The sequence below is a fragment of the Paenibacillus sp. FSL H7-0943 genome (assembly GCF_037963265.1).
GTDB classification, from domain to species: Bacteria; Bacillota; Bacilli; order Paenibacillales; family Paenibacillaceae; genus Paenibacillus_AQ; species Paenibacillus_AQ odorifer.
This window is the reverse complement of record NZ_CP150148.1, coordinates 5,305,777-5,536,462: the sequence shown is the minus strand read 5'-3', so window position 1 is coordinate 5,536,462 and position 230,686 is coordinate 5,305,777. Positions and strand designations below refer to the sequence as shown.

The following is a 230,686-nucleotide window of genomic DNA, read 5'->3' as shown; positions in this document are numbered from 1 at the left end:
GGGATTGGCACTTTATTTTATATCATTATTGCCTTACTATTATCAACTAAATTTGCGAAGCAATTATCTATATATTTTCCGTATGCTGCTGCATACGTATTATGTAATAGTTTGTTTTTATTCACTTTAAGTAGTTTTATTGTGAATAGATTAACAATGTATGGTCAATTAGCAGTAGTTCCTGCTATTGCATATTTTTTAACAAAAAATAGAAGGCAAGATGGGAAAACTGATATTATTAATGTATTTATAATATTATTTTATGTGTTTTTGTTCTTGTTATCTATATTTAACATATATACCGGTGATGAGAATAATTTAATGTACCAAACAATCTTCCAAAAAACTAACTAGGGGCCTTCTATGAATCCTATAAAAAAATTAATCAAAAAATCACCTTTATCCCTGAGAATACATGCTAGAGAATTATCAGGATATACAACACCGTATAAATATGTTCAACTAAAAAAGAACTTAAAAATTCATTATAGAGCATTTGAGGAAAGTAAAGAAAAAGGAATAGGCTTTAAGGACGGTTTAAAGACTTGGCATAAATCATTTCGAAAATTTTTACGAGCTCAACCGAGTGAAAGTGAGGTTGCTTTTGAATTTTTTAATTCTAAAATTAGTTTGATAAAATTATCTGAAAAAAAATATGATGATAAAGAAGTAATATTATTATGTATAGTAAAAAATGATATTTTAAAAATAAAAAAACTATTAGAGCATCATAGAAAAATAGGTATTACTCACTTCGCTATCCTAGATAATGATTCAACTGATGGTACTAAAGAATGGCTAAAATTACAACCTGATGTAGATCTATTCGAAGTAGAGGATAAATATACGACTAATAGAAGAGAAGCTTGGATAAATAGACTTATTGCGTATTTAGGAATAAACCGCTGGTATCTCATTGTTGACTCTGATGAATTTTTTATGTATTTCAATATGGAAGAGCACAAAATAAGTTCCTTGATAAAATATTGTGAAGAGAAATCAATTTATAGATTGCGTGGACTGATGGTTGATATGTATGCTAAGGACTCATTCTATCAATCTAATGAAGATTGTGATTATTTGGAAAATTGTAAATATTTTGATTTGTATAGCTATCATGATCAGGAAAGGGATTTTTTGGATCTAGTTACTGGAGGACCTCGCGCTAGAATTTTCAATCAGAATCCATGGCTAACTAAATACCCATTATGTTTTTTTATGGAGGGAGATATACAAGGGAAATCACATTATTTATTCCCCTACAGAAATAACAAAAATACTGAATGTTTTGTTGCGCTTTTACATTACAAATTTTTGCCAAGCGATATACTGAAGTATCGACAAATTTCAGAAGAAGGTAACTATTTTAATGGAAGTAAAGAATACAAAGATTATGTTAGAGTTTTAGAAGAATCTTCCGGATTATCATTTATAAACGAACTCCAAACACAAGAATATATTAATAGTGAGTCTTTATATGAAATCCCTATGTTGAAGAAAATTATCCTAGAATAGCTTTGACTAGGGGAGTAATAAGGTGAGATCATTATGAATTTTGTAAACAAAAAATTGTCAGAAAATTTTAAAAATGTCGGAAAACTATCGTTTGGTACTATTCTAGGGCAACTGATTTCTGTAATTTCTTTACCAATCTTCACTAGAATGTATGGACCTACTGTCATTGGTAATATGGCTTTATTTACATCTGCTGCCATTATTGTTAATTCTTTTTCTGATTTAGGTATGACTAATGCAATTATGGTTGAAGAAGAAGAAGAAGAAGCCAGCAAAATATATAAAATTGTCTCGACGATTAGTTTAGGGATCAGCTTATTAATTGGCATTATTATATACTGTTTTTTCGATGTTTTTTTTAAAGCGGTTGATATTAATCCTTTATTTATCGCAATTATAATAGCGGCCCTTATTTTTTCATCTCAACAAATAAAAATTTGCTATACATGGCTTAATAGAAGAAAACAGTACAAACTATTGATGTTGAACCCTATCATCAATAATGGGGCCGTGCTGGTTTTCGGTTTGATTATAGGTTTATTCGGCTTTGTCGAGAATGGATATTATATATGTATTTTATTAGGTCAAGCTTTTACTTTGTTTCATATGAAACGATTCCTACCCAAAGGTTTTCTTTCGTTTAAAAGACAAAATTATGTGCAAACCTGTAGAAAACATTATAAGTTTGTATCTTATCAGATGCCTTCTAATATACTCTTACAGGTTAAGGGGCAGTTGCCAACTCTATTAATCAATATATTTTTTGGGTCTAAGATGTTAGGGTACTATTATATTTCTATGAGAGTATTAAGCATGCCGATCACGTTTTTGGCAAGCTCATTAGGAAAGGTATTTTTCCAAACTGCTTCAGAAATTAAAAGAAAGGGAGGGGAAATTGGAGAATACACCTTGAGTTTACTGTCGAAAGCCATGAAAATTTCATTTGTTCCTATTATATTAATGCTCAGTATAGGTGATTTAGTCATTCTCCTCCTTTTTGGTTCAGATTACATTATTGGAGCGAATATTTTGAGAATTATGACGTTCTATGGCTTCTTTTTATTTCTTTCCATGTCTGTGGATGGGATAGCCATCGTAATCGATCGACAAAAGTATCTATTGGTTTCTGGACTGATTCAGTTAATAGGTATTGCAAGTGGAATTTGGGTGGGAGCAAGGATATTCCAAAGTATTTACATCAGTGTGTTATTATTCAGTCTAACATTTTGTATAATACAAATCGTTTATTTTTGCTTCATTTTTAAAACAACTAAAATTAATATTTTTCGTTATCTAAAACCATTATTTCTAGAAATCATATTCATTTTTCTAGCTTTTATTGTCATTAGAGTTCTTCTGTTGTTGTCAGGTATTGTTGAAACTATTTAAATAATTGAGTTCAAGTATAAGGATGGTTGAGTATGTATAAAATAGCCGTAGCCGGAACCGGTTACGTCGGCCTTGTAGCCGGCGTCTGCTTTGCCGAAATGGGACATCAAGTAACCTGTGTGGACATCGATGAAAACAAAGTTGAGTTGATGAAATCTGGTGTGTCACCAATCTATGAAGCGGATTTAGAAGAACTTATGCAAAAGAATTATGCAGCAGGTAGACTTGAATATACTACTGATTATAAGTCAGCTTATAAAGAAGCAGATGCGATATTTATTGGTGTTGGAACTCCTGAGCAGCCTGATGGATCGGCTAATCTTTCATACATAGCTACAGTTGCAAGACAAATAGCAGAAACAATAGAAAAAGATTGCCTTGTTGTGGTTAAATCAACTGTTCCTGTAGGAACAAATGATAAGGTGCAGCAGTTTATACATGATTTTCTACCTCGTGAAGGAGAAAAAATTGTTGGTAACGGTAATGGAGTAGGTAGAGACATCAGAGTTGAAGTAGCATCTAATCCAGAGTTTTTAGCGCAAGGAACTGCTGTTAGAGATACTTTGCAAGCAGCAAGAATCATAATTGGTACTGAGAGCAAATGGGCAGAAGATATTCTTATGAAAATCTATGAGCCGTTTAATATCCCAGTTGTATCTGTTAAAAGAAGATCTGCAGAGATGATCAAATATGCATCTAACGATTTTCTTGCTCTGAAAATATCTTACATGAACGATATTGCTAATCTTTGCGAATTGGTAGGAGCAGATATTCAAGATGTATCAAGAGGAATGTCGTTTGATGAACGCATCGGAAGCAAGTTCTTAAATGCAGGTATTGGTTATGGAGGTAGCTGTTTTCCTAAGGATACGAAGGCACTAGAGTACTTAGCGAGACAAAATGGATATGAGCTTAAAACCGTTAAAGCAGCTATTGATGTCAATACTAACCAAAAGACAATTCTGTTTAAAAAAGCATCTAAAAGACTTATCACCTTTAATGGTCTAAAAGTAGCGGTGCTAGGATTGACATTTAAACCTGGGACCGATGACTTAAGAGAAGCTGCTTCGCTAGAAAATATACCTTTGTTATTAAATCAGGGAGCAGAAATCTATGCTTTTGATCCTGTAGGTAAAGTGAATTTTTCTAAGGAGTACCCAGAAGGTGGGAACGGTAAGGGGAGTATCAAATATGTTGAGAGCATAAAAGAAGCTCTTGAAGGTGCGAATGTCTGTTTTGTATTTACTGAGTGGGGAGAAATTAAAGCAATAGAGCCGGAAGTTTATAAAGATTTAATGAGAACGCCGTTGGTGTATGACGGCAGGAATTTGTATGGTGTTCAAGATATGAAAGAAGCTGGCGTGGAGTATTATTCCATCGGAAGATAGTTGAAGGGGCGAGCTATTTGAATGATATACCTGTAGATCACACAAAAACATATCTAATTACTGGAGCAGCTGGCTTTATAGGCTTTTATTTATCTAAAAGGTTATTGGAGCAAGGGAGCCGTGTGATCGGTGTTGATAATATAAATGATTATTATGATGTCAACCTCAAACACGTTCGCTTAGAGCAACTAAAGTTATATAGCCGTTTTGAATTCATAAAAGTTGATATATCAGATAAGGACAAGATTACAAAGATCTTTGAAGAATATAAACCGAATATTGTAGTGAATCTTGCAGCTCAGGCTGGAGTGCGTTACTCTATAGAGAACCCAGGTGTGTATATTCAAAGCAATATTGTAGGTTTCTTTAACATTCTTGAAGCTTGTAGAAATTATCCAGTTGACCATCTTGTATATGCTTCATCTAGCTCAGTTTATGGGTCTAATAAAAAGGTTCCTTTTGAAGAATCAGATGTTGTGGATCATCCGGAATCGCTTTATGCAGCTACGAAAAAGTCGAATGAGCTAATGGCGCATACTTATAGTCATCTGTATAAGATACCGACTACTGGTCTACGCTTCTTTACTGTTTACGGTCCAATGGGTCGTCCAGATATGGCATATTTCGGATTTACTCAGAAATATTTTGCTGGTGAATCTATTAAAATATTTAATAATGGTGATTTTAAAAACGATCTTTATCGGGACTTTACTTACGTAGACGACATTGTTGAGGGTATTGAGAGACTTCTAAGTAAAGCACCGACAGAAGCGGTTCCTCATAAGGTGTTTAATATAGGAAACAACAGCCCAGAAAAGTTAATGGTATTTATTGAAACATTAGAAAAGTGTTTAAGCAAGGCTACTGGTAGAGAAGTGATATTTAATAAAGTATTTGAGCCTATTAAACCAGGGGATGTACCAGCAACATACGCATCTACAGATTTATTACAACAAGCCGTAGGGTTTAAACCAAAAACTTCCATTGAAGAAGGTCTACAAAAATTTGTTGATTGGTATGTGGAATATTATGATGCTAGATGAAGTATTATATTGAGCAAAATTAGTAGCCACGAACTAATGAGTATTTATAAATAAGATATTGAGATAGGAATATTGTATGAAGAGCAATACAGATAAATCGAAGAAGAAAAGAAAAAGGCTACATTTGAGTTACGTGATTTTTCTATTGTTTTTCTTGTTCTTCTTTACGGCTGGCCGTTTTCTAGCCCTAACTCAACTTCCCAAACAATCAGATGTCATCATTGTCCTAAGCGGAGGTCAAGGTCGTGTAGAAAAGGCAGCTGAGTTATATAGAGCAGGCTATGCTCCTTATATAATTCTTTCCAATGCTAAAGAGTTAACGAGTAAATCAGGTGACATGGTCCAAACCGCCCTAGCTTTAGGCATACCCCAGGACGTTATTTATACCGAGAACGCGGCGGATAGCACTTATCAGAATGCCGAGTACACTCTTCCTATAATGAAGGAATACGGTTTTAAATCTGCGATTGTTGTTTCCTCTGATTTTCACATGCGGAGGGTGAAATTTATTTTTGGTCGTGTGTACAAAAAATCGGAGATTGAGCTGACATATGTGGGTTCTGCATCAGGATATAACGCTAAACGCTGGTGGAGTGACCGAAAAAGTAGAGAAACAACGTTCAACGAGTATGTGAAAATGATCGGCAACACCTTTGGTTACAATGGTCCGGAGGCAAAAAGTACTCTTGATCAGATTAAGAACTGGTTTCGCTAATCTGCTGTAGAATGTTCACTATAATCCGACAAAAACAGTTTTTTTCTTATCTTGGCTTAAGGCGCATTACGACAAACAATATTGTTTAATAGTTTTATACTTATAACTATATCAATATTATTCTCGTGGGAGAGACGCCAAATGCCAAATTACTATTTTAAGGAGATATGGACGCCTTTAAAATTAGTGAATATTCGTTTTTATCTGGATGATGAAAATCGTGTTTGGGTTAAAGTTTGGTCTAAGCATCGGCGACTTCTAAAAAGAGTAGAGTCTACTATATAACTTCCGAGGTCTATCTCTTTTGGCTGAGAATTTTTAAGTCACTGAGCAGTGACTTATTTTTTTGGAGAACGGAATTTTTGACGATTTTAAGAACTAGTAGGCCCTAATGTTTCCTTTTTGCTATCACAACCTTATAAATTAGCTAAAAATAACTCATCCTAACCGTAGCGAACCTACGGTTTTTTATTTATAATAATTATTATCTGGATTTCATAAAGCGTTCAAAAAATCTGTAAAAAGTCTTATTTTCGTGTGATATACTTAACACAGTGTTTTGAGATGTTGTGAAAGTGAACGGTATGTAAGATATTAATTTATATAATTGGATTTCAGCAACTTATAGAGACTAGGATGGTGAACTATCGATGCACATCGTCGTCGTTGGCCTGAATTATCGTACGGCTCCCGTGGAGGTTCGGGAACAGTTTGCTTTTGCGGAAAGTGATCTTCCGGCAGCGCTCCATCAACTGATGAAGACGAAGGGTGTGCTAGAAGGGGTCTTAGTAGCTACCTGCAACCGTACGGAAATTTATGTGGTGATGGACCGCCTTCATATGGCTGGTTATTTCATCCGCGGCTTTATGGAGCAATGGTTTGGTGTGAAAAGTGAGCAATTTGCTCAGCATATGTATATTTATGAAGACGAACAGGCGATTGCGCATTTGTTCCGCGTGACCTGCGGTCTGGATTCCATGGTGATTGGGGAGACGCAGATCCTGGGACAGGTACGGAGTTCTTTTCTCACAGCTCAGGCTGAGGGTGTAACTGGAACTTGGTTCAATCGGTTGTTCAAGCAAGCGGTGACGCTCGGCAAAAGAGCACATAGTGAAACGTCAATCGGCGAGAGCGCAGTATCGGTCAGTTATGCGGCTGTGGAGCTGGGCAAGCGGATTTTTGGCATGTTCACTGGGAAAAAAGTGCTGATTCTCGGCGCCGGCAAAATGAGCGAGCTTACCGTGAAGCATCTATACAGTAGTGGTGCGGCAGAAGTGATTGTCGCTAACCGTACGCTGTCGCGTGCGATTGAATTGGCGGAGAAGTTCTCGGGTAAGCCGAGCACGATTGAAGATGCGTTAACAACTCTAAATGAAGTAGATATCGTGATCAGCTCGACAGGAGCAGACGGGTATGTGCTTACGGCTGATAAGGTAGCGCATGCTATGAAACGCCGCCCTTCGCGGCCGCTTTTTATGATTGATATTGCTGTACCACGTGATATTGATCCTGCGGCGGCAAATGTGCCGGATGTTTTTTTGTATGATATTGACGATCTGGAGGGCATTGTGGAGAACAATCTGGAAATGCGCCGAAGTGAAGCTGCGAAGATTGAAGTGATGATCAGCGAGGAAATGGATGAGTTCCAGCTGTGGCTCAAGACGCTTGGGGTAAGACCGGTGATCCGGGCGCTCCAGGATAAATCGAATACGATTCATGAAGAAACGATGGAGAGTCTGTTCAACAAGCTGCCCGAGCTGGACGAGCATCAGCGGAAAGTGATCCGCCGCCTGACTAAAAGTATCGTGAACCAGATGATGCATGATCCGATCAATGTAATTAAAGAGCTGTCCGGCGGTAAGCAAGGGAATGAAGCACTTGATTATTTTTCAAAAATCTTTGCGTTGCAGGAACAGCTCAAATCCGATTCAGATGATGGAGACATTGCCCCGGTGAAGCAGTCTAGTTCTGGTGAACGTACGGCTGGCAGCGCTGATTTCTCTGTGCCTAAAACGGCGCTTGCTCCGGCAGGCTTGCTGGGCGGGTGAATAATATGCAACTGCTGAACGGAATATATGACGCCGCTCTGCTGGTCTATGCCCTGAGCCTGCTGTTTGTTTTCTCGGATTGCCTTAAAAGGAGTCCGGGTGGGAAGCGGTTAGGCACGGGGCTTCTTGTTGTTGTGGGTCTTTTGCAAGTTGCAGGACTTGGAATTCGTTTCTCTCAGGAGAAAGGCCTGCCTATTTTTACTCCTTATGATTTCTTGTTTTGGTTTGCGTTTAGTATTGTGCTGACTTCGCTTGCGGTGGCTTTTACACGTGGAGGCGAGTTTACGATTTTGCTGCTCAGTATGGCTGGTTTTAGTGTTTTTCTGCTTAATCGGGTCTGGCTGACGGCGGGTGGGCATACGCTTGAGACTTGGAGTGCGGTGTATGGCTGGCTGACGATGCATGTGATTTTGGCAAATTTGAGTTTTGCAGCACTGACGTTAGGGACGGTTTTTGCAATATTGTACTTGTTCCTGCACACCAGACTCAAAAGCAAGAAATGGAGCGACCGGATCCGTCGTTTGCCGAACCTGGAGACTACAGATAAATACTCTTATACCGCTATTTTGGTGGGCACTCCTTTGCTGGGAATATCGCTGGTGGTGGCGGGTTTATCTATAGTTTCTGAGGGACGGACGCTTTTATTGAAGGATTTAAAAGTATTAACGACTCTTATCGGTCTTGGGATTTACATATTTTATATTATCTTTAAGAAGTCCGGGCGGAAAAGTGGAGTAAGTATGGCTCGCTGGGCGATTTTAGGATATGCTTTTATTATCTTAAATTTTCTGTTGAATTCTTGGTCTGATTTTCACGGTTGGAGCGGGGAGTGAGGGGCATGGCGCGTTATTTACCCATAATGCTGGATTGTGAAGGGCAGCCCTGTGTGGTTATTGGCGGTGGTGTCGTGGCTGAACGTAAGGTGAGCGGGCTGTTGGAAGCTGGAGCGGCGGTTAAGGTGATTAGTCCTTCTTTGACAGATCCGCTTGATTCTCTAGCTGAAAAAGGTCTTCTGATCTGGATGGACCGTACTTATGCTCCCGGAGATCTCCGTGGGGCCTTTCTCGTATATGCAGCCACTAACGATAGGGCGGTTAATGAAGAGGTTGCGCGGGAGTCAAGGCAGCTTGGAATTCATGTGAATGTGGCCAGCCATGCGGAAGCGGGAAACTTTATCACGCCCGGAGTGGTTCGGAGGGGACGTTTGACGGTAGCTGTATCTACTTCGGGTGCTGGCCCGCTTGCGGCAACGAAGATCAAAAATGTGCTTGAAAAAGCGCTGGATGCGGCGTATGAGCCATATTTGGATTTTGTGCATGCCATGCGTACCCGGATTAAGGAAAAAGAACCTTCTGCTGAAGTTCGTGGAAGGCTTTTGCGGAAGCTAGGCGCGCTGGATGTGTTGAACGAGATGAGTATGGGTACCTTCATAGCGTGGAGCCCGGAGGATATGGACGCTTGGATTGCTCAGCAACGGGTAGAGTAAAAGTGCGCGTGGACACTGTAAAGATTAGAAAATTGGGTTAGATTAAGATATGAAGTGGATGAGCGGTTTTGAGTAACATGATATATGGCTGATTTGGCTCGTAGTAGCTTAGATGGTGGAATGTACGGTATAAATACTGTTGAATTGAGCTTAAGTAGCTGAGATGGTGGAATGTACGGTATAAATACTGTTGAATTGAGCTTAAGTAGCTGAGATGGCGGAATGTACGGTATAAATACTGTTGAATTGAGCTTAAGTAGCTGAGATGGTGGAATGTACGGTATAAATACTGTTGAATTGTGCTTAAGTAGCTTGGATGGCGGAATGTACGGTATAAATCCCGTTGAATTGGGATGGAGTAGCTTGGATGTCGGAATGTACGGTATAAATCCCGTTGAATTGAGCTTAAGTAGCTGAGATGGTGGAATGTACGGTATAAATCCCGTTGAATTGGACTTAAGTAGCTGAGATGGCGGAATGTACGGTATAAATCCCGTTGAATTGGGATGGAGTAGCTTAGAGGGTGGAATGTACGGTATAAATCCCGTTGAATTGAGCTTAAGTAGCTGAGATGGTGGAATGTACGGTATAAATCCCGTTGAATTGGGATGGAGTAGCTGAGATGGTGGAATGTACGGTATAAATACTGTTGAATTGGGCTTAAGTAGCTGAGATGGTGGAATGTACGGTATAAATCCCGTTGAATTGGGTTGAAGTAGCTGAGATGGTGGAATGTACGGTATAAATCCCGTTGAATTGAGCTTAAGTAGCTGAGATGGCGGAATGTACGGTATAAATCCCGTTGAATTGGGATGGAGTAGCTTAGAGGGTGGAATGTACGGTATAAATACTGTTGAATTGGGCTTAAGTAGCTGAGATGGCGGAATGTACGGTATAAATACTGTTGAATTGGGCTTAAGTAGCTGAGATGGCGGAATGTATAGTAACAATGCCCTCTAAATAAGCAACAGTCGTCGAAGGAGCTAAAAGAAAGGCAAAAATGCCCTATAAATGAGCAACAGTCGCCGAATGAGCTAAAAGAAAGGCAAAAATGCCTCAAATTTGGTGGGGATCATCCGAAGTAGCGAATTCAAAGGCAATAATGCCTTTTTTAGAGTGAGAGTAGTTAATTGGTTAGTTTGGGTTTGGATTTCTAGTGCAAGGTTTTGCGGTGAAGAGTAAGAGGCGAACGTTACCAGGAGGAATGGACAAATGCGTAAGGTTATAGTGGGGAGTAGACAGAGCGCGCTTGCGTTGACGCAAACGGGACATGTGATTGCTGATCTGGAGCGGCTTAGCGAGGAGCATGGTTTTGGTTTTACTTTTGAAGTGAAAAAGATCGTCACCAAAGGTGACCGCATTCTTGACGTTACTTTATCCAAGGTAGGCGGCAAAGGGTTGTTCGTGAAAGAAATCGAGCAAGCGATGCTGGAAAAAGAAATTGACATGGCGGTGCACAGCATGAAGGATATGCCATCCGAGTTACCGGATGGGTTGATCAATGGTGCTGTGCCGAAGCGTGTCGATCCGCGTGATGTTTTGATCTCTAACGGAGGCGTCTCGCTAGACGAGCTGCCTCAGGGTGCACGCGTAGGCACAAGCAGCCTACGCCGATCCAGCCAGCTCGCTGCGCTGCGGCCTGATCTGGTCATTGAGCCCGTGCGCGGCAACATTGACTCGCGGCTGCGCAAGCTGGAGAGCGGCGAATACGACGCAATCCTGCTGGCAGCGGCGGGGCTGTCGCGCATGGGCTGGCAGGATCGCGTGAGCGCCTACCTGCCGCCGGAGGTTTGCCTGCCCGCTGTAGGGCAGGGCGCACTCGGCATCGAGTGCCGCGCAGATGACGCTGACCTGCGGAAGCTGCTGGCATTATACAACGACGCCGATACGGCATTAACGGTAGCGGCGGAGCGCACGTTCCTTGGCGTGCTGAATGGCGGCTGCCAAGTGCCGATTGGTGCTCATGCGGTGCTTGACACAGCCGCCAAAGCTGCTACCGCTGAGCACAAAGTAATCTCGTTAACGGGGATGGTGGGAACACCGGACGGTTCAACGATTTTGAAAGAAACTTGCACGGGGATTGACCCGGTACAGCTCGGCGAAGAAGTCGCTAAAAAGCTGATTGCAAGAGGAGCGGAGAAGATACTGTCAGACGTTAGGGGATGAGTGGATTGACGGGGAAGGTTTATTTGGTAGGTGCAGGTCCCGGGGACGCAAAGCTGATTACTGTGAAAGGCCTCGAGTGTATCCAAAAAAGCGACGTGTTGGTGTATGATCGCTTGGCAAGTCCTAGATTGCTGAAATGCATGAAACCCGGCGGGGAGAAGATTTATGTAGGCAAGCTGCCGGATCGCCACACGATGAAGCAGGAAGAGATTAATCAATTGTTAGTTGATTTGGCTTTACAGGGGAAAACAGTGGTGCGGCTTAAGGGTGGGGACCCTACGATTTTTGGCCGGGTGGGTGAAGAAGCGGAGCTGCTGCGCAAAAATGGGATCTATTACGAAATCGTACCGGGCATCACGTCAGCGATCAGTGTACCTGCCTATGCGGGTATACCTGTTACGCACCGCGATCATGCCTCTTCCCTGTCGATTATCACCGGGCATGAGAGCCCGGATAAACTGGATCATTCCATACATTGGGATAAAGTAACGAACGCCACGGGAACGTTAGTGTTTCTGATGGGCGTAGCTAAAATAGGTTATATCAGCGCTCAGCTGATCAAGCACGGGCGGCCGCCAGAAACACCAGTGGCACTTGTGCGCTGGGGCACCCGCGCGGATCAGGAGACGCTGACGGGAACCCTCGCCGATATTGAGGCGAAGGTGAAGGCGGCGGATTTTCAGCCGCCGGCAGTCATCGTCGTCGGCGACGTGGTGCTGCAGCGTGAGCAGCTGAAGTGGGTCGAGGCGATGCCGTTATTCGGCAAACGCATCGTGGTGACACGGGCTCGCAGCCAAGCAAGCGAGCTGGTGGATAGAATTGAAGAACTCGGCGGGGAACCCTACGAGTTCCCGGTGATCGAGACGATCATGCCGGAAGGGGCAGAGAAGAAGGAGAAGATTGCAGCGGCGTTTGGCGCGCTGGAATCGTACGACTGGGTATTCTTCACTAGCCCGAACGGCGTGGAGTTTTTTTGGCGCCACTTGGCGGAGCTGGGGGCGGACATTCGCGGGCTACACCGCGCGCGTATTGCAGCGGTGGGGCCAGGCACAGCCGCCGCGCTGGCGCAGCGCGGGGTGATCGCTGAGGAACTTCCGGCGAAGTTTCAGGCGGAAGGTCTGATTGAGACGTTCGGTCCCCAGCTGCTGCCGGGGCAGAACGTGCTATTGCCGCGCGGCGATCTGGCGCGGGACTGGCTGCCGGACAAGCTGAGAGAGCTTGGCCTTCAGGTGACAGACGTGGATACCTATGAGACGGTTGTCACGGGTGAGGATGACGTCGAGCTGCTGAAGCTGCTAGAGGAAGGTCGCGTTCACGCGGTAACCTTCACCAGCTCGTCAACCGTGCGTAATTTCATACACATCCTGAAACGGATGGGGCTTGAAGATCCGCTCCCGCTGCTTGCAAATGTGAAAATCGCCTGCATCGGCCCGTTAACGGAGCAGACTGCGGTAGACGCGGGACTGACACCGGGACTCTTGCCTGAAGAGGCAACCATAGACGGTTTGGTGCAGGAGCTCTGCCGCTGGAATGCGGAGACTCAGCTGCAGTAGCGCTCGGATCGAGGATAGAACGAAGCAATAGTTTACAGGTGTGCTTAGCTTACGCAGCTTACTTTCTGGTGGGAAGGTAGAAGCTGATTACTCTGCGGGGAGAGTAGTAGCTGTTCAACGGAGAAGGCAGTGCCTGCTTAGAAATATAGCGCTCAGCTTATAATTAGTTACATTACAGGCTAGAGTTTTGTTCGTGGTTACATGTGAGTTGGTAGTTATTAAATAGTTCGTAGGTACATGTGAGTTCGTGGTTACATGTGTGTTGGTAGTTACTAAATAGTTCGTGGTTACATGTGAGTTTAGAGTTTGTTCGTAGTTACTAAATAGTTCGTGGTTACATGTGAGTTGGTAGTTATTAATGAGTTCGCGGTTACTTTTACTAACTAACATTTGTTGGTTTACTCGCCGTTATATCTACGCTCAAAAGTGCCACATCGCTACCTTCAAGTAACATATAAATTGAACTCCGAACGTAGTGACTTATGGAGTCCGGAGGATAATATTTGGTTGTAAACTAACTGGTATGTAGAGAATATGCAGTAGGTTAATGTGAGCAGATCTGCTTGAGGTTTAGGTTTAGTTGTACTTTATACAATTAAATTTCCTATATATCAGCTAAAGCCGAGTTTAGTTGTAGTATGTGCAATTAAATATCCGCTAAATGAGGAATCTTCGCACTTTTGTAATAAATAACTGTAGAGAATGCAACTAAAGCTTACAATTAGGACAAAACATCGAGATAGTTGCACAAACTACAACTATACGTAGTTAGCCAGTGGTCGGCGGTTTGGTTGTAGCTAATTTAGACTTGGCTGCGGCTAGTTGTAGTTTGCTGCCAGACACATAATTTGGTTTTATATTTTATTTTTCAGGAGGATGAACAAATGAGCTTTCCAATTACACGTCACCGCCGTTTGCGCGGCTCTGCTGGAATTCGTGGCATGGTGCGGGAGACGATACTGAATGTGCTGGATATGGTACAGCCTATTTTTGTGACTTATGGAACAGGTGTGAAGAATGAGATTAGCTCGATGCCGGGTGTGTATCATTTTTCGCTGGATACGTTAAAAGCAGAAGTGGACGAGATTGCCGCACTAGGCATCCCGGCTGTATTGTTGTTCGGGATTCCTGAGACGAAGGATGCTATCGGTTCTTCCGGTTTTGCAGAGGATGGAATTGTGCAAGAGGCTACTCGCTTGATCAAGCAGTGGTACCCAGAGCTGTTGGTCGTTGCAGATACCTGCCTTTGTGAATTTACGGATCACGGACATTGTGGAATGGTGCATACGCATACGGTGAATGGTGTGGTCCATGGCGATGTTATCAACGATGCCTCGCTGGAGCTTTTGACTCGTACGGCGGTATCCCAAGCAAAAGCTGGAGCAGATATTATCGCCCCTTCCAACATGATGGATGGATTTGTTCACGCAATTCGTGCGGGACTTGATGAGAACGGCTTTGAGCATGTGCCGATTATGTCGTATTCGGTCAAATATGCTTCGGCATTTTATGGCCCTTTCCGCGAAGCAGCGGATTCAGCACCACAGTTCGGGAATCGCAAAACATATCAAATGGACCCTGCCAATCTGCGCGAAGCACTCCGTGAAGCAGAATCCGATGTGCTGGAAGGCGCGGATATGTTAATGGTGAAGCCAGCTCTGGCTTACCTAGATGTGATTCGTACGATTCGTGATCAGTTTGATCTTCCTTTGGTGGCTTACAATGTGAGTGGAGAATATTCCATGGTAAAAGCAGCGGCATTGCAAGGCTGGATCGACGAGCAAGCCGTTGTGCTGGAAATGCTGACGGGCATGAAACGTGCTGGTGCGGACATTATTATTACTTATTTTGCAAAAGATGCAGCCCGCTGGCTGCGCGGCTAATCTTCATCACACCGACATCGCGGCAGCTAATATATGTTTGTACAAGCTTGTGTAACCAAGAAGAGAATAGGAGTGAAGATACATGAGTAATGTGCCAATGGCGCGTAAAGAGGAAGCGTCCCGGAAGGCTTTTGATGAAGCAAAACAATATATTCCCGGCGGGGTGAACAGCCCTGTACGGGCGTTTAAATCCGTAGGTCTGACTCCGATTTATGTGGATCATGGGATAGGTTCGCGTATTTTTGATATCGACGGCAACAGCTTTATCGACTATGTGCTCTCATGGGGTCCGCTGATTATGGGTCATGCGCATCCCGAGGTTGTGAAGGCATTGCAGGAGACGGCGGTAAAAGGGACAAGCTTTGGCGCTCCAACGCTACTCGAAACGGAAATGGCAAAAACTGTTGTTGAACGAGTGGCATCTGTAGATATCGTACGCATGGTTAACTCTGGAACGGAAGCTACGATGAGCGCGATTCGTTTGGCACGTGGTTACACTGGACGCAGCAAAATCTTGAAATTTGAAGGCTCCTACCACGGTCACGCGGATAGTCTGCTTATTAAGGCTGGCTCTGGTGTAGCTACATTGGGCTTGCCGGATAGCCCGGGTGTCCCAGAAGGCGTTGCAATGAATACCATTACGGTTCCTTACAACGATTTGGAGTCCACTCAGATTGCTTTCGAACGTTTTGGCAATGAGATTGCCGCAGTGATCGTAGAGCCGATTGCCGGCAACATGGGCGTGGTTCCACCGCTTCCAGGCTTCCTGGAAGGGCTTCGTAAATTAACTTCTGACAATGGTTCGCTGCTTATTTTTGATGAGGTTATGACAGGCTTCCGTGTTAATCGTGGTTGTGCTCAAGGCTTGTTCGGGATTACTCCGGATATTACTTGTTTTGGCAAAGTTATCGGCGGCGGACTTCCAGTGGGTGCTTATGGCGGCAAAAGAGAGATCATGGAGCAAATCGCTCCTACTGGACCGATTTATCAGGCGGGCACACTTAGTGGTAATCCATTGGCGATGGCAGCCGGATATACTACGCTCAAGCTATTGACCCCGGAAGTGTATGATCGTCTGGAACAATTGGGTGCACGTCTGGAAGCGGGTTTGAAAAAGAATTCAATTGAGACTGGCATTCCGCTCACTATCAACCGGGTGGGATCAATGGTTTGCCCATTCTTTACTGAAGGACCTGTAATCAATTTTGAAACGGCTAAGTCCAGTGACACGGATCTTTTCCGTCGTTATTTTGGTCATATGGTAAACCAAGGCATCAGTGTGCCACCTTCACAGTTTGAGGGGATGTTCATATCGGCTGCACATAGTGAGCAAGATATTGATGATACCATTGAGGGTCATTATAATGCCCTGAAGGCCCTTTGAGCATCGGAGCCGGAGAAAGAACCGGTGGTGGCGCTTGGACCCGGCGTGGAGAGTGGCTCGAGGTAACACCCGGCAAAATCATTACTGGAGCCGAGGATACGCAGGCAATGATTGACAAGTGGCTGCTAGAAACTGTTGGCATGCCCGAGAAACTTCATCTGCGGTTACGCCGCGAGGGAGGCATTCAGTGGAAAGGCGACCGGCTTCGGCTGGCGCTTTTTCCCGATCGTGAAGCGGGGCTTGAACCGATATGGGAAGAGCTTGAGGTGCTGTATGAGGATGATTTTTGCCTGGTAGCTCATAAACCAGCTGGGCTGGCGGTACATCCAGATGGCAGTGGAACAGGTGTAACTCTGGATCACCTCGTAGCTGCGCATTATATCACTTCCGGCGAAAATGTGGCTGTGCGCCATATTCACCGCTTGGACAAAGATACAACGGGTCCGGTGATGTATGCGAAAAATGAGTTCGCACAGTTAGTCCTGGACGAGAATATGCGTGAAAAAAGCATCTCGCGGCACTACGCCGCGATCGTTGAAGGCATCGTGCCGCCCGCGCTTAAGGTGATCGATGCCCCGATTGGGCGCGATCGGCATCACGCTGCGCGCAGACGGGTCTCGCCCGGCGGACAATCTGCCGTGACGCGAATCATCGAGCGCGAGGCACTGCATGGCGGAAGCCTAGTGCATGTGCAGCTGGAGACTGGACGGACGCATCAGATTCGCGTTCATCTCAGCCATATGGGTCATCCCTTGTATGGGGATGAACTATATGGCGGTCCGGTCTGGGCTTCCAGCGCTGCCGGCCGCCATGCCCTGCATGGCGAGGCATTGTCCTTCCGCCATCCTTGGAGCGGAGAACAGCTGGAAGTCAGCGATCCGTGGCCGGAGGATATGCTGCAGCTGCGAGAGCTGCTGTCTGAAGCACCCTGACAGATACGTAAGTGGCTAAGGAACAGTAGAATCAGCAAAAGCTGGTTCTACTGTTCTTTTTCTATTTTTTCAGAAAAAAAACATCTATCCATGTCTTATTAATAAAAGCAGCATATAATACTTTGTTCTTACGAAGTAGTGCATCTATCAGCAGGCTGAAGGTTTGGTGAGCTCTTAAATTCATGAAATTTATTAGCATCCTGTCCGGTTAGTACTACCAAAGTTGTCATGCCTCTCTGTTTGAAGCATATACATGTGGGGAGTAACATTTTGGGCTTATGCTCTGGGCCTGTCTCAGGGTTAGATTATGCCAAGAAGGAGGACATATCCCGTGTTTGATCAGTCCCACGGCTTGCGGTTTGATATTTACGAACGCATTCACCTTTCGGAAGAGCTTCCGGGAATAGCTGAGCTGGAGGAGGTTGAACTACTTCCGGAAATTCAGGTGATTCAGCGGGAGGATCGTGCCGAGTTATATGGTCAGCTGTTGCTTACCGGGCTTTACCGGAGTGAAGATGACCGAACACAACGTCTGGAGCATGCCATTCCCGTGGAAATCACTGTTCCGCTTACACGCGTCAGCTCGATTGAAGATATTGGGGTAGAGATTGAGAATTTTGATATCGATCTGCTCACGATGCGCACTGTGAATATAACAGGCGTATTATCGCTGCGGGGGATCGGTGGTGCGGACCCTCAACCTCAACCAGCCTGGCAGCAAGAGGAGTATACAGTCGCCTATTCTCCTGTGAATGATGACAGGGTAGAAGCTACTGCGGAGCTACAAGAACAGGAAAATGATGCACTTTATGAAAATTCTCAGTGGACCTTCGGTGAGGATGCCTCACAGGTTGCTGTAGAAGAACATGAGCATGCCGAAGCGAATGAACAGGAAGCAGAAGAATCATTAGTCTCAAGTGGAGTCGCTCATACGTCCCCTGTAGTCAATTTCTCATCCGGTCAGGAGAAGGACAAGGGAGCTAAAGCACGGACACATAGTCTGGAGTCCCAAGTTGAGGATGCTAAAGCGGGTTTATCCGATTACTGGTTTAAAGCCGAGGCCCAGAACAAAGAGGTTGAGGTGTCTCAGCTGAATCAAGCAAGCTATGTGAGCGAAGAGAACCAACAGTCGGCAGAGGAATATTTTACTCCTAGAGAGACCGCTGTTCTAGCCGTTAGTGCAGATGCAATTCAGGATATCCCTGTATTCGCTTCTGAAAATGAGGCTAATAATGAGCTTCCTAAGCAAGAAGAGAATACTGCGCCGATTAATGAGAATGCGAACGAAGTTTTTGTTTCACAAGAGAGTGTGGCTTCTCATGAGGAGAAACAAGATCTTAAGATCGCCTTGGGCAGTAAAAAAGAAGCAGAAATTCCGGAAAAAGAACATCTCACCTTCTCCTCTTTACTAAGCTCCAGTCGTGTCCGTAAAGAGCAGGAAGCTCTGCAGTCGGAAGGAAATACATCTGCAGCAGTGGACGTTCCAGAGGTTGGCAATAATACGGAATGGAAGAGCAGATTCATTGCCAGCGCGGATGGAGCTAATATGTTCCGCAAAGTTCGGCTGTGTATTGTGCAGCGTGAAGAAACACTGGATACCATAGCAGAGAAGTATCAGCTAAGTGCGCGGGAGCTGGTAATGTATAATCGCTTATCCGGGCAGAGTGTAGAGGAAGGCCAAGTGTTGTACATCCCGTAATCGAATCGTGATGCGTACACACATGAATAGGTGAATCCCGATCAGGTATTAGGATCGGGATTTTTGCTGTTTCATTGTTGGAAGGGATGCTTCAGAAGAAATAAGTCGAAATTCAGCCTAAAGTCCCGCTGCAAAGGCGTATCCAGGTTGACTAGGGGGGGCTCAAAATGTATTATGGAGTAAGCAATATCTAAGTAAAGACTGGGAACGGGAAGAGTAGGCGGTCAGCCCTTCAGAGAGCGGAATTGCAAGTGCTGTGACATTCCGTAGGAAACAGCCCCCGAAGTCGCCCCGGAGTCGCCCTTTTGAGCTTATCTTCATACCTGTGAAGGATAAGTTAGGTTGTGGCCGGTAGCAGCCGTTATCTGTACGAGTGTCGCGCTAAGCTTCTGAATCCGTAGGGTAAGAAGTGTAGTTTTATTTTTCATTGGCGCGAAACAAAGGTGGTACCGCGAAAGAATGACCTTTCGTCCTTTGAGACGAGGGGTCTTTTTGTTTTTTTCAGAGACCTGTGCGCTCTATACAGCAACTTTACTAACAACTATAAGCAACTACAAGTAAACTAGTGGAGGTATCAGAGAATGGCTGACCAAAACCATCTAACAGCGGCAGATGCTGCCGCTACGAATGAATCTAAAAACGAGATGCCAACAACGTATGATCCGAAGGCAGCAGAACAGAAATGGTATTCCTACTGGACAGAGGGCGGATATTTCCGTGCAGGCCAGCGTCCGGATGCTAAAGCCTATAGTATTGTGATCCCGCCGCCAAACGTAACAGGAATGCTGCACATCGGGCATGCGCTCGATTTCACATTACAGGATATCCTGATTCGTACTAAACGGATGCAGGGCTTCGATACGCTTTGGTTGCCAGGTACGGACCACGCAGGTATTGCAACACAAACGAAGGTAGAGCAGAAGCTGCGCGAGCAGGGGATTTCTAGACATGACCTCGGACGTGAGAAGTTCCTGGAGCAGGTGTGGGATTGGAAAGACAAATACGCGAACACCATTCATGAGCAGTGGGCAAAAATGGGACTTTCCCTTGACTACTCCCGCGAGCGTTTTACCCTCGATGAGGGTTTGTCGAAGGGAGTTCGCGAGGTATTTGTTAAGCTTTATAATAAAGGCTTGATCTACCGCGGTAAACGTATCATCAACTGGGACCCGGCGGCTCGTACGGCGTTGTCGGATATCGAGGTTGAATATAAGGAAGTTAACGGTCATCTGTACCACCTGCGTTACCCCCTTAAAGATGGCAGCGGACATATCACTGTAGCGACCACACGTCCGGAGACGATGTTGGGTGATACGGCAGTTGCTGTTCATCCTGAGGATGATCGTTATAAAGATCTGATTGGTAAAACGCTGATCCTGCCGATTATCGGCCGGGAGATTCCAATTATCGCTGACGAGTATGTAGATAAAGAGTTTGGTAGCGGTGCGGTTAAGATCACGCCAGCTCATGATCCAAATGACTTCGAGGTAGGTCAACGGCACAATTTGCCGCAGATCAACGTAATGGATGAGAGCGGTACGATGAACGAAGAAGCAGGACCTTACCAAGGTCAAGACCGGAGTGAATGCCGTAAGGCCATCACGGCGGATCTGAAGGAGCAAGGCGTTCTGATCTCTATTGAAGATCATGTGCATCAAGTTGGACACAGTGAACGTTCAGGAGCGGTTGTTGAGCCTTACCTGTCCACACAATGGTTCGTGAAGATGCAGCCGCTCGCCGAAGCTGCCATCAATGCACAGAAGGATGGTAATGGGGTTAACTTTGTACCTGAACGGTTCGAGAGAACCTACCTGAACTGGATTGAAAACGTACGCGACTGGTGTATTTCCCGTCAGCTTTGGTGGGGACATCGTATTCCGGCTTGGTATTCTGAATCTACCGGTGAGCTGGTTGTGGCGAATGACGAGGAAGAAGCGCGCCGGATCAGCGGCTTAACCGACCTGAAACAGGACGAGGATGTTCTGGATACTTGGTTTAGCTCCAACCTCTGGCCGTTTGCAACCCTAGGCTGGCCGAATGAAGACAGTGCAGATTTCAAACGTTACTATCCGAACGATGTGCTCGTAACAGGCTACGATATTATTTATTTCTGGGTAGCGCGGATGATCTTCTCGGCACTGGAATTCACCGGAGAGAAACCATTCTCGGACGTATTGATGCATGGTTTGGTACGGGATGCTGAAGGACAAAAAATGTCCAAATCACTCGGCAACGGTGTAGATCCGCTTGAGGTTATCGAGAAGTATGGCGCAGATGCTATGCGTTATATGATTTCTACCGGCAGCACAGCGGGTCAGGATTTACGATTCCGTTGGGAAAAGGTAGAGCAGGCGCGTAATTTCGCTAATAAGATTTGGAATGCGTCACGCTTCGCCCTCATGAATCTTGAAGGAGTTAGCTTCGAGAATATTGACATTACTGGGGAGCTAACTACGGCTGACCGTTGGATTTTACACCGTCTGAACGAAACTTCTCGTGAAATTACGCGTCTAATTGACTCGTACGAGTTCGGCGAGACCGGCCGCCAGCTGTACAACTTCATTTGGGACGATTTGTGTGACTGGTATATTGAGTTCGCGAAGCTGTCGCTTTACGGAACGGATGCCGCAGCCAAAGCGAAGACACAGTCCGTACTTGCTTATGTACTCGACCGCACGATGCGCTTGATTCATCCGTTTATGCCGTTTATTTCGGAGGAAATCTGGCAGCATCTGCCGCATGAAGGAGAGACAATTACTTTGGCTGCTTGGCCTGAGTATGATGCTGCTCTGGAGAACCCGCAAGCGGTAGCGGAAATGAACCTGCTGATGGATGTAATCCGGGCAGTTCGTAATATCCGTGCTGAAGTAAATGTACCGATGAGCAAAAAGGTTGATTTGATTATTAAAGCGAGCAATGAGGAAACGCTGAGCATCATTACTCGTAACGACAACTACATCGGACGTTTCTGCAATACCTCTTCTTTCGAAGCTGGCCTGAATCCGGAAACGCCAGACAAGGTAATGTCCGCTGTAGTAACGGGAGCGGAACTGCTTCTGCCTTTGTCGGGGCTGATTGATATTGAACAAGAAATCGCTCGTCTGGAAAAAGAAGTGCAGACGCTGAACAGCGAAGTAGAACGCGTAGAGAAAAAGTTGAGCAATCAGGGCTTCGTGGCCAAAGCTCCCGCAAAAGTTATCGAAGAGGAGCAGGCGAAGCAGGCAGATTATTCTGCCAAACGTGAGAAAGTACTTGCCCGCATAGCAGAGCTGAGAGGATAAGAGACATGGATGACCTAAATCGGGGCGGGAGCACCGCCCCTCTTGCGACATATACCGAAGCGGTTAACTGGATCAAGGGCCTGATTCCTTTTGGAATCCGGCCAGGTTTAGACAGAATTGAGATGTTGATGGACAAGCTGGGAAACCCGCACCGTCGGCTGAAATTTATTCATGTGGCGGGTACCAACGGCAAAGGCTCCACCTGTGCTTTTTTGACAAGCGCACTTTTGCAAAGCGGCTATTCTGTCGGCACCTTCACGTCTCCGTATATTACGAAGTTCACGAACAGGTTCCAATATAATAATACGGACATTCCTGAAGAAACTCTTCTTGAGCTAGTGAATACCCTTCGTCCTTTGGTAGATGAGATTGCAGAAACGGAATTTGGCTCACCAACGATGTTTGAGGTAACTACAGCTGTGGCCATTCTATTTTTTGCGGGTGTTTCTTGTCCGGATGTTGTCGTATGGGAGACTGGGCTTGGGGGAAGGCTGGATGTAACGAACATCGTTACTCCGATCGTGTCGGTGATTACAAATGTCGGCCATGATCATATGGATATTCTGGGAGATACGCTTGAGAAGGTTGCAATGGAGAAAGCCGGGATTATCAAACCCGGTGTACCTATTGTTAGCTGCGTAAATCAACCGGAAGTCGTGGCTGTACTCAAGGAGAAAGCGGCGGCTTGCCGCTCTACTCTTTATCTTGCCGGAGAAGATTTTAGCTATGAAGCTACTGGAATCCATGGGGATGTGCAGACCTTTAACTTTAAGGGTCCCTTCCGTTCGCTTGAACTTGGGATTGTGATGAAAGGCGAACACCAGATTAGCAATGCGGCAGGAGCCATGATGGTTCTTGAAGTTTTGCGCCAGTATATGGCGTTCATGCTAGAGGATGAAGATGTTCTGGAAGGATTGCGTCATGCATTTTGGGCTGGAAGGCTGGAAGAGGTAAGTAAATCTCCGAGGATCGTACTGGATGGAGCACATAATCCGGAAGGCGCGGAGAGCCTTGCCAAAAGCCTGCCACAGCTCTATAAATACGGTAAATTAAATTTACTTATGGGAATGATGGCAAATAAGCATCATGAATCCTACTTTAAGCATATACTGCCTATAGTGGATACGCTCATCCTGACCGAACCGGATTTCCAGAACAAAATGGACGCGGAGCATCTGCAGGTTATCGCAGAAAGTCTGCGGGATAAATATGCCAAGGAAAACTTGGTAATCATAGTAGAACATAATTGGGGAAAAGCGCTGCAACAACTGAAGTCGATTACAGCGGAGGATGACCTTGCCGTCGTATCTGGTACGCTGTATTTGATTTCTGACGTGCGCGGTACACTTTTGCAGCAACCCGATACTGAAAAAGGCTGGTGACGACTGTTGGATACTACTGAACGTGTGCATTTTATAGGGATCGGCGGCTACGGTATGAGCGCGATTGCCCGAGTGATGCTAGAAATGGGATATACGGTTACGGGCTCCGATGTGGCTGCCCAAGAATTGACGGATAAATTGATTGCTAAAGGTGCCAAGATTTATATTGGGCATACAGCAGAACAAGTAAAAGGTGCGGATCTCGTCGTGTACTCTACGGCTTTGTCCAGCGATAATGTGGAATGGGTGGAAGCAGAGCGTCTTAAGATTCCAATTCTGCACCGCTCACAAATGTTAGCCCGTTTATTGAACGAACGTAAAGGGGTAGCTGTTGCCGGAGCGCATGGTAAAACAACTACATCCTCTATGATCGCACTTGTAATGGAAGAGTGTGAAGTTGATCCTACGTATATTATTGGCGGAGAGATTATGAACGTCGGTACGAATGCAAAGGCAGGACAAGGCGATTATGTAGTGGCGGAAGCGGATGAGAGCGATGGCTCTTTCTTGCACTATCACCCTTGGCTTGGAATTGTCACGAATGTGGAAGCAGATCACTTGGAGAATTATGGCGGAGATTTTAACCGTCTCAAGGCTGCTTATGTACAGTTTATGAACCAGACCCGTGAAGACGGCACTGCGATTGTGTGTGCAGATGACGAGAACGTGATTTCTTTATTGCCTGAAGTGTCAGGTAAGGTGATTACTTACGGCATCAAGTCGAAGACTGCAGATTATATTGCCACAGACATCGTTCTTGGCGACCGTCAGGTTTCGTATACGATGAACCATAATGGCGTAGTATTGGGACAAATTGAACTATCCGTGCCAGGCCAGTACAATCTGTATAATTCAATGGCTGCGGTTATCGCTTGTTTGAAGTCAGGAATCTCTTTTGAAAAAATCGCTGAAGCGATCGTGAAATTCCATGGTGCGAAGCGCCGTTTTCAAGTGCTCGGAGAAGTCGATGACATTCTGGTCATCGATGATTATGCGCATCACCCAACTGAAATTCAGGCGACAATCAGTGCTGCTAAGGCAACGGGGAAACGGATTATTGCCGTATTCCAGCCTCAGCGGTATACACGTACGTTCTTCCTGCTAGATGCCTTCAGCCGCGCCTTTAGCGAAGCAGATGAGGTGATCATCACCGACATCTACTCTCCGGCAGGTGAGAAGCAGATTGAGGGGGTTACATCTGCGAAGCTGGTTGAGCTTATTGTGCAGAACAGTAACGCTGGTGCAAGACATCTGCCAACCAAAGAAGATGTGCTTGCTGATCTGAAACCTCGTATTGCCCCAGGTGACCTAGTTATTACGATGGGCGCAGGCGATATCTGGAAGGTTGGATACGCATTGGCGGACGGCTTGAAGAAGCGTTAATACAAACACAGGCCTACACGAGAATATTCATATTCTCTTGACCATAGCACTTCCCCCCGAGCTCCGTGCAGGGGGAAGTGCTTTTTTGTATACTTAAGCGGTGTATGTACATTCTAAAAAATGAAATAAATAGGGTATTTGCTGAACCAGCCATTGAGTGCTATAGTGCTGTCAGTAGAGGATCAATTTTTCCGTGTAGGTGGTGACTCATGGACTCCCAGCTTGATATCAAAACGTTAGTGTATTTATTTATTTTTGGAAATCTATTTATATTGCTGCTGATAACCAATTACCGGAGGAGCGCTCCTAAAGACAGGGCATCCACCTTATTCATACGCTCAAAGGCGGTGCAGTTGCTCTTCTGGTGTTCATTATTATTATGGGGTCATATCCCCCGCGCTTTATCCATTCCACTTAGCAACGCTTTGATTCTTTTAGGCTGCTGTCTGGAGATTATTTCTTTATTGCTGATGATGGGAATCCTTGGTCAGCGGATAAAGTTGTATTACATAACGCTTTCCATACTTAGTTCGATTACTTTTAGTATTGTAGCGATCTTCTTCCATCATTCCAGCTGGCGCATAGCCTGTACCTCATTATGGTCGATACTGTTTATTGTCTATCCAGCTTACCACCTCACGGGGAACCCCAAAGGCACCCCTCTTCAGAAGATACTCGGAATATTGTTTTACGCTTTTGCAGGGATTATGCTGCTCCGCGCGATTGTTGCATTGATCTGGGAGCCAGAGATGAACGTGTTCACAACTAATCTTTCGCAGTATTTATATTACCTGGGGATGTATTTATTGTTGATTGTGGGAGCCGCAGGCTTTATTCTACTTTCTAACGAGCATTCCTTTGTAAAACTGAAACGAATCGCTAGCTACGATGATCTGACTGGAATCCTTAACCGTGGAGCATTTCTTGAGGAAGCTGAGGTACGGCTTGAGAAGGCAGTTGCTGAGCAAGAGTACTTCTCGTTTATGCTGCTGGATTTGGATCATTTCAAAGAAATCAATGATACATACGGCCATGATACCGGCGATGTTGTTCTGGAAGAATTCGCATTGACGATTAAGGACAACCTCGAAAACAGCGATTTATTTGGCAGGCTTGGCGGCGAGGAATTTGCAGTTATCCTTTGCGGGCTGGATGAAGCTAGCTGTGACCGGAAAGCTGAAGTGTTACGAAAGGCAGTAATGAAGACGCCTACACAAAAACTTTTACAAGGCTATACAGTTAGTATAGGTGTAATTACAATCATACCGGATCAGGAGATCTGGATAAATAAGCTGTACAAGCTGAGCGATAAAGCGTTATACCAAGCCAAACAAGAAGGAAGAAACCGAGTGGTCAGATACAATTATATTTATTGAGCATGGAGAATACAGGGGGTGAAATTCACTAACATGCATCTGGATCTCAAGACACTGCTGGTCTGCCTCTTTATGTGGCAATCCTTTACGGTATTGCTTATTGTCGTCTATCGTTTGCGTTACGCGCAGGAGCGGACTTCTACCTTGTTTGTCACGGCAAAATATTTGCAGCTGGCAGCTTTAATTCTCCTTTTGCTGAATGATTTCACAGACTCACGACTTCCCATTCCAATCAGTATGCTGCTTGCTTTAGCTGGAGGTACGCTGGAAAGCTTAGCGCTTCTGATGCTTCTCAGAGTTTTTGGGAGTAGGATTGAACGATATTATACGATCCTGTTCGGAGTATCCATTGTCATCGTAGTGCTACTGCATATAATTATGCCAGATGAGCGGTTGGTTATGGCTGCAACTTGTCTATTTGGGATTATGATCATAGCTTTGCCAGCTTATATATTAGCTGTGAAGATTAGAGAAACCTCTCTCCAGCGAACCATAGGATTGTTGTACTTTGTTGTAATTTTAGCGCTGGTTAGCAAGGGACTTGAACCGTTTTATTCGATGTTAGGATGGAATGCACAGACCTCTCACTGGCTGCAGATATTTTTTTATCTGGGGATTTATTTGCTTATGTTCTTAGGAACTGCAGGAATCATGCTGCTTTATAGGGAGGATTCCTTTACAGAATTGGAACGGGTGGCCACTTATGATGTGTTGACAGGTATTTTGAATCGCAGATCCTTTGTACAGCGCGCCCGGCCTTTAATAGCTGCCTCAGCAATGAAGAAGCTGCCGTATTCTTTTTTACTGCTGGATGTGGATCACTTTAAACGCATAAACGATACCTACGGCCACAATACCGGCGACCATGTTCTGAAGGATCTGGCTCATAAAATAAAACAACAGCTTGGCAATGGTGATCTGTTCGGAAGATTCGGTGGTGAGGAGTTCACTGTGCTGCTGCATAGAGCCGATGAACAAAACAGTGATATGATTGCAGAGCGGATGCGCACAGCCGTTACAGGGGCGGTCATTCATGGTGTACCCTTGCATTACACGATAAGTGTTGGCATCATCACGGTGGATTCAGGTGAACGATACTCATTGAACACTCTTTATAAACTTAGTGACACTGCATTGTATCAGGCTAAGAAAAAGGGCCGGAACTGTGTAGTTAGAAGCTACGACAACTAAAGTGTCTTCCTTTCGACATTAAGCGAGGGAGATGCTTTTTTTGTATGCAAAGAGTCGTAGTACATATTACCTAACGATTACGAATTCTATCCATAGAGCAATTCATGATTATGTATGGCGTCAAAAAAGGGGTTTTAGTCTATATTTTAGAAAATGTGGCGTTTTATAAGGGTAAATCGTGATGAATTTCTGGAAACTCAGAAAAAAACTTAAAAAATTTTAGACTTCTCCTATAAATCGACAAAACTTTTAAGTGAAATGAGTTACTATTGAACTGCATCTAAAGTTTCAGTTAGTAGATGGGGGTTTTTATTACAAAATACAAGGAGCCAGAGTCATGCGAGAAAGAATGCTGTTCCTATCAGCCCAGAATCAAAGCGCAGAGGATCTAGAAGGAGAAATGAGAACAGGGAGTATTCTCGAGATTTTGCTTGGGAAATTTGATATAGATTTGCTGACGTACGGCAGTGCCAACCAAACCGTATCTATAAATGAGCGGACGGCACTTACGGTTCATAACATTAATGAAGATTATACGACCTGGAGGCCAATGCTGCGCCCCTTACATAAACTGCGGAATTTCTCGAACTTAAGTCATATAGATAAAGATATGAAGAACACTATTTTGGAGCTTTGCCGTTCCAATAATTATAAGCATGTATTTATATCGCATGTCCTATTGGGTAAATGCATTGATATGGTGCGGAACTTGCTTCCAGAAGCCAGTGTGATCACAGATACCTATAGTTTTGCAAACGGAAGCGGAGGATCTGCCGGAGAGGCAGGAAAGTTAAGCAGGAAGAATCCATATAATAAACTCAATGCCGCTTGGGATCGTAGGAATAAACGGCGATTAATGAATAAGACGGGACTACTTTTAGCAACCTCGGAATGGGATGCACTAGCGTTCAAATCTCTATCATTTGCCGATGCCCGTAAGGTTCATGTTGTCCCCCATTTCATCAAGATGAATGAGTATGAGACTTTTGCAGAGCCTGTGACTAAAGAAAATTCAATTGTGCTGCACTGGAATATGAATATGAGACTGGGAATAGATGCAGCCCGAGTATTCTTTAAAAAAACCTATCCCATGATTAAAGAACAAGTGCCTGATATCAAAAGTTACATTATCAGCTCAGAGGTTCACCCAGAGGTCATGACTTTGATTAAGGAAGATGAATCGGTCATAGTCACTGGACCAGTAAATTCCTCTACTGAATACATACGACGGTCTAAAGCTGTTCTGGTGCCCATCCTTGAAGGCTGCGAAGTTTCTAGAAATATACTGGAATCCTGGGCGCTAAAAACCCCGGTGGTTACTAGCTCAATCATGTGTGAGAAGCTGAATTGTGAGCATAACCGAAATATTTTGCTGGCTAATACCTCAGTTGAGGTTGTTGGAAGTGTACTGAATTTACTGAAAAATCCTGAGCTTGGTGCCATTATTGCGGATCGTGCGCATGAGACTTTGTTGAAAAATTACGAAATGAATCATGTTAAGAGTAAGATTCTTAGTCTTGTATAGAGGGTTGTCAGACATGATGCTTGCCGCTCTGGACAACGAATAACCCGCGAGGACCCTTAAAAGTCCTACGCGGGTTATTTGTTGACAGGATTTTAGAGTAAGTTGCGGCGCAGTTCTTCTGGTGATTTCGGAGACAACATTCCAAGTGGAATATCGAATACAGTACGAGCTCCACTTTGACCTTCTTGACTCATACGCTGAGCAGCTCTGGCATAAGCCACAAGCACACTAGCCGTAAATTCAGGATTGCTCTCCAGCTTCAGGCCAAATTCAACAATTTGTTTCGTGCCTTCTCCTGTTACCCCACTGCGAATAACAAACCCGCCGTGCGGAATACCGCTATGCTGAGCTGCCAGTTCTTCTTCAGTGATGAAAGTAACCGTAGTATCATAATCTGCAAAATAGTTCGGCATATTCACGATTTCTTCGCGAATGCGCTCTTGATCTGCACCAGCCTCAGCTACTACAAAACACTCTCTAAGATGTTTTTCACGAGTAGTAAGTTCTGGTGTTTCACCCGCACGGATGGCCTCGATAACCTCTTGTACTGGAACAGTATATTGTACGCCACCTTTAACGCCTTCTACTCTGCGAATGGCATCGGAGTGACCTTGGCTGACGCCTTTACCCCAGAAAGTATATTCTTTACCTTGTGGCAGAATAGCTTCAGCTAGCAGACGGTTCATGGAGAACAGGCCTGGATCCCAGCCCGTAGAAATTACGCTGAGTGTTCCGCCTTGTTTAGCTGCGGCATCAACGGTCGCAAAGAACTCAGGGATTTTGGCATGAGTGTCAAAGCTGTCCACGGTATTAAACATCCGGGCAATAGCTGGTGTCTGTTCTGGCAGATCGGTAGCCGATCCTCCGCACAGAATCATAACATCTACTTTTCCCTTATATTGTTCGACGGCAGAGATATGCTCGAATTTCACACCGGTTTCACCGGCTTCTAGTTGTCCAGGCTCTCTGCGCGTAAAGATCGCAACCAGCTCGATATCTTCACTTTGGTTAATAGCCTTACGTACACCTTTTCCTAAATTACCGTAGCCCACAATTGCTGCTTGAATTTTTTGTTTCAGAAAAAGCCCTCCTAAACTGTAATGAACTAAAATCCTATTTCTAGCTTAACTAGTATAGTGCACACTTTTAGCTCTTTTTATATAGTATATAAAAGTTACATGTAATGTAAACTGAATCCGTATAACTTTCATTATTCATTTGGCTATAAAAATAGCATATCTCTCTATTGTCTATCATATATTTCCATATAGATTAGATGAGGTGAGGTGTTACTGTTGAATAACGGAAGAATGACATTCCGATTTGACGCGAATAAGGACGAGCCTAAGCCAAAACCGCAGGTAGTGGAGCGCTGGTCCAGTGGCGGACTGGGTACAGCTGAAGAATATGCAGAGGAGTTGCGCAAGGAGGTCGGTCCAGCACAGCAGCATACTTGGGTGCAAGAACCTGATCTACGGTCTACGCGTGAGGCACCGCCGGAGGATGCTTACGACTATTACTCAGGAACTGTAGATCCACGCCAGCAAGAATGGGACGAACAGGATAGAGATTTCAGAAATACGCAGCAATCGTATCTGCTCTCAGATTTGGTACTGGATGATAGAGATAAATCAGCAGAGGTTTATACGGGAGGTTATGGGGGCTCATATCATACTCGTCGCCCATCGTATTGGTGGAAATTATCCCTGTCTGTGGTGGGGGCCATCGGCACAGGTCTACTGCTAGGGTATGCGGCGCTTTCCTTTTTTTATGGAGGAAACATGGACAGTAGTTCAGGAAACGGGATAACAGATACATTGGCTACTTCAGGGCAGACTTCCGGAGCTAATGATCCAGCAGGTGTAGGAACCTCGGGATTGCCGGTTACGGGCACAGATGATGCTGGCAAAAACAGTATTCCTGTTCAAGTGGCTGCGCAAAGCTACTACCTGCTGCAGTATGGCGTATTCAGTACGCCGGCAGGCGCGGAACAAGCTAGACAAGAGCTGTTGGACGCTGGTTTGGCTGCGGGCTTGGACCCTGCTGACGGAAATCGTGTATATGCCGGAATGTCCTCTGACCGTGAACAAGCTAAGCTGCTCAGCAGTGGACTGAAGAATCAAGGGATTGAGCTTTATGTAAGAGAGGTGGATCTTCCCGGAGTGGAACGATTAGGATTTGCCGGAAATGCGGAGGCTGTGAATAGTTATTTTGCGGTGAGTGGACAGTTGCTCAGTGAACTAAGCAGTCAATCCGCTTCTTTACTCAGTGGCGGACAAACGGATGCGGCAGCTAATACCTCAGCTGTGAGTGATCTTCATCTCCAATGGAGTGAAGCTGTTAAAGCTCTGGAGCAAGGCATAACGCCTGAAGCCAAAAGCATTTGTGCAGCGCTAGAGAAATCTATGAGCCAAGGAATTTCAGCACTGAGTGAATATAACAAGAACAAGGCGCAAGCCCTGCTTTGGGAAGTGCAGGAATCCATGCTGAGCTTCTTGACCAGCCAAAAACAGCTGCTGTCTGCTATGAATTGAATGCTTGGATTGCGGATTCAAAATAACAACAAGTCTCCGGGGAATTGGGGGCTTGTTGTTTTTTTCGGAGAGGGGTATCGTTCCGCAACTTTTAGGGCAAAAGGTGGTAAACATTACCGTAGGGGATTTTACGTTTGTATTGATCACCGTTTCACCGTATAATAATTAGGGTGTCAAAAAATGGCGAGGGAAGACTGAGATGAAGAAGAAAAATGTAGGAACACTGCTGTTATTTCTAATTCTAGGCTGGCTGGCTGGAGCCTGGATCGCCAAGCTGCTGCAGCCCGTAAAGGCTCTGTCTTTTCTAACAACATCGACTGTGCTCAAATGGTCTCCGCGAGCCGATTTAGACATCATAACCTATGACATCACTATTCATTTGAAATTGTGCATGCTTAGTCTCGCCGGTATTATTACAGCTGTATGGCTGTACCGCAGACTGTAACTCTCGTTACTTAGCAAGAAGGGACGTTTACAACGTGGACAACTCACCACTCATTATTCTAGCCTCAGGTTCACCGCGTCGACGTGAGCTGTTATCCTTACTGGGTTTACCCTTTGAGGTCATTACCAGCGAAGCTGATGAGAGCACACCGCCGGATTGGACGCCGGAGAGAATCGTGCGCAGTCTAGCTTTGCGAAAAGCAGAAGCCGTAGTAGCTACAGCCGGAGAGCGTAACGCAGTCATTATAGGAAGCGACACAATTGTTGTACTAGATGATACTGTGCTAGGCAAACCGGTGGACAAGCTGGACAGCAAAGCGATGCTTACCAGACTTCAGGGCCGAGCTCATAAGGTATACACGGGTGTAGCCTGCCTCGGACTCCCGAATGGGAAGACTATAGTGGAGCACCGTGTTACTTCCGTAACGATGAGGGCAATGACTGAAGAGGAAATTGCTGCTTATATAGCTACGGGAGAGCCCGCTGATAAGGCTGGCTCTTATGCGATACAAGGGCTTGGGTCCATTTTGGTGGAACGAATTGAAGGCTGTTATTTCAATGTAGTCGGATTGCCTTTGTCGCTTCTTGGCGAAATGCTATCCGAGTTCGGTATAACTGTATTGAGCCGGTAGGAAGCCTGGGGAAAGAGGGATAGGGATGGAGTCGCAACCAATTATGCTGCGGGACCTCCCCCATGAAGAACGACCTAGAGAGCGCATGATGCATTATGGGGCGGAATCATTAAGTCAAGCGGAGTTGTTAGCCATTCTGCTGCGTACGGGAACACGCCGCGAGTCGGCTATTCATATTGCACAGCAGATGCTGGGGAAGATCGGTGGCCTGCGTGGGCTAGTTGACCTTAGCATCGAAGAACTGACTAAAATCAACGGTATCGGTCCTGCCAAGGCCGTACAACTAAAAGCAGGCATCGAACTGGGAAGGCGCCTTGCGAATTCCAGGTTCAATATGCCGGTCATTATCCGCTGTCCTGGGGACGCTGCTGAGATTCTGACTGAGCAATTGCGTTATTTGCAAAAGGAGCATTTTGTCTGTCTGTTTCTGAACACGAAGAATCATGTGATTGGACAAGAAACATTGTCCATGGGCAGCCTGAATGCTTCGATCGTTCATCCTCGTGAGGTATTCAGAGCAGCTATAAAATGCAGTAGCGCCTCTATTATATGCGCGCACAATCATCCTAGTGGTGATCCAACACCTAGTCCAGAAGATATTTCCCTAACTGCTAGATTGCTTCAGGCAGGTGAGATTATCGGAATAGATGTGCTGGACCATCTAATTATCGGAGATAGCAGTTTCGTAAGCTTGAAAGAAAAAGGACATATGTAATATAAATGTAGATTTACTTAGGAAAAGGAGAAATTAGCATGTTGGGTGGTTTCACAAAAGATTTAGGAATTGACTTGGGGACAGCGAATACGCTTGTCTACGTACGCGGTAAGGGCGTTGTTGTAAGAGAGCCTTCCGTTGTAGCCATTAACACTGATACTAAGACGATTGAAGCCGTGGGTGAATCCGCCAAAAAAATGATCGGTCGTACACCTGGAAATATCCGTGCGATCCGTCCGATGAAAGATGGCGTTATCGCTGATTTTGATACAACGGCTACGATGATTAAATATTTTATTCGTCAAGCACAGAAACAGCGTTCTATGTTCCAGCGTCATCCTAATGTAATGGTCTGCGTGCCATCTGGCATTACTGCTGTAGAGCAACGTGCGGTAGAAGATGCTACCAAACAAGCTGGCGCTCGCGAAGCTTACATTATCGAAGAGCCTTTTGCTGCTGCTATCGGTGCGGATCTGCCAGTATGGGAGCCTACAGGTAGTATGGTTGTAGATATCGGTGGAGGTACAACTGAAGTTGCCGTAATCTCACTCGGCGGCATTGTTACTAGCCGTTCAGTGCGTGTTGCAGGTGATGAAGCGGATGAGTCCATCATTCAATACATCAAACGTCAATACAATCTGATGATCGGTGAACGTACTTCGGAGCAGCTCAAAATGGATGTTGGCTCTGCCCTTCCTCTTGAAAAGGCTGAAACCATGGAAATTCGCGGCCGTGATCTCGTAACAGGTCTGCCAAAAACACTTACAATTACTTCTGATGAAATCTGTGAAGCTTTGTCTGACACAGTGAATGCTATTATTGAAGCTGTTAAAGTAACGTTGGAAAAATGTCCGCCAGAGCTTGCAGCAGATATTATGGATCGTGGAATTGTTTTGACAGGTGGGGGAGCTTTGCTTCGCAACTTGGATAAGCTGCTTGCACGTGAGACGGGAATGCCGGTTATTGTTGCTGAGAATCCACTGGACTGTGTAGCTATTGGAACCGGTAAGGCACTTGAGAACATTCATTTGTTCAAGAGCCGCAGCGGATCCAGTCTTCGTTCGAAGAGATAAGATGATGTTCTACCACTTGTGTAAGTCAACCCCTGTTATGGGAGAAATACTGTTGTTAGAGGGTGTTGAAACTGTTTAAACTCTTAAGCAATAAACGTCTGTTTATTCTGTTGATTACACTGGTGCTGTTCATTGTGGTAATGGGCTTCAGCTTGGCAACAAGGAAAGGCTTGTCCTGGCCGGAGAACTTTCTCAGAGATTCGACTGGTTTCGTGCAAAAAATGTTCTACAAGCCCGCTGGATATGTAGCGGGCTTGTTTGAAGATATTGGAAATCTGAGTGATCTTGCTAAAGAAAATGAACAGCTTAAAATTATGGCTGCCCAGTATGCACGTGATAAAGCCCAGTATAATTTCGTCAAGGCAGAAAATGAATCATTGAAGGAGAAATTGGACTTCACTAATGCCCAGAAAGAATTGTATAAATATGAATATCGTATTGCGCAGGTAGTTAGCCAGACTACAGAGCCAAGCAATAGTACGATTGTTATCGATTTGGGCTCCAAAGATGGGGTTAGACCTAATATGTCCGTGATTTCCGTCGATGGTATGGTAGGGGTTATTAGTCAGGTGAGCAATTTCACCTCCACGGTGAAGCTGATGACAATGATGGATACCAATGATCCTAATTCCCAGCCGCCTATTGCGGCAACTGCCTTAAATAAAGAGGGTAAGTCCTTTGGGATGATTGAGAGTTATAATCCAGAGACGAACAGACTGCTGATGACTAAGATTCCACCGGGTGATCCTATTGCGGCGGAGGATACTATTCTGTCTTCCGGTATTGGAGGGTTGTATCCAAGGGGATTGACAATAGGCACAGTTGAAAGCGTCGATGTTGGTGAATTTGGATTAACCTCCACAGCAGTGATTAAGCCTTCAGCAGAATTTCAGGACTGGAAGCAGTTGATTGTTGTGTTTACGGAGGAGCGTGCTGAATAGTGAATATGCGCAGATCAGTTCTTGTTCTGTTACTGTTCCTCTTATTTATTGTGGAGGGAACCATCTTACCTTGGCTGATTCCAGATGTGTGGCAGATGCGAATCATTCCGAATTTGGTTTTTGTTGTGTTATTGTTCGTGACTATATATCATCATCGGCATACAGCACTTATATTGGGATTATGTTTTGGAATGCTGCATGATGTCGTTTTTTACGGCAGAATTCTTGGAGCACACTCTTTTGCGATGGGATTGTCGGCTTATTTAATCGGCCTTTTATTTCAGATTCCACGTGCTCCGCTGCCCCTTATGATGACTGTGGTTCTGCTTGGAAGTCTACTTGAGGATAGTATACTATTTGGTATCTATAGTGTATTTAATCTTAATCAAGAACCTTATAGCTGGGCGATTTTGAATCACATGCTGCCGACGATGCTTTTTCATTTTGCCATCGGGCTACTCTTCTACATACCGGTTCGGCGCCAGCTTGAGCTAATCAAGAAAGAAACGAATAAGGAAGAAGCGGCTTAAAGAGCTTCTATTTTCTTTCTATACAAAGCAGGAATTTAAGGGGCCCGGCACGAATGAATGAGGATAGGGGGCCAGGCATATGACAGTAAAATCCAAGCATGTAAGGATTAAGGGCATCAAGGATGGCCTGATATTCCTGCTAGACGACAAATGTCCCTTTGAAGATCTTCTGAGCGAGCTTCGCTATAAGCTGGAGCACAGCCATCAAAATATTTTAACTGGACCGATTGTACATGTGGACATAAAGCTGGGCAATCGTACCGTAACTGAGGAAGACAAGGAAGCTGTGCTGGAGATTCTTAAGGGACAGGGAAATCTGTTGATTCGATCTATAGAGGCGCTTCCAGCGCCCGGCAGTGAGGATAATGACGCATTGTTTCTGATGAGCGGAATTCTACGTTCCGGTCAGGTGCTGCACCATAACGGAAATCTTCTATATCTGGGGGATGTGAACCCTGGGGGGACCATAACCTGTTCAGGCGATATTTATATACTAGGTTCGCTAAGAGGGATGGCGCATGCTGGAGTAGACGGGAATGAGGAAGCAATTATAGCTGCTTCTTTAATGTCTCCAACGCAGCTGCGAATTGCCGATATTATTAGTCGTCCGCCCGATGAATGGGAAACCCGAGAAAGCAGTATGGAATTTGCATATTTAACAAACGGAGCTATGCAGATCGATAAGATTCATAATTTGGTCAAATTACGTCAGGATTTAAATGTGTTTAAAGGGGTGTAGCCTCCATGGGAGAAGCGATAGTCGTAACCTCGGGCAAAGGCGGAGTTGGCAAAACAACCACAACAGCCAACATTGGAACCGCACTTGCACTGCAGGGCAAAAAAGTATGTCTCGTCGATACCGACATTGGACTGCGTAATCTGGATGTAGTTATGGGGCTTGAGAATCGTATTATTTATGATCTTGTGGATGTAGCGGAAGGACGTTGCCGCCTTAATCAAGCGCTAGTTAAAGACAAGCGCTTTGATGAATTGTATATGCTGCCTGCAGCTCAAACAAAGGATAAAACGGCTGTCTCTCCTGAACAAGTAAGAGATATCATTCTTGAACTAAAGAAGGAATATGAGTATGTTCTGATCGATTGTCCGGCAGGAATCGAGCACGGCTTCCGCAATGCGATTGCCGGTGCGGATAAAGCGATTGTGGTTACCACACCAGAGCATGCCGCTGTGCGGGATGCCGATCGTATAATCGGACTATTAGAACAGTCGAGTGTGGAATCGCCGAAATTGGTGGTAAACCGTATTCGCCCAGGTCTTGTGAAGTCTGGGGATATGCTTGATATTGAGGATATATTACAGGTGCTGAACATTGATCTTATCGGAATTGTTCCGGATGATGAATTAGTCATTAAAGCCGCAAATAACGGAGAACCTACAGTTATGAATCCCGATTCTTCAGCTGCTATTGCCTATCGCAATATTGCACGCCGAATTTTAGGTGATGCTGTACCCCTGATGCAGCTTGACCGCAAACCGGGAGCATTTAAGAAACTTAAGAAATTTTTCGGCATGGTCTAGTCTTAAGTCTAGCGATTTTACTATAAAAACATAATTGATCCCATCCATAGAGAAATCTACGGGTGGGATTTTTTGTATTATAATAGGCAATGATACAATGCAAAGAATTGTGGCTAATGGTACATAAATAAATTGAGAAGACCTTCCCTATGGAAAAACGAAAGAAGAAGAGTTACCGTGAACGGATGATAGAGAGCTACGTGTCAGACCCGAGATGCGTCCATACTGTAAGCACGAATGTTGCTTGTGTTTGGTATGCAGAATATGGACGAGTTCATTATTATGACGAGAAGCAAGAATATAAAAACCAAAAGAAATTGGGAATACGAAGGAATGAAAAAAGAGGAAGGTCAAAAGAGGGAGGTCAAAAGAGGGAATAGGATAAGGAAAAGGAACTGTCCCTATGGAGTCCATAGGAGGAAGATATGGAGCCTGAAGAATGGGTAGATTATGTCTGTGTGGAATGAGGGATGGTAGATCTTGTACCCGAATTTATAGTGGCAAAGTGCTCATATGAGCTGGAAGCCGGAGAATTTCTAGAGTTTTTCTGTCCAGCTTGTAACGGAACCTTTGTGAATAAGCTTACTAGCCAGCAGACAAATGACCGCTGGCTTGTAAGCTTATTCATCCGTAGGGTGGTTTTGTTCTGTGATTGCGTCAATAACATCACCTATCTTTATCCAGCCATAATCCTCTTCGAGTTGAGATTTATTTACCTCAAATGTCGGCCCACCTTAAGCACCATGCCTCACACCTTAACATCCTACACTGGATCAAACAGTACAAGCGTTACCTGCTTCCGCTCCTACAGCGAGTACTGTCAGTAGAAAAATAAAGGGTTAGACTCGATGCTATGTTCCACGCGAGTATCCCAATTGTCATACTGTCATACTTTATAAAATATGTTTTTTTACTTCCCCTAGCAAATTAAACAGCGACAGCAAAGGACGAGAAAATAAAGTCCTAGACTGTCGCTGTTTAATTGGATTTCGGTAAATGCTCCAAAATAAAATTATTACATTTAGTTATTATTGGTAGTTTCTAATATATCCTTTTGCTGTATGAGTCTCTGCATATACTTTAATTTTATACTGCCAACCTAAATTCATATAAAAGTCAAGTGATTCTGAGCCCTCGCCTGCATCTAATAAAATACCACTGTCTCCTGGATCATTTATACCCATATTCGTCCATACTCCATTACCTGTATTGTAGTAAATAAATAAACTAGCCTTACCAGCTGATTCAAGTGTAATTTTTCCATACTGGCCAGCTCCATTAATGGGATTTGATAATGTATAGGTAACAGGAGCTACAACAACACTCGTAGATTCTCCTGCTACAAAAGGTGCAATAGAGTCAATCGAAGAAGAGCTTGTGTTAGCACTAGATTCATTCGCAGGAAACGTAGCTTCCCCCGCTACAAAAGGTGCAATAGAGTCAAACGAAGATGGGCTTGCGTTAGTACTAGATTCATTCGCAGCAAACGTTGGAACTGCACTTACTAAAGAAATAGCAGCCGTTAAAAGAAATAAACTAGAGATTTTTTTCATAAGATGTTTTTCCTCCAAATATATATTTTTTGTACTTAATTACCATATCAAATACTGATATAGAAATAAATGTTTAATAAGTAAATTGATCCCTTTTTCCTACAGGATATTTATCCAAAAGGAATCATGTCGATTTTTGTCTTGTTTTTCAATCATGATAGTTCAGTTCGCCACATTATGGGATGGCAGATATTCCGGAATTCCATTTATTCCAGAGCAGGCCAAGCTGAACCTGCCGCTCCAGTGGAAGATTAAACATGCGCAAATACTGCACAGATTCCCAAAAGGTCAGTTGAGTAAAGATAGGCATGTTGGGATGAATTTCATCAAAAATGTATTTCTGGAGCACATAGACGGCAAGGACCACAAATAATTGACTATATACCGCATTTTCTGTCGTTCCAAATAGATAAGGCACATTCAGATGCTGTTTAATCCACCGGAAAAAGACTTCAATTTGCCAGCGTGTCTTATAATTCTTAGCGATAACGTGAGGGGCAGCTTTTCTCACATCGGTCACAACCCGCACGATTTCACTCCGGTTATTTTCAAATTCAACGACCCGATGCCGATGTCGCTTTGCGATCGATTCCGCCACGTTCAGAGGTATAGCTGGTCATGAAACAAGGTGCCATGCAACTTAATGCCCTCTGATTTTTTTGTATGGGGCCCAAGGCACTCGGGAGTTTGCCGCTGTGACCGTAGTCGAGTCAATCAGTAGAAGATCTCTGGGAAGATTCAGATGACGCCAGGTTTGACGGTTACATATTTTTCCTTAACAATGTGAGCTTAAGGAACAGTCTTATATATCTCGCTTAAAAGCTTAGCTCATTCTAGTACTTTCCGGTATTTATATGGCCTACCTTGGAGGGGCTTGTTCTAAAGAGACTTCCGTGCTTCATAAAATGGAAGTAAAACAAGCCCGTCCGGAGGGATAAATATGGATCAGAAATCAGATATCAAGAATCGCCGCAAGGAGCGTATTCGTAGTTTATTGGAGGAACTCCCGGAAGTCTCAGCAGTCTCAGGAGTTTCGGAAGTCCCGGAACTTGAAATAGCGGACGCTCCCCCTTTATTTATTATGCCGGATAAGAGTACGAGCTTTAAGGAATGGGGAACAGGATTTAAGAATGCGGATCAATCCTCTGTAGAGCCCGATCCAGAGGTGATGTGGAAAAAGAGTCGTGGAGGCTGGGAGGATAACGGCGGTGGAGGCTCAAATTTCACTGCTGGTTTTATTCGGCGCTTTGTTGCTAGTGTTCTTGTGTTTGGAGCGGTGTGGGGGATTTTTGCGGTACATCAGCCATGGTCCTATAAGATGCAAGCTTTTATTAGTGATGCGTTAAGCAATGACATGGATTTCACGGCTGTGAGAGTCTGGTATGAGGAGAACTTTAACGGAGCTCCAGCGTTCATTCCGATATTTGGGGATAAAGATGAGCCTGCTCAAAAAGTGGCCGCTCATCATCAACTTACTGCCCCGATAGCTGGGAGCATTGTCCAGCCTTTTGCATCTACGCTAAAAGGGGTGGAAATTATGCCTCAAATCGATTCAACCTTAAATGTGACGGTGAAAAGTATAGACATGGGACGTATTCTCTCCATCTCTAAGGAGCTGGAAGGGGGCATTCGAATTGCTGTTCAGCATTCAGGCGGTGTCACTGCAGAATACGGACATTTGAGCGGCACCAAGCTGGAGGTTGATGACTGGGTGCAGAGCGGGGATTCACTCGGTTGGATGATGGAGAAGGACGTATCCTCAGCTTCAACACTATTTTTCGCAGTGATAAAAGACAAGACTTATATTGATCCTACAGAAGTGGTATCGTTTGATTAGGATCTTTGGTATCGAACTGTCACTACATCCACTGTTCGTGATCATTATGTTATTCTCCGTGGTCACGGGACAATTTCTAGAGCTGCTCACCTTATTTACGATTGTCTTCATTCATGAAATGGGACATGTCGTTGCGGCTCTTTTGGCCGGTGTTACAGTTAAGTCGGTTCAGCTTCTTCCGTTTGGCGGAGTGGCTGTTATTGAAGATCATGGGCGGCTTACAGCCAGTCGTGAGATCGGAATAGCCCTTGCCGGTCCACTGCAAAATGGAATTATGATCGTTATTGCTTTTGGACTTCAACAAGCCGGTTATGGCAATCAGGAATTTCTGACCTATTTTATTCATGCCAATGCCATTATTGGGCTTTTTAATCTAGTGCCAGTGCTGCCGCTTGACGGAGGTAAAGTGCTTCAGGCCACTATTAGTTTAGTACTTCCTTATTACTACACTTTGTTATGGACTGGACGGGTGAGTGTAGCCGCAAGTGTCCTTGTGATTATATATGCGCTGCTGCCTCTTGGAGCGGGTGGAGGCCTTAGGCTGAATATGGTCATGATCGGAGCTTTTCTGCTGTATTCGAATTTCACCGACCATCGTAATTTACCGTACCGGTTTGTTGCTTTTTTGATGAATCGGGAGGCTGTTTATGAGTATCATTTGCGAACAGGAAGCGTAGCTCGTCCAATAGTTGCATTATCTGCGAAACCTTTAGATGATATATTGCGTCTATTTAAACGTAATCAATATCATTTTATCTATGTGTTAAACGGTAAAGGAAATGTTGTTGCTGTTGTGCCGGAACAGCGCTTAATATCAACCTACTTCGGAATATAGTGTATTTATGCAGAGAATGTGAAGGAATGAACGAACGAAACCAGAGGTGAAGCCATGAAACAGATGATCGTTCACTGCACGCAGCACATTACCCGAATGGCTCTTCTGGAAAACGGAAGGCTGGTGGAGTACGCGGCTGAACGCGATCAGCAGCAAGGGTTGGTCGGCAGTTATTACAAGGGCCGTGTGATTAACGTACTTCCAGGTATGCAGGCTGCTTTTGTTGATATCGGACAGAAGAAGAATGCTTTTTTATATGTTGATGATGTATTGCATCCTAATTTGGATAAACAGCCTGATGTGAAGCCCTCTATCGAGACGCTTTTGCAGCCGGGACAGGATATTGTTGTTCAAGTGCGGAAAGAGCCGAGCGGCGGAAAAGGCGCGCGTGTAACGACTCATTATACGTTGCCCGGGCGCTGGATGGTGTACATGCCCTTTGCAGAATACGTCGGTGTCTCCAAAAAAATAAGCCGGGATGCAGAGCGCAGTCGTCTCAAAGGAATCGGAGAACGTCTGCGAATGAAAGAAGAAGGGCTTATTATGCGGACGGTTTCTCAGGACGAGCCACATGAAGCTGTGGAGGGTGATCTTTCTTTTTTGCGTGCCCAATGGGAGAATATTACACGTAAGGCACAAACGGTAGAGGCTCCCGCTTTACTACATCGTGATCTTAGTATTGTCCAACGCTTTATAAGAGATGCCTTTAATCCGCAACGGGATCAGTTGATTATTGATTCATCTGCCGCAGCTAGAGAAGCAACAGCCTTTCTGGACGACATGGCTCCTGAAGGGTACAAGCCAGTCTGTCTTTATAATGGAGCGGAGTCTATTTTCGCTGCTTATGGTATTCAGGATCAATTGCTCAAGAGCTTCAGCCGCAAAATCACGCTGGAGGGCGGAGCAACAATGATCTGGGATGAGACAGAGGCGTTAACCGTAATTGATGTCAACACCGCTCAATATATTGGCGGAGCATCGCTTGAAGAAACGGTTACTAATACGAATTTGCTCGCAGCTGAGGAGATCGGTCGTTTGATCCGGTTACGCGATACTGGTGGAATCATTATTGTCGATTTTATTGATATGGAACAAGAGCTTCACCGCAAGATGGTTACAGAGCGATTAGAGAAAGTGATCTGCAAGGATCGCACCAAAACACATATTTTGGGGTGGACAAGACTCGGGCTGCTCGAGATGACCAGAAAGAAGGCAAGGCATGATTCAGCCAGCTTTGCGCCTGTGATTTGCCAGTGCTGCGGGGGAACCGGAAAAGTTGGAGAATGGCTGGAATGAGTTGACGATAAGTCATAAGTATGATACTATCTTCAAGTATGTGTTTGATGCAGTTGATCCTGCACATGCTGTAACCGCTCCGATCGGGTACATAAGCGCAGTTCCTACGGGAATTCTGCCACCTAGACTAGGCGAGTCTGAGACATGAGGAGGTGCAAGTAAAATGTATGCAATTATCGAAACTGGTGGTAAACAATACAAAGTCCAAGAGGGCGACGTTTTGTTCATTGAAAAGTTGGAAGCTGAAGACGGCGCAAGTGTAACTTTTGACCGTGTATTGGCTGTTTCTAACGATGGTGGTCTGACTGCAGGAACTCCGCTAGTAAGCGGCGCGTCTGTAACAGCTAAAGTCGAGAAACATGGTAAAGGCGCTAAGGTTGTAGTTTACAAATACAAACCTAAGAAGAACTACCACAAGAAACAAGGTCATCGTCAACCGTACACGAAAGTAACTATCGAGAAGATTCAAGCGTAAGAAGGTGCGTTAATGATTAGCGTGCGGATTACACGATTATCGGATCTAGGAACTATCGTTGGCTTTGAGGTTAAGGGGCATGCGGGTTATGCGAAGCGTGGCGAAGATATCGTATGTGCCGGGGTATCCGCTGTAACAGTTGGAACCGTCAATTCGATTGAGACCTTGACCGGAATCTCCATGGATACATCCATGAAGAACGGATTCTTAAGTGGAACATTAAGTTCTGTTGAAGATTTCGATACTTCCGCGAAGGTACAATTGCTGCTTGAATCCATGGTCGTAATGCTGAATGATATCGCAGAATCATACGGGAAGTATATTCAAATACAGCAAGTAAATATTTAAAGAAGGAGGTTGACAACATGTTGAAATTGAATCTTCAATTGTTCGCATCGAAAAAAGGTGTAGGTTCCACAAAAAACGGACGGGATTCCCATTCCAAACGTCTTGGCGTGAAACGTGCTGACGGTCAAGCAGTAACCGGCGGTAACATCTTGGTTCGTCAACGCGGAACAAAAATTCACCCAGGAACTAACGTAGGCATCGGTAAAGATGATACTTTGTTCGCAATGGTGGATGGCGTAGTGAAGTTCGAACGTTGGGGCCGCGATCGCAAAAAAGTGAGCGTGTACCCAGTTGATGTCGCTCCGGTAGCAGCGGCACTGGAAGCGTAAGCTTACGGACCATATGAGCAAGTAGAAGCCTCCGGCATGAGTGCCGGAGGCTTTTTTGTAGAATATTCATAATTATTTGTGATGCAAAGTTGGGATGGTTAGATAGATGTGAAATTCTCGTTATTATCTCTGGTGAACTACAGTGAACGCGTGTGTTATACTAGGAAATGGTAAATGATACTAACAAAACAAATTATCTAAACGAAGTCATGAATTTTGCGAACTGAGGGACGGGGAGAAAGAATGAAATCCTGGAAAAGTGCAATCTGGGCAGTCATGTTATCCGTAATGCTTCCTTTAGGTCTTTTGTATTGGCATACTTCTCTTCTGACGTGTCTATTACTCGGAGTCTGGGTAGTGGCAATCGTTGCTTTCAGTTTTATCTGGAGCCAGCGTCATTATGAACGGGAGCTGCGTATACAAGAGAACACTCTGCAACAGGCGGCGATTCGGACACTGAATCATCATCGACATGATTGGATGAACGATTTGCAGATTCTATACGGATATATTCAGCTTGGAAAGCCTAATAAATCCGTGGAGTGTGTGGAAAGAATAAAGGAACGCATAGCACTTGATAGTCGTATCGCTAAGTTGGGCATTCCTTCATTGGTTTTCTATATCCAATCCTTCCGAACTAACAGGTCTAGTCTGGAATTGGAAGTTCAGGTGGAGGAAGGGTTGCAGCTAGAGGACAAGCTAAATCCAGAAGCAGGAGATGAGCTGACTTCAGTGATTATGCAGACCATACGGGCTTATCAGTACAACGGGCTGGCTCCTCAGGGGGAGACGCGCAAGCTGCGCCTTGGCTTTTTTCAGGATGGAGGAGACATTCTTATCTCCTTCGAAGGCGAGGGGGAGCATGGCAATCCCGAGCTGCTCAAAGGGCAAATTTATAATATAGTACAAGGAAAAATCATGAAAGCAGAGCAGTTTAAGCCTAGCAGGGCTTATGTAGAGCTGCGATTACCGCTTGAAATGTGAGGAAGGTGAACATTTATGTTCGTAGATAAAGCTAAGATTTATGTTAAAGGCGGTGACGGCGGGGATGGTCTCGTTGCGTTTCGCCGGGAGAAATATGTACCGGAGGGTGGTCCTGCCGGTGGTGACGGAGGCCGTGGAGGCGACGTTATTTTCCGTGTAGATGAGGGACTGCGCACGTTGATGGATTTCCGTTATCAGCGCCACTTCAAAGCTGACAAAGGGATTAAAGGACGGAACAAAAGCCAACATGGAGCGAATGCGGATCATATGATCGTTCGTATTCCGCCAGGAACCATTCTGATTGACGATGATACGCAAGAGATCATTGCCGATATGACGCGTCATGGACAACAGGTTGTAGTTGCACGTGGAGGCCGTGGAGGCCGGGGTAACACCCGTTTTGCCACAGCTAATAATACTGCACCAGAGCTTGCGGAGAACGGTGAAGAAGGCCAAGAGCGTTATGTTGTTATGGAACTTAAGGTAATGGCTGATGTAGGGCTTGTAGGCTTCCCGAGTGTGGGTAAATCTACGTTGCTGTCGGTTGTGTCCGCTGCTCAGCCCAAAATCGGAGCTTACCATTTCACAACAATTACACCGAATTTAGGGGTAGTGGATGTTGGGGATGGCCGAAGCTTTGTGATGGCGGATCTGCCTGGATTAATCGAGGGAGCTAGTGAAGGCATAGGTCTGGGTCACGAATTCCTGCGTCACGTTGAACGTACGCGTATCATCATTCATGTAGTTGATATGTCTGGCTCTGAGGGCCGTGATCCCTTCGAGGATTGGGTTCTAATTAATGATGAGCTGAAGCAGTACAATGCTAGTCTAATCGATCGTCCGCAGATTGTGGCGGCGAATAAGATGGATATGCCTGAATCAGAAGAGAATCTTATTTCTTTCCGCGAACGCGTAGCTGAGGTGCGGCCGGATTTAGAAATCATGCCAATTTCATCCCTTACCCGTCAGGGTGTCCAGGAGCTCCTATATCGTGCAACGGATATTCTCGACAGCATTCCGGTTGCGCCGGTGGTTGAGGAAGTTGCTGAAACTACTGAACGTAAGGTGTATAAGCTGGAAGCAGAAGAGGATAATTCGTTTACTATTACACGTGATAACGAGGCGTTTGTGGTCACAAGCCCACGTATCGAACGTATGCTGAAGCGCATGCAGCTTAGCACACATGATGCGATTCTCAAGCTGGCACGGACTTTGCGTCATATGGGTGTAGATGCCGAGCTTCGTAAACGTGGTGCTGTAGAAGGAACGATTGTCCGTATCGCTGATTTCGAATTCGAATTCGTTGAGAACAGCAGCTACTATTAATATTTAGCTGACTATGAAGCGCCAACTATGGTTTTCCTGTAAAGGGATAGCATAGTTGGCGCTTTTTTTGTGAGGAGATCAGTAATTTTTTTCAATAAAAGAACCCAAAACACGATATATATCGTATACAATAAATATCGAAATACACTAATTCCCATTTGGGAGCGTACACGTTATTTATATATAAGATAATGAAAGAAGGAATAGCAGATGGCAATTATAGAAGTGGTGAAGTATGACGGTCCTCCAGGTATATTTGCATGGAAATATCCTAACCAGGAGCTGGGGACATGGACACAACTAATCGTTAATGAATCCCAGGAAGCGATTCTATTCAAGGGCGGACAAGCGCTTGATTCTTTTACAGCTGGGCGGCACACGCTAAGCACCGCTAATATACCTATTTTATCCAATATCGTTAATCTTCCTTTTGGTGGAAAATCACCATTTACGGCTGAAGTATGGTATGTGAATAAGACGAATTCGATGAATGTCAAATGGGGAACAAGCTCACCTTTACAGCTTCAGGATCCCAAATACAAAATTATGATTTCTGTTCGTTCTTTTGGGCAGTTTGGTGTAAAAATCGATGATCCGCGAAAATTCTTGCTGAAGCTCGTAGGGACGCTCCCGCAGTTTGATCATGAAACGCTTATCAGTTATTTCCGCGGACTGCTGATGTCGAATATAAATGAACTTATTTCTTCTTACCTTGTGCACAAGCAAATCAGCATACTGGAGATTAATGCTTATGTTGCAGAGATCTCCAAACATATTCAGGGCCGACTAGCCTCGGCTTTCTTGGATAATGGCATTGAGCTGAATAATTTCTATATTGATTCGATCAATATTCCAGAGGATGATCCGGCAACGATTCGTTTGAAGGAAGCTTTGGCTAAAAAAGCGGAAATGGATATCATGGGCTTCACCTATCAGCAGGAGCGTGGTTTTGACACGATGGAAGAAGCGGCAGGTAATCCCGGCAATCTTGGAGTGGGCATGATGAACACCGGGATGGGGCTTGGACTTGGAATGGGATTTGCTGGACCCGCTATGGATATGGTGAACCGTATGACTAGAGGGATGAACTTGGATTCAGGGACTACAGTTATACGTCAAGAGCAGCGTTCCTGCTCTAAGTGTGGAGTTATGAATCCAGTAGAGGGACGGTTCTGCAGCGGTTGTGGGCAGGCGCTTGGAGGCAACCCGCAAAGTTCTCCCTCTGCGAACAAGATCAAATGTTTTGAATGCGGGCATGAACTAAATGCGGGAGCTAAGTTCTGTCCAGGTTGCGGGAATCCTTATCGTGCTTGCCCATCCTGTAAAGCAGATAATCCTGAGGGAGCGGCTTCTTGTGTCTCCTGTGGAAAAGAAATGCCTAAAGCTTGCGGTAAATGTGGGACTATGGTAGCGCCAGGGGTGAAATTCTGTCCTCATTGTGGAGACAGCATGGTGATTAAATGCAGCGGCTGTGGACATGAGCTGAAAGCTGGACAAAAATTCTGTGCAGAGTGCGGAACAAAAGCAGGCTAAGGAGGACCTAATGAACAAAAGCAGGAGATATATATACATTATTACCATCATTTATGCGGTAGCTATAGTACTGACAGTGTTCTCGTTTATTGGATTAGGTTTCTCCGACTCACTGTTTCGGTTCATAATTTCTTTATCCGCGGTTCTGCTAGCAGAAAGTGTAATCTATGGCTATTGTATTTTTTGGCTCCGAACGGCAAGTAGCATTCAGCAGACTCCGCCTGTTCTTATCAGCGGCGCAATCATTACGGGAATCTATGCAGCCCTCGTATTTGTATCGGCCTTACTCTTCGATTGGCTGCTGGAGTTACCCGCCTTGTGGTACGCAGCCGAACAATTGCTGATTCTTGTGTTAGGAGCGATCACTTTGGCCGCGATAGGGCTTTACGGGTGGAATGCTGGGGCAGGGGAACAGCAAGCCAAAAGGTCTTTACAAAAGTTTCGGCGGTATCAGAACGAATTAACTGAAATGAGTGAGCTGGCTAGTAGCTGGAAGAATTCCGAATCCGAGCAGCTAGTGAACGTGTTAGATATGTTGGAGGAAAAATTTAAGTACAGTGATCCGATATCAGAACCGTCTTTATATGCTACAGAGGATATTCTGCAGCAGCAGATTTCTCTGTTACATGATCACGTGAAGCTACTGCTGGCGACCCAAGAGCCACATGAGGGCTGGCAGGTAGAAGTAAATGAGATGTCAGAGAGTATAAAGTCTACACTTCAGCGGCGTAACCGTGAATTAGCGGCACTTAAATAGGAGGAGTTTACTACATGAACAGTTTGAACCTACAAGAGCCGTCACCGCTCCCGGGAGGAAATGCAGCCGTTCCCCGGCTTAAATACGAACGTACCGGGTTTGATTATGTTATTCTCGCGGCTGCTTATCTACTGATGCCAGTTGGACTTGTGCTTGCCTTGTTACGTTTGATGACAACGCATTACAAAAATTACCGTAGACCGACTAACCTCAATCTGCTGATGCATGTATTTATTGGTGGGTTTGTTGAACTTTCTATTGCCATGTTTTCTAGTGCGCTCAATGGGGAATTTGGAACTTCTGAATTAGTATCAACGCTTATTTTAATTGCAATCATGTTTTTGACTCCAGCTTTTATACTGGCCAGTGTGACAGCGAAAGCTAAATATACCCTTTCTAAGCTTAACACTTCTTATATAGAGCTGATTCAAAATAAGAATATCCGGCATATTGGCAGTATATCTGAACGAATAGGCCAAAGTGAAAGTGATGTACGGAGAGATGTCCAGTATCTGAAGGATAAAGGACTGCTTGATATTGATGTCGCATTATCCGAAGGGCGCCAGACGCCAGAACCATCAGCAGCTAATCAAGGTTACCCTGAAAGTACTTCGGGCTTTGGAGGAACGGGGAGAACCCAAGCATCGGGGCAGCAAATACCTGCGCAGCCTCAGTCTCCGCCGCAACTGCCTAAGTCTATCCGTTGTCCGGGGTGCGGAGCCCAGAATACTGTGCTCCCAAGCCAATCTAAAAGCTGTGATTACTGTGGAACGAAGATCCCGTACAATTAATGCCGTCAACCAACAGATTAGCTTCATCGCATATAGGATTACATAAATAAGGGGATTAAAGACAAAATGAGTGGATTGGATATACGCAGACAGCCGCCGGCATCGGGAAAACCTGTGTACAAGCATGAATATGAGCGGACGGCGTTTGATTATACGACTATTGTGTTTGCGTATGTATTTGCTCCGGTTGGCTTTATATTGGCTGCCATTCGGTTATTATCTACACATTCCAAGAGACAGCGCAAAGCAAGCAATATTAACCTGTTTTATCATGCGTGTATGGGTGCCTTTGTAGAATTGGCGATCTATTTCATTATTAGCAAGCTACTCGGTCAAATCGATTATGTCGCACTCTTGATCAGGCTGGTGATTATCTACGCATTGTTTAGGATTCCCGCCATCAAATTATCCGTCAGGGCCGTAGGATGGAGAGAGGGATTCACCTATCTTTGCAATGACTATATCGCATTGGTTCTTGTGGACGGCATAAGGCATATCGGCAGCCTATCCGATATCCGCGGATTCAGTGAAGAGAATGTCCGCGAGGTTTTGGAATATTTAAAAGATCAGGGAGTGCTTTCTCCAGATATTGTTTATTATGAAGGACGTGTAGACAATTCATTTGTGAAATTGCCGCCGAAGCTTATTTATTCCAAACGGGCACAAGCACTGGTGCGTGCGCCTGAGAATAACCTTCGCTACCGTAACAAACGAGACCAGACAGTGTTTGATCGAATCATCATGGCGATTGCCTATTTGTTTGCTCCGCTTGGGTTTGTACTTGCGATGCTTCGTTTTGTAAGCACTCATTATAAGAATGAGCGGAAATCATTTAACTACAAATTGCTCTATCATGTATGTATGGGAGCTTTTATGGAACTTGCTGTCCTCTTCGCCGTGGGGACCTACAAAGGGGATTTTAAGTGGTACACTTTATTGATCATTCTGGTGGTCCTCTACGTGATCTTTATAATTCCGGCAGACAGCTTTGCAGGGAGGGCTACCTTCGCAACAGAAAACTTTGATTTTCTGTGCAAGAAGTATCTCATGCTGATCGTAGTGGATGATGTTAGGCATATTGGTAATTTAGCTGATATCACGAAACAAAGTGAAGATGATGTACGTAGAGACCTACGGTATTTGGTGAGATGGGGGTTACTTGCTTCTGATCTTGTCTATTATGAAGGACGTGTTAAGCTCTTAGATAAACAACCGCCCAATCTTGTACATCCTGACCGGGCACAGCCCTCCGCGGCAACAGAGAACCAGCCATCATCTGGACGGCAGTCATTGCCGGAGAATAGGCCTAAGCCACCTGTCCAACTGCCGAAATCCATCGTTTGTCCGAGTTGCGGTGCTAAGAGTAGAGTACTTCCAGGGCAGGATAAAATCTGTGACTATTGCGGGACGACGATTCCATACAGCTAGTGTACATACGATTGCCTTCTGCCCCCGGGAATCCGGGGGTTTTACTACACCTAACTACCCGGCCTTGGAGCATCCAGATAAAGTTATTGCATTTTACAAGCCTTTTCCGATATAATGTCCACTAAGAAAACACAAAAGTCTTTGAGGTGAGGACGTTCGTGAGAGAACGCTATTATTTGGTCCGGGAGGACATATTGCCTGATGCTGTACTTAAGACTATGCAGGTTAAACAATTGCTTGAGGCCGGGGATGCGAAGACCGTAAATGAAGGTGTAGAGCAGGTGGGATTAAGCCGAAGCGCTTTTTATAAATACAAGGATGGAATTCACTTGATCCATCAGCTCGAACGAGAGCGGATCGTTACGATTTCCATGGATTTGGAGCACGAATCTGGAATGCTTTCCAAGGTACTAGGCTCTGTAGCGGGACATGGGGCTAATGTGTTGACGATTCACCAGAGTATTCCGCTGCAAGGGCGGGCAAATGTGGTGATCTCCGTAGAAATTTCACACTTAAATGAGGAACTCGGAGAGATGCTGGATAGTCTGAAAGAGATTCCAGGAGTGAAGCGTGCTTTAATTGTTGGACAGGGATAGGAACTATATTCGTAAACTTTTAGGAGGAGACAGATGAAGCCGGTTAAAGTGGGGTTGCTGGGCCTGGGAACAGTAGGCACAGGTGTAGTTCGTATCGTGGAAGGGAATCAAGAGGATTTAAGCAGCCAGGTAGGCTCTTCAATTGTCATTGAACGTATAGCTGTGAATAATTCTAATAAACCACGCGAAATCGAGGTTGATCCTGCTAAAATAACGACAGATCCATGGGATGTGATTCGTGATCCTGAAATTGATGTCATCGTTGAAGTTATGGGGGGAATCGCGGGAACCAAAGAATATATTCTTGAAGCTTTGGAACGCGGTAAACATGTCGTAACTGCGAACAAGGATTTGATGGCGCTGCACGGCTCGGAGATTCTTGCTAAGGCGCAGGAGAAGCAATGTGATGTCTTTTATGAGGCTAGCGTAGCAGGAGGCATTCCGATTATCCGCACACTTATCGAGGGCTTTTCCTCAGATAAGATTATGAAGATTATAGGTATCGTGAATGGAACGACTAATTACATACTAACCAAAATGAGCCAAGAAGGCGCATCCTATAATGATGTGTTAAAAGAAGCGCAGGATCTGGGATACGCAGAGTCTGATCCAACCTCGGATGTGGAAGGCCTGGACGCTGCCCGCAAAATGGCGATTCTCGGAACCTTAGGTTTCCGTACTAATGTGGAGCTGCATGATGTAAGTGTGAGTGGGATTTCTCAGGTGAGTAAGGCGGATATCGCCTTTGCGAAACGTCTCGGATATGAAATTAAGCTGTTAGGCATCGCTGAACGTCAGGATGAAGAATTCAGCATCAGTGTTCAGCCAACCTTGATTCGGGCTAGTCATCCCTTGGCTTCCGTCAATGGCGTGTTCAACGCAGTTTACGTATACGGGGAAGCAGTGGGAGAGACCATGTTCTACGGTGCGGGTGCGGGCGCAATGCCAACTGCAACCTCAGTGGTAGCTGATTTGGTAGCTGTCATTAAGAACCTTAAACTAGGTGTGAATGGATTGAAGCAAAAAGTACCTTACAAGCAGAAAAAGCTTAAGAGTGATGAAGCTATTTTTTATAAAAACTTTTTGCTTCTGCATGTTGATGATAAAGCAGGGGTATTGGCTAAGATTACTCAAGTGTTTGCCGAATATGATGTAAGTTTGGATTCAGTAGTTCAGCAAGCCAATCCCAATAATCCTGATGCGGAGATCATTATTGTCACTCATAACGCTAGTAAAGCAAGCATGAACAAAGTGCTGCGCCATTTCGAGGAGCTGAAAGTCATCCGCCGGATTAAGAGCCATTATCGTGTGGAAGGTTAACCAAGCCACTGAACTAATACTTTCATATTTCAAAACATAGTAAGGAGATTGTACCTGTTATGAGTATTTACGGAAGAGCTAGGGTTAAAGTGCCTGCTAGTACTGCCAATCTTGGTCCGGGCTTCGATACTCTGGGTATGGCTTTGCCGCTATATGCCTGGATTGAGATGGAGGAAGCAGAGGAGACTGTTTTTCATCTATATGGTGATGAGATGAATGGAGTGGCTCAGGATAAGAGCAATTTACTCTATAAGGTCGCTCAAATGGTATTTGCAGAGGCAGGCGTTACGGTGCCTGAATTATCGATAACCATGTACTCGGAGATTCCGCTTACGCGTGGACTCGGCAGCAGTGCCTCAGCTATTATTGGCGGAATGGCCGCAGCGAACACAATGATTGGCTCTCCGCTGGATAATGCTAAGCTGTTTGATATGGCTACCCAGCTTGAGAAACATCCCGATAATGTGGGTGCCTCCTTGTTTGGCGGCATTATTACTGCCGTGTGGGATGGTGAACATGCGGATTATGTTCGGCTAGAACCACCACAAAATCTTGAGGTGCTGGTGGTTATTCCTGAATTCGAACTGGAAACCACAAAAGCGCGGGGATTGCTTCCAACAGAAATCTCAGTTAGTGATGCTGTGTACAACATTAGCAGAACCTCTCTATTGACGGCTTCGCTGGCATCAGGCCGGCTTGACCTGCTTAGCAGAGCGATGCAGGATCGCCTGCATCAGCCGTATCGTGCACCGCTTATACCGGGCATGGAGAAGCTGCTCGCAGAAGCTCCTGAACACGGTGCTTTAGGGATCGCACTTAGCGGTGCTGGACCGACTCTGCTATGTTTAGTGGATCGCCAAGAGACCCGTAAGAGTGAGCTTGAGGCCTTCTTGAAGAATACGATGCAGGAACATGGCATTTCCGCTCGGACCTGCTGGTTAACACCTTGTGCTTTTGGAGTTACTACAGAGCTGCTTGAAATAAACGAGATGCAAAACGTATCATTTTTGGATATGATAAAAGGAGTACGGTCATGAAATCAATAGCGGTATTGCCGCAGGGCTCGGTATCCCACGAAGCGCTGCTGCATTTGTTTAACGGTGAACCTGTAAAGCTTGTGCATCACAAGTTAATTTCCGATGTATTTCTCTCTACGGCGAATGGTACCACCGATTACAGCGTGATTCCGATTGAAAATACCATTGAAGGCTCAGTTAGTCTTCACATCGATTGGCTCATCAATGAAGTGGATCTGCCAATGCAGACGGAATGGATTTTTCCATCGATACAGAATCTTATCGGTAACCCAAGGGAATTCACAGATACAGACGGCAACAAGGATTTCACCAAGATGGTAAAAATCCTTTCGCATCCCGTAGCAATGGCACAATGTATGCAATTTGTTCGTAAGCATGCCCCTTGGGCTGAACTGGAGTCGGTTGGAAGTACCTCTGAAGCTGTAGAAATCGTCAAAAACAATCCCGGCAAGGGCTGGGCTGCTATCGGTACCGCTCTTGGCGCCGCTACTCATGGGCTGGAGATTGTAGATCGGCAAATTACAGATCACAACAACAATTACACACGGTTTGTCCTGGTGGGTCCACAGAAGATAGATCTTCCGCGGAGCAGCACAGGAGTAAAGACGAGTGTTCTAGTAACGCTGCCAGAGGATTTTCCAGGTGCCTTGCATCAGGTGCTTGCTGCTTTTTCCTGGCGGAAACTGAATTTATCGCGTATTGAATCACGACCAACGAAGAAGAAGCTGGGTACTTATTATTTTTATATTGATGTGCTGGAACCGATAGAATCTGTTCTGCTGCCAGGGGCTATTGAAGAAATTAGTGCTTTAGGCTGTCAGGTAAGGATTCTGGGCTCGTATCCCACATATACCTATGAGGAAGAGAAAGCGGAGGTGCAGTAAATTCATGGCTGAGCAATGGATCTATTTGGATGGACAACACGTAACGAAGGAAAATGCAAAGGTATCCGTTTTTGATCACGGTTTTTTGTATGGAGACGGTATTTTTGAAGGTATCCGTATCTATAACGGCAATATTTTTAAATGTAAAGAGCATTTGGACAGACTGTATGATTCGGCAAAATCGATCATGCTGGACATTCCGCTAACGTATGATGAGATGCTGGAAGCTATGGCTGAAACGATTCGTCTTAACGACATGCGTAACGGCTATATTCGACTGATCGTGTCCCGGGGACCAGGGAACTTAGGGCTTGATCCACGCCGTTGTCCAAAAGCTAGTGTAATTATTATCGTTGAGCAACTGGCTATTTACCCAGAACAAGCGTATTTGAACGGACTTCGTGCAGTTTCTGTGTCCCAACGCCGTAATATTCCGGATGCGCTCAATCCAAAGATCAAATCGCTTAATTACCTAAACAATATCCTAGTAAAAATCCAATCCAACTTGGCAGAAGCCGACGAAGCCATCATGATGAACGCTCAAGGTTATGTTACTGAGGGATCGGGCGATAACATTTTCATCATCAAAAATGGTGTAGTTTTCACTCCTCCATGTTACTTGGGAGCCCTTGAAGGAATTACCCGTCTGGCGATCATTGAGCTCTGTGAGAAATTAGGTATTAAACTGAAAGAAGAACCGTTCACAATGCATGATGTTTATATAGCGGACGAGGTGTTCTTCACTGGCACAGCTGCTGAGGTTATTGCAGCACGTGAAATTGACGGCCGGATCATTGGTGAAGGACAAGCGGGTCCAATCACTTTGAAGCTGCTCGAAGAGTTCCGTAATGTGGTTGATAAAGATGGCTATAAGGTTTGGGAATAAAGACTAATCATACAATGTAAATAGCATTGAATACGCATCAGAAGTCCTTTTATGCATACATGCAGAAGAAAACGGGAGTCTCCGGTTAATCTTTTCATGGATCATGAAAGGATTTTTTTTATTTCGGGGATGTCATTCGCCCATGGGCTGCATAAGATGTAGTAACGAAGGAGGCGGCTGTACCGCATATAACTTTGTAAGAGAGCAATGTTCCATGAAAAGGGTGTTTGCTTTCGAAGTCAGTTTTGCTGTGTAGCTGTAAAGAAAGCAATACTCCACAAAACTTTTAGGAGGTTAATGCTACGTGAAAATACACATTGTCAAACAAGGCGATAGTTTGTATGCATTATCGCAAAAGTACGGAGTGCCGTTACAAAAAATTATTGAAGCAAACCCGCAGATCAGTAATCCGAATGTGTTAGCGGTTGGAGACAAAGTAAAAATACCTACGGCCCCTGTATCCGTACCGGAGAACAGTGAAGTTTACTACAAGCACACCGTTAAACAAGGAGATACCTTGTGGAAATTATCTAAAGCCTGGGGAATTCCTTTGAAGGATATGGTTGAGGCCAATCCCCAACTAAAGAATCCAAATGTACTTATGTTAGGGGAAGTAGTTAATATTCCTAAAAAAGTATCCAATACCTCACCGACACAGCCTGGGTATACACCGTCTAACGCGTCAGAGAAAACGCAGGTGGGTGGCAAGGAATATACAGGTCCCAAAGAACAGCCTGCTGCTGAAGTAGTGCCTGCACCTAAACCAGAAACTAAACCAGAAGTAAAACCAGAGACCAAGCCAGAAGCTAAACCTGCACCTAAACCAGTGACAAATATCTCACCTGAATCCAATTCTGCACCACACCCATCGCTAAACATCGCCCCTATTAATACACAAAACATTGCACCCAATCCTGCGCCTAATATGCAAATGGAAGTTGCTCCTGTGCAAGAAATTGAAATGCAGAGTTTATTTGTTCAGATTACGGTTCCAAATCAAGAGCCGGTTGCTCAACAAGAAGCACCTAAAGCTGAGAAAAAAGCAGACAATGATTGCTCATGGGACAATTCCAACGGATACCCGGGACTGGGAGGAAATCCTTATCTCTATGATTCATATCAAAATAGCCCTAATATGAACATGAACTGGGCACCAAGTTATGTTCAGCCAATGGCTTATGCACCAGAATGTATTTCACCATGTTATTTTTCGGGCAATATGTATTCTAATATGAGTCCAGAACAGTGGAATCCGAATGCCGCGCCAAACATAAGCCCGGAACAGTGGAATCCAAATGCCGCGCCAAACATAAGCCCAGAGCAATGGAATCCCAATGCCGCGCCAAACATAAGCCCAGAACAATGGAATCCAAATGCTGCCCCTAATATGAGTCCAGGACAGTGGAATCCGATGGAGGCTAATGTTGCTGGCATGAATGTTGGCGGGGATTTCTCCCCGTATGCTGTTCCTCAATATGGAGGACAGACGCCGAACCTTCCTTGGCCAACTTGTGGGTGCGGAGGCGTGCATATTCAACCAGTGCAAACTTATTCATATGACATGCCTGTATATAACACCTATCCTGAATATGGGAATCCAAACGCTTTTTCCGCATATGGAGCAGGAATGCCTAATCAGGGAATGGTACCTACTTCTACGCTTGGAGCATTTGGTGGACCGGATAACTCTAATATTCCATCCAATCCGCAGTATCCAGGGATAGGTAATTATTCGCAGCATAATCGGGTGCCAGAAATTCAAGAACCTGAAGCGTTCGTGCAGGAATCTCCCGAAACGGCTAGAACAGAGACTGATGAGTCAACTTCTAACGCTTCTCTCAAGAATAAGGGGAATGTAGCAAAGGAAACAGTAACAGGCAAAAAAGCAAAGACTTCAGGTCAACCTAGCAGCAAGAAAAGCAAAGCTGCTACGAAATCTCAAGGTTCAGCAACGAGTACTAAAAAACGTAGAAATCCTTGGATTTCAAACTAATAAATTTATATATTAAGCCGTTGTTTGACTTACGTGTAGATTCTGTATCCTAAGAATCTACACGTTTTTTTATAGGTAAATAGGGATAAAAGATGTTAAATAAAGTGGGGCAAAAGCACTTATTTATAAAATATAAATTTTTAAGTATTGTTTTTATATAGGGATATATGGTACATTATAAATCCAGTCGCAAAGAGGAACTATAAAGCTTTCGGTTGGTGAGTGTTAATCTGAATTAGATTGCAAAGAACTTTGAAAAAAAGAGTTGCAATAAATCAGAAAGCATGATATATTATAAGAGTTGCTGCTGAGACATTAAACGGCGCCAACGAGAACTTGATCTTTGAAAACTGAACAACGAGTGAGTAGGAAATCACGCAAGTGAAATCCAAAATTAGAGAATTAATTTTCTCGTCAGATGTTTCAAAATGAGCATATCGCTCTTTTCAATACTAATTGGAGAGTTTGATCCTGGCTCAGGACGAACGCTGGCGGCGTGCCTAATACATGCAAGTCGAGCGGAGTTATTTTGAAAGCTTGCTTTCAAAATAACTTAGCGGCGGACGGGTGAGTAACACGTAGGCAACCTGCCCTTCAGACTGGGATAACTACCGGAAACGGTAGCTAATACCGGATAATTTCTTTTTTCTCCTGAGAGAAGAATGAAAGACGGAGCAATCTGTCACTGAGGGATGGGCCTGCGGCGCATTAGCTAGTTGGTGGGGTAACGGCCCACCAAGGCGACGATGCGTAGCCGACCTGAGAGGGTGAACGGCCACACTGGGACTGAGACACGGCCCAGACTCCTACGGGAGGCAGCAGTAGGGAATCTTCCGCAATGGGCGAAAGCCTGACGGAGCAACGCCGCGTGAGTGATGAAGGTTTTCGGATCGTAAAGCTCTGTTGCCAGGGAAGAACGTCCGGTAGAGTAACTGCTACCGGAGTGACGGTACCTGAGAAGAAAGCCCCGGCTAACTACGTGCCAGCAGCCGCGGTAATACGTAGGGGGCAAGCGTTGTCCGGAATTATTGGGCGTAAAGCGCGCGCAGGCGGCTATTTAAGTCTGGTGTTTAAACCTTGGGCTCAACCTGAGGTCGCACTGGAAACTGGGTGGCTTGAGTACAGAAGAGGAAAGTGGAATTCCACGTGTAGCGGTGAAATGCGTAGATATGTGGAGGAACACCAGTGGCGAAGGCGACTTTCTGGGCTGTAACTGACGCTGAGGCGCGAAAGCGTGGGGAGCAAACAGGATTAGATACCCTGGTAGTCCACGCCGTAAACGATGAGTGCTAGGTGTTAGGGGTTTCGATACCCTTGGTGCCGAAGTTAACACAGTAAGCACTCCGCCTGGGGAGTACGGTCGCAAGACTGAAACTCAAAGGAATTGACGGGGACCCGCACAAGCAGTGGAGTATGTGGTTTAATTCGAAGCAACGCGAAGAACCTTACCAGGTCTTGACATCCCTCTGAATCTGCTAGAGATAGCAGCGGCCTTCGGGACAGAGGAGACAGGTGGTGCATGGTTGTCGTCAGCTCGTGTCGTGAGATGTTGGGTTAAGTCCCGCAACGAGCGCAACCCTTAACTTTAGTTGCCAGCAAGTAATGTTGGGCACTCTAGAGTGACTGCCGGTGACAAACCGGAGGAAGGTGGGGATGACGTCAAATCATCATGCCCCTTATGACCTGGGCTACACACGTACTACAATGGCCGGTACAACGGGAAGCGAAGCCGCGAGGTGGAGCCAATCCCATCAAAGCCGGTCTCAGTTCGGATTGCAGGCTGCAACTCGCCTGCATGAAGTCGGAATTGCTAGTAATCGCGGATCAGCATGCCGCGGTGAATACGTTCCCGGGTCTTGTACACACCGCCCGTCACACCACGAGAGTTTACAACACCCGAAGTCGGTGGGGTAACCCGCAAGGGAGCCAGCCGCCGAAGGTGGGGTAGATGATTGGGGTGAAGTCGTAACAAGGTAGCCGTATCGGAAGGTGCGGCTGGATCACCTCCTTTCTATGGAGAATCGTTCTCTGCAATGAGAACATTCAAATCGGAAGCTCAGCTTCCAAAACTCAGGTTTAGGCCTGTTACTCACTCGTTGCTCAGTTTTGAGAGTTTAAGCTCTCAAGTAAGACTTGATCCTTGAAAACTGGATACCGAAACGAATTTGCGTTTTAGAACATCTTTTAGCAACTTGTGCAAACAAGTAAATGTTATTAGTGAGATGATTCCAAAGAGAATGTCATCGTATGATATTTTCCTGCGGAAAAATCAAGGTTAAGCTAATAAGAGCACACGGAGGATGCCTAGGCGCCAGGAGCCGACGAAGGACGTGGCGAACAACGAAACTGCCTCGGGGAGCTGTAAGCAAGCTTTGATCCGGGGGTGTCCGAATGGGGAAACCCAGCTGTGGTAATTCGCAGTTACTCATTTCTGAATACATAGGAAATGTAGAGGCAGACCAGGGGAACTGAAACATCTAAGTACCCTGAGGAAGAGAAAACAATAGTGATTCCGTCAGTAGCGGCGAGCGAACGCGGAACAGCCTAAACCTAAGAGCTTGCTCTTAGGGGTTGTGGGACGTCTCACATGGAGTTACAAAGGAATATGGTAGGCGAAGAGGTCTGGAAAGGCCCGCGATAGAGGTAAAAGCCCTGTAACCTAAACTGTGTTCTCTCCGAGACGGATCCCGAGTAGTGCGGGGCACGTGAAACCCCGTATGAATCCAGCAGGACCATCTGCTAAGGCTAAATACTACCTGGCGACCGATAGTGAAACAGTACCGTGAGGGAAAGGTGAAAAGCACCCCGGAAGGGGAGTGAAATAGAACCTGAAACCGTGTGCTTACAAAAAGTCAGAGCCCTATTAATGGGTGATGGCGTGCCTTTTGTAGAATGAACCGGCGAGTTACGTTTAACATGCAAGGTTAAGCCGAGAAGGTGGAGCCGCAGCGAAAGCGAGTCTGAATAGGGCGAATTAGTATGTGGACGTAGACCCGAAACCGTGTGATCTACCCCTGTCCAGGGTGAAGGTGCGGTAACACGCACTGGAGGCCCGAACCCACGTACGTTGAAAAGTGCGGGGATGAGGTGGGGGTAGCGGAGAAATTCCAATCGAACTCGGAGATAGCTGGTTCTCCCCGAAATAGCTTTAGGGCTAGCCTCGGTATAAGAGTAGTGGAGGTAGAGCACTGATTGGGTGCGGGGTCCGCAAGGATTACCAAGCTCAGTCAAACTCCGAATGCCATATACTTATTGCCGGGAGTCAGACAGTGAGTGCTAAGATCCATTGTCAAAAGGGAAACAGCCCAGACCATCAGCTAAGGTCCCCAAGTGTGTGTTAAGTGGGAAAGGATGTGGAGTTGCACAGACAACCAGGATGTTGGCTTAGAAGCAGCCACCATTGAAAGAGTGCGTAATAGCTCACTGGTCGAGTGACTCTGCGCCGAAAATGTAACGGGGCTAAACACACCACCGAAGCTATGGCTAGATGCTTTGCATCTGGGGTAGGGGAGCGTTGTGTAGGGGTTGAAGGTGTACTGAAAAGAGCGCTGGACACTACACAAGTGAGAATGCCGGTATGAGTAACGAAAAGATCAGTGAGAATCTGATCCGCCGAAAGCCCAAGGTTTCCTGAGGAAGGCTCGTCCGCTCAGGGTAAGTCGGGACCTAAGGCGAGGCCGAAAGGCGTAGTCGAAGGACAACAGTTTGAAATTACTGTACCACCGTAATCCGCTATGAGCGATGGGGTGACGCAGGAGGGTAGTGACGCGGACTGATGGATGTCCGTCTAAGCAGTGAGGCTGATGTGTAGGCAAATCCGCACATCATTAAGGCTGGGCTGTGATGGGGAGCGAAAATTGTAGTAGCGAAGGTCATGATCTCACACTGCCAAGAAAAGCCTCTAGCCAGGAGAAGGTGCCCGTACCGCAAACCGACACAGGTAGGCGAGAAGAGAATTCTAAGGCGCGCGGAAGAACTCTCGTTAAGGAACTCGGCAAAATGACCCCGTAACTTCGGGAGAAGGGGTGCCCCGGTAGTGTGAATAGCACGAGGGGGCCGCAGTGAAAAGGCCCAAGCGACTGTTTAGCAAAAACACAGGTCTGTGCGAAGCCGCAAGGCGAAGTATACGGGCTGACGCCTGCCCGGTGCTGGAAGGTTAAGGGGAGTGGTTAGGGGTAACCCGAAGCTATGAACCGAAGCCCCAGTAAACGGCGGCCGTAACTATAACGGTCCTAAGGTAGCGAAATTCCTTGTCAGGTAAATTCTGACCCGCACGAATGGCGTAACGACTTGGGCGCTGTCTCAACGAGAGATCCGGTGAAATTTTAATACCTGTGAAGATGCAGGTTACCCGCGACAAGACGGAAAGACCCCATGGAGCTTTACTGCAGCTTGATATTGAATTTGGGTACGATCTGTACAGGATAGGTGGGAGCCGTAGAAATCGGAGCGCAAGCTTCGGTGGAGGCGCCGTTGGGATACCACCCTGATCGTATCTAGGTTCTAACCTAGTACCCTTATCGGGTACGGGGACCGTGTCAGGCGGGCAGTTTGACTGGGGCGGTCGCCTCCTAAAGAGTAACGGAGGCGTTCCAAGGTTCCCTCAGAATGGTTGGAAATCATTCGCAGAGTGCAAAGGCATAAGGGAGCTTGACTGCGAGACCTACAAGTCGAGCAGGGACGAAAGTCGGACTTAGTGATCCGGTGGTACCGCATGGAAGGGCCATCGCTCAACGGATAAAAGCTACCCTGGGGATAACAGGCTTATCTCCCCCAAGAGTCCACATCGACGGGGAGGTTTGGCACCTCGATGTCGGCTCATCGCATCCTGGGGCTGAAGTAGGTCCCAAGGGTTGGGCTGTTCGCCCATTAAAGCGGTACGCGAGCTGGGTTCAGAACGTCGTGAGACAGTTCGGTCCCTATCTGTCGTGGGCGCAGGAAATTTGAGAGGAGCTGTCCTTAGTACGAGAGGACCGGGATGGACGTACCGCTGGTGCACCAGTTGTTCCGCCAGGAGCATGGCTGGGTAGCTACGTACGGACGGGATAAGCGCTGAAAGCATCTAAGCGTGAAGCCCCCCTCAAGATGAGATTTCCCAATTAGTAAGACCCCTTGAAGACGACGAGGTAGATAGGTTGGAGGTGGAAGTGCAGCAATGCATGGAGCTGACCAATACTAATCGGTCGAGGGCTTATCCTATACGTAGAATGCAGATTCGTTTCGGATTCAGTTTTCAGGCATCAAGCTCAGATTTATATAGTCCAAGTGACTGTATGATGATGAATTTGTTTTCAGCATTTGGCGATGCTGAGACCTGAATAATGCATTTGTACCGCAAATGCCCGTTTGGTGGCGATAGCGGAGGGGTTCCACACGTACCCATCCCGAACACGACCGTTAAGCCCTCCAGCGCCGATGGTACTTGGACCGAAGGGTCCTGGGAGAGTAGGACGTTGCCAAGCACGCAAGACCACTGTTGAGTAATCGACAGTGGTCTTTTTGTTGTACGATATTTAGCAGCTTATTATAAGGATAGGCAATCACTGTGAAGTGGTTTTTGAATGAAAATTAGTATCATGGAGGCAAATGATCATGATTATATGGATAAATGGTGCTTTTGGTCCAGCGAAGACAGAAACCGCAAATGAAATTTATCGAAGAAAAATATAGCTAGCGAATATGATGGAATAATTATCGTACCTATGACCCTAGTGAATCCGGATTATTGCAGGGAAATCATCGGCAAGTTAATTGATGGAGGTATAGAGCTTTATCATTTTAGTTTGTGTGCCTCCCGAGAGACCTTGCTTAAGAGATTAAGCATTAGAGTGAAGGAAAAGACTCTTGGGCTGCTCAGCAGATCGACAGGTGCATCAGAGGGCTTGATCACGAGGTATTTAAGCAGCATCTAGACACGAATGATAGAACTATAGGTGAAATCGTTGAGATAATAGCTCAAAAGCTTCATATCAATCTATTACCTAGGGAAGAGTAAAAAGAAAAATAATTAGTTTAGGTATTGCTATACTTAATAATACATGATATAATCTTTTTTGTTGTCAAAACAATTTGTTTTTAAAACGGCCCGTTGGTCAAGGGGTTAAGACACCTCCCTTTCACGGAGGTAACATGGGTTCGAATCCCATACGGGTCACCACTTCTTCTTGAAACAGCATCAGACTTCTAGAAAAAATGGTTGCATTACAGATTTGATTATGTTATGATAATTAAGTTGCTTCTTTATATGGAGGCTTAGCTCAGCTGGGAGAGCATCTGCCTTACAAGCAGAGGGTCGGGGGTTCGATCCCCTCAGCCTCCACCATAACACATCCCCAAAAGTGAAGTTAATGCTTCACTGAGGATTCCGGATACTTTCCGGGGGATCCAAGGGAATTAATACTTTTTTTACTGACGCGGGGTGGAGCAGCCCGGTAGCTCGTCGGGCTCATAACCCGAAGGTCGCAGGTTCAAATCCTGCCCCCGCAACCAATTTTCATTAAGCAATTATTCTTCTGGAACCGTGGTGTAGTTGGCCTAACATGCCTGCCTGTCACGCAGGAGACCGCGGGTTCGAATCCCGTCGGTTCCGCCATTTTCTTGCTTTATGAGCCATTAGCTCAGTTGGTAGAGCACCTGACTTTTAATCAGGGTGTCGAAGGTTCGAGTCCTTCATGGCTCACTTCTTTAGTGAGTCGGACATCAATACATACCGTGTGCGGACGTGGCTCAGCGGTAGAGCATCGCCTTGCCAAGGCGAGGGTCGCGGGTTCGATTCCCGTCGTCCGCTCCATATAAATTTTGCGCCCTTAGCTCAGCTGGATAGAGCGTTTGACTACGAATCAAAAGGCCGGGAGTTCGAATCTCTCAGGGCGCGCCATATTTTAACTTAATACTTTGCCGGTGTGGCGGAATGGCAGACGCGCTCGACTCAAAATCGAGAGGGAAACCGTGGAGGTTCGAGTCCTCTCACCGGTATATCGAAAAAAACTTGTAAGATTGCTTCCAGCAATTTTACAAGTTTTTTTTATTTTCTAAATATAGCTATTTAGAGTGGTCTTTTTGTTTCGCTGAATGCTTCTAGTAGCATATATTGTGAATCATACATCACTTCCATAATAAGGTGGATAAACTATTATTATGTATTATAATGTAAATTAAAGGGAGTGAGAATATTCATGTTCTTCACCATCCTATCTACTGTAGAAGTTAACGAGGATGTTGTATTTCTAACAGAGCTATACGATAGGTATTATCCTATTATGAAAAAGAAGGCTTATGAGATCTTGCAGGACTATGATGTTGTTGATGATATGATACAGGAGTCCTTCGTCAGACTAATCAGTAAAGCCGCATTATTGCGTTCCCTAGACCTGCATAAACAAGTATCCTATCTGGTCCATACCGTACATAATACTAGTATTAATCATGCGAAGCAGCGCAAAAGACATCTGAATCATACCTCTTCAGGGATAACCGCTGACAGTATAGAGCAAATAGCCGACAAGCAGCCTAGCATCGAGGAGATGTATAGCCTCAAGGAGGATTACACAGAGATTGCCAAGATACTCAGTGAGTTATCAGAACGGGATCAGACTTTATTGTATAACAAGTACATTCTTGAATGGAGTGATCACAAGCTTGCTGCTTCTATGGATGTCCAAGCGGTGAATATTAGATCTTATTTGACCAGAGCCAGGCGCAGAGCAATGAAGCTGCTTCTTAAGAATGGCGGAAGTGGAGTATGAAGAAACATCTGAATAAGAAAAAAATAGAGGGGAATTACGAAGAAATCTTTATTTGCATGACCTTAGAGAGTAGAATATGCTGAACCTGCTGTACAGGAGAAGATAATAATACCCTTTATAGTATATCTCGGTGACATCTGTTTCGCTGACTATCGAGAGTGGGAGAACAATAAAGATTTATACGGATTATGATACTTCTATTACTCTCACCCTACAAAAGAGGTAAAACAGCAGCAATCAATGGTCTGATGTGAAGTCTTGGACCTAGTCTTTCTCGAGCATGGGCTCACATGCTTCGAACGGGTTTAACTATGTCAATTCCGGGAATACCTACCGGGTGGTACATATAACAAAATTTGTGGAAAATAGTACGGTTCTGGAGACAATAAACTCCTATTCGTATGAATTCAAGTATTAAGACTCCGATTCTAGCCTAGCAAAAAAGAGCAGCGCTTATGCTGCTCTTTTTTGATTTAGAGTGTTGCAGGTTTCTATGCGAAGTTGTCTATTAAAATATGGGGCTCGGTTTAGTCTTATCAAGTAGAGTTTTCGCCTACTAAACTTCATAACCTAGATGTGGTAAGACCGAAAGTAACATATTAAAAAATTAATGTGTTGATATTTTTTTAATATGTTACTATAATAATATTCAAGAGTTGTATTTTAATGGCAGGAGGTAATGAAATGGATCTATATAAAGATAACTTCGAAAACTTTTCAGAACTCTTTAATTACATCCAAGAATACAAAAAAGAAAAACCAGCACAAACAGCACTTTCCATAGGGAAGATATTCTCTGAACATAACTTTTACTACTTCTACGATAGTGGTACAAGTAAGGTTGTGATGCTTGACAATGATATAGCTCAGTTATTTGAATTGTTAATTTCCTCTAATAAAAGCTTAGATGAATTAAATCAATATATTTATGCTCACAACGTTAATGTAGATGAATTAATGACTTCAATTAATGAGGAGGATTTATTCAAAGGATTCAAAATTAAGCACTTATATAATGACATATCCCTAGAGTATATAAAAAATGAAATGAATACAGGGACAACGCAACTCATTTTAGAATTAACTGGAAAATGCAACATGCGTTGTCGCTATTGTATATACCATGATGGGTATCCTCACAATCGGGCGTTTACTTCAAAAAGAATGTCATCTGATACGGCGCTTAAATCTATTGATTACATGAAACTTTATGGGGATCAGCAGGAAGTTTCTATTACTTTTTACGGTGGAGAGCCTTTACTTGAATTCGAGCTATTAAAAGAAGTTATTGAATACTCGAAGGTTGCTTTAGCAGGAAGGACTATACAATTTTCTTTTACTACTAACTTGTCTGTATTAACCCCCAAAATGGCTGAATATTTTTCTACCGTTGACAATTTATCTATTCTTTGTAGCATTGATGGTCCCAAAGAAATACATGATATGTATCGAGTCTATAAGAATGGCTCAGGCTCATTTGATGACGTTTTCAAGAAATTCAAATTATTAAATAGTGTAGCTAGAAAAAATGGTAAGGAAATGCACATAAGTGCAAATGCGGTGTACATGCCTCCGTTTAGCGAAGAAAAGGTTTCTCAAATAGATGACTTTTTTACAAATTTAGATTTTACTCATGAAGATTTCCGATATCAATTAGGTTATGCCGGTCCTGGTACTGTGCCTGAAGAATTGCTTAAAAGCTCCGATTATAATGACCAATCGCTACGACAATGGCAGGATAAGCAAATCAGTATTACTAGCAATTTGGAAGAAATTAAAGAACAAACTATCTTTAATTCACTTGATAGAATTCATAAAAGAAGCGTAACAAAAAGAGCTACTAATTTTGTGCCAATGAACGGTTGTTGTGTTGTTGGATCCCGACGATTATTTGTTTCCGCAGATGGCGATTTTCTCGCATGTGAAAGGATAGGAAACAGTCCTTCAATAGGAAATATAAATCAAGGGATTATTGAGGAAAAGATTTATAAAAAATATGTTTATGAATTTTCCGAAGTTTGGGAAAATATTTGCTCTGATTGTTGGGCTGCTAAACTTTGTAGTAGTTGTTATGTAGACAGAATGGATTCTTCGGGAGTCAGGGAACCTGATCTTGCAGAGTGTGAATATTATAGAAGTACAACAGAACGTAGTTTAAGGAATTATCACAACTTACTTAGGACATCACCGGAACAATTAGCAATCTTTAACGAAGATGTTCTTTTATAACAATTAATTTCTCGGTTTAATTGTTCTCATTTAAACCTGGATAAATACATAATGAAAGGAGGTGAGAATATGCTGAAAATTATGAATCCATATCAACAGCAAGCTATTGACAATGAGAGCATAGCTTTTCGTGCGCCATGTGTGTGTAACTCTAAATTAGCGAACCAAGCAGCTACTAAGGTTTCAGGAACTGGTTGTCAATGCTCTTGCATCGGTTCTGTAAATGAAGCGGCTAACCAAGACGCAGCAAGAAACTAGTTTTACAAACCAGCAGTATGTGTAATTCTCAATTAACGAACTATTCAGTTAAATAAAATTTCAGAACCTGATTGTAATTGCTCTTGCGTCGGTTCTGTAAACAACGCGTATAACTCCGACGCGGCAAGAAATTGAGTTTCACAATACAACAGTGTCTTCGTCCAATACCGACGAAGACACTGTTGTATTCAAATCTAAGGTTGTTAGACTGGAGTTACTCTTCAGAAGGCTATGACCTATATTGAAATACAATATCCATACCACATTATTCTTCAGGGTTTAGTCACGTCCTTAGTACTTAGAACACAATTAATACTGGAGGATAATTGAGATGAAGAAATTCAACAATTTTAGACACTTTAGTAACTACTTTGCTATTATAAAAACTACTCTAAGCGTATTATTCGCCTCTTCAAAAAAATACTTCATATTAATTTTAGTTTTAAGTTCTGTTATGGCTTTACCTGATATCATAAACTTAATTGTATGGCAGCATATAATAGATCAAATAGGTTCTCTTTTAATAAATGACAACAAAGATTATATTATCATAATATATCTCTTTCTTCTTCATTTCATTATTGTACTAATAAAATTAATTATTAATAAAACTACAAATTATGTAAAGGAAATTTATACTGTATTAGTTGATAAGTATATAACAAATAAAACTATTGAAATTGTAGACAGCATGGAAATGCAAGATTTCGAAGATCCAAGACTACATAATGACATCCAAAAAACAAATGACGAGTCAACAGTGAGAAGTATAGGTATTTTGAATAACATTGTTGAGATTATCATGAATATGACTTTATTCGTTGGTACAATAAGTATATTGGCATCTTACCAGATAAGTATAGTGATTATCATCATACTATCAATAGTCCCAAGTACAATAATTAATTTAAAATCTATGTCAAAGTTATTTGAAGTATATGATAAACGATATGAAAAAACTAGGTACTATAGTTCTTTAAAGGATATGATAGTTACATATGAAAATTTCAAAGAAATGAAATTATTTTCCAACATATCTTTTATACAGAATATCATTAATAATATTTTTGAAAAGATAATTGAGCAAGATAAAAATGTAAAAAGAACTTTGACTATAAAATCTACAGTAGGTGATTCTATTCAACATTTACTGACCTATTTATTGAAAATAATTATAGTTGTTAATGGTATTATGAGTAAACTGTCAATCGGTGTGATCATAATGAGTATTGAAACTGCTACCAAGCTGCAAAATGCTTTGATCAATTTAATAAGCTGTGCTTTGACACTATATGAAAATTGTTTGTATTTATTGAGCTTTGAGAGGTTAAACAAAATAAATTCAATAAAAAGCGAGGAAGTTAGGGAGGATTTAATAAAGGATTTTGTCGTGGATTCAATTGAGTTTATAGGAGTTTATTTTAAATATCCAAGCTCATGTAACCATATATTAGAAGATATAAATTTGACATTAAAAAAGGGATTTGATTATGCAGTTGTCGGATATAACGGAAGTGGAAAAACTACGTTGATCAAGATCATTTTAGGGTTATATGCACCAACAAAAGGCGAGATATTAATCAATGGCATTAATAGAACTATGTACGACAAGAAAGCCTATTTTGAGAAAATGAGCGCGATGTTCCAGGATTTTGTGAAGTTTCCGCTTACAATAAGAGAAAATATTGGAATTTCAATGGTTGATAATATTAACAATATGCCAGTTATAATAGAAGCTTCCGTCTTAGGTCAAGCACATGATTTTATTAATGAATTAAATAGGAAATTTGATACAAATTTATTGATTGGATGGGAAAATAGTGAGGATATTTCAACAGGACAATGGCAAAGACTTGCTATCTCAAGAAGTTTCGTCCGGGAAGCAGACGTTATGGTATTTGATGAACCAACAGCAGCTTTAGATGCTAAGACAGAAAGTGAAGTCTTTGAAAATATGGTAAATAAAAAAACAGAGAGGATTAATATAATTATTACTCATAGATTCACTAATATAAAAAATATTGATCAAATAATTGTAATACACGAAGGAAAAGTAGACGCTGTGGGTGATCATGATTTTCTGATTAGCAATAATAAAATATATGCGGAGCTGTATGACATTCAAGCAGACAACTATAAAGGATTCATTAAAGAGCCTGCTCTTGCAGGTGAGTTGTTGAAATAATATAAAGAGCTCAAAGCAGTAATCAGTGCTTGACAAAGTGTCCAAAAGGTGAAAATGGAAAAACATCTGATACTCCTGTATTGTTGTAATTCTCGAAGAAGGAATAAACAGATGTCTATATAATATATCAACAAAATGCTTGACATACTTAATTTTTCAGTTTTCATACTCGTCCTATATGAATTTTATCTTTAACTACGGTGAGATTAAACTTGGATTTATATAACTACTTCAATTCTTTTAAACAATCTAACTCATTATTTTCTTTAAAATGTTCTACAAAGTTCGATACTGAAAAATTCTTAGCATTTATTTTTAAAATTTGCAACTGATATGCAGCATATTGTTCTGCACTTATAACAGGCTTATAACTTCTTGTTAGTACGGTGCCACTATATACAATGTCAGAAATTTCAATATATTCCTTTTTCAATAAATTCCGAACCGCTGCTTGAACGGTATTAATACCCAATCCATCCCCTTTATCTGCGATGGCTGATGCGGTTAAATTTCCGCCATCTCGCCAAAAAACCAATAACACATCTTGTTCTTTTTGACTGATTCTAGGCAGTTTTTTCATTTCATTCACCTTTCATATAGTAGGTTGTGTTTATTATAATTGCTAAATTGCAATATATCAATCTTAAAATAGTGACATCATATTTTTTTATTCTTAAAATTTACTGGTTTGTTATTGGAGCATATTAAGGGATATATGAGTGATTTACAAAGAAAGAATCAACGTTAGGCAATACCAACATTGCAGTAAAATATTTAGATGATATTTTTTTGATGTCACTATTTATTTGAAACATTTTATATATAACGCTCGGTTGAAGTTCGTGTACGGCTGGATACTAATGAAGTAGAGAAGAATAGTAAAGCACAAACCATTTATTTAAGAAAAATTTAAGATCTACACACCTAGATTTTTAAGGTATTGAATCTATACTTTGTACCAAGAAGAATAGGGAGAAAATGGAAATGGAGAAAGGTGAACGTAGCAAGCTAAAGAACAGGAAACCCAAGTTAGTAAGAATATCAGTATTCACAATTGTTCTTCTCGGAGTGCTAATAGGAACAGCAAGTAAACTGAATTTAGATTCACAAAAGGTCTTGCCATTCTTTGGACAGAACACTTATGCCAGTCCATATATTTATGTCTATGACAGAGAGTCTGATCAAGCCATTTACGAAGAAAGTGCGGGAGCCAAGGTTTATCCTGCTTCACTGACAAAAATTATGACCGCAATTGTCACCCTTGAGCATGTTGATGACTTATCTGTAATCGCGCCGGTAGACCGGAGAACGTTCGGTGAGCTTCTTGCAAGTAACTCTTCTATGGCCGGATTTCGCGAAGATGAGGAGGTTACCTACCAAGACTTGTTATATGGGACGCTTCTCACTTCTGGTGGTGAAGCGGCAAACACTTTAGCTGTCCATGTTGCGGGAAGTGTGGAAAATTTTGTTTTGATGATGAATGATAAAGCCGCTGAATTCAGCTTAAATGGTACACATTTCACTAGTCCTGAGGGCCTTCATGATGACAATCAGTATACAACCGCTTCAGACGTGGGAAAGCTTTTGGATTATGCATTAGCGAACGAGGATTTTAAAAAGATGTTTACTCAAGAGACATACCTGACGACATCAACAACAGACCATCCAGAAGGGATTCAGTTAGAATCGACGGTACTGAAGTACCTTAATGAAGATCAGCAAATCGGCTTCAAAATTATTGGAGGTAAATCGGGAACTACATCTGCTGCTGGACAATGTTGGGCAACACTTGGGTTAGTGAATAACCGTGAGTATATAATCATCGTCATGGGGGCGCCATTAAAGGACATTAGTCATCCAGATCAGGCTCAGATTAGGGATACTTTAAATTTATACGGAAAATTAAGTCAGTTGAAATAAACGATAAAATGTAGAATTACATATTAAAAATGGAGGTGTCTTAGTGAAAAAAATCTTAATGTTTGTATTAACTATAACCATTTTGATTGGAGGAAGCCTCTACTTCCAAAATCAAAGCAGCTACTCAGAATATGCAAGCATACAGGATGATAAAACCATCTCAGAGGATTTAATTACCTTAGATAATAATCCGAAGGATGTAAAGTCAGAGAATAAGAATCCGGGCAATGAGGAATCTCCAAAGGATGCAACGCTAGATGATAAAAGGACTTTTGAGGATATTGCTTTGGACAAACGTCTTGATGAAGGGAGGAAAAAAAATGAAAGAACTTATCGGGAGCAAGGAAGAAAAGAGTCTTCAATTAGGCCAACAATAGAAGTTCCATCTCTTTCTATCGAGGATATAACAGGCATCTACAAAACAGTTGATGCATACATGAGAGAAAATTCAGATCGGTTTCCCGAACCAGCGGACAATGGCACTAGGGGAAACACTGATGATCCGAGAATCCAAAATATTCTATACAAGGAAGAAAAAACAGGTATCATAGCAGGATTCGAAAATGAAAATCTGTTCGCATGGGAAGTGAAAAAGCTGGACGGAGAATATACCAACCTCCTGTTAGGTAGAAAGTCTACGGGAGAAGAATGGCAAGTTCTCTCGGAAGGAGACGTATATCAATTGAGAGAGGAAATTAGCGATGGAAATTAAAGCGGAGAATTTAACAAGAACATTTGGAATGAAACGGGCAATCAGTGAACTAAATTTTACATTGCCTGAAGGTGTGTATGGGCTTTTGGGAGATAATGGGGCAGGGAAAAGCACCTTGATGAGAATTCTTGTGGCAATTGACCATCAAACTAGTGGTAAGGTTACCTTTAACGGCAAGGATATCTTCCATATGAACGACGACTACCGGAATCTTGTGGGATATATTCCCCAGGACTTCGAGGTTTATTCCGCGTTTACAGCAACAGAATATCTGGAATATATGGGAGCACTGAAGGGGTTGTCAAAAAAAGAACTGAAGCACAAAGTTCCAGAGGTATTACAGTTTGTCAACCTGGAGAATGTTGCTAATAAAAAGGTCAAAACCTTTTCCGGAGGGATGAAAAGGCGGGTGGGCATTGCCCAAGCCATTATTAACGATCCGAAGATATTAATTTTTGACGAGCCCACCGCTGGGCTTGACCCCCATGAGCGAATCCGTTTTTCAAACATCATAAGCGAAATGGGACAGGACAAGATCATCTTGTTTTCTACCCACATTATTTCGGATATCGAAGCAATTACCACCAATGTGATCATCCTAAATCAGGGGAAAATTAAAGAGCAAGGTAATGTGCAAAAGATGTTATCCGGGATTAAAGGAAAAGTATTTACTGAGGAGATGGACAGAGAGCGACTGGCCTCCTTTAAAAAGGAGCACCTGATCGTACGGATCCGGCAGGAAGAAAACGTTGTTAATGTCCGTTACTTGGGAGAAAAGGAATCAGGCGCAATCGTATGCGAGCCCACGCTGGAAGATTACTACATCTACTTAGGGAGTGGGAGCCATGCGTAATTTCATTCCATTAGAACTGAAAAAAATATTAAATAAAAATACAGTAATTATCAGCCTACTCTTTCTCACTATTATTCTGATCCCCTGGATTCAAACCGCCAAGAGTATAGATGTCTTGGATGATGAGGGAACCATACATAGCGGTCTTGGAGGCTGGAAAATTTTAAGGGAGCGCACGGTTGAGGGCACGATGACGACGGATTATTTATTACAAATGAAACAAAACTACGAAAACAGCGTGGACAAACCTTATATTGAAGGCGAAGTAGATACAGATCGCAAGTTGGGAAAAAGATTAACTTTTCCTCACGATGCGCTGAACTGGGAACTGAACTTTCCATATATAAAGTACCGTGTTCTCGATAACAGCTTAAATTTAACGGATGAGCAACTCTCCAATTTTTATGTAGATTGGAAGGGCAGTTTTACCGAATATTTATCCACTGAACAAAATCTATTTCCTTATACAGAGAAACAAATCGAAATCATATCCCAGAAAATGCAAAAAGTACCCACCCCATTTTTATTCAAATACGATAGTGGCTGGGAGTACCTGAAAATAGGTTTATTAAATACGATCTACCTTTTCTTTATGTTCTTGGCCTTTATCCTATGCGAGGGATTCTCCAAAAACAGCAGCAAAGGAATTGACAAGGTGACCTTATCCACCAAGGAGAGCAGGAGGAGGCTGCTCAGCTACAAGCTTGGTGCCGCTTGTGTGTTTTCTACGATAGCCTATTTTGTGTATATTGCGATCATACTGCTGTTTATTACCGCAGTGTATACGCTGCACGGCTGGGACTCTTCGGTTCAAATCGGAACAGTTACATTTTATTCTATGAATCAGCTTCAAGAGGGGTTACTCTATATTTCCATGGGATACTTTTCCACACTTGTCGTGACGCATCTTATCCTGTTTTTGTCCGTGGTTTTTAAAAGAGGGAAACTGGTATTAGCACTTTCACTGATTTATTTTTATCTCGTAAATACTTATCAGATGGGGAGGGGGGCGCTGACTGAAAAAGTGATGGTCTTCATGCCTCAGAACTTTATCAATAATCTTATAGGCATAGAGAAATTATATTTTGTGGGTAATACTGTATTTCCTTATGTTTTTGTCGCCCTGTTTCTGGGTACTGTGTACATTCTCTTATCTCGAATCGGTATCTCTATATGGATGAGAAGATATTATTTACAGTAGAGGAAGGTAGGTGAAATCATGAGCTATTTATCAAAAGTAAACAGAAGTAAAATCCTAAACATAAACATATTCGGTTTTTTGTTGGCATTGTTTCTGATACTTACCTTTTACAACTTAGACACCATCAAAACAGGTTATTTAAATCAGGCAAGATATGAGGTAACAGATGGGACGGAATACCGGTATTTCTATCAACCGGAGGTATTGGATGAAGTTGAGATTAATAAAATTTTGGAAAAATACAGAGAACTTAGCCTACCAGAAGACAGGAATAAAGCGGATGTTGCAGATTTGCCAGCCTTGGATATGCTTATCCAAGTGTATGGCTGGAACTGGACTGGAATACGGGATGTCTCAGCAGAACAATTTTATCAGGACAGGGCAGACATCATCAAAAGTGCACAGAAGGAAGCGGGGAGTTCTAGGGAAGGAATCAGCAACGGGAATTTTGCAGCGGCTTCTCTCTCCGAACCTATCCGGATGGGTTATGCCGAGGGATGGAAGAACGTTAACTCAGGGATGAGCCAGTGTGTTTTTATTGTCCTGGTTCTCATTTCCATTCTACTGGTCCCAATTTTTAATGAAGACGAGACCTTGGGCGTGGACGGACTGGTCAAATCCACGAGGTTTGGAAAACGTAAGCTGAGTAGGATACGGATTATCAACGCCTTCCAGCTCTCTTTATTGCTTTATCTGACGGCGGTAGCGATTTACATTACGCCTATATTCTTTATGTACGGTTTACAAGGAGCGGATTTGCCTATACAAAGTAGTCCACAATTTTTTTTATCAATGGTTGCGGTGAATTATTTCGAGCAGTTTTTAATCAACCTGGTTATTGGATATGTGGCAATCTCACTGATGACAGGGATTACTTTATTGATCAGCGTATTAGTCACACAGATTTATACTGGCTACGCCCTGTTACTATTCACCATAGCCATATCTTACGCCATTCAGATGAGCGAGGTATTCTTTCTGAAACATTATGTGGGCAATTTTCTGCCCATGCAGATAGCCAAGTTCAATAGCTATTACACAAGTTTTGAACCCTATGGAGGTATTTCTAGAATTATTGCCGTTCCTTCCATTACTGTTGCAGTTTTATTTATACTCCTACTATTTTTGCCAAGATGGATTAATAAAATGAGGTTTACTTCTTAGATTGAGCATTACGCATAAAGTTAAAACACATCAAGGATAAAAAAATGAAGTGAAGTTCGGAAAGAAGGTAGATGATGTATTCATTTTTTATTTTATGCGAAGCTGGATCAGAAAAAGATGGTATTAGCAACAACGGTTTAGCTCACGTTCTAGAGCACTTTGTTATACTGGCGATGCTCAAAGATTTTTTCACAGAGAAAGAAAGTAATTTGAGAGGACAAACAAGTTACTGCTATTGCTTATATAGTTGGAGCAATGCGAAGTACCAAGTAGGTTTAAACCTTATCTTTGAATTTGAAAACTATGTGGGGAGGATATTAGATAATAAAAATGAATATTATGACTTAATGTTAATGGCCATTAGAGAGGTCGAGGAAGAAATACTATCGAAACACAATGAGGTGGCAAAGATCAATGTAATGATTCATTTTTTAAATAAAGATATTGTTTCTCGACCAATAGGCCTACTTGAGGACGTAAAAAGTTTGAACGTTGACCAATTATTTGAGACTTTAAGTAGTATTTATGTAGCAGGAAATTTAAGATATTTCATTTTTAATCATGAAAAAAATGAGTTTGTTATTTCTGACTTGCCTCAAAAAACAAAGCGAAGAGGTTGTGTGGAAAAGCAAGAATTCCATGACAAAGAACTGGAACGGATAGCATCTAATTTATATATAGATGTACAAATATTTAAATTATTTTGTAATAGTGATAAAAAAGTTGCACTTTCTAGTACTTATTTTTCTAAGATTTTTAACAAAGAACAAACGATTCTCAATGAATTGTACTTGATAAGTATTTGCAAATTATTAGATAAAGCTTATGGTGTCAAAAATAACTGTAAATTTGAAATTATATTTTTTAGTAATGAGGACTCTACTAGAATTTACTATATATTTGAATTAACGAGCAGCAATGATATTTACGAGACTCCAAATAAGATAACCATAGATGTGGAACAGATAATAAATTTCATGCTTGAAAGTGTAAATTTCCACGAGTTAAAAGAGGAGTTAAGGATAAATGTATACAGTAATAGATTTAGTCCAATAAGTCGAAGTGAATGCGAAGCAGAGATATTGAATAAAGTTTACTTTAATAATTTTCAAGTAATAAAAGATTATGAAGATTTTGCTGATATTTTACGGAATGTTACGATTGATAAATTCAAAGGATTCTTGTATTTTGCGTTAGGGGAGATAGATGACTTAATTATTTTTGAATAACGTAAAAGACAGGCCGACAGTTTTCCTCGCTTTGGAGTCTAGAGTCCATTTTCATTGATCAAAATAAACTTGCCGGACGACTGACTTCTATGATACACCACACTTTCACTAGACGAATGGTTTCATTATATAAATTGGTACGGGTGTCGCACCTGGTCATCAAGTCGCCCTCAATGCGAATATGTGGATTGATTCGCTTCTTTACCTTCACAATGATCTGAGCAGTTGAGTGCTACCAAAGCATTGATATTGAGTAAGCCAAGTGTTGCTAGGAATCAGGTCAATGTTACCTTGAGAATGAATGCACTCATCGGGCGATGGAAGCGGTTCGTCCGTCATCATCGCGTTCTTGATGTTGAACATAGAGTAAGGGAGTTTATCAGGTTGTTCGATACCAAAGTACATCGTTAGATTCCCTTGAGGATCAAAATCAATCAGTAATATCTTTTTTCCTTCATTATATAAGGCGTAAGCCAGGTTATAAGCGGTGGTGGTTTTACCTGTACTGCCTTTTTGATTAGCGATAGTGTTTAATGTTGTTTTTCTCATATCAATTCCCCTCCCTGAAGCCAAAGCTTCGATATTATCTGTCAATGATAGGGAGCGGGCTGATCTGTTATAGTTCTCTCCGAGTTCTCTCATTTGTGCAAAAGCGACTACTATTTGAGAAGATTCTCGGAAGCCTTGCGGCGTTTAAATCTAACGAAAGAACCCGCAAAAAACTTGATCTTACAAGGATTTTCGCGGGCTTTAGATTCCTTTTCTTTGACTTAGTTTCTGCTATCTTCCCGATAGCATGAGCGACTCAAAATCGAGAGGGAAACCGTGGAGGTTCGAGTCCTCTCACCGGTACCAACTAAATCAACTCAAAGTTCATTAGATACTATATCTGATGAACTTTTTTGTTTGTTTTTTTACAATTCCGTTCATGCCTGTGCCGGAAAACTTTTGATACATCCTTCAAGTGTGAATAAGAAATTGTACTTAGTTGTACTGAGGAAGATTAATGTAAGCGGATATGTGAATGAGATAGAGGCATTCCTGAGGAAGCTCCATTTCGAAAGCTATAAGCAATCATGATACTAAACAGCGATTGACAAAATAGAGGAACTACCTAATACTAATTGATAATCATTATCATTTATTGTGAAATATAATTAATTCAAATAGATTGTGGAGCAGATCGGAGTGTATTGCAAAGATGAGGCTGGAAGATCATATTTTCGCATGGAATTATGCCGCTGTTAAAGTACTTGATATTCGACATGCTGTGATGGAGCCTGGGGACAAGCTGCAAGGCTATGTATTACCAGCATGCGGATTTATCTACTGTGTGCGGGGTACGGCCAGCTTGAATCTCAACGGCATAGATTACGACGCAGACCGTCACTTTATTGTGCATGGTGGCAAGGGCATGAGACTAAGTATAGAGACAGGGAAGTTGTTTGAATACTATTTATTATTCTATAGAGCCTCCTTGCCAGGAAGAAAGGATTTAGCAAGACTTTTGGAACGCAGCAATCCATTTCGGATGCAGTATAGCTTCGAGTCTTTGGAGCCATTACCACTGCACTATCAACTAATGGCAATGGAACAACTTTGGGCACAAGGAAGCCAATTGGAAAGAATTCAAGTTAAAGGCTTGTTCTATCAGTTTATACATGAATTATTAAAGCAGTTTACAAAGGATGGAATTAACCTCAGGCAACCGGATGTCATTGGGCAGGTTGTCCGTTATATTGAGGAGCATTATCGTCATAATTTATCACTAGAATCTATAGCGGAGCAATTTAATTATAGCCCTCGTCATTTATCAACCCGCTTTAAAGGGGAGACAGGGTTTAGCTTGATTGAATATTTGATACGATTCCGGCTTAAACATGCAGAAGAGCTATTACGATGTACCGATGCTCCACTTCGCGATATTGCAGAAGAAGTTGGATATAACGATGTATATTACTTCAGTCGCATGTTCAGTAAATACAATGGTCAATCTCCCATCCGGTTCCGCAAGGAAAGCAGGCAGGTGAGCTCATCGGACAATCGTCCATTTACCACCGCCAAATTCTCCATTGGCGAGCACATATCCTCCCGATATAATGTTATTGAGTATGATAATCATTATCATTACTATTACCATAATGAAATAACCGGAGGGTCTTCACCTATGAGATTAACAAAGACGTCAAGTTTTATTGTAGCGATGCTGCTTAGCTTTACCTTGCTATTAAGTGCATGTGGATCTGCAAGTGTTGGTTCTAATGTCACAAATTCTAATGGATCCAAAGCTTCTGAAGTTACATCATCACCAGCAAATAATTCAACTGCAGCTGACAATGCCAATAAGGAGACTCAGACAAGAACTATCTCTACAATAAAGGGAGATATTGTTGTTCCAGCTAATCCAAAGAGGGTTGTCGTGTTATACCTTCAAGGGGATCTTGTGGCCCTCGGCATTAAGCCAGTAGGGACTTCGAGTGTCTTTGAAGGAGCGGCCTTTGCAGAAGAGCTTGGGGGGATTGAAGATCTAGGTTCATGGTATGAGCCTAATCCAGAGGCTATTATGGCAGTAAAGCCGGACTTGATCATAGCTGCTTCTGAAGAAACTTACGAAATCCTTAAGGATATTGCACCGACCGTTCCAATTCCTTATGAAAAAATGGCGACGGATGAACGTGTAATGAAGATTGGCGAGGTATTTGGCAAGGAGCAGGAGGCACAAGCTCTATTAGATAATTTCCACGAGAAGTTGGAGAAGAGCAAGCAGCAGCTTGATGAACTTGGAATTTTGGATAAGACAGTAACCATTATCGAAGGCGGCAAAAAAGAGATGGCGGTGATCGATAGCAAGCTTTATGGAAGGGGCTCTCAGATCATTTATGAATATTTAGGGCTAAAAGCACCAGAGATTCTTCAGAAAAAGATTGATGGCAGAGAGAAGGCTACTGGAGGGTTTGTTTCCTTAGAGGTGTTACCTGAGTATATAGGAGACTTCGTGTTCCGCTCTGTATGGGATGGGGCTGATGATTTGTCAGACAATCCAATTTGGAACAGCATTCCAGCAATCAAAGAAGGTAGATTGATCGAAATCGGGTTTGATTTTTCATATTATTCCGATATCTACTCTCTTGATAAGCAGCTAGATTTTGTAGTTGAGAAGCTAGTGTCAGCGTATGAAAAAAAATAGAAAGCTAGATGATAGAACAACCGTTATCCCTGATTTAAGAGGGAAATCGTATTTCGGTCTGTTTCTACTCCTAGGGATACTGCTGCTGCTACTTTCAGTAGCAGCTTCTATCTCATTTGGCTCTGCTTCCATGAGCCTGAAAATGGCATGGACAGCGATTTTTAATTTTGATCCTGAACTGACCGAGCATCAGATTATTCATGCCCTTCGAATTCCGCGTACAGCAGCTGATATTATTGCAGGTATGTGTCTCGCGGTAGCAGGAGCGGTTATGCAGGGCTATACGCGAAATCCCTTAGCAGATTCCGGATTAATGGGAGTAAATGCAGGAGCAGCTCTTGCAATGGCCGTTACACTGGTTTTTCTTCCAGGGCAACTGCAGACAACAACCTTGCTGGTTAGCTTTATTGGCGCAGGACTTGGAGCAGGATTAACGTATCTTGCCGCTTCATTGAATCGTTCAGGAATGACACCTCAACGACTGGTGCTAGCTGGAATATCAATTACAATGCTATTTGGAGCTGTGGGGTCATTTATCTCATTAAACTATGGAATTGGTCGTGCCCTTGCTTATTGGACTTCGGGTAGTGTGGCTGGAGCAACATGGGTGGAAATTAGGCTAGTTATACCTTGGTTCTTAGGTGGACTGGCTTTGTCACTATTCATTGCACGCTCTATCACTGTTTTAAACTTGGGGGAAGAGATTGCGAAAGGCTTCGGGCAACGGATCGTTCTCGTTAAGATGATAGCTACGCTTGCGGTCCTTTTACTAGCGGGTGTAGCTGTTGCACTTGTAGGGCCAATCGGCTTTGTAGGGTTGATTATTCCGCATATTATGCGTTTTTTTGTAGGTGTAGATTATCGTTATATTATTCCGGCATCAGCCATTTACGGCGGCGCACTTATGGTTGTAGCGGATATCGCAGGAAGGCTGATTAATCGTCCGGCAGAGACAGCACTGGGCATTATTTTTGCAATGATTGGTGTTCCTTTCTTCTTGCTAATTGCGAGCAAAGAGAGGAGAGCCTTCAAATGAATGTTGTTAAATCGCATAAGGCTACAATATGGATTCTATCTCTTTTAATACTGCTTATTGCAGGAGCTATTCTTAGTCTTAATATGGGAAAGGTGTCCCTCAATCCACTTGAAGTATTTCAAGTATTGCTTGGACAAGGTCCAGAGGAGCATAATCTCGTTGTTTATAAGTTTCGTCTTCCTCGGATCGTATTAGCGATACTTGTTGGATTTGGGATGGCACTGGCAGGTGCAGTTATGCAGGCTTTGCTGCGCAATGATCTGGCTGATCCCGGCATGCTTGGTATTAGCTCAGGTTCAGGTCTTATGGTGTTGCTGATTATCTCAACGGTAAGCATTCAAGGCGCCGCTATAACATTATTACTGCCGTCTATGGCATTCTTAGGTGGTCTGCTGGCAGCAGCTCTGATCTATGTTCTAGCCTATAGAAAACGTCGTATGATTTCTTCTACACGACTTGTCTTGACTGGTGTTGCGATCAATATGGGGTTTAGTGCGCTGTCGCTATTCCTGACTTTAAAGCTTGATGACCAGAAGTATGAGTTTGCGCAGCGTTGGCAAGCAGGATATTTATGGGGGGACAAGTGGTCTTATATCAGCTTGTTGGCACCTTGGGTATTGCTGCTATTCGTTTATATTCTTTCTAATTTCAGGACATTGAACGTCTTGGTGCTAGGCAACGAAATTTCGATAGGATTAGGAGTCGCTGTAAAGAAGAAATTTTTGCGCTTGGCAATTGCGGCTGTAGGCATAGCTTCTGGCTGTGTAGCGCTCGGGGGCTCGATCTTCTTTATTGGATTGATTAGTCCGCATGTGGCTCGCAAGCTGGTAGGTCACGACTACAAAGTGCTTCTACCTACTTCAGCGCTTATTGGTGCGCTATTGCTGCTTGTAGCGGATACGATTGCTCGAACGGTCAGCTTTAAGTCAGATATTCCCGCAGGAATTATTGTAACAATGCTGAGTGTGCCTTACTTCCTATATCTATTGATGCGTTCAAAATAAATATCGATAGGTTCCATTCCTCTCACCGGTATACTAAAAAGGTCTATAAAATTGCTTAATAAGCGATTTTATAGACCTTTTTCATTTTCAGAGCTTATTGAATTTCTAATAGGAGCATTAGATTTTCCTCTACTACTACTTCTGAATTACCCTATTTCCAAAGTTCTAGTATATACCGTTAGCTTCGCATTCGATGATTTAGCATTGATACTATAAGGTGCAAACCTTTTCCTACTTTTCAACGTCTCTAATTTATAGAAACAAAAGAAAAGATCACTTGCATTTTATTTATACAGTTGTATAATAAAAGCAGTTATACAACTGTATAATATGGAGGTTGATTCATGATTAATGAAATTAAGAAGCTACCTGATGCAGAGTTAGAAATTATGCTTGTCATTTGGAAAACTGGGAATCCAGTGAGTTCTTCCTACATATCGGATCAATTACGTAATAAACGAAATTGGGCTTTGGCTACTTTAATGACGGTGCTTTCGCGACTCGTTGATAAGGGATTTCTGTATTGTGAAAAGGAGGGACGGAGCAATAGTTATCGTGCAGCCATCTCAGAAACGGATTATAAGGAATGTGAAGGAAAATCTACTCTTGAAAAACTATTCGGTAATTCTATTCAAGATATGGTGATGTCGCTGTACAATGGCAAGGCTATCGATAGAAATGATCTTGCAGAACTGCGTGAAATGCTTGACCGGGTAGAAAGAGAGGAATCCTGATAATGACCAGCCTTTTTTCGGATTTTTTAATAATTTCAGTAACGACAAGTCTAATGATTTTCGTTTTAATGTTCTTGTCTCCATGGTTAAGCAAAAACTATTCGGCAAAATGGAAATATTGGATATGGATGATTTTGACTATACGCTTGCTACTTCCGTTTAACATTTCGTTTGCCAATAATGTCGTACGGATTCCGCTTCCTGATAGCTCAAAGATAAGTACAGTGTTTCAAGACATTCCTTCCAACAGCATACAAATTGATATGTCAGGGATTTCTCATCCTGTTCAGCAGGCCGCATCGTTAAATCATATACCATCTCTTATGGACATCTTAACTTGGCTCTGGTTTTCCGGGTTCGTACTTTTTTTGCTTTATCATTTTACCAGTTACTACTTTTTCAGAAAACAGTCTCTTCGTTGGAGTAATTCTCTTTTAAGTGACCAGATGGTATTGAAAATAAACCAAGTTTATAAAGAAATGAAAATGAAATTATCCATCACCGTTTTAATTAGTGAAAAGGTTCCAAATCCAATGTTAGTTGGTTTTTACAAGCCGATTCTCTTCTTGCCGCATGATCAATATAACGATGAAGAGCTTGAATTTATCTTCAAGCATGAGTTAGTTCATTATAAGAGACATGACATTATATACAAGATACTCCTCTTAATTGTACATGCAATTCATTGGTTTAATCCTTTCGTGTGGTTCATGGTACGCCAAGCAGGACGTGAAATTGAAATTTACTGTGATGAGACGGTAGTGGGTACACGAAGCTTATCTTACCGTAAAAAATATTGTGAGGCTATCTTATCTGTCATGCAGAATTCGGATCCCCGCTTTTTGGCTTTATCAACTAACTTTTCAGGAGGGGGAATTTCTATGAAAGAGCGATTTATATCTATTCTTAATACGAAGAAAAAACGAAACGGCATCACTCTATTTTATACCGTCCTGCTTTTGATCGGGGTAATCAGCGTGTTGGCGGCATGCACTAATATAAAAGGCAGCGAATTCATCAAACCCGGCACGATCTATTCCATTGGCTTTGATGGGGAGCAAGTTGTTGTTAATGATGCTGGCAATTCGTACTCCATAGATGCAGAGGGGAACGTTTCTGTTTCATATCGGAATGGAGATGTTAAAGCAAATGTGCCATTAAAATTGGATACGACCGGAGGGGTTCTGGGAATGGGGCAAGAGAACACCGGTTATTTTATATCCGAGGATAAAACAGCTATTGTTTATGGTTTTGCAGATGGAAAATCATTGCCGCTGCATGTTTTAATCAGTAATGATAAGGGACAGACATGGAATGACTATCCTATTCCTGGAGCAATGGGATATGAAACAAAATTTATCGGTTTCACGAATAAAAATGATGGTTGGCTGGTCAGTGGTGCTTCACAAGGAGTTGGGAGTGCGCTGAATTACGTATATCAAACCTCTGACGGAGGTAAGACGTGGAAAGAGATAGGCAATCCAAATGATATTTATTCGGAACATTTGACCGGCGTGGGGTTTTCTAGTTCGGATATCGGGTTTTTAGGGTACAGATATTATATGGATGAGGGTCCTGTAATTTATTGGACCAAAGATCAGGGGCAAACTTGGGAAAGGCTTGCTGTATCGCTTCCAGAAAAGTTTGATAAATATAAAAAAAATCCCCTTTCTCCTATCTTTAATAGAAAGGAAGGACTGTTCCCTATCTCGTTAATTGATCAAGATACCGGTGTGGCAGGAACTATATATCTTACCAGTAAAGATGAAGGAATCACTTGGGTTTATGATGAAGCTTATGATAAGCTTCTAAATCCTTAAAAAAAGCGGCCATTGGAATGGCCGCTTTTTGATTGTCCAATGGGATCTCAGATAATGGAAAAATAGATACGATGAATACTAATTCCCGAACTAAAGTCAAAAAGGCTTCTATCCTAAAGTATGCCTAAGGATAGAAGCCTATGAGAGAAATATTCGAAAAGAGTATTAGCGAATTGTAAGGGATCCAATTTTGCAACGTTCATTGATTAAAAAATAACATGAATCCAATGAATTAATATGTTGTGTTACAGATGCAACTTCTTATAGGATATTATAAGGTATCTAGCGGTACATGCAGCAGTGAGAAAATTCGGAGGCTAAAGGATCCCTTCTATTTGTTTCTCAATTTGAATAAAATAGGTTACTATTTCCAACCCCCTCCTCCATGAGAAGATGACTCTACGTAATCAATCTTAATCTGACCGTTGCCTGAGCCAAGCGTGGTGTTAAAATTATATTGACGTAAGTTCCAATCATTGAAAGTCCCTGCCCAGCTATTATCGACGATAAAAGTATAACGTGTCGTAGCTGAGAAGGAGCCGCGGATGTAGGCACAAACAGCTCTTGAACCGTAGATTCCCACTTTATAACCGTTAGGATTTTGAGTGCTGCTGTTTAGAACTGACATTATCCCTTGGAAATAAGGCACAACATTTCCAGTAATTTGAGTAGTGGTCATATCGCGATCCACGGCGAAATAAATCGGAGTGGCATTCGTTTGTCCGAAGTCATTTGCCAATTCTACAGCATCTTTCGCATCACTAACACCCTGTGCATTCGTAAAGTAACTGACAGTTGTTCCACCTTTGTTTTCATAAAGGGATACTATGAACAGCCCAGCATTAGAAATTCGTGTAATCTCAGCATCTGTAAGCCCGTCATGAGAACCTTCTACACGGTTCAGGTATCGTCCAACAAATGTAAAGTTATTATTTTGAAGTGTCATCAATCTTGCTGAAGTAACGTTTGTTGCAGTATCACAACCCAGTGCCAATGTGGTTTCCTTCTTTCAAATTATTAGATAGATTTCTTTAAACTGCATTCATAAGACCTCTATGAGAAAGATTGGCGCCAACCTAAAATAGTATATGAGAAATAGTTCACAAGTTCTTGGGGGAATAATTTAGTAGATATAAAAGAGGCAATTGACTTTAGTTGGATATGAGGTTCAACCGTGCTAGATTCATTGTTTGAGGAGTAACTAGCATATTTATAAATCTAATCTAGAAAAAGAAGAACAGATCTGCATTTTTATTGAGATTTTTATTAAATTTCGCTTAAGTTTGTTAGGGGAGAGTTGGTTTTCTCGTAGTGCATTTCGTTCTCTTTCTAATGTCCAACTGTGGGAGTTTTGTATCCTTATGACTTTTTGTGAATGCGGAAAAAGCCGCGAAAAAGCTTCATTGTACAAGAATTTTTTTTGGCTTTTTAGATTTCTATTCTTAGACTTATATTTCGGTATCCTCACAATAATATGTTTACTCAAAATCGAGAGGAAAACTGTGGAGGTTCGATTTATCTTACTGTTAACTAAAAAAGAACACCCTATTGTACTTACGATAGGCTGTTCCTTTTTTTACAGGGGACCATAAAAAGAACAATTTCGACTTGAAATAGATTATTGTTATATGAAATATCTACTAAGCCATTACTATCCTCTACGACCTTCTGGATACTTTTTAAGCCTATACCATGACCGGATTTATTAGTTTTTGTGGAGCAGATGTCGCCAAAACGATTCGTATGAATTTCATTCACATAAGGATTCTGAATCCGGATGAACAAGCTTTCATTAAGATAATGCATATGTATGGTTATATAGCACTCTTCATTTCTTTTATCGCAACAAGCTTCAATGGCATTGTCCAGTGCATTTCCTAAAATCACACTGATAACTGTGGTGTCGAGCGTCAGTTGTGCAGGGATGTTCAAGTCTAACTTGAAGGGGATCTGATGCTTTTCAGCGACCTGCTGCTTGTAGTTGATAATGGAATCAATAATCGTATTCCCGCTATTGCTAACGCCTATTGGGTTGTCTATTTGCCCCAGTAAGTTGTCCAACTCATTCAGATTGGCAGCTTCACCGGATTGTACCTTTGCGCGTAAACCTATGAGAATATTTTTAATATCATGCTGGAACTTAAAAGATTCTTCCTGTATTTCTTTTGTCAAAAGATATTGATTTACATAGTAAGCATTTTGTTGCTCAAGTAAATAACTTTGGTTCTGCGCAGATTGGATAACTAACATACGGTCACATAAGATAAATATCAATAAATTTATGATGAGTAGTCCTGTGGACAGGATTGGAACAAGGGTAGGGAAGGACTGCATATAAAGGCTGGATGCGAAGCTGTAGATCCCTAGTGTGCTTATAGAAGGGCAAATAAATAATAGAACCCAATACCATTTAGATAACCCGCCATTTCCGAAGGCTTTAGCTACGCGCACGGATACAAAAGCTAATATAAACATCAGCAGCTTGGAAAGAAACTGGTTCAGAATATATCCCTTTGTCGAGTAAAATAGGGGCAGTGATAACTCACTAAGCGTAATAAGCGCAACCAGAAAAAGAGCGGCAACGATCCGCCATTTGATATTTCCATTGTAAAAAAAAGATAAGAGAGCAATCAGGCCAATATTGAGTGTGAGTAGGATTGAGCCTGGCAGTGAGCTATAGTGCAGAAAGACAATACAGAGGAAATATAGAGAGTACAAGATAACAAGATTGACTTTGGTGGTAAGTCGGCTAACGAAACAATGGCTGTAGAAGTAATGAATGATGATAGGTAAAAGTGGAAGCGTTACTAGATAGAATAACTCCTCCAGAAAGATATTATCCAACAAGACTCCCCCTGAATTTCAGATATTTTTTCTTAAAATCGGCACTATATTTTGCACTAATGGGTAAGGCTTCACCATTTAGGAGAATTACTCCCTGGTTACTGATTTCTTTAATAAAGTAAAAGTTAACGATGTAGGATTGATGGATTCGGACAAAATCGCTCACAGGAAGCTTCTGCTCTTCCTCGTTTAGTGTACTGTAGTAGTCGAGTTGATCGTTGCAGGAATAAAGAATAATTCTCCGCCGGTTGCTTTCCAGATAGATGATATTTCGATAGGGGATTAGAATTTCTTTTCCTTTTTGCTGTAGTGATAAGAAGTTTTTTTTGCCTTGCTGCAGCTTGCGAATTACTTTTTCAATCGTAGAAATCAGTTTTTGCTTAAATATCTCTGAATCGATAGGTTTCTTGATAAATCCCGAGGGCTGAACATCGAAGAGTTGCAGATGATATTCATCATGACTAGAGACATAGATAAGCTGCACTAGATCATTTTCATCATTTCCCCGCAGTACATACCCAGCTTTTATTCCATCCATATCCGCCATTTCAATGTCCATAAAAATAATATCAAACGCGCAGGCCTCTTGAATGGCCTTAGTGAAGCTTTCTCCGGAATAAAAGATCGACACCTCTATTTTCCTTGTGAAATTCCTTTGAGTCTCCAGAATAAGTCTCTCTATTAATTCAGTAGTGGGAAAGTCATCATCACAGACAGCAATACGTATCACTTTATCATTCCTTTCGCCAAGAATTGTCCAAAATATCCGGGAATTTGTCGACCATATAAGTCACATTATACAAATCCTTCTTAATAATTACATTAACTAACTTGATTGTTACAGTTTGAATGTAGAGTTCATGGCAACATGTTAGGATGTGGAAAAGTGAAAAGAGGAGTGTTTGATTTGACTCAAACGATCTTTGAGGCCAAAGGTTTAAGCAAACAATACGGAGAGTCTTTTGCGCTTCAGGATGTCTATATGACGATTGGGGTAGGAGATATTTATGGGTTTGTTGGCGAAAATGGGGCAGGTAAAACTACATTAATGAAAATAATAGGCGGATTGGTACATCCGACACATGGCGAAATCTCTCTTTTTGAAAAAAAGGACACAAAAGCTGTTCACGAGGCGAGGCGAAAGGTTGGATTTCTAATTGAAAGGCCAGCGCTTTATCCTAATCTAAATGCGAAGCAAAATCTTACGTTTTATTGCCGTGCGTTTGGGATTAAGGATAAGAGCAGAATTGCGGAAGTATTGCAGGCAGTTTCTCTGGCAGATGCCGGTTCTAAGCTAACCTCAGAATACTCCCTTGGGATGAAACAACGTTTAGGTCTGGCTATTGCTCTACTTAACGATCCCAAATTTCTGGTATTGGACGAGCCTATTAATGGTCTTGATCCGTCAGGCATTGTTGAAGTGCGAAAGATCCTGGAGAAGCTATCCAAAGAACAAGGAGTGACTATATTAATCTCCAGTCATATTTTAAGTGAGTTGCAGCTACTTGCGACCCAATACGGTTTTATTCATAAAGGAAGGTTAATCAAAGAAGCTTCTGCGGAGGAACTCTTACATACGGCGGAAACAAAAATCTGTATTCGAACGGCTGATCCCGCAGCGACACTTCAGATTTTAAAAAGTGAACTCCAACTAGAAACCATTACGATCAGCGAAGCTGGAGAAATTCAAATTCCTAAAGAGAGTACAAATCTAGAAGAGCTGATGTCTTTTTTTCTAAAGCGGGGCATCCATATTGAAGGGATTAACCTGTCGGCTCCAAATCTTGAGAACTATTATATGGATCTAATTGCTGGAGGTAACGAATGAGGAATTTTCTTAAGGCTGAAGCTTATTATGTAACCAAGGATCCCATGTTCAAGGGGATAAGTCTTCTTTTGCTGTTTGGAAGTGCCTTATTACTGGTTTGGATGGGGGTACAAGTAGGATTTGATATAGATGGTCCTTTAGAGCCTTTAATCACTAGCATTCAGTTATCTTTTTTTCTGTATTTTATCATCCCGATTTACGTTTGTTTTTTTGCTACCGAGGGATTTGAGTATGGGTCGGTTCAAACCATTATCGCTTCGGGTCAGAGCAGGTCATTATATTTACTGGGAAAATATCTGACCGAATTAAAAGTGGTATTATGGTGGGTAATTCAATTTTTTGGTCTTTTTTATGTATTGTATATGCTGGCAGCGCTTGTTACGGGTTCCCATATCGGAAATGAAAGCTTAGAGGGGAAGTTTATCGTTGCTATGGGGGCTATTGGATTCAATATTTTGTATCTCGCAGCTTATTCCGCTGTCGTGCTGTTGTTAGGAGTATTGATGAAAAAATCGGCTACCGCTGTTATTGCCACGTTTGTTTTTGTATTTGGCGATTTTCTGCTCAGTGGTTATCTGAAAGACTCTTCGTATGTATATCTGAGAGTGATTTCTGAAAATACGCTAACGACGCAAATTTTTAAATTCTCTGCTGTAAATTCACATGAAATATATACCCTAAACGAGGGTGTTCGTATGATCCTAATCCCTGTTGTAATCATAGGAGTTTGCTTGAGCGTTGCTTTAATTTCTTTTGAAAAGAGAGATGTGCATCTATAGAAAGGAAGGATGGATTATGAAAAAGGATAACAAAAGAACCACTATGATCTTAAGTATTTCGGTAGTAGTTATTATTTTTTGTGTTCTTTTTGTGAGTATACGAATATCTTGACGCTGTCTATCTAGTTTTACTAGAACGTGAGGATTGAATCGCTCTCTTGTAAAAAAGCCACGGCGTACGTTAATAACGTACCTCGTGGCTTTAGGTGTTTATGGAAGGACATTGCCGGCAGCACGGTAGATTTCATACCATTCTTGCCGAGTGAGAGTAATATCGGAAGCTTTGGCAATATCACGCAAGCGCTGCGTATTAGTTGTGCCAACGACAGGCTGCATATTTGCCGGATGTCTGAGAATCCATGCGATGGCAATCGCTGTATTGGTTACGTCTTTTTCAGCTGCTAAGCGGTTAATGACCTCGTTCAATTCAGGGAACTTATCGTTATCTAAGAATACGCCTTCAAAGAAGCCATATTGGAAAGGCGACCAAGGCTGAATGGTCATGTCATGCAGGCGACTGTACTCCAAAATCCCGCCATCATGAACAACTGAACCGGAGTTAGTCATATTCACATTGAAACCTGTATCAATCATGCCAGTGACCATAATGCTCAATTGCAGCTGGTTGAACAGCAGCGGTTGCTTTACATTTTTCTTAAGCAGCTCGATTTGCAACGGGTTCTGATTGCTGACACCAAAGTGTTTGACCATACCTTTGCTTTCCAGAATATCAAAAGCCTCAGCGACTTCTTCTGGCTCGAATAGCGTATCAGGACGGTGAAGCAGTAGGACGTCGATATAGTCTGTTTTCAAGCGCTTAAGGCTGCCTTCCACGGATTGCAGGATATGTTCCTTGGAGAAATCAAAAAAACCGTTGCGGATTCCGCATTTGGTTTGGATCATCATTTTATCACGCATACCCGGATTGTTCTCCAGTACACCTGCGAATACTTCCTCGGCTTTGCCAGCTGCGTAGATGTCGGCGTGGTCAAAAAAGTCTATTCCGAGCTCGAGGGCACTATGTACATGTGTATCTGCTTCTTTTGCAGATAAATCAGCAATCCGCATACAGCCAAGCGAAATTTGTGACACCTCAAGTGCGCCGTTTGCTACACTAATTTTTTTAACCAAAAGTGACTCACTCCTTCGAATGTTAGTAGAACATGCAGTATTCAATCAAACCATATCATAAAGAGGGGAGGTAAGCCAATGTCTATCTAAAAGAGAAAGAGGTTATCTCATCAGTAGAATTCACTACTTCAGAGATAACCTCATTTGTCTATAAATCAGTTATTAATACATATTTGGAATGTCGACATTAGGATCAATGTCAGCTTCGTAGTCTACACCCTCTGTTCTAAAACCAAACAGGTTAAAGAAATCTTGGCGGTAGCCTTCAAGATCAGCAAGCTCACCTGCATTGTCGGTTGTCAGCTCGTCCCAACGTTTCATAACCTCAGTCTGAACATCCTCACGCATTTCCCAGTCATCAATTCGGATCAAGCAGCCTCCGTCAGCAGTAGCTTCGCCCCCACTGTAAAGATGCTCAGAGAATAAACGGTACATTTGTTCAATACAGTTCTCGTGCAGCCCTTTTTCCTTCATTACTTCATACAATGCAGAAATATAAAGAGGGACTACAGGAATCGCGGAGCTGGATTGGGTTACCAGAGCTTTGTTCACGGAAACAAAAGCACGTCCACCTTGAGTGGACAGGCGATCATTCAGTTGGACCGCTGTTTGTTCCAGATCATGTTTGGCTTGACCAATCGTTCCGTCGCGATAGATAGGGTGAGTGATTTCAGGCCCGATGTAGGAGTAAGCAACGGTTGTAGCTCCATCGGCAAGCACGCCAGCTGCTTGAAGCTGATCGATCCACATTCTCCAGTCTTCGCCGCCCATAACTGCGATGGTCTGACGTACTTCCTCTTCTGAAGCAGGCTCAATAGTGGTCATGGAAACTTCACCTGTGTGGAAGTTCAAGGTTTTGTTCGAATAAGCGGTTCCCACCGGTTTAATGACGGAGGAGAAGGTTTCTCCTGTTACCGGATGAGTGCGGCGTGGTGAAGCGACACTATAGACAACTAAATCAACTGTGCCATATTCAGCTTTAATCAATTCAATGGTCTTCTCTTTGATAGCATCGGAGAAGGCATCGCCAACTATGCTGTGAGATTTAAGTCCAAGCTGCGCTGCTTGTTGTTCAAAAGCTGCGGAGTTGTACCAGCCAGCAGAAGCTGTACGTTGACCTTCAGCAGCTTTATCAAAGAAAACACCAATAGTGTTGGCGCCAGCACCGAAAGCGGCTGAAATTCTGGAAGCTAGTCCGTATCCGGTAGAAGCGCCAATGACTAGTACATTAGCCGGTCCCTCAATTTTCTTTTGTGCTTTTACATATTCAATTTGTTGTTGTATTTGTTTGGCGCATCCCTCTGGATGGGCTGTTGTACATATAAATCCGCGAGTTTTAGGTTGAATAATCATCAAGGAATTCCCCTTTTTATAAAAATTAAAGTCCAATGTTACTTCAGAGAAAGTATAGCAAACAATATTTACTAATACAAAGAATTTAGGATATTGGAGAAGAATGACTGCTCTCCACTACGATCGACTGCCATCCGCTGCCGCTTACGGACCCAGATGACGTTATATGCAAATTTATCGCCTTTTCAGCAGGGTTTCGGACCCCAGAGACGTTATTGCTTAGAAAAAGGTTCATATTAGGTGTATTTTGTGCCAATAGAGGCTATGAGGTCCGTTGGAATTCCAAATGTGCAATAATGCTGCGTTACGGGTCAACTGTGTCCGATAGGGCATTGTGCGGGGAGCTGTGATAGGTCGACCGAACGTACGAAGGAAATAAAACGAACGAATGACGAATCTTACGAATCGTGGCAATCGAACTATCTAACCCGAATCATCCGATGAACCCAAGCAGAAAAGGGGCTGCCCCAGCAGCCATTTCGTGGCCATGGGACAACCCCTTAATCTAATGAGGCTAGATTACGCCTTAAATATGGAATCTATAGTTTTGATCTCTTCTGGTGTCAGCTGCACCTTCAGCGTCTCTAAGTTGGAAACGATCTGCTCAGGACGTTTGGCGCCCGGAATAAGCGCATCGATGGAAGGTACGGTCAAATACCAGGCAAGTACGACATGTGCGACTTCGACACCTTTAGCATTGGCAATCTGACGAACCTTGTCCACCTTCTCCAGATTCTTGGCAAAGGTCTCCCCTTGAAATAGCGGGTCATTTTTTCTAATGTCGCTGAATGTATCGCCTTGCTTATATTTGCCGCCCAGCAGGCCCGACGCAAGTGGGAAATAGGGCACGAAAGAAATGCCATGCTCCTGCGTATAAGGCAGCAAATCTTGTTCCGCATCACGATGCAGCAGATTGTAGTGGGATTGAAGAACATCCACATGACCGTCTTTGTTGGCTTGTTTCAGCTGTTCAATGGAGAAGTTAGACACCCCGATGGCTCTAATCTTTCCTTCATCCTTCAGCTTCTTAAGTTCACCTACAGCTTCGTCCTTAGGTGTGCTTTCATCAGGGAAATGAATATAGTAAAGATCAATATAATCGGTCTGGAGGCGTTTCAAGCTGTCTTCTACAGACTGTCTTAGAAAAGCTGGAGAGTTGTCGAGTGTAATCTTGTCACCGGTAATCACGTGAGCGCCTTTAGTAGCAATGACCACATTGTCGCGGTCGCCTCTTTCCTTCAGCACTTCGCCAATCAGTTCCTCGGATCTTCCTGGTCCATAAATAAAGGCGGAATCAATAAAATTAATCCCATGATCCAGAGCGCTGCGCACAATATTTCTGCCGGTTTCATCATTTAAACCCGGAAATAAATTATGTCCGCCAACAGCATTGGCACCCAGACCCAGCGGGAGAACCTGCAGATTGGTTTTTCCTAAAGTTATTTTATTAGCCATAATCAATAGTCAGCTCCTTAAAATATAATACGTACTATATTAAGTATAGAGAATAACTCGGGTCAGGACAAATTTTGCCTTCCAGCTTTATACATGAATATTTAAACCGGATAAGTTATGATAGTAAGAAAATTTTATATTCGCGTTCGTGCAATCATGATGAGGAGAAGGAGGTCCGTCTTATGCTAGTCATTAATCAAAATGAAGTGGCCGAACTGTTAGCTATGGAATCTTGCATCTCCGTTATGGAATCTGTTTTGAAGGCTCTTTCCGCTGGACAAGCGGTACAAAGCTTAAGACAAGTGCTTCCTTTACAAAAGAGCAATCTGCTCGGCTTAATGCCGGGTTATTTGCAGCATGAAGAGGTAGCTGGTGCTAAAATCATCAGTGTATTTCCCAGCAATCATGGTTCAGGCCTGCCTTCTCATCAAGGTCTTGTTACCCTATTCGATTCATCTACGGGTGTTCTGAAGGCTATAGTGGATGGACAAAAGATTACAGCCATTCGTACGGCGGCAGTCAGTGCAGCAGCAACCCGATATCTGGCCAGAGAGGATGCTGAGATCCTTGCTCTTCTTGGAACTGGGGAACAAGCAAAAAGTCATCTGGAAGCGATGTTGCGGGTTCGACCCATCCGTGAGGTAAAAGTATGGAGCAGGACACTCGCAAAGGCACAGGATTTTCAAATGGAGATGAGCCAAAAATATGATGTGCAGATCATTGTTGCGGAGACAGTTCAAGCGGCAGTCAGCGCAGCGGATATCATTTGTACCGTGACGGCATCCACCGAACCTGTGCTCAAGGGAGAATGGCTGAAACCGGGTGTACATATCAATGCAGTCGGCGCATGTAGACCCAATGATCGTGAGCTGGATTCGGAGACCGTCCAATTAGCTAAGTTATATGTAGATCGGCTGGAATCCGCTCAGAATGAATCTGGGGATTATTTAATCCCGCTGAACGAAGGCAAAATCACAGCAGATCATATAGTCGGGGAGATTGGTGAGCTGATCAGTGGCACTATCGAGGGCAGAAGGTCGGCAGCTGACATTACTCTTTTTAAAGGATTAGGGCTGGCCATAGAGGATTTAGCAGCAGCTAATTTTATATATAATGAAGCTGTTAGATTACATAAAGGCACTGAAATTGCATTCTAAGGAGCGACTACACGATGAGCACTTATGAAGGTCTGTATGATTTCAAGTTGACGGAGCAAGAGGAGGAGCGGGCTAAACGCTTGCATGAGCAGAACATTATTATCGATTTGCTGTTTCAAGGTCCCTTATCTCCAAGCGCGATTCCAGACTCTATCTCTGACAGAATCAAAGAATTATGTGAGCCTTATAAAGATGAGCCAATGGTATACAGCAGTATGCCTGCAAAAATCATCACAAAGCTATCTGCGAGCGGAGAGATCCCTGAGTATAAGGAAGAGTGGTACAAGTCCGGAATTACAGCAGGGAACCGCGAACTTCATTTGGAATCCTTAGACAGCATCATTACAAGCATGGCAGAGGTGCAACTGCAATTCGATTCTGCAGATTGGTTAATCAAAGCCTTAACTGCCGAAGACATACGTGCTGCCAAGCGTAATGGTTATAAAGCGGGCATTATCACAGCACAAGAAACGGATGGTCTGGGCACGAATCTCGATCAATTAGATGTACTTTATAACTTCGGATTAAGAATTATACAATTGACCTACAACAATCAGAACCAGATTGGGGCGGGCTGCGCAGAACAATCGAACGCCGGGGTCACTAATTTTGGGAAAAGATTCATTGCACGCTTGAACAAGCTGGGGATCATTGTAGATACGGGGCATTGCGGGAAACAGACTACGTTAGATGCCTGCGCTTATTCCACAACTCCGGTGATTGCTTCACATACGGGTGTAGAGGCGATCTATCCGCATATGCGCTGTAAAAGTGATGAGGAGATTATCGCGATAGCCAAGACGGGTGGAGTTATTGGTATTTTTGCTATGCCTTGGTTTGTTCATGAAGATCCTAAACATACAACTATTGACCATGTGCTGGATCATATCGAATATGTAATCCGGCTTGTAGGCGTGGATCATGTCGGAATTGGAACGGATTGGCCGATGAGCGATGTGCTCTGGTCATTGGTTTATTTTAAAGAACATATCGCACCCAAGCTTGGATTCGCCAAAGGAGACGGACCTTCTACAGAAACCGTTGCTGGACTTGAGAAATATAGTTATTTTATTAACTTTACTAGAGGTTTGGTTGCCCGCGGTTATGCGGATGCAGATATTGCTAAGATCATGGGCGGCAACTGGCTGCGCGTATTTGAAGAAATTTGCGGATAGGGGATAAACAGATGACAACCTACTTACACACATCTACATTTAACGTCTACTTTTCTGGTGTTTATACAGGCAAAATTCATTTTACAGAGCAACAGATCATGCTAGCTAAGGTCGATCCGCGTAGAAGAACGCAAATGCAGGACAATGTGCTGGATGGACAGTTCAAGACCGTACTCCCGCTTCAAAAAATCCATAAACATTTGGATGCTTATGCTAATGCAGAATGGGCAGAAGACGAGGTAGTGCTGAGTAATGGCGATATCTATCAAAAGCATATCCAGTATCAGGCGCAGATTGAAGGCCGCGAACTGACCTCACAAGTATGGGCGCTGCGCAAAGAGACGGCTCTGGACATTGTGACTTTGGACGGGGAAATTATCGCTTTTTTAACGCCGAATCGGTATGGTATTGAGCTTATGGTTAAAGCAGGTTATGAGAAGCTGACTCCGTTAGTGGTCTACGACGATCCTCTTCTATCCAAGGCAGAATATGGTGTGAACGATTTGGGTACTGATCTGATTCCGATGCGCGATGGGGTGAAGTTGGCGACAGATGTTTTTTTACCAGAGGGCATTAAGCCGGGAACTAAGCTGCCGACAATTCTCGTAAGAACATGTTATGACCGCAACGGAAAAAAAGAGATTTTTATGAGATGGGCCAATAAAGGTTATGCAGTAGTATCGCAGGATGTTAGAGGTCGGGCGGATTCGGAAGGCGAACTGATTCCTTTTTATAATGAACGGGATGACGGTTATGATACGATTGATTGGATTATTGCTCAGGAATGGTCGGATGGCAACGTCGGCATGTGGGGCGCATCCTATCTAGGTTTTGTTGTTGTGGCGGCGGCCACCAGTGGGCACCCGAATCTGAAGGCGGTTGTGGATGAAGTGAACGTGGGCTCTCCATTTGTTGATACCGTTCGCAAAGGGGGAACCCTTTGTTCTTGGCCATTGCTTTCTTGGACTCTTGCTCAATCTGTGGGTACTCGGACGGATTTTGATATCTTTGGAGGCATTACGGTGAATCCGGAAGCAGCCGTTGATGCAAGACCGATTAAAGAGATCCCTCAGCAAATGATTGGCAAAACATCAGGTCCATGGGATCTGTGGAGCCAGCATCCGGAGTATGATGATTTCTGGAAAAACTGTACTTTTACCGAGCGCGGTGATCAGGTGCAGGTGCCTATGTATGTTATCTCAGGCTGGTATGACGGCGACAGCGCCGGCGTATCGGAAACATGGAGAATGCTAACAGAACATGATGTGCCAAATCGAAAAATCCGTCTGGGCGCTTGGGAGCACGGGCCGAACAGAGCTAGAGACTACGAAGGCGTGAGCTTCGGCAATGATGCCGTAGTCTATGATTACGATGTTTCTGTGCTGCGCTGGTTCGACCGCTTCCTCAAAGGCATTCCAAATGGAATAGATCAGGAGCCTAGAGCCTCTTATTATGTTGTTGGTGAAAATCAGTGGAGAACGTCCGCGGATTGGACACCTGCTGAAGCCACAACTTCTTCCTTCTACCTTTCCAGCGGCGGGCGAGCGAATTCAGGACAAGGGGATGGGCAACTGCTTGCAGCGCCTGAGGAACATTCTCCTGAAGATACTTATATCTATAATCCTCATGATCCTATGAATGATAGCGGTGAACGAGAGCCTGAGAATTTGCGAAAATACGAGCTGCGCAATGATATCCTTGTCTACACTAGTGATATTCTGACGGATGAGCTGACTGTGGCCGGAGAATTGTCTGCGGTTATCTATGCTGCCAGCACTGGCAAAGATACGGATTGGGTTGTTACGCTTAGTGACGTGAATGAACAAGGGGACTCTATCCGGTTATCCAATTATATTGTCAGAGCTAAATACCGTCATGGATTGGAAGCGCCTGAGCTGCTGATTCCTGGGCAGGTGGAGAAATATGATATTTTCATGCCGAATATTGCTCATAAATTTGCTGTGGGGCACCGAATTCGGTTCTCGATTACTTCGTCCAGTAAATTCGTTGCTTTCCCTAATACAAATACAGGCAGTAATCCGTATGAAGATTCAGAAGCGATTACTGTGCTGCAGACTGTTTACCATAATCGTGAGTATCCGAGCCATGTGAAGCTGCCGGTGGTTCCTAAATCTTAAATGTGACTTTAATACGAAGAAAGGGCTGAACAAAGGTAAAGGGAATTAACACTTGAAGCTGAAGCTGCATTTGATGACAAATGATGCTTCAAGTGACGTACCGAGAGAGTACTGAGTGAACACCGAGTGAACACCGAGTGAACACCGAGTGAGGCCTAGGTGAAACAAAAAGTGAAGAATGAGCTTATGCTTCAATTGAAGCGAAAAGTAAAACTCTTATAGAGCGATTAGGGAATTTCTCCCTGAAATTCTTAGGATTCTGGTCGTCAGGCATATAATTGAGGAAAAACTCCCTAATTTTATGTCTGATTCCCCGGAAATAAGGAAAACAGCCTATTTATTAGGGAGGAATTCCCTGGTTTCGTTCATTTAGAGCAAATTTCTCCTACTTTCAGGGAGTTTTTCCCTAATTAGTTTTAGATCCACTCCGCACAACGCGCAAACGCAGAACACATACTCCCAGCACGCAAACGCCCAATCCAATGGCATAGCACACTAAGAACTAAATAGTCTATTGGCGAAGCAAAAGCTTTGGTGCAAGAAATGGTCGATCGTCATGAAATAGGTATCACCTTAGACCGGTATGTGAAACCTCTCCCCAGAATCCCCCTTCCAGACTTATACCATAAATCTTGAACTATACTGCAAGGTCAACCTTGTATTTTTGGAGAAATGTCGATTATTCACAGAAAAGCGCATAAATGCTCCCTTCTTAGGTCACAATAGGGAAAAACCAGAATGAAGGGATTACCGTGAACGCGTTTCGCTTAAAAAAACAACTTTGGCGGCGATGGAGACGTTGGAAAAAGGCGCTTTGGGTAGGAGCTGCTTGTATAGCTTTTACTGTACTGGCTTGGCGCAGTATGCAGGTACCTGAGGAAATCAGTGGACTGCTGACGAATTCTAGCTGGGCGGATAGTGCCGATAGTGAGCTGGCCGCAGCTGTCTTTAAAGTAGGCGAGGACAGTGATGAGGCAAAAGAGAAGGGCACTTTAAATAATGAACAACTGCTGCAAACCATCACCCAAAGTGGGCTCAGCAGAACCGTTCATTTAAAAACAACCTATGTGTCCGGAGAAGAGATTCAGACGTTGCCGGGCGTAAAGAACCCGCTTCAGCTGAAGACTATAATCAATGAACACCCTGAATGGAGCGGTTGGATTAGTTCAGAAGGGGATTTGTGGCTGGAACAAAAAGTGAATGATTTATCGATAATGATAAAAAATGAAGCTTACATTGGTGTAGATGCGTTTGGGAATTTGACCTTGTTTAAAGGTCCGCCAGTTCAGGAGAAGGTACTGAAGACTTTTTTTCAAATGGATATGGGTTCCCTGAAATCCTCATTGCCGGAAAATATTTGGAAAGAGCTTCATGAGGGGATTCGTGTTCAGGATATTGAAGAGTACAACAGTGTGCTGTCTACCTTCAGTGATTATGCCCGCGAAGCTGCTGAGCATGTCATGCAGAACAAGCAATAGCTTTGATAAAGCTGTCCTAAAGTCATTATTAATGGCTGAGGGCAGCTTTTTTGTGTGAAATGAAACGGGGAAGAGTCTTAGCTGTAGGCCTAAAGTTGCCATTTCGCTGCAAACAGTAAACTTTTTTTCTCCCGCAAGGGCGATTTTTGCTATAATGGTTAGAAGGAATACATATGTTCGCTTCATGGCGGAGGAATGGATGAAAACGGTGGAATAATCTGCCTGTTATAGAGGAGAGATCGTGTTTGCGTATTTTGGGAATTGATCCGGGGCTGGCGATCGTCGGCTTTGGCTTTGTGGATAAGGAAGGACATAAACTGACCCCCGTCCAATATGGTTGTATTCAGACTGAGGCTCATACGCCTGAAGAAGAACGACTGCTGCATGTCTATGAAGGCATGGGTCAGCTCATTGATAAATATAAACCCGATGCTGTGGCGATAGAAAAGCTGTTTTTCGCTCGCAACGTTACTACAGCATTGCCAGTGGCGCAGGCCCGCGGTGTGACTATATTAGCTGCAGTACAGCGGGGTCTCCCCGTCTCGGAATATACACCTATGATGGTAAAGCAGGCTGTTGTGGGTTATGGTAAGGCTGAGAAACGGCAGGTCCAGGAAATGGTGAAGCTGCTGCTGAAGCTATCGGCGATTCCGAAACCAGATGATGTGGCGGATGCGCTGGCGGTAGCGGTATGCCATGCCCATTCGAGCAGTCTTAATTCTAAATTAAATGAGGTATTGCGAAAATGATAGATTTCTTAAGAGGACCCGTCGTTCATTTGGAGTCGGAATTTGTGGTGTTGGATGTGCAGGGAGTAGGATACCGGGTATTCTGCCCGAATCCTTATGCTTTTGCTAAAGTAGAAGGACCTGTAACGATCTATATTCATTACCAAACACGTGAGGACGCTACGCTATTATTTGGGTTCCCGACTCGTGAGGAACAAAAATTGTTCCGCAAGCTGATAGAGGTATCTGGCATCGGTCCTAGGGTTGCGCTTGGAATCCTGACAGGTGGAACACCGGATCAGTTGATTTCAGCGATTTATCAAGAGAATATAACGTTCTTAACGAAATTACCGGGCATTGGCAAAAAGACGGCACAGCGTATGATCCTTGATTTGAAGGACAAGCTGGACGGACTCAGTATGGCTTCAATGCAAACGGGATTGTTTGCAGTGCCAACGGAAGAAGCAACGGATGGATTGGCCTGGCAAGAGGCGCGGGATGCGCTTAAGGGGCTGGGTTATACCGAAAGCGAATTGGACCGCGTGTGGCTCGCGTTGAAGAAAGAGGGAGCAGAGACAGGCACTGTAGATGTGCTGATGAAGAAAGCACTAGGGCTGCTATATATAGCTAAGTAAAGCCGTACACATCCTAAAGAAAGGGAGCGATAGGAAATGGATGACCGGATTATATCCGCGAATTTGATGATGGATGAGCAGGCGGTAGAACTAAGCTTGCGTCCTCGTTATCTGGGAGAATATATCGGCCAGACTCAGGTGAAAGAAAACCTGAAGGTATATATAGAAGCGGCCAAAATGAGAAGCGAAGCGCTGGATCATGTACTGCTGTACGGACCTCCGGGTCTGGGCAAAACAACGCTCGCTAATATTATCGCCAATGAGCTGGGTGTGAACCTGCGAACAACTTCCGGCCCTGCGATAGAGCGTCCAGGCGATCTTGCCGCTCTGCTGACGAATCTGCAGGAAGGCGACGTGCTTTTCATCGATGAGATTCACCGTTTACACCGCACGGTTGAGGAGGTTATGTATCCTGCGATGGAGGATTTCGCGCTGGATATCATGATCGGCAAAGGACCAAGTGCCCGTTCGGTACGATTGGATTTGCCGCCGTTCACACTGATAGGTGCCACAACCCGGGCAGGACTACTGTCTGCGCCACTGCGTGATCGTTTCGGAGTGGTCAGTCGCCTGGAATTCTATAACATAGATGAGCTGAGTTACATTGTTTCTCGAAATGCGGATCTTTTAGGCATTGAGATTGTTGGCGATGCAGCAGAAGAGATCGCGCTTCGTTCGCGGGGCACGCCGCGGATTGCTAACCGCTTATTGAAGCGGGTCCGTGATTTTGCTCAAGTGCGCGGAGATGGAATTATAACTCCTGAAATTTCTGGGGAAGCATTGAAGATGCTTCAGGTGGACCCGCGTGGGCTGGACAGTATTGACCACAAGATGTTAAGTGCTATGATTTCAAGCTTTCGCGGCGGTCCTGTAGGACTGGATACGATTGCAGCTACGATTGGTGAGGAAAGTCAGACGATTGAGGACGTATATGAGCCGTACCTGCTGCAGATAGGTTTCTTGCAGCGGAGTCCGCGTGGAAGAATTGTAACCCCGGCCGCTTATCATCATTTAGGGCTTCCGCTCCCTCCGGAGCAGCACTAGTTCGTCACTACAATTATAAAGGAGGATGCTGGATGAAGCATACGAAGAGGAAATGGAGAGGGGTCGCCCCGCTAAGCAAAGGATTGCTTGCGGCTGCGCTTGCTGTAGGAAGTTTCCTGATCCCTGCGGGTGCCAGTCATGCCGATTCTAATAGCACGATACGAGTTGCTCTTTATGCTGATATTGGAAGTAAATATAAATCCACTGTGCCAGCAGTAACACTGCTATCAACGCAAAGCTTTACTTTGCTGTCGGATCAAGCAGGAAGTGCTCCTTTGGTGTCTGTCCCAGCACAGAAGCAAATTCGTGTAAGTCTGGACGGATATAGAGTTAAGGTGATGGAGGTTTCAAGCTGGCAGACAGCAGCGGATGCAGCTAAAAAGCTCCAATCCACCTCCGATAAACCGCAGATTTTTGCAATCTCCAGAAATGGAGCGACTGTGTATCAGTTGTACATGGGCGTCTATGCTAGTGAAGCAGCTGCCAAGGATGGGCTTACCCGTGTAGTCAAAGCAGGGTTGAGCATTCCTGCTGACCAAACCCCAGCAGTGAAAGGTAATAAACATTTATCAGCTGGCCGCTATTCTTCGGAGCAGGAAGCAGATGTGGCGCTTAATAGCCTCACTGCAGCTGGTTTGGATGCTTGGAAGGTGTTTCTGGCAGGAAACGATGGCAGTGCACAAGTAGAGGTATGGGTAGGCGAAGCTGCCAACGATAGTGATTTAACAGCTGTTCAGGCCGCTGTGTCTACGGCGGCACCACAATTTACGGTTTCGGTGGCGACCTCGCCTGGATTAATACTGCGTAAGGATGCCGGACTGGATTTTAGCAGTGAAACTCAAGCCGATCATTATCTGGTTTCTGGAAGCAATGCTAAATTTCTTGCTGCAGGCAGCGAGGCTGGGATTCAGTTAGTGGAAAGATCCAAGCGTACATATCGCGGAAATTTGGAACTGAGCAATTTGAGCGGATCGCTGGCTGTAATTAATGTAGTGCCGCTGGAGCAATATTTGTATGCCGTAGTTGGAGGAGAGGTTTCCTCCAGCTGGCCAGAAGAAGCGCTAAAAGCTCAGGCTGTCGCCGCCCGCAGCTATGCGCTGTCCCAAGGCAACCGTTTTGATGTAGCGAATGTAGTAGATACCACTCTTAGTCAGGTATATAACGGAATCGGGTCTGAAGCTCCCTCCATTATCAAAGCTGTAGATACTACTGCTGGTGAAGTGCTGATGAGTGGTGGTAAAGTTGTTGAGGCTGTATTTTCTTCCAATAGTGGAGGTATGACAGCTGACCCTTCAGAGGTTTGGGCGAATGGTGGCGATGTATTTGCTAGTGTTCCAAGCGTTGAAGATGTTTCGGCTGCTGCTGCTAAGAAGTGGTATTATGTTCTGCTTGCGAATGGTACCTCTGGTTATGCACGTGAAGATAATATTAAATTGACGGGCAGCAAAACCGCTGCCGGACTCGATATAGTTACCGCTACAACCAAAGATGTGAATATACGTCCTCTGCCAGTTATTGAGAGCAGTGTTAGTGCAGTCGGAAAGCTGAATCCGGGTGAGAACGCTGTGGCTCTGGATAAAGTATATGAGTCTGGCAGCTATAGCTGGATCAAAGGGCCGTATACCTCTGCTGAACTTCTAAAAAGCCTGCAGGGTAAAACAACAAGCACGCTCCCTTCCAGCATCTCTAACCTGCAGGTCACCCAGCGCGGTCCTTCTGGAAGAGCGATTCAGGTGAAAGCTAATGGTCAGGCTCTGAATGTGAAATATCCTGATATGTTCCGCTCCGCGTTTAATGGATTACCTAGTACATTGTTTGATATTGTGGCACCCGGAAGTTATACTGTATTAGGCGCTGACGGCGCTACCGCCACAATTAGCAGCTCGCAGAGTGCTGGCGTGCTTTCCGCATCGGGGAAGGTTAATGTGAATGGCAGTGGAACTGTAGTGATGGGCGGAGATTCTGCGGCCAGAGTGATCACTAACAGCTCGGGCTTTCTGTTCATTGGACAAGGCAACGGCCATGGTCTAGGCATGTCGCAGTGGGGCGTGAAAGGCATGGCGGACAGCGGGTATGATTACAAGCAAATATTGCAACACTATTATAAGAACGTTACTATAGTTAAGGAATGAAGACAGACCATGAATGTAGATGCTTATGATTTTCATTTGCCGGAAGAATTGATTGCCCAGACACCTCTCGCTGATCGCAGTGCTTCTAGACTGCTTCTAGTGAATAAGGAGGATGGAGAGCTGGCTCACCGGCATTTTACCGATATTATTGATTATTTTAATCCCGGAGACACGCTTGTTCTAAATGATACGAGAGTCATTCCAGCGAGATTGTTTGGAGTGAAAGAAGATACTGGTGCTAAGGCGGAAGTGCTTCTCCTAAAGAATCTTGGGGATGATCGCTGGGAAGCACTTGTAAAGCCAGGGAAAAAGCTCAAGACAGGCGCGGTGATTATCTTTAGTGATGAGCTTCGTGCCGTTATCGAGGACGAAGCTGATATGGGCGGCCGTACGCTTCGTTTCATATATCAGGGTATTTTTCAGGAGATTCTGGACAGGCTGGGAACGATGCCGTTGCCACCTTATATTAAGGAAACACTGGATGATCGTGAACGATATCAGACTGTGTATGCTCGGCATGAGGGATCGGCCGCTGCGCCTACCGCAGGGCTTCATTTTACCCAAGAATTGCTGAAACAGATTGAGGCTAAGGGTGTAAATATCGCTTATATCACCCTTCATGTAGGTCTCGGTACTTTTCGTCCGATGTCTGTAGAGAAGGTTGAAGAGCATGTTATGCATTCTGAGTATTTCGTAATGTCTCAAGAAACGGCAGATACCATAAATGCTACTAAGGCACGAGGCGGCCGTATTATTGCAGTTGGCACAACGTCTTGTCGGACACTTGAAACGGTCGGAAGACAATGTGAAGGTGGTCCGCTTGTGGAATGCAGCGGCTGGACGGATATTTTTATCTATCCAGGGTATAAGTTCAGTGTAGTAAATGCGCTAATTACTAATTTCCACCTGCCAAAGTCTACTTTGGTTATGTTGGTTAGCGCTTTGGCAGGTCGGGAACATATTCTAGCTGCTTATGAAGAAGCGATAGAGCAGAAGTACCGATTCTTTAGCTTTGGAGATGCAATGTTTATTTATTAAGGTAAGAGGATGGGTTAACTTATGGCAGCAATTACTTATGAGCACATCAAAACGTGCAAACAATCCGGAGCCAGACTTGGAAGAGTCCACACTCCACATGGTGTGATTGAGACACCAGCATTTATGCCAGTCGGCACACAAGCTACAGTTAAGACCATGAGTCCTGAAGAGCTGAAAGAGATGGATGCCCATATTATTTTGAGCAATACTTACCATCTGTTTCTAAGACCAGGCCATGATATTGTTCGTGAAGCTGGTGGACTGCACAAGTTCATGAACTGGGATCGTCCGATTCTGACAGACAGCGGCGGGTTTCAAGTATTCTCGTTAAGCGACATGCGCAAGATTACGGAAGAAGGAGTTCATTTCCGTTCCCATTTAAATGGGGATAAGAAATTCCTGTCTCCGGAAGTAGCGATGGAGGTTCAGAACTCTCTGGGTTCAGATATAATGATGGCATTTGATGAATGTCCTCCATTCCCGGCTGAATATGATTATGTGAAAAAATCCCTAGAGCGCACCACGCGCTGGGCAGAACGTTGCCTGAAAAGTCATGCTCGTCCTAACGATCAGGGTCTTTTTGCTATCGTGCAAGGGGGCATGTATGAAGATCTGCGCCGTCAGAGCGCGGCTGATTTGACTTCCATGGATTTCCCGGGGTATGCTATTGGGGGGCTCAGCGTCGGAGAGTCCAAGCAGCTAATGTATGAAGTGCTGGATTATACAGTTCCCCTGCTGCCACAAGGCAAACCTCGCTATTTGATGGGCGTGGGTTCACCGGATGCGCTGCTGGAAGGATCAATCCGAGGAGTAGACATGTTCGATTGTGTCTTGCCTACTCGTATTGCCCGTAATGGAACAACGATGACCAGTCAGGGAAGACTCGTTGTACGCAACGCTAAGTATGCCCGTGATTTTGGGCCGCTTGATCCGGAGTGTAATTGCTATACATGCCGGAATTATTCCCGCGCTTATTTGCGCCATCTAATCAAAGCCGATGAAACCTTCGGACTTCGATTGACGACATACCACAATTTGCACTTCTTGTTGGATTTAATGCGTAAAGTGCGTGAAGCCATCAAAGAAGATCGGCTGCTTGATTTTCGCGATGAGTTTTTTGCCAAATACGGATTATATGATAATCTTAAAGGCTTTTAGGGTTTGATTTAAGAGTCATGCTTTAATGTACTTTGAAAGGGGGGAGAAATATGATTCAATCGTTTCAATATGCAACTGGCGCAGGTGGTGGAGGTAGTATACTAGGCCTGGTAGGTCCCTTTGTCCTTATGTTTGTAGTATTCTACTTCTTGCTGATTCGTCCGCAACAAAAGAAGACCAAAACTCGTAACGCAATGTTGAAAGCTCTGAAAAAGGGCGATAAAATCGTTACTATTGGAGGACTTCACGGTACGATCATGGAGATTTCCGATGATATCGTGGTTCTGCGGGTCAACGATGTAACTAAGCTGACTTTTGATCGCGGTTCCATCAGCCACGCTGTGGCGACGGATGTCGAAGAGAAAGTATAGACTTGTTATTTAAGTACATAAAAAGCGGTGTCTTCTCATTGGAGAGGACACCGCTTTTTTGATCTTTAAGGTTATTAAGATTTAGCAGTTTAACTTTAACGTACATTTGTTACGCGGCTCGGAACGGTAAGCGACTCTTCACGTCCCCGCAAAGTTAATTTGGCGAGTTGAACGCCAACTGTAGAGGCTAGTACAGCTAGCAAGGTTCCACCAATCATATCTGTAAGCCAATGAATGCCCAGATAGAAAATTCCAAAGACGATTACAACTGCAGAAATACTAGTGATGGCCATCCAGCGGCGGTTCCCTGAACGGAAGGCCAGAAGTGCCATTGTAACAGATATGGACGTATGTAGACTCGGGAAGCAGTTATTGAGACCGGATAGCGGTCTATATTCCTGTTCGAATTTCGGAAATACATCCAGCATAGTAAATTTGACGCCCGCTGGCAGATAGGACCAAACCTCGTTTACCGGGAAGTAAAGATAGAATGGAATCGCCAAGGCATAGTTGATAATAATAGCATAGCAGGTGGCATATAACATCACCCGGTTTTTATCTAACAGATAGACCCCTAATGATGCTGCTAGAACAGACTGAAGCATGAAAATGTAGAAAAAGACGATGATCGGTGTTAACCATGGACTGTAGAATATATCCTGAACGGCTTGGACAAAATGACCCTCTAGACCAAATATAAACGGCGTATAATCAGAGGTAAGATGCATTTTTTGTTCAATTTGCAGTTCATATTTATTTATGGCTAATACGCCAAACATTCCTGCAATCAGCAACAAAAACTTATAGGATCGCAGCATCTCTTTCCCAATTTCAACCAATGCCATGAGTGGATTACGTTTAGCGCCAATCCATACTAATATCACTACTAATGCAACTGTGTACAAAACAATATGGTTCATTGATTGGTAAAACAAAGCAATCGAAGCCTCCTTGATCTCTTAATGAAGTCAGATGATCACAGTTTAACATATTTTCAAGGAATGTTTCGAATTTAATGGGATTATAATTTTAGCTTTTTTGTAAATTAACGCCAAATATTCCGCCGAGAGCGCCAATTGCTGCAGCTGCCAGAACCCATAGCAGATCCACACCAGAGGGTGCGCTGTCCAGTGCCAAAAAACCGATCAACAGAACGATAATCCCATAAAATGCGCCTGTAAGACTTCCTTGATACCAGCCTTTGCTCGTGGCTCTGCGACCGGCGGTTAGTCCTCCGAATGCTGCAGCTATGCCGTGTACAATGTACGTGTACATTGAGAGATCCTGCTCCTTCAGACTGCTGCCCCATAACAAAAGTGAGAGGACAAACGCACCCATCAGCATCCAAAGGAATGATCGACATAGGCCAGATAACACAGGATTGGCTATTCTCCACGAGAACATGCGCCGGATTAAATACATGGTACAACCTCCTAAAGTTTTTTTGAGGAAAAAGAATCAACATAGTTATTATTCATTGTATGGGATGGCTTGCCCCAATAGTACAAGAAAGGGCATTGCAGCCTTTTTACCATTAATTAATATGCCGGCTTCCGAATGTTCCCTGCACAGAGCGGTCAGAATAGGGTTACATTAATCCACCCGAGGAAACAAGTCTGCGGGTGAGAATGGAGGGGAGCGAAGCTATATGTTCCAGCATATCTCTACCCATATTTTCTTGACCGTGCTGATGTATTTCTTCATATTCCTGTGTATGCGCATCATGGGGAAGAGGGAAATAGGTAAGCTGTCTGTATTTGATTTAACGATCTCCATCATGATTGCCGAGATTGCTGTTTTTGTGCTTGAGGATATTAATCGGCCGATCTATGAAGGAGTCGTTCCGATGGCAACATTGGTGTTGATACAGGTAATTGTGGCTCAGCTCAGTCTTAAGAGCAGAAAGCTCAGACTTTTAATGGACGGCAAACCGAGCATACTCATTTCTGGCGGCAAGCTGCACCGGGGTGAAATGCGTAGGCAGAGATATAATATCGATGATCTGCTGCAGCAATTGCGTGGACAGAACATCGCCAGTCCTGCTGACGTGGAATTTGCAATCCTGGAGCCTAGTGGACAGCTAACGGTATTCGAGAAAGAGAAGGGGAGTTCATCCTCTAACCCATCAGGCAATAGCAGTGCAGCTGCTGAGCATAAAAAGAGTGACGATAATAAAGGAAATAAGAACCGTAAGATAGAGCTGCCGAAGAATAAGATCAGATATGAAGGACTTCCAATCCCTCTGATTATGGATGGCAAGGTGCAGGATCAGAATTTAGAGATGATTGGAAAAACCAGATTTTGGTTAAGAACTCAAATTCGTCAAAAAGGAGTATCTGATTTCAAAAATGTATTTCTATGCTCCATAGATCATAAGGGCAGAATTTATGTCGACCGTTTGGACAACAGATAGCTTTTTAGAGCCTGCGTTTGATAAACGGCAGACGGTCCAAGTCACGAATTGAGATAAGGCCAGCTAACAGACTGATTCCGAAATACAGGACCATTCCTATCGCAGAGGCAAATATAAATTGAATCCATTGTACATCTGCAATGGGAATGGAAGTGTATACATAATGCACGCCCGCTCCCATAATGACCATTGCACATAAGGTTTTTATGGTTTCGGTTACTCTTAAAGATAATGAAATAAGACTGACCACACTGTATCCGTGAAGCATCGTAACCAGAATGCTGTTCACAATAATGGCTATGATGGCGCCGTAAATTCCATATTCAGGTTGCGATGCCAGTATTACGATCAGAATGATTTTGACTACTGCTCCAATTAAGGTATTGATGAGTGCCCTGCCCGGTCGATCCATAGCTTGCAGCGCAGCTTGTAAAGGAGCTTGAACATAAATGAACAAGGCGAATGGAGCCATGAGCTTCAGCATAGGAGCTGTATCCGCGTTACCATATAACAAATTGCATAGCGGAACCGCCAGGATATACATAAGAACAGCAAAAGGAGCCCCTGTTACCAGCGCAAGCCGCAACGCTTGATGCATACGCTTGTGAATGGTGGGCAAGTCCTTTCTTGCCGCAGCTTCTGATATGGAAGGAACCAGAGACACAGCAAGTGAAGAGGTTAATGCCCCGGGCAGCAGCAATAAAGGAACAACCATCCCTTGTAAAGACCCGTACTGAGCTGTAGCGGCAGCAGCGGCTATACCTGCCAAGGCGAGACTGCGCACAGTAATAATAGATTCCAGCAGATAAGAAAAAGAGCCTACAAGCCGACTTGCCGTAACGGGAATGGATATGCCTAGTAACCGCCGTAATATGGGGGAGTTGGCTTTCACACCTTGTGTATCAGATGGGATAACCTCCGGCTCGAGAGCGGGTTGCTCTGGAGTCGGATTTGTCTGCTTTTTATCTTTTTTAGTAATGACATAATATTGCCACAGAATCGCTAACATTCCGCCAATTTCTCCAACCGTCACACCTAACATCGCTCCAGCCGCCGCCATAGCAATACCCTTAGGAAGCAACAACCAGGAGAACCAGAGCATAAAGAATATTCGAACTAAAGATTCGAAGATGGAGGAGAGCGCCGATGGAATCATGTTCTGCTTGCCTTGGAAATAACCGCGGTAAATTGCAGATACGGCGACAATCCCAATCATTGGGATCATGGCAATAAACGTATAATAAACTCGATGGTCTGTTAAGATAACATTGGAGACCCATGAGGCACTTACCAAAGCAACCAATGTAAAGAAGATTGCAAGTCCAATACTAAGAGCAAGTCCAGTACGTAAAATCAGCCGTGATTTTTCAGGCCGATTCTCTCCTTCTGCTTCCGCCACCATCTTGGCTATCGCCAGTGGAATCCCGCCTGTAATGACAGTAACCAGCACAAGAAAAAAAGGATACGCGAGCTGATACAGACCCACACCTTCTGCTCCGATAATACGGGGTAAAGCAATCCGGGGAATAAATCCAAGCATCCGATTAATGATGCCGGCGGCTAGCAAGATTAAAGTTCCTTGTATAAAGCTCTGTTTCTTCAAAGGTCACGCCTTCTTCCCAAAATGAAATAAAACGCTGGCGAACTTGTCTATTCTTATGGATATGCTGTACCCCTATCTCGGCATGCCTTGTTTTAGTGGCATTAACTTTTTGTGACGGAAGAAGGAAAGCGAAGAACAAGAGTCGAATATCTATGGTGAGCATACGAACATGAGCGATCTTTGGAGGTGTCAACACGTGGAATCGGAACAGTGGAATCATGATCAACATAGTGAAGAAATCGAAGCCATGTGCCGCAGCAAAGCTGAAGAATTCCGGCTCCTCGGCTATGAGTATGTAACCAGCAAGGATATTTGGGATTGCATCAGCCGTAATTATGATAAGGAAGGCTTGCCTCCCCTACATAAGCTGGTAAACGACATTTATTCCTTGAAAGCCAATAGTTACATGAATTATTTGACTATTGCGGCCTATCGGGGGTTGAACTGAACAATAAACCACATATTTCTTTTTGCGAACTGCCTGATAAAGCAGTAAAGTAAGAGAATAATAACTCCACATCTCCTATTAAAACGGATGTCTTGCTGATTTAAGCAGGGGCGGCCGTTTCTTTGTGTGAGTATAGCTCTATCAATGCTGTGAATTGACGGTCATTTCGCGTGTAGCTATAATAGGAATATTGAGTTAATGAAAGGGGAACTAGCTAGAGCATGAAGAGACTAATGGGCTTTTTTATTACCGTGCTCGTTTTGACAGGCGTTATGGCATTTACTACTCCTGGACTGCTGGACAAGGTTAGACTTGGTCTTGACCTGAAAGGCGGATTTGAGATTTTGTATCATGCTGAGCCTATGGAAGCGGGAGCAGCATTGTCCCGAGCTTCTCTGCTGAAGACAGCGGAAAGCTTAGAAAAACGGGCGAATGCGCTCGGAACAAGTGAACCAGAGGTAACTACTGAAGGTACGGACCGTATCCGTTTGAAAATTGCGGGCGTAACGGATGAAGCCGAGGTTCGTAAAAAAATGAAGGAACCTGCAGTTCTGACTTTCCGTAGTGCTGCTGAAGGTGACGCTGAGGGAACTTACAGCAAAATCGAACTGGTAGGTAGTGATTTTGTTGAAGGTGCTGCAGAAGTTGGACGGGATAACCTGAATCAGCCAATCATCAGCATCAAGATTAAGGACAAGGACAAATTTGCAGAGATTACTAAACGTCTCTTGGGAAAGAATCTCGCAATTTACTTGGATGAGAACAAACTATCTGACCCTACGGTACAAGCAGTACTTACCGATGGCAGTGCTTCTATTTCTGGTAACTATACAATTAAGGAAGCGCGCGAACTTGCAGACACGATTAACCTAGGTGCATTGCCACTGAAGCTGACGGAGAAATATTCCCAAAGTGTGGGTGCTACCCTGGGTAAGCAATCGCTTGATCAAACGATTCGAGCAGGTCTGCTGGCTTCTGTGATTATCCTTATTTTCATGATCGGAATGTATCGTTTGCCAGGTCTTTTGGCTAGTTTTGCCTTGCTCTTGCATACATGGGCGCTAATTGCGGTCTTCGTCTTCGCGGACTTCACCTTGACGCTGCCTGGTATAGCCGCATTTATTCTGGGTATAGGTATGGCGGTCGATGCCAATATCATTACCAACGAACGGATAAGGGAAGAAATGCGCAGTGGAAAAAGTATACTGTCCTCCGTTAAGGCAGGGAATAAATCCTCTTTCCGGACAGTAATGGACTCCAATGTGACTACTATTATTGTGGCAGCAGTTATGTTTGCCTTCGGTACAGGTGCGGTCAAAGGCTTTGCATTGGTGCTGATTGTAGAAATCGTGCTGAGTATCGCCACGAATCTTTATTTCTCCCACTGGTTGCTTAGCCAGCTTGTCAAAGCGGGTAAGCTGAACAAACCGAAGAGCTTCGGTGTTAAGGAGAGTGAAATCCGTGCGCTTTAAGAAAGAGCTTGATTTCGTACATTTGAGTAAATATTTCTATATTTTCTCTATCGCATTGACAGTAGCAGGATTGATTTTCCTGGCGACATTTGGCCTGAATTACAGCGTTGACTTTAAAGCTGGATCTAATGTGGACATCTCCCTATCCAAGAATTTGAACTTGGATCAGGTTAAGACTGCAACTAGTGCAATCGATGTCGATCATGAACCGACGATTTCGTTTGGTGATCAGCGTGTGAATATTCGTTATGACGAAGTTCTTGATGAGGCTCAAGATGAAGCCCTAAAAGCTGAAATCCTTAAGCTGGATGACAAAGCATCATTTGAAATTAACACCGTGGACACTGAAATGGCAAAAGAATTGGCACGTAATGCTATTTATGCAGTTCTGATTTCTTGTCTGGGGATTATTATTTATGTAAGTATTCGTTTTGAATGGCGTTTCGCCGTGGCATCGATTGTGGCCTTGCTCCATGATGCCTTTATCGTAGTCGCGCTCTTCTCTATCTTCCGCTTGGAAGTGGATTTGACGTTCATTGTAGCGGTGCTTACGATCATCGGTTATTCCATCAATGATACGATCGTTATCTTTGACCGTATCCGTGAGAATTTACGTTTTGGTAAACAGAAAACTTATGAAGACTTGAAACACCTTGTGAACAAAAGTGTGGCTCAAACGCTCATGCGTTCTCTCTATACTGCATTTACCGTATTTATTGCGGCGTTCTTCCTGTTATTGTTCGGAGGCGAGTCGATTAAGATGTTCTCGCTTGCGATGGTAATCGGCTTGCTCTTCGGAGCTTACTCTTCCATCTTTATTGCAAGTCCACTCTGGTTAGTGCTTAAAAAGCGTGAGAAGGTTAAAGTGAAGAGCAGCCCGAATAAAGGTTAGAAGAAATTAGCATCGAAGTTCTACTTTTCTTATACGTTTAAGAAAGCCGCGTCAAATGCGACGCGGCTTTCGAAATCTTTAGGGTCATGTCATGTGTATTGAATCATCATGAGATTACTTGCTATTGGTAAGGAGGGCCTCGTATGAATAAAGAACGATCACCGCAAAGCGAGACGGTTGCTTGGACAGGGATCATTAGCGATGTTACTTTGGCAGTAGCTAAGGGGAGTTTTGGCTATATTTCAGGGAGCAAGGCATTAATGGGGGATGCTTTGTATTCCGGAGCAGATGCAGCAGCTAAATTGGCGGATATTCTTCCGTGGCGCTCTGAGCAAGTGAGAAAGAGTAAGCAACGGATCGAAGAACGGCGGGGCACTAAGGAGCCGCTGCTGGCTATACTTTTTTCGGTATTTATTCTTATGGGGGGACTGCAGATCGCATTCTCTGCAATCCGCGACTTAACAGATGGAAAATCATCTACACACGGACAGCTGGCGTTTGTAACCGTCTTAGTATCTATTGTGTTTAAAGAAGCTGTTTTTCAATATCAATATCGCTACTTTAAAAAAATAGGTGATGGCAGTCATGCTGCATATGTTAATAGTCATCGTTTCAGCTTATATACATCTATCACAGTATTAGTCGGAATTTCGTTATCCATGGGTGGTACCTATTGGCATCCTCTATCTTATATGGATCCTATTGCCGCACTCTTAACCGGAGTTTTAATTCTTCGTAAAGGCTATTCACTCATTGCTAGCTCTATTAACACTAAAAATGCGCAGGAGCTTCCTTCGGAGGAAGCCGCTAATTTTATTGAAACAGTGCAACGCGTTCATGGCGTCATTCGCGTAGAACATTTGAAGGCACTTGAGCAAGGGAATTATGTGAATCTTCAAGTGAAAATCAGTGTAAATCCGCGGATTACGGTGATGGAAGCACAGGATATTTCGGAATGCGCTAGGAAGCTGCTGCAGCACCGGTTTGTTCATGTCGGTGAGGTGCATATGGACGTTGTTCCTTATGATCCCGGCTATCCGTACAAAAGCAATTATGAATTGCCGGATAATGATATTCCTACGTTGCTTCAGTAGTTTGCAAGGTGAGAGAAAGGTGAGTTCTATTGCTTTATTCAAAAACAAGATGGCAATCTCCGGCAGCCAATCCCGACACAGTTAGGGATATGGCCCGGAGCCTTTCTATTTCTCCACTCTTATCCTCACTATTAGTAAATAGAGGAATGAACACGCCTCATGAAGCTCTAAGCTTTATGGATGGCAGTGAGGAAGAACAGCATGATCCGTTCCTACTCAAAGGAATGGCTGAAGCGGTTCCTAGAATTAGAAAGGCTTTAAAAGATGAAGAACATATTCTTATTTATGGCGATTATGATGCCGACGGGGTGTCCAGCACAGCACTTATGATTCATCTGCTGCGCTATTTAGGCGCTTCCTTTGATATTTATATCCCACACCGCTCTAACGAGGGCTATGGGCTGCATAATCATGCCCTGGATTGGGCTTTACAGCAAGGTGTCTCCTTAATCATTACAGTAGATACTGGCATTAGCGCGTATCATCAGGTTGCTTACGCTAATGAACTGGGGATCGATGTGATCGTTACGGATCACCATGAACCTCCTGAGCTTTTGCCAGAGGCCTATACGCTTATTAATCCCAAGCTGCCAGATTGCCCTTATCCGTTCAAAGGATTAGCGGGTGTAGGTGTGGCTTATAAGCTTGCTCAGGCTATTCTAGGGGAAGAGACTCCCACAGAATGGGCAGAGATTGCAGCGATAGGAACGGTTGCGGATTTAATGCCGCTGCTTGGCGAGAACCGTGAGATTGTTAGAAATGGCTTGGAAAGTATGCGGCATTCAAGTTTCCCGGGGATTCGTGCCTTACTCGCTGTTAGCGGTGTGAACATGAGCACTGTGAGTGCGGTCAATATCGCTTTTGGCATGGCGCCGCGCATCAATGCCAGTGGTCGCCTGGATCATGCTGGACGGGCTGTGTCCCTCCTCACTACCGAGCATGCGGCTGAGGCAGAGCAGCTAGCTGGAGAGCTTGACCTGCTTAACAAAGAACGCCAATTGGTGGTAGAAAGAATTGTTGTTGAGGCCACTGCCAAGCTGGAGCAGATGACACAGGGTGGCGAAATCCCAGACATCATTGTTCTTGCTGATCATGGCTGGAATGTAGGTGTGGTAGGTATAGTGGCTTCCAAACTACTGGAGCGTTATTATCGGCCTGTGATCATTCTGGATATACATCCAGAGACCGGAATGTGCAAAGGTTCTGCTCGCTCCATACCTGGACTTGATATCTACGCTGCACTTTCTTCTTGTTCTGATTTAATGGATCATTTTGGAGGTCATCCAGCCGCTGCGGGAATGAGCCTGCATCGGGATGGATTAGAAGCCTTTGCTGCAGCATTAAATGAATATGCGTCCGGGGTGTTAACGCCAGAGCATTTCGTTCCTGTTGCTTCCGCTGATGCAGAGGTGTCAATCTCAGATTTATCACTGCAGACCGCGTTAGAATTGGAAAGGCTTGCACCTTTCGGAATGTCTAATCCGTTGCCGAAGTTTATTATTCGTGGGGCTACCGTGAAAGAGACACGTACAATGGGTCAAGATGGAAAACACCTGAAGATTGTATTGCAGCAGGGGAAAAACAGCATTGAAGCCTTGGCTTTTGGCAAAGGCGCTTTGGCCAGGCTGCTACCGGCGGGTACTACGATCAACGTGTTAGCTGAGCTGTCGATCAATGAATGGAATGGCTCACGCAAATCACAGCTGATGCTGCAGGATTTATCTGTGCAGGATGCTCAGATATTCGATCTTCGTGGTGCTGCTGACGCCGTACGGCAAGCCGCACATATTAGAGAACTACTTCTTCCTTATAGCGGTGCGGGTCCGTATCGAGCTGCTGCAGTGTTTCAGAACGGACGTAGTAAGCCTGCAAGTGAATTGATAGGAATGTCTTTATGGGTATATGATAAAGAAGCTGGCATTAGCGCTGCTGTTAAGGATGAGCCCCTTCAGGAAGCAGGGCATGTCTCTCTGTTATGCTTACTGGATATGCCGGAGACTCCTGAACAACTGGATGCGCTACTCCAAACCTTCCCTAATGCTGATAATATTGCGTTATTGCATTCTATCAAGGATGGCCGAGAACGACTTATTACTCCGACACGGGATCATTTCAAAATACTATATAAACTGTTGGCTTCGATCACCTCAGTTGCAACGCCTGAGAACGAAGTTTTGCTGCGGTTAAGCCGCCAGTCCTCGTTAAGTATCCGCATGCTTAACAACATGCTTGATGTGTTTGAGGAGCTTGATTTTATTAAAAGAAGTCAGGGAAGTGTGGCGTTTATTACTCAGCCAGTAGCTAAAAGTCTGACAGCATCGAGTCATTTTGTCCGACTGGGACAGATGGCGGAGATGGAGCAATACTTCATGGAGGGCAGCCTGTCAGAGTTACAGGACTGGATGTTATCGCGTCGTTTAGGCGTATCATAATCCATGCGAATATGAGATGCTGAGCGTACCCAATGGTGTATAAAAATGCAACGCTCATATAACAAAGCGAATGCTTACGAAGCAAGTTTTGCCGATCTGAAATCACTGTAGCTTATGCTTACAAAACAAAGCGAATGCTTACGAAGCAAGTTTTGTCGATCTGAAATCAAAGCAGCTTATGCTTACAAAACTTATAGGAGATGATAAATTTGGATTTTAAAGATAGTATTCGTGTGATTCCTGATTTCCCTAAAGAAGGTATTAGTTTTAAAGATATCACCACATTGCTTAAAGACGGTGAGGCTTACCGCCAAGCGATTGACGCGTTGAAAGCTCTCGTAGCGCATTTGGAAATCGACGTTATCGCTGGACCAGAAGCACGTGGCTTCGTAGTTGGAGCACCTCTTGCTTATGCGATGGGAGTAGGTTTTGTGCCGATTCGTAAAAGCGGCAAGCTTCCATATGAGACTATAGAGGTAGGTTATGATCTTGAGTATGGCAAGGACACCCTTGCTGTTCACACAGATGCCATCAAGCCTGGTCAAAAAGTATTGATCGCTGATGATTTATTGGCTACTGGTGGAACCATTGCTACTTCGGTTAACCTTGTAGAACAGCTTGGCGGTAAAGTGGTAGGTGCTGCTTTTCTGATTGAGCTGGTTGAGCTTGCTGGGCGTAATAAGCTTTCTGGAGTTGAAGTTCTTTCCTTGGTGAATTACGAGGAGTAATCTTGTAAAGTTTGTCTTTTCCCGGGAAATAAACGGGGATTCGGCGCTCGAATTATGCTGAAAAGTGCAAAGATTAGCGCGTGACGCAAAGTGTGGAAGTTAAACATTAATTGGAAAATGTAAGATAATAACAGCAGCTGTCTGCCTTGTGGCGGAGAGTTGCTGTTTTGTATCTGCGTTAATAAAAAAAGCTGCCCAAGTCCATAAATGGATGTTGGAGCAGCTTTTTTAAAATTCTATTTTTACAATCGATTAATGGGCAGTTTTATCACTTTCTCCGCCATCATTAGACAGTCCAAGCACTTCAATGAGTTTGAAGAACAATGCCAATACGATACCAACAATTGTAGCCAGCGCCATACCACTTAGTTTAACGTTGCCCATAGTAAGGGTTGTACCACTGATTCCGACAACGAGTACCAACGTAGCCATGATCATGTTCGTAGCCTTGGAAAAATCAACTTTTTGCTCAACGAAAATACGTAATCCGGAAGCCGCAATTACACCAAACAGCAACAGGGATACACCACCCATTACAGGGGTTGGAATATTAGCGATGACGGAGGAGAAAGTACCAGAGAAAGAAAGCAGAATAGCAATCACCGCTGCGCCGCCGATTACATATACCGAATATACTTTAGTCAACGCCATAACCCCGATATTTTCACCGTAGGTTGTATTTGGAGTAGAACCGATAAAACCGGAGATAATTGTAGATATCCCGTTCCCCATCAGAGAGCGGTCAAGTCCAGGATCTTTTGCCAAGTCTCTGCCGACAATATTGCTTGTAACAAGTAAATGTCCAATATGCTCAACAATAACAACTAATGATACCGGGATAATAGTGAATATTACATTCCAATCAAATGAAGGAGTAACAATGGAAGGATGCGCTAAAAATTTTGCATTAGAGATAGCAGCGGTATCCACCATTTTCAAAATATATGCTAAACCATAACCAGTGACGATACCAATAAGGATGTGAATGATTTTTGGAAAACCGCGGAAGAGTACAGCTCCAATTACAGTTACACCAAGTGTCACCATAGAAAGTGCGATTGTTTTGCCATCTGGAGTCCAGTCTGCAACTGCAACGCCTTCAGGAGCAATAAGTCCTGCCATTCGTGCGGCAACAGGTACAAGTTCAAGTCCGATCGTAGCTACGATAGCTCCCATTACTGCCGGAGGGAAAACAACATCAATCCATTTGGTTCCTGCATAACGAATGATCAATGCCACGAGCACGAATATAATACCAGTGACGATAAAAGCACCCAAAGCAAGCGAGTATCCTTTCATGTGATCATTTGGGTAACGACTGAGTACTGACAATACCGGTGCAATAAAGGCAAAGCTGGAACCAAGGTACGCAGGGATTTTACCACGACAGATCCAAATGTACAGCAATGTACCGATACCATTCATAAGCAAAATCATTCCAGGGTCGACCCCGAACAAGTTAGGCACTAGCACTGTACTGCCAAACATGGCAAACAAATGCTGGAGACTTAATAGAAAGCCTGGGCCCCATGGAAGTTTTTCGTTAACTTGAATTTCGCGTTGCAATGGAGTTCACTCCTCTTTCTTATCTGATATTAGGTTGTCCGGCGAAAATCCGCCTTTACTAGATTAAATAGAACTTGGCTTTTTTACAACAACATTTTCACAAGTGTTATTAATTTGTCCGAATTTAATTACTTTTACTTCTGGAATACCATGAGATGGCAAGTGTTGACGTAATCCTCCTTAAGCCTCATAATTATAGACAACTTTGAATAAGGGCGTAAGTAAGCTTGGACAAATGAAATGATTGGAACCTGCAGATTTTTGAACAGTTGCGGGTTCATTTTATTATAGAAAGGAATCGGATACGACGAGAATGGGCATTGAGCGATTAATTGATAAGGCTGGCGCCTATATAAAAGATAAAGATCTTCTCCGCATCCGGGAAGCTTATGAATTTGCCGATCAGGCTCATCACGGGCAGATCCGCAAGTCGGGGGAGCCATACATTCTGCATCCGCTGGCGGTGGCAGATATTGTCGTCAATATGCAAATGGATGTTATATCTATTGTTGCAGCGCTTTTGCATGATGTGGTGGAAGATACGACGGTCTCACTGGAACAAATCCGCGCTAAATTTGGCGATACCTGCGCAATGCTTGTTGACGGCTTAACGAAGCTGGAACGTATTCGCTTTCGCTCAAAGGAAGAGCAGCAGAACGAGAATTACCGCAAAATGTTTATTGCTATGGCCCAGGATATCCGGGTCATTGTCATTAAACTGGCGGACCGTCTGCATAATATGCGAACGTTAAAATACCAATCTGAAGAGAGCCAGCGCCGTATTTCTTATGAGACGTTGGAGATCTTCTGTCCTGTAGCTGACCGGCTGGGGATTTCCGCGATTAAGTGGGAGATGGAGGATATTGCGCTTCGTTACTTGAACCCGCAGCAGTATTACCGGATTGCTAATCTGGTGCATAAGAAGCGGGCTGAACGTGAGCAATTTATCGACAGCGTAATTGGCCGTATTCGTGCCAAGCTGGATGAAATGGGCATTGAAGGTGATCTTTCCGGCCGCCCGAAGCATATTTACAGTGTTTATAACAAAATGAGCACAAAAAACAAGCAGTTTAATGAAATTTATGACCTGCTGGCCATTCGTATCATTGTGGATAATATCAAGGACTGTTATGCAACCCTTGGAATTATTCACACTTTATGGAAGCCAATGCCGGGGCGTTTTAAAGATTATATAGCTATGCCGAAAGCCAATATGTATCAATCTCTGCATACTACTGTGGTAGGACCAGGCGGAGAGCCTACTGAGGTGCAAATTCGCACCTGGGAAATGCACCGCACGGCAGAATACGGGATAGCCGCACACTGGGCATACAAAGAAGGCAGCAGTAATAATGCTAATCCGGAGAATCGGATGCCTTTCTTTCGCGAAATATTGGAGCTGCAGCATGAAGCTAAGGATGCCGAAGAGTTCGTAAAATCACTAAAAATGGATTTTTTCTCAGACCTCGTGTTTGTATTTACTCCTAAAGGTGAGGTTATTGAGCTTCCTGCCGGTTCTGTGCCTCTTGATTTCGCGTTCCGCATTCATACAGAAGTGGGCAATCGTACGATTGGTTCCAAGGTGAACGGGCGGATCGTGCCGCTTGATCACAAGCTGAAGACGGGTGATATTGTTGAGATTTTGACGTCTAAGCATTCTTACGGACCTAGCCGTGACTGGCTCAAAATTGCACAATCCTCTCACGCAAGAAGCAAAATTAAACAATGGTTCAAAAAAGAAAAACGTGAGGAAAATGTCGAAAAAGGTCGCGAAGCGATTGAACGTGAGCTGAAGCGCCTGAATGTTGAAGTTTCCGAGTGGATTTCTGATGAAAAACTGTTGGAAGCTGCGAAAAAATTTGCTTTTAATGATGTAGAGGATATGTTGTCTGCCGTTGGTTTTGGTGGGATTACCGCTTCGCAGATTGCCTCCCGTTTGACGGAGAAGCTGCGCAAGGAGCAGGAAGAAGCTGCTAACCACTTGGAGCTTACTTCAGAGATGAAGGAGATCAAGTCTTCCGGCGAAAGAAGAAATCAACCCACCAATGGCGTTAGCGTAAAAGGAATTGAAAACTTACTTGTTCGTTTTGCACGATGTTGCAACCCGGTTCCGGGTGACGACATTGTAGGTTATGTTACACGGGGCCGGGGCGTATCTGTACACCGCCAGGATTGTCCTAATATTCCGGGTGAAGGTGACGGAGAAGAAGCAGCTAGAGTGATTGAAGTGGAATGGGAAGGCACGATGGAAGCAAACTATAGTGTGGATATTGAGATTACAGGCCATGATCGCAATGGACTGCTCAATGAAGTACTGCAGGCTGTGTCCGAGAGCAAAACGAACATTTCAGCGGTCACTGGGCGCTCTGACAAGAATAAGATGGCAATGATTCATATGACCATCCTTATTCGTAATACGGAGCATCTACAATCCGTTGTAGATAAAGTGAAACGAGTCAAGGATGTATATACAGTGAATCGGATCATGCAATAAGGCAAGGAGCGAAGTAGTGCGATGAGAGTTGTAGTACAGCGTTGTAAGGACGCCAAAGTAACCGTGGATGAGACAGTGACCGGAGCGATTGGCAATGGCCTGATGCTGCTTGTCGGCGTTACCCATGAAGATACAGAGAAGGATGCCAAATATTTAGCGGATAAAATAGCTGGACTGCGTATTTTTGAAGATGATGCTGGCAAAATGAATTATAGTGTCACGGATACTAACGGAGCTATTCTTTCAGTGTCCCAGTTTACTTTATACGGAGATTGCCGTAAGGGAAGACGGCCGAATTTCATGGGAGCTGCAGCTCCTGCGGAGGCCGAGCGTCTTTATGATTATTTTAATCAAGAGCTTAGAGCTGGAGGTCTTCAGGTGGAGACGGGCATATTTGGAGCGATGATGGATGTGTCGCTGACCAATTGGGGCCCAGTTACTCTCATTCTGGATAGCCGCAGCTAACGAAATAGAGGATGTCGAAGATTGCTTCTGGCCGGAGCTAACTTTCGACATCTTTTTTTTATGCGGATAGAGCTTCTTTGGGCTGGATAAACTAAATGCAGGCAGATATCACGCATAAGGCAGGAGTTTAAGAATGAGACAATCACAGAAGGCATGGGTATGGAGAAGTATCCCGGCACTACCGACTGGGAGTCCTATGGAAGCCTGTGCATTAGCCAAAAAGCTAGACGGCGAGACCGAACCACTAGTGATGAAAGGAAGAAGCCGCAATCTCTTGCCGCGTACCTGAAGCGGGTGGAAAATGCGGCTTTTTCGGTGTTGTGAAGGAAGCCTTTTTTCCGATTAAAGGTTAGAAAGCATCCTCATAAGGGTAATAGACCACAAGAAAGAATAATTAGAACATCATTAATTGCTAAAGACAGAGAGGAGAAACTATTACATGAGTAACGTTGCTTTCTTACTGGCTAATGATTTTGAAGATTCTGAAATGAAGGTTCCTTATGATGAAATTATAAAGGCAGGACATCAAGCTGACATTATTGGTTTGAAAAAAGGGGAGACCTTGCTAGGTAAAAAGAAAGAAGTCTCCTACGCAGCAGACAAGGCGATCGCCGATGTTCAAGCAAGTGATTATGACGCGATTGTCATCCCGGGTGGTTCTTCCCCCGAGAATTTACGGCAAAATGCCGATATTTTGAAGTTTGTAAAAGAAGCAAATGAAGCAGGCAAGCCTATCGCCTCTATTTGTCACGGACCGCAAATTCTGATCAGTGCAGACTTGCTTAAGGGACGCACCATTACCTCTTATCCTCCGCTGAAGGATGATGTTGTGAATGCCGGCGCGGAGTTTAAGGATGAGGAAGTAGTGGTTGATCGCAATTACATTACTTCGCGTACACCAAAAGATGAGCCTGCATTTGTTCGTGAAATATTGAAGGTCCTGAAATAAATAAGCATTTTTTATTTTAGAGTCTTATAATCCAAGGAGGTAATGGCAATGAGCAGAAAAATCCAAGCGTATTTCAGAACTGAAAATGAAGCAGAAGGCGCAAAAACAGCATTGATTAGCTATAAGGTGGATGGCTTGGAGGTTTGGCCACTCACAGACCCTATCGGCAATGATCGTAATATTCTGTTTCCAATCATTCCACTGGATAGTGCATCTGTAGTCGCAGGCACAACTGGAACGCTTGGAACGGCTAGCACACCTGCAGCTGGAGCTATGCTGGTTCCTGGCATTGCCGCTTCCGACACTCGGGCTGACCCTGAAACACATTATAGTGTGAATGAAGATCAGGTTAGTGCGAACGTGGCAGAAGGAGATCTCGAAGATGGGGATTTAAGTGAACTTCGTTATGTGATGGAGCTAAGTATAGCAGAAGAGAATTATAATGAAGTTGTGGAAATCCTTCGGGGCAAAGGGGCCTATGTTGAACAATTCGAATAGTATTCTATTAAAAATAAACCGCTTTCATGGAATGTAATATAATCGTAATATTCCGTACATGATTCCTTAATATAGCGTGTTTATAATAAAGGCATGACCCCCTTTTTAATAATATATGATGATGGACCTGCAGCATTCGGCTGCAGGTCATTTTTTTTGTTACAATATAATTGCTGAATAAAAAACTCGGAAGCTGTCAAAATTTATACTAGGCATCCTTTTTACTATCTTGACTTTAATGCAGTAGTTCAGTAGAATATTAACAATATACGATTTTATCATATGGTTTTGATGACGGGACCAAGTAATTCGAGAACCCACAACTCCAGAGAAGGATCCCTTGTCGATTCGGATGACATCTACTTAAGTGGATGATGAACCGGTATCGCTTGGCTGCAAGGATTCTGTTGATGAGCGAATGAATGACCTCCCCGAGAACGTACGGCGAAAGTGGGCAATGTTGATTGCCGCGATCAGTAGCCGTTACGCGTAGGCGGGCGTTAACCGCTTTGAGCGGCTTCAGTATATTTTTACTGATCCGGAATGTGGGTGGTACCACGTGGTGTATTATTGGTTATGATAATCCCTCGTCCCTGTTTTTTTATAAAACAGGGCGAGGGATTTTTTGCTTTTTCTGCAATAGAAACAGATGAAGAGAACAGCTTTAGAGGGGTTATTTTTTAGGAGGGATAGACTGTGGCTAAAGAAAGATTCGAGAAACCAACAGGAACGCAGGACGTGCTTCCGGGTGCTGTGGAGAAATGGCAGTATATTGAGGGGAAGGCCAGAGATTTATGCCGCCGTTTTAACTACCGGGAAATTCGCACACCTATGTTTGAGCACACAGGGTTATTCGAACGTGGAGTAGGCGAAACAACGGATATTGTGGAAGGCGAAATGTATACGTTCAAGGACAAAGGCGACCGTGATTTGGCTCTTCGTCCAGAAGGAACGGCTGGTGTCGTGCGGGCTTACGTTCAGAACAAGCTATACGGTGAACCTGATGTAAGCAAGCTGTATTATATCGGACCTATGTTCCGTTATGAGCGTCCGCAGGCCGGAAGATATCGCCAGTTCCATCAGTTTGGGATTGAGGCGTTTGGGGCCGTGGATCCGGCTATTGATGCAGAAGTAATCTCTATGGGCTATCAATTCTATAAGGATCTAGGTCTTAAGGATGTAAGAGTGGAGCTTAATTCCGTGGGTAATGCACCAAGCCGTGCGGCTTACCGGGAGAAGCTGCTGGGATTCCTTAGACCGATGAAGGATAACCTCTGCAGTGACTGTCAGCGTCGAATCGAGCGTAATCCGCTTCGTGTGCTGGATTGCAAGGTGGATCAGGATAAATTTACAGATGCGCCTTCCATTTTGGACAGTTTGGATGATGAATGCATAACTCATTTTGAGAAGGTTAAGATGCATCTCGACATTATGGGTGTGGAGTTCACGATTAATCCTCGTCTTGTACGTGGTTTGGATTATTACACGCATACTGCGTTTGAATATAAAGCAGCTGGCATTGGCTCTATTGATACCGTAGGCGGCGGAGGCCGGTACAACGGTTTGGTTGAAGAAATCGGTGGACCGGATCAACCGGGTATTGGTTTTGGGATCGGACTGGAGCGTATTCTTCTTATTCTGGAAGATCAGAAGGTAGAACTGGAGACTGCGAAGCCACTGGATGTGTATTTTGTAGCTCTTGGCGATGAGGCTGACATTGAAATCTCCAAGCAGCTATACTTTCTGCGTAGCCAAGGGTTCTCGGCAGAACGCGACTACCTCGGCCGGAAGATGAAGGCGCAGATGAAGTCAGCTGACCGTATGTCGGCACGTTATACTGCGATTCTTGGCGAAGACGAGCTGAAGAATGGTGTAATTGCGTTGAAGTCGATGAGCACAGGGGAACAGCAGACTGTGAAGCTCGAAGAGCTGGCTCAGGCGTTGGTATAGAAGAAGACTTTTTAAGTAGAAATGTATTTTTAAATAAAAAGGGGAATGGTGAATTATGCAAAGAAGTCATAACTGTGGGCAATTAACACCAGAACATATTGGACAAACGGTAACCTTGAACGGATGGGTCCAGACCCGCCGCGACCTTGGGGGCGTACTTTTTATTGACCTGCGTGACAGAAGCGGTATTGTGCAAGTTGTATTCAACCCGGACTACTCCGGCGAAGCACTGCAAATTGCGGATAAGGTTCGCAGTGAGTATGTTTTGGCTGTCAAAGGAAAAGTGGTTAAACGTGATGAAGAAACCATTAACCGCAATCTGCCAACAGGTGAGATTGAAGTTCAAATTACAGATATCGAAGTGCTGAACGCTGCTAAGACCCCTCCATTCTTCATCGAAGATGGAGTGGAAGTAGACGAATCTCTTCGCCTGAAATATCGTTACCTGGATCTGCGTCGTCCAGAAATGCAAAAAACATTGTTGCTACGCTCGAAAGCTTCTAAGATTTTCCGCGATTTCCTTGACAGTGAAGGATTTATTGATGTAGAAACACCAATCCTAACTAAGAGCTCACCGGAAGGTGCGCGTGATTATTTGGTGCCAAGCCGTGTGCATGAAGGCGAATTTTTCGCATTGCCACAATCTCCACAAATCTACAAGCAGCTATTGATGGTGGGTGGCGTTGAACGCTATTATCAAATTGCTCGTTGTTTCCGTGATGAAGATTTGCGTGCTGACCGTCAGCCGGAATTTACACAAGTGGACATCGAGACTTCATTCCTGTCTCAGGATGAGCTGCTTGGCATGATGGAGAACCTGATGCAACGTCTGTTTAAAGAAACTGTAGGAGCGGATATTCAGCTTCCATTCCAACGTTTGACTTATGCTGAGGCTATGGGCAAATACGGTTCAGACAAACCTGACCTGCGTTTTGGATTAGAGCTTGTAGAAATGAACGATATTGTTGCCACAAGTGGCGTAAAGGTATTCGCTTCCGTGATCGAAAAAGGCGGAGAAGTGAAATGTCTAAATGCTAAAGGCTGTGGGACTTGGACTCGTAAAGAAATCGATGATCTCGGACCTTATGCTGCGCGTTATGGAGCGAAAGGTTTGGCTTGGATTCAAGTGAAAGACGGCGAGTTCAAAGGGCCGATTGTCAAATTCTTCACTGAAGAAGAAATTGCCGCTGTGAAGGAGCGTACAGGCGCTGAAGAAGGCGACCTACTGTTGTTCTCCGCTGATACCAAAAAGGTTGTAGCGGACGTTCTAGGTGCCCTTCGTGTCAAAATCGGACGTCAGCTGGGTCTGATCGACGATAACGTGTTCAAGTTCGCTTGGGTGACTGACTTCCCATTGCTTGGTTATGATGAAGATCAGAAACGTTATGTAGCAGAACACCATCCGTTCACTCGTCCACGTGAAGAGGATCTGCATCTGTTCGACACAGATCCAGGTGCAATTCGTGCACAAGCCTACGATATTGTTCTGAACGGTTATGAAGTAGGCGGCGGCTCCATGCGGATTTACAAACGTGAAGTACAGGAAAAAATGTTCCAAGCTCTCGGCTTCTCAGATGAGGTTGCTTACGAGAAATTTGGTTACCTGATGGATGCGTTCGAATATGGTACACCTCCACATGGTGGTATTGCCTTCGGTTTAGATCGTCTAATTATGCTGCTGGCGGGTCGTACAAATCTACGCGAAACCATCGCATTCCCGAAAACGGCAAGTGCAACGGACCTGCTTATGGATGCACCTGCACCAGTAGACGGTTCACAATTGGAGCAACTGCATATTAAGCTGGCTCTTAAACCAAAGAAAGAAAAAGAAAAAGAATAATTAAATAAAGCGGGCGAGGCAGATTTCTGCTTCGCCATAGCTTTTGAAGGAGGCTGACCTCATGCTGCATCAGTTCTCACGTACGGAACTGGCGATCGGACCGGAAGGTCTGGAGATTATGAAGAACAGCACAGTAGCGGTACTTGGTATCGGCGGTGTTGGCGGTATGGCTGTTGAGGCATTGGCTCGTAGCGGGATCGGCAGACTGATTCTGATTGATAAGGATTCCGTCGACATTACCAATGTGAATCGGCAGATCCACGCACTTACTACAACGGTTGGGCAAAAGAAGGCCGAACTGATGGTAGACCGTGTGAAGCTGATTAATCCGGAATGTGAAGCGATTGCGCTGAACATGTTCTATACGGAAGAAACCTATGAGGAACTGTTCAAGCTGAAACCGGATTATGTGATTGATGCCTCGGATACGATTATCTACAAGGTCCATTTGATTAAAGAATGTCTGGCACGTGGAATTCCAATGATCTCAAGCATGGGCGCTGCCAACAAAATGGATCCTACAAGATTCCAGGTAGCGGACATTTCCAAAACAACGTATGATCCGATTGCCCGGGTCATTCGCCAGAAGCTGCGTAAGGATGGGATTAAGAAAGGCGTGAAGGTGGTTTTCTCTACGGAGCCGCCAATGAAGCCACGTCAGGATGTTACGGACAAGATTGTTCCGGAGAATGCGCCGGATCGACGTAAAGCGAAACAACCGCCAGCCAGCAATTCATTTGTTCCACCGGTAGCCGGCCTAATTATGGTCAGCGTTGCCGTGCGTGACTTGCTTGAGGCTGGAGGCGTCAGCTTGTAAGTGAATCGCTGAGCTGAGGCTGTTTCAATTATAGTTATAGGATTAGAGTAATGGACAAAAGGGCGAGTAGCTGGAATCCGGCTGCGTACGCCCTTTTGTTGTCGTTAAACAGGCGGGTTCTGCAAGAAGCAGGCCACTAATAGGCATAATAGCTGAACCGGGATGAACGGCTGATTATTAGATTTATAATCCGGGTAATATCCGCCTGCGGAACTTAATATCAGTGGAGGTTTTTGTACATGAAATCGAATTTTTGGCGAAATAGTGTGGGGCTTGCGCCTGAGAATGACTGGAAACGGGAATGGGCTGCAGGGATTCTCTCCTATTTTGCTTCAGTTTATATTGTTATGGTGAATGCGACGATTCTCCATGACGCGGGGATGCCGCTTAGACCGGCAATGGTGGCTACACTGTTGACCGCAATTACCGGCTGTCTGCTGATGGCTTTTGGCGGGAAGACGCCTATCATCGTGGTTCCCGGGATGGGGATTAACGCATTCTTCACTTATACGCTTGTTCATTCCATGAAGCTGGACTGGAGAGAGGCGCTTACTGTAGTTGTTATAACAGGCGTGTTATTCGCTATCGTGGCCTTCACATCACTTTATCGTATTCTTAGTGAGGCAATTCCCCAAAACCTGCAGCATGCCATTACAGTCGGTATAGGGCTGTTTCTGACCTTTATAGGGCTGCAAAAGAGTGGGATAGTGATTGCCCATCAGACTACTTTTGTTGCCATAGGACATTTTAGTGATCCTGCAGTTATTACATCCTGTGTGACTTTATTGCTGGCTTTAGTGTTATTTATCCGGGGAACTAACGGAGGCCTGCTGATAAGTATGCTGGTCGGTACAGGACTAGCCTACCTGCTGGGAGCTGCACATGCACCGGAAAAACAGGCCTCGGGGCATGTATTCTCAGGTTATGGCGGCCTATTTTTCGGAATGGACTGGAGCGGCATTGTGAGCCTGGTGTTCTGGATTGCTGTATTCCTGTTATTGTTAATCGTTGTATTTGAAAATATCGGTCTTGTAGCCTCGCAGACGATGATGGCAGGCCGTCCAGAACGCTTCAAAAGCAGCCTGCGTGCGCTCTCGCTTGCTAATATCGCCGCAGGTCTTTTCGGAAGTAGTCCGGTCGTGGCCGCTGCAGAATCTAATGCAGGAATAGCTGCGGGCGGGCGTTCGGGTCTCACCTCGCTGGTAACAGGGCTTCTATTCGGGGCGACCTTCTTATTCCTACCGCTGTTATCCTATATTCCCGACAGTGCGATCGCACCGATCCTGATTGTGATCGGGGGACTAATGGTACAAAATGTGCGTGAGATGGACTTAAGTGATTTGACCGAGCTGTTCCCGTCTTTTCTAATCATGGTTATGATTCCATTCACCTATAGCATCGTGGACGGTATGGCTTTTGGTTTTATTACCTACCCAATTGTGAAGCTGGCGCTGGGCAAAGGGAAGGAAGTGCCACCTGCGCTGTATGGAATTGCTGGTTTGTTTGTGGCTAACTTTATTTTGCAGGCTGTGCTATAGAGCGGCATCCAGTTTCTTTGATTGCGAGGGACCTGTTGCACACTAATCAGCTCTATTAGCCAGCGTTGAAATCAAAGAGGTAAATGCGTGTGCCGCTGATTGGAGTCAAATGTGCGTAGACGTCGAAAAGAAAGGGATAAATACCGCTGATTGGAGCTAAATGCGTGTAGATGTCAGAATCAAAGGGAAAAATACCGTTGATTCGAGCCAAATGCGTGGAAGCGTCGAAAACAAAGGGATAAATACCGTTGATTGGGGCTAAATGCGCGTAGACGACGAAAACAAAGGTATAAATACCGTTGATTGGGGCTAAATGCGTGGAAGCGTCGAAAACAGAGGTATAAATACCGTAGATGGAAGATAAATGTGCCTGGACATTGAAATAAAAGGCAAAAATGCCTCTGATCGGAGCTAAATGCGTGCGAACGCCGAAACCAAAGGCAAAAAAGCCTTTGGTTTGTCCCAAACATTCTGCGCTTGTGCGAGCTAAGGAGCACCAAAGTGCTTTAGGTTGGAGAACAACTTATAAGTTTAGTCAAATCATTTGAAAGATTTGGTATTTAAGTGCTGATTGTGCTACAATGGGTATCCTTTTGCGTGAGAAATGGGCGTAGGAGCATGAAAATTTAAGCTCGATAAACTTTTAGGAGGTAACTGAAATTGGAAGACAACTTTCAAAGTGCCTATCAAGAGGAAGAAGACAGGCTGAATCAAGCGCTTACTGAAATTGACACTTTGCTGGAGAAGCTCCAGCAGACACCAGTGTACACGGGACATGACTATACGGAACAGGTGCTGGAAGCGAACCGTGATCAGAAGCGCAAAGATCTTGCTAAGCTTAGGCAGGAGCCTTATTTCGGACGGCTTGATTTTCAAGGCAATGATGAGAATGAACGGAAGGCACTCTATATAGGCAAAATCGGCGTAGACCGCGAGCAGGTAAGCGACCGTCCGCTAGTCATCGACTGGCGCGCACCGGTAGCAAGCCTGTTCTATTCGTTTACCGGCGGTACGGAGCCAGCCTCCTATGAAGCTCCTGAGGGACTAATAGAGGGGCTGGTATACCTCAAACGCAACGTGGTGATTCGGAAGCAAATTCTGGAGCGGGTCGCGGATACGTACAATCGGGAAAGCGATGCACCGATTGTATCAGATGAGTTTCTCGTCTATCGACTTGGGGAGAACAAGGATAATCGTCTACGGGATATCGTATCGACCATTCAAGAGGAGCAGGACAAGATTATCCGTGCTGCCAAAAATACAGCGCTAATCATTCAGGGCGTGGCAGGAAGCGGTAAAACAACCGTTGCACTGCACAGGCTTGCTTTTCTGCTGTATCAATACAAGGATCAGGTTTCTGCGGAAAAAATGATCATTTTTGCACCAAACCGGATGTTTTTGGATTACATCTCGGACGTATTGCCTGAGCTCGGGGTAGGTAATATTGCTCAAAGTACATTTCCGGATTGGGCGGCTAATGTACTAGGACTGGAATTGCCGGAACAGGATGCGACAGAGACGATGAACCGCTGGTTCGAAACCCCTGGCGGCATGCCGGTAATTACAGAAGAGACGCCGGGGCGCTTCAAGGGTTCCACGGTGCTGATGGGAATCATAGAGTCCAGCATCAAGCTATTGGAAAGCAGCTCTGTACCTGAGGGTGATTTTAGCCCGTGGGAGGGTGCGGTGCTACGCCGTTCTATGATTTTGCGCTGGCATAATGAGGAGTATGCTCCCTATCCTCCAGCCAAGCGCAAGGAACGGGTAATGGCGCGGATTCATCGTTGGATTGAGATGGAACTGAAGAAGAGTCCGTCAGCTGCTGCTATGAAGGATCGCAAGAAAAAAGGCGCGCAGCGAGAGAAGGCTTATAGTGCCAAATGGCCTAAATATGATCCATTAACGATCTATAAGCAAATTTTCCGAGCAGCTAAACTTCCTGAGGATTGGCCGGTTGAACCGCCTGAGGAAATTCCGGCAGCTGTACTGAAGGAAACGGCAAAAGAGCTGAAAAAAGGCATCATACGTGAAGAGGATTTACCTCCGCTGCTGTATATCCATTATCTTTTGAATGGTGATGAGGGCGTTACTCGCTTTGACCATGTAGTAATCGATGAGGCTCAGGATTTTTCACCTTTCCAAATTGCCGTTCTGGATTTATATGTGCGAGGCCATTCCTTTACGATCCTGGGTGATCTCTCGCAGGGCATACATGCCTATAAAGGCGTACACGCGTGGGAAGAGATGCAGACGTTGTTTGCACCTGAGAACACGGCTTATCACGCGCTGACACGCAGCTATCGTTCTACTATGGAAATTATAGACTTCGCTAATGGAATTCTATCTTCAGGTGTGGAGAGCTCATTGCTGGCTGTTCCTGTGTTTCGTAGTGGAGATCCCGTGCGTATGATCGCCTATGGCGAGGATGCCGGGGAACTGGTGGCTGATGAGCAAGCTCGCTTGCGGACAATAACCTCTGCACTGAAGTCTCTGTCAGGAAGGGAATACCGTACGGTGGCTGTCCTAACAAGAAATCTTCATGAGGCTGCAGAACTATATGCGGAGCTGGCACAGCATTTTGAAGATATTCATCTGATTGATGGCAGTATGACGCAATATCAGGGCGGGTTATCGGTGCTGCCTGTCTATTTATCAAAAGGTTTGGAGTTCGATGCGGTGATCTTAGCAGATGCCGATCAAGACCATTACGGAGCGACGGCTTGGGACGCGAAGCTGATGTATGTCGGTTGTACACGTGCTCTCCATGAGCTGTGGCTGCTCCATAATGGGGAAGTTCCTTCCTATGTGCAAACGGCGGCTGGAAGCGATTCTGAGGGAGAATAAGACTGGTGGAGAATGGTTATAACTGTTCTTGGTCTTGTAACTCCCCCATAGGTATGGCTTAATAATAAGTGTCCGGCCGGGCAAGAACACTTCTGGAAGGAGGCTGATTGAAATGATTTCAGTATACGAGGTGGTTTCCGTTTAAGACGGAAACCTGCTTAAAGCGAGGAGGCCTTACGGCCTCCTTATTACTAACATAAGAAGTACCACACTTATCCATAAGAACGAAATTTATGAAATCGAATGTAGACGCTACCAAAAGGTTTTTATATAATGAAATTACGGATTTTTCCAAATATGAGGAGAAGAAAGGAGGCAGGTGACGTGATTATAACTAAAAACTTAGTTGACCGACGCATAGGGACACACCTGTTGAAGGAGGAAATGCAAGTTGAGTTATGTAAATGGGAAGGATGTGCTCCCCCCTGGCTTGCTCGAAGAGCTTCAGGGATACATCCAAGGTGAACTGCTCTACATCCCTAAGAAGACGGAAGAGCGGGTTCGATGGGGCGAGAACAGCGGTTCGAGGAAAGAAATAGCGAACCGGAACAAGGAAATTTTCAGTTGTCATCGAAGCGGTGATTCCGTAGCGGAACTTCAGAAGAAGTACCATCTATCGGAAGAAAGCATTCGTAAAATCATATCAAAAATGCGGCTGGCAGTAAATTGCTAGCTTGCAATTCAAGCATAAACGCCTCTGGTGTCCTTATAAGGACGGTAAGCGTTATGCGAGAAATCATAAGGATAAAGTGTAGTGTGAAACCTATACTTTCTTATATTTTGAAAAAAGAGCATGGCTCCCGCCTTTCTAAGACGAGATCATGCTCTTTTTATTTTGGCGTAAAATAAGTCTATGCTGATACTGTTACCTTGAACCGGCAGGACATCCTAATCCTTCCCTGTGATATGGTATGATAGAGAGGGATTTACATTGAGCTTTTACAAGAATATAGCAAGGAAGTGGAGTTATGGATTTATTTTCTTTCGGAGAGGACACCGGGGGCGGACGGCTGCTTGCGGACCGGATGAGACCGGAGAATCTTGATGAATATATTGGTCAAGAGCATATCATAGGTCGGGGGAAGCTGCTGCGAAGAGCGATTGAGGCGGATCAAGTCTCTTCGATTTTGCTCTATGGCCCCCCGGGATGCGGCAAGACGACACTCGCGCATATTATTTCTCATCACACGCAAGGAGAGTTCGTACGTCTGAATGCGGTGGAAGCTACCGTGAAGGATGTACGGGAGGTTATTGAGCGAGCTCAGAACAATCAAACATTGTACGGCACTAAGACGATCCTGTTCCTGGACGAGGTGCATCGATTTAATAGCTCACGCCAGGATGCGCTTTTGCCAGCAGTAGAAAAAGGGACTATTACCTTCATTGGAGCGACTACAGAGAACCCGTTCCATTATGTTAATGGGGCGCTTATGAGCCGATCCACCTTATTTCAGCTGGAGGCATTAACGAGTGAACACAGCTTGATCGCGATGCGCAGAGCCTTGGCGGACAAAGAGAAAGGTCTTGGATTTATGGAGCTTCAGGTTGATGAGGAGGCTTTGTTGCATATTGCAACAATGGCTAATGGAGACATCCGGCGGGCACTAAATGCGCTGGAGCTGGCAGCCCTGACTACCGCGCCGCAAGTTGATGGAAGTGTTCATATCACGCTGGAGGTGGCGGAAGAATCCATTCGGCGCCCCATTGTGAAGGCTGATGAATCTACGCAGTATGATGTGCTATCCGCTTTTCATAAAAGTATTCGCGGTTCCAGCGACGCCGCGTTGTTTTGGTTTCTGTATGCGGTAGAAAAGCTTGGAATGGACCCTATGACTTTTATTCGGCGCCTGATTGCAGCCAGCAGTGAGGATATCGGCTTGGCTAATCCCCAAGCTATGGTTCAAGCGGTGAGTGCGCTGGATGCGTATCGAAACAATGGTTGGCCAGAGGCGAAGCTGAACATTGCCCAAGCTATTCTTTTTGCAGTGGAAAGTCCGAAGTCTAATGCTGTGGTTATGGCTATTTCCAATGCAATGGCAAGTATGGATGAGATCAAATCAGCGGAGGTACCGCTGCATCTGCGTGATACGCACTATAAAGGTGCAACTGCGTTAGGGCATGAAGGATATCAATATCCGCACAATTTTCCGGGGCATTATGTGAAGCAAGAGTATTTGCCTAAGGAGATTTCTCAGCGTGTTTTTTATCAAGCTACTGAGCAAGGCAATGAGATTAAGATTTGTCATAATCAAAAGCTTCGGCGGGAGCAGTAAGCAGCTAGCGACTGTAATACCTTCCAATTTCATACTGGAAAGCCAAAGATTTTAACTTTCAGTCGAACTAAATAATTTCCAAAAAAAGGCGGCCTAGAGCCGTTTTTTTGTTGCCTACGTTACTTTTAATCACATCGATTGAAAATTTTTTATAGGAAAAGATTGATAATTTACCATAAGTTAATTAAAATGAACTACAAAGTTACGAGATGTTCATTTTTATTTCCGATTGAACTACTGGTAGTATTCTTAACAGTGTTAATTATCATCACATTGGTTATTTCAAAATGTTTCATGAAAATCAACACTATTTATATCAAAATTTACATAATATTTTCATTGTGTTAATTTTGAAATCCTTGTCGTTAGGGTGATGAATATGGGCGAAGAACTACTAGAAATCAAAAATTTGTCGACATCGTTCAGAATTGCAGACGACTATTATGCTGCGGTTGATGATGTTACCCTGTCTGTTCGCAAAAATGAAATTCTGGCTATCGTTGGAGAATCTGGTTCAGGAAAAAGTGCGCTCGCCTTTTCCATTATGGGGCTGCATACCAGAGCCAGAATTGACGGACAAATCAAATACAAGGGCCAGGACATCGTTACTATGTCTCCTGCTGCACTAAACAAGCTGCGCGGCCAAGAAATGTCTATGATTTTTCAAGATCCTTTATCCGCTTTAAACCCGCTAATGATCATCGGTTCACAGATTGAAGAAGTACTTATCCTACATGATTCCAAGCTTTCTAAGAAACAGCGAAAAGAGAAGGTCATTGATCTTTTGACCAAGGTTGGAATTTCCCGTCCCGAGCATACATATCAGCAGTACCCCCACGAATTATCCGGTGGCATGAGGCAGCGGGTGGTTATCGCCATTGCGATAGCCAATGGACCCAAGCTTTTGATCGCCGACGAGCCTACCACAGCACTAGATGTGACTATCCAATTACAAATCCTTGAACTTATTAAAAAATTAAAAAACGATATGGAAGCAGGCATTATCTTAATCACTCATGACTTAGGGGTTGTAAGCGAAATGGCTGACCGTGTTGCGGTGATGTATGCCGGACAAATCGTCGAAATCGCAGATATTTTTACGTTGACGTCTAATCCGAAACATCCATATACGAGATCCTTATTAAACTCCATTCCAACGGCAAAAGAAGAAAAATCCAGGTTGCATGTGATTCAGGGGATTGTTCCACCACTGCAAAACCTTCCGCGTAAGGGCTGCCGTTTCTCGGCACGGACACCTTGGATTCCTGAATCGGAGCATGAGGAGAACCCACAGCTGCATGAAGTCGCACCCGGACATTTCGTTCGCTGCACCTGTTATAACAATTTCCATTTCCCTGATACTAACGAGGAGGCAATCCACAATGGGACTTCTTGAGGTTAAAAATTTAGCAGTACATTTTCCGATCCACGGCGGTGTTTTTCGAAGGGAAGTTGGCGTAGTTAAGGCTGTCGATAATGTTAATTTTACCATTGAAGCTGGGCAAACCTATGGTCTGGTTGGTGAATCTGGTTCCGGAAAGACGACAACGGGTCGCGCGATTATAGGTCTTAATTCTATTACTAGCGGCAGCGTGATTTTTGAAGGGCAAGATTTGGCCTTGAGGGGTGTACGAAAGCAAAGAAATGTCCGCAAAGACATTCAGATGATCTTTCAGGATCCGTACTCTTCCTTAAATCCTAAGAAGCGTGTACTCGATATTATTGCAGAACCGTTGCGTAATTTCGAAAAAATGTCTCCAGGGGAAGAAAAACGCCGGGTGCAGGAATTGCTTTTACAAGTAGGCTTAAGTCCTGAGAACATCCTGAAATATCCGCATGAATTTTCTGGCGGCCAGCGGCAGCGGATCGGAATTGCCAGAGCAATTGCACTCAAGCCAAAACTTATTATTGCTGACGAGCCGGTATCTGCGCTAGATGTCTCAGTACAGGCACAGGTGCTTAACTTCATGCAGGACATTCAAAAAGAGCTGAATCTTACTTTTCTATTTATCAGTCATGATCTCGGGATCATCAGGCATATGTGCGATCACATAGGGATTATGTATAAAGGACGACATGTGGAGCAAGGGACTGCTAAAGATATTTTTGACAATCCTCAGCATATTTATACCAAACGACTCATTGCCGCCATTCCTGATATTGATCCGAAACAGAGAGAAAAGCAGACGGAATTCAGAAAATCAGTAAGCAAGGAATATGAACAAGCGCACCGGAATTATTTTGATGAAGAAGGCATGGCTTATCCATTAAAATCAATTTCCGAGACTCATCTGGTAGCCTTGCCTGAGAAAGGTTGAGAATATGTGGAAGATTATCGTTCGTAGAATTCTTATAATGATCCCTCAAGTAGTTCTATTAAGTATTCTTGTTTTTCTTATGGCGAAGGCGATGCCTGGTGACGCACTCTCAGGAATGCTCGATCCGAATATTGATCCGGCGGCCATTGATGCGATGAGAGAAAAGCTCGGTCTAAATGATCCATGGTACATCCAGTACTGGGATTGGATCACTAAAGCGATACAAGGGGATTTCGGCCAGTCCTTCCGTTTCAAAATGCCGGTCTCAGAGCTAATCGGACAACGCCTGATGAATACCCTTTGGCTGGCGATTGTTACGCTGATTCTTACATACCTTATTGCTATCCCGCTTGGTATTACCAGCGGACGTTATAACGATTCGTGGCTGGATCGCTTGATAACTGGCTATACCTATATTGGATTTGCTGCACCGTTGTTTATTTTTGCACTTTTAATGGTATGGGTTTTCGGATTTCATTTTCATTGGTTTCCTACCAGCGGCAGTGTCAGTCCCGGGGAAGTTCCAGGTACACTAAGTCACTTCTGGAGTAAATTCTACCATCTGCTTCTGCCTGCGTTATCTATGGCGCTAATTGCAACGGTTGGGACCGTCCAATATCTGAGAAATGAGATCATTGATACGAAGCAAAAAGATTTCATTCTCACTGCTAGAGCTAAAGGGGCTTCGGAGTCACGCGTATACAATCGTCATATTTTGAGAAACTCCTTGCTGCCGATCGCTGCATTTTTTGGATATGAGATCACTGGGCTAATCGGTGGTACGGTGTTCGTTGAAACGATTTTCAGCTATCCAGGAATGGGTTTGCTGTTTCTAAGTTCGATAACGATTCGGGATTTCAGCGTGGTAACAGCCCTCGTTCTTCTGTATGGGGTTGCTTCCATCGTCGGTGCGTTGTTATCAGACATTATTTTAAGTATCGTAGATCCTCGTATCCGGATTAAATAAGAAGATGAACACTTTGGGGTGAATGAAATGGCAAAGACGAGCGCAGAGATAGCTCTGCTGCAGGAAACTGATAAAAGTCCATCGGGCTTCAAAATTGTTTGGCGGGAGATGGTGCGGGATAAGCTGGCACTGGTCTCATTGATTTTCCTATTTACGATTATTGCTGCTGTATATGGGATCTCCTTATTTTTAGATCAGAAAGAAATTGTCACGGTTGACTTGTTCGCCCTATATGAGAAGCCTTCGGCTGTGCATTGGCTGGGGACTGATTATGGAGGACGGGATGTATTCGGTCAATTAATTATAGGAACACGAAATTCCATGTCTATTGCCTTTATGGTTACATTTTTTACGGGAATTATCGGTATTCTGGTAGGTTTAGTCTCAGGTTACTTTGGGGGAACGGTAGATAATGTCGCGATGCGTATTGTGGATTTCTTCATGATTCTACCTTTTCTAATGATTGTTATAGCTTTTGTCAGCGCAGTTCCTAAATACAATACGTTGACCTTCTCCTTTATCATGACAGCATTTCTTTGGATGGGGATTGCCAGGCTCATTCGTTCCAAGACATTACAAGAGAAGGAATTGGATTATGTTCAGGCATCTAAGACCCTAGGCTCCTCCAATCTAAAAATTATGTTTACGCAAGTTCTGCCGAACTTAAGCTCAATCATTATCGTAACAATGACCTTGAATCTGGCAGCTAATATTGGATTGGAATCAGGCCTATCCTTTCTAGGTTTTGGTTTTCCAGAAAGTACACCCAGTCTGGGTACTCTAGTAAGTTATGCGAGAAATCCGCAGACTCTTGAGTTCAGATGGTGGATCTGGTTACCCGCATCATTGCTGATCCTGGTATTGATGTTGAGTATAAATAATGTGGGTCAAGCGCTAAAACGTGCGACCGACGCAAGACAAAGAAAAGGATAATAAGGGAGGAAATGATTAAATGAGAAAAGCCATTCGTTCAAAAGCTTTACTAGTTTCATTAATGTTTGTAATGTTGTTCGCTCTTGCGGCTTGCGGCTCCAAGAACAACAACGAAGCGGCTGAATCAACAGCAGCTCCTAACGCCAGCGCACCTGCGGCAACCGCAGAAGCAACGGCCGCGCCTGAGGCAGAAGACGGACTTTATAACATTAAAGATTTCAGTAACGTTAAGACTAACCAAGGTGAAGCTATTGACGGAGGGACAATTACATTTGGACTTGTTTCCGATAGTCCATTTGAAGGCACTTTGAACTGGAACTTCTATTCTGGAGATCCAGATGCTCAAGTTCTTAACTGGTTTGATGAAGGTTTGTTAACTTGGGATAAAGACTATGTTTATACTAATGATGGTGCGGCTACTTATGAAGTTGCAGAAGATGGACGTACCTTTACCTTTACGATTCGCGACAATGTAAACTGGCAGGATGGTAAGCCAGTAACGGCTGAAGACTGGTTGTTCGCCCATGAAGTTATTGGTAATCCTGCTTATGATGGTCCTCGTTACGGTTCTGACTTCACTAATATTGAAGGCATGGATGAGTACCATTCCGGTAAGGCCAAAACCATATCCGGGATTAAAGTGCTGGGTGATAAGAAACTGCAAATTACTTATAAGCAATCTACACCTTCCTTGTTAACGGGTAGCGTATGGATTTATCCATTAGCCAAACATATCTTTGGCGGCATGGATGTTGCCAAAATCTCCTCTTCCCCTGAAGTCCGCCAAAAGCCAATTGGCTTCGGAGCTTTTAAAGTAGAGAGTATCGTTCCTGGTGAGTCTGTAGTATTTGTTAAGAATGAAGATTACTGGCGCGGAGCCCCTAAACTGGATAAAGTAATTTTGAAGGTTATCAACCCAACAACGATTGTACAAGAACTGAAATCTGGTGGAGTTGACTTGGTGGATTCCTTCCCTATTGATCAATACCCTGATAATGCAAAAATGTCAAACGTTGAATTCCTGGGTGCGGTTGATCGTGCTTATACGTATATAGGCTTTAAGCTTGGTAAATGGGATGCAACGAAAAAAGAGGTTGTTACCGATCCTAAAGCTAAAATGGCGGATGTGAATCTTCGTAAAGCAATGTGGGCAGCGGTTGACAATGATACTGTTGGTAAAAAGTTCTATAATGGTCTGCGTTGGAATGCGACTACCTTGATTCCACCTTCCCATCCTGAATTCCATGATGCTTCCAATCCAGGTGTAGCTTATGATCCAGAAGCAGCTAAGAAGATCCTGGATGACGCTGGTTACAAACTAAACGGTGAATTTAGAACGAATCCAGATGGCAGCGAGCTGAAGATTAATTTCATTTCGATGACTGGTGGAGACATTGCTGAGCCGTTGGCTCAATATTATGTACAATCCTGGAAAGCGATTGGTCTGAATGTAACTTTGGAAATGGTAGAGTTTAATACCTTCTATGATCGCATAGGTCAAAATGGTGAGGATGATCCTACTGTTGATGTGTACCAAGGCGCTTGGGGTGTAGGGATTGACGTTGACCCATCAGGTCTGTATGGCAAAGATGCAATCTATAACTTCCCACGTTACTCGAGTGCAGAGAACGATCGTTTGCTCGCCGAAGGGATATCCGAGGCTGCATTTGATGTAGACAAACGTAAAGAAATCTATAAAGAGTGGCAACAATTTATGGTTGACGAGATTCCAGTATTCCCAACACTTTATCGTGCTGTAATAGTGCCGGTTAATAACCGCGTCCTGAATTATTGGGCTGTTGGTGATGGAGTTGGAATCTATTATAACGACATTGCGGTTTCTGCAGATAAAGCTGCGGTAGCTCAGTAAGAGGGGATTAATGAACAGCAGTTCAAGGAGAGATCCTGAGCTGCTGTTTTTTGTTTTTCATTAAATTAACAATAATTCCTATATTTTGTGCATTATTTACTGTAAAAATATAGTGTTTTAATGAAAGATATGGTATATTTTGGGTGAGAGCGAAACTTTCGCTTAAATATAGCTCTTAGAGTGAGGTGAGTGGATGATCGCAATGACGGGTACCTGATTCAAGTGAGGGAGGTGTTACGGGACTGAGGTGTAATCTTTCTTGTGGCATTCACTGAAGAGAGGGGCAGTAGAAATGATCAAGAGGTATAGGAAACAAGGACTGGTGTTCAGTTTGTTGTTTACGCTTACATTTTGTTCAAATGCTGCATTTCAACCGGCGATAGCAGAGGCAGCGGCCGGAGACTACAACTATGCGGAGGTTCTACAAAAATCTATTTATTTCTACGAAACCCAGCGGTCTGGTGAATTGCCAGATAACAATCGGGTGGAATGGCGGGGCGATTCCGGTCTTTTGGACGGGGCGGATGTGGGACATGATCTGACTGGTGGTTGGTACGATGCCGGTGATCACGTTAAATTCGGTTTGCCTATGGCTTATTCTACAACGATGCTGGCGTGGTCAGTTTATGAGTACAAGCAAGGATATGAGGGGTCTGGGCAGCTGGAGGAAATTTTAGACAATATTCGCTGGGCAACCGATTATTTTGTAAAAGCTCATACCGCTCCTAACGAGCTGTGGGGACAAGTTGGTAACGGAACAACCGATCATAATTGGTGGGGACCCGCAGAAGTCATGCAGATGCAGAGACCTTCCTACAAAATTGATGCCACTCATCCCGGATCAGATCTTGCCGCAGAAACAGCTGCAGCGTTAGCTTCAGCATCCATTATTTTCAGGGATACGGATGCCGTATACGCGGACAAGCTGCTGCTGCATGCTAAACAGCTTTACAATTTTGCAGACACTTATCGCGGCTCCTACTCAGACAGCATTACCGACGTCAAACAATATTATAATTCTTGGAGCGGTTACGCGGATGAATTGAGCTGGGGGGCTGTCTGGTTGTATTTGGCGACTAACGATCAGCAGTATCTCAATAAGGCTATTGCAGCAAGCGATCAATGGGGAACGAATCAGGCTGGGAATTGGGGTTATCAGTGGACACAGTCTTGGGACGACAAGCATTATGGCGCTCAATTACTGTTGGCACGAATCACCGGGCAGACCAAGTTCATTCAATCCACTGAACGGAATATGCAGTATTGGACGACTGGAGTGGGTGGAACAAGTGACCGTGTTGCCTATACACCTGGCGGACTAGCCCATCTGGATCAATGGGGCGCATTGCGTTATGCAGCCAATCAGGCTTTTATGGCCTTCGTTTACTCAGACTGGGTGAGCGATCCGGTGAAGAAAGATACGGCGCGCTCTTTCGCGGAGAGACAAATTACGTATATGCTTGGTGACAATCCACGAAACAGCAGTTATGTTATCGGTTTTGGTAACAATTCTCCTCAGCATCCCCATCATCGAACCTCACATGGATCATGGAATGATAGTCAGAGCGTTCCGGTAAATCATCGCCATGTCTTGTACGGAGCGCTAGTTGGAGGCCCGTCCAAAACAGACAGCTACACCGACTCCATTAACGATTATGTCTCGAATGAAGTTGCAACCGATTACAATGCAGCTTTTACAGGAGCTATTGCAAAAATGGTGCTGCTGCATGGACAAGGGCAACAGCCGCTTGCACAATTTCCACCTGCAGAGACACGGGAAGATGAGATGTTTGTCGAAGCCTCTGTGAATGCTAGTGGCAGCAATTTCGTAGAGATTCGAGCATTGCTGAATAACCGTACGGGCTGGCCGGCAAGGGCCAGTAAAGAGATGTCTTTTAACTATTATGTGGATCTTAGTGAAGCGATAGCGGCTGGTTATGGTCCTGAGGATATTACGGTTACAGCGGGAGGCTACAATCAGGGTGGAACGGTGTCTGCACTTCAGCCTTACGATGCAGCTAACCATATCTACTATACTAAGGTTGATTTTACAGGTACTTTGATTTATCCGGGTGGACAATCTGCTCATCGTAAGGAGATTCAATTCCGAATTGCAGCTCCGCTGAACACTAACTTCTGGAATAATGCTAATGATTTTTCATTCCAAGGGGTGGCAGCTCAAGGAGTAACTCCTGTAAAAACAGCGAACATTCCGGTGTTTGATGCAGGTGTACACATGTATGGAGAACTTCCAGCGGGTGGCGGACAACCTGGAGAACCTCAAGTCCCTGCACGTCCGACTAATGTTCAGGCTGTAGCAGGTAATGGGACTGTCCATTTGACTTGGAGTGCGATTAGCGGGGTCAGTGAATATACCGTTAAACGCAGTGAAGTGAGTGGAGGCCCGTATACGGTGCTTGAGAATGTCACGGGAACGGATTACATGGATAGTGGACGGGTGAACGGAACCACTTATTATTATGTGATCACTGCCACGAATAGTGTAGGGGAGAGCTTGCCATCTATACAGGTTAGTGCTAAACCCCAAGAACCGACACAGCCCACAACGGGAAATTTGAAGGTGCAATATCGTACGAATGATACGAATGCCAGTGATGGACAGCTGCGCCCTCAGTTCCGAATTATGAATACAGGAACCGAGTCTGTGGCACTTAGCGGCTTGAAGCTGCGTTATTATTTCACTGTGGATGGGGATAAACCACAACAGTTTCATTGTGATTATGCTGTAGTGGGCAGTGGTAATTTAAGCGGCAGTTTTGTTAAGCTGAATCCCGCCAGTACGGGCGCGGATTATTATCTGGAGATTTCTTTTGGTGCAGGGGCTGGAAGTATAGCGCCTGGTGGAGATAGCGGCGAGATTCAGGCTCGCACCAATAAGACGGACTGGACGGCTTATAATGAAACGGATGATTATTCCTACAGCGCGGTTCAGCAGACATTTGCCGATTGGAATAAGGTTACACTTTATCAAGGTGAAACACTTGTATGGGGCTTAGAACCATAAATATATCCAAGAGAGGGAGCTTGCCTAAGATGATGAAATTGAGCTTAATAAAGAAGCCTGTTTCTGTAATAATGGCCGCAGTCCTGTTTCTCTCACTCATGACCGGTCTATTTAATTTTAGACCTCAGACTGCTCACGCTTCAACTACGGAGCAGACGCGATTTCTGCAATTATATGCGCAGCTAAAAGACCCCGCAAATGGTTATTTCTCTGCCGAAGGAGTACCTTATCATGCGGTAGAGACCTTGATGAGTGAAGCCCCTGATTACGGACATATGACGACCTCAGAAGCTTACAGTTATTGGATGTGGCTTGAGGTACTCTATGGTTATCACACAGGGGACTGGACTAAGCTGGAATCCGCTTGGGACAACATGGAGAAGTATATCATCCCTATTAACGAAGGTGATGGCAAGGAAGAGCAGCCAACCATGAGTTATTACAATCCGAACAGCCCGGCTACGTATGCAGCGGAGCATGCTCAGCCGGATCAGTATCCAAGTCAGCTAGGTGGCCAGTATACAGCAGGTAAAGATCCGCTAGATGCTGAATTGAAGGCGACGTATGGCAACAACCAGACCTACTTGATGCACTGGCTGGTAGACGTGGACAACTGGTACGGCTTCGGCAACTTGCTGAATCCTACGCATACAGCCGCTTATGTGAATACATTCCAACGGGGTGAACAAGAATCCGTTTGGGAGGCGGTCCCTCACCCGTCTCAAGATGACAAAACGTTCGGAAAAGCAAACGAAGGCTTCATGAGCCTGTTCACAAAAGAAGCTAACGTGCCTTCCGCTCAATGGCGTTACACGAATGCTACAGATGCCGATGCACGGGCAGTACAAGCAATGTACTGGGCTAAAGAGCTCGGCTACAACAATACAGTGTATTTGAATAAAGCTAAGAAAATGGGCGATTTCCTGCGGTACGGTATGTATGATAAATACTTCCAAAAAGTAGGAAGTGCAGCTACTGACGGCACCCCTGATGCCGGGACTGGCAAAGATTCCAATCAATATCTTCTGGCTTGGTATACCGCATGGGGCGGTGGACTTGGAGCTACAGGAAACTGGGCTTGGAGAATCGGTGCGAGCCATGCCCACCAAGGGTATCAGAATGTCGTGGCTGCCTACGCACTTTCTGATTCGGAAGGGGGTCTGATCCCGTCATCAGCTACAGCTGGGCAGGATTGGGAAAATTCTCTGAAACGTCAATTGGAATTTTATACTTGGCTGCAGTCCTCTGAAGGGGCAATTGCCGGTGGAGCGACCAATAGTTATCAAGGCGCTTACAAGGCTTATCCAGCTGGAACCAGTACTTTTTATGGCATGGCCTATGACGAAGCTCCAGTCTACCACGATCCTCCATCCAATAACTGGTTCGGAATGCAGGCATGGAGTGTGGAGCGGGTAGCAGAGCTGTACTATATCCTTGCTTCTAACGGAGACACTACATCTGAAAACTTCCAAATGGCAAAACAAGTTATAGAGAATTGGGTAGATTGGTCTAAAGATTATGCATTTGCCAACAAACGTCCAGTTACGGATGCTGAAGGTTATTACCTGAATAGCCAAGGAAATCGAATTCTTGGAGGCGCCAATCCACAAGTGGCTACAGTCTCTGCACCAGGAGAATTCTGGATTCCAGGTAATGTGGAATGGACAGGACAACCTAATACGTGGAATGGCTTCAGTGGTTCTGCCGCAAACAGTAACTTGAAAGCTGTAACTAAGAGTCCAAGCCAAGATACAGGTGTACTGGGCAGCTATATTAAGGCACTTACCTTCTATGCGGCTGGCACCAAAGCTGAACATGGCAGCTACAGTACTCTGGGAGGAGAAGCTCAGGTACTGGCTAAATCTTTGTTAGACACGGCATGGGGTTATAACGATGGAATTGGTATTGCAACTACCGAAAGCCGTGGAGATTATTCTCGCTATTTCACTAAAGAAGTCTATTTTCCAAGCGGCTGGACAGGTACATTCGGCCAAGGAAATACGATCCCTGGTACATCAACAGTGCCTTCCGATCCTGCTAAAGGCGGAAATGGGGTATATGCAAGCTATACCGATATCCGTCCAAATATCGTAAATGACTCCAAGTGGCAATATCTGCTGGACAAATACAATACTTCTTTTAATAAAGTGACTAAAACTTGGGACAATGGAGCCCCTGAATTTACCTACCATCGCTTCTGGTCGCAAGTAGATATGGCAACTGCTTATGCAGAATACGATCGACTGATCAACAGCAGCGTGCCTACTGAGCCAGTAGCTCCAAAAGCACCTTCCAAACCAAGTGCGGTCGCTGGTAACCAAGTTGTAGATCTTAGTTGGAACAACGTAACTGGAGCTACAAGCTATACTGTGAAAAGAGCTGCAACAACTGGTGGCCCTTACAGCGATGTGGCTGTTGTCACTCAAGCTACTTACAGTGACACTTCCGTGGTTAACGGTACGGATTATTACTATGTAGTTAGTGCTTCCAACGTGGTTGGAGAGAGCCCGAATTCGCCTGAGGTTCACGCCAAGCCTATGGATGTATCGATTCCGGCACAAGGAGATTTGGTGGTGAAGTACCGGACAAGTGATACCAATCCGGGAGATAATCAGTTCCGCCCGCAGCTGCAAATTGTTAACAATGGGGATACGGCTGTAGCGCTTAGCGATGTAAAGCTGCGGTATTATTACACGATTGATGGCGATAAACCTCAACAATTTAATGTTGACTATGCTAACATTGGTGGAAGTAATATACAGGGAACATTCGTGAAGGTAGACCCTGCCAAAACTGGAGCGGATTATTATTTAGAAATCTCCTTCGGCGCAGGTGCAGGCAGTCTTGCACCGGGAGCCAACACGGGTGATATCCAGATCCGGGTCAACAAAACGGACTGGAGTAATTACAACGAGGTTGGAGACTACTCTTATGACCCTACCAAAACATCGTACACGGAATGGAATCATGTGCCGTTGTACTTGAATGGTGCTCTAGCATGGGGACTTGAGCCTTAAAGTCTAAATGAGGGAAGCCCTAGCCATTTGGCTGGGGCTTTTTTTGTTATTGGCTGGTTAGCGACTGCACTTCGACTAATTGTGGCTTCATGTCCATTTTAATTGTATTTCCTACAACTAAAATAGGCTCTAGCCGCGTCAACGTAATTTAATTGCACTTCATACAACTATTTATCAGTATATGGATACTTATTGAGATATAAGCTCAGTTTAACTGTACAATGTGCAACTAAAACCCAAAAAGAAATAAAAAAGCACGAAATAGCTGTATTAAATACAACTATTTCGTGCTTTTGGTATGTTAGTTAGATATTGTGAGTTACTACGATTACTTGTAGATCAAGCTTTTATAGAAGCTTGGGTTACATTCACACTTGTGCTGAAGGAACAACCTTCTCCGCGTATTCTATCGTTCCGCCGCCGAGACATTGCTCCCCGAGATAGAAGACAACAGCTTGACCAGGTGTGATCGCTTTTTGTGGAACATCAAAGGCTACATTAATCGTTCCATCTTCACGCGCTGTAAGGGTCACGCCTTGATCTGGCTGGCGATACCGGAATTTGGCGGTGCATTTTAGCGGCTCTTGCCCAAGCGCTTGACCGTCAATCCAGTTAACACCGGAAGCAATCAGGCTAGTGGAGTACAGGCTGTGGTGCTTGTCTCCTTGTACTACATAAAGAATGTTGCGGCTAAGATCTTTTTCAGCTACAAACCACGGTTCGCCGTTGCCAGAGCCACCAATACCAAGGCCTTGGCGTTGGCCTAACGTGTAATACATAAGTCCGTCGTGGCAGCCTTTGATCTCTCCAGTTACTATGTCAACCATATCGCCAGCTTGTGCCGGGAGATATTGGCTGAGGAATTCGCGGAAGTTGCGCTCGCCGATAAAGCAGACGCCTGTGCTATCTTTTTTCTTGGCAGTGTAAAGTCCTGCTTCTTCAGCAATTCTCCGCACTTCAGGTTTCGGCAGATGTCCAATAGGGAACATTGTTTTAGAGAGTTGATGTTGCCCCAGTGCATTCAGGAAATAGGTTTGATCCTTATTGTTGTCTACGCCGCGGAGCAGCTTGTACACACCATCTTCTTCTATAACACGTGCGTAATGTCCAGTTGCGACATAATCGGCACCAAGCTGAAGAGCTTTGTTCAAAAATTCTCCAAACTTAATCTCGCGGTTGCACATGACGTCAGGATTTGGCGTCCGGCCGGCCTTATATTCATCGAGAAAATAAGAAAATACCTTATCAAAGTATTCCTTCTCGAAATTAACGGTATAGTAAGGAATATCAATCTGCTCGCATACGCGGCGAACATCCTCTGCATCGCTTTCGGCCGTACATACTCCGAATTCGTCGGTATCGTCCCAGTTCTTCATGAAGATGCCGATGACGTCATAGCCCTGCTGCTTGAGCAGAAGCGCCGTGACGGAGGAATCGACCCCTCCGGACATGCCGACGACGACACGGGTGTCTTGTTTTGCTTTTGTCATCGTAATCACCATTTCTGTACCCAAAATACCGGTCATTCATGGAACACCCGGCTCAAAATGTATTATAACATACCTGTCTACTCTAAACCTCTGAAATAAGAGACTGGAAACAACAAAATGTCCACCTGGGGTGAACATTCTCGTAAAATGTTTTGTTTTCCATTTCATTTGTGACTTCGGATATGATAACATAAACTGAGAGTAATTATCGGAATACCTTGATATGACAATCAAAATGACTTGCCGAATCAATAGTATACAATAATCAGACATTAAACTGAAAGAGGTGCCCCTTTGAAAATATCAACTAAAGGTCGTTACGGACTAACAATTATGATGGAGCTTGCACTGAAATTTGGTGAAGGACCAACTTCACTTAAGAGTATCGCTGAGAAAAATGGTCTTTCCGAGCATTATCTGGAGCAACTAATTGCTCCTCTGCGCAATGCAGGACTTGTAAAAAGTATTCGTGGAGCATATGGCGGATACATTTTGTCGCGTGAGGCGAATGCTATCACTGCCGGTGATATCATCCGTGTGCTGGAGGGCCCTATCTCTCCTGTAGACTTCACGGAAGAGGACGATGCAGCGAAACGGGATTTATGGTTGCGTATTCGCGACAGTATTGCCGATGTGCTGGATTCCACAACACTTTATGATTTGATTAACTACAAAGAAGAGAGTTTGGCTGACAATTACATGTTTTACATTTAAGATTTGGAAATACATTCCAAAAAATAATGTGTCAACCTTTAGGCTCCCATTTGGGAGTCTTTTTTTATCTTTTTTTATCTTTTATTATCTGTGATTCTATTTGTTCTTACGTTTATTAAGGAGCGTAATCCAGCAGCAAAAGGCTCCGATGAACGCTGCGAGAATCGGTATCCATTGATTAGTAGTCAAGTAAGCACCTCTACAGTACTTATAATTCTTTCGTCATAAAAACACTATAGGGGTCTTCAATGTAATCTGCAAACGGACTACAGTATTCAAACCCATATTGTTCATATAGTTTTCTAGCCGCTTCGAACCCTTCAGTGGATCCGGTTTCCAAGCTCAGCCGCCGATAGCCTTGTTGCTTAGCTTCTTTAATAATATGGGCAAGCATTTTAGATGCAATGCCCTTCCTAAGATGCTTGGTAGAAGTACGCATGGATTTGATTTCACCATGATGGCTACCCATGTCTTTAAGAGCACCGCAACCTAAGAGTTCGCCCTGCTCCCAGGCACTCCAGAAGGTGATTTCAGGTGTTTTTAATTTATCTAAATTCAACGCATGTACACTCTCTGGGGGAGATTGCTCAAACATGCTCTGAAGATGTTCACTGATCAATGCTATGATTTCGGTTCCGGTTAAGTTATCGATTCTAATCTCCAAATTATTCACTCCCAATGATAAGATTATGGTTTGTTGTATACATCAAGTTTCTTTAGCGGAGTTCGCTATTATATGTTGTAGCAATCGGTCCAAGGCTTTCTGTGTAAGTGGCATAAAGTAATTAAGAATTAATCCGCCTAAACAAATGGTAAGTAGAGTGCCAATCCCAATAGGTCCATTGAAAATAATGGCGGCAAATAAGAAAACAAGATAAATGATTGTTCTAGTAAATAGTATACTAAGCCTAGTTATCGTTTGCAGTACTAATGTTAGCCGGTCCACTGGAATCGGTGCGAAATTTGCGTATAAATAAATGGATGTACCTAATCCAATTGCGATTAAGCCTAAACCATAAAAAGCAATTTTACTGATCCACAGATTAGGCTCGATCAGATAGTTAAACAAAAAAAGCCACATATCAATACCTAAGCCTGCTATGAATGCAGTTACCAGCCCTAATAATTCCGGTCTTTGCTTGGATAAACATGAATTACATCCAATCAATAGGCATGCGATCAGCACTTCCCAACTGCCTACTGTAAGACCGACATTTTTGGATAGACCCACTAAAAGTGCATCAAAAGGTGACGCTCCAAGGTCAGAGATTATTGTTAGTGAAACTCCTAGGGTTAAGATGAAAATCCCGCAAGTGAAAATGGAAAACGTAGTTACACTAAACTTCTTCATTCTTTTGAAGCAGAAAGATCTTTAGTCATTAAAAGATGAGGGATGCCATCCTCCATAAATTCAGTAGATGAAGCCCGATAACCAAGTTTTTTATAGAAGCCCTCCGCCTGAGTTTGCCCGTGCAATTTAACCATTTGATGCCCCTTTTCCACCACGATCTCTTCTAATGCAGAAATAATTTTTTTCCCAATTCCAAATTTACGATAAGGTTCTAGGATGCAAATACGCTCTAACTTACCTATACCATCAAGAACGCGGATCCTTCCTGTGGCAACTGGTTGCCCATCATAATAGGCCAGGACATGTTCACATTCTCCATTCAGTGTATCGAATTCATCAAATTCATCATTAAGGGGAACGCCTTGTTCCTCAACAAATACTTTTTTTCTGATTGAAAATGCAGCTTCAAGTTCCTCGATTAGTGTAATTCTTTTAAGATTCATTCTTGCTTACTCCATTCTGTATTTGTTTTTTTTAGGAAAAACGTCATAATGAATTAACGACAATTATAAGTATATATACAATCAATATTGTTGTAAATACAACATTATTGGAACTGGTAGGTGATTGAATGAAAGAGATCCTTCGTGAAGTTGGAATGATAGCGAGGGTATTAGATTCCATAAGTAATATAGAGTTCAAGGAATTAGAGCTTACAAAGGGGCAGTATTTATATCTGGTCCGGATATATGAGAATCCGGGCATTATTCAAGAAAAGCTGTCGGAAATGATAAAGGTGGACCGAACAACAGCAGCACGTGCGATTCAGAAGCTTGAAATCCAAGGTTTTATTGAAAAGAAAGACGATGAAACGAACAAAAAAATAAAAAGGTTATTCACAACTGAAAAAGGCAAACAAGCCTACTCTTTTCTGAAGAGAGAAGGGGACCATACCGACTTGGTTGCGTTAGCAGGATTATCTGAAAAAGAAACGGAAGTCTTGTTTCAACTTTTGCAAAGAGTTAGGAAAAATGTTGAGGTTGAGTGGGAGTACGTAAAGAAGGGAAATAAAAGAGAGTACTAAAATCAGAAATTGTTATTGAACTAACCCAACACGATCACAAGAAAAAATGCCTTGCTAGTGATTATACTGGCAGGGCATTTTAATGAGATGATTCATATATCAACGGAGCCGTGGAACGTGCGGAGCGGAGAATAAAAAAAGAACACCCTAAAGTGTTCATTAAGGTTAATTAATGTTAATTATTGTGCTGCGGGGGTATTTCCCATTGCAATAGAAATTCTGTTCCAACTGTTGATTTGATTAATAATCAGCACAAGATCAACATATTGTTTCTCATCGTAATGTTCACGTACTTGCTTATATAGATCATCCGGAACTCTTTTGGAAGGGATTAGCGTAATATGCTCAGCTAGTTCTAGAGCAACCTTCTCTTCAGGTGTATAAAAAGTACATTCCTCCCAAACATTTAAACAATAAATTCGTTGTTCAGTTTCACCCATTTTACGAGCTTCGGATGTATGCATATCTATACAGAAAGCACATCCGTTAATTTGAGAAACTCTGATTTTGATAAGTTCTCTTGTAGTCCGATTAATCGTAGATTTTTTGGTGTACATCTCCATATCCATCATGATTTTCATACCCTCAGGTGCAACTTCATTGTAAGCAACTCTTTGACTCATTAGGCAAGACTCCTTAGGCTTTAGTTTAGGAATAGTATAACTTTATTTTAACACTATTATTCTTTATATGCGAACATTTGTACTTATTTTTGTTTATAAGAAGGCAGAAATCACCCGCCGACATATCCTCAAAGCGGAACGGAAATGATATCAATATAATCTTCTACCTGTCTAATTGGCTGTTATTCCACGAGTTTCCCCTTCCTCTTGCCTCACAACTATCGGCTTCCTGGTGAATAAGTTGATAGAAACCAAGAGGAGGAGTGAGGAAATGCCTTATACAACAGGTCTTATTACAAATACAAGAGCAACTGGTACTGCAGCAAGTAATGTAGTAGTCAGTGTTCGTAACACAAGTAATGCGAGTGCAATGATGATCGTCGAAGTTTTTGGTGTTCCATATTCGATGCCAGCTCTTACTCCGCTTTATGTCACAGGGTATTACGTTCCTGCAAAGAGTTCTGATATTAGAGAGTTTTTCATTGGGGGCAATTTGGCTTACGAGGTACAAATTAGTAGTCCTTTTCCTTTGGCAGAAGTAGTTACCTCCGTGTATGGGCTGGACGAGTTCGGAAATCTAGTTACTGATCAGCGAGTGCTTCAATCTGAATTGACGCAGATTACGGCATTATCTATCCCTATATAATAGTAACGTTTAGACCATTAAGCAGCAGTCGCTGAAAGAAATAGGGCGATTGCTGCTTTTTTAGGCGCAATAAAGTATTTTAGGGGCATTCACACAATCATATGAGAGGAATCAAAATATACTGATTTTATACTCCAATGTAGAGAGAGGTAAAAATCATGGCGGATGTAGGAGTAGTTATGCCTGTGTATACCCAAAAGCCCGAGTTTCTGCGGCAAGCTCTGCAGTCTGTTCTACACCAATCTTTTACCAATTTTCGGCTGGTTGTTGTGATCGATGGAGCACCAGATATGGAACCGCTCGTGAGCTCCATTATTGTCGAAGATCCGAGGGTAACGGTTATCTCTTACGCACAGAACAGGGGTATAGCACATGCACTGAATACTGGCTTTGATCTTTTGTTTAGTGAGCCCAGTATTCAATATTTGAGTTGGGTTTCCAGCGACAATGTTTATGAACCCCGTTTCCTCGAAATCCTTCGGGGGGCGCTAGTTAGAGGTCCACAGGAGTTAGGCATCGTGTTCAGTTCTTTTCAAAGCATCGATAACGAGGGAAAGTTTCTTCACAACGAACATCAATTGGCTACGCAGCGTAATTATCAGTCACAGCCCAAAGAGAGATTGCTGGATTATTCGCTCATTGGCGTATCTTTTATGTACAAAACACAGATTGCGAAGCTTGTTGGAGCTTATGGAATGGAACCGGTGGAAGATTATGATTACTGGCTGAGACTGGCTGAACATTGTGAGATTCGCTTTATACCGGTGGAACTGGTGAATTATCGTGTAGATTCTACCTTTAGTGTATCTGCCCAGTTACATTCGGTTGAAAATCATCGTAGATGGAGATATGCCTATCATTTGACCCGCCATCAGGCGCGGTTTCGCAGAGGGATTCCGGCGATGATTACCGTTTTATATCCTGTAGTGAATGCTTGTGCGGATGAAATAACGAGGATAGAGAATCTGTACGAACAAACGTATAGCAATTATGAATGCCGGGTGCTGGATTTATCAACTACACGTCAGCCATCAGCTCTATTGGAAACCATACCTCATCCTGCGACAGCGTTCGCTTGGCTGCCTGGGGCTGTGGAGTCACACGCGATTTGCAGTGCTATTGAGCAGCTATCCACCCCATTTACGATAGTTTTAGGTCCAAAGGTTTTTATAGGAGCGCTCGATATTGAGTACATGCTGGAAGCTTTGATTACTACGGGTGGGGATACGATTTCCAACTACTACACGGATGATCATAGCTTGATTGGATTTCGACACAGACATGTCCCCTCGACCAAAAGCCACTATTATAATGAGCTGTTTCGCAGCGCGGATTTGTATGATTTGTTGAAGACCTCTTTTACCTAAAATAATTTGCGAATGAGTGATCATGATGAAGATTTTGTTCACTTTTTATAACCCGAGTGGTGGTATGCAAACTCTGAACCGAGTTCGCTGCCAAGCGTTATATGCTCGCGGTGTAGAGTGCCATTTACTGTATACACACCATGGAAAAGGACAGCAGAATATCCGTAACATTCAAACGCATATTACCAATAGTGATGACGAGATCAGGGCAATGCTTGCTCGGGAAGCTTTTGACTTAATTGTAGTGTGTACGGATATTAACTTAGCAGAGCGGATTCGAGGGTTTGGGTATAAAGGGGCGCTTGTTTTTGAAGTGCAGGGTTTAGGTACCTTAGATGAAGCTGAGCAGGTCGTTAATAATTTTACAGAGCGCATTTACAGGCTCACCGATGCACTGCTGTATCCGGAAACAACCCATTTGCAGGCGCTTTTCAAAGGCGGATTTCCAACCATTCCACAATATTGTTTTGATGATCCGATCGATTGCGATCAGTTTGGATATACCAATTATCCCGCGAAAAGTTTCCCTATCCTCGGTTGGGTAGGACGCATTCAAACGAATAAGAATTGGCGGGAATTTCTGCAAATCGGGCAAAGGCTGCTGACGATCCATCCCGAGCTTTATTTATGGATTTTTCAGGATGATACGTTGTTTGATCCAGAGCAAAAAGAAAGCTTTGATCAATTTGTAGCTGAGACAGGGATTTCTTCACGATTAATTTCGTATTCCAATATTCCTCATGAGCAAATGGCAGATTATATGAGCATTATTGGTGATTCGGGAGGGTTGCTCCTTTCGACCTCAATTTTGGAAGGATTTGGATACGCGGTTGCTGAGGCGATGTTGTGCCGTTGTCCTGTACTTACTACAGATTCAGACGGCGTTCGAAGACTCGTCATTAACAATCACACTGGAAAAATATACACGAGAGGGCAGCTGGATGAAGCTGTGAATGCTGCTCTATCCTTAATGGATGATCCGGCACTGCGGGCCAGAATCAGGATGAATGGAGAATGGCATATCCGGACTAACCTGTCCTCCGAGCTGTATGCAGACAGATTTCTACAGATGTATCATCAATTGATGGGACGTAGAATTCAAATTGAGCGGCGCTGGTCTTAACTCTGCGGTTAATCTGCAGGGTTAAGATGTTTTTTCATGGATTAACAACGAGGTCAGAATTAGTGTCAATAAAAGGGTGACAATCATTCCCACCATTTGAATAATATTGTTTTCTATATCTCATTGATTAATTCCTTCGTATTATTCCGGACATTTCCCACTGCAGTGGAAACCGGATAGGCTCTCATTTGATGCTGATCATAGGGTTTAAGAAGCTTTATTAACGAAGTTGCGTCCTGATTGCTCCGGCTTAGCCATTCAGGCTCATCCTCAGGCTTCAAAATAACTGGCATACGGTTATGGATTTCAGCCATAAGTTCATTAGGGGTAGTCGTTATAATCGTGCAGGTACTTAATTTATTACCTTCAGGGTCCATCCAAATATCATACAATCCGGCCATTGAAAAAATACCCCCATCGCGCATCACGATTCGCATGGGCTGTTTACTGCTGCCCTGTGCCTTCCATTCATAGAAACCATCAGAAGGGATGATGCAGCGGCGGGAGCTTACTAATCGCTTGAAAGAAGGCTTCTCAAGGAGTGACTCTGCCCGGGCATTGATCATTTTACTGCCGATTTTATCATCTTTGGCCCAAGAAGGAACCAGACCCCAGCGCAGTTCCCCAAGTTTATTGCTGGACCCTGTGTTAATGACTGCCGGAATTTGCTGCATGGGTGCTGCGTTATATGTTGGAGCATAGTGGATAATGGTAGAATCATTGGCAAAATATCTGACCATCAGCTCTTCCATGGTGACTGTTATTGTATATCGTCCGCACATTTTATACACTTCCCATTCGGTCGTTTTTGAGGCTAGATTTGTTTACAGCTTGTAATCAGCATGTTATGCTCGAAATATTTCTTAGCTTGAACGGCTGTTGAGGGTTGTATCTTATTATAAACGAAGCACAATGAATGAAGAAAGCGGTGCATATAGGTGATTTTGGTAAGCTCTTGTTTAGCTGGCATGAAGGTAAGATATAATGGTACGGATTGTTTGGATGAGAAAATTCAGAAGCTTTTGAATGAGAATCAGGCTATTGCTGTGTGTCCGGAATTATTAGGGGGATTCTCTACGCCTAGAGAGCCAGCTGAAATTGTCGGCGGGGATGGTGAGGATGTGCTTGCAGGAACGGCAAAAGTAGTGGACCGGTCGGGAACAGATGTAACAGAACTATATTTAAAAGGGGCCTATATTACGCTTGAAAAAGCTCAAGAGGTTTCAGCCACGATGGTAGTCCTCAAGGAAAACAGTCCTTCTTGCGGCAGCACCATGATTTATAACGGAGAGTTCAAAGGGAAGAAGATCGCTGGCAACGGCGTGACTGCGGCTTTACTTAGAAAAAACGGCATAGAAGTTACCTCTGAAGAGAATTGGCTGTCATTATCCTAGCCTATACAGGGAATTGATTACAATATTGTGTTCTTTAGTTTGTGGAAAACTAACTTCTCGCGCGGTATAATTTAATAGTTCTTAAAAACGAACTATTGTCCTATACCCTAGAAGTGGAGAAATGAATGATGAAAACCATCTATTTGGACCACGCCGCATCAACTCCGGTTCATCCCGAGGTGGCCAAGGTCATGCTGAATATAATGACAGAACAATATGGAAATGCGTCCAGTGTACATCAGTTCGGACGTTCAGCCAAGAAAATATTAAATGGGGCGCGCGATACTATCGCCGCCTTTTTAGGCTGCTCGCCGGAAGAGTGGGTGTTCACTGGCGGCGGAACCGAAAGCGACAATCTAGCCCTCTATGGAGCTGTCGCTGCTGTTGCCCAGAAAGGCAATCATATTATCACCTCTGCGATAGAGCATCATGCAGTGCTACATACCTGCGAAGAGCTGGAGAAGGAAGGCTTTAAGGTTACTTATCTTCCTGTGGATTCTACAGGCCGAGTATCCGTTGCAGACGTAGAAGCAGCGGTGCAGGAAGACACGGTGCTAATCAGTGTAATGTATGCCAATAATGAGGTAGGAACCGTTCAGCCGATTCAGGAAATTGGCCAGCTTGCCAGAGAGCGGGGAATTCTGTTCCATGTTGATGCTGTACAAGCTCTTGGTGCCTTACCGATCACACTGCGGGAGCTTCCGGTAGATTACATGAGCTTTACAGCTCACAAAATCAATGGACCTGGGGGGATCGGTGGCCTTTATGTGCGGAGTGGAGCACCGCTGCATCCAAGACTCCACGGTGGCCTTCAGGAGCGCGGCAGACGAGCCGGAACAGAAAATCTAGCAGGTACTGCTGGATTTGCCAAGGCTGTTGAGATAGCAGTTACAGGTCTATCAGAACGTCGACAAAAAGTGCAGCTCCTGCGCAATAGACTACTTGAAGAGCTGGATACGCTGATTGGACGGGAAAGTTATTCGATTAACGGCAATACCGATCATTTTTTGCCAAGTATACTGAATTTGAGCTTCCCGGGAGCTAGAACAGATGTTATGCTGATGAACCTGGATATGGACGGGATTGCGGCAGCAAGCGGTTCAGCCTGCACGTCAGGATCACTGGAAATATCCCATGTTCTGAGAGCAATGGAGCTTCCAAAAAATATTTTAGGGTCCGCGATTCGATTTAGCATGGGTTTGGGTAATACTACTGAAGAAATTGAGTACGTTGCTCGAAAAGTTGAAACCATTCTGAATCGGCTGCGTATCAGAGACTAGTTACTTCTAGGCTATGATAGGTATCCTGATCATTCGGGCTTTCACTTTTTGAGAACTCGTAATTACACTCAAAGTGAGGAGACCGAGCAGCCATGAAACTTCAAGATCTGATCGGCTTGGCTGTATATGAAGTTGAAGAGGGTAACGCAATCGGCAAAATTGTCGATATTTTGCTCGATTCAAACTGGAATATTACGGGTATTGAACTGGAAAGCAAATCTTTTTTTGGTGGCCATGTGAAATTTGTGGCATGGGAAGATATTGTGGCCTACGGCGAGGATGCTGTCATGATTCGTAGTAAAGAGTCGATTGATAAGATAGATGCCGATCATATACCTTGTACTTTTCTACTTGGAAAGAACAAACTTAAGGATTTAAAAGTGCTAACTACAACTGGAACTATACTCGGACGAATATCTGATGTTTATTTTGACCAAAAGTTGGGAAACACAATAGGAGCGCTGGAAATTAGTGACGGGCTTGTCACTGATTTGATCGAAGGCCGCAAATGGCTGCCTTGTTCTGACGAGATGTCCATTGGTGAGAATGCATTAATGGTTCCTGCGATGAGCGAAGAACGGCTACAAAAAGCCATTAATATTGTTAACGGATAGGTGGAATGTATTATATGAAGTGTCCAAACTGCAACTCCAAAGATATCGGAAAGATCGGTTCCCACCAGTTTTATTGCTGGGGCTGTTTCATCGAATTGACGGTAAATGGCGAAAAAATGTCGGTTTATCAAGTTGAAGAAGACGGCACACTAAGCTCACTGGACGACCTGTTCTCCGGGGATGATATGACTCAGGATTTCCCGCAAATTCATGCGTCGTCTTAACTATGAATCTTGCTTTGTAAGCAAGACTGCTCTATGTACTTAAGCGTCAATTTCCTTTCAGCTGAAATCAGTTGCAAGGTTGTTGACGCTTTTTTGTGTGTTTGATGGTTATTTTGCTGCGGCCATACATATACTTATTTACGAAGCTAGTCCAGGCTCTACCGCAGGAGGGTACTCTCATGGAACAATGGTCCCAAAGTAAATGGTTCCGCTGGATGATCGGAGTGCTGCTATCCCTGATCATTTTGTATTTTGTTTGGTTGCTTCGTCCGATGCTGCAGGGGATTTTTGTATTCTTAAAGGCAATCCTCGCTCCATTTCTGGCAGCTATGATTATTTCCTATGTGCTGAATCCCGTGGTTAGTATGCTGGCCGGACGGAAGATGCCGCGTAGCGTAGCTGTTCTACTTATATATGCAGTGTTTCTAACGGCGATTACCGTGATCGCCATCAACCTTATCCCGATGTTTATTGAGCAGCTTGAAGAGTTAAATGAACATCTGCCTGAGATCACACTGCAAGCCCAAGGCCTGATGAGCCATATGAATACAAGGCTAATACCACCTGGGGTTGAAATGGGGATGAACAACTGGTTTTTTCAACTGGAGAATCGTCTCGCCGAAGGGATTTCTCATTTTCTCGATAACATAGGGACAACGATTAACTTGCTGTTCAATGCTTTTATCGTGCCGTTTCTGGTGTTCTATATTCTGAAGGATTTTGACGTATTTGAACGGACGGTGGTCTCTTGTCTGCCTCGCGCACGCCGCAAGTCTATTGTTACTTTGTTAAAAGATATTGATGCCGCGCTCGGCAATTACATTCGTGGACAATTTCTGGTCTGCATCATTATAGGTGTGCTCGCCTATATCGGCTATGCTATCGTCGGAATGCCTTATGCCTTACTGTTCGCCAGTGTGGTGGCAGTATTTAATATTGTTCCGTATATGGGTCCTTTTCTAGGGGCTGCACCTGCTATTGTGATGGCTTCGACCGTCTCTTTTCGATTAGTTCTACTGGTTGCTGTGGTAAACACTTTATGCCAAATTGTGGAGAGCAATATTATTTCTCCACAGGTAGTAGGCAGGACGCTACATTTGCATCCGCTGCTTATTATCTTTGCATTGCTGGTAGGTGGTGAGCTGGCAGGGATGATTGGACTGATCCTTGCTGTACCGTTCTTTGCAGCTGCAAAAGTCGTTATTCAACACTTTATGGCGTTTTTAATCAAACGAAAGCCTGTATAAAGGGATAATCATTGACTATTGATAACAGTTTTGTATATAATGTTGGGGAATATTACTGATGACTCAGTATATAGTTGTTCGATGATGAGGAGTATTAATTCTATACCGTTATTGCAGAGAGCCGGCACTAAGGTGCGAGTCGGTTAACGGAACAGAGTGAACTCACCTCGGAGTAACGGTGCAAGTTTACAGGATATCCATAAGAGATAATGGATGTCATGAATGAACCGCCGTCGCCTCACCCCCGCTAAAGGGTGCAAAGTGAGTGGCAGAATAAAGTATATTCAGCCGCTAACTAGGGTGGTACCACGGGAATTATAACCTCTCGTCCCTAGCGATAATACGCTAGGGATGGGAGGTTTTTTTGTAAATATAAGAGAGTATACGTTTCACGCAATACTTCATGTCTTATATTTCCCGCATAAATGCTTACCGTCCTTATATGGACACCGAGGGCGAATATGCTTGGTTAAGAAATAAGAAATCTAAGAAGTAACACTCCAAGGAGGAGCAGACAATGAGCGACAACCAAACAAATAGCATACCCGCTACTGGTTACCGGGCGCAGGCTATTGAGCCGAAATGGCAAAAGTTCTGGGATGAGAACAAAAGCTTTAAGACAGGAGAAGATCCTGAAAAACCCAATTTTTATGCACTGGATATGTTTCCGTATCCTTCAGGTGCAGGACTGCACGTAGGTCATCCAGAGGGTTACACAGCGACGGATATCGTTTCTCGCTACAAACGGATGCGCGGTTTCAACGTATTGCATCCGATGGGCTGGGATGCTTTTGGACTTCCGGCTGAGCAGTATGCGATGGATACCGGCCAGCATCCACGTGATTTTACCGATAAGAACATCGATAATTTCCGTCGTCAGATCAAATCGCTGGGTTTCTCCTACGATTGGGACCGCGAGATCAGTACGACAGATCCGGATTATTATAAATGGACACAATGGATTTTTATCCAGTTGTATAACAAAGGCCTGGCTTATGTAGCAGAAGTACCTGTTAACTGGTGTGAGGCACTGGGTACGGTACTTGCCAACGAAGAGGTTATCGATGGTAAAAGTGAGCGCGGAGGTCACCCTGTCGTGCGCAAACCGATGCGTCAATGGATTCTGAGAATTACAGAGTACGCTGAGCGTTTGCTGGAGGATCTGGAAGAGCTGGATTGGTCCGAAAGCATCAAGGATATGCAGCGCAACTGGATCGGGAAATCAACAGGTGCAGAAGTGAACTTTAACATTGAAGGTCACGAAGCTAACCTGACCGTGTTTACTACACGTCCAGATACACTGTTCGGAGCAAGTTACTGCGTATTGGCACCAGAGCATGAGCTTGTTGATGTGATTACAACTGAAGCACAGCGTGCTGCTGTGGCAGAATATCGTGAAAAAGCTTCACGTAAGAGCGATCTGGAGCGTACGGATTTGGCGAAAGAGAAGAGCGGTGTCTTCACAGGCGCATATGCAATTAATCCTGTGAATGGTGCTAAGGCGCCAATCTGGATTGCAGATTATGTGCTTGCTGGTTACGGAACGGGAGCAATTATGGCAGTTCCGGGTCACGATACTCGCGACTGGGAATTTGCTAAACAATTCGGCCTGAATATCGTGGAAGTCGTTCAAGGCGGCAACGTTGAAGAAGAGGCTTATTCCGGAGATGGGCCGCATGTCAATTCTGATTTCCTGAATGGACTCAAGAATGAAGAAGCGATTGCGAAGATGATTGCTTGGTTGGAAGAGAAGGGCGTAGGTAAAGGCAAAGTAACTTATCGTCTGCGTGACTGGCTGTTCAGCCGTCAACGCTACTGGGGAGAGCCCATTCCAATTCTGCATTTGGAAGACGGCACAATGAAGACTGTTCCGGTTGATCAGCTGCCGCTGGTACTGCCAGATGTAGAGGCAATCAAACCTTCGGGTACAGGGGAATCTCCACTTGCGAATGTAACAGAGTGGGTGGAAACTATCGATCCTGAGACTGGCATGAAGGCTCGCCGCGAGACGAACACCATGCCGCAATGGGCGGGCAGCTGCTGGTATTACCTGCGTTATATTGATCCGAAAAATGATCAAGAGCTGTGCTCCCCTGAGAAACAAAAAGCATGGCTTCCAGTAGATCTGTATATTGGTGGAGCGGAACATGCCGTGCTTCACTTGCTCTATGCACGATTCTGGCACAAGGTGCTTTATGATCTCGGCGTAGTTGAAACAAAAGAACCTTTCCATAAGCTGGTTAACCAAGGTATGATTCTTGGAAATAATAATGAAAAAATGAGTAAATCACGCGGAAATGTCATCAACCCTGATGAGATTGTAGAAGCATTTGGTGCAGATACGCTGCGTGTGTATGAAATGTTTATGGGCCCTCTGGAAGCAACCAAACCTTGGAATGAAAAGGGTGTAGAAGGAGTTCACCGTTTCTTGTCCCGTGTATGGCGCCTGTTCGTGAGTGAAGATGGTAAGCTGAGCACCAAAATCACAGCAGACGGTGGCACTGACGAGTTCAAACGCACTTGGCACAAGACCATTAAGAAGGTCACTGATGATTTCGAGCATCTGCGTTTCAATACCTCAATTAGCCAATTGATGATTTTTATTAACGATGCTTATAAGCAAGAAACTTTGTCCCAAGAAGCTGCTGAACACTTCGTACAAATGTTGTCACCACTGGCGCCTCACATCGCTGAAGAGCTGTGGCAGCTGCTCGGTCACGAAGGAAGTATCAGCTACGTGGCTTGGCCAACGTATGATGAAGCATGGACGGTGGATGCTGAGGTTGAAATCGTTATTCAGGTAAATGGTAAAATCGTACAACGCGCATTGATCCCGCAGGATATGGGTCAAGAAGAGATGCAAGCTCATGCGTTGTCACTCCCGAATGTGAGTGCAGCAGTAGAAGGTAAAACCGTACGCAAGATCATTGCGGTTCCTGGCAAGCTTGTAAATATCGTAGTGGGTTAAGCGAAGAACGCAATATTGCCCGCAGCAACGGAGAATTCCGTGCTGCGGGTTTTATTGTTTTCTAACGGTCTACGGGACTTTGAATAATACCGTCATGCCCAAATAACGCATCCAGCTTGGTAACATCCTCATCGTATTTATCATGGGTAGTCATGATGAGACGTTCGAATACGCCCTCAAGGCTAATGCGAAGATGGTTCAGTGCCTCTGCGGTAATCCCACCACGGACAGCTACACGTTCTTGAAGCTCTTGCGGGGTGAATTCTCCTTCTGTTAGCAGCTTGCCTGTTCCAAGCAGCATTTCACCTGCAAGCCGGCTGATTAACGTCTCTTCAATCCCGGTAACTTCCACCGCAGCTTCAATCCAGCGTTCAATGAAATAGCTCAAGAACGCAGGTCCGCAGCTGGAGAAATCAGAAGCGATTCGGGTATGGGCCTCTTGAATTTCCAAAGGAACACCTATGAAAGACAACAGCTGCAGCAGCACGAGCCTGTCTTCTTTATTAAGCCTGCTGCCAAATATGCACAGTGATGTCCCACTTTTGACACAGTGTGTAATGCTGGGGATGATCTTGGCTATTTTGGACGGCAAAGCGGATTCCAGATGTTGCAATTGAACGGGACTTGTAATGGATACGACGATTTGATCGCTACGGAGATAAGGGCCGATCTCATCTGTTAAGGTTTTGAATTCCAGCGGTTTTACACATAAAAAAACAATGTCACTTCCAGTCGCTGTTTCACTATTGCTTCCGCATAAGTTTATGCCGGGATGACGATCTTCTAGCTCCAGCAGTTTATTCAGACTGCGGTTGCTGGCGAGTACATCGCACGGATTCAGGGCTCCGGAAGAAAGAAAGGCGTCAATCAGCAGGCTGCCCATGCTGCCTGTTCCGATAAATCCAACTTTCACCTGTGGTTCCTCCTTTCTAGCGTTGCTTATTTACTAACTGACATGAATGCTCTTCGTTATATGTATGCAGGATAGACTTGGACAGATGACAGGTTTTGTATGAATTATTAAAGGAGTTTCCAGCCGCAGGAATGTATGAAGATTCACAAAAAGGCATAAGAAGAATTTTTGTGAGGAGGAAAGTAATATGAATAAAGGAAGTATCGTACTCGGAGTGGCTGCTGCTGTAATAGGAAGTGGGCTTTTATGGGCGGCAGGGAGCAAGGGCGATTCCGGGATTGCCGGGTGGGAGACTTTGAATGTTGGTATGGAGCAAGCGGTTGGAATCGCTGAGTCTGGTGCCGCTCCAGCTGCTGGGGGCAGTGAGGGAGGTCATCAGACGAAGGGAAATAAGCTACATTTAGAGAAAGATGCAGGGCAGGCTGAAGCTGCTGGGAATGCTGAAGAAGGTGAGAAGGTTAAGGAGGCTGCGCAAGCAGAACAAGCTGACCAAACTTCGGCAGCTGAAAAAGCTTCGACAGCAGTTGCGGGGGAGAGAGCAGAAGGAGCGGGCCAAACGCCAATGGCAGAAGGCCAAACACCAGCAGGGGCAGAAGTTCAAATGCCAAACATTGCAGGGAAGCAAACGCCGGCAGGGGATAAAGTTGTTGCGGCTAAGGAGACAACTGAGCTTTCCATATCAGCAGCTTCACAGGAAGGTAAAGTAAATGTGAATACTGCGGGTGTTAAGGAGCTGATGGATCTTCCGGGCATCGGAGAAAAGAAGGCTCAGGCAATTATGGATTACCGCAACCGTGCAGGGACCTTTCGCAGCCTGTCTGATCTGGGGAAGGTAAAGGGGATAGGACCTAAAATGCTGGAGAAGTTAAAAGCTTTAGTAATATTTTGAAGATAAATAAGAAATGAAGATCGTTGGAAGTGCCACAACCGTTGTCCTAGTGAAAACTTGCGGGGATGTGCTACAATAGTTAACAACTATTTAGAAGGATATGGAGATTGATTATGACTACTGCCTATCGTAAAGACTGGGATACTTATTTCATGGACATTGCCTGTATGGTCTCAACACGTTCACGCTGCTCACGACGACATGTAGGTGCTGTACTGGTGCAAGGCAAGAAGCTGCTTGGTACCGCGTACAACGGGGCGCCAATGGGCGTACCTGATTGCTCAGAGGCAGGTTGTATGCTCTCGGAGCAATATGAGATGGAGATCGTGGATGGCGTAGAGACTATGGTGAAGAAACAGCGCTGCATTCGCACGATTCATGCCGAACAGAATCTTTTGCTATTCACAGACCGGATTGACCGGGAAGGCAGTACCGTCTACGTGACGGATGAGCCTTGCTGGACCTGTGCAAATATGCTGGCTAATAGCGGTATTGTGGAGATTGTGTATTATCGTCCTTACCGTAAGGATATGGAAAAGGTAGAAGCAATGATGGCTGCCAAAGGCATCGTATTTCGCCAATTGGAGAACTATGAGCCGCCAAGTGAAACGATGATTAAAGTAGCGGAGTAGCTGTATTGTACAACCCTAATTGAATAAGATGGCTTGAGGAAGAACCTCTCGTGCGCTTTTATGGCGTATGCAGAGGTTCTTTTTTTTTGTTAAATCTTGCGAAAGGAGGAGAGTGGAGGCATGAAGGAGAGACCCTTATTAAGTTTTACAGTGTGCTGGATTGCTGGAAGCGCAGCAGCGTGTTTAGGTTCAGGGTTTAGAACGTGGTTGGCGTGGGCTGGTTTATTAATTTTACTGGTGAGTATGAGGGTTTGGGTGAACATGAGATGGAAACAGCTGGCGATATTTTGTTTGGCGATTAGTTTATCCGCTGGATATTGGGAATGGAATGAAGGCCGCAATTTAAGTCACCTGCCTGAAGCGCTAGGGAGATTATTGTCGGAGTTGAATGAGACTGCCGTGGAGGCTAAGGGGACGATAGTTTCCGTTGTGGAACGGGACGGGGACCGGGTTGATTTCACGATGAAGCTCTCAGAGTTATCGTTGATTACTGAGGAAGATGCCGCTTCACCTGATCCGCGGGACGAACAAGATAAAAGAGTGCATGGGGAGTTAATTATGGTGCAGATCAAACTACTTGCCGAGCAAGAAATCGCTATTGCTGCGGAGTGGCGCAGAGGGGATCAGGTGTCGCTAAACGGTGTACTTGAAGAGCCAGCAACAGCGCGGAATTACGGAGGGTTTGATTATAGGGCCTATTTGCATACGCAGAAGATTCACTGGATTCTAAAGAGTCAAGGTGCAGAAAATGTACAAGCAACTGCTCCAGATTCATGGAATCCGTTAATGATCTTACGCTGGAATGATAAAGCGCGGGCAATTCTTGGAGCGGAGACGGATCGGCTGTTTCAAGCGCGCCACTCTGGATATATGAAGGGTTTGGTGATTGGGATGCAGGATGATCTCGATCCGGATACCTTTAAGCAGTTCTCACAACTTGGTTTGACACATATCCTCGCCATTTCAGGTATGCATGTTGCGGTGTATGTTGGTGTTCTTTTATTTATATTCAGGCGCTTACGGATGACAAAAGAAACCACGCTAACAGTCACCTTAGTGCTCGTTCCTGTATACGTCCTGTTGACAGGTGCGGGTCCGTCTATCGTGCGTGCGGGATTAATGAGTATGATTGCATTGCTCGCTGCACGAGTTGGCATGCTGAAGGATGGACTGAATATTTTGGCTGCAGCGGCACTGGTTATGCTGATTTGGAATCCTTACATGCTGCTCAGTGTCAGTTTCCAGTTGTCGTTTCTGGTGACCTTAGGATTAATGGTCTACGTTCCGCTTATGGACCCTCTGCTGAGCGCACTGCCACGCTGGCTTAAAAGCGCCGTCTCTGTGACTCTAGTTGCCCAGTTGGTCTCATTTCCATTGACGATTTATTATTTTAATCAATTTTCTCTGCTGTCTTTAGTGGCTAATCTGGTTTTTGTGCCCTTTATTACTTTTATCGTATTGCCGTTAGGAACGCTTGCGCTACTGCTTGGACGATTGTGGGGAGATGCCGCGATTTTTTTTGCACATATTACGGAGCTGCTGAATAACGTTACTTTTTATGCGGTTGAATGGATTAATGGTTTTGCTGGTGGAGTTCTGATTTGGCGCTCGCCTTCACTGCTGTGGATCGGAGTGTATTATGTCTTATTGTATGGGCTGTTGTATGCTGCCAAGCTAAGAGTAGAAGCCCGCGCAACACCTCAGTATATGGAGGATGAGACGAGGCCGTTAGCTGAGATTGGTTTATCTGTGAACAAGCACGGCGGGTTTGGGGGAACGGGGAGCGCACAGTATTTTTTGGATGAACCTAAGATTGTACGTTGGAGCGGAGCGATTGTTCTACTATCTGCGGTTGGACTGGGCCTAATGCTGTACAAGGGTTATCAGTCAGAACGTCAGGCGGGTAAAGGGACGATTAGTTACCTGGATATCGGGCAAGGCGACAGTATCCTCATCACTACACCAAAAGGAGCTCATATTCTTGTAGATGGTGGAGGAACGTTAAATTTTGGGCAAAAAGAAGAATGGCGCATTCGCCGCAGCCCGTTCGAGGTAGGGGCTAAAGTGTTGGTGCCTTTGCTTAAAAAACGTGGGATCCACCGTCTGGACGCGATTATTTTGACTCATGGGGATCAGGATCATGCCGGGGGACTCCAAGCCGTTATGGAGGCAATTCCGGTTTCGGCACTGCTTTTTAATGGCACACTCGCTGACCGTGAATCTTATATGGAGATGATGCGGACTGCGCTGGAGAACAATGTTCAACTGTATGCCGTACATCAGGGAATGAGGCTTTCCCCGGATGATAAGACGGAGCTGTCCTTTTTATGGCCGGAAGAACAAGATAGAGAGGGAGCAGCGTCAGGTTCTTCTATGCTGAATAGCATCCCACTGTTGGAGGATCAGAACCACGATTCTGTAGTTTTTCGTCTAGAGATGAACGGAAGAAATTTTCTATTTACCGGAGATATGGATCTGGAAGCCGAGGAGGAGATTGTGCAGCAAGCCCTGCAAAAGGGCATTAACGCAGGACCTGCCATTGACGTTTTGAAAGTAGCTCACCATGGGAGCAAAACTTCAACAGGCGAGTTTTGGCTGCAGTTTTGGCACCCAGCCGCTGCGGTGATTTCTGCAGGAGTAAATAATCTATATGGTCATCCGAAAGCTGAGGTATTGGAACGTTTGAAAGCTAATCAAGCTGCTATTTATAGAACGGATCAGCAGGGAGAGATCCAGATGCGTGTGCGGGCCGACGGGATTATTGTGCGTCATAAGTTGGCGGAGGGAGCGGATTAGGGAGGTAGTTGAGTAATGTGATTGAGCGCTGGGTGGTGTATGTTAATTTTCGCAGACTCTATAAAGTCCCTTTAAAGCTCCTTTAAGGCCCCTTTAAAGCTCCTTTCGTGGTCTTTTACACCACTATAAAACTAAAACCTTGTTTAGTTGCACTTTGTGCAATAGATCGCAATTTAAAGTAGCTGGTTCTTCATTTAGTTGCACTTTGTACACTTAAAATCTGGAAAAACGCCTATTTTTCTAAATTTGAGCAGAAATAGTTGCATGAAGTGCAACTAAATCACTTTATGAGCTGGAAAGATCTTTTTTAGTTGCACAAAGTGCAACTAAACGCTCCATATGAACATATCAAAGCACCTCAGTTACATATTATCGTTGTAGCGATACTAACTTTCACATAAGTTCCTGTTACTTGCTGATGATCCCAGTCCATTTGTTCTAGCACCAGCTGCTCTAATAATGTAACTGTTGTCCTGTCTAGCACCTACTGCTCTAACGCAGTAACTCCTTTCCCTATCTAGTGGCTGGTGCTCTAATGCAGTAATTGCTGTCTCTCTCTAGTATCTGTTGTCCTCACTAGCACCAGCTGCTCTAATCCAGTAGCTCTAGGAACCGCCGTCCTCCTCCAGTAATTATTACGCATGCACAATCTATGTAAACGCTTTATAATAGAGATGAAAGATTCTGGTAAACTCTATGCTTACTTAAACTATGTTGCAAAGTGCGGTGGTGAGAAGCTTGTGTCCTCCGTGTTTTGTAGCGAATTAGGAGATGAAGCGATAGTGAATACATATGCAGAATTTAGAGTCACAGCGGAAAGTGTATATGATGTTCAAGTGGAACGCAGTAATCCAATTGGATATGCTTGGCGGATGATCGCCAGGGATCATGAGCAGGTGTTCGGAAAAGCTCCGGTACAAGGAGCAGCAGCTACTGTAATTATTCGTTATGCGACAGAGGATGATGGCTGCCCGGAATGGGCGGAGGGTTTTTGTTTGCGTTTTACAGGTAGTGAAGAGGATCGGATCTTGCATATTATCGGCCGCGATGAATTGGGCATTATTTATGGGATGCTTCATTATAGCCGCCACGTGCTTGGTGTCGATCCCTTCTGGTTCTGGGCGGAGCTTCCTCCTGTTAAGAAAGATGCGATCAATTTACCTATTTCTGATTACAACAGCATTCAGCCAAAGGTGCGTTACCGAGGTTGGTTCGTGAATGATGAAGTGTGTCTTATCGGCTGGAAGGAGGATTATCCTCCGACGGCGGAGGTATGGAAGCCTGTTTTTGAAGCGCTGCTGCGCTGTGGTGGAAATATGGTAATCCCCGGGACGGATTTGCCGAGAAACGGAATTCATCATCAGCTTGCGGTGGATATGGGACTGTGGATCACACATCATCATGCGGAGCCGCTTGGCGCGCAAATGTTCCTGCGTGCTTTTCCGGGCAAGCAGGCTAGCTATAAAGAATATCCAGAATTGTTTGAACAGCTGTGGAGAGAAGCCATCGAGCGGCAAAAAGATGAAAAAACACTCTGGGTGCTTTCCTTCCGCGGACAGGGTGATAAACCTTTTTGGGAGAATGATCCCTCTTTTGATACTCCGGAGAAACGGGGCGATTTGATCTCATTTGTAGTTCGCAAGCAATACGATATGATCTGTGAATATGTGGACCAGCCTGTGTGCTGTATGGCGATGTACGGAGAAATTGCAGAGCTGTATAAACAAGGAAAGATCGAAGTGCCAGAAGGTGTTATTAAAATATGGGCGGATAACGGATACGGTAAAATGGTGTCGCGACGACATGGCCATCTAAATCTGCGCGTGCCTGCTCTACCCGAGGCAGGAGATCAAGGCAAAAACGGGGTATATTACCACGTCACCTTCCACGACTTGCAGGCCTCCAATCATCTAACACAATTCCCAACGGATCCGTCCTTTATAGTGGAGGAATTACAGGGGGCATTTGCGGCAGGGGCTAGTGAATATCTGCTAGTGAATTCAGGGAATATTTTGCCTCATCTCTATACATTAGATCTGACAGCAAAGTTGTGGATGGATGGAACAGCAGATGCTGATGAACAGCTTCAGACCTTCGTTAACCGTTTCTACACAGCGCAGCAGGGGCGAATTGCACAATTGTACAAAAGCTACTTCAAAAACACCATAGTATATGGTCCTAATGCTGACGACCGCGCAGGCGATGAATTCTATCATCATCCGGCAAGGCAGATTATAGGGCATTGGCTGCAAAATAAGACGGAGAGCGATGAGCGACTGCGCTGGGCCGCAGGGGATGTTCCTTTTGTAGAGCAGGTTCGATGGTTCAGGGATCGAGCTGAGCGAGTTGTACTAGTTTGGTATCTGCTGCGAAAGCAGTGCCAAGAGGTGATGGAACTTTTACCCGAAAAAGAGAGAAACAGGCTGCATGTTCAACTGCTAGTTCAAATTGAGCTGCATTGGAGCGGGTGCAGCGGGTTATCCTCTCTTTGCCAGGCGTATATGTGTTACCAAGAAGAGCGATTTCCAGAGGCGTTTATCGAAGCTTCTCATGCGGTTTGGGATTATAAGGAGGGCCAGCAGGCTCTTTTACGGGCAGAGATCGGCCAGTGGAAGCATTTTTATCGGGCTGATTGGTTGACCAATATTGCCAACACTATAGATCATGTAGAAACGGCCCGTAAATTTTTGCGGATTCAGGGGGATAGTCCGGATATGTTTCTATGGTATAAGGAATATTTGATGCCCGAGACCGAAAAGCATATCTATCTGGAAAATACGCATCGTAATCCGTTACCGGACGATGAGCTTGCACGGCGGCTGGAGGAGAAATTCAGCTCTCTTTAAAAAATATCCACACACCACTAGTGAACGCTTAAACGTTCATCGGTGGTGTTTTTTTATGAATGACCTATTTTTTATTTTAGAGGGAACTTTTTCAAGTTTGGAAAGTCTTATTAGGCAAGGGGTGAGGCGAAAAATGCTAAGCGAAGATATACCATATACAGCAGCGTACGCGCCCGCAATGAGTTTGCGGGAAATGATGGAGGCGTATGGCTCGGATGTGTGGAATTATGCTTTTTTCTTAACTAGAAGTCGAGAGCAGGCAAATGATATCAGCCAAGAAGTGTTTTTGAAGGCGTACAAGAATGTTGGAAAATACCGGGGGCAATCTTCGATGAAAACCTGGCTGCTTACGATTACCAGAAATACGGCCTTCAGTTGGAGCAAAAATAGCTTTTGGCGCAGATTCATAGCTTTGGGTGATCAACCTACTGCTGTTAATTCACCTTCTGCGGAAAAAGAAGCCCTTGGCAATCAGTATGCGAACCGGATCTGGGAAATTATTATGACCCTTCCAGAGAAGAACAGAGAGGTGCTTGTGCTAGATATTCAACATGGATTATCCATTGCCGAAATGTCAGATTTGCTGAATTTAGCACAAGGAACCGTGAAATCTCGGCTCGCGCGGGCGAGAGAGAAGGTTAAAGAGGCTATCCAGAAGGAGGAGAGGGAATGAAACGCAACGCCGATGATAGTAATCCAGTGATGATCGGGCAGACGGATTGGTATGCGCAAGCAGGCAAAAATCCTTTCATTGAAGATGGTTTTACGCCTGAGTTAATGATGCGGATCGAACAGGCTGCTGCGAATAAAAGTTCAGCTTACAAACGTTATTGGATAAATAAAAATGTGGTGTTGACCAGTCTGGCTACGATTTTGTTGATAGGTGCGCTTACCTTCCCTATGGGCATATGGAAAAACACAGGGCCAATTCATTCGTCATCCGTTCAGTCACAAGGCGCAGGCATACTGCCTTCTTCTAGTCCTGCAACTAATGATAAAGCAATAGAGCCTCCGACAAGTCCAGTAGAATTTGAGATTAGCGGTAAGAAATACTACATGCCTTTGCCAATGAACAGAGATAAGAGTAAAGCGTATGCCGTTGAGACAACAGCGGGAATCCTTTGGTCGCCGCCACCCCCGATGGTGGACTACAAGAAGCCAAAGTACACACATCCTACAGAACCGTTCACTCTTTACCTGAGCTCGAAGGACCAGACGGAATTATCGGCTTCTTCAGCTACTAGGATTTATACTTTACCTCTTTATGCAGGAGGGGCAAGTACTTATCAATATTTGAGTGGATTTTTTGGAGCGGGCGATTACGCTCTGCTATTTACCTATACGAAGACTATAGGTTCAGGCATTATGGAGAATGGTAGATTTTTTATTCTAAATGTTAAAAAAGCAGCGACAGGAGAATCTGTGGTACCGAAAGAGCTTACGTCCTTTGATTGGGAGCTATTAGAATATAAGTCAATAATCGCAGTGGATAAGGAGCATGACCAGATCGTATTTAGTTACCTAGAATACCCGGTAGATAAGACATACCAAGATAAAACAGTGCTTTATGATATGGAGACCTTAAGCATTCAAACACCTGCATCGACCATTGGATTTAGAGACATTAATGGACAATCGTTAACCATGGAATATGAGATGAATGGGGAACTTTGTAAAGCGGATATTCTTACGAAAGGTGGACCAGGGTGGATAGATGAAGATTGGGCATTTTTATCAGAAGAGCGACAAAATGAGCTGTATCAGGAATTTTACAGTCAGACTCCCTAGTAGATAATTCACTAAATAAAAGCTATACTTTTTGATAAAGTATTTTCTTTTGAGAAGAGTGGAGCCGAAGCGATGAAGAAGTTAACGATTGATGATGTGGCTCAAAAAGCGGGAGTTTCGAAAAGTACGGTCTCCCAATTTTTGAACAAACGTTTTAAATATATGAGCGAAGCGACGAAAAACCGGATTGAGGCCGTAATTGAAGAGCTTAATTATCAGCCAAATGGTCTGGCGCGCAGTCTGAAGCAGAACCGGACGCATATGGTCGGGATCATCGTAGCTAATATTGACTACACGCTGTCAATCCAATGTATCCGGGCGATTGAGAATGAGCTGCAGCATCACGGAATCCAAGTGATCATATGCAACGCAGATGAGAATGCGGAGAAAGAAAGCAAATATGTAGAAACCTTAATCGCTCGTCAGGTGGATGGGCTGATTATTTTTCCTACAGGGAATAACCCGTCTGCCTATAGCAAGCTGGTAGAGGCTGATTTCCCGCTAGTCTTTATGGATCGTCTAGTAGATGGAATCACCACGCAGAGTCTATTGCTGGATAATGAAATGGCGGCAAAGATAGGCGTAGGGCAGCTAATTCAGCAAGGCCATGAGCGGATTGCTCTGGTGTCCCTTCCAATTGGGGAGCATGCGATTACCCCTCGGAAAGAGCGGATTAGTGGCTACAAAAAAGCGATGGAAGAAGCGGGCATAACGCTGCGTGAGGAGTATATTTGCAGTGTATCCAAAGAGGAATTAGCTTCGGGGCTGGAACACTTATTAGCACTGCCGGAGCCGCCAACTGCACTGCTGGCTACGAACGACATCACACTAGCGGAAATTCTGAAATATGCGAATCGAAATGCCATCTCTATTCCAGAACAGTTGTCGGTCATCGGGATAGATGATGCGGAATTCGCGCAAATTTATAATCCGGTCATTACGACAATCCGTCAGCCTGCTTACGAGATGGGGATGCAGGCTGCCAAGATTATACTCTCTTGTATCGAGGATAAGGGAGCTTCTGTTCCAATTACATATCGTTTCCCGCCGACCTTGCAGCAAGGGCAGTCGGTGAAGTCTTACAAATAAGTTTGAACTATAAAAAGGGGAGTGCCCAGCAGCTATTTCTTAGCTTGTTGGGCACTCCCCCTTTTATTGGACCTAACTTTATCTAAACACTAAACTTGGGTTTGATTGGGTAATATTCTCGCGTAGGAAGTCACTATCGGACTCAGCTGACCTTATATGCGGTATAATCCCATATTTGGAGTACTATCGGACCCCATCGCAGCTATCGGCATGGAAAACATGCTAAATGCCCTTTTTCATAAGGAATAGTGTCACTGGAGTCCGAAACTACGCCGCAAAGGTGAAAAAATTGCAAATAGCGTCTTCTGGGTCCGAAAGCCCTGAGGTACGTGATTACACTGCTGAAGCATAGCAATAGCAATAGCAATAGCAATAGCATAGCCATAGCAAATAGCATAGCCATAGCCATAGCAATAGCAGCCAATCAGCAACCCAAAAAGCAGAGCAGCGATTCTCCAATAACGGAGAATCGCTGCTCTGTGTCTTTTTGCGATTATTAGACTTCTTGTTGCATAAACTTCGCAAGTTCCTCACGGGTGGGAAGTCCGTCCATATCGCCTGGCGACATGACGGCTAACGCACCGATCGCATTGCCGCGTTTGACGGCCTCAGCAATCGGAAGCTTTTCCAACATCGCACTGATTACGCCAACCGCAAATCCATCACCTGCACCCACCGTATCAACAACCTGCTCCACCTTGAATCCGTCCACGTAACCTTCCCCAGCAGAGGATTTATAGTAAGCGCCTTCAGGGCCAAGCTTGATGACGACTAAGCTTATGCCACGCTCCAGGTAATAGTCTGCAATCTCTTCGGGTGTGCTCAGTCCGGTAAGGATTTTACCTTCACCGAGTCCCGGCAGGAACCAGTCGCAGCGTGTAGCCAGATCATTGATGGTACTCACCATTGTTTCTGTATCCGGCCATAAGCTAGGACGCAGATTAGGATCCAGTGAGATCGTCTTTCCTTTACTCTTCATAAATTCCATAGCGTGAATAGAAAATTCATGACAGCTCTTGGACAAAGCGGCGGAGATACTTGTAACATGCAGATGTCCTGCGGAGTTGAAGTAGGCCTCGTCGAAATCCTCCAGACTAAGCGTGGAGGCCGCGGAGTTTTTGCGGAAGTATTCGACCTTTGGATCGCCGGTAACCACTTTCGATTTGATAAGCATACCTGTTGAATACTCTTTAGTAAAAGTAATATTGTCCGTATTAATGTTCTCGTTCTTCATCGCCTGTGCAATGAATGTGCCAAAGTTATCTTCGCCAAGCTTCGTAACATAACCTGTAGGATGATTCAAACGCGACAAGCCTGTAGCCACGTTGCTTTCTGCACCTGCTAATGCTTTGGAGAACGAAAATACTTCATGCAGAGGACCGGCCTCATTCGCATAAAACATCGCCATCGGCTCCCCGAAAGTGACGGCATCCAGCTGTTTACTCATTTTTAGTTCCTCCTAGGGTAATGATTTTATCCCAGTATAATGATTTGTAATTTGAAATTATCACATAAATCGGTTTTGTACAATAAAAGAATAATTGTTAACCAAAAAACTTTTTTCGTAAAAAGAAAATAATGTTTCCATAAACCCTTGTTTTATAAAGGTTTTTCTTAAATTTTATTACTTATTTCCACCTGATGTAATAAAAATGTATTGACTGTTAATCGTATTGTTATTACTATTTCCTTATAGAACAAAACGCAATAATTAGTAAATTTAATAAAAAAGTTTATTTAAAAAAGTATTTCCTGTTTATCTATGATCGTACCAAGAGAAAGGGAGTCTACTGATGAAGAAAATGAAAGTATTGCAGAATGTGGCATCCGTCGGGGTTGTAGCGGTTATTCGAGCAGATAGTGCTGAGGAAGCTTTTAAGATGTCCGTTGCTTGTATAGAAGGCGGTCTAAATAATATTGAGGTAACTTTTACTACACCAGACGCGGATGTGGCGATTAAGAGATTGGTTGCTGAGTACGGAAGTCGTGCGGTGATTGGCGCCGGAACTGTCTTGGACCCCTTAACAGCTAGAATAGCCATTCTTGCAGGTTCAGAGTTTGTGGTTAGTCCCTCTTTTGAAGTGGAGACAGCTAAGATGTGTAATCTTTATGGCATTCCCTATATGCCTGGTTGCATGACATTAAATGAAATGAAGGAAGCGCTGAAGTACGGCGTGGATGTGCTTAAATTGTTCCCTGGCAGTGCTTTCGGGCCGGATTATGTAAAAGCGGTTAAAGGTCCTATGCCACATGTAAATATTATGCCGACCGGTGGCGTGGATTTGAACAATATGGAGAAGTGGATTGCAAACGGCTGCATGGCTGTGGGCATTGGGGGGAATTTGACTGCACCGGCGAAGAATGGCCGATACGATCAGATTACTGATCTTGCTGCCCAATATGTGGCGAAGTTTAAAGAGATAAAAGGGATTTAATGTATAGTTTGAACGGAGATTGAAATCCTGATTTGCGTTTTTATTTATAGGCTGTGTGGCTGACAGACGTTGGCCATGCAGCCTTTTTATGTTGATTTTCTTTGAGCTGTCAATATTCCTTTTATTCTATGCTTTTTAGAAAGTATAGAATCGGGATAAAGATAATAAACTATATAATAGAAGAGTAGTGATACATGGACTGAACGTCAGGATTTATTATCCAGCCGGGAGTGAGTATATGCCTGCTTATAATGATAAAAAGCTGTATCAAGCAGCGGATGAAGATGATGCTGAGTACGTAGAAATTGAGTCGGCATTCCATGGTTGTAAGGTGACGGAAGGGCAGATCTACAGATTAGAGCGCAATTACAATAACCCTCAATTATTTGAGAATGGAGAAGCCTATGTGGTGGATGATGAGACTAGGGAAAACTACGCGGTCTTCATGCTCTGCAAAATTGCGCTCTATAAATAGAGTTTCTTGCTCGATACCGGAGGGTAATATTTAAGACAGACGGCTTCATTTCCGACAAGGGGATAGGCCGTTTCTTTTGATGTCATTTTTGTTACTAAGATAGTGAAAAAGAGTATTTGAATGATTGTTGTTTCCCCTGTATGCTTAGTAGGAATTATTGGCTGTGCAATGCGGGATAGCGCGTTGTAACGGCTGGCTTAACATGACGTTCTAAGAAAAGTTTGGTATTCTAAAAATATTAATTACACGGTTGCAACAAATTCGCAGTCTTGCGCGTCAGTAAGATTGCATAGAGAGGGGGAACCTTCGTGGTGGAGCAGGGACTCATCAGAGCCGCTCAAGCGGGCGATCGCGACGCTCTAATCACCCTATTGCGAGAAATTGAAGGACATGTATATAAAACGGCCTTCTACATTTTGCATAATGAACAAGATGCGCTAGATGCATCTCAGGAAGCCTTGATCCGGGTTTATACAAAAATCGGCTCATATGAGGAGAAGGCCCAGTTCAAAACGTGGGTTCAGCGAATCGTCACTAACATTTGCATTGATAAATTCAGAAGAACTAAACCTACAGTTTCTATTGATGAACATGAAATGGTGTTTCAGGATAAACACAATGTGGAACGTGAGGTTCTATCCTCTTATTTAGCTGAGGATATACGCGAAGCGATTGATCAATTGCCCGAGCATCATCGGACAGTCATCGTCCTGCGCTATTTACAGGATTTTTCTTACAACGAGATTGCAGATTGTCTGGATTTGCCCTTGAATACAGTGAAATCATACTTATTTCGGGCTAGACAGCAATTGCAGAATAGACTTCAGGAGTACCAGAAAGGTGGTGTATCGGGATGAAATGCGCGGAGGTGATGGAATGGATGCACCGCTATTTAGACAAAGATTTGAGTCAAGATGAGATTGTTGAGATGTTCCGTCATATCGATAATTGTCCTTCCTGCGCGGAAGTCTTTGAGCGCCTGACACTTCTCTCCAATGAATTGGAGCAGTTGCCAGACGTGAAACCCCCGTTTAGTCTGGTTGACTCTATTTTACCTCAGCTTGCAGAATTGGATCGAAGCAGTCGTGAACAGAGTGCTGTGAGATCTGAGGAGCCGGTTGTTGTCCCATTTTCACGTGAAAGCTCCCGCGGTAAACCTTCCAAGGGAACCTCTATAGCAACACGGACAGGCATTGGAGCTATTGCAGCTGCCGTTCTATTAGGGATCGCAATATTTAATATGCCCGATAAAATGCCTGGGGCAGAAGTAGAACAAAGGATGCAGGATAGTGCTAAAACAGCCAGCGATGATACTAAGGATACAGCAATGGAATCACAAGCTTCTATTACTGCTAACTCTGATGGAGCTTCACCTGCCGCTGGTGGAGAGAACGAGGGCGCTGCGCAGTATAAGACGGATGCACCGGAGATGAACGAAGATAACGCCGCTTTAGATAGAGCGACGGGACCAGTGGACCCTACCTCGATGCCAAGTGCACCGGCGGATGCAGCTGATGCGGGAGCTGGAGCTGGAGGGCGGTCGATCACCGAACCGCCTCAAAGCGTAGATCCTAAGCCTACAGAGAAAATTGTTTCGCCAAAGCAGGATGTCGCCACGAAATCTCAAAATTCAGATTCTAGTAATGCCAGTAGCAATCAGCTAAAGGTGAATAATAAGGAGCAAACTGCTGATATGAATTCAGACAGCGCAGCTGATTCTGCTCCGCTGATGGAGGATTCTTTAAAGATTCCTTATGACTATGGACGGGAAGTTATGAGCTTAAGCAGTTCTGAAGATCCTAATGTGCAGACCTGGACTTCTCCTGATGGTCAGTATGCTATAGAATTTGTTGGGCTGCAGCTTGTGATTTATAAGAAGTCGCCAGAGGGCTCAGCGGAAGAACGGTTAGCCGTAAACTCTTACCCGCTGGAAGGAAATTGGATTTCTGGTGAATGGTCTGCGGACAGCTCGAGGTTTACGTACGTGACTGAAAAAGATGGTGTGAATGTAACCAAGGTGTACACTGTACAGGAAGCAGTTTCTTCAAGTCCGGCTGTATCCCCTGGGGCGACACCAACGAACACTCCAACCTCATCTTCAACAAATTAAAGTGGGGTTGGAACTTTTTTCGAAGTTTCTGAATATACTATATCAACAGGACAGGAACTAGAAAGTATAGGTTTTGCAGAACATCGGTATGACCGCCGGATGCGGAGTTTCTAGAGCTTCGCACTCCGTCGTTTATATAGATGCGCCGCTTAAACGGAGAGGCTTTGGCCATGGCTGCCAGAGTTTCTCCGTTTTTGCATGCATTTTTGTAGTTTTTTTTGCTACAATAGAACTCTGGACAAAATGGGCTAGATGAATGGAAAAGGAAGTGGCGGGATGGATGCCAAAACGGCGATAAAAGAAATCAAACAAGGGAAGATCTCACCGTTATATGTTTTATATGGCAGTGAGAAATTTCGAATGAATGAATTCACGGCACTGCTGGAAGAACAGCTGATTGCTAAAGAGGATCGTGATTTCGCAGTTATTCCCTTTGATCTCTCTGAGACGCCGGTGCAGGCTGTGGTAGAAGAAGCGGAGACTGTGCCATTTATGGTAGAACGTAAATTATTGCTGGTGCGGGATGCCTCGTTATTTACAGCGGGCAAAGAAAATGCCAAACTGGAGCATCGTATAGATCTTTTAAGTGACTATTTGCAGCATCCTGTAGACTTCAGTGTAATCGTCTTTATGGTGAATAATGATAAGCTGGATGAGCGTAAAAAAATTGTGAAGACTGTCAAATCAGTGGGCACAGTATTAGCCTTTAATCCGCTGGGAGCAGAAGAGCTGCTGCGCTGGGTGGAAAAAGGAATTCGTGAGCGGGGTTGTGTAATGGCACCTGGCACGGCAGAAATTCTTATAACGAATGCAGGCACAGGCTTGCAAGGTTTATCTGCAGAGATGGACAAGCTTTGTTTATTTGCTGGTAAGGGCGGCACAGTGGATGCGGGGGCCGTAGAGAGTCTGGTACACCGTGGTACAGAACAAAATGTGTTTACGCTTGTTGAGGATATCGCTAATCTGCGTCTTGATAAGGCGCTTGATACCTTATATGAGCTGCTGAAGCAGCGTGAGGAACCGATCAAGATCGCAGCGTTGGTTGCGCGGCAGTTCCGCATTATTTTGCAGGTTAAGGATTTATCAGCACATAGTTATTCGCAGGGACAGATTGCGTCACAGATCGGATTGCATCCATATGCGGTTAAGCTTGCTGGGGAGCAGGCCCATAAGTTCTCCAGTGAACGATTGCGGCAAATCTTAAGTGCATTGGCGGATCTGGATTATAAAATGAAAACAGGGGCTATAGACAAAGTGCTAGGGCTGGAGCTGTTCATGCTGCGTTTAGGTGTCTGAGCTAAGAAGGGGAAAAAGTATTGGAGATGATCTGACTATGAAAAGAATATTTCAATATTCGGCACTGCTGTTACTCGTTCTATTAATTAGTTCCTGTGGCAAAACGGATACTAATTCACCGTCAGGTTCAGCTTCTGAGTCGCCTGCGAATACGAATACCTCTGCAGATGCACCTTCTTATTTTGGGGAATGGAGTGTACAAGGTCTAGTAGGTTCTACACCTGTCTCGGCAGCGGAGGATGAAAAGCTTATTGGCATGCGGGTAACTTATTCGCAAGAAAAGGCATCTTTTGATAAAGATGAAATTATGAACCCTGAATATAAAGAAGAGAGCATTACAAAGGATGACTTTTTTAACGAATACAGAAATGAATTAAGCGACCTTGGCATCGAGACGGAATCGGTTAAGACGGTGTCTATAAATAATTGGACGAATCCCGGCAGCAGTTTTATTGTTAAAGACGATCAAACGATGATTTTTTTATGGGATGGTAACTATTATGAAATGAAAAAAGAGAATAAATAAATGAAAGAAGACCGCCTCTCTGAGGGGGTCTTCTTTCATTTAATAAACATCTCTTAAACACTACTTATTATTAATTAATAGACACAAAAAAACCTAACCGTATGAAGCATAGCGGTCAGGTTCTTCAATTGCTCATTATGAATGTCGTCTTAGGCTTGAGCCGTAAGAGCGTTCAATTTCTTCGCCAAGCGGGATTTTTTGCGGGCAGCCGCATTTTTATGAACCAGACCTTTACTTACGGCCTTGTCCAGCTTTTTGGAAGCAGCTAGGAAAGCAGCTTGAGCAGTTTCTACTTCCGTACCAGTCAGAGCTACATCAGCAGTTTTCACAGCTGTACGAAGCGCGGATTTTTGGGAAGCATTCAGTGCACGGCGTTTTTCGTTCGTGTTTACGCGTTTAACCGCGGATTTAATATTTGGCATTGCATTCACCTCCTGTAAGACATTCGAAATCATTATCAAATGATTCACAACTTAAAATAGTTTAGCATGACCGGTAGCAAAAAGCAATACTTAAAGCTTTCAAATTAAACCTCCGTATCCTGCATAAACATTGGCTTTCTCTCGCACACTATCGACAAAAGAGCATAGGCAGAAGCTTGCCAAATGAGGATGAACTCATGGAAGTGTATGCTTACAAAACTAAGCAGCCGCTTTCGAAGTGAGTTTTGTTCGAAGTAACTCATGGAAGTGTATGCTTACAAAACTTTTAGGAGGCTGGTACACAATGGAACCGGATCTGCAGCTATATTCTGTGCGCACCGATTTGGCATTAGAGGCAAAGGAAATGGCTCAAGGCCCACAAAGAACGCCGATCCCTGGTGTGAACGAAGAAGTGGAAGAGTCTGATGGGATTAAAGTGACCCGTCTTGGTGTAGCTAATGCTGCCGGATCACAGGCAATAGGACGCGCAATTGGCAACTATGTAACCCTTGAGGTACCCGCTCTGCGTGGCGGAGATACAGGCTTGCAGCAAAAGGTGGCAGAAGTTTTTGCCCGCGAATTTGAGGACTTTTTGATCAGAATTGGGATTGGCAAGGATGCATCTGTGTTGATTGTTGGTCTTGGTAACTGGAATGTTACACCGGATTCACTGGGTCCGTTGGTGGTGGAGAACTCACTCATTACGCGGCAGTTCTATGAACTGGTTCCGGATCAGATCTCCCCTGGTTATCGTAAGGTGAGCGCTATTGCTCCTGGAGTGCTTGGGCTGACTGGAATTGAGTCGAGTGAAGTCGTGCAGGGAATCGTGGATCGGACGAAACCTGAGCTTATTATCGCCATAGATGCGTTGGCATCCCGGTCACTGGAGCGTATCAATACGACGATTCAAATTGCCGACATTGGGATCCATCCCGGTTCGGGAATTGGCAACAAGCGACGTGGATTAACCCAAGAAATTCTGGGTGTTCCTTGTATCGCAATCGGAGTGCCCACTGTCTGCTATGCCTCAACTATTGTAAATAATGTGCTGGAGATGATGAAAAATCACTTCGGGCAAGGAGCAAACCATACGAAGGAAATCATGGGGATGCTGGACGATATCTCTGAGCAGGAACGCTTGTCATTAGTGAAGGAAGTGCTTGAACCTCTGGGGCACGATTTGATTGTCACTCCCAAGGAAATCGATGAATTTATTGAAGGGATCGCGAATATTGTGGCCAGTGGTCTGAATGCGGCTTTACATGATGCGGTTGATCCTGAGAATGTTGGCGCGTATACCCACTAACTGAATTATGGTTTGTTTAGCCCGGCGGGATGCTGAATTAAGGTATCCTGTACGGGCTTTATGTCTATTCTCTCATTTTCGGTTCTAGTATTGCTCTTGCGCTCATAGATTTGGAGTATAAGAGATTACAGAGGGCTGGAGGAGGACATAACTACAATGAATAAAAAATGGTTTCAGCTTTGGAACATCGGCCGTTTAAGGGGAAAAATGCTGGATGTTTTATCGCTGGGGAGAACGATGCTGCTGTTGGCCGGAGGTTCACTAGTATTTTTTATGCTGCTTGGAGCCGGTGGATTGGCCGGACAGAAGCTTAGCTCTTCACCCATTCCTTCAATGAAGGGGCTTGCCGCCTCCCTGTCCAGTGGTTTTTTCATGGAGCTGCTGGGGATGGAGGTGCCGCATTTACCGCAGGGTAAAGAGCCTTCCGCTTTTTCAGGTGAAAAGGTAACTTCTTTCGTATTTCAGTTGCTAACCAGTGTGAATCCAGGTGACCCTAAGAGTCTAGTCTCTCGTGAAGTGCCGGGGATGGCGGCGGATGATCCATTTCTTTTGCGGAAAGGTTCAGGTGGATCTACAGGAGCACCAGTGGATTATCATCCTGGGACTGATGAACTGGCTGAGGGTGGTGAAGATGCAGAAACTTCTGTTCCGGACGAAGGGGACAAGCATGGAGATACTACAACACAGCAGCCTGAAGCGACGGTTGCACCATCCCCTGAACCATCAGCGGAGGAAGGGACGGATAAGAGTGATCCGCAAAGCGGCACAGACAGCACTAAGGATACCTCCATCAAACGGATTCTAATCTATCATTCACATCCTAGAGAGGCCTACAATCCTCTGTTAGGGGCAGCAAATGAAAATCCCAGCTCCGGAGTTTCAACTAAAAATGTAATGCTGGTAGGATCATATATTACGAAAAGACTGGAACAGCTCGGGATTGGTACGGTTCATGCCAAAGAAGATTTTCCAACCAAAATCACCGACTATAACTGGAACTTTTCCTATAAATATTCCCGGATCTTGGTTAAATCAGCACTCAGCGCAAATGAGGAAATGGATAGTTTTATCGACATTCACCGCGATTCGCAGCGTCATAGTAAAACAACAGCTGTTATTGACGGGAAAAGCTACGCACAGGTCTATTTTATTATTGGACATGCAAATAAAGACTGGAAGAAGAACGAAGAGTTTGCCAATAAGATTCATCAACAGCTTGAAAAGAATTACCCGGGAATATCTCGTGGGATATGGGGAAAAGCTGCGGGTAAAGGCAACAACGGAGAGTACAATCAGACCCTGTCTCCCAATAGTGTTTTGATTGAAGTGGGCGGAATTGATAATTCGGCTGAGGAATTAAAGCGTACGGCTGATATTTTGGCGGATGCTATCGCTGATGTTTACTGGAGCAGTCATGACGCTGAGAAGGTGAACGCACCTGAAAAAGTGGCGAATCCCACTACAACACCAAAGAAATCAAACGGAGCTTCTTAAAATAAATTACCAAGGATTAAAAAGGAGTGGTGTACATGTCGCGTTTCGGAAAAAAACTGGTTATGGTCGGGATTTGGGCAGGGATTGGCATCCTCTTAGGGATGCAGTTCGGCGGAAGTGGGGGGTCAACAGTCTCTAAGATTCTGCCCGGCTGGAATGCCAGCCCGACTACACCGACCAGTCAAGTAACAGGCATGCAGCCACAGCCACAATTGCAAAAGAATGGTGTGACACAGGGTGGGCAGACTTATGTATATGTGCCAATGGTGATCGATCCTGTCACAGGTGCTTATACGGCCGTCTCTCCTTTGCCTCAAAATAGCAATACAACGCCAGCCGCAGATCCTCCTCAACAAGTTGTGGATGATTATAGTACGAAATCTCCGGAGCAAATTCTAATTCCTGAGGAGCAAAAGCCTACAGTCGATGTTCTGGCAGATAAGACGGCAGGTCTCTTGCAGCAGGCTTCCCAGAAGGGAATCCGCTGGGTAGTTTCATTGTTCGCTTCGGCAGAAAATTAACAGCAAATTTAGAAGAAACGGTTATTTCACGGGATCGTGTATAGCTGTTTCTTTTGTTTTGGGCCAGCGCGGGATTGATGGAGTAAGCTTGTACTGTTATAATAAGTGGATTAATATCAGGCTGTCTGTGGGGGTAAGGAATGACTGACGTTCAGAAAAGACAACAACAAATTCGCAATTTCTCGATTATTGCACATATAGACCATGGTAAATCGACACTAGCTGACCGCATTTTGGAATACACGGGGGCACTAACCACGCGTGAAATGCAGGAACAGGTACTCGATCAGATGGATCTGGAGCGCGAACGTGGTATCACAATAAAGCTGCAAGCCGTGCGTTTAACCTATCGTGCAGACGATGGTGTAGAGTATTATCTCAACTTGATTGATACACCGGGGCACGTCGATTTCACCTATGAAGTTTCCCGCAGTCTTGCAGCATGTGAAGGTGCACTGCTGGTTGTGGATGCGGCTCAAGGAATTGAAGCACAGACACTGGCCAATGTGTATTTAGCACTGGATAACAACTTGGAAATCCTACCTGTGCTCAACAAAATTGATTTGCCAAACGCTGACCCTGACCGGGTAAAGCAGGAGATCGAGGATGTTATCGGGCTGGATACCAGCGAAGCGGTTATGGCATCTGCCAAAGCCGGTATCGGAATCAAGGAAATTCTGGAGCAGGTGGTGAAGCAGGTTCCTGCGCCATCCGGTAATTCAGAAGAGCCGCTTAAAGCATTGATCTTTGACTCTCACTACGATCCTTACAAAGGCGTTATCGTCTATGTGCGCGTAATGGACGGGAAGATCCGTGCGGGTTCGAAGATTAAGATGATGGCAACTGAGAAGACCTTCGAGGTCATTGAAGTTGGCGCATTTATGCCGCGTATGACCATTGTCGATGAATTGAACATCGGTGATGTTGGCTTTATCGTAGCTGGGATCAAGCATGTTGGAGATACCCGTGTCGGTGATACTGTCACTGACGCAAAGAATCCTACTGCTGAGCCGCTTCCAGGTTACCGTAAGATCAACCCGATGGTCTATTGCGGGTTGTATCCGATTGAGACCTCCGATTATAACGATCTTCGTGAGGCGCTGGAGAAGCTCCAGCTGAATGATGCTTCGCTAAGCTTTGAGCCGGAAAGTTCAAGCGCGCTTGGATTTGGTTTCCGTTGCGGTTTCCTTGGACTCTTGCATATGGAGATCATTCAAGAGCGGATTGAGCGCGAGTTCAATTTGCCGCTAATCACAACAGCACCGAGTGTTATTTACCGAATTATGCTGACCAATGGCGAAATGATCCAAATCGACAACCCGTCACATTATCCGGAGATCGGTACGATTGACTACATTGAAGAGCCGTATGTTAAAGCAGCGATCATTGTGCCTAACGACTTCGTGGGTACTGTAATGGAGCTGTGCCAGAACAAACGCGGCGAGTTCGTAAATATGGAATATCTAGATACTAATCGTGTAACGATTACGTACGAGATTCCGCTGTCAGAGATCGTTTATGATTTCTTTGATCAGTTGAAATCCGGTACGAAAGGTTATGCTTCTTACGACTATGAAATTTGCGGATACCGTCGTTCGAATCTGGTCAAGATGGATATCTTGCTTAACAATGAGCAGGTCGATGCCTTGTCCTTTATCGTTCACCGCGATCGTGCCTACAACCGCGGACGTATCATTTGTGAGAAGCTGCGGGGGATTATCCCGCGTCAAATGTTCGAAGTGCCGATTCAAGCCTCTGTGGGTACGAAGGTGGTTGCGCGTGAAACCGTTAAGGCGATGCGCAAAAACGTACTTGCTAAATGTTACGGCGGCGATATTTCCCGTAAACGGAAGCTGCTGGAGAAGCAAAAAGAAGGTAAGAAACGCATGAAGCAAGTGGGCAGTGTAGAAGTACCACAAGAAGCGTTTATGGCAGTACTGAAGATCGATGAGTAAAAAATAGGTAGAGCCGGGAGAATATCCCGGCTCTATTTTTTTAAGCAGGAGCAGATTACAATAGGGGGAAGGATTGTAAGCACATACAAAGTGAGGGGAGTCCTCGTGAAGCGATTATATTTGAAACTTACGCCAAGTACCTTTAAGAATCGGATTCTGTTAGCTTTCTTGCTGTTGGTACTAACACCCATTGCCATACTCGTTCTATATAACTTTAAAGAGACAGAACGAATGCTGCAGGATAATGCGGAAACGAAGAACATAGAGCAGCTTATTGGTATTAAGAATGGTTTTGTTGATCTCATGAGTCTCGTGATGAAAACAGGGTCATTACTCGAACAAGATACGACGATTTTATCGATAATGAAGAATCCCGAGCAATCTGATGAAATCACGAGAAAAAAACTCGTTGAAAACAAGTTTGGAGCGATTGAAAATACATTCTTCATGAGTGGAGCGACGGTGTATTATACATTAATCGACCTTCATGGAAACGCATACACTTCCTTTATGCCAAAGGAAACTTTGAGCTACGACGAAATCCAATCAGAGGATTGGGTTCAAGCCTTGAAGCGAGAAGGAACGAATCGATATATATGGAATCCGAATGACAAGAATAATGTGGTCCGGGAAAGTACAACAAGTAAGAAAATGCTTAGTCTTTATGAGGTTATGCGTGATAATGGTTTGAATATTTATGCCTATGCAAGATTAAGTATCGATTATGAGGAGTGGTTTACCAGATCAACGTTAGGGAGTAAACAGGAAGGGGCTTTATTTCTACTCGATGCCTTGGGGGGTGTGATGCTTAATCCGCTTAATGATGAGACTTTTTCCCCTGATATTGCGCAGAGTATTGTGAAGAGCGCCAACCAGCGGCAGACGGGGCGTGCTGCATCCATTGTCGACCCGAAGGAGGAAAGTTTATACACATACAGCTACATCGAGGAGTTAAATGGCTATGTTGTTAAAAAGGTGCAGCTAGCACAGCTATTTCTTGAGGTAGACAAGCAGAAACGACGGTTTTTTGGTGGATTTGGAATCATTCTGCTGCTATTTGTTCTATTAACTTATTTCATATCATCGACGATTACAGTACCGCTTAAGAAGCTACAGAAGAAGATGGAAATGACCGCTAAGACGAATCTCAAAATGAAATTACCCGAGCAAGGGCGGGGAGAGATTCTTGCCCTGACTCAGAGTTTCAATATCATGATCCATGATTTAAATGAGCTGTTGCAGCGACTTCAGCTTGAAGAAAAACAGAAGCAATTCGTTCGATTTCAGGTATTACTTTCGCAGATGAACCCGCATTTTCTACTAAATACATTGAATACGATAAAGAGCATTGCCTTAGATAAAGATGATGATGAAATTTATGGAATTTGTGTTGCACTAGGAAAAATATTGGAGACAACCTTAAATACTGAAGTCGATTTGATCCTGTTAAAGGATGAAATCGTACTAATAGAATCTTACATGGAGATACAGCGGCAACGTTTTGGACATGGGATTGAAATTCAATATGATATCAACGAGGAACTGCAATACGCATTAATCCCTAAATTTTGTCTGCAGCCCTTAATTGAAAATAGCTTGATTCACGGCTTCGGTCAGTCTGTAAAACAAGGGAGAATTGATATCTCCGCTAAAGTGACTGAGCAACAGCTGTATCTGCAGGTTAGAGATAACGGCATGGGGATAGAAAGAGCACAGCTGAATAAGGCTACACGGAAACGTAAAGGAATCGGTGTTCAGAATATTAGGGAGAGCTTAGAGCTGTTGTTTAAGAATCAACGGACAGGTATGGACATTGTATCTTCGGATACAGGAACTGAAGTGATCATCCATTTTCCATTCCTTATTTCAAAACCTTACGATGGAGGTAAGCTCACATGTGGAGAACATTAATTGTGGATGATGAACAACCTGCGGTTAAAAGTATACGAAAGCTATTCTTAAAGGCTGGAATTCCGTTTGAAATTATAGGTGAGGCGGAGAATGGAGAAGTAGGCTTGCAAATGATTCGTGAGCTGCAGCCTGATGTGGTAGTGACGGATATCAATATGCCAGTGATGGATGGGGTGAAGCTTCTTCAAATTGCGCGAGAGGAAGGCTTCGACTGCCGGTTTGTAATGTTGACCGCATTGAGTGAATTTGAATACGCCCGGCAAGCGCTCGTTTTTGGGGCTTCGGACTACATTCTGAAGTTATCTTTAGATCTCCAAGGTTTGAAGCAGACGATGGGTAAGGTTCAGGCCGAGCTGGAGCGAATGGTGAAGATGAAGAAGGCCGATAAATGGTTTCCTGAGAAGCAACAAACGGGACCGACAGATCATGTGGAGATGAACAAAATTATAGCTTATATTGAAGAACATTATGCTGAGGACATCTCGCTCAAATCCATGTCAGAGTTGATCCGGATGGATGCCAGCTATATAAGTGACTTATTCAAGAAAAAGACAGGGAAAACGTTGACCAATTATATTCAAGAGCGTCGGATTCAGGCTGGGAAAATGCTGCTTGCAGAGACGAAGCTAACAATTAGCGAGATTGGGCAGCAAGTAGGCTTTGAGAACGATAATTATTTTATAAAAATCTTCAAAAAGTGGTGTGGTGTCACGCCAAATGAATTCCGTAAAGAACCAAAAAACGTTCTATAAGTTCCCAAATGTAGTTCATCCCCCAGAATCCGCTCTGATGATAAAGTTATAGATGTAGAGCACAACACATAATCCTTCCAAGGGGGAAGCTATCTATGAAGAAAAAGTGGTATCCTGCAGTGCTTTCTGTCTTATTAGCAGGTACGATGCTGGCTGGTTGTGGGAGTGGTGGAAGTAATGCATCGCAGGGCAGTGCAAATGGAGAACCAGCAAAGGAGAAAATAAAGCTTACGATGTGGGGGGCAGTTCCTGCAGAAGCCGGGCCTCAAGCTGTAGTTGATAACTGGAATAAAGATCATCCAGATATTCAAGTCGAGTATATCCGTAATGTAAATGACGATGCAGGCAACTTAAAGCTGGACACTGCTTTGATGACCAATCAAAACATAGACCTTTTCATGAACTACGATCTTGCTCATTTACAGAAACGTATGGATGCAGGCGTTGCCTTGGATCTAAGCACGAAAACAGATTATGATATCGACAGCCAGATCGGCGAGGACGCAGCGATGTGGAAAATCAATGATAAATACTATGGGATTCCTACAAAGAAAAACATGGCGTTTGTATGGTTGAACAAAGATATGCTGGATGCAGCAGGATTACCGATTCCTGCGGTGGACTGGACTTGGTCAGATCTTGAGGAGTATGCGAAGAAGCTAACGAAACCTGGTGTGTACGGATTATTGCAGGCAGATTCCTCCTTCGCAACAACGATGGACGGTACGCTTGCTGGAATGGGTGTGAAACAGGCGGATGGTACTTCAAACTTTGGAAATGATCTCTGGAAACAGCAACTGGAAATATTGCATAACATGATGTTCGTGGACAAATCCACACCGGAATATGGGGAGCAGCTGACCAGTAAAATGCCGGTTGACACCATGTTCCTGCAAGGCAAAGCGGCAATGCTGGCAGCAGGTGAGTTTATTTTCCGCAATGCGAACAACTTGAAGGACTATCCGCATGATTTCAAAACCGCGTTCGCCGCTATTCCAAAAGTGAATAAAGATCAAAAGGATTATAAATATTCGGGCGGTGTGGGCGACATGCTTGCTCTTAATGCAAAGTCCAAGAACCTGGATGCGGCTTGGGAGTTCGCAAAATGGTATGCGGATGGCGGTATGCTGCCAATGGCAAGCGGGGGTCGTATTCCAGCCTCTAAGAGTGTGGACAGTAAGGAAGCGATGAGCCTTCTCTTGAATGGTGTAGAAGACAAATATGATACAGATTCAATGAATAATATTGTATTCGGCAAATTCCCATCCTTCCAGCTAAATGTACCTCAACAAGCCATTGATGCACGTAAAGAAGAGTATGAAAAATACTTCTTAAATAAGCAAGATATTGATACCACGATGAAAAATATGCAAACCCGTTCGCAAGAGTTAATGAAATAAAGAAATAGCTGGCACAAAAGAGAAGGAGGAAGAATTCTTCGTTCTTCTCTTTCGTGTACCCATTTTTCAGCATACGAAAGGCGGCGATACCGTGAAGCGGAGAAGCTGGATGGACAGACAAGGCTGGATCGGCATGACTTTTATTCTCCCGAATATGATTGGTATTCTCTTATTCTTTGTGATTCCTGCAATCTTTTCCTTTGTCCTGATGTTTACGAATTATCAATTTTCAAATCCGAATTGGCAATTTACCGGGCTGGATAATCTCAAACGGTTGTTCCATGACGATAATTTCTATGCCTCGATCAAATATACGGTGATATTCCTGATATCGGTTCCAGTATCGATGGTGCTCGCTTTTATTGTGGCGCTATTTCTAAACCGCAGTGTGTATCTTAAAGGATTATTGCGTGGAATGTTTTTCCTGCCGTATATCTCTAGTGGAGTAGCCGTTGCATTTGTCTGGATGCTGCTATTTCAGCCTTCACAGGGACCCATCAATGAACTGCTTCGCTGGATTGGCATAACATCGCCGCCAGGGTGGTTTGCGGATACGGAAACCGCAATGTATGCCATTGATATCGTACAGATCTGGCTGATGCTTGGCTACAATATGATCATATATTTAGCAGCACTACAGGAGATTTCGACAGAACAGCTAGAAGCTGCCCGGATCGATGGTGCAAGCACATTCAAAACAACATGGAAAATTGTATGGCCTCTTGTTAGTCCAACAACTTTTTTATTAATGATTACCGGATTAATTATGACGATGAAATCGTTCTCGATTATTCAAGCCATTACGGCTGGAGGACCTAGCGGAAGTACGACGGTCTTATCACTATTCGTTTATAAAACAGCATTCAGTTATTACGATATGGGATACGCTTCAGTCATTTCATGGTTCTTGTTCGCCGTCATTCTCGTCATTACAGTCATTCAGTGGATCGGCCAAAAGCGCTGGGTTCATTACTAAATAACCCTACAAAGTGGTGCTTTGCGGGACCCCGAAACCATAAATTAAAGGAGCAGGCGGTATGAATGAAAAAGCAGGAAACATGAAGGTGAAGCTGCCAGTAACGATCATCATGTTTGTTCTAGGACTATTTATGATTGTGCCTTTTCTATGGATGCTCAGCACATCTTTTCAGACACCTGCCGAGGTGTTTAACGAATGGCTGCCTTCATCTCTCAACTGGAGCAATCATATTCGGGTGTGGACAGGAAGTTATGATTTTGTTCCGTATTATTTAAATTCACTTAAGATATCGATTATTGGAACTGCGGGAGCTGTGTTTCTATCTGCCCTTGCCGCTTACGGATTTTCACGTACTTCGTTTAAAGGGCGGGATGGCCTATTTGTCATATATCTATCCATGATGATGGTTCCACCGCAGGTGCTTTTTGTTCCTAAGTTTATCATGTTTAACTGGGTTGGGATTTACAATACGCATTTGGCCCTAATCCTTCCAGCCATGTTCTCGATCTTCGGTGTATTTATGCTTCGGCAGTTCTTTATGGGCATTCCTAAGGAAATTACGGAATCTGCTTTTCTGGATGGAGCCGGTCATTACAAAATATTTTTCCGCTTAATTCTGCCATTAGCGAAGCCGGCAATCGCTACGTTTGCTATTCTTGATTTCTCCTGGCAATGGAATGATTATGAGAATGCGCTTGTATTTTTGCAGAGCCCTAAGCTATATACCATTCCGCTTGGATTGCAGAATTTTATTCTTGAGAACAATGTGGATTACAACGGGATGATGGCCGCTTCGTCGGCTGCGATCATTCCAATGATTGTTATCTTCTTCATAGGTCAGAAATATATTATTCAAGGAATTTCTAGCTCGGCTGTGAAAGGCTAACTATAGGAGGGATACTGACATGAGAACAGAAACGGTTAAATCCGATGTGACAGTGGTCGGGGGTGGACTTGCAGGGATGAACGCGGCGATTGCTGCAGCACGTCTTGGGTTAAAGGTAGCACTGGTACAGAATCGTCCTGTACTTGGTGGTAACTCGAGTTCAGAGGTTCGGGTATGGGTATGTGGTGCAACAGGACATGGTGTAAATCGCTATGCACGTGAGACAGGCATTATGGGTGAGCTGTTCATCGAGAATCAATACCGGAACCCGGAAGGGAATCCATATCTATGGGATCTAACCTTGCTCGAAGCGGTGAAGGCAGAATCGAATATCAGCTTGTTCCTAAATACCGATGTACGTGAAGTGGAAGCGGAAGGTGAGGCAGAGGATCGGACGATTCGCAGTGTGATTGGTTGGATGATGGGATCTGAGCGGTTGATTACGTTCAAGAGTGAGGCGTTCATCGATTGCACGGGTGATGGTTTGGTTGGCTTCCTGGCAGGAGCTGATTTCCGATTAGGACGTGAAGCCCGCCATGAATTTAATGAGGAATGGGCACCTGAAGTGCCTGATAATATTACATTAGGCAGTACATTATTATTCTATACACAGGATACTGGAAAACCGGTACGTTATGTTGCACCCTCATTCGCGAAGGATATTACAACAACGTCTATCCCGATCCGCCGGGTCATTCGGAGTGGGGATTCAGGCTGTCACTACTGGTGGATTGAGTGGGGCGGCGAGCTTGATACGGTGGATGAGAATGAACGTATACGTGATGAACTATCCTCTGTTATTTATGGGATTTGGGATTATATCAAAAACTCAGGCCATTTTGATGCCGAGAATATGACGCTTGAGTGGGTTGGCTCGATTCCGGGTAAACGTGAATACAGACGATTTATTGGCGATACGATTCTAACGCAAAATGATATTCTCGCGCAGCGTGAATTTGCAGACCGTATTGGATTTGGTGGCTGGTCGATTGATCTACATCCCCCACAGGGGATGTACGCACAAGAGAGTGGCTCCAAGCATCTGCATGCGGACGGGATCTACCATATTCCATTTGGTTCGCTATATTCGAAGAATGTGCGGAATCTATTCTTCGCGGGTCGTAATATCAGTGCATCTCATGTGGCTTTTGGAACAACACGCGTTATGGCAACCTGTGCGATCATGGGTGAAGCAGCTGGAGCAGGTGCAGCTTTATCCGTCATCAAAGGTGTGACCCCACGTGTAATTCGCGAGCATCATATGCATGAATTACAACAGGTGATGTTGAAGCAAGATGCTTCGATTATTGGATTACGTAACGAAGATCCACTGGACCTCGCCAGAAAAAGCGAGATTCATGCATCCAGCACGTTGAATGGTATCCTGCTGGATCGTCCAGCCGAAGCTTATGAGCTTTCTCATGATGTAGGGATTTTGTTTCCGGTTGAAGGAAGTATCCGTGGGTTAAGGCTGCTTGTGTCAGCAAGTATTCAGACGCAGCTGACCGTGGAGATCTGGACGACTGGACGTGCGGAAAATTACGTGCCGGTGGAGTGCAAACAGGTTGATGTTATAACAGTACAGGCTGGAGAGCAGCAATGGATTGAAGTACCGATACAAGAGGAGAAATGTAGTCTTATCGGTGAATGTAATATCTTCGCTATTATTCGAGCTAATGAACACCTTCAATTGCATATTTCAGAAACCCCAATCACTGGTGTCATTACATTTGAGCGAGGTGCTAAATCCGTTGTTGATTCAGCGCTGGAGGATCATCAGCCAGATCAGCCGGTGATAGAGTGGAGCATGAAACAACTTGTACGCAGGCATTTCTGCTTTGCAGTAGAAACATCGGCATATGCTGCATCTAAAGTCATTGATGGGTATGTTCGACCTTTCGCGGGACCGCATAGCTGGGTTTCTGCGCCGATGATCGCGGGTAGATCGGAGTGGGTAGAGGCGCGTCTCCCGGATGCTGTTCCAGTCTCCGAAATCCATTTCACCTTTAATGATGATGTCAATGAAGATCTCATCAACTTACATCACCATGAAACGCCATTTCTAGTGATTCCTGAACTGGTAAAGAACTATGATGTAGAGCTGCTCATTGATGGCGCGTGGCAAGTCATGCTCTGTGTCAAAGACAACCATCGCCGGAAGAATGTTCATCGATTAGAGAAGCCTGTCCTTACAGATGCTGTCCGGATCGTTATTCATGAAACTAACGGTGGAGTACATGCCGAACTTGTGGAAATGCGGATTTATCAAGAAGCAACGGCTTTGCCGTCCTTATAGGGACGGTATCCGTTTCTGCGGGAAATACAAAATATATAGGATAACGTAAAACTTATACTTTCTTATATTATAAAATAGAGTTCATTTATAAATGAACGCCCTCGGAGGGAAGCCGTCAGGCTTCCCTTTTCTTGTTTTTTAGATTACACTATTCAAACGATATTTTTATATAAAGGAGACAGCTAATGACAACGAAGACTAATGGCCGTCCCCCTGAGGCTGTATACATTCATATCCCTTTTTGTACCAATAAGTGCTTTTATTGTGATTTCAATTCCTATGTACTCAAGGATCAGCCAGTTATGGATTATCTCGAAGCTTTGGATCGAGAGATGGAGCAGACCGTCAAGAACACCCCTCCGGGTGTTATCAAAACGATCTTCGTCGGCGGAGGCACACCCACTGTTTTAAAACCTGATGAAATGGCTTATTTCTTAAAGTCTGTTCGCACGCATTTCCCCAACTGGGATAAAGATATTGAGTTCTCTATGGAAGCTAACCCTGGAACAACGGATCTGGACAAGCTGACGGTTATGAAAGAAGGCGGCGTGAACCGGGTGAGCTTTGGTGTTCAAGCATTTCAGAACGAGCTGCTCACAGGCATCGGCCGGATTCATAATGTAGATGATGTATACCGGAGCCTAGAGAATGCACGTGCAGTTGGACTAAATAATCTTTCGGTTGACCTGATGTTTGGGCTGCCTAATCAAACTGTTGAGATGTTGGGCGAAAGTATCCGCAAGGCGTTGGAGCTGGATCTACCCCACTATTCTATTTACAGCTTGAAGGTGGAGGAGAATACTCTTTTTCACACGCTGTTTAATAAGAACAAACTTCCTCTTCCTAATGAAGAAGATGAATTGCAAATGTACCTCCTGTTGATGTCCTCTATGAAGGAAGCGGGTTACAATCAATACGAGATCAGTAACTTCGCGAAACCAGGAATGGAGAGCCGCCATAATATCACCTACTGGCGTAATGAAGATTATTATGGTCTAGGAGCAGGAGCGCATGGATATGTGGGACGTCAGCGGCATATTAATGTTAAGGGCGTAAATCCATATGTAGAAGCCACACGTAAAGGGCTGCCACGACTGGATGCATACCCAATCTCAGAAGCAGAAGCGATGGAAGACTTTATGATGGTCGGCTTGCGTATGCATGAGGGCGTCTCTAATGAAGCTTTTCAGGCGCAATTCGGGCGTTCAATAGAGGAAGTATTCGAGAAATCCTTGCATAAAATGCTGCATGCAGGGCTGTTGGAACAAGAAGCAGGGGTTTACCGACTCAGCAAGCAAGGAATCTTGTTTGGGAACGATGTTTTTGCTGAATTTGTAGGCGCCCTGACAGAAGTTTAATTTTAAAATACCCCTTGAATTGTAATTCACTCTGTTGTATATTTATTCATATTATCAACAGAGGGGTGAACCAAAGTGCTTGCCAAGACGGAAATGATTCGCCATTCGTCTCCAGCGGGAGACGCACAGGTAATTTGTAGAAATGCTGTGGTAGAAGACGTTGAGCCATTGTATCTAATGATAGAAGAGTATGCCCAGCGCGGCATCATGTTGCCCCGTTCCCGGCAGGCGCTGACACGCCAGATCGATCAATTCGTAGTTGCTGAAATCGAAGGCAGATTCGTAGGCTGTGGTTCACTTTTCAAGCTCGGGAATGATCTCGTAGAGATTCGTTCAATTGGATTGAATGATGAAGGCAAGGGTAAAGGCGTAGGCTCCATGATATTGGCGAAGCTGGTCGAGGAAGCTAGGAACCAGAAAATCCCAAAGGTTATGGCACTAACCTATGCTGTTGATTTTTTTCTTAGAAATGGATTTGAAGTCGTCCAGAAAGAGATTTTCCCTGAAAAAGTATGGACAGATTGCGTGAATTGTAAAAAGCAGCATGCCTGCGATGAAATAGCAGTGCTTAAGATACTGAACTGACTTGACAATGTCAATGTCAGTTTGGTATTTTTGTATTAGTGGTTAGCACTCATCTGAGTCGAGTGCTAACGAATCGGAGCCACAGCCGATAGGAGGGAATAACATGTTAACTGATCGCCAGAGAATGATACTAAATGCAATTGTGGATGATTATATTTCATCGGCAGAGCCAGTAGGATCTCGTAGCATTTCTAAACGGGGAGATGTAGGATACAGTCCGGCTACGATTCGAAATGAAATGGCTGACCTAGAGGATTTAGGTTATCTCGAGCAGCCTCATACATCGGCGGGAAGAATTCCTTCCCATAAAGGATACCGATATTATGTGGATCATTTGGTACCGTGGAATTCCGCCGAAACGGCAGAAATGGGCACGATCCGCGCTTTTTTTGCCGAGAAGCTAAATGCAATGGAGCAGGTAATCCAACATGCGGCGATGATTCTTTCCAATATGACGAATTATACTTCCATCCTGCTGGGACCGGAGGTTTTTCATACTTCATTGCGTCATTTTCAGTTGTTACCACTAGATGATACAACCGCTGTGGCCATTATCGTCACAAGTACGGGGCAAGTTGAGAATCGTACGGTGAACATTCCGCCGGAGATTTCTGTTTCCGAGATGGAGAAAGTGGTTAACCTACTGAATAGTAAACTGGTCAATGTACCACTCTATAAGCTGAAGACTCGGCTCTATTCCGAGCTTGGCGAAGAAATGCAGCGTCACATCTCACATTATGAAGAATTAATGCAGGTGCTGGACACCGCGCTGGAAAGCGATCAAGAGCAGCGCATCTATCTCAGCGGAGCAACGAATATGCTGACACAGCCTGAGTTCAAAGACGTAGACAAGGTGAAGAGTATTCTTGATCTGCTGGAAGAGACACCGACACTGCTCAAAATGCTGGCCCCTACAGTGGGTGGCACAGGTATTCAAGTACGAATAGGAACAGAAAACAATCACGAAGCGTTCGCTAACTGTAGTCTGATCACCGCCACTTATTCACTTGATGGGCAGGCACTAGGAAGCATTGGGATCCTTGGGCCGACCCGTATGGAATATGCAAGAGTGATGGGGATCTTGGGCATTTTATCCCGAGATTTGACAGCGATGCTGGCGCACTGGTATAAGTGAACAGAGTCAACATGATTTCGTGAATGATTTTAAGGAGGTGAAGACAACTTGAAAAAGGAACAAGTTCAAGATTCTAATGAATTCAAAGAGGAATTGATCAATGAGGAGCCTGTGGCTGAAGTAGTCTCAGATGCCGACTCATTTACAGCTGAAAACGTTAGTGAAGGTGCTTCAGATACAGGTGCTGAGGTGAAACGCCTACAGGATCTTGCTGATGAATATCAAGGTCGTGCACTGCGTGCACAAGCTGATTTTGATAACTTCCGTCGTCGTACCCAGAAGGAAAAAGAAGAGTTGGCTCAATATGCTACCTCCAAGCTCCTGACGGAATTGCTTTCCGTGCTGGACAATTTCGAGCGTGCGTTAGTCACTACTCCAGCTAATCCTGAATCCGAAGCTTTCGCGAAGGGCGTTAATATGATTTTCCGTCAGCTGGATGGGGTATTGAAGGCTGAGGGGCTTACAGCTATGGAAACAGTAGGACAGCCTTTTAATCCTGAATACCATCAGGCTATTATGCAGGTTGAGAGCGAGGAGTACGAAGAGGGTATCGTTACAGAAGAGGTTCAAAAGGGATATCTTCTGAAAGATAGAGTTCTTCGTCCGGCCATGGTCAAAGTCAGCATGTAGTCTGTCTATATAGGACGGGCAGTTTCTGCTCGCCATAAAGCAGCAGTGCTTTTGCCTACTATTTATCCGATTGCAGGCTGTTGCCCGGATAGTTTATTATCAATCGAATTTTTTTGATATTTTTATAAATTTATTGAGCTTAGGCTCCATATAACTTTAGAGGAGGCAAATTATTGTGAGTAAAGTTATCGGTATTGACTTAGGAACCACGAACTCTTGCGTTGCCGTTATGGAAGGCGGCGAAGCCGTAGTAATTCCAAACCCAGAAGGCGCGCGTACAACCCCTTCGGTTGTAGGCTTTAAGAAAGACGGCGAGCGTATCGTCGGTGAAACGGCTAAACGCCAAGCAATTACTAACCCTGATCGTACGATCAGCTCTGTTAAACGTCACATGGGTACTAACCACAAAGAAAGCATTGATGGTAAAGACTACTCCCCACAAGAAATTTCGGCAATGATTCTGCAAAAGCTGAAATCCGATGCAGAGGCTTATCTTGGCCAAACTGTTACTCAAGCAGTTATCACTGTTCCTGCTTATTTTAATGACAGCCAACGTCAAGCTACCAAAGATGCAGGTAAAATTGCAGGTTTGGAAGTTCTGCGTATTGTGAACGAGCCAACAGCAGCAGCTTTGGCATATGGTCTGGAGAAATCCGAAGATCAAACCATTCTAGTCTATGACCTTGGTGGCGGTACTTTTGACGTATCCATCCTTGAACTTGGTGATGGCTTCTTCGAAGTAAAAGCTACAAGCGGCGACAACAAGCTGGGTGGCGACGACTTTGACCAAGTGGTTATGGATTACCTGGTATCCGAATTCAAAAAAGAGCAAGGCATTGATCTGAGCAAAGATAAATCTGCTGTGCAACGTTTGAAAGATGCAGCTGAAAAAGCGAAAAAAGAATTGTCAGGCGTACTGACAACAACTGTATCGCTTCCGTTCATCACTGTGGTTGACGGCGTACCTCAGCACTTAGAGATCAACTTGACTCGTGCGAAATTTGATGAACTGACTGCTGGTCTGGTAGAACGTACATTGGGACCAACTCGTCAAGCATTGTCTGATGCTGGCATGACCCCTGCAGACCTTACTAGAATCGTTCTGGTTGGTGGTTCTACACGTATCCCAGCTGTACAAGATGCTATCAAAAAGCTTACTGGCAAAGAACCACACAAAGGTGTGAATCCGGATGAAGTAGTAGCTCTTGGTGCTGCTGTTCAAGCGGGTGTATTGACTGGTGATGTTAAAGACGTTGTATTGCTTGACGTAACTCCGCTTTCCCTGGGTATTGAAACTGCAGGTGGCGTGTTCACGAAGATGATCGAGCGTAATACTACGATTCCTACAAGCAAATCCCAAGTATTCTCAACCTTTGCTGACAACCAACCTAGCGTAGAGATTCACGTGCTGCAAGGTGAGCGTCAAATGGCAAATGGCAACAAGACACTGGGACGTTTCATGCTGAACGAGATTCCACCAGCACCACGTGGCGTGCCACAAATCGAAGTTTCTTTCGATATTGATGCCAACGGTATCGTAAATGTATCTGCGACAGATAAAGGCACGAACAAGAGCCAAAAAATCACTATCACTTCTTCCAGCGGCCTGAGCGACGCAGAAGTAGAACAAATGATGAAGGATGCCGAGCTTCACGCTGAGGAAGACCGTAAGCGTAAAGAACTGGTAGAAGCGAAGAACGGTGCTGACCAACTCGTGTATTCTACTGAAAAAGTAATTAAAGACCTTGGCGATAAAGCTGATGCTTCTGATGTTGAAAAAGCAAATGAAGCTAAAGATAAAGTTAAAGCAGCACTTGAAACTGACAATCTTGAAGAAATCAATGCAGCTACAGAAGCATTGACTGAGATTGTACAACAGTTGTCCATGAAGCTGTACGAACAAGCTGCTCAAGCTGAGCAAGGTGCTGAAGGTGGCGCTGGAGCCGCTGAAGGCGCTCCTAAAAAAGATAATGTAGTTGACGCTGACTATGAGGTTGTTGACGAAGATAAGAATCAAGGGTAACCTTATACGATAAGTGTAATAGGAAACTGATAAATTCTTATATAGTTAAGAAGGGAAGGTCAAAACCGGGTCATCCCGTGTTTTGACTTTCCTTTTGTAATATCAGATTGCACACTCTTTGCGAATGCGCCTTCTGATATTGTAAGAATAAACATCGCTGAATCTGGATGGTCAGATCCTGAGGTTTTATCGTATAATGGTTTGTTTGACAGGTAATAAGGAATTTGAGTATGTATGCACGGAGGTGAAAGCAGTGGCAGATAAACGCGATTATTATGAAGTGCTTGGCCTTAGTAGAGATGCTTCAGACGATGAGGTGAAAAAAGCGTACCGGAAATTGGCGCGCCAATATCACCCAGACGTGAATAAAGCAGATGACGCTGAAGCTAAGTTTAAGGAAGTAAAAGAAGCTTATGATGTTCTTAGTGATGGACAACAGCGAGCTAGATATGACCAATATGGCCATATTGACCCTAACCAAGGTATGGGCGGCTTCGGAGGCGGCGGTGGTGGCGACTTCGGAGGGCTTGGCGATATCTTTGATATGTTCTTTGGAGGCGGCGGACGCCGTGATCCTAACGCACCGCAGCGTGGTGGGGATTTGCAGTATACCATGACCATTGAATTCAAGGAAGCGGTATTCGGCAAAGAAACCGATATTACTATTCCACGTACAGAAACTTGCGATACCTGCTACGGCTCCGGGGCTAAACCGGGCACTAAACCAGAGACTTGTTCCGTATGTCATGGTAGTGGACAACAGGAATTCGTACAGAATACACCGCTTGGACAGATGCGTAATCGTCGTCCTTGTTCACATTGCAGTGGTACAGGTAAGATTATTAAGGAAAAATGTACGACTTGCGCCGGACAGGGTAAGGTTAAAAAGCAACGCAAGATCCATGTGCGTATCCCGGCCGGTGTTGATGACGGTGCACAGTTGCGCATGACTGGCGAAGGCGAAGGCGGCTTACGCGGTGGTCCTGCTGGAGACTTGTATATTGTTATCCGTGTTAAATCGCATGATTTCTTCGTGCGTGAGAACGATGATATTATGTGCGAGGTTCCACTTACGTTTGCACAGGCAGCACTTGGTGATGAGATTGAAATTCCAACCTTAACCGAAAAAGTGAAGCTGAAGATTCCTGCCGGAACGCAAACAGGCACTTTCTTCCGCCTCAAAGGTAAAGGTGTTCCACGTCTGCGTGGATCTGGCCAAGGTGATCAGCATGTACGAGTAATTGTTGTGACACCTAGCAAGCTCAATGAAGAGCAAAAAGAATTGCTACGCCAGTTCGCTTCTCTGAACGGAGAAAACACACATGAACACGAACAGTCCTTCTTTGATCGTGTGAAACGTGCGTTTCGCGGGGACTGATATCCTAACTCATTCATTCAGTCAATGAATAGAAAAAGACAGCAGAGCAGCGATCCTCCCGTTATTGGGGGATCGCTGCTCTGCGTTTTTGTTTAGCATGAGATTAGGGCAGGGCCAGTTAACTAACCTCATGCAATTCTTTGGATGAGCTGTGATGCTTGAACCTGCGAAATTCTGCGTGTTTGGCTAACTCGGCCAATCCCGTAACCTCGGTAAACCTGGTAACCCCGGTAACCCCGGTAAATTCGGTAACCCCGGCAACCGCGAACCGCGAACCGCGAACCGCGAACCGCGAACCGCGAACCGCGAACCGCGAACCGCGAACCCTGTAACCTTGAAACCCCCGACTGGTCTCCAGCTTTTTTAAACACACTATATGCTTTGAATTATCTAGGTGGGCTTGCGGACTCAGCTGACGCTATTTGTACATTTTTCTCCTTTTGAGCGAAGTTTCGGACTCCAGTGCAGCTATTGCCCAGAAAAGCGCTCGTATTTGGTGTTTTTCGTGCTAATAGCGACTATGAGGTCCGTTGGTATGGCAAATGTCGCATAATTCAGCGTTTAAGTGTAACTGTGTCCGATAGTGCCGAGCATAATCTTCTGCGTGGATAGGACCCAGAAGAATCTGGAGGCTTACGGACCCAGATGACGCTATTTGCAAATTTTTCTCCTTTTGAGCGAAGTTTCGGACTCCAGTGCAGCTATTGCCTAGAAAAGTGCTCATATTTGGTGTTTTACGTGCTAATAACGACTATGGGATCCGTTGGCATGGCAAATGTCGCATAAATCAGCGTTTAAGTGCAACGGTGTCCGATAGTGCCGAGCATAATCTTCTGCGTGGATAGGACCCGGAAGACGCTGGAGGCATACGGACCCAGTTGACGCTATTTGCAAATTTATCGCCTTTTGAGCGAAGTTTCGGACTCCAGTGCAGCTATTGCTCAGAAAAGTGCTCATATTTGGTGTCTTTCGTGCTAATAGCGACTATGGGGTCCGTTGGCATGGCAAAAGTCGCATAAATCAGCGTTTAAGTGCAACGGTGTCCGATAGTGCCGAGCATAATCTTCTGCGTGGATAGGACCCGGAAGACGCTGGAGGCATACGGACCCAGATGACGCTATTTGCAAATTTATCGCCTTTTGAGCGAAGTTTCGGACTTCAGTGCAGCTATTGCCTAGAAAAGTGCTCATGATTGGTGTTTTTCGTGCTAATAGCGACTATGGGGTCCGTTGGCATGGCAAAAGTCGCATAATTCAGCGTGTAAGTGCAACTGTGTCCGATAGCGCTGAGAATAATCATCTGAGTGGATAGGACCCAGAAGACGCTGGAGGCATACGGACCCAGCTGACGCTGGAGGCATACGGACCCAGCTGACGCTATTTGCAAATTTATCGCTTTTTGTGCGAAGTCGGACCCAGATGACGCTATTTGCAAATTTTTCTCCTTTTGAGCGAAGTTTCGGACTCCAGTGCAGCTATTGCCTAGTAACACGCTCATATTTGGTGTCTTTCGTGCTAATAGCGACTATGGGGTCCGTTGGCATGGCAAATAGCGCATAATCCAGTGTTTAAGTGCAACTGTGTCCGATAGTTGCCTCGTATGCGCCCAGATGTGACCTTAAGACGAGAAAGCCCCAGCAGCCAAATGGCTGCTGGGGCTTTCTTTGAGAGTTCAACTAGATACTGTTTAAGAACGTAGGTCCTCAAACACACGGCTCAGAATCGTTGCTGCTTGTGCACGAGTCAGAGTGCCTTGTGGATTGAAGTTGTCCGCACCAACGCCCTTGAGATAACCTTTGCTTACAGCATAGGCTACGGCGTTACGTGCTTCTGCAGCGATGTTGTCGGCATCCTTAAAGCTCAAAGGAGTCTTAGCTACTGTAAGATCAGCGCCTAGGGCCTCAGCTATGATAAGGGCTGCTTCTTCGCGAGTCAGCACATCGCGTGAACCACTTTGTTTGATACGAGTATTCCATGTGTCACCTTTTCCGAGTAGACGGTCGAAGAGCGTTAACAGTTCCGCTTGATTTAAGGTGTCAGCAGGTTTGAAGCTGCCATCGGTTCCTTTGCCGGCAATGATGCCATGAGCAGCAAGAACTTCGATATCGCCTTTAGCCCAGTGTGTGCCGATATCCTTGAAGCTTACATTACGGGATGCAACGCTATATGAGCCGTCGCCAGTAACTGTAAACTGTAGAATACCTTCTTTAGAGAAAGATCCAGGTTGCAGATAGGACCATTTATGATCCTTTGTTTCTGCATAGGCGGCAGTTTTTCGAGCATCACGTAGACTGCTGTCTTTTAGATTAAGCTGAAGGGTAACCGGCTTTCCGGTTGTCCAACCATTTTTGATGGTAAGAATGGAAGAACCAATATTGATCGCAGCTGAGCTTCCTGATAACACTGCTGCATCACTAGCATCAGCCAGACTTATCGTAAGCAACAAACCACTGCTGCTAATGAAATCCGGAAGGGTTGCCGCTGGAATAAGAACATTGAATCCATTACCGTTAAGGCTGAGTGCATTCTCCGATTTCTTCAACTGTTCAGCTTGCGCCGGGGTAAGCGTAATAACGACTTGGCTATACTTATTGAAATTCACATCGCTAAGATCAAGTACAGAAGTCTTATCTTTTGCATTCTGAATCGAATTTGTTAATGCAGTATCTAAGATATTAAACACCGCTGAAGCTTTACCACCAGCTGGATCGGCTGTCTCTACTAGCTTCCCGGATTTCGAAGAAGGTCCAGGAGTGGGAGTGCTGGTTGCTGTAGGTACATACGACTCAGAAGATGGAGGCGATGTAGGCGATGGTGTTGGTGTCGGTGTTGGTGTTTCTGTTGGATCTGGCGTTGCTGATGGTGTTGGCGTTGGCGTTGGCGTTGGTGTCGGTGTCGGTGTCGGCGTTGGTGTAGGTTTTTCAGGTGTGTTTACAGTTACACTTACTGTTCTCAAACCAGATGGGATAGTTGATGTTGTGGCATCATTCCAAATCTGGACATCATATAGCTCAAAGGAATAATCTCCTGCTGTTGCTGGTTCGAAGGTTATTTGGGCTAGTGAGCCAGAGCCGTGATAAGCACCTCCTGACAGATTGACACTATATTGTGTCAGTTTGTGGCCGTCTCCAAGATCATACGTTTGTGAATATTCTGTAAGTGGAACACTAGAGAAATGCTCCTCTTGATACGTAACCAGCTGTACGCTTGGCTGGATTACTGGTGTTTCAAGGGAATCATCGTATATGACACCGAATGAAGCCCCATAGACGCCATAAACCTCATCTGTCACGGAATAATCTAAATCAACGGTCACAGATTGTCCTACTTCAATGGTGGATGCAGAAAGAGCCGGAGTTACTGTGAAAGTACCGTCCCCTGTGCTATAAAGCAGCCGCTGAACGTAATCATCGTCATCTGCACCATTGCCAACTTTATCGACCACATGGACTTTGTACTCATTTAGCCCCTCGTTAACAGGAACATCAATGGTAAAGGCACCGTTATTTGCAATCACACCGCCAAATTTATAAGCATTCCCATCATAATGTTTGCCTTCGGCATATACGGTAAACCAGTTTCCAATAGGGTTTGTATTAGAAATATAATAGGCCATTAGGTCATCATCAATGAAACCACTAATTTGTGCCACGCCAGGATCGGTTGGCGCTTCGCGTTCATACTCCTCAATGGTGATGCCGGAAACTAGCGGCTTCTCGGTATCAATTGTGAACTCGGCCTTTTGTTTCTCGAGCAGTTGCCCATTGGGAAGCACAGGAATGATGTAGTAGTGACCATCTGCTAAAGTAGACTTGGCGGAGGTCTCCAGGTCTGTTAATGTTCCATCCCAATTTGGAACTTCGTATACACCACGATAGATCTTCTCATCGATCGCATAAACTTCACCTAAAACTGTTGCGGGAGCATCTTTTGAAGAGGCAACGAAACTTATGCCTTCCAGCTCTTCATTGACAGAAAAGGTAAAGGTGGTGTCGTCTGAGCGACCATCACCATTAGGTGAAATTTGTGGACTTTCAAAAGAGAGCTGATTAATAGGTGCTACATTAAATTGGTCACCTACAACAACGTTAAATGGCAGACGAAGGGTTTCTGTATCAGAGGTAAGTAACAGGATGCCTTCATATGCGCCCTCTTTTGCTGTTTTAGATACATTGAGTGTAAATTGTGCATATTGATCTGCCCCTGAGGTAACGCTGTTTGGTGCAAAATCAATACTAATATCAGTAGGAGCTTCTGTCAGCCATTTGGTGGACAGGGTGTATGTTTCTCCATTCCCTTTAAAGTCCTCTACATAGACAGCTTTCGTTACAGTAACACCCTTTGGCTGTAAGCCGAAGGATAAGGAACCTGTGTAATAAGGGATTTCAACAGTACCCGGAAGACCGCTGTTAAGGATCTCACCGACTTTAGCAATGGATTTAGCGTTTATCGACTTCTCCAGATTAATTAAACCTGCACCTTGTTGGTACAAGGAGTAAGAATTCCCATCACGGTTAAAAATAGGATCAGCATTGTTCATCAGCAGAGCTTTAATTTCATTTGGCTTCAGATCAGAGTTTTTACTCAGTAACAAAGCCACAGCTCCTACAACATGTGGGGTTGCCATGCTAGTGCCATTTTTTAAGCCGAAAGCATGGTCATAGTTCCCATCCCAGCTAGGGATCGTCGAGTTGATATTGACTCCGGGCGCTACAACATCAGGTTTTATTAGATAATCGGGCATCCCTGGACCCATAGAACTGAAGTTTGCTAACTGATTTACTTCAAGCGCTATATAGTAACTGATTATATCTTTAGCAGCAGCCATCTGAGTTTTTATTTTTTTGCCATCGGCTTGACTGATTCCGTAGGTAGGAATGTAATCCCCAGGCGCACCAAGGGTGGGGCTGATTTCACCAGGCTCATTATTGGCAATCAGCAAAAGCTTCGCACCAGCAGCTTTGGCATTAAGAGATTTGTCTGAGAAGCTCAGCGAGCCCCGATCAACAAGCACTACCTTATCTTTGACATCCAGATTTTTGTAATCGGAAGGACTCCCAAGACCAGCGAAAACGATCATACTGCCAGCAATATTATCGATTAAATCTGGGGAGTAACTGGCTAATGTCCCGGGAATCTTTTTAACATCACCAATATCAAAGAAAGGGGTATTTATCGGAGTAGTAGAAGCTCCAACACTAAGCGCGAGTTGGGCACCAGCGGGCTCGCCCAGTGTTCCTGCATCCGGTCCAGCGTTACCGGCGGCAATAATAACGTTCACGCCCGATTTTACGGTATTGTCTATCGCGATTGAACTCGCGGAATAGCTTTGGTTGACACTAGAGCCTAGAGAAAGGTTAATAACATCTGCTCCGTCATCGACTGCTTTCTCAATACCCGCAATTACATCTGCTGTGGAACCAGATCCATAGGGACCAAGTACACGATACGCATACAATTCTACCTCAGGTGCCACATCTAAAATTGTCCCGGCAACGTGTGTACCATGCGAGGTTTCGTAAGGAGTACCTGCTCTTGGAGGGAAGTTAGCATCAGGGGCTGTTTCAGCCGGATCGTCATCCTGATCATATACATCATAGCCGCCTTTATAATTATCTTTTAACAAAGGGTGATTCTTATCAATACCAGTGTCGACAACAGCTACCTGTATATCTTTGCCTGTGTAACCTAAATCATGTAGTTTGTCCGCGCCTATTAGCTTGCCGCTGTCTGAATAGGAACGTGTAACAGGTAATGTCGCTACTTCAACACTGTCTGCTAGTGCATGTACTTCTTCATTTGGATAGATAGCCGCAACGCCTGGAAGCTCTAACAGCTTGTTTACTTGATTGGCTGGCAGCGTAATGGAATACCCGTTAAAAATCTCACTGTATTCAAAACCGATATCGGCATCGATCTTCTGTGTTGAGGAAATAAAGCTTTTATGCTCTGAGATAATTTTACTGCGTTGTGAGGAGACTGAGGATCGTAAAGAATAAGTTTTTGCCTCATTTACATACACACTGACTGGTTTATTAGTCAATTCCACAATTACTGAAACTGGTGCTGAACCTTTGAGTATTCCAGCATAGTTATGAGGGGTTACACTTTGAGACTGTACATCCGTAACCAGGGTTGAAGATTCAAGGGATGAGTTCGCAAATGCAGCTGATGGAAAAAGAACAGACACAGCCAGTCCGAAGCTTGCCGCTCCAATACCAAATCTTTGAATAGAGTGTTTAAAGGTACGTTTCAAATAAGTTCATCCTCCCAAATGAATTTTTTGTATTGCAATGTGTCTGTGGTTCTCCTCCTCAAAATAAAATGTAAAAAATTATGAAAATTAAATTTATTCTACAGCTATAACTTCAAATCGAATATACAACTTTAGTACCATATTGCAGCGAAGCGTTGAGGAAAATGTCGAATTCCCAGTAGATAAGTGGAATATAAGAAAATCAGAGCATAAAACAAGTGAAATTAAGACAATATAAATGAATGCAACAGATGTCTGAATTTCAAGCGAGAGCGGGGATAAGATGTCGGAAAGATATATTTTGGCATATTTTAAAAGTCCAGAGGAAGCCGAAGGGGTCGCGCGCAAGCTTCGTGCACTTCGGGCCATTGAAGTTTCCATTGATCGCTTCAGTAGATATGGAGGTACCAGCTTTAGCTCAGGGGTAAATCCGGTGACAGGCAATGTGGCCAGAATGGACTCCATGACTGCTGAGCATGCACACACAGGCATACTTGCAGCTGCGGACACCAGCTCTAGCGGAATGAGTCATGGTGGTAACGGTGGTCCAACGGGGAGAGATATTTTGCTTACGGTTATTGTGCATACGGAGTCCTACGATCAGGCTCTGCGCTTAATTGAAGAAGCAGGCGGGATGGTCTGATCAGGCACTTCATTGAGTAAAAAGAAAGGAGACGAACAATGGATAGAGAGAACTCACAAATCTTCTCCAAGACGGAGAAATTGAAAATGTTATACGAAGCTAAAGCAGAGGATGTAGAATTCTCGGCGGCGGAAGCCGATCTTGATGATATTGAAGCTCAGGATCGCGCACAAGAAGCGGACAAACGTCAGCTGAATGAGATTATGAAGAAAGAATAGCAGCTAAAAAAGCTAAGGCGGATACCTCACTTTGTGGGGTATTTTTGCGTTTGGGCATGTATAATTAGGGCGAAGAGCTTAAGTGTGGGGGGAGAAGATGGATAACGTTATTTTGTGGACAGGGTTAGCCTTATTGATCGCATTATTAACCTATTTGAACCAGAAGCAGTTGTACTCTCCAAAAGTAAAACGCGCCTATCTTGAGTTGCGGGAGCTGACAGAGAAGGTTCGTATGGAGCGCTCTGAGGCGAGCGATTTGTATCGATGGGAAGCAGAATTAACCGAACTAGAGAATCATCCGAATGAACTGAATAAATTGGATGCCGAAATTAGGTTTCATCACGCATTTTTGTTATATCTTGAACGTCACTACCCTTCAGACCCAAGGATTATTGGTTTGAAGCAAGCTGACGCATATCAGAAGGATATGGTTTTGGGGATTAAAATAAAAGATTATAATTCCAATAAGTAAGATACTTTTGACTGTGCGTACAATGGGAGAAGGAATATATTCGTACAAGTCGCAGAAAACTGCTGCATGAAGGCGAGGGTAGGCGTGGCTTGCTGCGCCGCAGTCTGGCTGGAGTGCATTTGAAAACGGAGGAACTTCCATACTTTGCTAAATGGGATTGAGAATGATAGGAATTTGAAAATGAAATTGAGAGTTTGAACCCTAGCTGGTATTGCAGCTGGGGTTTTTGGTAATGGATCAGTAAAAATGAACTAAGTTAGGCGAGTTTTTAGTTTATAAGTAAAGCTACCGCTAAGAAGAATTTGAGGGTCTCATAGTCGACGTAGCTGTAGATATTTTTCTGTTGGAAAATGAAATTAGGGCAAACCTCCCTGAAAATCCCCTGAAAAGATAGAAAAAGGCCTGATTTCATGAGTTTTTGGGGAGTATTTCCCTAAAAGATAGATGAACATTCGAATCTTGCACATCATTAGGGATGTTTTCCCTAATTATCATCATTTCGAGTATATTAACGTCTGCAGATGTTATAAATATTTTAAGTAATATAGCTAATATCACACTACAGATTAAGGATGTATAATTGTTCGAATATACTAGCTACGACCAATCAACTATTGAATTTTTTCAGGGGGAATTAGAATGGGGCTGGTACACTCTCAAGGAGTTACTGATGAGCTTGTTGTTAGATCTTTAGAAAGAAATTTAGCTATTATCCGGTTTGACCTTGATCGCCGAGTAGCTTATGTGAATGAAGTTTTTGCAAATTCCATGGGATATAAAAAAGATGAAATGTACGGAATGCATCATAAAGAGTTCTGTTTTCCACATTTCGCAGATAGCCCAGGTTACGAACGGTTTTGGCAGGATCTTTTTACAGGGAAGAGTTTTCAGGATAAGATCGAACGAATGGATTCGAAAGGAAATGCGGTTTGGCTTGAAGCCACCTACATGCCAGTATTTGATGAAAGCAATGAACAAGTCATCGGAGTATCTAAAATAGCAACTAATATCACCCAAAGACAAAACAACATGAGTAATGTTGTCCAACGGATGCAAGAGATGGCAGACAGCTTGAATCAAAGAGCAGATTTAGGTATTGAGCGCAGTCAAGAATTATTACGAAGCATCAACAAAATCGCCGAAGTATCGATAGAAAATACACATACTTTAGCTAATCTTGAAAAGCAAGCTGTAGCCATTCATAGCATCGTGCAAACGATTCGCGATATTGCTTCGCAAACGCAATTATTAGCCCTAAATGCTGCTATTGAGGCAGCGCATGCCGGGGAGTATGGGCGAGGTTTTGACGTAGTGGCAAAAGAAGTAAGAAAATTATCTTCCATGGTACAAGATTCGATCATAAAGGTACGGGATAGTGTGGATGCGATCACGCTGGAAATTGGAAAGATCTCTATAGGTACAAATCAAGTACAAGAAAGTATAGAAGATAGTCAGCAGCAGGTTCTGGTAGCGTTGGAGGATTTTTCGAAGATTGCTTCTTCTGCACAAAATCTCGACACACAAGCGCGCGAGGTTATGGATATCCTTTAATTGTTAATATATATGTTGATAGATTGAATATCAGCAAAAAAGGGTCGGTCTCCTACTTGAAAGAGATGGACCCTTTTATTGTTGGTATTATCCGATTTTGTTAACAATCAAGGTAGGAATCATATATCTATGATTTGTGATGACTCCGTCTACAGTAACACTAACCTTAGTAACTCCGGTGTCCCCAATCGCCCCATCAGAGCCAGTCCCACCTTTAGCCCCCCCGTCACCCCAGTCGCTCCAGTTGCCCCAGTTGCCCCATCATATCCAAGTAATTCTGCTGTAGCTAATCGATGCGGGCTACTAATTTCTCTGCACTGTCTTTACCCCAAAATGAGATTTGGATTGGATGGTCTGGCAAACTAGCAGTTGTGAAAAAAAATTCGAAGGTATTAAAATCCGCAAAATATTTTTTAGTTATTACCTGATTTGGCATCACATCTAGCAGATCGCCTACATATTGAATTCTTTTTTCATTCATGTAGTAGCCTTCGATCAGAACTGTGGAAGCAATCTGACCGCTACCATTAGCAATTTTGACAGTGACCTGTTGTGTAAGTCTTGTGTTGTTTTCTGAGTTAACATTGTTTTCTATCGGACCAGTAGTTAAAAGAGTCATTGTCCTTCCTCCATTTGCTTCATTCAGATTATTAAGCCTGTTTGATTTTCTCTATGTCTTTAAGAGTAGCGATAGTTTATGCTCAGAAAAACGAACCTTTTCCAAGGATTGGTTGTCATATAGATATCTCAGTCAAGAAAGGAGGGCGCAAAATTTGGAGAGTAACCGGGAGTTATTTGAAACCTACAATAAAGATGTATACCGGACTTGCTACTATATGGTGCATGACGCGGCGGATGCAGAGGATTTGACTCAGGATGTCTTTATTACCGTATTTCGCAGTAATCGTGAGCACGTGGAGCATATCAAGGCTTGGATTATGAAAATAACGGTCAACCATTGCCTCAATCATTTGAAACGAAAACGGACTTTACAACAGAAGATTACGGACAACCTTCATTTCTTTAATAAAACGGCAGAAACAGCTGTGGAGCAGCAGATTGAGCAGCGTGAGACGGAGGTCGAGTGGGCGCAATATATGAGCAAGGTCCCTATCAAACTTAGGATGGTGCTCACACTTAGGTATATGCATGATTTCAGTCTGGCTGAAATTTCGGATCTGCTGTCCATTCCACTTGGAACGACCAAATCTAGGCTGCATAAAGGGCTAACGGTAATGAGGAGAATCCTGCAGGAGGCTGGGGTTCAACTTGAACTAAAGGAGGGCGAAGCTTTTGAAAAAGTTAGAAAATATGCTGGAGCATCGTTTAAATGAAGATAAAGGCGTGCCTTATCCAGATTTTGAACGCATGTGGGGACGTTTAGAGCAAGAAAACAGTACAATGACTCCCCTACAACTTCGTATGGCGAATGGTAGCGGGAACAGAGGGAGAAACTGGAGTAAAATAGCTGTGGTGGCTTCATTTTCAGTACTTATTGCAGCGGCACCCGTATATGCAGCAGTGCATTATGATTGGGATAATTTGCTCCATGGGAGAGGAGGCGTTCAAGCAGCGCTGGCCCAAAATCTCGGACAACAACTGAACCAGTCAGTGACGCAGGATGGAGTAACTCTGAAGCTACATACAGCGATTGTGGATGAGAATCGGACGGTTATCTTATTCACTTTGGATGTAGGAAAACGCTTGGAAAATGAAAATTGGAATGTTAATGGAATGACTTTGAAGGGCGCAGATGGGGCGAATGGTCCTAGTGAGTTCAGTTATGTGTTATGGGATGAGAAAAATCAACATTACAACGGATATTTCGAGAGTGATTGGACACCGAAAAAGGATACTGTGAATGTGCAACTAGTTGCAGATAATCTGCAAGCCTTTAGCACACAGGAGTTAGATTTACCGCTGGATATCCAATCGCAGGAGACACAAAATTTTCCTATTGGACAGGAAGGAATGCGCAGCATAGAGGTGAAACCTTTTACCCAAGGACAAGAAAAAATATTATTCTCTTCAGCGATCATTTTTGATCAGCCAGAAACAAAAGAATGGGCCTTTCCAAATATAGTCGCTTACAAAAACGGAACGCTCATAAATTCGCTGGCTGGAGGTGCTTTCGGTACACCGGGAGAAAACGGGGAATATACGTCCCAGCAATATTTTAAGGCGGCTGATATTTCCAGTGGAGAAGTGAATTACAAGCTGCAGTACATGAAACAAGAGAAAAAGGTTGAGGGGCCCCTAGCTTTTGATCTTCAATTAAGCAAAAAGCAGATGGAGAGCGGAACCATAAATACTTCATTGAATCTGCCGCTAGAAGAGGGCGAACCTAATTACACGCTGGAGAAAATGGTAGTGACGCCTACTCAAATTCGAATCGCTATTAGAAGTAAAGAGAAAGGCAACAATTTCCCGTATCAAAAGTCTACTCTTGAAGTAGCAGGCAAGACGCTGGAGGGCAATTTCTGGAGATCTCCAGAAGGTGAGCCGGAATTAACAGTGCTTCGTTTTGAGCGGCCAGTTGACCTTGAAATCACAGAAGAGACGCCAATTACCTTTGTTGCTAAATACAAGGTGACTCAGCACGGCAGCTATAAAATTAACAAGGACGAAAAAACACCACTTCTGTTGACGAATATATCTGATAAGAAACAGACGCTTATCCAGCAGCTTAGCGGATACCCGGTAAAATGGACGTACTATATGCAGGGTGCCGATCTTTATGTAGAGACTGAAAGTGAAGATGCTCGCTTCGGTGGAATTAACCAGACCCATATCGGACTGGGGAAAGAGCGTATTTTAGGTAAACCTCTGACCGTTAATTTCACTGGGGATGGAAACAATAAGGCCATTGATGTTTACAAGGGTTTCAAAGGTACAGAAGCTTCTATTTATATATTCTTCTATACGACTGACGATCCGGATAAAGAAACAAGAGTGCAGCTGCGGCCATAGAAAATTTTTTTTAGGGAGGAACCTTGTGTTCTTCCCTTTTTTTCGTTTACAGTGAGTAGATGCTGAGTGGACTCAGCAAGGATTAGCGTAAAGGAGAGAAAAGGATGGAAATCACTCGCTGTGCTTGGGTTAATGAGGATCCTTTATATATCGCATACCATGATGAAGAGTGGGGAAAACCTCTGTATGATGACCGGAAGCTGTTTGAATTACTTATGCTCGAAGGCATGCAGGCAGGGTTAAGCTGGTACACCGTCTTAAAAAAACGGGCACATTACAGAGAGGTATTTGATGGATTTGATCCGGAAAAAATTGTGCATTATGATGAGCCGAAAATTGCTGAGCTGATGAACGATCCCGGGATTATTAGAAATCGCTTAAAGATTGATTCTATCATTCGTAATGCAAGCGTATATTTGCAAATTAGTGCGGAAACAGGCAGCTTTTCAGATTATCTCTGGAGCTTTGTGGGGGGCGCGCCTACGCTTAACCATTGGAAGACACGTGCGGATGTCCCTGCTTTAACGGCTCAGTCTGACGCAATGAGTAAAGCATTAAAAAAGCGAGGCATGAAGTTTGTCGGCTCTACCATATGTTATGCTTTTATGCAGGCATCGGGGATGGTAGATGATCATTCGCTCGATTGCTTTTGCAGGAGCAGCCCGGGCATGGCAGAGCGTTGATCTGTAGTTTGGCGTTACCCCAAGAAGAAATGTTATACTATGAAGCGAATGCTCACAAAACTAAGTCTATGCTTTCGAAGCCAGTTTTGCACGAAGTTAATCAATGAAGCTAACGCTCACAAAACTAAGCCTATGCTTTCGAAGTAAGTTTTGCACGAAGTTAATCAATGAAGCTAACGCTCACAAAACTTTAGGAGGATCACATAAAGATGTTATGGCATGAAGTGACGATACATACAACAGAAGATGCACAAGAAATGATTTCGAATTTTTTATATGAAGCAGGAGCGGGTGGGGTTTCTATTGAAGAATCCGGAACACTCAGTAAAGAGCGGAATACGCGTTACGGTGAATTATACGACCAACCATTGAATGATATCCCAGAAGGGGAAGCGGTAATCAAAGGTTATTATGCCGATTCCACGGATATGGATGCTGTTATAGAAGAGCTGACTCCACGGGTAGCAGAATTGCGTGAGTACGGCATTGATCCGGGCAAATCGCTGATTTCTTGGAAAACCGTAGATGAAGACGAATGGGCGCATGCTTGGAAGCAATATTTTAAACCGCTCAGGGTATCGGAGCGTCTCACGATTAAACCAACTTGGGAGGAATATACGCCTGAGAGCCCAGATGAAGCAATCATTGAGCTGGACCCTGGTATGGCATTTGGTACAGGGACTCACCCTACAACAGCTTTGTGCCTGCGTGCGCTCGAGAAGAATATTAGCGGCGGCGAAGAAGTAATCGATGTTGGTACGGGTTCAGGAATATTGGCTGTAGGTGCAATGCTGCTCGGTGCGAAATCCGTGCTGGCGTTAGATTTGGACCCTGTAGCTGTTGAAAGTGCGCGGGAGAATGTAGCACTGAATAAACTTGAAAAGTTCATTACGGTAAAAGAAAGCGACCTGCTCTCCTTGCTAGGCGGTGAAGGTGTAGCTGACACGGCTGCTGGAGAAATGTGGCCATCCGCTAGACCGGGTCACACTCTTGAGGGAACACCTGCGGAGCAAGTAACAGAGGATAGCCTCGGCGTTACACTCCCGGTGAAGATTGTAGTTGCGAATATTTTGGCAGAAATCATCGTATTGTTTACGGATGATGTGTATCGTGCACTTCAGCCAGGAGGCTTGTATATTACCTCTGGTATTTATAAGGATAAAGAAGGACTTGTGGCTAACGCACTACAAGAGTCCGGCTTTGAGATTATGGAAGTATCCCGTGAAGAAGATTGGGTGGCATTTACAGCCGGAAAGAGGTAAAAATGGATATATTGCAAAGTATAATACGTGTAGATCTGGATCAGCTTCCTTTTCTGCTCATTACGATTTTAATTGCTTTTACAGTACATGAATTCAGTCATGCTTATTTCGCAAATAAGTTCGGTGACCCTACCGCTAGATTATTAGGACGCATGACGCTTAACCCTGCTGTACACTTCGATTTTTTTGGTATTTTACTGCTGCTGGTTGCTGGTTTTGGGTGGGCACGTCCAGTTCCTGTAAACCGTGATAACTTTAGCCGCCCCCGTCTGATGGGAGTCATTGTGTCTGCTGCGGGCCCAATCAGTAACCTGTTACTAGGGATTATTGGTGCTTTAATATATGGGGTGCTTGCGGCAACCGGTGTATTAGAGTCGATCTCCAATGATCGCGTTTTAGAGGCAGTGTATCTGTTCTTTGGCACCTTTATTCAATGGAACTTCTTTTTATTCTTGTTCAATCTGATTCCATTGCCTCCGCTGGATGGCTACCGGATTGTGGAGGATATTGCTCCTCGCTCCATTCGGGGCAGATTACAGCAATTTGAGCAATGGGCTGTATTTATCTTTTTATTAATTCTGTTTATTCCAGGGTTACGAACCTATACCATCGATCCTCTTGGCCACTGGGCTAGTGAAATGTCGAGAACATTTGTGCAGCTATTCCTAAGAATGTTTGGCAGCTAAGGTAGGGACTGAAGTCTGGTCAACCCTGCTTAAACATTGTATTATGTAATTTGTTGAAAAATAGGATAGTTAAATTTCGCCTGATCCATAGTTATATTTCTCTAAGAAACGGGTGACGTCTTTATTAAGGCGTCTTTACCGTTTCTTCTTACTGAATTCATGAACAGGATGATGAAGAGATGCAGCGATATTTTGTTACACCAGAGCAGTTTGGTGCAGATAACGTTAGAGTTGACGGGGAAGATGCAAGGCATATTGCCAAAGTCATGCGCGGTAAGGTTGGGGACAAGCTTATTGTCAGCGATGGCGTCTCCCGTGAAGCGTTAGTGGAGATTGCTCAAATCGAAATAGGGGAAGTGACAGTGAACATCCTGGAAACCCTGGAGATGACGCATGAACCGCGGATAAAAATCACAGTGGCTCAGAGCCTACCCAAGGCTGATAAGATGGAAACTGTCATTCAAAAGTGTACAGAAATTGGAGCCGTTGGTTTTATTCCTTTTCTGTCGGAGCGCACGATTGTACAATACGATGAACGCAAGGAAAGTAAGCGGCTGGACCGCTGGCGTAAAATTTGTAAAGAAGCTGCCGAGCAGGCACACCGGAACATCGTTCCGGCTGTAGGCTCACCGTTATCCTGGAAGCAGCTGCTACAGACTTTTAGTGAGTATGATGCTGTTTATTTCTGTTATGAAAAAGAAGAAGGCTTGCAGCTTCGCAGCAGTGTTGCCCCTTGGTTATCCTCGCTTTCACCACAGGCTGGTGGGAAGGTACTGATTGTAGTAGGTCCTGAAGGGGGTTTTACACCAGAGGAATGCCAAAAGGCAGAAGAAGCTGGTGCGGTTTCCGTAGGACTAGGACGGCGTATTCTGCGCTGTGAGACAGCGGGCATGGTTGCCGCTGCTTGTATTTTATATGAATCGGGAGAAATGGGAGGAGCTTAAGAGATGCCATCCGTAGCATTTTATACTTTAGGTTGTAAAGTGAATTTTTATGACACCGAAGCCATCTGGCAGCTATTCAAAAATGAAGGTTACGAGCAGGTCGATTTCGAGGGACCCGCCGATGTATATCTGATTAATACTTGTACTGTAACTAATACAGGTGACAAAAAAAGCCGTCAAATGATTCGTCGTGCCGTTCGCCGCAATCCGGAGGCTATCGTGGCGGTTACTGGCTGCTATGCGCAGACCTCTCCTGGTGAGATTCTTGATATTCCTGGTGTCGATCTTGTTATTGGTAACCAGGACCGCGATCAGATCATGACGCATGTAAAGAACATTGAAGCCTCACGTCAGCCGGTCAACGCTGTTCGTAATATTATGAAGACACGTGAATTCGAAGAGATGGATGTACCTGGCTTTGCGGATCGGACGCGTGCTTTTATGAAGATTCAGGATGGCTGCAACAACTTCTGCACATTCTGCATCATTCCATGGTCGCGTGGACTTTCCCGCAGCCGTGATCCCAAAAGTATCGTAACCCAGGCACATCAATTAGTAGAAGCAGGGTATAAGGAATTTGTTCTCACGGGTATTCATACCGGTGGTTACGGTGACGATCTTGATAATTACCGTCTAGCCGATTTGCTGTGGGATCTAGATAAGGTGGATGGACTGGAGCGGGTACGTATCAGTTCTATCGAAGCTAGCCAGATCGATGAGAAGCTGCTGGAGGTGCTGAACCGTTCCTCTAAAATGTGCCGTCATCTGCATATCCCGCTGCAAGCCGGACATAATGATGTGCTGAAAGCGATGCGCCGTAAATATACGACAGAAGAATATTACGCCAAAATGCAGCTGATCCGTCAGGCGATGCCAGATGTCGGGATTACTACGGATGTTATCGTTGGGTTCCCGGGGGAGACCGAGGAAATGTTCCGTGCCGGCTACGACTTCATGAAGGCTATTAATTACTCCGAGATGCACGTATTCCCTTACTCCAAGCGGACGGGCACTCCGGCAGCGCGGATGGAGAATCAGATCGACGAAGAAATCAAAAATGTACGCGTGCAAGAACTGATTGATCTTTCGGAAGAAATGCAAATAGCTTATGCTCGCAAATTTGTAGGCCAGACATTAAGTGTTATTCCGGAAAGAGCTGCTAAAGGGGCGCCGGGGCGCAATATCCAGCATGGATTTAGCGACAACTATTTGCAGGTGTTCTTTGATGGAGAAGATTCACTCCAAGGAGAACTTTGTCAGGTGAAGATAACGGAAGCTGGCGTGAACGAATGCCGCGGTGAGTTGGTCGGGGTTAGTCAGACTGGGCTTCAGCAGGCTGTCCGTTAAGCAATTGATATCCGTTAAGCAATAGATATTAGTAAAAGACAACAGAGCAGCCATTTTCCCGTTAGCGGGGAAGGGCTGCTCTGTTTTTAGTTATTGCTGCCTAGACCACCAATTCATAACAATCTCCTGATGCTTTCGGACCCAGATGGCGTTATTTGCATTTTTTTTGCCTTTTATGCTTAGTTTCGGACTCCAGTGCAGCTATTCCTCAGAAAGTAGTTCATAATAGGTGTTTTTCATGACTATAGCGACTATGGTGTCCATTAGTGTTCCAAAAGTGGGATAATGCTGCGAATAAGGTCAACTGTGTCCGATAGTGACTTCATACGCGTAGAAGTGGATCAAAAAAACATCCGTAGAATCATGATTGAAACAATCCCCGCCAGTACAGTGCCTAGCAAGCTCCGGGTTTTTATCGCAACCAAAAAAGTAGGCAATGCCGCAAAAAGCTCAATGTTATTAGCTAAAGACGAGAATTTCCCATCATTCAAAAATATCTCCTGACCTATTAATGCTGCCATAACAGAGATAGGAACATAGTTTAACCAGCGCATTCCCCATTCTGGCAATTCAAACCGGCTAAGGATCATGAGTGGAACCACCCTGGGAATAAAGGTCACAAAAGCTGTTCCTAGAATGATCAGAAATACATCCCATCTCACTTCCATTTTTCAAACACCATCCCTATTGTTGACGCAATGACTGTAGCGATAATCACTCCAACACTGCTGGAGAATAGGAAGGAGCTTCCTACTGCTATGATCACGGCAAGGATTGCGACAACCAAATCTAGTTTGATTTTATTACGGTCAATCATGGAAATTACAAGAATGCCAATAAACATCGCAGGTAAGGCAAACTGTAAACCGAATTGATCAGGGTCTGAGATCCACTGGGCTAAAAAAGCTCCCGCTACATTCGCAAGAAACCAATTTAAATAAGCGGTGAGATTTAGACCGTGCATCCATTTTTCACTGATTTGCTGCTTATTCAAAGCTTGATTGATGGCAACCCCAAAGGTCTCATCAGTCAATAAAGAACCAACCAGCATATTTCTCAGTGGGGAAAGATGGCGGAAATAAGGTGAAAGAGCTGCACTAAGCAAAATATGGCGAAGATTCACGATAAATATCGTAATAATAATGGCCGCAGGAGAGCTGCTAACAGCTATCATTCCAGCAGCTATAAACTGAGCTGAGCCCGCGTAAAGAATCAAGCTGATTAAGGCAATCTCAGCAATGCTGAGCCCGGCTGTCTTTTGAACAACACCTGCTGCAAGTCCGATGCTTAAGTAGCCTAGTAGTGTGGGAATACAATCTTTTACCCCTTTAAGGAAGCTATCTTCCTGTTTAGGAGACGGGATTGCTTCTAGTTGGACGTTCTCTGCACTCATCGTAGCCCCCTTGTTTCAAGAAAGAATTTAGTAGTTAGCATATTACTTCCTAATATTTTGATCAACCTTTACCGTATTATCTAGTCTGAAAGTCCCGAATTTCGCTTTATAGAGCCAGGGGGTAAACACTTAGGGTACAATTGTCGATATAAGTAAAAGAGTGTGGGGATAAACCACCGAACGACATTATAGCCTAAGGGAGAGAACAAATGACTGTGTACAGGAAAATGACGAAAATGCTCCTCATCATGATATTGTTAGCTACTGCGGTTTTTCCGGTAAGTGTCTTTGCAGCGACCGGCGATATCAACTCGATTGAATTCGAAAGCTCCGCTAAAGTAGAGCTTACGGTTGGACAAACGCCAAAGCAACTTAAGGTATATGCGAATGTGGAAGGGTCCTCATCTAAAAGAGATGTGACAGGTGCAGTTGTATGGAATTCTTCTAACACAAACGCTGTAAAGGTAGTAAATGGCCTATTGACTCCGATTGACAGTGGAAAAGCTATTATTACAGCGACTTATAATCATGCACTTGCTACCATCGAAGTTGAGGTAGCCCATCCTGTTAAAGAACTGAAGCTCGAATATAGTTCTGAAGGGAACTACAAATTGGGTGATGATGAGGATAAACTGCTGGTCAAAGCCAATGCGATTGGTGGAGAAACAGCGACTTCTGCTAAGGATGTAACGGCTGATACTACTTGGAGCAGCTCCAACACAAGCGTGTTGACCATTGCAGAAGGTAAGATCACTTTGGCTGGTGAAGGTACAGCAACGATCACTGCCAAATACAAGACCTTAACAGCAACCTTTAAGGCTGTAGTGAAATTGCCTTATTCTGAAATTGAGCTTAAACATGACGACAAAATCGTTAAAGAACTAGAGATGCTAGTCGGAGATGCACCTTTGAAGTTGGTTGCAGAGACTAAAGAAACTACAAAATCCAGCGCAAATGATATTTCAGAGAAAGCAGAATGGTCCTCTTCTAGTGCTAGTGTAGCTACAGTAGACAAAGGCGAGATCAAAGTGTTGTCTGCTGGTAAAGCTGTAATTACAGTATCCTATCTAGGGATTACACAAACAGTAGACGTATATGTACGTGCTCCTTATGAAGCGCTACTACTTACTCCTACAGGAGATCAATTCCTGTTTATGGGCGAAACCCTGAACGTTAAAGCTGAGGTTCGCGATGCTGCGAATTCTACTCCGAACATTTCAGGCAGCGCAGTATGGACTTCGGATAACCAATTGGCGGCAACCGTTACGCCTGGTAGCGATACTGCGGCAGTGACTGCTAAAGCAGTGGGAACTTCGGTTATTAAAGCAGAGTACAGAGGAATTAATAAAAGCTTTAAGCTGACAGTGTATCCTACGATCACAGAACTGGCAGCCGACAAGACGGAATTGGAGCTTTACACAGATGACACCGTAAGCCTTCCAAAAGTAAATGGTACAAAGCTTGACGGAACAAAGCTAGATCTTAGCAGTGATATTGAGTGGACCTCTGCGGATGATGAGATTGCCACCATTAAAGACGGCAAGATTGTTGCTGAATCGGCAGGTATTGTGAAGGTTATCGGTAAAATAAAATCAGAAAACCCAACGACTTCAAAAACTGCTGTAAGAGAAAAAAGTGTTGAAGTAAAGGTTACAGTGAAAGATAAAGTCCTTGTCTTGCTTGGACCAGAAGAAAATCTGGTGATTGTTACTGGTGAAGAGAAGGCTGTTCCTGAAGTAAAAGCTGTGATGGAAAACGGCAGTGAACTTGATGCTACTGGAACTATGGAATGGGAGCTTACCGGTACGAATGCGATTATCAAGACAACAACTTCCGGTAAGGTAATCAAAGGACTGGTGAAGGGTTCTGCTACTTTAAAGGGAACTTACGCTAATAAAACCATCAGTATCCCAGTTACCATTGAACAAAAGGTTACTAAGCTAGTTGTAGAACCTACTGCTATCGAAATGAACATTAAAGGCTCTAAAGCGATAAAGGTAACGGCTTATTATTCTAATGGTAAGACAGGGAATGTCTCCAGCAGTATGAATTGGGAGTCCTCAAACGAGGCGGTTGCTACAGTTAAAGCTACAACCGTTAAAGCAGTAACAGAAGGTACTGCTACGTTGACAGGATCTTACCAAGGGATTGCTGCTAGTGTCAAAATTACTGTAGTTCCTAAATTAACAAAGCTGACTGTTAATGAAAGCAGACTGAAAATGGCTCCGGGAGCCGTTCAGAATGTAGTCGTGACTGCACAGTATGATACTGGTAAGACTGCTGTTGTTACTGGAAGTGCGGTATGGACCAGCTCCAAGCCTTCTGTAGCGAGAGTATCTGCAAGTGGTCAGATTGTAGCTGTGAGTAAAGGAACGACATCCATTAAAGGAAAGCTAGGCGGCAAAACAGTTACAGTATCAGTGACAGTGAAGTAATAGAGAATAGGATCTGAATTATCAACTATGAATCTGCAAAGCCAACATTATGTTGCTTTGCAGATTTTTTTATTTAGATTCTATAGTAATTCCGACTATTCCGATGTATAATCACATAAAACATAATAGATGCGTTGGGGGAGATGAAAACATGGCAAAACAAAAGGTGTTGTCGATCAAGACGATTGTAGCGATTGGTATTGGTTCTGCTTTATTCGTTATATTGGGGAGATTCGGCTCGATTCCTTCGGGTATTCCAAACACTAACATCGAGACTACATACGCATTACTGGCATTGTTCTCCCTATTGTACGGCCCGTTTGCCGGATTATTTATAGGCCTGATCGGGCATACCCTGAAGGATACGATATCTTATGGATCGCCATGGTTCAGTTGGGTCATATCATCAGGAATTGTAGGGCTGGTTATTGGCTTGTTAGTAGCTAGAATCGCTATTCATGACGGGGAATTCGGACGGAAGGAAATAATACGCTTTAATCTGGCTCAGATTGCAGCGAATGCTGTAGCTTGGTTCCTTGTAGCCCCAGTGTTGGATATTCTGATCTATGCAGAACCCGCTAATAAAGTATTTACGCAAGGACTGACCGCAGGTGCATTAAATATAGCTTCGGTGGCAGTGATCGGATCTTTACTAGCCATTGCGTATGCTAAGACAAGAACGAAACAGGGCAGCTTGACTAGAGAAGCTTGAGTGGAATACATATCCAAGCTAAAAAGCCGGTGGAAATCACCGGCTTTTTTCTCTTCACATTAACCCAGAGGAAGGTCTCAGATGAAAAAAGTAATGATTGAATTTAAGGATTTCAGCTTTCAATATCGGGCGCAGCAGGAACCCACACTACAGGGGATTAACTTAACGATTGTTGAAGGGGAGAAGGTGCTTATCGTGGGACCCTCAGGTTCTGGGAAAAGTACACTGGCTCATTGCATTAATGGTCTCATCCCTTTTGCTTACAGAGGGGAAATATCAGGTTCATTACGGGTTATAGGCCAGGAGCAGAAGGATCTGAGTATCGCAGAGCTGTCCAATCAGGTAGGTACCGTATTGCAGGACCCGGATGGACAATTTGTAGGATTAACGGTTGGTGAGGATATCGCCTTCAGTCTAGAGAACCATGTGGTTCAGCAGACAGAAATGAAGAGCAAAGTGGCGGCTGCCGCAAGAGCGGTGGATATCCACGATTTTCTGGCCTCTTCTCCTCAGGAGTTATCGGGTGGACAAAAGCAAAAAACGTCCTTGGCAGGTGTACTGGTAGGTGATGTGGACATCCTGCTCTTTGATGAACCGCTGGCAAGCTTAGATCCTTATACCGGTACAAAAGCGATTGAGCTTATTGATCGAGTGCATAAAGAGACAGGTAAAACCGTTATTATGATAGAGCATCGTCTTGAAGAGGTGCTGCATCGGGCGGTGGACCGTATTATTGTGATCCATGAAGGACGTATTGCGGCGGATATGCCGGCTGCAGAACTGTTGAGCACAACGTTGCTTTCAGAAGTTGGCATTCGGGAACCTCTCTATTTAACGGCTTTGAAGTATGCCGGATGTTCGATTACAGCAAATATGAATCCGCAACATGTGAACGATATAGAGTTGGAGGCGTGTTCTAATAAACTTAAGATCTGGTATGAGTGCAATCAGTCGCGCCAGGATAAGCTGGAGAGCCCACCCATCCTTGAACTGCAAGATATTTCTTTTGGATACGAAAAAAATCAGCAGGTGCTGGATAAGCTCAATCTCTGTATTCATAAAGGAGAGATGGTCTGTATAGCGGGGCGAAATGGGGCTGGGAAATCTACAGTTTCTAAGCTGATTTGTGGCTTCTATAAACCTACTTCCGGATCAATACGGATGCATGGGCGTGATATTGCTCAGGACACGATTAAGGAGCGGGCAGAGCGGATTGGTTTTGTTATGCAAAATCCCAATCATATGATTTCAAAGACACTTTTATATGATGAGGTTGCCCTAGGACTAAGACTCCGAGGTTGCCCTGAGGAGCTCGTTCGTGAACGCGTCCATCAAGTCTTGAAGGTGTGCGGACTTTATGTTTTTCGCAGCTGGCCGATCTCGGCGCTAAGTTACGGCCAAAAGAAACGGGTCACGATTGCCGCCATTCTGGTACTGGAGCCGGAAGTGATCATTTTGGATGAACCGACTGCTGCTCAGGATTACAGGCATTATAACGAAATGATGGAGTTTCTCTTGACGCTGCGGGGGCAGGGGATGACGGTCATTATGATTACGCATGATATGCACTTGATGCTGGAATATGCCGATAGAGCTATAGTGTTAGCTGATGGCGTGAAGCTTGCGGATGATAGCCCTGAGCGAATATTAACGAATACTGATGTGGTGAAAAAAGCGAACTTGAAAGAAACCTCGCTTTTTGCCCTAGCTATAAAAGCTGGATTGAAACAACCGGAGGAGTTCGTTAGAAGGTTTATTGCGTATGATAGGAGGAGCCGAGGCGGATGAAGGCCAAAATGTTAACTTTTACGAAGCAGGATTCACCTATTCACCGTCTTACCGGCGCTACGAAGTTGATTTTATTTGTAGTGTGGTCTGTGACGGGGATGATTACATATGATACAAGATGTCTAATTGTGATGCTGTTATTTAGTTTGCTTGCCTTTAGAATTTCCAAAGTTCAATTTCAGGATTATGCTTTCGTATTATATTTTATTTTGATTTTCTTTTTGCTTAATCATATAGCTATCTTTATTTTTTCTCCTTTGGAGGGCGTACGTGTTTACGGGACACGTCATGATATTATGCATATTGCAGGCCGGTATACGGTAACTTGGGAGCAGCTATTTTATCAATTCAATATTGCCCTGAAATATGCGGTGGTCATTCCTATGGCATTATTATTTCTTCTAACGACCAATCCCAGTGAATTTGCAGCATCCTTAAATAGAGTTGGAGTGAACTATAAAATTGCATATTCTGTATCGCTGGCACTGCGGTACATTCCGGATATTCAACGAGATTATGAGAATATATCGTTTTCTGCTCAAGCAAGGGGAATAGATATTTCTAGAAAAGAAAAGCTGCCTAAGCGGCTAAAAAATATCATTTCGATTCTGATGCCCCTAATTCTGACTAGTATCGAGCGGATTGAAAATATCAGTACCGCTATGGAGCTGCGCGGCTTTGGCACTGAGACCAAACGAACTTGGTATAGCCGTCGCCCGTTCACGAGAGACGATTATTTTGCATTGGCTTTGTTTGCGCTGATTGGAATTTTCTCGACGGTGATCACTTTTTACGACGGTTCGCGGTTTTATAATATTTTCGATTGAAGTATAATAGTACAGTTGTGGAAAACTGGGATTATAATAAACGGCACCTTTTTGTTAAGACTGAAGACGTTTCTCCAGTTTTGACCATATAGACAGGTAGCATAATGGCAGTGCTAGAAGTGAGCAGACTACGTTGAAAATGGTCTGGGCGTGGGCGATTTGTGAAGCAGGGCCTCCACCAATCCATGCAGCACTTGCTTGTAGCAGCCCGATCATGGGCAAGAATAGTAGTGCACCGCCTACATTAAGCGCAACATGGGACCAAGCGACGAAGACGCCGGATGGCGTGCCGCCGATGGAAGCGATGACCGCTGTGACACAGGTGCCTACGTTGGCGCCCAGCACAATGGCTATACCTAGCTCAGGCGGCATGGCACCCGAGGCGGCAATGCTCATAGCCATAGCTATGACAGCAGCGCTGCTATGGAGCATGGCTGTTAGGCACGCTCCAGCGGCGAGCCCCCATAAGGCACTAGTAGCGGCATGGTTTAGGAACCAGAGGAATAAGCCACTTTCCTGAAGTATTCCGCCGATAGACTGCATGACAGCGATGCCCCATAGGACGAGGGAGAAGCCTGATACAGCCAGACTGATAAATTGCAGCGGCGGGGATATTTTGTGGCAGAGCTCTGCCACTCGCGATGTAGGCGGCAGTTCGCCTGCAATAACTGCCGCTGCCCACAGACTGAGCGAGGCTGCCAGCAAGGGCGTGGCCATGGTATTGATCTGAAGTCCGATCAATTCTGTAGTTAATGTGGTGCCGATGTTGCTGCCCAGGATAATGCCAAGTGTGCGGGCATAGGTAAGCAGGCCGGCATTGACCATGCCGATAGTCAACACCGTTACAGCAGTACTGCTCTGGAGTAAGGCGGACAACAGGCTGCTGGCAATCATTCCTTTAATAGGTGTTGAGGTAGCTCTATTTAGGCTTGTAGTTAATAGAGGGCCTGCTAGCTTGGACAACGCCGTTTCCATCAGCTTCATGCCGGCTAGAAAGATAACAAGACCATATATGATAGGGAACAGCAAATCACTGAACATAGGGCATACTCCTTTGGACGAGGGTTGTACACCAATATATGAATGTATTGCATGGGACATGTATAAAAACATTTTTAGAAAAACAGGGAGTTGAAGTCATTGCCATCGGTTATTTTAGAACGCAATCGCAAAAAAAGACTGGAACAGGGCCATCCATGGGTCTATGCAGGTGAAGTCGCATCGGTAGAAGGGAATCCGGAAGCGGGGGGATTAGTAGATGTCCTTAATCATCAGGGCCGATTTTTGGCCGTGGGATATTACAATCCAGCGTCACAGATTCGGGTAAGAATTGTATCGCAGGGACCCCTTGCGATCATGGATACAGCCTTTTTTGCAGAACGGTTTGCGAATTGTCTGCAACACAGAAACCGGTTCCTTCCGGGTGCGGATGCTTATCGCTTGGTTTATGGTGAAGCGGACTTTTTGCCGGGGCTTATTGTAGATCGATTCGGAGATATTTTGGTTGTGCAGCTGCTTACCCTCGGAATGGACAAGCGGCGTGCAGAAATCGTCGAAGCATTGGTGCAGGTTATGGCACCGCGCGGAATCTATGAGCGCAGTGATGTTAGTGTGCGCGAGCTTGAAGGTATGGAGCAGACAACGGGTGTGCTGTACGGGGAATGTCCAAGGCATGTAACCGTGAGCGAGAATGGCCTGAAGCTAGTCGTTGATATTGAAGAGGGCCAGAAGACAGGTTACTTCTTTGACCAACGTGAGAATAGAGCTTCCATTGCTCCGCTCATGAAAGGGTGGGGAGGACGAAGCGGCATTACGCTACAGGAAATTGAAACTGAGGATGGTTCACTACAGACCTTACCAGTTAATAAGAGCGGCAAACATGTAACGTTCCCTTATTGGGACGGTGCGACAGTGCTGGAATGCTTCTCGCATACGGGCAGCTTCACGCTGCATGCCTGCAAGTATGGCGCGAAAAAAGTAACCTGCCTTGATGTTTCAGCACACGCCATTGAGAGTGCCAAAGTGAATGTGGAGCTGAACGGCTTTAGCGATCGTGTTGAATTCGTAGTGGATGATGCTTTTGCATATCTACGGAATCAGGTTAAAGGACTAGAGGAACGTTCTGAACGGGCGACAGTTGCAAGTGGAACAGAGACGGCAGCAGCTGCTGCAAATCCTAAAACCGGAGGCAAAACAGCCAAAACCGACACATCCAAGCCGATGACAGCAGGTGGAGGAAGAACTTGGGATGTAGTCATCCTGGACCCTCCGGCGTTTGCCAAAACCAAAAGTGCAGTAGCTGGCGCTTGTCGTGGTTACAAGGATATCAATCTGCACGGGATGAAGCTGGTGAACGAAGGCGGCTATTTGGTTACCGCAAGCTGTTCTTACCATATGCAGCCAGATCTGTTCCTCGAAACGATTGCCGATGCGGCTAAAGATGCTGGCAAGGTGCTGAGACTTGTGGAATGGCGGGCCGCAGGCAAAGACCACCCACAAATACTTGGCGTTAACGAAGGACACTATCTGAAGTTTGCGATTTTTGAAGTGCGGAGTAAAAAATAAGCCTGAAGGTCAAAAAGGTTTACAGTGCCAAGTAACAAGTAGGATAAACGGGCTGGACGTAGGGTGGTCGTGAGTCGACTGTAATGCAAGGAGTTGCTAACGGACTCAGATGACTCTATTTAGCGCAAACAGGCTATTATTGAATTCTTACGGACCCCAAAGGCGCTATTGCCCCAAAAACACCCGTAATGTCACACATTTTCGAAGAATAGCGTCAGTGGGGTCCGAAAAGCTGCCATAACAGCACTGAATCCACGAATAACGGCTCCTGGGTCCGTAAGTAATTAATGAAACAAGCCGAGCCGAAATGTTGAATGTTAAATTCGGAATACTAAATGGTAAACAACGAATGATGCTTATTGAATTATGATATGCGGAATGCGGATTACAAAACGATCGGTGTAGAGTGCTAATGTTGAGTGCGGGGTGTTGAGTATTGAACGCCGAACGCTGAACAGTCTAACATTGACCCTATGCTCTGACATTGGCAGCTCCAATCTAACGTTGCACATCTGGCATTAAAAACAAACTAAACACTCTAAAAAGCAAGCCGCCAAAATTCGGAGGTTTGCTTTTTTTATTTGTACTCGTAGCTGTTTATCCTTTGTAAAACATTAGAAAATACTAGCAAACACATGTTCCGATTAGTGTGGTTATGATATACTGAGGGGACGAGGAATCACTGAACTTTTTTAATTGGAGTGTAATCAATGGGTGGATATTTCACCCTGTATTCTATATATTTTCTCCGCTACGGAAGGAGTCTATCATTTATGCCGGTAACCTTTTTACTAGGCCGCTCGGGCAGTGGCAAGACAACAAAAATATGGGAATCTATCTCTTCTTCCTTAGAAAAGGAACCGCTTGGTGCGCCGATTATTATTCTTGTGCCAGAGCAAGGTTCTTTTGGAGCAGAACGGGG

Annotated in this window: 191 protein-coding genes, 8 tRNA genes, 3 rRNA genes and 2 other annotated features (2 of these 204 running past the window's edge); of the genes, 172 read left to right on the top strand and 30 right to left on the bottom strand. The window is 44.3% G+C overall.

From position 1 onward, the window contains the following. The 21 genes from NSQ55_RS24275 to NSQ55_RS24175 all read left to right on the top strand — a co-directional run. A protein-coding gene (locus tag NSQ55_RS24275) for an EpsG family protein (RefSeq protein ID WP_076281877.1) crosses the window boundary here: on the top strand, positions 1-354 show its end. It extends 681 nt beyond the left edge of the window; 354 of the gene's 1,035 nt are visible here — the last part of the coding sequence; its start codon lies off the left edge, out of view; the stop codon is at positions 352-354. Positions 355-363: 9 nt separating this feature from the next. Beyond that, positions 364-1,515, top strand: a complete 1,152-nt coding sequence (locus NSQ55_RS24270) for a glycosyltransferase family 2 protein (RefSeq protein WP_076281876.1) — start codon at positions 364-366, stop codon at positions 1,513-1,515. A gap of 33 nt (positions 1,516-1,548) precedes the next feature. Beyond that, a complete protein-coding gene (locus tag NSQ55_RS24265) occupies positions 1,549-2,904 on the top strand; it encodes an oligosaccharide flippase family protein (RefSeq protein ID WP_076281875.1) in 1,356 nt (451 codons plus the stop codon). 32 nt (positions 2,905-2,936) lie between these two features. Further along, positions 2,937-4,292: a UDP-glucose/GDP-mannose dehydrogenase family protein gene (locus tag NSQ55_RS24260; RefSeq protein WP_076281874.1), complete on the top strand. Its 1,356-nt coding sequence runs from the start codon at positions 2,937-2,939 to the stop codon at positions 4,290-4,292. A gap of 17 nt (positions 4,293-4,309) precedes the next feature. Beyond that, a complete protein-coding gene (locus NSQ55_RS24255) occupies positions 4,310-5,335 on the top strand; it encodes an SDR family NAD(P)-dependent oxidoreductase (protein WP_339169480.1) in 1,026 nt (341 codons plus the stop codon). A 76-nt stretch (positions 5,336-5,411) separates the two neighbouring features. After that, positions 5,412-6,050: a YdcF family protein gene (locus tag NSQ55_RS24250; RefSeq protein ID WP_339169478.1), complete on the top strand. Its 639-nt coding sequence runs from the start codon at positions 5,412-5,414 to the stop codon at positions 6,048-6,050. A 650-nt stretch (positions 6,051-6,700) separates the two neighbouring features. Further along, the gene (gene hemA / locus NSQ55_RS24245; RefSeq protein ID WP_076129406.1) at positions 6,701-8,098 is read left to right on the top strand and encodes a glutamyl-tRNA reductase; all 1,398 of its coding nucleotides are present in this window, start codon (positions 6,701-6,703) and stop codon (positions 8,096-8,098) included. Positions 8,099-8,103: 5 nt separating this feature from the next. Then, positions 8,104-8,931 carry a cytochrome c biogenesis protein CcsA gene (gene ccsA / locus NSQ55_RS24240; RefSeq protein ID WP_076129405.1) on the top strand — a complete coding sequence of 276 codons (828 nt, stop codon included), beginning with the start codon at positions 8,104-8,106 and terminating at the stop codon, positions 8,929-8,931. A gap of 5 nt (positions 8,932-8,936) precedes the next feature. Further along, positions 8,937-9,584: an NAD(P)-dependent oxidoreductase gene (locus tag NSQ55_RS24235; protein ID WP_339169476.1), complete on the top strand. Its 648-nt coding sequence runs from the start codon at positions 8,937-8,939 to the stop codon at positions 9,582-9,584. A 1,212-nt stretch (positions 9,585-10,796) separates the two neighbouring features. Beyond that, a complete protein-coding gene (gene hemC, locus NSQ55_RS24230; RefSeq protein ID WP_076129403.1) occupies positions 10,797-11,750 on the top strand; it encodes a hydroxymethylbilane synthase in 954 nt (317 codons plus the stop codon). Positions 11,751-11,755: 5 nt separating this feature from the next. Continuing rightward, on the top strand, positions 11,756-13,303 hold the full coding sequence (gene cobA, locus NSQ55_RS24225; protein ID WP_339169474.1) for a uroporphyrinogen-III C-methyltransferase: 1,548 nt from the start codon (positions 11,756-11,758) through the stop codon (positions 13,301-13,303). Positions 13,304-14,187: 884 nt separating this feature from the next. After that, positions 14,188-15,186, top strand: a complete 999-nt coding sequence (gene hemB / locus NSQ55_RS24220; protein ID WP_076129402.1) for a porphobilinogen synthase — start codon at positions 14,188-14,190, stop codon at positions 15,184-15,186. Positions 15,187-15,283: 97 nt separating this feature from the next. Beyond that, positions 15,284-16,570 (top strand): glutamate-1-semialdehyde 2,1-aminomutase, encoded by a 1,287-nt coding sequence (hemL, locus tag NSQ55_RS24215; RefSeq protein ID WP_076129443.1) that lies wholly within the window; start codon positions 15,284-15,286, stop codon positions 16,568-16,570. Next, positions 16,567-17,502 carry an RluA family pseudouridine synthase gene (locus NSQ55_RS24210; RefSeq protein WP_248549652.1) on the top strand — a complete coding sequence of 312 codons (936 nt, stop codon included), beginning with the start codon at positions 16,567-16,569 and terminating at the stop codon, positions 17,500-17,502. Before hemL ends, NSQ55_RS24210 begins: the two co-directional genes overlap by 4 nt. 331 nt (positions 17,503-17,833) lie before the next feature. Further along, a complete protein-coding gene (locus NSQ55_RS24205) occupies positions 17,834-19,201 on the top strand; it encodes a LysM peptidoglycan-binding domain-containing protein (RefSeq protein WP_339169472.1) in 1,368 nt (455 codons plus the stop codon). Positions 19,202-19,395: 194 nt separating this feature from the next. Beyond that, positions 19,396-19,679, top strand: a binding site (T-box leader). Positions 19,680-19,782: 103 nt separating this feature from the next. Next, entirely contained in the window at positions 19,783-22,482 is a 2,700-nt protein-coding gene (locus NSQ55_RS24200; RefSeq protein WP_076129400.1) for a valine--tRNA ligase, read from the top strand. Positions 22,483-22,487: 5 nt separating this feature from the next. Beyond that, complete coding sequence (locus tag NSQ55_RS24195; protein WP_339169470.1) at positions 22,488-23,864, top strand: folylpolyglutamate synthase/dihydrofolate synthase family protein; 1,377 nt, start codon at positions 22,488-22,490, stop codon at positions 23,862-23,864. A 6-nt stretch (positions 23,865-23,870) separates the two neighbouring features. After that, positions 23,871-25,247, top strand: a complete 1,377-nt coding sequence (gene murC, locus NSQ55_RS24190; RefSeq protein WP_036685137.1) for a UDP-N-acetylmuramate--L-alanine ligase — start codon at positions 23,871-23,873, stop codon at positions 25,245-25,247. Between the two features lie 209 nt (positions 25,248-25,456). Further along, positions 25,457-26,623 (top strand): GGDEF domain-containing protein, encoded by a 1,167-nt coding sequence (locus NSQ55_RS24185; protein WP_339169468.1) that lies wholly within the window; start codon positions 25,457-25,459, stop codon positions 26,621-26,623. A gap of 18 nt (positions 26,624-26,641) precedes the next feature. Next, a complete protein-coding gene (locus tag NSQ55_RS24180) occupies positions 26,642-27,814 on the top strand; it encodes a GGDEF domain-containing protein (RefSeq protein WP_139329949.1) in 1,173 nt (390 codons plus the stop codon). 337 nt (positions 27,815-28,151) lie between these two features. After that, the gene (locus NSQ55_RS24175; protein ID WP_076194482.1) at positions 28,152-29,339 is read left to right on the top strand and encodes a glycosyltransferase; all 1,188 of its coding nucleotides are present in this window, start codon (positions 28,152-28,154) and stop codon (positions 29,337-29,339) included. Positions 29,340-29,431: 92 nt separating this feature from the next. Here the strand turns inward: NSQ55_RS24175 and NSQ55_RS24170 are convergent, their stop codons facing one another. Then, entirely contained in the window at positions 29,432-30,418 is a 987-nt protein-coding gene (locus tag NSQ55_RS24170; RefSeq protein ID WP_038573038.1) for a diaminopimelate dehydrogenase, read from the bottom strand. 216 nt (positions 30,419-30,634) lie between these two features. Between NSQ55_RS24170 and NSQ55_RS24165 the strand changes: the two genes are divergently transcribed. From NSQ55_RS24165 to minD, 9 genes are all read left to right on the top strand, one after another. After that, entirely contained in the window at positions 30,635-31,873 is a 1,239-nt protein-coding gene (locus NSQ55_RS24165; RefSeq protein ID WP_339169465.1) for an SPOR domain-containing protein, read from the top strand. A 199-nt stretch (positions 31,874-32,072) separates the two neighbouring features. Continuing rightward, positions 32,073-32,318 (top strand): DUF4321 domain-containing protein, encoded by a 246-nt coding sequence (locus NSQ55_RS24160; RefSeq protein WP_036685144.1) that lies wholly within the window; start codon positions 32,073-32,075, stop codon positions 32,316-32,318. Positions 32,319-32,352: 34 nt separating this feature from the next. After that, entirely contained in the window at positions 32,353-32,949 is a 597-nt protein-coding gene (locus tag NSQ55_RS24155) for a Maf family protein (RefSeq protein WP_339169463.1), read from the top strand. A 25-nt stretch (positions 32,950-32,974) separates the two neighbouring features. After that, positions 32,975-33,664, top strand: a complete 690-nt coding sequence (gene radC / locus NSQ55_RS24150; protein ID WP_036685147.1) for a DNA repair protein RadC — start codon at positions 32,975-32,977, stop codon at positions 33,662-33,664. A gap of 38 nt (positions 33,665-33,702) precedes the next feature. Beyond that, positions 33,703-34,737: a rod shape-determining protein gene (locus NSQ55_RS24145; protein WP_036685150.1), complete on the top strand. Its 1,035-nt coding sequence runs from the start codon at positions 33,703-33,705 to the stop codon at positions 34,735-34,737. Positions 34,738-34,799: 62 nt separating this feature from the next. Next, the gene (gene mreC, locus NSQ55_RS24140; RefSeq protein WP_076303227.1) at positions 34,800-35,678 is read left to right on the top strand and encodes a rod shape-determining protein MreC; all 879 of its coding nucleotides are present in this window, start codon (positions 34,800-34,802) and stop codon (positions 35,676-35,678) included. Further along, a complete protein-coding gene (gene mreD / locus NSQ55_RS24135; RefSeq protein WP_080742577.1) occupies positions 35,678-36,208 on the top strand; it encodes a rod shape-determining protein MreD in 531 nt (176 codons plus the stop codon). The genes mreC and mreD overlap by 1 nt, the downstream gene beginning before the upstream one ends. Before the next feature lie 79 nt (positions 36,209-36,287). Beyond that, positions 36,288-36,947: a septum site-determining protein MinC gene (gene minC / locus NSQ55_RS24130; protein WP_036685154.1), complete on the top strand. Its 660-nt coding sequence runs from the start codon at positions 36,288-36,290 to the stop codon at positions 36,945-36,947. 5 nt (positions 36,948-36,952) lie between these two features. Continuing rightward, complete coding sequence (gene minD, locus NSQ55_RS24125) at positions 36,953-37,747, top strand: septum site-determining protein MinD (protein ID WP_076277488.1); 795 nt, start codon at positions 36,953-36,955, stop codon at positions 37,745-37,747. Positions 37,748-38,775: 1,028 nt separating this feature from the next. Here the strand turns inward: minD and NSQ55_RS24120 are convergent. After that, positions 38,776-39,300, bottom strand: a complete 525-nt coding sequence (locus NSQ55_RS24120) for a hypothetical protein (RefSeq protein WP_076277486.1) — start codon at positions 39,298-39,300, stop codon at positions 38,776-38,778. 175 nt (positions 39,301-39,475) lie between these two features. After that, positions 39,476-39,898 carry a transposase gene (locus NSQ55_RS24115; protein WP_076277485.1) on the bottom strand — a complete coding sequence of 141 codons (423 nt, stop codon included), beginning with the start codon at positions 39,896-39,898 and terminating at the stop codon, positions 39,476-39,478. A gap of 342 nt (positions 39,899-40,240) precedes the next feature. On the opposite strand from NSQ55_RS24115, the gene NSQ55_RS24110 reads away from it, so the two are divergent. The 34 genes from NSQ55_RS24110 to NSQ55_RS23945 all read left to right on the top strand — a co-directional run bounded on the left by NSQ55_RS24110 (position 40,241) and on the right by NSQ55_RS23945 (position 70,372). Further along, a complete protein-coding gene (locus NSQ55_RS24110) occupies positions 40,241-41,137 on the top strand; it encodes a M23 family metallopeptidase (RefSeq protein ID WP_339169459.1) in 897 nt (298 codons plus the stop codon). Further along, positions 41,130-41,972: a M50 family metallopeptidase gene (locus NSQ55_RS24105; RefSeq protein WP_036685160.1), complete on the top strand. Its 843-nt coding sequence runs from the start codon at positions 41,130-41,132 to the stop codon at positions 41,970-41,972. The genes NSQ55_RS24110 and NSQ55_RS24105 overlap by 8 nt, the downstream gene beginning before the upstream one ends. A 54-nt stretch (positions 41,973-42,026) precedes the next feature. Continuing rightward, positions 42,027-43,268: an Rne/Rng family ribonuclease gene (locus NSQ55_RS24100; protein ID WP_076129388.1), complete on the top strand. Its 1,242-nt coding sequence runs from the start codon at positions 42,027-42,029 to the stop codon at positions 43,266-43,268. Next, positions 43,249-43,416: a hypothetical protein gene (locus tag NSQ55_RS24095; protein WP_155288184.1), complete on the top strand. Its 168-nt coding sequence runs from the start codon at positions 43,249-43,251 to the stop codon at positions 43,414-43,416. The genes NSQ55_RS24100 and NSQ55_RS24095 overlap by 20 nt, the downstream gene beginning before the upstream one ends. Continuing rightward, positions 43,331-43,417 (top strand) — a sequence feature (ribosomal protein L21 leader region). It overlaps the preceding gene by 86 nt. A 14-nt stretch (positions 43,418-43,431) precedes the next feature. Next, on the top strand, positions 43,432-43,743 hold the full coding sequence (gene rplU, locus NSQ55_RS24090; RefSeq protein ID WP_036685166.1) for a 50S ribosomal protein L21: 312 nt from the start codon (positions 43,432-43,434) through the stop codon (positions 43,741-43,743). Between the two features lie 12 nt (positions 43,744-43,755). After that, complete coding sequence (locus NSQ55_RS24085; protein ID WP_036685168.1) at positions 43,756-44,091, top strand: ribosomal-processing cysteine protease Prp; 336 nt, start codon at positions 43,756-43,758, stop codon at positions 44,089-44,091. 17 nt (positions 44,092-44,108) lie between these two features. Further along, on the top strand, positions 44,109-44,420 hold the full coding sequence (gene rpmA, locus NSQ55_RS24080; protein WP_036685171.1) for a 50S ribosomal protein L27: 312 nt from the start codon (positions 44,109-44,111) through the stop codon (positions 44,418-44,420). A 243-nt stretch (positions 44,421-44,663) separates the two neighbouring features. After that, a complete protein-coding gene (locus NSQ55_RS24075; RefSeq protein ID WP_076105522.1) occupies positions 44,664-45,404 on the top strand; it encodes a Spo0B domain-containing protein in 741 nt (246 codons plus the stop codon). A 15-nt stretch (positions 45,405-45,419) separates the two neighbouring features. Next, positions 45,420-46,730, top strand: a complete 1,311-nt coding sequence (gene obgE / locus NSQ55_RS24070) for a GTPase ObgE (RefSeq protein ID WP_036685174.1) — start codon at positions 45,420-45,422, stop codon at positions 46,728-46,730. 210 nt (positions 46,731-46,940) lie between these two features. Continuing rightward, positions 46,941-48,263 (top strand): SPFH domain-containing protein, encoded by a 1,323-nt coding sequence (locus NSQ55_RS24065; protein ID WP_076129387.1) that lies wholly within the window; start codon positions 46,941-46,943, stop codon positions 48,261-48,263. A 10-nt stretch (positions 48,264-48,273) separates the two neighbouring features. Next, the gene (locus NSQ55_RS24060; protein WP_280753789.1) at positions 48,274-49,020 is read left to right on the top strand and encodes a hypothetical protein; all 747 of its coding nucleotides are present in this window, start codon (positions 48,274-48,276) and stop codon (positions 49,018-49,020) included. A 14-nt stretch (positions 49,021-49,034) separates the two neighbouring features. After that, a complete protein-coding gene (locus NSQ55_RS24055; protein WP_038573031.1) occupies positions 49,035-49,811 on the top strand; it encodes a hypothetical protein in 777 nt (258 codons plus the stop codon). A gap of 66 nt (positions 49,812-49,877) precedes the next feature. Continuing rightward, positions 49,878-51,239, top strand: coding sequence for a hypothetical protein (locus NSQ55_RS24050; RefSeq protein WP_076194469.1), 1,362 nt, complete (start codon positions 49,878-49,880; stop codon positions 51,237-51,239). 158 nt (positions 51,240-51,397) lie between these two features. Further along, a complete protein-coding gene (locus NSQ55_RS24045) occupies positions 51,398-51,835 on the top strand; it encodes an ACT domain-containing protein (protein WP_038573029.1) in 438 nt (145 codons plus the stop codon). A gap of 33 nt (positions 51,836-51,868) precedes the next feature. Beyond that, on the top strand, positions 51,869-53,155 hold the full coding sequence (locus NSQ55_RS24040; protein ID WP_036685184.1) for a homoserine dehydrogenase: 1,287 nt from the start codon (positions 51,869-51,871) through the stop codon (positions 53,153-53,155). Positions 53,156-53,214: 59 nt separating this feature from the next. Further along, positions 53,215-54,192, top strand: a complete 978-nt coding sequence (gene thrB / locus NSQ55_RS24035; RefSeq protein WP_339169453.1) for a homoserine kinase — start codon at positions 53,215-53,217, stop codon at positions 54,190-54,192. Then, a complete protein-coding gene (pheA, locus tag NSQ55_RS24030) occupies positions 54,189-55,076 on the top strand; it encodes a prephenate dehydratase (RefSeq protein WP_036685188.1) in 888 nt (295 codons plus the stop codon). Before thrB ends, pheA begins: the two co-directional genes overlap by 4 nt. A gap of 4 nt (positions 55,077-55,080) precedes the next feature. Further along, on the top strand, positions 55,081-55,962 hold the full coding sequence (ilvE, locus tag NSQ55_RS24025) for a branched-chain-amino-acid transaminase (protein WP_036685189.1): 882 nt from the start codon (positions 55,081-55,083) through the stop codon (positions 55,960-55,962). A gap of 304 nt (positions 55,963-56,266) precedes the next feature. Beyond that, a complete protein-coding gene (locus NSQ55_RS24020) occupies positions 56,267-57,955 on the top strand; it encodes a LysM peptidoglycan-binding domain-containing protein (RefSeq protein ID WP_339169445.1) in 1,689 nt (562 codons plus the stop codon). 453 nt (positions 57,956-58,408) lie between these two features. Further along, positions 58,409-59,966, top strand: a 16S ribosomal RNA gene (locus tag NSQ55_RS24015). 262 nt (positions 59,967-60,228) lie between these two features. Beyond that, a 23S ribosomal RNA gene (locus NSQ55_RS24010) occupies positions 60,229-63,154 on the top strand. Positions 63,155-63,300: 146 nt separating this feature from the next. Next, positions 63,301-63,417, top strand: a 5S ribosomal RNA gene (gene rrf, locus NSQ55_RS24005). The 16S, 23S and 5S rRNA genes sit together here, the layout of an rRNA operon. Positions 63,418-64,037: 620 nt before the next feature. After that, positions 64,038-64,112: transfer RNA gene (locus tag NSQ55_RS24000), tRNA-Glu, on the top strand. An 89-nt stretch (positions 64,113-64,201) separates the two neighbouring features. Further along, positions 64,202-64,277: transfer RNA gene (locus NSQ55_RS23995), tRNA-Val, on the top strand. Between the two features lie 90 nt (positions 64,278-64,367). Beyond that, a tRNA-Met gene (locus tag NSQ55_RS23990) sits at positions 64,368-64,444 on the top strand. 25 nt (positions 64,445-64,469) lie between these two features. Next, a tRNA-Asp gene (locus NSQ55_RS23985) sits at positions 64,470-64,547 on the top strand. Positions 64,548-64,561: 14 nt separating this feature from the next. Beyond that, positions 64,562-64,634 (top strand) — tRNA-Lys (locus NSQ55_RS23980). Between the two features lie 36 nt (positions 64,635-64,670). Beyond that, positions 64,671-64,745, top strand: a tRNA-Gly gene (locus NSQ55_RS23975). A gap of 10 nt (positions 64,746-64,755) precedes the next feature. Beyond that, a tRNA-Arg gene (locus NSQ55_RS23970) sits at positions 64,756-64,832 on the top strand. Positions 64,833-64,851: 19 nt separating this feature from the next. Further along, positions 64,852-64,930, top strand: a tRNA-Leu gene (locus NSQ55_RS23965). 200 nt (positions 64,931-65,130) lie between these two features. Beyond that, the gene (locus NSQ55_RS23960; protein ID WP_036687464.1) at positions 65,131-65,700 is read left to right on the top strand and encodes a sigma-70 family RNA polymerase sigma factor; all 570 of its coding nucleotides are present in this window, start codon (positions 65,131-65,133) and stop codon (positions 65,698-65,700) included. Between the two features lie 684 nt (positions 65,701-66,384). Next, positions 66,385-67,929, top strand: a complete 1,545-nt coding sequence (locus NSQ55_RS23955; RefSeq protein ID WP_076130852.1) for a radical SAM protein — start codon at positions 66,385-66,387, stop codon at positions 67,927-67,929. A 69-nt stretch (positions 67,930-67,998) separates the two neighbouring features. Beyond that, positions 67,999-68,187 carry a hypothetical protein gene (locus NSQ55_RS23950; RefSeq protein WP_036687467.1) on the top strand — a complete coding sequence of 63 codons (189 nt, stop codon included), beginning with the start codon at positions 67,999-68,001 and terminating at the stop codon, positions 68,185-68,187. A gap of 331 nt (positions 68,188-68,518) precedes the next feature. Next, positions 68,519-70,372 (top strand): ABC transporter ATP-binding protein, encoded by a 1,854-nt coding sequence (locus tag NSQ55_RS23945; RefSeq protein WP_036687469.1) that lies wholly within the window; start codon positions 68,519-68,521, stop codon positions 70,370-70,372. 226 nt (positions 70,373-70,598) lie between these two features. Here the strand turns inward: NSQ55_RS23945 and NSQ55_RS23940 are convergent, their stop codons facing one another. Beyond that, the gene (locus NSQ55_RS23940; RefSeq protein WP_051491512.1) at positions 70,599-70,952 is read right to left on the bottom strand and encodes a BlaI/MecI/CopY family transcriptional regulator; all 354 of its coding nucleotides are present in this window, start codon (positions 70,950-70,952) and stop codon (positions 70,599-70,601) included. A gap of 404 nt (positions 70,953-71,356) precedes the next feature. Between NSQ55_RS23940 and NSQ55_RS23935 the strand changes: the two genes are divergently transcribed. From NSQ55_RS23935 to NSQ55_RS23910, 6 genes are all read left to right on the top strand, one after another. Then, entirely contained in the window at positions 71,357-72,292 is a 936-nt protein-coding gene (locus tag NSQ55_RS23935) for a serine hydrolase (RefSeq protein ID WP_036687470.1), read from the top strand. A 43-nt stretch (positions 72,293-72,335) separates the two neighbouring features. Next, the gene (locus NSQ55_RS23930) at positions 72,336-73,004 is read left to right on the top strand and encodes a hypothetical protein (RefSeq protein WP_036687472.1); all 669 of its coding nucleotides are present in this window, start codon (positions 72,336-72,338) and stop codon (positions 73,002-73,004) included. Beyond that, on the top strand, positions 72,994-73,857 hold the full coding sequence (locus NSQ55_RS23925) for an ABC transporter ATP-binding protein (RefSeq protein WP_036687473.1): 864 nt from the start codon (positions 72,994-72,996) through the stop codon (positions 73,855-73,857). Before NSQ55_RS23930 ends, NSQ55_RS23925 begins: the two co-directional genes overlap by 11 nt. Further along, positions 73,850-75,058 (top strand): ABC transporter permease, encoded by a 1,209-nt coding sequence (locus NSQ55_RS23920; protein WP_036687475.1) that lies wholly within the window; start codon positions 73,850-73,852, stop codon positions 75,056-75,058. The genes NSQ55_RS23925 and NSQ55_RS23920 overlap by 8 nt, the downstream gene beginning before the upstream one ends. 18 nt (positions 75,059-75,076) lie before the next feature. Next, on the top strand, positions 75,077-76,222 hold the full coding sequence (locus NSQ55_RS23915; protein WP_036687476.1) for a hypothetical protein: 1,146 nt from the start codon (positions 75,077-75,079) through the stop codon (positions 76,220-76,222). Positions 76,223-76,293: 71 nt separating this feature from the next. Then, positions 76,294-77,451, top strand: coding sequence for a hypothetical protein (locus NSQ55_RS23910; protein WP_143762761.1), 1,158 nt, complete (start codon positions 76,294-76,296; stop codon positions 77,449-77,451). Between the two features lie 207 nt (positions 77,452-77,658). On the opposite strand, the gene NSQ55_RS23905 is transcribed toward NSQ55_RS23910, so the two are convergent. Further along, on the bottom strand, positions 77,659-78,000 hold the full coding sequence (locus NSQ55_RS23905; RefSeq protein ID WP_076130415.1) for an AAA family ATPase: 342 nt from the start codon (positions 77,998-78,000) through the stop codon (positions 77,659-77,661). Between the two features lie 652 nt (positions 78,001-78,652). Between NSQ55_RS23905 and NSQ55_RS23900 the strand changes: the two genes are divergently transcribed. From NSQ55_RS23900 to NSQ55_RS23880, 5 genes are all read left to right on the top strand, one after another. After that, positions 78,653-80,638, top strand: a complete 1,986-nt coding sequence (locus NSQ55_RS23900) for an AraC family transcriptional regulator (protein ID WP_076308780.1) — start codon at positions 78,653-78,655, stop codon at positions 80,636-80,638. Beyond that, complete coding sequence (locus tag NSQ55_RS23895; RefSeq protein ID WP_080742574.1) at positions 80,625-81,674, top strand: iron ABC transporter permease; 1,050 nt, start codon at positions 80,625-80,627, stop codon at positions 81,672-81,674. The genes NSQ55_RS23900 and NSQ55_RS23895 overlap by 14 nt, the downstream gene beginning before the upstream one ends. Next, positions 81,671-82,678 (top strand): iron ABC transporter permease, encoded by a 1,008-nt coding sequence (locus tag NSQ55_RS23890; protein WP_076185525.1) that lies wholly within the window; start codon positions 81,671-81,673, stop codon positions 82,676-82,678. The genes NSQ55_RS23895 and NSQ55_RS23890 overlap by 4 nt, the downstream gene beginning before the upstream one ends. 344 nt (positions 82,679-83,022) lie before the next feature. Beyond that, positions 83,023-83,412, top strand: a complete 390-nt coding sequence (locus NSQ55_RS23885; RefSeq protein ID WP_076308781.1) for a BlaI/MecI/CopY family transcriptional regulator — start codon at positions 83,023-83,025, stop codon at positions 83,410-83,412. A 2-nt stretch (positions 83,413-83,414) separates the two neighbouring features. Next, on the top strand, positions 83,415-85,232 hold the full coding sequence (locus tag NSQ55_RS23880; RefSeq protein WP_076308782.1) for a M56 family metallopeptidase: 1,818 nt from the start codon (positions 83,415-83,417) through the stop codon (positions 85,230-85,232). Between the two features lie 364 nt (positions 85,233-85,596). Here the strand turns inward: NSQ55_RS23880 and NSQ55_RS23875 are convergent, their stop codons facing one another. The 3 genes from NSQ55_RS23875 to NSQ55_RS23865 all read right to left on the bottom strand — a co-directional run bounded on the left by NSQ55_RS23875 (position 85,597) and on the right by NSQ55_RS23865 (position 88,806). Continuing rightward, the gene (locus NSQ55_RS23875) at positions 85,597-86,226 is read right to left on the bottom strand and encodes a glycoside hydrolase domain-containing protein (protein WP_076308783.1); all 630 of its coding nucleotides are present in this window, start codon (positions 86,224-86,226) and stop codon (positions 85,597-85,599) included. 560 nt (positions 86,227-86,786) lie between these two features. Then, positions 86,787-88,076 (bottom strand): GHKL domain-containing protein, encoded by a 1,290-nt coding sequence (locus NSQ55_RS23870; RefSeq protein ID WP_339169435.1) that lies wholly within the window; start codon positions 88,074-88,076, stop codon positions 86,787-86,789. Continuing rightward, positions 88,069-88,806 (bottom strand): LytTR family DNA-binding domain-containing protein, encoded by a 738-nt coding sequence (locus NSQ55_RS23865; protein ID WP_076193193.1) that lies wholly within the window; start codon positions 88,804-88,806, stop codon positions 88,069-88,071. Before NSQ55_RS23865 ends, NSQ55_RS23870 begins: the two co-directional genes overlap by 8 nt. 156 nt (positions 88,807-88,962) lie before the next feature. Here NSQ55_RS23865 and NSQ55_RS23860 point away from each other — a divergent pair, with 156 nt between their 5' ends. Beyond that, positions 88,963-89,904, top strand: a complete 942-nt coding sequence (locus tag NSQ55_RS23860; protein WP_339169432.1) for an ABC transporter ATP-binding protein — start codon at positions 88,963-88,965, stop codon at positions 89,902-89,904. Beyond that, entirely contained in the window at positions 89,901-90,683 is a 783-nt protein-coding gene (locus NSQ55_RS23855; RefSeq protein WP_076130409.1) for a hypothetical protein, read from the top strand. Before NSQ55_RS23860 ends, NSQ55_RS23855 begins: the two co-directional genes overlap by 4 nt. 210 nt (positions 90,684-90,893) lie before the next feature. Here the strand turns inward: NSQ55_RS23855 and NSQ55_RS23850 are convergent, their stop codons facing one another. The 3 genes from NSQ55_RS23850 to NSQ55_RS23840 all read right to left on the bottom strand — a co-directional run bounded on the left by NSQ55_RS23850 (position 90,894) and on the right by NSQ55_RS23840 (position 94,622). Further along, entirely contained in the window at positions 90,894-91,814 is a 921-nt protein-coding gene (locus NSQ55_RS23850) for an aldo/keto reductase (RefSeq protein ID WP_038573011.1), read from the bottom strand. Between the two features lie 162 nt (positions 91,815-91,976). Continuing rightward, on the bottom strand, positions 91,977-93,167 hold the full coding sequence (gene fabV / locus NSQ55_RS23845) for an enoyl-ACP reductase FabV (RefSeq protein ID WP_339169429.1): 1,191 nt from the start codon (positions 93,165-93,167) through the stop codon (positions 91,977-91,979). Positions 93,168-93,686: 519 nt separating this feature from the next. Further along, entirely contained in the window at positions 93,687-94,622 is a 936-nt protein-coding gene (locus NSQ55_RS23840; protein WP_339169428.1) for an aldo/keto reductase, read from the bottom strand. Positions 94,623-94,804: 182 nt separating this feature from the next. On the opposite strand from NSQ55_RS23840, the gene NSQ55_RS23835 reads away from it, so the two are divergent. The 11 genes from NSQ55_RS23835 to yajC all read left to right on the top strand — a co-directional run bounded on the left by NSQ55_RS23835 (position 94,805) and on the right by yajC (position 107,676). Further along, the gene (locus NSQ55_RS23835; RefSeq protein ID WP_076185517.1) at positions 94,805-95,779 is read left to right on the top strand and encodes an ornithine cyclodeaminase family protein; all 975 of its coding nucleotides are present in this window, start codon (positions 94,805-94,807) and stop codon (positions 95,777-95,779) included. Positions 95,780-95,793: 14 nt separating this feature from the next. Further along, positions 95,794-96,954, top strand: a complete 1,161-nt coding sequence (locus tag NSQ55_RS23830) for a membrane dipeptidase (RefSeq protein WP_076278864.1) — start codon at positions 95,794-95,796, stop codon at positions 96,952-96,954. 11 nt (positions 96,955-96,965) lie between these two features. Further along, positions 96,966-99,092, top strand: coding sequence for a CocE/NonD family hydrolase (locus tag NSQ55_RS23825; protein ID WP_339169425.1), 2,127 nt, complete (start codon positions 96,966-96,968; stop codon positions 99,090-99,092). 752 nt (positions 99,093-99,844) lie between these two features. Further along, a complete protein-coding gene (locus NSQ55_RS23820; protein ID WP_339169423.1) occupies positions 99,845-100,570 on the top strand; it encodes a BofC C-terminal domain-containing protein in 726 nt (241 codons plus the stop codon). 245 nt (positions 100,571-100,815) lie between these two features. Beyond that, a complete protein-coding gene (gene ruvC / locus NSQ55_RS23815; RefSeq protein ID WP_036677679.1) occupies positions 100,816-101,319 on the top strand; it encodes a crossover junction endodeoxyribonuclease RuvC in 504 nt (167 codons plus the stop codon). Continuing rightward, on the top strand, positions 101,316-101,933 hold the full coding sequence (gene ruvA / locus NSQ55_RS23810) for a Holliday junction branch migration protein RuvA (RefSeq protein ID WP_339169421.1): 618 nt from the start codon (positions 101,316-101,318) through the stop codon (positions 101,931-101,933). Before ruvC ends, ruvA begins: the two co-directional genes overlap by 4 nt. 36 nt (positions 101,934-101,969) lie before the next feature. Further along, the gene (gene ruvB / locus NSQ55_RS23805; RefSeq protein ID WP_036677672.1) at positions 101,970-102,977 is read left to right on the top strand and encodes a Holliday junction branch migration DNA helicase RuvB; all 1,008 of its coding nucleotides are present in this window, start codon (positions 101,970-101,972) and stop codon (positions 102,975-102,977) included. Positions 102,978-103,009: 32 nt separating this feature from the next. Further along, positions 103,010-105,109 carry a SpoIID/LytB domain-containing protein gene (locus NSQ55_RS23800; protein WP_339169418.1) on the top strand — a complete coding sequence of 700 codons (2,100 nt, stop codon included), beginning with the start codon at positions 103,010-103,012 and terminating at the stop codon, positions 105,107-105,109. Between the two features lie 9 nt (positions 105,110-105,118). Further along, positions 105,119-106,147, top strand: a complete 1,029-nt coding sequence (queA, locus tag NSQ55_RS23795) for a tRNA preQ1(34) S-adenosylmethionine ribosyltransferase-isomerase QueA (RefSeq protein WP_076130401.1) — start codon at positions 105,119-105,121, stop codon at positions 106,145-106,147. A gap of 21 nt (positions 106,148-106,168) precedes the next feature. Then, a complete protein-coding gene (gene tgt, locus NSQ55_RS23790; protein ID WP_036677666.1) occupies positions 106,169-107,305 on the top strand; it encodes a tRNA guanosine(34) transglycosylase Tgt in 1,137 nt (378 codons plus the stop codon). A gap of 50 nt (positions 107,306-107,355) precedes the next feature. Further along, on the top strand, positions 107,356-107,676 hold the full coding sequence (gene yajC, locus NSQ55_RS23785; RefSeq protein WP_036677664.1) for a preprotein translocase subunit YajC: 321 nt from the start codon (positions 107,356-107,358) through the stop codon (positions 107,674-107,676). A 95-nt stretch (positions 107,677-107,771) separates the two neighbouring features. Here yajC and NSQ55_RS23780 read toward each other — a convergent pair whose 3' ends face one another. After that, positions 107,772-108,611, bottom strand: a complete 840-nt coding sequence (locus NSQ55_RS23780) for a phosphatase PAP2 family protein (RefSeq protein ID WP_248549480.1) — start codon at positions 108,609-108,611, stop codon at positions 107,772-107,774. A gap of 94 nt (positions 108,612-108,705) precedes the next feature. Next, positions 108,706-109,098, bottom strand: a complete 393-nt coding sequence (locus tag NSQ55_RS23775; RefSeq protein ID WP_339169415.1) for a TIGR04086 family membrane protein — start codon at positions 109,096-109,098, stop codon at positions 108,706-108,708. Between the two features lie 226 nt (positions 109,099-109,324). Between NSQ55_RS23775 and NSQ55_RS23770 the strand changes: the two genes are divergently transcribed. After that, on the top strand, positions 109,325-110,089 hold the full coding sequence (locus NSQ55_RS23770) for a DUF421 domain-containing protein (protein WP_076130399.1): 765 nt from the start codon (positions 109,325-109,327) through the stop codon (positions 110,087-110,089). 4 nt (positions 110,090-110,093) lie between these two features. Here NSQ55_RS23770 and spoVB read toward each other — a convergent pair whose 3' ends face one another. Continuing rightward, entirely contained in the window at positions 110,094-111,692 is a 1,599-nt protein-coding gene (gene spoVB / locus NSQ55_RS23765; RefSeq protein WP_076185511.1) for a stage V sporulation protein B, read from the bottom strand. 196 nt (positions 111,693-111,888) lie between these two features. Here spoVB and NSQ55_RS23760 point away from each other — a divergent pair, with 196 nt between their 5' ends. From NSQ55_RS23760 to NSQ55_RS23735, 6 genes are all read left to right on the top strand, one after another. Beyond that, on the top strand, positions 111,889-112,140 hold the full coding sequence (locus NSQ55_RS23760) for a post-transcriptional regulator (RefSeq protein WP_036677655.1): 252 nt from the start codon (positions 111,889-111,891) through the stop codon (positions 112,138-112,140). A 221-nt stretch (positions 112,141-112,361) separates the two neighbouring features. Continuing rightward, the gene (gene secD, locus NSQ55_RS23755) at positions 112,362-113,612 is read left to right on the top strand and encodes a protein translocase subunit SecD (protein WP_036677653.1); all 1,251 of its coding nucleotides are present in this window, start codon (positions 112,362-112,364) and stop codon (positions 113,610-113,612) included. Further along, positions 113,602-114,504 carry a protein translocase subunit SecF gene (gene secF / locus NSQ55_RS23750; protein ID WP_052097271.1) on the top strand — a complete coding sequence of 301 codons (903 nt, stop codon included), beginning with the start codon at positions 113,602-113,604 and terminating at the stop codon, positions 114,502-114,504. The genes secD and secF overlap by 11 nt, the downstream gene beginning before the upstream one ends. 143 nt (positions 114,505-114,647) lie before the next feature. Continuing rightward, positions 114,648-115,598 carry a cation diffusion facilitator family transporter gene (locus NSQ55_RS23745; RefSeq protein ID WP_339169411.1) on the top strand — a complete coding sequence of 317 codons (951 nt, stop codon included), beginning with the start codon at positions 114,648-114,650 and terminating at the stop codon, positions 115,596-115,598. Between the two features lie 29 nt (positions 115,599-115,627). Next, positions 115,628-118,030 (top strand): single-stranded-DNA-specific exonuclease RecJ, encoded by a 2,403-nt coding sequence (gene recJ / locus NSQ55_RS23740; RefSeq protein ID WP_339169409.1) that lies wholly within the window; start codon positions 115,628-115,630, stop codon positions 118,028-118,030. Positions 118,031-118,239: 209 nt separating this feature from the next. Next, the gene (locus NSQ55_RS23735; protein ID WP_339169407.1) at positions 118,240-118,758 is read left to right on the top strand and encodes an adenine phosphoribosyltransferase; all 519 of its coding nucleotides are present in this window, start codon (positions 118,240-118,242) and stop codon (positions 118,756-118,758) included. Positions 118,759-119,010: 252 nt separating this feature from the next. Here the strand turns inward: NSQ55_RS23735 and uraA are convergent, their stop codons facing one another. Further along, complete coding sequence (gene uraA / locus NSQ55_RS23730; RefSeq protein ID WP_038572987.1) at positions 119,011-120,324, bottom strand: uracil permease; 1,314 nt, start codon at positions 120,322-120,324, stop codon at positions 119,011-119,013. Between the two features lie 313 nt (positions 120,325-120,637). Here uraA and NSQ55_RS23725 point away from each other — a divergent pair, with 313 nt between their 5' ends. The 10 genes from NSQ55_RS23725 (at position 120,638) to NSQ55_RS23680 (ending at position 130,875) form a co-directional block, all read left to right on the top strand. Further along, positions 120,638-122,818: a bifunctional (p)ppGpp synthetase/guanosine-3',5'-bis(diphosphate) 3'-pyrophosphohydrolase gene (locus tag NSQ55_RS23725; protein WP_036677643.1), complete on the top strand. Its 2,181-nt coding sequence runs from the start codon at positions 120,638-120,640 to the stop codon at positions 122,816-122,818. A gap of 21 nt (positions 122,819-122,839) precedes the next feature. Then, complete coding sequence (gene dtd, locus NSQ55_RS23720; RefSeq protein ID WP_036677641.1) at positions 122,840-123,283, top strand: D-aminoacyl-tRNA deacylase; 444 nt, start codon at positions 122,840-122,842, stop codon at positions 123,281-123,283. Positions 123,284-123,416: 133 nt separating this feature from the next. Beyond that, the gene (locus tag NSQ55_RS23715; RefSeq protein WP_175617366.1) at positions 123,417-123,572 is read left to right on the top strand and encodes a hypothetical protein; all 156 of its coding nucleotides are present in this window, start codon (positions 123,417-123,419) and stop codon (positions 123,570-123,572) included. A 150-nt stretch (positions 123,573-123,722) separates the two neighbouring features. Next, positions 123,723-124,232 carry a type 1 glutamine amidotransferase domain-containing protein gene (locus NSQ55_RS23710; RefSeq protein WP_076105448.1) on the top strand — a complete coding sequence of 170 codons (510 nt, stop codon included), beginning with the start codon at positions 123,723-123,725 and terminating at the stop codon, positions 124,230-124,232. Positions 124,233-124,280: 48 nt separating this feature from the next. After that, positions 124,281-124,730 carry a hypothetical protein gene (locus NSQ55_RS23705; RefSeq protein ID WP_036677637.1) on the top strand — a complete coding sequence of 150 codons (450 nt, stop codon included), beginning with the start codon at positions 124,281-124,283 and terminating at the stop codon, positions 124,728-124,730. Positions 124,731-125,097: 367 nt separating this feature from the next. Continuing rightward, positions 125,098-125,223, top strand: a complete 126-nt coding sequence (locus tag NSQ55_RS23700; protein WP_282579983.1) for a hypothetical protein — start codon at positions 125,098-125,100, stop codon at positions 125,221-125,223. Between the two features lie 203 nt (positions 125,224-125,426). Next, entirely contained in the window at positions 125,427-126,680 is a 1,254-nt protein-coding gene (gene hisS, locus NSQ55_RS23695) for a histidine--tRNA ligase (RefSeq protein ID WP_076281194.1), read from the top strand. A 55-nt stretch (positions 126,681-126,735) separates the two neighbouring features. Further along, positions 126,736-128,520: an aspartate--tRNA ligase gene (aspS, locus tag NSQ55_RS23690; RefSeq protein WP_076193219.1), complete on the top strand. Its 1,785-nt coding sequence runs from the start codon at positions 126,736-126,738 to the stop codon at positions 128,518-128,520. Positions 128,521-128,581: 61 nt separating this feature from the next. Then, positions 128,582-129,337, top strand: a complete 756-nt coding sequence (locus tag NSQ55_RS23685) for a tRNA threonylcarbamoyladenosine dehydratase (RefSeq protein ID WP_076130395.1) — start codon at positions 128,582-128,584, stop codon at positions 129,335-129,337. A 239-nt stretch (positions 129,338-129,576) separates the two neighbouring features. Next, positions 129,577-130,875, top strand: a complete 1,299-nt coding sequence (locus NSQ55_RS23680) for an NCS2 family permease (protein WP_036677630.1) — start codon at positions 129,577-129,579, stop codon at positions 130,873-130,875. 55 nt (positions 130,876-130,930) lie between these two features. Here the strand turns inward: NSQ55_RS23680 and NSQ55_RS23675 are convergent, their stop codons facing one another. Next, positions 130,931-131,341 (bottom strand): hypothetical protein, encoded by a 411-nt coding sequence (locus NSQ55_RS23675; RefSeq protein ID WP_339169401.1) that lies wholly within the window; start codon positions 131,339-131,341, stop codon positions 130,931-130,933. A gap of 194 nt (positions 131,342-131,535) precedes the next feature. Here NSQ55_RS23675 and NSQ55_RS23670 point away from each other — a divergent pair, with 194 nt between their 5' ends. The 10 genes from NSQ55_RS23670 (at position 131,536) to NSQ55_RS23625 (ending at position 148,122) form a co-directional block, all read left to right on the top strand. After that, a complete protein-coding gene (locus tag NSQ55_RS23670) occupies positions 131,536-133,719 on the top strand; it encodes a UvrD-helicase domain-containing protein (RefSeq protein ID WP_339169399.1) in 2,184 nt (727 codons plus the stop codon). A gap of 391 nt (positions 133,720-134,110) precedes the next feature. Next, positions 134,111-134,392, top strand: a complete 282-nt coding sequence (locus tag NSQ55_RS23665; protein WP_076129667.1) for a CD3324 family protein — start codon at positions 134,111-134,113, stop codon at positions 134,390-134,392. Positions 134,393-134,687: 295 nt separating this feature from the next. Beyond that, positions 134,688-135,992: a replication-associated recombination protein A gene (locus NSQ55_RS23660; protein WP_339169398.1), complete on the top strand. Its 1,305-nt coding sequence runs from the start codon at positions 134,688-134,690 to the stop codon at positions 135,990-135,992. 379 nt (positions 135,993-136,371) lie between these two features. After that, positions 136,372-137,388, top strand: a complete 1,017-nt coding sequence (locus tag NSQ55_RS23655; RefSeq protein ID WP_076129669.1) for an ABC transporter ATP-binding protein — start codon at positions 136,372-136,374, stop codon at positions 137,386-137,388. Continuing rightward, a complete protein-coding gene (locus NSQ55_RS23650; RefSeq protein ID WP_036677615.1) occupies positions 137,375-138,310 on the top strand; it encodes an ATP-binding cassette domain-containing protein in 936 nt (311 codons plus the stop codon). Before NSQ55_RS23655 ends, NSQ55_RS23650 begins: the two co-directional genes overlap by 14 nt. Positions 138,311-138,314: 4 nt before the next feature. Further along, positions 138,315-139,277: an oligopeptide ABC transporter permease gene (gene opp4B / locus NSQ55_RS23645; RefSeq protein WP_036677612.1), complete on the top strand. Its 963-nt coding sequence runs from the start codon at positions 138,315-138,317 to the stop codon at positions 139,275-139,277. Positions 139,278-139,304: 27 nt separating this feature from the next. Next, positions 139,305-140,210, top strand: a complete 906-nt coding sequence (locus tag NSQ55_RS23640) for an ABC transporter permease (protein WP_076129671.1) — start codon at positions 139,305-139,307, stop codon at positions 140,208-140,210. A gap of 19 nt (positions 140,211-140,229) precedes the next feature. Further along, positions 140,230-142,080, top strand: coding sequence for an oligopeptide ABC transporter substrate-binding protein (locus tag NSQ55_RS23635; RefSeq protein ID WP_076185503.1), 1,851 nt, complete (start codon positions 140,230-140,232; stop codon positions 142,078-142,080). 292 nt (positions 142,081-142,372) lie between these two features. Next, complete coding sequence (locus NSQ55_RS23630) at positions 142,373-145,105, top strand: glycoside hydrolase family 9 protein (protein WP_339169396.1); 2,733 nt, start codon at positions 142,373-142,375, stop codon at positions 145,103-145,105. Positions 145,106-145,137: 32 nt separating this feature from the next. Continuing rightward, on the top strand, positions 145,138-148,122 hold the full coding sequence (locus NSQ55_RS23625; RefSeq protein WP_339174591.1) for a glycoside hydrolase family 48 protein: 2,985 nt from the start codon (positions 145,138-145,140) through the stop codon (positions 148,120-148,122). Positions 148,123-148,490: 368 nt separating this feature from the next. On the opposite strand, the gene mnmA is transcribed toward NSQ55_RS23625, so the two are convergent. Beyond that, positions 148,491-149,612: a tRNA 2-thiouridine(34) synthase MnmA gene (mnmA, locus tag NSQ55_RS23620; RefSeq protein WP_339174589.1), complete on the bottom strand. Its 1,122-nt coding sequence runs from the start codon at positions 149,610-149,612 to the stop codon at positions 148,491-148,493. Between the two features lie 294 nt (positions 149,613-149,906). Here mnmA and NSQ55_RS23615 point away from each other — a divergent pair, with 294 nt between their 5' ends. Further along, on the top strand, positions 149,907-150,326 hold the full coding sequence (locus tag NSQ55_RS23615; protein ID WP_036677599.1) for an Rrf2 family transcriptional regulator: 420 nt from the start codon (positions 149,907-149,909) through the stop codon (positions 150,324-150,326). 208 nt (positions 150,327-150,534) lie between these two features. Here NSQ55_RS23615 and NSQ55_RS23610 read toward each other — a convergent pair whose 3' ends face one another. Genes NSQ55_RS23610 through NSQ55_RS23600 form a run of 3 tightly spaced genes read right to left on the bottom strand, consistent with a single transcriptional unit; the run spans position 150,535 to position 152,120 of the window. Further along, the gene (locus tag NSQ55_RS23610; protein WP_076179368.1) at positions 150,535-150,990 is read right to left on the bottom strand and encodes a GNAT family N-acetyltransferase; all 456 of its coding nucleotides are present in this window, start codon (positions 150,988-150,990) and stop codon (positions 150,535-150,537) included. 42 nt (positions 150,991-151,032) lie between these two features. Beyond that, positions 151,033-151,677, bottom strand: a complete 645-nt coding sequence (locus tag NSQ55_RS23605; RefSeq protein WP_339169392.1) for a YitT family protein — start codon at positions 151,675-151,677, stop codon at positions 151,033-151,035. Continuing rightward, positions 151,674-152,120 carry a GNAT family N-acetyltransferase gene (locus NSQ55_RS23600; protein ID WP_280753808.1) on the bottom strand — a complete coding sequence of 149 codons (447 nt, stop codon included), beginning with the start codon at positions 152,118-152,120 and terminating at the stop codon, positions 151,674-151,676. Before NSQ55_RS23600 ends, NSQ55_RS23605 begins: the two co-directional genes overlap by 4 nt. Before the next feature lie 128 nt (positions 152,121-152,248). Here NSQ55_RS23600 and NSQ55_RS23595 point away from each other — a divergent pair, with 128 nt between their 5' ends. Continuing rightward, positions 152,249-152,701: a MarR family transcriptional regulator gene (locus NSQ55_RS23595; RefSeq protein ID WP_339169388.1), complete on the top strand. Its 453-nt coding sequence runs from the start codon at positions 152,249-152,251 to the stop codon at positions 152,699-152,701. A gap of 179 nt (positions 152,702-152,880) precedes the next feature. On the opposite strand, the gene NSQ55_RS23590 is transcribed toward NSQ55_RS23595, so the two are convergent. After that, a complete protein-coding gene (locus NSQ55_RS23590; protein ID WP_076281201.1) occupies positions 152,881-153,324 on the bottom strand; it encodes a carboxymuconolactone decarboxylase family protein in 444 nt (147 codons plus the stop codon). Positions 153,325-153,595: 271 nt separating this feature from the next. On the opposite strand from NSQ55_RS23590, the gene NSQ55_RS23585 reads away from it, so the two are divergent. From NSQ55_RS23585 to NSQ55_RS23575, 3 genes are all read left to right on the top strand, one after another. After that, the gene (locus NSQ55_RS23585) at positions 153,596-153,970 is read left to right on the top strand and encodes a hypothetical protein (protein ID WP_076129677.1); all 375 of its coding nucleotides are present in this window, start codon (positions 153,596-153,598) and stop codon (positions 153,968-153,970) included. 158 nt (positions 153,971-154,128) lie between these two features. Next, positions 154,129-155,337, top strand: a complete 1,209-nt coding sequence (locus NSQ55_RS23580; protein ID WP_076129678.1) for a glycosyltransferase — start codon at positions 154,129-154,131, stop codon at positions 155,335-155,337. Between the two features lie 22 nt (positions 155,338-155,359). After that, positions 155,360-156,460, top strand: a complete 1,101-nt coding sequence (locus NSQ55_RS23575; RefSeq protein WP_256717216.1) for a glycosyltransferase family 4 protein — start codon at positions 155,360-155,362, stop codon at positions 156,458-156,460. Positions 156,461-156,573: 113 nt separating this feature from the next. Here NSQ55_RS23575 and NSQ55_RS23570 read toward each other — a convergent pair whose 3' ends face one another. Continuing rightward, positions 156,574-157,242 carry an SOS response-associated peptidase gene (locus NSQ55_RS23570; RefSeq protein WP_076129680.1) on the bottom strand — a complete coding sequence of 223 codons (669 nt, stop codon included), beginning with the start codon at positions 157,240-157,242 and terminating at the stop codon, positions 156,574-156,576. A 156-nt stretch (positions 157,243-157,398) separates the two neighbouring features. On the opposite strand from NSQ55_RS23570, the gene NSQ55_RS23565 reads away from it, so the two are divergent. The 6 genes from NSQ55_RS23565 (at position 157,399) to leuS (ending at position 164,187) form a co-directional block, all read left to right on the top strand. Continuing rightward, positions 157,399-157,854 carry a DUF523 domain-containing protein gene (locus NSQ55_RS23565; RefSeq protein WP_076129681.1) on the top strand — a complete coding sequence of 152 codons (456 nt, stop codon included), beginning with the start codon at positions 157,399-157,401 and terminating at the stop codon, positions 157,852-157,854. A gap of 128 nt (positions 157,855-157,982) precedes the next feature. Further along, positions 157,983-159,134, top strand: a complete 1,152-nt coding sequence (locus tag NSQ55_RS23560; RefSeq protein ID WP_339174587.1) for a cysteine desulfurase family protein — start codon at positions 157,983-157,985, stop codon at positions 159,132-159,134. A 92-nt stretch (positions 159,135-159,226) separates the two neighbouring features. Next, the gene (locus tag NSQ55_RS23555) at positions 159,227-159,748 is read left to right on the top strand and encodes a PRC-barrel domain-containing protein (RefSeq protein ID WP_036677560.1); all 522 of its coding nucleotides are present in this window, start codon (positions 159,227-159,229) and stop codon (positions 159,746-159,748) included. 14 nt (positions 159,749-159,762) lie between these two features. Beyond that, positions 159,763-159,972 carry a hypothetical protein gene (locus NSQ55_RS23550; protein ID WP_036677557.1) on the top strand — a complete coding sequence of 70 codons (210 nt, stop codon included), beginning with the start codon at positions 159,763-159,765 and terminating at the stop codon, positions 159,970-159,972. 179 nt (positions 159,973-160,151) lie between these two features. Continuing rightward, positions 160,152-161,219, top strand: a complete 1,068-nt coding sequence (locus tag NSQ55_RS23545; protein WP_036677553.1) for an AI-2E family transporter — start codon at positions 160,152-160,154, stop codon at positions 161,217-161,219. Positions 161,220-161,736: 517 nt separating this feature from the next. Then, positions 161,737-164,187: a leucine--tRNA ligase gene (gene leuS / locus NSQ55_RS23540; protein WP_076129683.1), complete on the top strand. Its 2,451-nt coding sequence runs from the start codon at positions 161,737-161,739 to the stop codon at positions 164,185-164,187. 61 nt (positions 164,188-164,248) lie between these two features. Here the strand turns inward: leuS and comER are convergent, their stop codons facing one another. Then, positions 164,249-165,100, bottom strand: a complete 852-nt coding sequence (gene comER, locus NSQ55_RS23535) for a late competence protein ComER (protein WP_036677548.1) — start codon at positions 165,098-165,100, stop codon at positions 164,249-164,251. A 187-nt stretch (positions 165,101-165,287) separates the two neighbouring features. Here comER and NSQ55_RS23530 point away from each other — a divergent pair, with 187 nt between their 5' ends. From NSQ55_RS23530 to NSQ55_RS23500, 7 genes are all read left to right on the top strand, one after another. Beyond that, positions 165,288-165,989: a ComEA family DNA-binding protein gene (locus tag NSQ55_RS23530; protein WP_339169382.1), complete on the top strand. Its 702-nt coding sequence runs from the start codon at positions 165,288-165,290 to the stop codon at positions 165,987-165,989. 113 nt (positions 165,990-166,102) lie between these two features. Further along, complete coding sequence (locus NSQ55_RS23525) at positions 166,103-166,621, top strand: dCMP deaminase family protein (RefSeq protein ID WP_076137388.1); 519 nt, start codon at positions 166,103-166,105, stop codon at positions 166,619-166,621. A gap of 120 nt (positions 166,622-166,741) precedes the next feature. After that, positions 166,742-169,417: a ComEC/Rec2 family competence protein gene (locus NSQ55_RS23520; protein ID WP_339169380.1), complete on the top strand. Its 2,676-nt coding sequence runs from the start codon at positions 166,742-166,744 to the stop codon at positions 169,415-169,417. 782 nt (positions 169,418-170,199) lie between these two features. Further along, positions 170,200-172,263 carry a glycosyl hydrolase 115 family protein gene (locus NSQ55_RS23515; RefSeq protein WP_339169378.1) on the top strand — a complete coding sequence of 688 codons (2,064 nt, stop codon included), beginning with the start codon at positions 170,200-170,202 and terminating at the stop codon, positions 172,261-172,263. A 133-nt stretch (positions 172,264-172,396) separates the two neighbouring features. Beyond that, complete coding sequence (locus tag NSQ55_RS23510; RefSeq protein WP_076185492.1) at positions 172,397-172,936, top strand: RNA polymerase sigma factor; 540 nt, start codon at positions 172,397-172,399, stop codon at positions 172,934-172,936. Beyond that, positions 172,933-174,051 (top strand): hypothetical protein, encoded by a 1,119-nt coding sequence (locus NSQ55_RS23505; protein ID WP_339169376.1) that lies wholly within the window; start codon positions 172,933-172,935, stop codon positions 174,049-174,051. The genes NSQ55_RS23510 and NSQ55_RS23505 overlap by 4 nt, the downstream gene beginning before the upstream one ends. 72 nt (positions 174,052-174,123) lie before the next feature. Next, positions 174,124-175,140, top strand: coding sequence for a LacI family DNA-binding transcriptional regulator (locus NSQ55_RS23500; RefSeq protein ID WP_076179378.1), 1,017 nt, complete (start codon positions 174,124-174,126; stop codon positions 175,138-175,140). 496 nt (positions 175,141-175,636) lie between these two features. Here NSQ55_RS23500 and NSQ55_RS23495 read toward each other — a convergent pair whose 3' ends face one another. Further along, positions 175,637-176,587 carry a sugar kinase gene (locus NSQ55_RS23495; protein ID WP_339169374.1) on the bottom strand — a complete coding sequence of 317 codons (951 nt, stop codon included), beginning with the start codon at positions 176,585-176,587 and terminating at the stop codon, positions 175,637-175,639. Between the two features lie 346 nt (positions 176,588-176,933). On the opposite strand from NSQ55_RS23495, the gene NSQ55_RS23490 reads away from it, so the two are divergent. From NSQ55_RS23490 to NSQ55_RS23465, 6 genes are all read left to right on the top strand, one after another. Continuing rightward, positions 176,934-177,575 (top strand): bifunctional 2-keto-4-hydroxyglutarate aldolase/2-keto-3-deoxy-6-phosphogluconate aldolase, encoded by a 642-nt coding sequence (locus NSQ55_RS23490; protein WP_038572952.1) that lies wholly within the window; start codon positions 176,934-176,936, stop codon positions 177,573-177,575. Between the two features lie 238 nt (positions 177,576-177,813). Beyond that, positions 177,814-178,050 carry a hypothetical protein gene (locus tag NSQ55_RS23485; protein ID WP_038572950.1) on the top strand — a complete coding sequence of 79 codons (237 nt, stop codon included), beginning with the start codon at positions 177,814-177,816 and terminating at the stop codon, positions 178,048-178,050. A gap of 308 nt (positions 178,051-178,358) precedes the next feature. Further along, positions 178,359-178,907: a sigma-70 family RNA polymerase sigma factor gene (locus NSQ55_RS23480; RefSeq protein ID WP_036677530.1), complete on the top strand. Its 549-nt coding sequence runs from the start codon at positions 178,359-178,361 to the stop codon at positions 178,905-178,907. Further along, positions 178,904-180,160 carry a zf-HC2 domain-containing protein gene (locus NSQ55_RS23475; protein ID WP_076304260.1) on the top strand — a complete coding sequence of 419 codons (1,257 nt, stop codon included), beginning with the start codon at positions 178,904-178,906 and terminating at the stop codon, positions 180,158-180,160. Before NSQ55_RS23480 ends, NSQ55_RS23475 begins: the two co-directional genes overlap by 4 nt. A 276-nt stretch (positions 180,161-180,436) precedes the next feature. Next, complete coding sequence (gene holA / locus NSQ55_RS23470; protein WP_036677525.1) at positions 180,437-181,456, top strand: DNA polymerase III subunit delta; 1,020 nt, start codon at positions 180,437-180,439, stop codon at positions 181,454-181,456. A 37-nt stretch (positions 181,457-181,493) separates the two neighbouring features. Further along, positions 181,494-181,982, top strand: coding sequence for a hypothetical protein (locus NSQ55_RS23465; RefSeq protein ID WP_076193273.1), 489 nt, complete (start codon positions 181,494-181,496; stop codon positions 181,980-181,982). Between the two features lie 149 nt (positions 181,983-182,131). Here NSQ55_RS23465 and rpsT read toward each other — a convergent pair whose 3' ends face one another. Beyond that, on the bottom strand, positions 182,132-182,404 hold the full coding sequence (gene rpsT, locus NSQ55_RS23460; RefSeq protein WP_036677521.1) for a 30S ribosomal protein S20: 273 nt from the start codon (positions 182,402-182,404) through the stop codon (positions 182,132-182,134). Positions 182,405-182,708: 304 nt separating this feature from the next. Between rpsT and gpr the strand changes: the two genes are divergently transcribed. The 16 genes from gpr (at position 182,709) to dnaJ (ending at position 203,013) form a co-directional block, all read left to right on the top strand. Further along, positions 182,709-183,710 carry a GPR endopeptidase gene (gpr, locus tag NSQ55_RS23455; protein WP_036677518.1) on the top strand — a complete coding sequence of 334 codons (1,002 nt, stop codon included), beginning with the start codon at positions 182,709-182,711 and terminating at the stop codon, positions 183,708-183,710. A gap of 156 nt (positions 183,711-183,866) precedes the next feature. Next, positions 183,867-185,204 (top strand): stage II sporulation protein P, encoded by a 1,338-nt coding sequence (locus NSQ55_RS23450; protein WP_076129693.1) that lies wholly within the window; start codon positions 183,867-183,869, stop codon positions 185,202-185,204. A gap of 35 nt (positions 185,205-185,239) precedes the next feature. Further along, the gene (locus NSQ55_RS23445; RefSeq protein ID WP_076185487.1) at positions 185,240-185,725 is read left to right on the top strand and encodes a hypothetical protein; all 486 of its coding nucleotides are present in this window, start codon (positions 185,240-185,242) and stop codon (positions 185,723-185,725) included. Between the two features lie 140 nt (positions 185,726-185,865). Next, positions 185,866-187,680 carry a translation elongation factor 4 gene (gene lepA / locus NSQ55_RS23440; RefSeq protein ID WP_036677511.1) on the top strand — a complete coding sequence of 605 codons (1,815 nt, stop codon included), beginning with the start codon at positions 185,866-185,868 and terminating at the stop codon, positions 187,678-187,680. 105 nt (positions 187,681-187,785) lie between these two features. Further along, on the top strand, positions 187,786-189,591 hold the full coding sequence (locus NSQ55_RS23435; RefSeq protein ID WP_339169370.1) for a histidine kinase: 1,806 nt from the start codon (positions 187,786-187,788) through the stop codon (positions 189,589-189,591). Then, positions 189,576-190,343, top strand: coding sequence for a response regulator (locus tag NSQ55_RS23430; RefSeq protein ID WP_076141556.1), 768 nt, complete (start codon positions 189,576-189,578; stop codon positions 190,341-190,343). Before NSQ55_RS23435 ends, NSQ55_RS23430 begins: the two co-directional genes overlap by 16 nt. 95 nt (positions 190,344-190,438) lie before the next feature. Beyond that, complete coding sequence (locus NSQ55_RS23425; protein ID WP_076129697.1) at positions 190,439-191,743, top strand: extracellular solute-binding protein; 1,305 nt, start codon at positions 190,439-190,441, stop codon at positions 191,741-191,743. 91 nt (positions 191,744-191,834) lie between these two features. Beyond that, complete coding sequence (locus NSQ55_RS23420) at positions 191,835-192,719, top strand: sugar ABC transporter permease (RefSeq protein ID WP_249267723.1); 885 nt, start codon at positions 191,835-191,837, stop codon at positions 192,717-192,719. Between the two features lie 61 nt (positions 192,720-192,780). Then, positions 192,781-193,608 carry a carbohydrate ABC transporter permease gene (locus NSQ55_RS23415; RefSeq protein WP_076129699.1) on the top strand — a complete coding sequence of 276 codons (828 nt, stop codon included), beginning with the start codon at positions 192,781-192,783 and terminating at the stop codon, positions 193,606-193,608. Positions 193,609-193,627: 19 nt separating this feature from the next. After that, entirely contained in the window at positions 193,628-195,904 is a 2,277-nt protein-coding gene (locus NSQ55_RS23410; RefSeq protein WP_339169365.1) for an FAD-dependent oxidoreductase, read from the top strand. Positions 195,905-196,089: 185 nt separating this feature from the next. Continuing rightward, entirely contained in the window at positions 196,090-197,262 is a 1,173-nt protein-coding gene (gene hemW, locus NSQ55_RS23405; RefSeq protein WP_076105910.1) for a radical SAM family heme chaperone HemW, read from the top strand. Between the two features lie 93 nt (positions 197,263-197,355). Further along, positions 197,356-197,847, top strand: coding sequence for an N-acetyltransferase (locus NSQ55_RS23400; RefSeq protein ID WP_051490987.1), 492 nt, complete (start codon positions 197,356-197,358; stop codon positions 197,845-197,847). 103 nt (positions 197,848-197,950) lie between these two features. Next, positions 197,951-198,982, top strand: coding sequence for a heat-inducible transcriptional repressor HrcA (hrcA, locus tag NSQ55_RS23395; protein ID WP_036677493.1), 1,032 nt, complete (start codon positions 197,951-197,953; stop codon positions 198,980-198,982). A 48-nt stretch (positions 198,983-199,030) separates the two neighbouring features. Then, positions 199,031-199,612 (top strand): nucleotide exchange factor GrpE, encoded by a 582-nt coding sequence (grpE, locus tag NSQ55_RS23390; protein ID WP_036677491.1) that lies wholly within the window; start codon positions 199,031-199,033, stop codon positions 199,610-199,612. A 175-nt stretch (positions 199,613-199,787) separates the two neighbouring features. Next, on the top strand, positions 199,788-201,635 hold the full coding sequence (gene dnaK / locus NSQ55_RS23385) for a molecular chaperone DnaK (protein ID WP_036677488.1): 1,848 nt from the start codon (positions 199,788-199,790) through the stop codon (positions 201,633-201,635). A 253-nt stretch (positions 201,636-201,888) separates the two neighbouring features. Further along, on the top strand, positions 201,889-203,013 hold the full coding sequence (gene dnaJ, locus NSQ55_RS23380; RefSeq protein ID WP_036677487.1) for a molecular chaperone DnaJ: 1,125 nt from the start codon (positions 201,889-201,891) through the stop codon (positions 203,011-203,013). A gap of 1,686 nt (positions 203,014-204,699) precedes the next feature. Here the strand turns inward: dnaJ and NSQ55_RS23375 are convergent. After that, positions 204,700-209,268, bottom strand: coding sequence for a S8 family serine peptidase (locus NSQ55_RS23375; RefSeq protein WP_339169357.1), 4,569 nt, complete (start codon positions 209,266-209,268; stop codon positions 204,700-204,702). Between the two features lie 283 nt (positions 209,269-209,551). Here NSQ55_RS23375 and NSQ55_RS23370 point away from each other — a divergent pair, with 283 nt between their 5' ends. The 4 genes from NSQ55_RS23370 (at position 209,552) to NSQ55_RS23355 (ending at position 212,152) form a co-directional block, all read left to right on the top strand. Then, on the top strand, positions 209,552-209,911 hold the full coding sequence (locus NSQ55_RS23370; RefSeq protein ID WP_036683926.1) for a hypothetical protein: 360 nt from the start codon (positions 209,552-209,554) through the stop codon (positions 209,909-209,911). A gap of 38 nt (positions 209,912-209,949) precedes the next feature. Next, the gene (locus tag NSQ55_RS23365; protein WP_036683923.1) at positions 209,950-210,129 is read left to right on the top strand and encodes a YfhD family protein; all 180 of its coding nucleotides are present in this window, start codon (positions 209,950-209,952) and stop codon (positions 210,127-210,129) included. 97 nt (positions 210,130-210,226) lie between these two features. Continuing rightward, complete coding sequence (locus NSQ55_RS23360) at positions 210,227-210,601, top strand: hypothetical protein (RefSeq protein WP_076302449.1); 375 nt, start codon at positions 210,227-210,229, stop codon at positions 210,599-210,601. Positions 210,602-211,240: 639 nt separating this feature from the next. After that, a complete protein-coding gene (locus NSQ55_RS23355) occupies positions 211,241-212,152 on the top strand; it encodes a methyl-accepting chemotaxis protein (protein ID WP_076128958.1) in 912 nt (303 codons plus the stop codon). A 286-nt stretch (positions 212,153-212,438) separates the two neighbouring features. Here the strand turns inward: NSQ55_RS23355 and NSQ55_RS23350 are convergent, their stop codons facing one another. After that, positions 212,439-212,771, bottom strand: coding sequence for a hypothetical protein (locus tag NSQ55_RS23350; RefSeq protein WP_339169352.1), 333 nt, complete (start codon positions 212,769-212,771; stop codon positions 212,439-212,441). Positions 212,772-212,925: 154 nt separating this feature from the next. Between NSQ55_RS23350 and NSQ55_RS23345 the strand changes: the two genes are divergently transcribed. From NSQ55_RS23345 to mtaB, 7 genes are all read left to right on the top strand, one after another. Continuing rightward, positions 212,926-213,486 carry an RNA polymerase sigma factor gene (locus NSQ55_RS23345; protein WP_076192119.1) on the top strand — a complete coding sequence of 187 codons (561 nt, stop codon included), beginning with the start codon at positions 212,926-212,928 and terminating at the stop codon, positions 213,484-213,486. After that, positions 213,446-215,122 carry a DUF4179 domain-containing protein gene (locus NSQ55_RS23340; protein ID WP_143762742.1) on the top strand — a complete coding sequence of 559 codons (1,677 nt, stop codon included), beginning with the start codon at positions 213,446-213,448 and terminating at the stop codon, positions 215,120-215,122. Before NSQ55_RS23345 ends, NSQ55_RS23340 begins: the two co-directional genes overlap by 41 nt. Positions 215,123-215,226: 104 nt before the next feature. After that, positions 215,227-215,805, top strand: a complete 579-nt coding sequence (locus NSQ55_RS23335; protein ID WP_339169347.1) for a DNA-3-methyladenine glycosylase I — start codon at positions 215,227-215,229, stop codon at positions 215,803-215,805. A gap of 209 nt (positions 215,806-216,014) precedes the next feature. Continuing rightward, the gene (gene prmA, locus NSQ55_RS23330; protein ID WP_036683907.1) at positions 216,015-217,067 is read left to right on the top strand and encodes a 50S ribosomal protein L11 methyltransferase; all 1,053 of its coding nucleotides are present in this window, start codon (positions 216,015-216,017) and stop codon (positions 217,065-217,067) included. 2 nt (positions 217,068-217,069) lie between these two features. Then, entirely contained in the window at positions 217,070-217,753 is a 684-nt protein-coding gene (locus NSQ55_RS23325) for a site-2 protease family protein (RefSeq protein ID WP_076128966.1), read from the top strand. A gap of 179 nt (positions 217,754-217,932) precedes the next feature. Then, on the top strand, positions 217,933-218,697 hold the full coding sequence (locus NSQ55_RS23320; RefSeq protein ID WP_076220292.1) for an RsmE family RNA methyltransferase: 765 nt from the start codon (positions 217,933-217,935) through the stop codon (positions 218,695-218,697). Between the two features lie 3 nt (positions 218,698-218,700). Further along, complete coding sequence (gene mtaB / locus NSQ55_RS23315; RefSeq protein ID WP_339169344.1) at positions 218,701-220,044, top strand: tRNA (N(6)-L-threonylcarbamoyladenosine(37)-C(2))-methylthiotransferase MtaB; 1,344 nt, start codon at positions 218,701-218,703, stop codon at positions 220,042-220,044. 341 nt (positions 220,045-220,385) lie between these two features. Here mtaB and NSQ55_RS23310 read toward each other — a convergent pair whose 3' ends face one another. Continuing rightward, positions 220,386-220,712, bottom strand: coding sequence for an AzlD domain-containing protein (locus tag NSQ55_RS23310; protein WP_339169342.1), 327 nt, complete (start codon positions 220,710-220,712; stop codon positions 220,386-220,388). Beyond that, positions 220,703-221,437 (bottom strand): AzlC family ABC transporter permease, encoded by a 735-nt coding sequence (locus tag NSQ55_RS23305; protein ID WP_036683898.1) that lies wholly within the window; start codon positions 221,435-221,437, stop codon positions 220,703-220,705. Before NSQ55_RS23305 ends, NSQ55_RS23310 begins: the two co-directional genes overlap by 10 nt. A 209-nt stretch (positions 221,438-221,646) precedes the next feature. Here NSQ55_RS23305 and NSQ55_RS23300 point away from each other — a divergent pair, with 209 nt between their 5' ends. From NSQ55_RS23300 to NSQ55_RS23285, 4 genes are all read left to right on the top strand, one after another. Next, entirely contained in the window at positions 221,647-223,872 is a 2,226-nt protein-coding gene (locus tag NSQ55_RS23300; RefSeq protein WP_339169341.1) for a hypothetical protein, read from the top strand. 151 nt (positions 223,873-224,023) lie between these two features. After that, the gene (locus NSQ55_RS23295; protein WP_076128974.1) at positions 224,024-224,584 is read left to right on the top strand and encodes an ECF-type riboflavin transporter substrate-binding protein; all 561 of its coding nucleotides are present in this window, start codon (positions 224,024-224,026) and stop codon (positions 224,582-224,584) included. An 81-nt stretch (positions 224,585-224,665) separates the two neighbouring features. Then, positions 224,666-226,372 carry an ABC transporter ATP-binding protein gene (locus NSQ55_RS23290; RefSeq protein WP_339169339.1) on the top strand — a complete coding sequence of 569 codons (1,707 nt, stop codon included), beginning with the start codon at positions 224,666-224,668 and terminating at the stop codon, positions 226,370-226,372. Continuing rightward, positions 226,369-227,199, top strand: a complete 831-nt coding sequence (locus tag NSQ55_RS23285; RefSeq protein ID WP_076128979.1) for an energy-coupling factor transporter transmembrane component T — start codon at positions 226,369-226,371, stop codon at positions 227,197-227,199. Before NSQ55_RS23290 ends, NSQ55_RS23285 begins: the two co-directional genes overlap by 4 nt. Before the next feature lie 54 nt (positions 227,200-227,253). On the opposite strand, the gene NSQ55_RS23280 is transcribed toward NSQ55_RS23285, so the two are convergent. Beyond that, on the bottom strand, positions 227,254-228,240 hold the full coding sequence (locus NSQ55_RS23280; protein WP_076192106.1) for a Na/Pi symporter: 987 nt from the start codon (positions 228,238-228,240) through the stop codon (positions 227,254-227,256). A 99-nt stretch (positions 228,241-228,339) separates the two neighbouring features. On the opposite strand from NSQ55_RS23280, the gene NSQ55_RS23275 reads away from it, so the two are divergent. Beyond that, complete coding sequence (locus NSQ55_RS23275) at positions 228,340-229,764, top strand: class I SAM-dependent rRNA methyltransferase (protein ID WP_248549502.1); 1,425 nt, start codon at positions 228,340-228,342, stop codon at positions 229,762-229,764. Positions 229,765-230,537: 773 nt separating this feature from the next. Beyond that, positions 230,538-230,686, top strand: the beginning of a protein-coding gene (gene addB / locus NSQ55_RS23270) for a helicase-exonuclease AddAB subunit AddB (protein WP_339169337.1). Its footprint extends 3,364 nt past the window's final position; the window shows 149 of its 3,513 coding nt (coding positions 1-149); its start codon is at positions 230,538-230,540; its stop codon lies off the right edge, out of view.

Coding starts and splice junctions, on each gene's coding strand:
- NSQ55_RS23660 (WP_339169398.1), top strand. CDS start 134,688: ATGGATTTATTTTCTTTCGGAGAGGACACCGGGGGCGGACGGCTGCTT.
- NSQ55_RS24085 (WP_036685168.1), top strand. CDS start 43,756: ATGATTAGCGTGCGGATTACACGATTATCGGATCTAGGAACTATCGTT.
- NSQ55_RS24065 (WP_076129387.1), top strand. CDS start 46,941: ATGGCAATTATAGAAGTGGTGAAGTATGACGGTCCTCCAGGTATATTT.
- NSQ55_RS23655 (WP_076129669.1), top strand. CDS start 136,372: ATGGGCGAAGAACTACTAGAAATCAAAAATTTGTCGACATCGTTCAGA.
- NSQ55_RS23475 (WP_076304260.1), top strand. CDS start 178,904: ATGAAATGCGCGGAGGTGATGGAATGGATGCACCGCTATTTAGACAAA.
- hemL (WP_076129443.1), top strand. CDS start 15,284: ATGGCGCGTAAAGAGGAAGCGTCCCGGAAGGCTTTTGATGAAGCAAAA.
- NSQ55_RS23430 (WP_076141556.1), top strand. CDS start 189,576: ATGTGGAGAACATTAATTGTGGATGATGAACAACCTGCGGTTAAAAGT.
- NSQ55_RS23910 (WP_143762761.1), top strand. CDS start 76,294: ATGATGTATTCATTTTTTATTTTATGCGAAGCTGGATCAGAAAAAGAT.
- NSQ55_RS23745 (WP_339169411.1), top strand. CDS start 114,648: ATGAATAAAGAACGATCACCGCAAAGCGAGACGGTTGCTTGGACAGGG.
- aspS (WP_076193219.1), top strand. CDS start 126,736: ATGCAAAGAAGTCATAACTGTGGGCAATTAACACCAGAACATATTGGA.
- NSQ55_RS23925 (WP_036687473.1), top strand. CDS start 72,994: ATGGAAATTAAAGCGGAGAATTTAACAAGAACATTTGGAATGAAACGG.
- NSQ55_RS23325 (WP_076128966.1), top strand. CDS start 217,070: ATGGATATATTGCAAAGTATAATACGTGTAGATCTGGATCAGCTTCCT.
- NSQ55_RS23825 (WP_339169425.1), top strand. CDS start 96,966: ATGACAACCTACTTACACACATCTACATTTAACGTCTACTTTTCTGGT.
- thrB (WP_339169453.1), top strand. CDS start 53,215: ATGAGTATTTACGGAAGAGCTAGGGTTAAAGTGCCTGCTAGTACTGCC.
- NSQ55_RS23710 (WP_076105448.1), top strand. CDS start 123,723: ATGAGTAACGTTGCTTTCTTACTGGCTAATGATTTTGAAGATTCTGAA.
- NSQ55_RS23500 (WP_076179378.1), top strand. CDS start 174,124: ATGAAGAAGTTAACGATTGATGATGTGGCTCAAAAAGCGGGAGTTTCG.
- NSQ55_RS23295 (WP_076128974.1), top strand. CDS start 224,024: ATGGCAAAACAAAAGGTGTTGTCGATCAAGACGATTGTAGCGATTGGT.
- mnmA (WP_339174589.1), bottom strand. CDS start 149,612: ATGACAAAAGCAAAACAAGACACCCGTGTCGTCGTCGGCATGTCCGGA.
- NSQ55_RS23830 (WP_076278864.1), top strand. CDS start 95,794: ATGAGCACTTATGAAGGTCTGTATGATTTCAAGTTGACGGAGCAAGAG.
- NSQ55_RS23895 (WP_080742574.1), top strand. CDS start 80,625: ATGAAAAAAAATAGAAAGCTAGATGATAGAACAACCGTTATCCCTGAT.
- NSQ55_RS24055 (WP_038573031.1), top strand. CDS start 49,035: ATGAACAGTTTGAACCTACAAGAGCCGTCACCGCTCCCGGGAGGAAAT.
- hrcA (WP_036677493.1), top strand. CDS start 197,951: ATGTTAACTGATCGCCAGAGAATGATACTAAATGCAATTGTGGATGAT.
- hemC (WP_076129403.1), top strand. CDS start 10,797: ATGCGTAAGGTTATAGTGGGGAGTAGACAGAGCGCGCTTGCGTTGACG.
- mtaB (WP_339169344.1), top strand. CDS start 218,701: ATGCCATCCGTAGCATTTTATACTTTAGGTTGTAAAGTGAATTTTTAT.
- NSQ55_RS24040 (WP_036685184.1), top strand. CDS start 51,869: ATGAAGCCGGTTAAAGTGGGGTTGCTGGGCCTGGGAACAGTAGGCACA.
- NSQ55_RS23505 (WP_339169376.1), top strand. CDS start 172,933: ATGAAACGCAACGCCGATGATAGTAATCCAGTGATGATCGGGCAGACG.
- dtd (WP_036677641.1), top strand. CDS start 122,840: ATGAGAGTTGTAGTACAGCGTTGTAAGGACGCCAAAGTAACCGTGGAT.
- NSQ55_RS23685 (WP_076130395.1), top strand. CDS start 128,582: ATGCTGCATCAGTTCTCACGTACGGAACTGGCGATCGGACCGGAAGGT.
- NSQ55_RS23575 (WP_256717216.1), top strand. CDS start 155,360: ATGATGAAGATTTTGTTCACTTTTTATAACCCGAGTGGTGGTATGCAA.
- NSQ55_RS23290 (WP_339169339.1), top strand. CDS start 224,666: ATGAAAAAAGTAATGATTGAATTTAAGGATTTCAGCTTTCAATATCGG.
- NSQ55_RS23425 (WP_076129697.1), top strand. CDS start 190,439: ATGAAGAAAAAGTGGTATCCTGCAGTGCTTTCTGTCTTATTAGCAGGT.
- NSQ55_RS23900 (WP_076308780.1), top strand. CDS start 78,653: ATGAGGCTGGAAGATCATATTTTCGCATGGAATTATGCCGCTGTTAAA.
- NSQ55_RS23705 (WP_036677637.1), top strand. CDS start 124,281: ATGAGCAGAAAAATCCAAGCGTATTTCAGAACTGAAAATGAAGCAGAA.
- NSQ55_RS23605 (WP_339169392.1), bottom strand. CDS start 151,677: ATGAAGAAGTTTAGTGTAACTACGTTTTCCATTTTCACTTGCGGGATT.
- NSQ55_RS23530 (WP_339169382.1), top strand. CDS start 165,288: ATGAATAAAGGAAGTATCGTACTCGGAGTGGCTGCTGCTGTAATAGGA.
- minC (WP_036685154.1), top strand. CDS start 36,288: ATGACAGTAAAATCCAAGCATGTAAGGATTAAGGGCATCAAGGATGGC.
- NSQ55_RS23415 (WP_076129699.1), top strand. CDS start 192,781: ATGAATGAAAAAGCAGGAAACATGAAGGTGAAGCTGCCAGTAACGATC.
- NSQ55_RS24250 (WP_339169478.1), top strand. CDS start 5,412: ATGAAGAGCAATACAGATAAATCGAAGAAGAAAAGAAAAAGGCTACAT.
- lepA (WP_036677511.1), top strand. CDS start 185,866: ATGACTGACGTTCAGAAAAGACAACAACAAATTCGCAATTTCTCGATT.
- NSQ55_RS24260 (WP_076281874.1), top strand. CDS start 2,937: ATGTATAAAATAGCCGTAGCCGGAACCGGTTACGTCGGCCTTGTAGCC.
- rplU (WP_036685166.1), top strand. CDS start 43,432: ATGTATGCAATTATCGAAACTGGTGGTAAACAATACAAAGTCCAAGAG.
- NSQ55_RS24185 (WP_339169468.1), top strand. CDS start 25,457: ATGGACTCCCAGCTTGATATCAAAACGTTAGTGTATTTATTTATTTTT.
- NSQ55_RS23855 (WP_076130409.1), top strand. CDS start 89,901: ATGAGGAATTTTCTTAAGGCTGAAGCTTATTATGTAACCAAGGATCCC.
- secD (WP_036677653.1), top strand. CDS start 112,362: ATGAAGAGACTAATGGGCTTTTTTATTACCGTGCTCGTTTTGACAGGC.
- tgt (WP_036677666.1), top strand. CDS start 106,169: ATGGCAGCAATTACTTATGAGCACATCAAAACGTGCAAACAATCCGGA.
- NSQ55_RS24200 (WP_076129400.1), top strand. CDS start 19,783: ATGGCTGACCAAAACCATCTAACAGCGGCAGATGCTGCCGCTACGAAT.
- NSQ55_RS23635 (WP_076185503.1), top strand. CDS start 140,230: ATGAGAAAAGCCATTCGTTCAAAAGCTTTACTAGTTTCATTAATGTTT.
- NSQ55_RS23940 (WP_051491512.1), bottom strand. CDS start 70,952: ATGAAAAAACTGCCTAGAATCAGTCAAAAAGAACAAGATGTGTTATTG.
- pheA (WP_036685188.1), top strand. CDS start 54,189: ATGAAATCAATAGCGGTATTGCCGCAGGGCTCGGTATCCCACGAAGCG.
- NSQ55_RS23945 (WP_036687469.1), top strand. CDS start 68,519: ATGAAGAAATTCAACAATTTTAGACACTTTAGTAACTACTTTGCTATT.
- NSQ55_RS23525 (WP_076137388.1), top strand. CDS start 166,103: ATGACTACTGCCTATCGTAAAGACTGGGATACTTATTTCATGGACATT.
- NSQ55_RS23545 (WP_036677553.1), top strand. CDS start 160,152: ATGGAACAATGGTCCCAAAGTAAATGGTTCCGCTGGATGATCGGAGTG.
- NSQ55_RS23355 (WP_076128958.1), top strand. CDS start 211,241: ATGGGGCTGGTACACTCTCAAGGAGTTACTGATGAGCTTGTTGTTAGA.
- NSQ55_RS24100 (WP_076129388.1), top strand. CDS start 42,027: ATGAAACAGATGATCGTTCACTGCACGCAGCACATTACCCGAATGGCT.
- NSQ55_RS23510 (WP_076185492.1), top strand. CDS start 172,397: ATGCTAAGCGAAGATATACCATATACAGCAGCGTACGCGCCCGCAATG.
- holA (WP_036677525.1), top strand. CDS start 180,437: ATGGATGCCAAAACGGCGATAAAAGAAATCAAACAAGGGAAGATCTCA.
- NSQ55_RS23520 (WP_339169380.1), top strand. CDS start 166,742: ATGAAGGAGAGACCCTTATTAAGTTTTACAGTGTGCTGGATTGCTGGA.
- NSQ55_RS24120 (WP_076277486.1), bottom strand. CDS start 39,300: ATGAAAAAAATCTCTAGTTTATTTCTTTTAACGGCTGCTATTTCTTTA.
- NSQ55_RS23580 (WP_076129678.1), top strand. CDS start 154,129: ATGGCGGATGTAGGAGTAGTTATGCCTGTGTATACCCAAAAGCCCGAG.
- NSQ55_RS23835 (WP_076185517.1), top strand. CDS start 94,805: ATGCTAGTCATTAATCAAAATGAAGTGGCCGAACTGTTAGCTATGGAA.
- NSQ55_RS24075 (WP_076105522.1), top strand. CDS start 44,664: ATGAAATCCTGGAAAAGTGCAATCTGGGCAGTCATGTTATCCGTAATG.
- NSQ55_RS24270 (WP_076281876.1), top strand. CDS start 364: ATGAATCCTATAAAAAAATTAATCAAAAAATCACCTTTATCCCTGAGA.
- NSQ55_RS24160 (WP_036685144.1), top strand. CDS start 32,073: ATGAAGAAGAAAAATGTAGGAACACTGCTGTTATTTCTAATTCTAGGC.
- NSQ55_RS23285 (WP_076128979.1), top strand. CDS start 226,369: ATGAAGGCCAAAATGTTAACTTTTACGAAGCAGGATTCACCTATTCAC.
- NSQ55_RS23595 (WP_339169388.1), top strand. CDS start 152,249: ATGAAAGAGATCCTTCGTGAAGTTGGAATGATAGCGAGGGTATTAGAT.
- NSQ55_RS23650 (WP_036677615.1), top strand. CDS start 137,375: ATGGGACTTCTTGAGGTTAAAAATTTAGCAGTACATTTTCCGATCCAC.
- ilvE (WP_036685189.1), top strand. CDS start 55,081: ATGGCTGAGCAATGGATCTATTTGGATGGACAACACGTAACGAAGGAA.
- NSQ55_RS24110 (WP_339169459.1), top strand. CDS start 40,241: ATGGATCAGAAATCAGATATCAAGAATCGCCGCAAGGAGCGTATTCGT.
- NSQ55_RS23840 (WP_339169428.1), bottom strand. CDS start 94,622: ATGGCTAATAAAATAACTTTAGGAAAAACCAATCTGCAGGTTCTCCCG.
- radC (WP_036685147.1), top strand. CDS start 32,975: ATGGAGTCGCAACCAATTATGCTGCGGGACCTCCCCCATGAAGAACGA.
- yajC (WP_036677664.1), top strand. CDS start 107,356: ATGATTCAATCGTTTCAATATGCAACTGGCGCAGGTGGTGGAGGTAGT.
- opp4B (WP_036677612.1), top strand. CDS start 138,315: ATGTGGAAGATTATCGTTCGTAGAATTCTTATAATGATCCCTCAAGTA.
- NSQ55_RS23570 (WP_076129680.1), bottom strand. CDS start 157,242: ATGTGCGGACGATATACAATAACAGTCACCATGGAAGAGCTGATGGTC.
- leuS (WP_076129683.1), top strand. CDS start 161,737: ATGAGCGACAACCAAACAAATAGCATACCCGCTACTGGTTACCGGGCG.
- NSQ55_RS23310 (WP_339169342.1), bottom strand. CDS start 220,712: ATGGAAGTGAGATGGGATGTATTTCTGATCATTCTAGGAACAGCTTTT.
- rpsT (WP_036677521.1), bottom strand. CDS start 182,404: ATGCCAAATATTAAATCCGCGGTTAAACGCGTAAACACGAACGAAAAA.
- NSQ55_RS23495 (WP_339169374.1), bottom strand. CDS start 176,587: ATGAGTAAACAGCTGGATGCCGTCACTTTCGGGGAGCCGATGGCGATG.
- NSQ55_RS23905 (WP_076130415.1), bottom strand. CDS start 78,000: ATGAGAAAAACAACATTAAACACTATCGCTAATCAAAAAGGCAGTACA.
- NSQ55_RS24050 (WP_076194469.1), top strand. CDS start 49,878: ATGAGTGGATTGGATATACGCAGACAGCCGCCGGCATCGGGAAAACCT.
- NSQ55_RS23320 (WP_076220292.1), top strand. CDS start 217,933: ATGCAGCGATATTTTGTTACACCAGAGCAGTTTGGTGCAGATAACGTT.
- NSQ55_RS23490 (WP_038572952.1), top strand. CDS start 176,934: ATGAAGAAAATGAAAGTATTGCAGAATGTGGCATCCGTCGGGGTTGTA.
- NSQ55_RS23305 (WP_036683898.1), bottom strand. CDS start 221,437: ATGAGTGCAGAGAACGTCCAACTAGAAGCAATCCCGTCTCCTAAACAG.
- NSQ55_RS23960 (WP_036687464.1), top strand. CDS start 65,131: ATGTTCTTCACCATCCTATCTACTGTAGAAGTTAACGAGGATGTTGTA.
- NSQ55_RS23885 (WP_076308781.1), top strand. CDS start 83,023: ATGATTAATGAAATTAAGAAGCTACCTGATGCAGAGTTAGAAATTATG.
- NSQ55_RS23775 (WP_339169415.1), bottom strand. CDS start 109,098: ATGTATTTAATCCGGCGCATGTTCTCGTGGAGAATAGCCAATCCTGTG.
- NSQ55_RS23360 (WP_076302449.1), top strand. CDS start 210,227: ATGGATAACGTTATTTTGTGGACAGGGTTAGCCTTATTGATCGCATTA.
- NSQ55_RS23725 (WP_036677643.1), top strand. CDS start 120,638: ATGGGCATTGAGCGATTAATTGATAAGGCTGGCGCCTATATAAAAGAT.
- NSQ55_RS24195 (WP_339169470.1), top strand. CDS start 22,488: ATGGATGACCTAAATCGGGGCGGGAGCACCGCCCCTCTTGCGACATAT.
- prmA (WP_036683907.1), top strand. CDS start 216,015: ATGTTATGGCATGAAGTGACGATACATACAACAGAAGATGCACAAGAA.
- queA (WP_076130401.1), top strand. CDS start 105,119: ATGAATGTAGATGCTTATGATTTTCATTTGCCGGAAGAATTGATTGCC.
- rpmA (WP_036685171.1), top strand. CDS start 44,109: ATGTTGAAATTGAATCTTCAATTGTTCGCATCGAAAAAAGGTGTAGGT.
- NSQ55_RS23465 (WP_076193273.1), top strand. CDS start 181,494: ATGAAAAGAATATTTCAATATTCGGCACTGCTGTTACTCGTTCTATTA.
- NSQ55_RS23600 (WP_280753808.1), bottom strand. CDS start 152,120: ATGAATCTTAAAAGAATTACACTAATCGAGGAACTTGAAGCTGCATTT.
- ruvA (WP_339169421.1), top strand. CDS start 101,316: ATGATAGATTTCTTAAGAGGACCCGTCGTTCATTTGGAGTCGGAATTT.
- ruvB (WP_036677672.1), top strand. CDS start 101,970: ATGGATGACCGGATTATATCCGCGAATTTGATGATGGATGAGCAGGCG.
- NSQ55_RS24060 (WP_280753789.1), top strand. CDS start 48,274: ATGAACAAAAGCAGGAGATATATATACATTATTACCATCATTTATGCG.
- NSQ55_RS23640 (WP_076129671.1), top strand. CDS start 139,305: ATGGCAAAGACGAGCGCAGAGATAGCTCTGCTGCAGGAAACTGATAAA.
- NSQ55_RS24265 (WP_076281875.1), top strand. CDS start 1,549: ATGAATTTTGTAAACAAAAAATTGTCAGAAAATTTTAAAAATGTCGGA.
- NSQ55_RS23625 (WP_339174591.1), top strand. CDS start 145,138: ATGAAATTGAGCTTAATAAAGAAGCCTGTTTCTGTAATAATGGCCGCA.
- ccsA (WP_076129405.1), top strand. CDS start 8,104: ATGCAACTGCTGAACGGAATATATGACGCCGCTCTGCTGGTCTATGCC.
- minD (WP_076277488.1), top strand. CDS start 36,953: ATGGGAGAAGCGATAGTCGTAACCTCGGGCAAAGGCGGAGTTGGCAAA.
- NSQ55_RS23365 (WP_036683923.1), top strand. CDS start 209,950: ATGGATAGAGAGAACTCACAAATCTTCTCCAAGACGGAGAAATTGAAA.
- NSQ55_RS23590 (WP_076281201.1), bottom strand. CDS start 153,324: ATGAGTCAAAGAGTTGCTTACAATGAAGTTGCACCTGAGGGTATGAAA.
- NSQ55_RS24235 (WP_339169476.1), top strand. CDS start 8,937: ATGGCGCGTTATTTACCCATAATGCTGGATTGTGAAGGGCAGCCCTGT.
- NSQ55_RS23935 (WP_036687470.1), top strand. CDS start 71,357: ATGGAGAAAGGTGAACGTAGCAAGCTAAAGAACAGGAAACCCAAGTTA.
- NSQ55_RS23955 (WP_076130852.1), top strand. CDS start 66,385: ATGGATCTATATAAAGATAACTTCGAAAACTTTTCAGAACTCTTTAAT.
- NSQ55_RS23915 (WP_036687476.1), top strand. CDS start 75,077: ATGAGCTATTTATCAAAAGTAAACAGAAGTAAAATCCTAAACATAAAC.
- NSQ55_RS23400 (WP_051490987.1), top strand. CDS start 197,356: ATGATTCGCCATTCGTCTCCAGCGGGAGACGCACAGGTAATTTGTAGA.
- NSQ55_RS23370 (WP_036683926.1), top strand. CDS start 209,552: ATGTCGGAAAGATATATTTTGGCATATTTTAAAAGTCCAGAGGAAGCC.
- fabV (WP_339169429.1), bottom strand. CDS start 93,167: ATGATTATTCAACCTAAAACTCGCGGATTTATATGTACAACAGCCCAT.
- NSQ55_RS23350 (WP_339169352.1), bottom strand. CDS start 212,771: ATGACTCTTTTAACTACTGGTCCGATAGAAAACAATGTTAACTCAGAA.
- hemW (WP_076105910.1), top strand. CDS start 196,090: ATGACAACGAAGACTAATGGCCGTCCCCCTGAGGCTGTATACATTCAT.
- hemB (WP_076129402.1), top strand. CDS start 14,188: ATGAGCTTTCCAATTACACGTCACCGCCGTTTGCGCGGCTCTGCTGGA.
- NSQ55_RS24145 (WP_036685150.1), top strand. CDS start 33,703: ATGTTGGGTGGTTTCACAAAAGATTTAGGAATTGACTTGGGGACAGCG.
- hemA (WP_076129406.1), top strand. CDS start 6,701: ATGCACATCGTCGTCGTTGGCCTGAATTATCGTACGGCTCCCGTGGAG.
- NSQ55_RS23300 (WP_339169341.1), top strand. CDS start 221,647: ATGACTGTGTACAGGAAAATGACGAAAATGCTCCTCATCATGATATTG.
- NSQ55_RS23800 (WP_339169418.1), top strand. CDS start 103,010: ATGAAGCATACGAAGAGGAAATGGAGAGGGGTCGCCCCGCTAAGCAAA.
- obgE (WP_036685174.1), top strand. CDS start 45,420: ATGTTCGTAGATAAAGCTAAGATTTATGTTAAAGGCGGTGACGGCGGG.
- NSQ55_RS23585 (WP_076129677.1), top strand. CDS start 153,596: ATGCCTTATACAACAGGTCTTATTACAAATACAAGAGCAACTGGTACT.
- NSQ55_RS23680 (WP_036677630.1), top strand. CDS start 129,577: ATGAAATCGAATTTTTGGCGAAATAGTGTGGGGCTTGCGCCTGAGAAT.
- NSQ55_RS23770 (WP_076130399.1), top strand. CDS start 109,325: ATGTTCCAGCATATCTCTACCCATATTTTCTTGACCGTGCTGATGTAT.
- NSQ55_RS23560 (WP_339174587.1), top strand. CDS start 157,983: ATGAAAACCATCTATTTGGACCACGCCGCATCAACTCCGGTTCATCCC.
- NSQ55_RS23880 (WP_076308782.1), top strand. CDS start 83,415: ATGACCAGCCTTTTTTCGGATTTTTTAATAATTTCAGTAACGACAAGT.
- NSQ55_RS23450 (WP_076129693.1), top strand. CDS start 183,867: ATGAATAAAAAATGGTTTCAGCTTTGGAACATCGGCCGTTTAAGGGGA.
- NSQ55_RS23715 (WP_175617366.1), top strand. CDS start 123,417: ATGAGACAATCACAGAAGGCATGGGTATGGAGAAGTATCCCGGCACTA.
- NSQ55_RS23410 (WP_339169365.1), top strand. CDS start 193,628: ATGAGAACAGAAACGGTTAAATCCGATGTGACAGTGGTCGGGGGTGGA.
- NSQ55_RS24175 (WP_076194482.1), top strand. CDS start 28,152: ATGCGAGAAAGAATGCTGTTCCTATCAGCCCAGAATCAAAGCGCAGAG.
- NSQ55_RS23950 (WP_036687467.1), top strand. CDS start 67,999: ATGCTGAAAATTATGAATCCATATCAACAGCAAGCTATTGACAATGAG.
- NSQ55_RS23335 (WP_339169347.1), top strand. CDS start 215,227: ATGGAAATCACTCGCTGTGCTTGGGTTAATGAGGATCCTTTATATATC.
- NSQ55_RS23485 (WP_038572950.1), top strand. CDS start 177,814: ATGCCTGCTTATAATGATAAAAAGCTGTATCAAGCAGCGGATGAAGAT.
- NSQ55_RS23630 (WP_339169396.1), top strand. CDS start 142,373: ATGATCAAGAGGTATAGGAAACAAGGACTGGTGTTCAGTTTGTTGTTT.
- NSQ55_RS23550 (WP_036677557.1), top strand. CDS start 159,763: ATGAAGTGTCCAAACTGCAACTCCAAAGATATCGGAAAGATCGGTTCC.
- NSQ55_RS23555 (WP_036677560.1), top strand. CDS start 159,227: ATGAAACTTCAAGATCTGATCGGCTTGGCTGTATATGAAGTTGAAGAG.
- NSQ55_RS23445 (WP_076185487.1), top strand. CDS start 185,240: ATGTCGCGTTTCGGAAAAAAACTGGTTATGGTCGGGATTTGGGCAGGG.
- gpr (WP_036677518.1), top strand. CDS start 182,709: ATGGAACCGGATCTGCAGCTATATTCTGTGCGCACCGATTTGGCATTA.
- NSQ55_RS23890 (WP_076185525.1), top strand. CDS start 81,671: ATGAATGTTGTTAAATCGCATAAGGCTACAATATGGATTCTATCTCTT.
- NSQ55_RS23280 (WP_076192106.1), bottom strand. CDS start 228,240: ATGTTCAGTGATTTGCTGTTCCCTATCATATATGGTCTTGTTATCTTT.
- NSQ55_RS23920 (WP_036687475.1), top strand. CDS start 73,850: ATGCGTAATTTCATTCCATTAGAACTGAAAAAAATATTAAATAAAAAT.